The 186,707-nt window shown below is 69.1% G+C and carries 181 protein-coding genes, 4 tRNA genes and 1 pseudogene (1 of these 186 running past the window's edge); 139 read left to right on the forward strand and 47 right to left on the reverse strand.

Going from position 1 to position 186,707, the window contains the following annotated elements:
* The 9 genes from FSY98_RS11725 to FSY98_RS11765 form a co-directional block, all read left to right on the forward strand.
* Positions 1-14 carry the 3' portion of a cyclase family protein gene (locus FSY98_RS11725; protein ID WP_144876862.1) on the forward strand. The gene continues 913 nt to the left of window position 1, outside the view, so only the last 14 of its 927 coding nucleotides appear in the window; its start codon lies beyond the left edge, outside the window; the stop codon is at positions 12-14.
* Between the two features lie 75 nt (positions 15-89).
* On the forward strand, positions 90-281 hold the full coding sequence (locus FSY98_RS11730; protein ID WP_144876863.1) for a helix-turn-helix domain-containing protein: 192 nt from the start codon (positions 90-92) through the stop codon (positions 279-281).
* Between the two features lie 140 nt (positions 282-421).
* Positions 422-520, forward strand: coding sequence for a 30S ribosomal protein bS22 (locus FSY98_RS11735; protein WP_003792170.1), 99 nt, complete (start codon positions 422-424; stop codon positions 518-520).
* 82 nt (positions 521-602) lie between these two features.
* Complete coding sequence (locus FSY98_RS11740) at positions 603-905, forward strand: rhodanese-like domain-containing protein (protein ID WP_144876864.1); 303 nt, start codon at positions 603-605, stop codon at positions 903-905.
* On the forward strand, positions 902-1,198 hold the full coding sequence (locus tag FSY98_RS11745) for a glutaredoxin family protein (RefSeq protein ID WP_144876865.1): 297 nt from the start codon (positions 902-904) through the stop codon (positions 1,196-1,198). The genes FSY98_RS11740 and FSY98_RS11745 overlap by 4 nt, the downstream gene beginning before the upstream one ends.
* Complete coding sequence (locus FSY98_RS11750; protein ID WP_144876866.1) at positions 1,195-1,497, forward strand: Dabb family protein; 303 nt, start codon at positions 1,195-1,197, stop codon at positions 1,495-1,497. Before FSY98_RS11745 ends, FSY98_RS11750 begins: the two co-directional genes overlap by 4 nt.
* A gap of 137 nt (positions 1,498-1,634) precedes the next feature.
* The gene (locus FSY98_RS11755; RefSeq protein WP_144876867.1) at positions 1,635-2,450 is read left to right on the forward strand and encodes a basic amino acid ABC transporter substrate-binding protein; all 816 of its coding nucleotides are present in this window, start codon (positions 1,635-1,637) and stop codon (positions 2,448-2,450) included.
* 36 nt (positions 2,451-2,486) lie between these two features.
* Positions 2,487-3,284 carry an amino acid ABC transporter permease gene (locus FSY98_RS11760; protein ID WP_144876868.1) on the forward strand — a complete coding sequence of 266 codons (798 nt, stop codon included), beginning with the start codon at positions 2,487-2,489 and terminating at the stop codon, positions 3,282-3,284.
* Positions 3,281-4,036 carry an amino acid ABC transporter ATP-binding protein gene (locus tag FSY98_RS11765; protein ID WP_144876869.1) on the forward strand — a complete coding sequence of 252 codons (756 nt, stop codon included), beginning with the start codon at positions 3,281-3,283 and terminating at the stop codon, positions 4,034-4,036. Before FSY98_RS11760 ends, FSY98_RS11765 begins: the two co-directional genes overlap by 4 nt.
* 129 nt (positions 4,037-4,165) lie before the next feature.
* On the opposite strand, the gene FSY98_RS11770 is transcribed toward FSY98_RS11765, so the two are convergent.
* The 5 genes from FSY98_RS11770 to FSY98_RS11790 all read right to left on the reverse strand — a co-directional run bounded on the left by FSY98_RS11770 (position 4,166) and on the right by FSY98_RS11790 (position 8,390).
* On the reverse strand, positions 4,166-4,342 hold the full coding sequence (locus tag FSY98_RS11770; RefSeq protein ID WP_144876870.1) for a DUF1508 domain-containing protein: 177 nt from the start codon (positions 4,340-4,342) through the stop codon (positions 4,166-4,168).
* An 88-nt stretch (positions 4,343-4,430) separates the two neighbouring features.
* On the reverse strand, positions 4,431-5,510 hold the full coding sequence (locus FSY98_RS11775) for an ABC transporter ATP-binding protein (RefSeq protein WP_144876871.1): 1,080 nt from the start codon (positions 5,508-5,510) through the stop codon (positions 4,431-4,433).
* Positions 5,507-6,301: an ABC transporter permease gene (locus FSY98_RS11780; protein WP_144876872.1), complete on the reverse strand. Its 795-nt coding sequence runs from the start codon at positions 6,299-6,301 to the stop codon at positions 5,507-5,509. The genes FSY98_RS11775 and FSY98_RS11780 overlap by 4 nt, the downstream gene beginning before the upstream one ends.
* Positions 6,298-7,248, reverse strand: a complete 951-nt coding sequence (locus tag FSY98_RS11785; protein ID WP_260857387.1) for an ABC transporter permease subunit — start codon at positions 7,246-7,248, stop codon at positions 6,298-6,300. Before FSY98_RS11785 ends, FSY98_RS11780 begins: the two co-directional genes overlap by 4 nt.
* Positions 7,245-8,390: an ABC transporter substrate-binding protein gene (locus tag FSY98_RS11790; RefSeq protein ID WP_144876874.1), complete on the reverse strand. Its 1,146-nt coding sequence runs from the start codon at positions 8,388-8,390 to the stop codon at positions 7,245-7,247. Before FSY98_RS11790 ends, FSY98_RS11785 begins: the two co-directional genes overlap by 4 nt.
* Positions 8,391-8,631: 241 nt before the next feature.
* Here FSY98_RS11790 and FSY98_RS11795 point away from each other — a divergent pair, with 241 nt between their 5' ends.
* Entirely contained in the window at positions 8,632-9,459 is an 828-nt protein-coding gene (locus FSY98_RS11795; protein WP_144876875.1) for a TSUP family transporter, read from the forward strand.
* Between the two features lie 167 nt (positions 9,460-9,626).
* On the opposite strand, the gene aspS is transcribed toward FSY98_RS11795, so the two are convergent.
* Positions 9,627-11,408, reverse strand: coding sequence for an aspartate--tRNA ligase (aspS, locus tag FSY98_RS11800; protein WP_144876876.1), 1,782 nt, complete (start codon positions 11,406-11,408; stop codon positions 9,627-9,629).
* 116 nt (positions 11,409-11,524) lie between these two features.
* On the opposite strand from aspS, the gene FSY98_RS11805 reads away from it, so the two are divergent.
* Entirely contained in the window at positions 11,525-11,899 is a 375-nt protein-coding gene (locus tag FSY98_RS11805; protein ID WP_144876877.1) for a DUF5684 domain-containing protein, read from the forward strand.
* A gap of 1 nt (position 11,900) precedes the next feature.
* Positions 11,901-12,530, forward strand: coding sequence for a histidine phosphatase family protein (locus tag FSY98_RS11810; protein ID WP_144876878.1), 630 nt, complete (start codon positions 11,901-11,903; stop codon positions 12,528-12,530).
* A gap of 225 nt (positions 12,531-12,755) precedes the next feature.
* Here the strand turns inward: FSY98_RS11810 and FSY98_RS11815 are convergent, their stop codons facing one another.
* On the reverse strand, positions 12,756-13,661 hold the full coding sequence (locus tag FSY98_RS11815) for an NAD(P)/FAD-dependent oxidoreductase (RefSeq protein WP_144876879.1): 906 nt from the start codon (positions 13,659-13,661) through the stop codon (positions 12,756-12,758).
* Between the two features lie 54 nt (positions 13,662-13,715).
* Between FSY98_RS11815 and FSY98_RS11820 the strand changes: the two genes are divergently transcribed.
* The 7 genes from FSY98_RS11820 to ccsB all read left to right on the forward strand — a co-directional run bounded on the left by FSY98_RS11820 (position 13,716) and on the right by ccsB (position 20,022).
* On the forward strand, positions 13,716-14,120 hold the full coding sequence (locus FSY98_RS11820; RefSeq protein ID WP_144876880.1) for a MerR family transcriptional regulator: 405 nt from the start codon (positions 13,716-13,718) through the stop codon (positions 14,118-14,120).
* Positions 14,121-14,233: 113 nt separating this feature from the next.
* Entirely contained in the window at positions 14,234-14,860 is a 627-nt protein-coding gene (locus tag FSY98_RS11825; RefSeq protein WP_222119165.1) for an MSMEG_1061 family FMN-dependent PPOX-type flavoprotein, read from the forward strand.
* The gene (locus tag FSY98_RS11830) at positions 14,861-15,805 is read left to right on the forward strand and encodes a PDR/VanB family oxidoreductase (RefSeq protein WP_144876881.1); all 945 of its coding nucleotides are present in this window, start codon (positions 14,861-14,863) and stop codon (positions 15,803-15,805) included.
* A 71-nt stretch (positions 15,806-15,876) separates the two neighbouring features.
* Positions 15,877-16,527 (forward strand): TlpA disulfide reductase family protein, encoded by a 651-nt coding sequence (locus tag FSY98_RS11835; RefSeq protein ID WP_144876882.1) that lies wholly within the window; start codon positions 15,877-15,879, stop codon positions 16,525-16,527.
* A gap of 16 nt (positions 16,528-16,543) precedes the next feature.
* A complete protein-coding gene (locus FSY98_RS11840) occupies positions 16,544-17,305 on the forward strand; it encodes a cytochrome c biogenesis CcdA family protein (RefSeq protein WP_144876883.1) in 762 nt (253 codons plus the stop codon).
* Between the two features lie 28 nt (positions 17,306-17,333).
* On the forward strand, positions 17,334-19,028 hold the full coding sequence (locus FSY98_RS11845) for a cytochrome c biogenesis protein ResB (protein ID WP_144876884.1): 1,695 nt from the start codon (positions 17,334-17,336) through the stop codon (positions 19,026-19,028).
* Positions 19,029-19,032: 4 nt separating this feature from the next.
* On the forward strand, positions 19,033-20,022 hold the full coding sequence (ccsB, locus tag FSY98_RS11850; RefSeq protein ID WP_144876885.1) for a c-type cytochrome biogenesis protein CcsB: 990 nt from the start codon (positions 19,033-19,035) through the stop codon (positions 20,020-20,022).
* A 26-nt stretch (positions 20,023-20,048) separates the two neighbouring features.
* Here ccsB and FSY98_RS11855 read toward each other — a convergent pair whose 3' ends face one another.
* From FSY98_RS11855 to FSY98_RS11865, 3 genes are all read right to left on the reverse strand, one after another.
* Positions 20,049-20,633 carry a 2'-5' RNA ligase family protein gene (locus tag FSY98_RS11855; protein WP_260857388.1) on the reverse strand — a complete coding sequence of 195 codons (585 nt, stop codon included), beginning with the start codon at positions 20,631-20,633 and terminating at the stop codon, positions 20,049-20,051.
* 67 nt (positions 20,634-20,700) lie between these two features.
* Complete coding sequence (locus tag FSY98_RS11860; RefSeq protein ID WP_144876886.1) at positions 20,701-22,572, reverse strand: YhgE/Pip domain-containing protein; 1,872 nt, start codon at positions 22,570-22,572, stop codon at positions 20,701-20,703.
* The gene (locus FSY98_RS11865; protein ID WP_260857389.1) at positions 22,569-25,475 is read right to left on the reverse strand and encodes an efflux RND transporter permease subunit; all 2,907 of its coding nucleotides are present in this window, start codon (positions 25,473-25,475) and stop codon (positions 22,569-22,571) included. The genes FSY98_RS11860 and FSY98_RS11865 overlap by 4 nt, the downstream gene beginning before the upstream one ends.
* A 122-nt stretch (positions 25,476-25,597) precedes the next feature.
* On the opposite strand from FSY98_RS11865, the gene FSY98_RS11870 reads away from it, so the two are divergent.
* Positions 25,598-26,218, forward strand: a complete 621-nt coding sequence (locus FSY98_RS11870) for a TetR/AcrR family transcriptional regulator (RefSeq protein ID WP_144876887.1) — start codon at positions 25,598-25,600, stop codon at positions 26,216-26,218.
* A gap of 13 nt (positions 26,219-26,231) precedes the next feature.
* On the opposite strand, the gene FSY98_RS11875 is transcribed toward FSY98_RS11870, so the two are convergent.
* Positions 26,232-27,212: an o-succinylbenzoate synthase gene (locus FSY98_RS11875; protein WP_144876888.1), complete on the reverse strand. Its 981-nt coding sequence runs from the start codon at positions 27,210-27,212 to the stop codon at positions 26,232-26,234.
* Between the two features lie 182 nt (positions 27,213-27,394).
* Between FSY98_RS11875 and FSY98_RS11880 the strand changes: the two genes are divergently transcribed.
* The 11 genes from FSY98_RS11880 to FSY98_RS11930 all read left to right on the forward strand — a co-directional run bounded on the left by FSY98_RS11880 (position 27,395) and on the right by FSY98_RS11930 (position 37,339).
* Positions 27,395-27,727 carry a PadR family transcriptional regulator gene (locus tag FSY98_RS11880; RefSeq protein WP_144876889.1) on the forward strand — a complete coding sequence of 111 codons (333 nt, stop codon included), beginning with the start codon at positions 27,395-27,397 and terminating at the stop codon, positions 27,725-27,727.
* Position 27,728: 1 nt separating this feature from the next.
* Entirely contained in the window at positions 27,729-28,727 is a 999-nt protein-coding gene (locus FSY98_RS11885; RefSeq protein ID WP_144876890.1) for a permease prefix domain 1-containing protein, read from the forward strand.
* A 108-nt stretch (positions 28,728-28,835) separates the two neighbouring features.
* Complete coding sequence (locus tag FSY98_RS11890) at positions 28,836-29,747, forward strand: 1,4-dihydroxy-2-naphthoyl-CoA synthase (RefSeq protein ID WP_144876891.1); 912 nt, start codon at positions 28,836-28,838, stop codon at positions 29,745-29,747.
* A 15-nt stretch (positions 29,748-29,762) separates the two neighbouring features.
* Positions 29,763-30,917: an AMP-binding protein gene (locus tag FSY98_RS11895; RefSeq protein WP_144876892.1), complete on the forward strand. Its 1,155-nt coding sequence runs from the start codon at positions 29,763-29,765 to the stop codon at positions 30,915-30,917.
* A 106-nt stretch (positions 30,918-31,023) separates the two neighbouring features.
* On the forward strand, positions 31,024-31,815 hold the full coding sequence (locus FSY98_RS11900; protein WP_144876893.1) for a class I SAM-dependent methyltransferase: 792 nt from the start codon (positions 31,024-31,026) through the stop codon (positions 31,813-31,815).
* A gap of 66 nt (positions 31,816-31,881) precedes the next feature.
* A complete protein-coding gene (locus FSY98_RS11905; RefSeq protein ID WP_144876894.1) occupies positions 31,882-33,054 on the forward strand; it encodes a sensor histidine kinase in 1,173 nt (390 codons plus the stop codon).
* Complete coding sequence (locus FSY98_RS11910) at positions 33,051-33,686, forward strand: response regulator transcription factor (RefSeq protein WP_144876895.1); 636 nt, start codon at positions 33,051-33,053, stop codon at positions 33,684-33,686. The genes FSY98_RS11905 and FSY98_RS11910 overlap by 4 nt, the downstream gene beginning before the upstream one ends.
* A 140-nt stretch (positions 33,687-33,826) precedes the next feature.
* The gene (locus FSY98_RS11915; protein WP_144876896.1) at positions 33,827-34,588 is read left to right on the forward strand and encodes an ABC transporter ATP-binding protein; all 762 of its coding nucleotides are present in this window, start codon (positions 33,827-33,829) and stop codon (positions 34,586-34,588) included.
* The gene (locus tag FSY98_RS11920) at positions 34,585-36,057 is read left to right on the forward strand and encodes an ABC transporter permease (protein WP_144876897.1); all 1,473 of its coding nucleotides are present in this window, start codon (positions 34,585-34,587) and stop codon (positions 36,055-36,057) included. The genes FSY98_RS11915 and FSY98_RS11920 overlap by 4 nt, the downstream gene beginning before the upstream one ends.
* A 68-nt stretch (positions 36,058-36,125) precedes the next feature.
* The gene (locus tag FSY98_RS11925; RefSeq protein ID WP_144876898.1) at positions 36,126-36,782 is read left to right on the forward strand and encodes a 2-phosphosulfolactate phosphatase; all 657 of its coding nucleotides are present in this window, start codon (positions 36,126-36,128) and stop codon (positions 36,780-36,782) included.
* Between the two features lie 41 nt (positions 36,783-36,823).
* A complete protein-coding gene (locus FSY98_RS11930; protein ID WP_144876899.1) occupies positions 36,824-37,339 on the forward strand; it encodes a DUF3054 domain-containing protein in 516 nt (171 codons plus the stop codon).
* Positions 37,340-37,435: 96 nt separating this feature from the next.
* Here FSY98_RS11930 and FSY98_RS11935 read toward each other — a convergent pair whose 3' ends face one another.
* The 4 genes from FSY98_RS11935 to FSY98_RS11950 all read right to left on the reverse strand — a co-directional run bounded on the left by FSY98_RS11935 (position 37,436) and on the right by FSY98_RS11950 (position 40,694).
* Positions 37,436-37,924, reverse strand: coding sequence for a SprT-like domain-containing protein (locus FSY98_RS11935; RefSeq protein ID WP_144876900.1), 489 nt, complete (start codon positions 37,922-37,924; stop codon positions 37,436-37,438).
* A 91-nt stretch (positions 37,925-38,015) separates the two neighbouring features.
* The gene (locus FSY98_RS11940; RefSeq protein ID WP_144876901.1) at positions 38,016-38,543 is read right to left on the reverse strand and encodes a hypothetical protein; all 528 of its coding nucleotides are present in this window, start codon (positions 38,541-38,543) and stop codon (positions 38,016-38,018) included.
* Between the two features lie 101 nt (positions 38,544-38,644).
* Positions 38,645-39,505 (reverse strand): spermidine synthase, encoded by an 861-nt coding sequence (locus tag FSY98_RS11945; RefSeq protein ID WP_144876902.1) that lies wholly within the window; start codon positions 39,503-39,505, stop codon positions 38,645-38,647.
* 22 nt (positions 39,506-39,527) lie between these two features.
* Positions 39,528-40,694: an LCP family protein gene (locus tag FSY98_RS11950; RefSeq protein WP_260857390.1), complete on the reverse strand. Its 1,167-nt coding sequence runs from the start codon at positions 40,692-40,694 to the stop codon at positions 39,528-39,530.
* 255 nt (positions 40,695-40,949) lie between these two features.
* Here FSY98_RS11950 and FSY98_RS11955 point away from each other — a divergent pair, with 255 nt between their 5' ends.
* The 11 genes from FSY98_RS11955 (at position 40,950) to rpoC (ending at position 59,919) form a co-directional block, all read left to right on the forward strand.
* Positions 40,950-42,248, forward strand: coding sequence for a sugar ABC transporter substrate-binding protein (locus tag FSY98_RS11955; protein ID WP_144876904.1), 1,299 nt, complete (start codon positions 40,950-40,952; stop codon positions 42,246-42,248).
* Positions 42,249-42,270: 22 nt separating this feature from the next.
* Positions 42,271-43,248 (forward strand): carbohydrate ABC transporter permease, encoded by a 978-nt coding sequence (locus tag FSY98_RS11960; RefSeq protein WP_144876905.1) that lies wholly within the window; start codon positions 42,271-42,273, stop codon positions 43,246-43,248.
* The gene (locus FSY98_RS11965; RefSeq protein WP_144876906.1) at positions 43,245-44,078 is read left to right on the forward strand and encodes a carbohydrate ABC transporter permease; all 834 of its coding nucleotides are present in this window, start codon (positions 43,245-43,247) and stop codon (positions 44,076-44,078) included. Before FSY98_RS11960 ends, FSY98_RS11965 begins: the two co-directional genes overlap by 4 nt.
* Positions 44,075-45,571, forward strand: coding sequence for a glycoside hydrolase family 3 protein (locus FSY98_RS11970; protein ID WP_144876907.1), 1,497 nt, complete (start codon positions 44,075-44,077; stop codon positions 45,569-45,571). The genes FSY98_RS11965 and FSY98_RS11970 overlap by 4 nt, the downstream gene beginning before the upstream one ends.
* 26 nt (positions 45,572-45,597) lie before the next feature.
* Positions 45,598-46,473, forward strand: coding sequence for a MurR/RpiR family transcriptional regulator (locus FSY98_RS11975; protein WP_144876908.1), 876 nt, complete (start codon positions 45,598-45,600; stop codon positions 46,471-46,473).
* 153 nt (positions 46,474-46,626) lie between these two features.
* Complete coding sequence (locus tag FSY98_RS11980; protein ID WP_144876909.1) at positions 46,627-48,300, forward strand: ABC transporter substrate-binding protein; 1,674 nt, start codon at positions 46,627-46,629, stop codon at positions 48,298-48,300.
* 123 nt (positions 48,301-48,423) lie between these two features.
* Positions 48,424-49,428 carry an ABC transporter permease gene (locus FSY98_RS11985; protein WP_144876910.1) on the forward strand — a complete coding sequence of 335 codons (1,005 nt, stop codon included), beginning with the start codon at positions 48,424-48,426 and terminating at the stop codon, positions 49,426-49,428.
* 46 nt (positions 49,429-49,474) lie between these two features.
* Entirely contained in the window at positions 49,475-50,440 is a 966-nt protein-coding gene (locus FSY98_RS11990; RefSeq protein ID WP_144876911.1) for an ABC transporter permease, read from the forward strand.
* A 38-nt stretch (positions 50,441-50,478) separates the two neighbouring features.
* Positions 50,479-52,158 carry an ABC transporter ATP-binding protein gene (locus FSY98_RS11995; protein WP_144876912.1) on the forward strand — a complete coding sequence of 560 codons (1,680 nt, stop codon included), beginning with the start codon at positions 50,479-50,481 and terminating at the stop codon, positions 52,156-52,158.
* A gap of 316 nt (positions 52,159-52,474) precedes the next feature.
* A complete protein-coding gene (locus FSY98_RS12000; RefSeq protein WP_144876913.1) occupies positions 52,475-55,975 on the forward strand; it encodes a DNA-directed RNA polymerase subunit beta in 3,501 nt (1,166 codons plus the stop codon).
* Positions 55,976-56,043: 68 nt separating this feature from the next.
* Positions 56,044-59,919 (forward strand): DNA-directed RNA polymerase subunit beta', encoded by a 3,876-nt coding sequence (gene rpoC / locus FSY98_RS12005; protein ID WP_144876914.1) that lies wholly within the window; start codon positions 56,044-56,046, stop codon positions 59,917-59,919.
* A gap of 64 nt (positions 59,920-59,983) precedes the next feature.
* Here rpoC and FSY98_RS12010 read toward each other — a convergent pair whose 3' ends face one another.
* Positions 59,984-60,571, reverse strand: coding sequence for a hypothetical protein (locus tag FSY98_RS12010; RefSeq protein WP_144876915.1), 588 nt, complete (start codon positions 60,569-60,571; stop codon positions 59,984-59,986).
* 85 nt (positions 60,572-60,656) lie between these two features.
* Between FSY98_RS12010 and FSY98_RS12015 the strand changes: the two genes are divergently transcribed.
* Both FSY98_RS12015 and FSY98_RS12020 read left to right on the forward strand, forming a co-directional pair.
* The gene (locus tag FSY98_RS12015) at positions 60,657-61,583 is read left to right on the forward strand and encodes a PfkB family carbohydrate kinase (RefSeq protein ID WP_144876916.1); all 927 of its coding nucleotides are present in this window, start codon (positions 60,657-60,659) and stop codon (positions 61,581-61,583) included.
* Positions 61,584-61,669: 86 nt separating this feature from the next.
* Positions 61,670-61,754: transfer RNA gene (locus FSY98_RS12020), tRNA-Tyr, on the forward strand.
* A 28-nt stretch (positions 61,755-61,782) separates the two neighbouring features.
* On the opposite strand, the gene FSY98_RS17030 is transcribed toward FSY98_RS12020, so the two are convergent.
* Complete coding sequence (locus FSY98_RS17030; protein WP_396652353.1) at positions 61,783-62,142, reverse strand: DUF3263 domain-containing protein; 360 nt, start codon at positions 62,140-62,142, stop codon at positions 61,783-61,785.
* 60 nt (positions 62,143-62,202) lie between these two features.
* On the opposite strand from FSY98_RS17030, the gene FSY98_RS16740 reads away from it, so the two are divergent.
* The 6 genes from FSY98_RS16740 (at position 62,203) to FSY98_RS16745 (ending at position 65,172) form a co-directional block, all read left to right on the forward strand.
* On the forward strand, positions 62,203-62,535 hold the full coding sequence (locus tag FSY98_RS16740; RefSeq protein WP_186307664.1) for a hypothetical protein: 333 nt from the start codon (positions 62,203-62,205) through the stop codon (positions 62,533-62,535).
* Between the two features lie 94 nt (positions 62,536-62,629).
* Complete coding sequence (locus FSY98_RS12030; protein WP_144876918.1) at positions 62,630-63,019, forward strand: hypothetical protein; 390 nt, start codon at positions 62,630-62,632, stop codon at positions 63,017-63,019.
* Positions 63,020-63,046: 27 nt separating this feature from the next.
* Positions 63,047-63,679, forward strand: coding sequence for an RHS repeat-associated core domain-containing protein (locus FSY98_RS12035; protein ID WP_144876919.1), 633 nt, complete (start codon positions 63,047-63,049; stop codon positions 63,677-63,679).
* A gap of 242 nt (positions 63,680-63,921) precedes the next feature.
* Positions 63,922-64,227 (forward strand): hypothetical protein, encoded by a 306-nt coding sequence (locus FSY98_RS12040; RefSeq protein ID WP_144876920.1) that lies wholly within the window; start codon positions 63,922-63,924, stop codon positions 64,225-64,227.
* 25 nt (positions 64,228-64,252) lie between these two features.
* Positions 64,253-65,053: a site-specific integrase gene (locus tag FSY98_RS12045; RefSeq protein ID WP_186307666.1), complete on the forward strand. Its 801-nt coding sequence runs from the start codon at positions 64,253-64,255 to the stop codon at positions 65,051-65,053.
* Positions 65,054-65,100: 47 nt separating this feature from the next.
* Positions 65,101-65,172: transfer RNA gene (locus FSY98_RS16745), tRNA-Tyr, on the forward strand.
* Positions 65,173-65,303: 131 nt separating this feature from the next.
* Here the strand turns inward: FSY98_RS16745 and FSY98_RS12050 are convergent.
* Positions 65,304-65,525 (reverse strand): hypothetical protein, encoded by a 222-nt coding sequence (locus tag FSY98_RS12050; protein WP_144876922.1) that lies wholly within the window; start codon positions 65,523-65,525, stop codon positions 65,304-65,306.
* A 136-nt stretch (positions 65,526-65,661) separates the two neighbouring features.
* Between FSY98_RS12050 and FSY98_RS12055 the strand changes: the two genes are divergently transcribed.
* From FSY98_RS12055 to FSY98_RS12065, 3 genes are all read left to right on the forward strand, one after another.
* Positions 65,662-66,039, forward strand: coding sequence for a helix-turn-helix domain-containing protein (locus FSY98_RS12055; RefSeq protein WP_186307667.1), 378 nt, complete (start codon positions 65,662-65,664; stop codon positions 66,037-66,039).
* 92 nt (positions 66,040-66,131) lie between these two features.
* Positions 66,132-66,725, forward strand: coding sequence for an RNA polymerase sigma factor (locus FSY98_RS12060; protein ID WP_144876924.1), 594 nt, complete (start codon positions 66,132-66,134; stop codon positions 66,723-66,725).
* The gene (locus FSY98_RS12065; protein ID WP_144876925.1) at positions 66,722-67,216 is read left to right on the forward strand and encodes a hypothetical protein; all 495 of its coding nucleotides are present in this window, start codon (positions 66,722-66,724) and stop codon (positions 67,214-67,216) included. The genes FSY98_RS12060 and FSY98_RS12065 overlap by 4 nt, the downstream gene beginning before the upstream one ends.
* 2 nt (positions 67,217-67,218) lie before the next feature.
* On the opposite strand, the gene FSY98_RS12070 is transcribed toward FSY98_RS12065, so the two are convergent.
* Positions 67,219-67,806, reverse strand: a complete 588-nt coding sequence (locus FSY98_RS12070; protein WP_144876926.1) for a hypothetical protein — start codon at positions 67,804-67,806, stop codon at positions 67,219-67,221.
* A gap of 309 nt (positions 67,807-68,115) precedes the next feature.
* Here FSY98_RS12070 and FSY98_RS12075 point away from each other — a divergent pair, with 309 nt between their 5' ends.
* The 8 genes from FSY98_RS12075 to FSY98_RS12110 all read left to right on the forward strand — a co-directional run bounded on the left by FSY98_RS12075 (position 68,116) and on the right by FSY98_RS12110 (position 73,247).
* Entirely contained in the window at positions 68,116-70,254 is a 2,139-nt protein-coding gene (locus FSY98_RS12075) for a glycoside hydrolase family 10 protein (protein WP_144876927.1), read from the forward strand.
* A 182-nt stretch (positions 70,255-70,436) separates the two neighbouring features.
* Positions 70,437-70,955 carry an Asp23/Gls24 family envelope stress response protein gene (locus FSY98_RS12080; protein ID WP_186307668.1) on the forward strand — a complete coding sequence of 173 codons (519 nt, stop codon included), beginning with the start codon at positions 70,437-70,439 and terminating at the stop codon, positions 70,953-70,955.
* Positions 70,952-71,140: a DUF2273 domain-containing protein gene (locus tag FSY98_RS12085; protein ID WP_144876928.1), complete on the forward strand. Its 189-nt coding sequence runs from the start codon at positions 70,952-70,954 to the stop codon at positions 71,138-71,140. The genes FSY98_RS12080 and FSY98_RS12085 overlap by 4 nt, the downstream gene beginning before the upstream one ends.
* A complete protein-coding gene (locus tag FSY98_RS12090) occupies positions 71,140-71,535 on the forward strand; it encodes a hypothetical protein (protein ID WP_144876929.1) in 396 nt (131 codons plus the stop codon). Before FSY98_RS12085 ends, FSY98_RS12090 begins: the two co-directional genes overlap by 1 nt.
* Entirely contained in the window at positions 71,532-72,116 is a 585-nt protein-coding gene (locus tag FSY98_RS12095) for a DUF6286 domain-containing protein (protein WP_144876930.1), read from the forward strand. The genes FSY98_RS12090 and FSY98_RS12095 overlap by 4 nt, the downstream gene beginning before the upstream one ends.
* Entirely contained in the window at positions 72,113-72,727 is a 615-nt protein-coding gene (locus FSY98_RS12100) for a hypothetical protein (RefSeq protein WP_144876931.1), read from the forward strand. The genes FSY98_RS12095 and FSY98_RS12100 overlap by 4 nt, the downstream gene beginning before the upstream one ends.
* A 31-nt stretch (positions 72,728-72,758) precedes the next feature.
* Entirely contained in the window at positions 72,759-72,971 is a 213-nt protein-coding gene (locus tag FSY98_RS12105) for a hypothetical protein (protein ID WP_144876932.1), read from the forward strand.
* A 102-nt stretch (positions 72,972-73,073) separates the two neighbouring features.
* Positions 73,074-73,247, forward strand: coding sequence for a CsbD family protein (locus tag FSY98_RS12110; RefSeq protein ID WP_144876933.1), 174 nt, complete (start codon positions 73,074-73,076; stop codon positions 73,245-73,247).
* A 115-nt stretch (positions 73,248-73,362) separates the two neighbouring features.
* Here the strand turns inward: FSY98_RS12110 and FSY98_RS12115 are convergent, their stop codons facing one another.
* Both FSY98_RS12115 and FSY98_RS12120 read right to left on the reverse strand, forming a co-directional pair.
* Positions 73,363-73,878, reverse strand: coding sequence for a gluconokinase (locus FSY98_RS12115; RefSeq protein ID WP_144877711.1), 516 nt, complete (start codon positions 73,876-73,878; stop codon positions 73,363-73,365).
* A 5-nt stretch (positions 73,879-73,883) separates the two neighbouring features.
* Positions 73,884-75,287 (reverse strand): GntP family permease, encoded by a 1,404-nt coding sequence (locus FSY98_RS12120; RefSeq protein ID WP_144876934.1) that lies wholly within the window; start codon positions 75,285-75,287, stop codon positions 73,884-73,886.
* A gap of 132 nt (positions 75,288-75,419) precedes the next feature.
* On the opposite strand from FSY98_RS12120, the gene FSY98_RS12125 reads away from it, so the two are divergent.
* The 9 genes from FSY98_RS12125 (at position 75,420) to dinB (ending at position 82,407) form a co-directional block, all read left to right on the forward strand.
* Entirely contained in the window at positions 75,420-76,127 is a 708-nt protein-coding gene (locus FSY98_RS12125) for a FadR/GntR family transcriptional regulator (protein ID WP_144876935.1), read from the forward strand.
* Between the two features lie 83 nt (positions 76,128-76,210).
* Positions 76,211-76,711 (forward strand): FBP domain-containing protein, encoded by a 501-nt coding sequence (locus FSY98_RS12130; protein ID WP_144876936.1) that lies wholly within the window; start codon positions 76,211-76,213, stop codon positions 76,709-76,711.
* A 36-nt stretch (positions 76,712-76,747) separates the two neighbouring features.
* The gene (locus FSY98_RS12135; protein ID WP_144876937.1) at positions 76,748-77,545 is read left to right on the forward strand and encodes an enoyl-CoA hydratase/isomerase family protein; all 798 of its coding nucleotides are present in this window, start codon (positions 76,748-76,750) and stop codon (positions 77,543-77,545) included.
* A 116-nt stretch (positions 77,546-77,661) separates the two neighbouring features.
* A complete protein-coding gene (locus FSY98_RS12140; RefSeq protein WP_144876938.1) occupies positions 77,662-78,639 on the forward strand; it encodes a hypothetical protein in 978 nt (325 codons plus the stop codon).
* The gene (locus FSY98_RS12145; RefSeq protein ID WP_144876939.1) at positions 78,636-79,430 is read left to right on the forward strand and encodes an inositol monophosphatase family protein; all 795 of its coding nucleotides are present in this window, start codon (positions 78,636-78,638) and stop codon (positions 79,428-79,430) included. The genes FSY98_RS12140 and FSY98_RS12145 overlap by 4 nt, the downstream gene beginning before the upstream one ends.
* A 120-nt stretch (positions 79,431-79,550) precedes the next feature.
* Positions 79,551-80,849: a M23 family metallopeptidase gene (locus FSY98_RS12150; RefSeq protein WP_144876940.1), complete on the forward strand. Its 1,299-nt coding sequence runs from the start codon at positions 79,551-79,553 to the stop codon at positions 80,847-80,849.
* A 69-nt stretch (positions 80,850-80,918) separates the two neighbouring features.
* A tRNA-Thr gene (locus FSY98_RS12155) sits at positions 80,919-80,990 on the forward strand.
* A gap of 34 nt (positions 80,991-81,024) precedes the next feature.
* Positions 81,025-81,098, forward strand: a tRNA-Met gene (locus tag FSY98_RS12160).
* Positions 81,099-81,210: 112 nt separating this feature from the next.
* Positions 81,211-82,407: a DNA polymerase IV gene (gene dinB / locus FSY98_RS12165; protein WP_144877712.1), complete on the forward strand. Its 1,197-nt coding sequence runs from the start codon at positions 81,211-81,213 to the stop codon at positions 82,405-82,407.
* Positions 82,408-82,511: 104 nt separating this feature from the next.
* On the opposite strand, the gene FSY98_RS12170 is transcribed toward dinB, so the two are convergent.
* A complete protein-coding gene (locus FSY98_RS12170) occupies positions 82,512-83,003 on the reverse strand; it encodes a MarR family winged helix-turn-helix transcriptional regulator (protein ID WP_144876941.1) in 492 nt (163 codons plus the stop codon).
* A gap of 107 nt (positions 83,004-83,110) precedes the next feature.
* Between FSY98_RS12170 and FSY98_RS12175 the strand changes: the two genes are divergently transcribed.
* Both FSY98_RS12175 and FSY98_RS16750 read left to right on the forward strand, forming a co-directional pair.
* On the forward strand, positions 83,111-83,902 hold the full coding sequence (locus FSY98_RS12175) for an SDR family NAD(P)-dependent oxidoreductase (RefSeq protein WP_144876942.1): 792 nt from the start codon (positions 83,111-83,113) through the stop codon (positions 83,900-83,902).
* A 152-nt stretch (positions 83,903-84,054) separates the two neighbouring features.
* Complete coding sequence (locus FSY98_RS16750) at positions 84,055-84,222, forward strand: hypothetical protein (protein ID WP_186307669.1); 168 nt, start codon at positions 84,055-84,057, stop codon at positions 84,220-84,222.
* Between the two features lie 60 nt (positions 84,223-84,282).
* Here FSY98_RS16750 and FSY98_RS12180 read toward each other — a convergent pair whose 3' ends face one another.
* A complete protein-coding gene (locus tag FSY98_RS12180) occupies positions 84,283-85,992 on the reverse strand; it encodes an MDR family MFS transporter (protein WP_144876943.1) in 1,710 nt (569 codons plus the stop codon).
* On the reverse strand, positions 85,992-86,597 hold the full coding sequence (locus FSY98_RS12185) for a TetR/AcrR family transcriptional regulator (protein ID WP_144876944.1): 606 nt from the start codon (positions 86,595-86,597) through the stop codon (positions 85,992-85,994). Before FSY98_RS12185 ends, FSY98_RS12180 begins: the two co-directional genes overlap by 1 nt.
* A 295-nt stretch (positions 86,598-86,892) precedes the next feature.
* Here FSY98_RS12185 and FSY98_RS12190 point away from each other — a divergent pair, with 295 nt between their 5' ends.
* The 3 genes from FSY98_RS12190 to FSY98_RS12200 are packed head-to-tail and all read left to right on the forward strand — an operon-like array spanning position 86,893 to position 88,423.
* On the forward strand, positions 86,893-87,459 hold the full coding sequence (locus FSY98_RS12190) for an RNA polymerase sigma factor (protein WP_144876945.1): 567 nt from the start codon (positions 86,893-86,895) through the stop codon (positions 87,457-87,459).
* Positions 87,456-88,079 carry an Asp23/Gls24 family envelope stress response protein gene (locus FSY98_RS12195; RefSeq protein WP_144876946.1) on the forward strand — a complete coding sequence of 208 codons (624 nt, stop codon included), beginning with the start codon at positions 87,456-87,458 and terminating at the stop codon, positions 88,077-88,079. The genes FSY98_RS12190 and FSY98_RS12195 overlap by 4 nt, the downstream gene beginning before the upstream one ends.
* The gene (locus FSY98_RS12200) at positions 88,076-88,423 is read left to right on the forward strand and encodes a hypothetical protein (RefSeq protein ID WP_144876947.1); all 348 of its coding nucleotides are present in this window, start codon (positions 88,076-88,078) and stop codon (positions 88,421-88,423) included. The genes FSY98_RS12195 and FSY98_RS12200 overlap by 4 nt, the downstream gene beginning before the upstream one ends.
* A gap of 41 nt (positions 88,424-88,464) precedes the next feature.
* Here FSY98_RS12200 and FSY98_RS12205 read toward each other — a convergent pair whose 3' ends face one another.
* Positions 88,465-89,310 carry an SDR family oxidoreductase gene (locus tag FSY98_RS12205; protein ID WP_144876948.1) on the reverse strand — a complete coding sequence of 282 codons (846 nt, stop codon included), beginning with the start codon at positions 89,308-89,310 and terminating at the stop codon, positions 88,465-88,467.
* A 94-nt stretch (positions 89,311-89,404) separates the two neighbouring features.
* On the opposite strand from FSY98_RS12205, the gene FSY98_RS12210 reads away from it, so the two are divergent.
* The 10 genes from FSY98_RS12210 to glmM all read left to right on the forward strand — a co-directional run bounded on the left by FSY98_RS12210 (position 89,405) and on the right by glmM (position 98,570).
* A complete protein-coding gene (locus FSY98_RS12210; protein WP_144876949.1) occupies positions 89,405-89,770 on the forward strand; it encodes a helix-turn-helix domain-containing protein in 366 nt (121 codons plus the stop codon).
* Between the two features lie 99 nt (positions 89,771-89,869).
* Positions 89,870-91,411, forward strand: a complete 1,542-nt coding sequence (locus FSY98_RS12215; protein ID WP_144876950.1) for an APC family permease — start codon at positions 89,870-89,872, stop codon at positions 91,409-91,411.
* A 22-nt stretch (positions 91,412-91,433) separates the two neighbouring features.
* Positions 91,434-92,282, forward strand: coding sequence for a tRNA pseudouridine(38-40) synthase TruA (gene truA, locus FSY98_RS12220; RefSeq protein WP_144876951.1), 849 nt, complete (start codon positions 91,434-91,436; stop codon positions 92,280-92,282).
* Positions 92,282-93,580: a hypothetical protein gene (locus FSY98_RS12225; protein ID WP_144876952.1), complete on the forward strand. Its 1,299-nt coding sequence runs from the start codon at positions 92,282-92,284 to the stop codon at positions 93,578-93,580. Before truA ends, FSY98_RS12225 begins: the two co-directional genes overlap by 1 nt.
* A gap of 79 nt (positions 93,581-93,659) precedes the next feature.
* Complete coding sequence (locus FSY98_RS12230) at positions 93,660-94,547, forward strand: hypothetical protein (protein WP_144876953.1); 888 nt, start codon at positions 93,660-93,662, stop codon at positions 94,545-94,547.
* A 42-nt stretch (positions 94,548-94,589) separates the two neighbouring features.
* The gene (locus FSY98_RS12235; RefSeq protein ID WP_144876954.1) at positions 94,590-95,258 is read left to right on the forward strand and encodes an endonuclease/exonuclease/phosphatase family protein; all 669 of its coding nucleotides are present in this window, start codon (positions 94,590-94,592) and stop codon (positions 95,256-95,258) included.
* A gap of 49 nt (positions 95,259-95,307) precedes the next feature.
* Positions 95,308-96,057 (forward strand): MBL fold metallo-hydrolase, encoded by a 750-nt coding sequence (locus FSY98_RS12240; protein WP_144876955.1) that lies wholly within the window; start codon positions 95,308-95,310, stop codon positions 96,055-96,057.
* Between the two features lie 181 nt (positions 96,058-96,238).
* Positions 96,239-96,685: a 50S ribosomal protein L13 gene (gene rplM / locus FSY98_RS12245; protein ID WP_144876956.1), complete on the forward strand. Its 447-nt coding sequence runs from the start codon at positions 96,239-96,241 to the stop codon at positions 96,683-96,685.
* Positions 96,686-96,711: 26 nt separating this feature from the next.
* A complete protein-coding gene (gene rpsI / locus FSY98_RS12250; RefSeq protein WP_144876957.1) occupies positions 96,712-97,197 on the forward strand; it encodes a 30S ribosomal protein S9 in 486 nt (161 codons plus the stop codon).
* Between the two features lie 14 nt (positions 97,198-97,211).
* Positions 97,212-98,570: a phosphoglucosamine mutase gene (glmM, locus tag FSY98_RS12255; RefSeq protein WP_144876958.1), complete on the forward strand. Its 1,359-nt coding sequence runs from the start codon at positions 97,212-97,214 to the stop codon at positions 98,568-98,570.
* 24 nt (positions 98,571-98,594) lie between these two features.
* Here the strand turns inward: glmM and FSY98_RS12260 are convergent, their stop codons facing one another.
* Positions 98,595-99,533 (reverse strand): Ppx/GppA phosphatase family protein, encoded by a 939-nt coding sequence (locus FSY98_RS12260; RefSeq protein ID WP_144876959.1) that lies wholly within the window; start codon positions 99,531-99,533, stop codon positions 98,595-98,597.
* 36 nt (positions 99,534-99,569) lie between these two features.
* On the opposite strand from FSY98_RS12260, the gene coaA reads away from it, so the two are divergent.
* Positions 99,570-100,514, forward strand: coding sequence for a type I pantothenate kinase (gene coaA / locus FSY98_RS12265; protein ID WP_144876960.1), 945 nt, complete (start codon positions 99,570-99,572; stop codon positions 100,512-100,514).
* A 77-nt stretch (positions 100,515-100,591) separates the two neighbouring features.
* On the forward strand, positions 100,592-102,439 hold the full coding sequence (gene glmS, locus FSY98_RS12270) for a glutamine--fructose-6-phosphate transaminase (isomerizing) (RefSeq protein ID WP_144876961.1): 1,848 nt from the start codon (positions 100,592-100,594) through the stop codon (positions 102,437-102,439).
* Positions 102,440-102,529: 90 nt separating this feature from the next.
* Here glmS and FSY98_RS12275 read toward each other — a convergent pair whose 3' ends face one another.
* Complete coding sequence (locus tag FSY98_RS12275; RefSeq protein ID WP_144876962.1) at positions 102,530-103,360, reverse strand: DUF559 domain-containing protein; 831 nt, start codon at positions 103,358-103,360, stop codon at positions 102,530-102,532.
* A 242-nt stretch (positions 103,361-103,602) separates the two neighbouring features.
* Here FSY98_RS12275 and FSY98_RS12280 point away from each other — a divergent pair, with 242 nt between their 5' ends.
* From FSY98_RS12280 to FSY98_RS12320, 9 genes are read left to right on the forward strand one after another with little or no spacing between them, the layout of a single operon-like run.
* Entirely contained in the window at positions 103,603-103,962 is a 360-nt protein-coding gene (locus FSY98_RS12280) for a holo-ACP synthase (protein ID WP_096714309.1), read from the forward strand.
* Complete coding sequence (gene alr, locus FSY98_RS12285; protein WP_144876963.1) at positions 103,959-105,065, forward strand: alanine racemase; 1,107 nt, start codon at positions 103,959-103,961, stop codon at positions 105,063-105,065. The genes FSY98_RS12280 and alr overlap by 4 nt, the downstream gene beginning before the upstream one ends.
* The gene (gene tsaE / locus FSY98_RS12290) at positions 105,062-105,589 is read left to right on the forward strand and encodes a tRNA (adenosine(37)-N6)-threonylcarbamoyltransferase complex ATPase subunit type 1 TsaE (RefSeq protein WP_260857391.1); all 528 of its coding nucleotides are present in this window, start codon (positions 105,062-105,064) and stop codon (positions 105,587-105,589) included. Before alr ends, tsaE begins: the two co-directional genes overlap by 4 nt.
* Positions 105,586-106,206 (forward strand): tRNA (adenosine(37)-N6)-threonylcarbamoyltransferase complex dimerization subunit type 1 TsaB, encoded by a 621-nt coding sequence (gene tsaB, locus FSY98_RS12295; RefSeq protein WP_144876964.1) that lies wholly within the window; start codon positions 105,586-105,588, stop codon positions 106,204-106,206. The genes tsaE and tsaB overlap by 4 nt, the downstream gene beginning before the upstream one ends.
* Positions 106,203-106,694 carry a ribosomal protein S18-alanine N-acetyltransferase gene (gene rimI, locus FSY98_RS12300; protein ID WP_144876965.1) on the forward strand — a complete coding sequence of 164 codons (492 nt, stop codon included), beginning with the start codon at positions 106,203-106,205 and terminating at the stop codon, positions 106,692-106,694. The genes tsaB and rimI overlap by 4 nt, the downstream gene beginning before the upstream one ends.
* The gene (gene tsaD / locus FSY98_RS12305) at positions 106,691-107,764 is read left to right on the forward strand and encodes a tRNA (adenosine(37)-N6)-threonylcarbamoyltransferase complex transferase subunit TsaD (RefSeq protein ID WP_144876966.1); all 1,074 of its coding nucleotides are present in this window, start codon (positions 106,691-106,693) and stop codon (positions 107,762-107,764) included. The genes rimI and tsaD overlap by 4 nt, the downstream gene beginning before the upstream one ends.
* On the forward strand, positions 107,761-108,270 hold the full coding sequence (locus tag FSY98_RS12310) for a hypothetical protein (RefSeq protein ID WP_144876967.1): 510 nt from the start codon (positions 107,761-107,763) through the stop codon (positions 108,268-108,270). The genes tsaD and FSY98_RS12310 overlap by 4 nt, the downstream gene beginning before the upstream one ends.
* 3 nt (positions 108,271-108,273) lie before the next feature.
* Positions 108,274-109,386: a hypothetical protein gene (locus FSY98_RS12315; RefSeq protein ID WP_144876968.1), complete on the forward strand. Its 1,113-nt coding sequence runs from the start codon at positions 108,274-108,276 to the stop codon at positions 109,384-109,386.
* Positions 109,373-110,584, forward strand: coding sequence for a hypothetical protein (locus tag FSY98_RS12320; RefSeq protein ID WP_144876969.1), 1,212 nt, complete (start codon positions 109,373-109,375; stop codon positions 110,582-110,584). The genes FSY98_RS12315 and FSY98_RS12320 overlap by 14 nt, the downstream gene beginning before the upstream one ends.
* A gap of 1 nt (position 110,585) precedes the next feature.
* On the opposite strand, the gene FSY98_RS12325 is transcribed toward FSY98_RS12320, so the two are convergent.
* A complete protein-coding gene (locus FSY98_RS12325; RefSeq protein ID WP_144876970.1) occupies positions 110,586-111,791 on the reverse strand; it encodes a THUMP-like domain-containing protein in 1,206 nt (401 codons plus the stop codon).
* Positions 111,792-111,949: 158 nt separating this feature from the next.
* Here FSY98_RS12325 and groES point away from each other — a divergent pair, with 158 nt between their 5' ends.
* The 3 genes from groES (at position 111,950) to FSY98_RS12340 (ending at position 114,703) form a co-directional block, all read left to right on the forward strand.
* The gene (gene groES, locus FSY98_RS12330; RefSeq protein WP_017203655.1) at positions 111,950-112,246 is read left to right on the forward strand and encodes a co-chaperone GroES; all 297 of its coding nucleotides are present in this window, start codon (positions 111,950-111,952) and stop codon (positions 112,244-112,246) included.
* 142 nt (positions 112,247-112,388) lie between these two features.
* On the forward strand, positions 112,389-113,342 hold the full coding sequence (rarD, locus tag FSY98_RS12335; RefSeq protein WP_144876971.1) for an EamA family transporter RarD: 954 nt from the start codon (positions 112,389-112,391) through the stop codon (positions 113,340-113,342).
* 98 nt (positions 113,343-113,440) lie between these two features.
* Positions 113,441-114,703: an ABC transporter substrate-binding protein gene (locus FSY98_RS12340; RefSeq protein WP_144876972.1), complete on the forward strand. Its 1,263-nt coding sequence runs from the start codon at positions 113,441-113,443 to the stop codon at positions 114,701-114,703.
* A 103-nt stretch (positions 114,704-114,806) separates the two neighbouring features.
* Here FSY98_RS12340 and FSY98_RS12345 read toward each other — a convergent pair whose 3' ends face one another.
* Genes FSY98_RS12345 through FSY98_RS12360 form a run of 4 tightly spaced genes read right to left on the reverse strand, consistent with a single transcriptional unit; the run spans position 114,807 to position 118,889 of the window.
* Entirely contained in the window at positions 114,807-115,577 is a 771-nt protein-coding gene (locus FSY98_RS12345) for an ABC transporter ATP-binding protein (RefSeq protein ID WP_144876973.1), read from the reverse strand.
* Positions 115,574-116,521, reverse strand: a complete 948-nt coding sequence (locus FSY98_RS12350) for an ABC transporter ATP-binding protein (RefSeq protein ID WP_396652354.1) — start codon at positions 116,519-116,521, stop codon at positions 115,574-115,576. The genes FSY98_RS12345 and FSY98_RS12350 overlap by 4 nt, the downstream gene beginning before the upstream one ends.
* A gap of 28 nt (positions 116,522-116,549) precedes the next feature.
* Positions 116,550-117,527 carry a branched-chain amino acid ABC transporter permease gene (locus FSY98_RS12355; RefSeq protein WP_144876975.1) on the reverse strand — a complete coding sequence of 326 codons (978 nt, stop codon included), beginning with the start codon at positions 117,525-117,527 and terminating at the stop codon, positions 116,550-116,552.
* Positions 117,528-117,536: 9 nt separating this feature from the next.
* A complete protein-coding gene (locus tag FSY98_RS12360) occupies positions 117,537-118,889 on the reverse strand; it encodes a branched-chain amino acid ABC transporter permease (RefSeq protein ID WP_186307670.1) in 1,353 nt (450 codons plus the stop codon).
* 262 nt (positions 118,890-119,151) lie between these two features.
* Here FSY98_RS12360 and guaB point away from each other — a divergent pair, with 262 nt between their 5' ends.
* The 18 genes from guaB (at position 119,152) to FSY98_RS12445 (ending at position 141,499) form a co-directional block, all read left to right on the forward strand.
* Positions 119,152-120,654, forward strand: coding sequence for an IMP dehydrogenase (guaB, locus tag FSY98_RS12365; protein ID WP_144876976.1), 1,503 nt, complete (start codon positions 119,152-119,154; stop codon positions 120,652-120,654).
* Between the two features lie 98 nt (positions 120,655-120,752).
* Complete coding sequence (locus FSY98_RS12370) at positions 120,753-121,067, forward strand: DUF2277 domain-containing protein (RefSeq protein ID WP_144876977.1); 315 nt, start codon at positions 120,753-120,755, stop codon at positions 121,065-121,067.
* A gap of 172 nt (positions 121,068-121,239) precedes the next feature.
* On the forward strand, positions 121,240-122,283 hold the full coding sequence (locus FSY98_RS12375; RefSeq protein WP_144876978.1) for a response regulator: 1,044 nt from the start codon (positions 121,240-121,242) through the stop codon (positions 122,281-122,283).
* Complete coding sequence (locus FSY98_RS12380; RefSeq protein WP_144876979.1) at positions 122,283-123,272, forward strand: ATP-grasp domain-containing protein; 990 nt, start codon at positions 122,283-122,285, stop codon at positions 123,270-123,272. The genes FSY98_RS12375 and FSY98_RS12380 overlap by 1 nt, the downstream gene beginning before the upstream one ends.
* Positions 123,269-123,979 (forward strand): PHP domain-containing protein, encoded by a 711-nt coding sequence (locus FSY98_RS12385; protein WP_144876980.1) that lies wholly within the window; start codon positions 123,269-123,271, stop codon positions 123,977-123,979. The genes FSY98_RS12380 and FSY98_RS12385 overlap by 4 nt, the downstream gene beginning before the upstream one ends.
* Positions 123,979-125,466, forward strand: coding sequence for a glycosyltransferase (locus FSY98_RS12390; RefSeq protein ID WP_144876981.1), 1,488 nt, complete (start codon positions 123,979-123,981; stop codon positions 125,464-125,466). Before FSY98_RS12385 ends, FSY98_RS12390 begins: the two co-directional genes overlap by 1 nt.
* The gene (locus tag FSY98_RS16755; protein ID WP_186307671.1) at positions 125,463-125,603 is read left to right on the forward strand and encodes a hypothetical protein; all 141 of its coding nucleotides are present in this window, start codon (positions 125,463-125,465) and stop codon (positions 125,601-125,603) included. Before FSY98_RS12390 ends, FSY98_RS16755 begins: the two co-directional genes overlap by 4 nt.
* A complete protein-coding gene (locus FSY98_RS12395; protein ID WP_144876982.1) occupies positions 125,603-125,950 on the forward strand; it encodes a response regulator in 348 nt (115 codons plus the stop codon). Before FSY98_RS16755 ends, FSY98_RS12395 begins: the two co-directional genes overlap by 1 nt.
* Positions 125,947-127,728 carry a cell wall metabolism sensor histidine kinase WalK gene (locus FSY98_RS12400; protein ID WP_144876983.1) on the forward strand — a complete coding sequence of 594 codons (1,782 nt, stop codon included), beginning with the start codon at positions 125,947-125,949 and terminating at the stop codon, positions 127,726-127,728. The genes FSY98_RS12395 and FSY98_RS12400 overlap by 4 nt, the downstream gene beginning before the upstream one ends.
* A gap of 109 nt (positions 127,729-127,837) precedes the next feature.
* Positions 127,838-129,526, forward strand: coding sequence for an ABC-F family ATP-binding cassette domain-containing protein (locus FSY98_RS12405; protein ID WP_144876984.1), 1,689 nt, complete (start codon positions 127,838-127,840; stop codon positions 129,524-129,526).
* A gap of 76 nt (positions 129,527-129,602) precedes the next feature.
* Complete coding sequence (locus FSY98_RS12410) at positions 129,603-130,718, forward strand: GuaB3 family IMP dehydrogenase-related protein (protein WP_144877715.1); 1,116 nt, start codon at positions 129,603-129,605, stop codon at positions 130,716-130,718.
* A gap of 58 nt (positions 130,719-130,776) precedes the next feature.
* Complete coding sequence (locus tag FSY98_RS12415; RefSeq protein WP_144877716.1) at positions 130,777-131,532, forward strand: SURF1 family protein; 756 nt, start codon at positions 130,777-130,779, stop codon at positions 131,530-131,532.
* A 307-nt stretch (positions 131,533-131,839) separates the two neighbouring features.
* Positions 131,840-136,492 carry an ExeM/NucH family extracellular endonuclease gene (locus FSY98_RS12420; protein WP_144876985.1) on the forward strand — a complete coding sequence of 1,551 codons (4,653 nt, stop codon included), beginning with the start codon at positions 131,840-131,842 and terminating at the stop codon, positions 136,490-136,492.
* A gap of 188 nt (positions 136,493-136,680) precedes the next feature.
* Positions 136,681-137,343 (forward strand): peroxiredoxin-like family protein, encoded by a 663-nt coding sequence (locus FSY98_RS12425; RefSeq protein ID WP_144876986.1) that lies wholly within the window; start codon positions 136,681-136,683, stop codon positions 137,341-137,343.
* Positions 137,344-137,521: 178 nt separating this feature from the next.
* Positions 137,522-137,992, forward strand: a complete 471-nt coding sequence (locus FSY98_RS12430; protein WP_144876987.1) for a DUF3817 domain-containing protein — start codon at positions 137,522-137,524, stop codon at positions 137,990-137,992.
* A complete protein-coding gene (guaA, locus tag FSY98_RS12435; RefSeq protein ID WP_144876988.1) occupies positions 137,989-139,575 on the forward strand; it encodes a glutamine-hydrolyzing GMP synthase in 1,587 nt (528 codons plus the stop codon). Before FSY98_RS12430 ends, guaA begins: the two co-directional genes overlap by 4 nt.
* Before the next feature lie 204 nt (positions 139,576-139,779).
* A complete protein-coding gene (locus FSY98_RS12440) occupies positions 139,780-140,205 on the forward strand; it encodes a YciI family protein (protein WP_144876989.1) in 426 nt (141 codons plus the stop codon).
* Position 140,206: 1 nt separating this feature from the next.
* Positions 140,207-141,499, forward strand: coding sequence for an RNA polymerase sigma factor (locus FSY98_RS12445; protein WP_144876990.1), 1,293 nt, complete (start codon positions 140,207-140,209; stop codon positions 141,497-141,499).
* Positions 141,500-141,590: 91 nt separating this feature from the next.
* Here the strand turns inward: FSY98_RS12445 and FSY98_RS12450 are convergent, their stop codons facing one another.
* Positions 141,591-141,863, reverse strand: coding sequence for a GlsB/YeaQ/YmgE family stress response membrane protein (locus FSY98_RS12450; protein ID WP_144876991.1), 273 nt, complete (start codon positions 141,861-141,863; stop codon positions 141,591-141,593).
* A 158-nt stretch (positions 141,864-142,021) separates the two neighbouring features.
* Positions 142,022-142,942 carry a Bax inhibitor-1/YccA family protein gene (locus tag FSY98_RS12455; RefSeq protein WP_144876992.1) on the reverse strand — a complete coding sequence of 307 codons (921 nt, stop codon included), beginning with the start codon at positions 142,940-142,942 and terminating at the stop codon, positions 142,022-142,024.
* A gap of 86 nt (positions 142,943-143,028) precedes the next feature.
* Between FSY98_RS12455 and FSY98_RS12460 the strand changes: the two genes are divergently transcribed.
* The 4 genes from FSY98_RS12460 to ligD all read left to right on the forward strand — a co-directional run bounded on the left by FSY98_RS12460 (position 143,029) and on the right by ligD (position 149,102).
* The gene (locus FSY98_RS12460; protein ID WP_144876993.1) at positions 143,029-144,015 is read left to right on the forward strand and encodes a glycerophosphodiester phosphodiesterase family protein; all 987 of its coding nucleotides are present in this window, start codon (positions 143,029-143,031) and stop codon (positions 144,013-144,015) included.
* 138 nt (positions 144,016-144,153) lie between these two features.
* Positions 144,154-146,610: an ATP-dependent helicase gene (locus FSY98_RS12465; RefSeq protein ID WP_144876994.1), complete on the forward strand. Its 2,457-nt coding sequence runs from the start codon at positions 144,154-144,156 to the stop codon at positions 146,608-146,610.
* A gap of 26 nt (positions 146,611-146,636) precedes the next feature.
* Positions 146,637-147,986: an SseB family protein gene (locus FSY98_RS16760; protein ID WP_186307672.1), complete on the forward strand. Its 1,350-nt coding sequence runs from the start codon at positions 146,637-146,639 to the stop codon at positions 147,984-147,986.
* 63 nt (positions 147,987-148,049) lie between these two features.
* Entirely contained in the window at positions 148,050-149,102 is a 1,053-nt protein-coding gene (gene ligD, locus FSY98_RS12480; RefSeq protein WP_144876997.1) for a non-homologous end-joining DNA ligase, read from the forward strand.
* A gap of 116 nt (positions 149,103-149,218) precedes the next feature.
* Here ligD and FSY98_RS12485 read toward each other — a convergent pair whose 3' ends face one another.
* Together FSY98_RS12485 and FSY98_RS12490 are read right to left on the reverse strand one after the other, a co-directional pair.
* On the reverse strand, positions 149,219-150,262 hold the full coding sequence (locus FSY98_RS12485; protein WP_144876998.1) for an ATP-dependent DNA ligase: 1,044 nt from the start codon (positions 150,260-150,262) through the stop codon (positions 149,219-149,221).
* A gap of 76 nt (positions 150,263-150,338) precedes the next feature.
* Complete coding sequence (locus tag FSY98_RS12490; protein WP_144876999.1) at positions 150,339-151,787, reverse strand: NAD(P)/FAD-dependent oxidoreductase; 1,449 nt, start codon at positions 151,785-151,787, stop codon at positions 150,339-150,341.
* Positions 151,788-151,828: 41 nt separating this feature from the next.
* Here FSY98_RS12490 and FSY98_RS12495 point away from each other — a divergent pair, with 41 nt between their 5' ends.
* Positions 151,829-152,314 carry a hypothetical protein gene (locus FSY98_RS12495; protein ID WP_144877000.1) on the forward strand — a complete coding sequence of 162 codons (486 nt, stop codon included), beginning with the start codon at positions 151,829-151,831 and terminating at the stop codon, positions 152,312-152,314.
* A gap of 87 nt (positions 152,315-152,401) precedes the next feature.
* Here the strand turns inward: FSY98_RS12495 and FSY98_RS12500 are convergent, their stop codons facing one another.
* Both FSY98_RS12500 and FSY98_RS12505 read right to left on the reverse strand, forming a co-directional pair.
* On the reverse strand, positions 152,402-153,637 hold the full coding sequence (locus FSY98_RS12500) for an acyl-CoA dehydrogenase family protein (protein WP_144877001.1): 1,236 nt from the start codon (positions 153,635-153,637) through the stop codon (positions 152,402-152,404).
* Positions 153,638-153,790: 153 nt separating this feature from the next.
* The gene (locus FSY98_RS12505) at positions 153,791-154,453 is read right to left on the reverse strand and encodes a TetR/AcrR family transcriptional regulator (protein WP_144877002.1); all 663 of its coding nucleotides are present in this window, start codon (positions 154,451-154,453) and stop codon (positions 153,791-153,793) included.
* A gap of 143 nt (positions 154,454-154,596) precedes the next feature.
* Here FSY98_RS12505 and sucC point away from each other — a divergent pair, with 143 nt between their 5' ends.
* Together sucC and sucD are read left to right on the forward strand one after the other, a co-directional pair.
* Positions 154,597-155,763, forward strand: a complete 1,167-nt coding sequence (gene sucC / locus FSY98_RS12510; RefSeq protein ID WP_144877003.1) for an ADP-forming succinate--CoA ligase subunit beta — start codon at positions 154,597-154,599, stop codon at positions 155,761-155,763.
* Between the two features lie 18 nt (positions 155,764-155,781).
* Entirely contained in the window at positions 155,782-156,684 is a 903-nt protein-coding gene (sucD, locus tag FSY98_RS12515) for a succinate--CoA ligase subunit alpha (RefSeq protein ID WP_144877004.1), read from the forward strand.
* Between the two features lie 262 nt (positions 156,685-156,946).
* Here the strand turns inward: sucD and FSY98_RS12520 are convergent, their stop codons facing one another.
* Positions 156,947-158,404, reverse strand: coding sequence for an NCS2 family permease (locus FSY98_RS12520; protein ID WP_144877005.1), 1,458 nt, complete (start codon positions 158,402-158,404; stop codon positions 156,947-156,949).
* Between the two features lie 91 nt (positions 158,405-158,495).
* Between FSY98_RS12520 and FSY98_RS12525 the strand changes: the two genes are divergently transcribed.
* The 3 genes from FSY98_RS12525 to purH are packed head-to-tail and all read left to right on the forward strand — an operon-like array spanning position 158,496 to position 162,214.
* Positions 158,496-159,941, forward strand: coding sequence for a DUF6350 family protein (locus FSY98_RS12525; RefSeq protein WP_222119167.1), 1,446 nt, complete (start codon positions 158,496-158,498; stop codon positions 159,939-159,941).
* 43 nt (positions 159,942-159,984) lie between these two features.
* Entirely contained in the window at positions 159,985-160,566 is a 582-nt protein-coding gene (gene purN, locus FSY98_RS12530) for a phosphoribosylglycinamide formyltransferase (protein WP_144877006.1), read from the forward strand.
* Between the two features lie 40 nt (positions 160,567-160,606).
* Positions 160,607-162,214 carry a bifunctional phosphoribosylaminoimidazolecarboxamide formyltransferase/IMP cyclohydrolase gene (gene purH, locus FSY98_RS12535; RefSeq protein WP_144877007.1) on the forward strand — a complete coding sequence of 536 codons (1,608 nt, stop codon included), beginning with the start codon at positions 160,607-160,609 and terminating at the stop codon, positions 162,212-162,214.
* A gap of 139 nt (positions 162,215-162,353) precedes the next feature.
* Here the strand turns inward: purH and FSY98_RS12540 are convergent, their stop codons facing one another.
* Positions 162,354-163,271, reverse strand: a complete 918-nt coding sequence (locus tag FSY98_RS12540) for a CPBP family intramembrane glutamic endopeptidase (RefSeq protein WP_186307673.1) — start codon at positions 163,269-163,271, stop codon at positions 162,354-162,356.
* 194 nt (positions 163,272-163,465) lie between these two features.
* Here FSY98_RS12540 and FSY98_RS16765 point away from each other — a divergent pair, with 194 nt between their 5' ends.
* The 6 genes from FSY98_RS16765 (at position 163,466) to FSY98_RS12565 (ending at position 170,866) form a co-directional block, all read left to right on the forward strand.
* Positions 163,466-163,624 (forward strand): hypothetical protein, encoded by a 159-nt coding sequence (locus FSY98_RS16765; RefSeq protein WP_186307674.1) that lies wholly within the window; start codon positions 163,466-163,468, stop codon positions 163,622-163,624.
* Between the two features lie 195 nt (positions 163,625-163,819).
* Positions 163,820-165,376, forward strand: coding sequence for a DNA-3-methyladenine glycosylase 2 family protein (locus FSY98_RS12545; RefSeq protein ID WP_144877009.1), 1,557 nt, complete (start codon positions 163,820-163,822; stop codon positions 165,374-165,376).
* Positions 165,373-165,870 carry a methylated-DNA--[protein]-cysteine S-methyltransferase gene (locus FSY98_RS12550; protein WP_144877010.1) on the forward strand — a complete coding sequence of 166 codons (498 nt, stop codon included), beginning with the start codon at positions 165,373-165,375 and terminating at the stop codon, positions 165,868-165,870. The genes FSY98_RS12545 and FSY98_RS12550 overlap by 4 nt, the downstream gene beginning before the upstream one ends.
* A 369-nt stretch (positions 165,871-166,239) precedes the next feature.
* Entirely contained in the window at positions 166,240-168,174 is a 1,935-nt protein-coding gene (locus FSY98_RS12555; protein WP_144877011.1) for an ABC transporter ATP-binding protein, read from the forward strand.
* Positions 168,171-169,985 (forward strand): ABC transporter ATP-binding protein, encoded by a 1,815-nt coding sequence (locus FSY98_RS12560; RefSeq protein ID WP_144877012.1) that lies wholly within the window; start codon positions 168,171-168,173, stop codon positions 169,983-169,985. The genes FSY98_RS12555 and FSY98_RS12560 overlap by 4 nt, the downstream gene beginning before the upstream one ends.
* 77 nt (positions 169,986-170,062) lie before the next feature.
* Positions 170,063-170,866, forward strand: a complete 804-nt coding sequence (locus FSY98_RS12565; protein ID WP_144877013.1) for a hypothetical protein — start codon at positions 170,063-170,065, stop codon at positions 170,864-170,866.
* A gap of 204 nt (positions 170,867-171,070) precedes the next feature.
* On the opposite strand, the gene FSY98_RS12570 is transcribed toward FSY98_RS12565, so the two are convergent.
* Positions 171,071-171,529 (reverse strand): GNAT family N-acetyltransferase, encoded by a 459-nt coding sequence (locus FSY98_RS12570; RefSeq protein ID WP_144877014.1) that lies wholly within the window; start codon positions 171,527-171,529, stop codon positions 171,071-171,073.
* Positions 171,530-171,650: 121 nt separating this feature from the next.
* Here FSY98_RS12570 and FSY98_RS12575 point away from each other — a divergent pair, with 121 nt between their 5' ends.
* Positions 171,651-173,870, forward strand: coding sequence for an NADP-dependent isocitrate dehydrogenase (locus tag FSY98_RS12575; RefSeq protein WP_144877015.1), 2,220 nt, complete (start codon positions 171,651-171,653; stop codon positions 173,868-173,870).
* A gap of 82 nt (positions 173,871-173,952) precedes the next feature.
* Here FSY98_RS12575 and FSY98_RS12580 read toward each other — a convergent pair whose 3' ends face one another.
* Both FSY98_RS12580 and FSY98_RS12585 read right to left on the reverse strand, forming a co-directional pair.
* On the reverse strand, positions 173,953-175,470 hold the full coding sequence (locus tag FSY98_RS12580) for a L,D-transpeptidase family protein (RefSeq protein WP_260857393.1): 1,518 nt from the start codon (positions 175,468-175,470) through the stop codon (positions 173,953-173,955).
* A gap of 120 nt (positions 175,471-175,590) precedes the next feature.
* Entirely contained in the window at positions 175,591-175,995 is a 405-nt protein-coding gene (locus tag FSY98_RS12585; RefSeq protein WP_144877016.1) for a RidA family protein, read from the reverse strand.
* A 25-nt stretch (positions 175,996-176,020) separates the two neighbouring features.
* Here FSY98_RS12585 and FSY98_RS12590 point away from each other — a divergent pair, with 25 nt between their 5' ends.
* The 5 genes from FSY98_RS12590 (at position 176,021) to nagB (ending at position 183,538) form a co-directional block, all read left to right on the forward strand.
* Positions 176,021-177,238: an alanine racemase gene (locus FSY98_RS12590; RefSeq protein ID WP_260857395.1), complete on the forward strand. Its 1,218-nt coding sequence runs from the start codon at positions 176,021-176,023 to the stop codon at positions 177,236-177,238.
* Positions 177,229-180,474, forward strand: a complete 3,246-nt coding sequence (locus tag FSY98_RS12595) for a family 20 glycosylhydrolase (protein ID WP_260857396.1) — start codon at positions 177,229-177,231, stop codon at positions 180,472-180,474. Before FSY98_RS12590 ends, FSY98_RS12595 begins: the two co-directional genes overlap by 10 nt.
* A gap of 98 nt (positions 180,475-180,572) precedes the next feature.
* The gene (locus FSY98_RS12600) at positions 180,573-181,760 is read left to right on the forward strand and encodes an ROK family transcriptional regulator (protein ID WP_144877018.1); all 1,188 of its coding nucleotides are present in this window, start codon (positions 180,573-180,575) and stop codon (positions 181,758-181,760) included.
* A 40-nt stretch (positions 181,761-181,800) separates the two neighbouring features.
* On the forward strand, positions 181,801-182,766 hold the full coding sequence (locus tag FSY98_RS12605; protein ID WP_186307675.1) for an ROK family protein: 966 nt from the start codon (positions 181,801-181,803) through the stop codon (positions 182,764-182,766).
* Positions 182,759-183,538 (forward strand): glucosamine-6-phosphate deaminase, encoded by a 780-nt coding sequence (gene nagB, locus FSY98_RS12610; RefSeq protein WP_144877019.1) that lies wholly within the window; start codon positions 182,759-182,761, stop codon positions 183,536-183,538. The genes FSY98_RS12605 and nagB overlap by 8 nt, the downstream gene beginning before the upstream one ends.
* A 51-nt stretch (positions 183,539-183,589) precedes the next feature.
* On the opposite strand, the gene FSY98_RS12615 is transcribed toward nagB, so the two are convergent.
* The 4 genes and pseudogenes from FSY98_RS12615 to FSY98_RS12630 all read right to left on the reverse strand — a co-directional run.
* Entirely contained in the window at positions 183,590-184,009 is a 420-nt protein-coding gene (locus FSY98_RS12615) for an NUDIX domain-containing protein (RefSeq protein WP_144877020.1), read from the reverse strand.
* Positions 184,002-185,381, reverse strand: a complete 1,380-nt coding sequence (locus tag FSY98_RS12620) for an FAD-binding oxidoreductase (protein WP_144877021.1) — start codon at positions 185,379-185,381, stop codon at positions 184,002-184,004. The genes FSY98_RS12615 and FSY98_RS12620 overlap by 8 nt, the downstream gene beginning before the upstream one ends.
* Positions 185,382-185,442: 61 nt before the next feature.
* Positions 185,443-185,814: a YrdB family protein gene (locus FSY98_RS12625; protein ID WP_144877022.1), complete on the reverse strand. Its 372-nt coding sequence runs from the start codon at positions 185,812-185,814 to the stop codon at positions 185,443-185,445.
* 79 nt (positions 185,815-185,893) lie between these two features.
* Positions 185,894-186,707, reverse strand: a pseudogene (locus tag FSY98_RS12630) (hypothetical protein); the annotation flags it as partial.

Raw genomic sequence — 186,707 nt, forward strand, 5'->3', positions numbered from 1 at the left:
GTTCCGGTTCCTGATCACACGAGTCACACGGGTTTACACGCGTCCCACCAAGCCCATAGAGTGTGCACATCGAGAAAGGGGTACGTGGGATGCCCGAAGTGCCTGATGTCCGGTTCCTGACGGTGGCCGAGGTCGCCGAACTGATGCGAGTGTCGAAGATGACCGTGTATCGGATGGTGCACGCTGGGGAGCTGCCAGCCATCCGCTTCGGTCGCAGTTTCCGCGTTCCCGAGTCCGCCGTCGCCGACGCGCTCCAGCGCCCCGTCTCCGACGTAGGCTGAGCGTCCCGCTCCGTCCATGTCCGTCGGGTGACGGAGTGGGCCGTGGGATTTGCTAGACTGCTCCGAGGCATTTTTTTCCATGCCCGTACCCGGGTGTCCGTGACCGTGCGACACCCAGCCCCTGACGTAGTGAGGTTCCCGTGGGTTCTGTCATCAAGAAGCGCCGCAAGCGCATGGCGAAGAAGAAGCACCGCAAGCTGCTTCGCAAGACTCGCCACCAGCGCCGCAACAAGAAGTAAGCGGCCAGACACTGAGCGCCTGTCTTCGGACGGGCGCTTCGTGTCTCCGCCCCAGGTTTCGCCCCGACGTCGAGGAGTCCCCATGAAGTCGATCACCGTCACCGAGCTCTCCGAGCGGTCCGACACCCCGCTCATCGATGTGCGCGAGGCCCACGAGTTCGCCGCAGGGCATGTTCCCGGTGCCGTCAACATCCCGATGTCCGAGATCGGCAACCGCCTGGAGGAGCTCCCGGCCGAGTCGTTCGACGTCATCTGTCAGGCAGGCGGTCGCTCGGCCCGCGTCGTCGAGGCCCTCGAGGCCCGTGGATACGACGCGACCAACGTCGAGGGCGGGACCGGAGAGTGGATCGCGCAGGGCCGCGAGGTCGAGGTGCCGTCGGCGTGACCACGCTGACCCTGATCGGCAAGCCCGACTGTCATCTCTGCGACGTCGCATCCGAGATCATCGATGCCGTCGTCGCCGATCTGCCGGATGCCGCTGCCGAGAGCATCGAGATCGTCGAGGCCTCGATCAACGACGATCCCGCACTCTACGAACTGTGGTGGGAGAAGATCCCTGTCGTGCTCATCGACGGTGAACTGCACGCACACTGGCGCCTCTCGGCGGACCGGCTGCGCGAGGCGCTCGAGACGGCTGTCGTCCGCGACACCGAGAACCCTCTGAAGGAGACACGATGACCATCCGCCACGTCGTGAGCTGGAAGCTCGCCGCAGATGACGCCGAGGTCCGCGCAGAACATGCCGCCGAGGTCGCGCGCAGACTCCTCGCGCTCGACGGGGTCGTGACGCAGATCCTGTCGATCTCCGCCGGTGCGAACGTCGCCTACCCCGATGCGAACTGGGACGTGACCGTCGTCGCCGACTTCGCATCGATCGCCGCGCTCGAGGAGTACCAGGTTCACCCGGCCCATGAGCAGGTCGTCGCGTACGTCCGCTCCGTCGTGTCCGGACGCGTGGCCGTCGACTTCGAGATCTGACCCGGGGCCTTCGCGGCCTTTGCAACACAAACGTAATGCGCCGAGAGCCCCGCCGTTCTGTCGAGCCGCATCGCCCGTGTTTAGATGTTCTCCTACCCGTCCGTGGGCACTCGGCCCTCGTCCCATCAGGAGCTGACATGCAGCGTCGCCACATCATCGCCGGGATCGCTCTCGCGGCGACCGCCACCCTCGCCCTCGCGGGCTGCGCAGGCGGTGCCGGCGGATCGGGATCCGGCGACTCCGATGCCGACAACGAATACGGTCTCGTGGACGCGGGCACCCTGACGGTCTGCTCCGACATCCCCTACCCGCCGTTCGAGTTCGAGGGCGGCGACAACGGCACCGGGTACACCGGCTTCGACATCGACCTCCTCGACGCGATCGCCAAGAAGCTCGACCTCAAGCTGTCGGTGCAGGATGTCGGTTTCGACGCTCTGCAGTCCGGCACGACCCTCGCGGCGGGTACCTGCGACGTGGGCGCATCGGCGATGACCATCACCGACGAGCGCAAGGCGAACCTCGACTTCTCCGACCCCTACTACGACTCGCTCCAGTCGCTGCTCGTGCGCACCGACTCGGGCATCGAGTCGATCGAGGACCTCGACGGCAAGAACGTCGGCGTGCAGCAGGGCACCACGGGTGAGGCCTACGCCAACGAGAACGCCACCGGAGCGCAGATCGTGCAGTACCCCTCGGACGGCGAGCTGTGGCCGGCGATGCAGGCAGGGCAGATCGACGCGATCCTGCAGGACCAGCCGGTGAACCTCGAGCACGAGAAGGCCGACAGCGCCTATGAGATCGTCGAGGAGTACGACACCGAGGAGTCCTACGGCTTCGCCTTCGCCAAGGGCGAGAAGGACGCACTGGTCGACGCGGTCAACGGCGCCCTCGAGGAGCTTCGCGACAGCGGCGACTACCAGACGATCTACGACACCTACTTCACGGCGAACTGACCCGGCGGCAGGCAAGGGATCCGGAGGACCTTGACAATGGCGTTGAGGCGCACCACGAAGCAGAAGCTCTACCGGTACATCGTCTACGCGGTGCTGATCGCGATCGTCGTCTGGGCGGCCGTCTCCACCAACTGGGCGAAGATCGGTCCGCTCTTCTTCAACCCTGAGGTCGCGGCGAAGATGTTCCCCGGGATCATCACCACCGCACTCGTCAACACGATCTGGTTCACCATCGTCGCGTTCGCCGGCGGCCTGTTGCTGGGCATCTTCCTCGCGTTGCTGAAGCTGTCGAGCATCGGACCGTTCCGGTGGATCGCGACGGCCTGGATCGAGCTGTTCCGCGGCCTTCCCGCCATCCTGACGATCTTCGGCGTCGCATTCATCGTGCCGATCGCCACGGGTATTCGCGGGCAGGAGCTCGGTGGGCCCGTGGTGCTCGGTCTCATCGGATTGATCCTGGTCGCCTCTGCATACATGGCCGAGACGATCCGCGCCGGTCTGCAGGCCGTGCCGAAGGGTCAGACCGAGGCGGCCCGTTCGTTGGGAATGTCGCCCATGAAGACGACCTTCTGGATCGTCGTCCCCCAGGGCTTCCGCATCATCATCCCGCCGTTGACCAACGAGTTCGTGCTGCTGCTGAAGGACACCTCGCTGCTCTTCATCGCGGGTGCGTTCATCTGGTCGAAGGAGCTCACGACGTTCGCGCGGGACGCGACGACCCAGAACTCCAACGCGACGCCGCTGATCATGGCGGCGATCCTGTACCTGATCGTGACGATCCCGCTCACACGTTTCACCGCGTATCTCGAGCGGCGGATGGCGAGGCAGCGATGACCACCGACCTGATCGACGTCCACGCCCCGGCGATCGATGTGCAGGGGCTCGTGAAGACGTTCGGCGACAACGAGGTGCTCAAGGGCATCGACCTGACCGTCACCGGGGGTGAGGTGGTGTGCGTGATCGGCCCGTCGGGCTCCGGCAAGTCGACCCTGCTGCGCTCGGTGAATCTGCTCGAGGAGCCGACCGACGGCAAGATCTTCATCGAGGGGATCGACATCACGGACCCCGATGTCGACATCGATCGGGTGCGCACCCGCATCGGGATGGTGTTCCAGAGCTTCAACCTGTTCCCGCACCTGAGCGTGCTCGACAACCTGACGATCGCCCAGCGGCGGGTGAAGAAGCGCAACAAGGCCGAGGCCGAGAGGGTCGCGCACGAGATGCTCGGCCGCGTCGGGCTGGCCGAGAAGGCGAAGGCCTTCCCCGGTCATCTCTCTGGCGGGCAGCAGCAGCGCGTCGCGATCGCGCGGGCGCTGTGCATGAACCCCGACATGATGCTGTTCGACGAGCCCACCTCTGCCCTCGACCCCGAGCTGGTCGGCGAGGTGCTGCAGGTCATGCGCTCGCTCGCCGACGAGGGCATGACGATGCTCGTCGTGACGCACGAGATGGGCTTCGCCCGTGAGGTGGGCTCGCGCCTCATCTTCATGGACGGCGGTCACATCGTCGAGGAGGGCGACCCCCGCGAGGTGCTGGCGAACCCGCAGCATCCGCGCACGCAGGACTTCCTCTCGCGCGTGCTCTGACGTCGCACGTCAGCCCACCCCTCCCGAGACCCACCACGCACGCCGAAACCCACCAGCGCTGACGTCAGCACTGGTGGGTTTCGGCGTTCCGGGTGGGTCTCGATGTTCGTCGAGACCCGAGCCCACGGGTCAGTCGACCTCGACGACCTCGGCGTCGGCGTGGTGGCGCACCGAGTCGATGCCGTTCAGGGCTGCTGACTTCGAGGTGTAGCTCTCGCTCGTCGCGATGACCTCTCCGTTGCCCGCCTTGAGCCGGAATCGGTACCCGCCGGAGCGGTCTGCGTACAGCTCGAACTTGCCTGCCATGAGGTGTCCTCCCACTCGGTCAGAGGGAGCGGCGTGCCCCCTCGCGATCACGGTATCCCGGAGTATCGGCTCAGGGATAGAGCGAAGATCAGCCGCGCGCATGCACGGCCACGGGCTCAGGCGCCACCGCGATGCGCACGCGATCCCCGAAGGCGGGGTGGATGCCGGGGGCGTGCTGCAGCCGCACGAGTTCGCCCGACTCGGTGCGCACGAGGGTGCGGCGCATGCTGCCGAGGAACGTGCTCTCCTGCACGAGGGCGTCGGTCGCGGCATCCGCCTCTGAGGCGAAGTGCACGTTCTCGGGCCGCAGGTACACGTCGACGGGTCCGTCGGCGGGCGACTGCAGTGGCAGGCGCTGACCCCACACCACGACGTGATCGCCGCCGGCGACGCCGGAGACGACGCTCGACAGTCCCACGAACGCCGCCACCCCCGCTGTCGACGGCGTCGTGTACAACTCCTCGGGCGAGCCGATCTGCTCGATGGAGCCGGCGTTCATCACGGCGATCCGGTCGGACACCGCGAGGGCCTCCTCCTGGTCGTGCGTCACGAAGACTGTGGTGATGCCGAGGCGCAGCTGGATGCGGCGGATCTCGTCGCGCAGCTGCACCCGCACCTTGGCGTCGAGCGCCGAGAGCGGCTCGTCGAGCAGCAGTACCTTGGGTTCGGTCACGAGGGCGCGGGCGAGGGCCACGCGCTGCTGCTGACCGCCGGAGAGCTGGTGCGGGAACCGATCGGCGAGGTCTCCGAGTCCGACGAGGGCGAGCGCATCGAGGGCGCGCGTCGCGGCCTCCGCCTTTCCCACACCGCGTCGCCGCAGACCGAACGCCGTGTTGTCGGCCACCCTCAGGTGCGGGAACAGCGAGTACGACTGGAAGACCATTCCGATGTCGCGCTTGTTGGTCGGCACCCTCGACACATCGCCGCCGTCGAGCAGCACCGCGCCGCTGTCGAGTCCCTCCAGTCCGGCGAGTACCCGCAGCAGGGTCGTCTTGCCGCACCCCGACGGCCCGAGCAGCGAGACGAACTCTCCGGGGGCGATGTCGAGGTCGACGCCGTGCAGCACCGTGTTGCTTCCGTAGCTCTTGACGATCCTCTGCAGCTGCACGCGCGTGCCCTCTCCGGCTTCCGCGAGCAGTATGTTGTCGGCGGTCTGGGGGAGAGTCATGACAGGGCCTTTCGATTGCCGCGCGCGACGCGGCCGATGAGGAGGAGAAGCAGGAAGACGAGCAGCAGGGCCAGGAGGGTGAAGATCGCCGGGGCGTACGGGTCCTGCTTCTGCACGACCACCATGGCGGTCTGGAAGACCTGACGATTGAGCAGCGACGCGATCGTGAACTCGCCGAGCACGACGGCGATCGAGATCAGGGAGGCTGCGAGCAGCCCCTGGCGCAGGTTCGGCGCGAGCACCCTCAGGACGACGGTCGGCCAGCTCGCGCCCAGCGACCGCGCCGCCTCCGCGAGCGTGCGCAGGTCGGCGGCGTCGATCGAGGCCTGGATCGAGCGGTAGGCGAACGGGAGGACCGTGATCCCGTAGGCGAAGGCGAGTGTCCAGGTGCCGGTGCCGAGCGTGCGGCCGATCTGCAGGTAGATCGGCGCGAGACCCACGACGAGCACGATGGCGGGTATCGAGATCGGCAGCAGCACGGCGAACTCGAACGCGGGCCGGAGCCGCCCGAACCGCAGATTGACGAGGATCATCGTGGGCGCGAGCAACAGCAGCACGATCGCGACCGTCACGATGGCGAGCACGAGCGAGTTGCCCAGGCCCATCCAGATCGGACGGATCGCCGCGGACTCCGCCGGGTCGAACAGCGCGGCCCAGCGCTCGAACCCGAGCGAGCCGTCGGTCTGGCGCAGCGTGTACAGGAAGGTCGAGATGAGCGGGATCGCGAAGAACGCGCCGACCGCGATGCCGATGACCCAGCGCGTCACGGGGGAGGGGGCGAGACGGTTCACGACTGCCACCTCGCTGCCCGGCGCTGGATGAGCGAGTAGAGGGCCATGACGACTCCCACGATGACGATCATGCCGAGCGCGAGTGCGCCGGCGAGGTTCTCCCGACCGAGTACGGTCTCGCTGGTCAGCGAGGTGCGGATCTGCAGCGGCACGATCTGCGACCCCTGGCTGGCGAGGGCGGCCGCCGTGGCGTACGACGAGAACGCATTCGCGAAGAGCAGCAGCAGGCTGGCGAGGAACGATGGGGCCAGGACCGGGATGCCGATGCGCAGCCAGAAGCTCGATCGGGTGCCGCCCAGGGTGAGGTTCGCCTCGGACCACTGCGGCTTCAGCGCCGCGAGAGCCGGCATGAACGTGATCACCATGAGCGGGATCTGGAAGTAGATGTACGGCAGGATCAGTCCGGGCAGCTCGTAGAGCCAGGTGCCGTTCGCGTAGATGTCGATGCCGAACGCGTCCTGCAGGAAGAGCCTCAGCACGCCCTGGATGCCGATCGTCGCGATGAACGCGAAGGCGAGCATGACGCCGCCGAACTGCGCGAGCACACCGGCCGCGGCATCCACGGTCGAGCGCACCACGCCCTCCGGGTTCATGCCGAGCAGGGCGTAGCAGACGAGCGCCCCGACGACAGCGCCGACGACGGCGGTGAGGAGCGACAGCCCAGCCGAATTCGCGAAGGTCGTGAGGACGACGGGGTCTGCGAGCGCCGACACGTTGGTCCAGGTGAAATCGCCGTCCTTCGTGAAGAAGCCCGAGCCGATGGCGAGGACGGTCGGGACGGCGAGGAACAGCAGCACGTACGCGGCGAAGGGGACGAGTCCGAGCCAGGCCGCGGACGGCGCCGAGCGCGGGGCCCGCGACGCGGTCGCCGGCCCCGCGCCGTGCGGAGCGGAGGGGACGGGGGCGGATGCCGCAGCATCCGCCCCCGCTGCGATGGCAGTGGTCACTGGACCGCCGCTGCCCACTTCTCACCGAGCAGCGTGCCGGCGTTCGTCGACTGCTCCTCGGTCGGGACGACCGTCTCGGCCGGGACCTCGGGGAGGGCTGCTGCGAGGTCGGCGTCGATCGTGCCGGCCTCGGTCATGGCATCCATGCGCGCCGGACGTGCGCCGCCGGCGAGCCAGAGGTTCTGCACCTCGTCGCTGTAGAGGAACTCCTGCCACAGGCGCGCGGCGGCGGGGTGCGGAGCGTCGACGTTCACGGCCTGGTTGTAGTAGCCGGCGTAGCCGGTGCCGTCGAACACGACGACCTTCCAGTCCTCGTTGTCGGCGACGTGGGTCGCGTTCAGGTAGTCCCAGTCGAAGACGACGGGGGTCTCGCCGCTCGCGATCGTCGCAGTGGTCACGTCGACCTTGAGCATGTTGCCGGACTTCTGCAGCTCCGAGAAGAAGTCGATGCCCGGCTGGTAGTCGTCGAGCGAGCCGTCGGACTGCACGGTCGCGAGACCGACGGCGGCGAAAGCCGCACCGGCCTGCGTGGGGTCGCCGTTGATGGCCACGGCGCCCTTGTAGTCGGCGCCGAGCAGGTCGTCGAGCGAGTCGGGCGCGGGGAACTTCGACGAGTCGTATCCGATCGACATGTACCCGCCGTAGTCGCCGACGAAGAGGCCGGTCGGCTCCTTGAGCGCGTCGGGGATCTCGTCCCACGTCTGCACCTGGTACGGGGCGAAGCGATCAGTGTTCTGCAGCGCGACCGTGAGGCCCAGGTCGAAGACGTCGGGCGCGGTGTCGAGGCCCTCGTTGGTCTCGGCGGCCTGGATCTCTTCGGCGCTGGAGACGTCGGGCGACGCCTCGTTGATCGTGATCTCCGGGTACTTCTCGGCGAAGAGGTCGATGATCTCTCCGTAGTTCGCCCAATCGCGGGGGAGGGCGATGACGTTGAGCTGGCCCTCGGCCTTGGCGGCCTCCTCGAGATCGGCGAGCGTGCCGAAGTCCTCGACGGAGGTGGCGGTCGCGGCGTCGACGGATCCGTCGGCCGAGCCGGAACCGGCGGCGTCGGCCGCACCGGAGCAGGCGGTCAGAGCGAAAGCCGCCGTGGTGACCAGGGCGAGGCCGGCGCCGATGCGAGCGTGGCGGGTGATGCGAGACATGGGTGTCCTCTCGGTGGCCGGCGCTGTGTGCCGGTAATCGGGTTGCGAGAGGAACCTACGGCCCGGACGTTGCCGATCATGCGGGAGTGGGTGAACGAACGGTGTCCACTTCATTGCCGATCCGGTGCGGCGTATCGCGTCGTGACGACAGCAGTGCGCAGAAACGCAGGATGCCGGGCGCGACGCCACTCGGTGCGGGTGGCATCGCGGTCGCGACCGTACGGTCTGACATTCTGGAGGGATGGACATCGGCAGTGTGCTCGGGCTGGAGCAGCTCACCTGGGGCACGCTGATTCTCGTCGTCATCGCCGCGTTCGCCGCCGGGTGGATCGATGCCGTCGTCGGCGGCGGCGGGCTGCTGCAACTCCCCGCGATGCTGCTCATCCCTGGCATCTCGCCCCTCCAAGCCCTCGCCACCAACAAGCTCGCGTCCGTGTTCGGCACCGCGACGAGCAGCGTGACGTACTACCGGCGCGCGAAACCGGACATCCGCACCGCAGTGCCGATGGCGGCGATCGCGCTCGCCGGATCCTTCGGCGGGGCGGCCGTCGCCACGGTGCTTCCCGCGGCGGCGTTCAAGCCGATCATCGTCGTCGCCCTGCTCGTGGTCGCGCTGTTCACGGCGTTCCGCCCGCAGATGGGCGCTGCCACGAAGCTGCGGTTCTCCGGGCACAGGCACCACGTCATGGCGGGGGTGGCCGGACTCGTGATCGGCTTCTACGACGGGCTCATCGGCCCGGGAACGGGGACGTTCCTCGTCATCTCGCTCGTGGCGTTGCTCGGCTACGACTTCCTTCAGGCGAGCGCCAAGGCGAAGATCGTCAACCTGGCGACCAACATCGGCGCCCTGCTGCTCTTCATCCCGCACGGTGCCGTGCTGTGGCTGCTCGGCGGCATCCTCGCGGTCGCGAATGTCGCTGGCAGCTATCTCGGATCCCGGATGGCGATCTCGCGTGGCGCGACGTTCATCCGCGTCGTGTTCCTGCTCGTGGTCGTCGCGCTCATCGCGAAGCTCGGCGTCGACGTGTGGAACGAGAACATCGTCCCGGCGATGGCGTCGCTGCGCTGACGTCGCCCCCGTCGCCACCTGCGCCGCCGTCGCCACGTGCGCCGAGACCCCGGGTTAGTGCCGAGACCCCGGGGTGCGGAGGTTCGCAGCCCGGGGTCTCGACGCTGGCGCGGGGTCTCGGCGGTTAGGGGCGGGGCGGGGCGAGGTCAGGGGCGGGGGAGCCGAGGTCAGGCCTCGTCGTCCTCCGGCTCGAAGTCGACGCCGGCCTCGGCGCGCTGCTCGGGCGTGATGGGCGCCGGCGCCGCGGTCAGCGGGTCGAAGCCGTTGCCCGACTTCGGGAAGGCGATGACCTCGCGGATCGACTCCGTCTTCGACAGGTGCTGCAGCACGCGGTCCATGCCCAGCGCGATGCCGCCGTGCGGCGGGGCACCGAACTTGAACGCATCGAGCAGGAAGCCGAACTGCTCCTCGGCGAGCTCGTCGCTGAGGCCCATGACCTCGAAGACGCGCTTCTGGATGTCTTCGCGGTGGATGCGGATGGATCCGCCGCCGAGCTCCGAGCCGTTGCACACGATGTCGTACGCGTAGGCGAGGGCCGACCCGGGGTCGGTGTCGAAGGTGTCCTCGAACTCGGGCTTCGGACCCGTGAACGCGTGGTGCACGGCGGTCCACGCGCCGGCGCCGACTGCGACGTCGCCCGAGGCGACGGCATCCGCCGCCGGCTCGAACATCGGGGCGTCGACGACCCACGTGAATGCGAACTCGGAGGCGTCAAGGTAGCCGAGGCGGCGACCGATCTCGACGCGCGCGGCACCGAGCAGTGCCCGGCTCTCCTTCGTGGCGCCGGCCGCGAAGAACACGCAGTCCCCGGGCTCGGCGCCGACGAACTCCGCGAGACCGGCCTGCTCGGCCTCAGAGAGGTTCTTCGCGGCGGGGCCGCCGAGCGTCCCGTCCTCGTTGAAGAGCACATATGCGAGGCCTCGGGCGCCGCGCTGCTTGGCCCAGTCCTGCCAGGCGTCGAGCTGCTTGCGCGGCTGGCTCGCGCCTCCCGGCATCCGCACCGCACCGACGTACTCGGCCTGGAACACCCGGAAGGGGGTCTCGGCGAAGTACTCGGTGGCCTCGACGAGCTCAAGGCCGAAGCGCAGGTCGGGCTTGTCGGAGCCGTACTTGGCCATCGCCTCGGCGTAGGTCATGCGCGGCAGCGGGGTCTGCACCTCGACGCCGATCGTCTTCCACATCGCGACGACCAGGCGCTCCATGAGCGCAATGACGTCTTCCTGGTCGACGAAGCTCATCTCGATGTCGAGCTGGGTGAACTCCGGCTGGCGGTCGGCGCGGAAGTCCTCGTCGCGGTAGCAGCGTGCGATCTGGAAGTATTTCTCCACCCCGCCGACCATGAGCAGCTGCTTGAACAGCTGCGGCGACTGGGGCAGCGCGTACCAGCTGCCCGGGTGCAGACGCGCGGGCACGACGAAGTCGCGGGCGCCCTCGGGCGTTGAACGCGTGAGGGTCGGGGTCTCGACCTCGGTGAAGTCCTCGGTGTGCAGCACGTCACGGATCGCCTTGTAGACGTCGGAGCGCAGACGCAGAGCGGATGCCGCGGCGGGGCGACGCAGGTCGAGATAGCGGTACTTGAGGCGGGCCTCCTCACCGACGTTCTCGGTCTCGGCGAGAGCAGTGGAGACCTGGAACGGGAGAGGGGCGGATTCGTTGAGCACCACGACATCGGATGCGATGAGCTCGATCTCGCCGGTCGGCAGGTTGGGGTTCTCGTTGCCGTCGGGGCGACGGGACACCTCTCCGGTGACCTTCAGCACGAACTCGTTGCGCAGCGGGCGGGCCACCTCTTCGTCGCGGATGACGACCTGGGCGATGCCCGATGCATCCCGCAGATCGATGAACGCGACTCCTCCGTGATCACGACGGCGATCCACCCACCCCGTGAGGGTGACGGTCTGGCCGATGTGCTCGGCTCGCAGGGAGCCGGCGGAGTGAGTGCGAAGCACGGAGGATTCCTCCTGATCTGGGAAATGATGAACCCGCCCATTCTACGTGGGCGGGCATCGCCTCCCCTGTCCGCGGCATATCGGTCAGTAGGATCGCCACGACAGAAAGGCGCACCATGGACTCCAACGGCATCTCCGACCTGTACGCATCGATCTTCTCGGGTACCACGGGGCTCATCGCCCTCGTCTTCTACATCCTCGTCGTCGCCGGACTCTGGAACGTATTCACGAAGGCCGGCTACCCCGGCATCCTCGCGATCATTCCCTTCGTCAACGTCATCTTCCTCGTGAAGATCGCCGGGATGTCCGGTTGGTTCGCCCTGCTCTACCTCATCCCCATCGTCGGATTCATCTTCGGCATCATCGTCGCCGTCAAGATCGGCGAACGATTCGGCAAGGGTGCGCTGTTCTCGTTCTTCCTGCTCTTCGTCTTCCCGTACATCGGCTACCTGATCCTCGGCTTCGGCGGATCGCGGTACAGCAGGATCTGACGTGCCGGCTTCGCGACTGCATCTCGTCCGCCACGGTGAGGTGCACAACCCCGCCCGCGTTCTGTACGGGCGGCTGCCCGACTACCACCTGAGCCGGGCGGGCCGGAAGATGGCCGCCGCAGCCGCCGATCACGTCGCCGGCCTCGATCGTCCGGTCTCCGCCCTGTTCTCCTCTCCGCTCGAACGCACGCAGGAGTCGGCCGAGCCCTTCGCGCAGCGCTTCGACCTGGTTCCCGAGATCGACGTGCGACTGATCGAGCCGGCGAACGTGTTCGAAGGCACGCAGATGAAGCGCTCGCTGATGAACCCGCTGAACTGGTGGCATCTGAGGCAGCCGTCGCTGCCGAGCTGGGGCGAGCCGTACACCTCGATCGCCGAGCGGATGACGGGCCTCATGGCTGAGGCGTGGCATGCCTCAGCAGGGGGCGACCTGGTCATGGTGTCGCACCAGGCGCCGATCTGGATCACCCACCTGCGGGTCGCCGGTCTGCCGCTGCGGCACGACCCCCGCACCCGCCGTTGCGCGCTGTCGAGCGTGACGTCGTTCGAGCTGGTCGGCGACGTCTGGCGCGAGGTCGCGTACGCCGAACCGGCCGCCACGGGCGGTGCGGTCGACGTCGGCGCCGTCTGACGGCGCGCTCGCCGCGTGGGTGCGCGTGGGGCGTCCTCCCGCGGGTCGTTGAGCGAGGAGCGCAGCGACGAGACGAAACGGGGTGAGGTGTGCGGGGGTGGTCGCCGCGTTTCGTCTCGCTGCGCTCGCTCAACGACCCGGGTGGGGGACCGCTCGCCCAGTGACCCGGGTGGGCTTCCTCCCGCGGGTCGTTGAGCGAGGAGCGCAGCGACGAGACGAAACGGGTCAGCCTTCCGACGCCATCAGGTCCTGGATGACGCCGACCGCAGCCAGCTGCCCGGCGGTCGCGGCCATCATCACGGCTGCCATCGGCCCGGGCAGTGATGCGCGGTGCGCGAGGTCGCCCGCGGCGAAGATCCCGGGCACGGACGTCCGCCCGAAGTCGTCGATCCCGATCGCGCCGGACTCCAGCATGTCGAGTCCGAGCTGCGGGATGAACGACGCGCGCTGGCGCATCGCGCCTGAGGCGACGAAGATCCCGGCGACCTCGTGTGCGGCATCCGTGGTGTTCACGACGACTCCGTCGCCTGCTCGGCCCACGGAGTCGACGGGCGTGCGACTCACCCGCACCCCGCGCCCCTCGAGCGCCGCGACCTCCCCGTCCGTGTACGACTCGCCCACGGGCACGACGGTGATGTCGCCCACGAAGCGTCCGAGCATGGCGATGAGGTGCTCGGCTCTCGCGGCGGCCCCGAGCACGACGATCGGCTTGCCTGCGTGCTCGTGTCCGTCGCAGAAGGGGCACGCGTAGGCACCCTGCCCCCACAGCTCGGCGAGTCCGTCGACCGGGGGCAGATCGTCGGCGACGCCCGTCGCGAGGATCACAGCGCGGGCGGATGCCGAGGAGCCTCCGGGCAGCGACACGACGAAGTCGCCCGCGATTCCGGCGACGGCCTGCACGGCGATGTCGCGGATCTCGACGTCGGGGTACTCGGCGAGCTGCGCGCGGGCCGTGGCGCGGAACTCGGCGGGCGGGGTGCCGTCGTTCGCGATGACGTTGTGCATGTGCTGCACGGTGCCGTTGCGGTACTGGCCGGAGTCGAGCAGCAGGGTCGACCGGTGCATCCGGCCCAGCGTCAGGGCCGCCTGGAGTCCGGCGGGGCCGCCGCCGATCACGATCGCGTCGTACATGGGTGTCCTCTCGGGGGAGTTGCGTTCCCGACCAGTGTGTGACTTCATGTTGACATGAAGTCAAACGCCGAGCATCCGTGGTCCGTCGGCGACGTCGCCGAGCGTTTCGACCTGCCGACGAACGTGCTGCGGCACTGGGAGTCGGTCGGCCTCCTCGAGCCGGAGCGGGATGCCGCCGGTCGGCGCCGCTACGGCGAGGACGAGGTCGTGCGGATCGCCGTGATCCAGCGGAGCAAGGCGGCGGGGATGACGCTCGAACAGATCGCCGTGCTGCTCGACGACAGCGCACGAGGACGCCACGAGGTCTTGGAGCAGCATCTCGCCGACCTCGACCGGCGCATGGAGGAGATGCGGCGCTCGCGGGAGATGACGCAGCACGCCATGCGGTGTCGCGCCCATGACATCGCGACCTGCCCGCGGTTCCGCGCGGGTGTCGACGACGTCCTGGCCCGCCTGTGAGGAACGCGACGTCCGTAGGGTCGCCGTCGTCTGTGCTCGGGGCATAGTCGCCACCCCGATGCCTGTGTCGATGTGACGCAGACGTCGTCGGAATCCGCATCTAGCGTGGAGGGATGGACGTTCGAGAGTTCCGGCCCGTCGACCTCAGCGGCATGCGTGAAACCCTGGGGGACGTCGAACCGCCCACGGTGCAGAAGATCATCGACCACCTCGACGACAACTGCCTGGCGTTCCTCGCCCACTCGCCGTTCTGCTGTCTGTCGACGTCGGATGCCGCAGGCAACTGCGACTGCTCCCCGCGCGGTGACTATCCGGGCTTCGTGCGCGCGCTCGATCGGCAGACGCTCGTCATCCCGGATCGTCTCGGCAACAAGATCGCCGACTCGATGACGAACATCCTCGACAACGGACACGTCGGTCTGCTGTGCTTCGTCCCCGGCATGACCGAGACGCTGCGCGTCAACGGCACCGCGACGGTGACTGACGAGCCGGAGCTGCTCGCCATGCTGGAGCAGGACCACTCCGTCCCCGACCTCGCCATCGTAATCCGCACGGAGCAGGTGTACCTGCACTGCGGACGCGCCCTGCTGCGGGCGGGTCTCTGGGACCCTGAGACGCAGGACCTCGCCGAGGAGGTACCGACGTCCGGGCAGATCTGGGCGAGCACCTCCGGCTACGACCCCTCGGTCGGAGACGCGATCGACGGCGCGATGGCCGGTGCGTACAAGGTGCTGTACTGAATGCGCTCTCGCGAAGGGATGATGCCCCTCGTCGTCAGCGAGATCGTGCGGGAGACACCCTCGATCGTGAGCGTGCGCCTCGAAGCGCCGGACGGTTCGCCGCTGCCGCCGTGGGTGCCGGGGTCGCACGTGGACGTGCAGTTGATCACGCGGCACGAACGTCAGTACTCGCTGTGCGGGGACCCCGCCGATGTGACGGGCTACCGGATCGCCGTCCTGCGCGAGCCGTCGTCACGCGGCAGCTCGCATTACATCCATTCGTTTCTCCGCGTGGGGAGCCGGGTGTGGGTGCGACCGCCCCGCAACCTGTTCGCGCTCGCGGACGCATCGTCGTACCTGCTCGTCGCCGCGGGGATCGGGATCACGCCCATCCTCGCCATGGCGCGGCACCTCGCGGCCGAGGGTGCTGACTGGCGGATGGTGTACCTCGTGCGACGACCCGATGACGTCGCCTTCGCTGCGGATCTCGACGCGCTCGGCGACCGGATCATCACGCACGTCAGCGGTGCGGACGGCCGGCTCGACCTCGCCCGCCTCGTCACCGACACCGCGCCGGGCACGGCCATCTACGCATGCGGCCCGCAGGGGTTCATCGATGCGCTCAGCGCGCTCGACCATGAACTGCCCAGCGGCGGCAGTATTCATGTCGAGCGTTTCGAGCCCAAGCCGCGCGAGCACAGGCCGAACGAGGAGTTCACGGTCTTGTGCAGTCGATCGCGTATTACCGTGACCGTGCCGGCGCAGCGGTCCATGCTCGACGCCCTGAGAGACTCCGGGGTCGACGTGCGCGGTTCCTGCCTGCGCGGCATCTGCGGTTCGTGCGCGCTGAGCGTGCTCGACGGGATGCCTGAGCACCGCGATTCGCTCACCGTCGACGAGGATTCGTCGACGATCTATCCGTGCGTCTCGCGGTCGGTGAGCCCGCAGCTCACCGTCGACGCGTGAGTAGCCAGGCCGCTCACACACGGTGATCCTGTCCGGCCTACGCATAGGAACCCGCGCGTAAACTGGAAACCGTGCCTCTCGCCTCGACGGTCCGTCCGATCCGCAGCGGCCGCCCCTCCCGCATCCGGTCTTCTCGCCGTGCGGTCGGAGTCGCGCTCGCCGCGGTACTCGCCATCGGTCTGAGCGCCTGCGCTCCCGACGCGGTCAGCGATTCCTTCCTCAGTGGAGACAACACCGGCTATGTGGCCGCCGACGGCGCGATCGTCGAGATCCCCGTCGCCGAACGCGGCGAGCCGGTCTCGTTCGGAGGCGTCACCGAAGACGGCGAGGACTTCGACAGCGCCGACATCGCCGGCAAGGTGACGGTCGTGAACTTCTGGTACGCGGGGTGCGCCCCGTGCCGGGTGGAGGCGGGGGATCTCGAGACCGTCTGGCAGGAGCAGGGCGGAGACGGGGTCGCATTCGTCGGCATCAACACCCGCGACCAGGCCGATACGGCCAAGGCGTTCTCGTCGGAGTTCGGTGTGACCTACCCGAGCCTGATCGACGTCGACACCGCCGAAGCCAAGCTCGCCTTCGCCGAGGCGGTGCCGATCCAGGCCACCCCGACCACTCTCGTGCTCGACAAGGAGGGCCGGGTCGCCGCGAAGATCATCGGTCCCATCGACGGCACCTCCATCCTCTCGACGCTCGTCAAGGACGCGCTGGCGGAGGACTCGTGACCTCGGCGGGTGCGCCGTGAGCCCCGAAGTCATCATCAACTCGGGCGCACTCTGGCTGGCGGTACCCGTGGCGATGCTCGCGGGGCTCATCTCCTTCCTGTCGCCGTGCGTCCTCCCGCTCGTGCCCGGCTACCTCGGCTTCCTCGGCGGCGCCGTATCGCCGCGGCCCGCGAGCGGCGCGCCGCAGACCGCCGTTCCGGGACGCGGGCGCCTCGTGCTGGGCGTGCTGCTGTTCATCCTCGGCTTCAGCGTCGTCTTCGTCGCGCTCACCGCACTCGGCGGGGCGGCGAACGTCTTCCTGATCCGCTGGGGCGACCTCGTGACCCGGATCCTCGGTGGCGTCGTCATCCTCATGGGGCTCGTGTTCCTCGGTCTGTTCGGGTTCGCGCAGCGTGAGCTGCGCTTCCATGTCGACTCGAAGTACGGCGTGATCGGCGCCCCGCTGCTCGGCATCGCTCTGGGCATCGGCTGGGCTCCCTGCCTCGGCCCCACGCTGACGGCGATCTTCGCGCTGTCTTTCAACGCCGGCGATCCGGTGCGCGCCGGCTTCCTCGGCCTCGCGTACTCGCTGGGCCTCGGCATTCCGTTCCTGCTCGTCGCCCTCGGTTTCGGCTGGGCGACGAAGACCATCGGGTTCCTCCGCCGCCATATCCGCGTCGTCAACGTCATCGGCGGTGTGCTGCTGATCCTGCTCGGCGTGCTGATGGTGACGGGACTGTGGACCGACATCATGTCCCGACTCCAGGCGGTGATGAGCAGTGTCCTCCTCCCGCTCTGATCAGAAGACGCCGCGACCGAAGGATTCCGTGAAGACCACGACTCGCGACACGAGCAGCGATCCGCTCCGCCCGTCCGACCACATCGACGGCGAGGAGGCGATCACGCAACCGCGCCTCGGGTTCGTGGGCTGGCTGCGGTGGGGCTGGCGTCAGCTGACGTCGATGCGCACGGCGCTCATCCTGCTGCTCGTGCTGGCGATCGCCGCGATCCCCGGCTCGATCTTCCCGCAGCGCATGGCCGACCCGAACGGCGTCACGCAGTGGCAGCGCGACAATCCCGACCTTTTCCCCGTCCTCGACGGGCTGAAGATGTTCGACGTGTACCTGTCGCCGTGGTTCTCGGCGATCTACCTCCTGCTCTTCACGTCCCTGGTCGGCTGCGTGATCCCGCGCATCAGGCACCACGCCAAGGCGCTGCGTGCCCGGCCTCCCCGCACCCCGGCGCGACTGCAGCGGCTCGCCGACTTCCGCACGGTCGAGCGCACCTCGACGGATGCCGCGGCCGACGCATCCTCGTCCATCGACGTCGCGCAGAAGCAGCTCAAGGCCCTCGGATATCGCGTCGAGCGCTACGACGACAAGCGCTCGGCGTCGGTGTCGGCGGAGCGCGGGTACTGGCGCGAGACGGGCAACCTGCTGTTCCATCTGGCGCTGGTGGGGGTGCTCATCACGGTCGGTGTGGGTGGCGGCTTCGCCTACACCGGTCAGCGAGTGCTCGTCGAAGGGGAGACCTTCGCGAACACCCTGCTCGACTATGACTCGATGAACCGCGGACGCTTCGTCAGCGACGACGCCCTCGCGCCGTATTCGATGCGCCTCGACTCCTTCGACGTCTCCTACCAGCCGTTCGGCGAGGCAGGCTCCGGTCAGGCCGGCGACTTCTCGGCCAATGTGACCGTGCTGGAGAACGGCGATGAGCGTTCCGGAGCCGTGAAGGTGAACGAGCCGCTCGGCGTCGCCGACGACAACGTCTTCCTGCTGGGCAACGGGTACGCACCGACCATCACGGTGCGCGACCCCGACGGTGACGTGGTGTTCACGAACAGCACGCCGTTCCTGCCGCAGGACAACAACATGACCTCGCTCGGCGTGATCAAGATCCCCGACGGCCTCGCCGAGCAGATCGGCCTGGTCGGCTTCTTCTACCCGACCACGGCGGTGCTCGACACTGGCGCGTTCTTCTCGGCCTACCCCGACCTCACCAACCCGACGCTGACACTCGACGTCTACTCGGGCGATCTCGGCATCAACGACGGCGTGCCGCGGTCGGTGTACGTGCTCGACACCGAGGGCATGACCAAGGTCACCGGCCGCGGCACGGACATCGACTCGATCGAACTCGCGCCGGGAGACACTGCAGACCTGCCGAACGGCCTCGGCACGGTCACGTTCGACGACGAGTCTCCCGCCGGTGCGGCGGACGCCTCGCAGTCGGTCAAGCGCTTCGCGTCGCTGCAGATCCACCGTGACGCGTCGGGGCCGTGGGTGCTCGGCTTCGCGCTGCTCGCGCTCGGCGGCCTCATGCTCGCGCTCTTCGTGCCGCGTCGCCGCGTGTGGATCAAGGCGACGCCGGTCGACGGGGGAGTCTCGCTGGAGTACGCGGGCCTCGCGCGCGGTGAGGATCCGACGCTCGCGGCCGCGGTGGACGACCTCGTCGCCGGGCACGCACGCCTGCTCGGTCCCGACGACCGGCCCGTTTCCGACACCCCGAAAGTAGACTGACACCATGCTCGATCTCGAAGTGATCTCTCCCGTCCTCCTGTGGACGGCGATCGCGATCTACGCGGCGGCCTTCGTGGCCTACGCCTTCGACCTCGCGCGTCGCTCGCAGCTCTCTGCGGACGCGGCGAGCGTGCGCGAATTCGAGCTCGTCGGCGCCTCGGCCGGGTCGCGCGGCGGTGCAGTCGCGAAGGGCAGCGCCGCGGCATCCGACTCCGAGTCCGCCCCGAAGCGCTTCGTCATGGCGCGCATCGGCACGTCGCTGACCGTGCTCGCATTCGTCTTCCATCTCGCCGCCACGCTCACCCGCGGCTTCGCGGCCGGGCGCGTGCCGTGGGCGAACCTGTACGAGTTCGCGATGATGGGCACCCTGCTGATCGTCGCCGTCTTCCTCGTGGTGCTGACCCGCATCGATCTGCGCTTCCTCGGCACCTTCATGACCGGTCTGGTCGTGATCCTGCTGGGTCTCGCTGCGACGAACTTCTACGTCGAGGTCTCGCCCCTCATGGACCCGCTGAAGAGCGTGTGGCTCGTGATTCACGTCTTCGTGGCGTCGCTGGGCACCGCGTTCTTCGCGCTGTCGTTCTCGCTCTCGGTGATCCAGCTCATGCAGGCGCGTCGCGAGCGTCTGATCTCGGAGGGGGCGGAGAAGACCGGACCGGGCTTCCTGCGTACCTTCCCGGGCGCGGACCGCCTCGAGAGCATGGCGTACCGCTTCACGATCATCGGCTTCATCCTCTGGACCTTCACGCTCATCGCCGGCTCGATCTGGGCCTACTACGCGTGGAGCCGCTTCTGGGGCTTCGACGTCAAGGAGACCTGGACCTTCGTGATCTGGGTGCTCTACGCCGGCTACATCCACGCCAGGGCGACGCGCGGCTGGCGTGGCAACCCGTCGGCCTGGCTGTCGATCGTCGGCTTCTCGGCCGTGATCTTCAACTTCACGATCGTGAACGTCTTCTTCAAGGGCCTGCACGCCTACTCCGGCCTGAGCTGACGCGCCGCTTCCACACTCCGAGGCGGTCAGCCGCCGAGGCGGATGACCTCGGCGTGCTCCACCCCTCCGTCGTACGAGACGAGCTCGATCTCGTCGATGATCTCGGACGGGTGATCCGACAGCTCCCGGACGGATGCCGTCGCCAGCGCGTCCCATGCCTCGGGGGAGAGCGTCTTGCCGTAGAGGACCGACAGGTGGAAGGTCCAGTCCTCGAGGCTCAGTTCGCCGAGCCGGTAGAAGTCGGTCGCCTCCAGCGCGCCGGTGAGGCTCGCATAGGCCGAGACGAGTGACTCGCTGCGCACGAGTCGCAGGATCAGGATCTGCCAGGGCATCGGGAAGACGTCGACGGCCTCGACCGTGACCTCTATCGGAGACTGCACGGCCGCCCACTCCCGCACCAGGGCGGTCAGCTCGTCGCGCCGCTCCGGTTCGTAGAACCCGCGCAGCGTGACGTGACCGGTGTGCGGGTGACGGACGTCGGCGCGCTGCAGCGCGGCATCCTGCTCCCGCTCGTAAAGTGCGGCCACCGCCCCCGTCGGTCGCAGCACGAGGTACTGCTGGCCGTCGAGCGAGGCGAGCTGATCGGGGGTGTCCATGAATGGTCGGCGCATGTCCCGATCGTACGGAGACGCCCTGCTGTTCGTTGTCACACCGGGCCGGATGAGCGTCACACGACGATCAGGCGGTCGCCAGGGCCGCCTTCACCGAGGTCGTGCGGCGCAGCGTCACGGCCAACGTCGTCGCGACGAGGGCCAGAACACCCCACACCACCAGCGCGGACGCGGCGGCGCCGTTCGCCGAGATCAGACCGGAGAAAGCGGATGCCGTCGGCAGGGCGGCGCCGATCGCGGCCAGCCACTCGGGCACGGTCGAGACGATCCCGGTGGCGATGGCGAGCACGCCCACCAGAGCGGCGACCCACCTGCCCGCCCCGCCGAAGACGGCCACGAGCGCCTGGTTCACTGCAGCGAACGCCACCGCGGCGAGCACGGCCATGCCGGCGAACGCCCACCAGGTGGCGGCGTCGTAGCCGGCGACGATCTGCACGATGAGCGCCACGAGCACGCCCTGACCGGCGCCGATCGCCGCTGCGGGCGCGAAGGCACGCAACGCGAGACTCGCCGACGAGCGGCGCGAGGTCAGCGTGCCGGCGGTGTGCGGCCGCAGCACGAGGAACGAGGCCAGCGCCCCGAACCACAGCACGACGGCCGTCAGCAGCGGGATCGCCGTCGGCCCGAAGATGGTGTCACCGGCGCCGTCGGCGGCCACCGGATCGGCGATCACCGACGCGAGAGACGTCGACTCGGATTCGCTGAACGAGGGGAGGGAGTCGGCTGCCGTTCGCAAGCCCCCAGCCAGGTCGCCGGTGCCCGTGGCGAGGCTGTCGAGCCCCGTCGTGAGTTCGGCCGCGCCGGTGGCAAGGTCGTTCGCTCCGGTCGCCAGCTGGTTCGCACCAGTGCCGAGCGTCCGAGCGCCAGTGGCCGACGGTGCGAGGCCGTCGTCTGCGAGCTGCGTGAGGCCGCTCGCGAGCTGCGTGGCTCCGTCGCCCGCCTGGCTCATCTGCGGGGCGATGACGCCGGGGAGTGCGGCGAGCTGCTGCACGCCCTGGTCGGTCTGCGTCGCACCCGCCGCGGCTGCGGCCAACTGCTGGCAGAACTCCGGCGAGCCGCCCGAGACGGTGCATCCGCCCGCGAGCTGCTGCAGACCGGCTGCCAGCTGCGCCGACCCTTCGGCGACGAGAGCCGCGCCGCTCGCCTGCGCCTGCAGCTGCTGACCCCCTGCGGTCAGACCGTCTCCGATGGTCGCGGCACCAGCTGCTGCCTCCCGGGTCTTGCCGGTGAGGGTGTCCAGCCCTGAGGCGAGTGTCGAGGCTCCCGACCCCAGCTGCGTGGCACCCGAGGCGAGCTGCGTCGCACCGTCGGGGATCGCGGCGGCGCCGGTCGCGGCATCCCGTGCGCCCGTGGCGAGCTGGGCGGCGCCGTCGGCTGCTTCCCCGATCTGGTCGCCGATGGTGGTGAACCCGACGAGGATGTTGTCTGTCGTCGCCTCCGAGATCATGGAGCCCAGGCTGGACGCCGCGACGGTCGCGATCTGGCTGGTGATGAGGTCGTCGGCCACGAGGCCGTCGTCGGGGGTCGTGACGCGGATGGTGGCCTGCTCGGCGTCGCCGCCGCCGTCGGAGATCGCCTGTCCGGCCGAGGTCGCGGCGGCGGAGAAGTCCTCGGGGATCGTGATGACGGCCTGGTACGTGCCGTCCGCGAGGCCGTCTGCGGCATCCTCCTCGTTCGAGATCACCCAGGTGAGGTTCGAGTCGAGGTCGTCCGAGCCCTCTACGAGACCCGAGGCGAGCTGGCGGCCGAGCGGGGTGAGCTGCCCGTCGATCTCGACGGGGTCGTCGAGGTTCACGATCGCGGCGGTCATCGAGTCGAGGCGCTCGGTCGGGTTCTGCAGGGCGGCGACGAGGATGCCGCCGATGGCCGCCGGCAGCAGCAGGATGCCGAGGATCGTCAGCCACGTGAGCGGGCGGCGGGCGGAGAGCGGGCGGTTCATGCGTGCACCTCGGTCGTGGTGTCGGTGTCGGTGTCGGTGTCGCGGTCGCTGTCGCTGTCGCGGTCGCTTAGGCGGCGAGACCCCGACTTCGCGTCGAGACCCCCCGCTGTTGACGTCAAGAGGGCGGGGTCTCGACGCGAAGGCGGGGTGTCGACGGAGGGGGCCGGCGTGTGGGGCGCGGCGGTGTCGAGATCGGTCGGGGCGGGCGCTGTGCGTCCGGCCGCTTCGAGCACGGCGACCGCGGGGCCGGGGGAGCCGGCGGTGAGCACCACCGCGAGCGTCGGGTCCGCGTCGCGCAGGCGCGCGACGAGCTGGTCGTGCTGCGGTTGCGACAGCCGGTCGACACCGTCGATCACGAGGAGTGCCGGGTGCCCGCGCAGTGCCTCGGAGAGCTCGGATGCTGTGCGGTCGGCATCCGTGGAGATGACAGCGCCCACGTGAGCGCGCACCCAGGCCGCGCGGCCGGGCAGCAGATGGCCGGCGACCCGCAGGCGCCCGCCATCGGGGGTGATGCGCCCCGCGAGGGCGAGCGCGAGAACGCGCCGCGCGCCGGCCGACGCCCCCGTCACGACGGTCGAACCGCCGGGCGCCACCCGCAGGTGCAGCGCCCGGATCCCGGCATCCGTGATCGCGAGATCGTCGGCGGCCACCACCGAGTCGTCGCCGGGCCAGTCGGCCAGGTGACGCTCGCGCTCGACCGCCTCGCCCTCGATGTCGACGCTCGGCAGGATGCGCTCGAGCCACGCCGGGATCTGCCAGGCGCGTTCTCCGAGGATCGCCATGAGTGCGGGGATCAGCGTCATCCGCACGAGGAACGCGTCGATCGCGATGCCTGCCGCGAGGCCCAGCGCGATGGGTTTGAGCGAGGAGTCGCCCTCCGGCACGAATGCGACGAACACCGCGAACATGATGAGTCCGGCGGCGGTGACGACCTTGGCCGACCCGGTGAACCCGCTGCGCACCGCGCGGAGGGCCGCTGCGCGCCGGGTGAGACGATCCGGGCTCTTGGAATCGGGGTCGTGAACGTAGTCCTCGCGCATCCGCGAGACGAGGAACACCTGGTAGTCCATCGCGAGGCCGAAGAGCACGCCCATGAGGATGATCGGCATGAAGCTGATGATCGGTCCGACCTTCGCGACGTGCAGGGCGTCGGCGAACCAACCCCATTCGAACACCGCGCCGACGATGCCGAATCCGGCGACGATCGACAGCAGGTAGCCGGCGGCCGCGGTCACCGGCACCCACAGCGACCGGAAGACGATCGTGAGCAGGATCAGCGAGAGGCCGATCACGAAGATGCCGAACGGCAGCAGAGCGTGGCCGAGCTGATCGGAGATGTCGATGCCGACAGCCGTGAAGCCGGTGACCTTGAGGTCGACGCCGAACTCGTCGAGCCACTCATCGTGGTGTGCGCGGAGCTCCCGTACGAGGTCGGCGGTGGCCGGGTCGTCCGGTGCGGTCTCGGGGACGATCTGGACGATGCCGGTGTCGGCCGTCTCGTTCGGGGTGGCGAGGGCGACCTCCTTCACGCCGTCGATCTTCGCGACCTCGTCGCCGAGATCCTGCATGAGGGTGAGTGGATCGGTGCTCGTGACGATGGTGCCGGTGAGGATCAGCGGGCCGTTGAAGCCCGCGCCGAACTCGTCGGCGACGAGGTCGTAGCTCTGCCGCGCCTCGGAGTCCCTCGGCAGCACGCCCGCGTTGGGCAGGGCGAGGTTCAGGCTGAGCGCAGGCACGGCGACGATGCCCAGACCGATCACCACGGCGAGCGACACGAGGATCGGCCGCCTCGTGACACCGGCCACCCAGCGCTCGCTGAAACCCCGGCGGGGGGCGGGAGCCGCCTGGCCCTTCTTCGCCCTCGGTGCGCGGCGCGGTCGCCCGACGACACGACCCTTCATGAAGCCGAGCAGAGCGGGCGTGAGCGTCACGGCGATGGCCACGGCGATCGCGACGGCGACCGAGGCGGCGATGCCCATGGTGGTGAGGAACGGGATGCCGGCGAAGCCGAGCCCGATCAGCGCGATGAGCACCGTGACTCCCGCGAACACCACGGCCGAGCCGGCGGTGCCCACCGCGCGGGATGCGGACTCCTCGGGGTCGGTCCCCTCTCTCACCTGGTCCTGGTGCCTGGCCATGATGAACAGGGCGTAGTCGATGCCGACGGCGAGTCCGAGCATGAGTGCGAGCAGCGGGGTCGTCGACGAGACCGTGGCGAAGGCTGTGGCGGCGAAGATGCCTGCCATCGAGATGCCCACGCCGAGCACAGCGGTGAGGAGGGGGAGTCCGGCGACGACGAACGAGCGGAACGTGACGATCAGCACGAGCAGGGCGATGAGCAGGCCGACGGCCTCGGTCAGGGTGACTCCGGGGATCGACGTCGCGAACAGATCGCCGCCGAGGGCGGTCTGCGAGCCGGAGGGCAGCTCGTCGGAGAGATCGGCGACGACGGCGCGGAGGTCGTCCTTCGTCTGGTCGTCGATGTCGCTGGACTGCCCGTCGAACTGGAGTCGGATGATCCCGGCGGTCTCGTCGTCGTTGACCATGCCGCTGACGTTCTCATCGAACGGTGAGGTCGCCGAGAGGACGGAGTCGTCGAGATCGGCGAGCTTCTCGACCGTGTCCTCGATGTCGGCCCGGTATGGATCGTCGGCGATCGAGTCGCCGTCGGCGGTGACCACGATGATCTGCGCGCTCGTACCGCTGACCTGGGGGAACGAACGGTTCAGCTGCTCGAGGCCCGCCTGCGACTCGGTCCCAGGGATCGAGAAGGTGTTGTCGGTCCCCGCGCCGAGCACGAGTGCTCCGGCGCCGGCCAGACCCAGTGCGAGCAGCCACGACACGAGGACGCGCCAGGGGTGCCGGTACGACCAGCGACCGAGCGAGGACAGCAGTGTGGACACGAGGCTCCTCCGAGGATGCGGGTTGGATACACAAATGTATCCAATACATAGTTGTATCGTAAGGTGATCGGCACGCCGGAGTCTGTGGACAGGGTGTGAGAATGAGGGGTCAGGAGGATTCGATGACGACGACCGCCACTCGGAGCAGGGAGAACACCCGCGCCCGTCTGCTCGACGCCGCGGCGCAGGTCTTCGCCGAGGTCGGACTCGAGGGTGCATCGGTCGAGACGGTGTGCGAACGCGCCGGCTTCACCCGCGGCGCCTTCTACTCGAACTTCGAGTCGAAGGACGAGCTGTTCCTCATGCTCGCCGGCCGCGTCGCCGAACAGCGCGTGGATGCCGTACGCACCAGGGTCGAGGAGATCGCCGCCGACGGCGGACTCGTGGACGACTGCGACCCCGTCGACCTCGTGCAGCAGATCATGGACGCCGGCAGCGACGACCGCCTCAACGTCATGCTGATGAGCGAGATCCGCATCCGCGCCCTGCGCGACGCGCAGTTCGGCGCGGCCTACCTCGCCCAGGAGCGCGAGATGGTGTCGAGCATCGCGACGATCGTGTCGGACATCGTCGACGCGAGCTCGCTCGAACTGCGCATCCCCGCGGACGCCGCCGCTCGCATGCTCATGATCATCTGGGAGGGCATGACCGTGCGCGGAGCGATGGCCGGCCACGACGCCGAACAGCTGCGTCACTCCGGCAGCGAGGAGCTCGGCCGGCTCGTGCAGCTCCTGCTCGCCTGATCGCCGTCGGCGGCTAGCCGATCGCGGCGAGTGCCTCGTGGCAGCGGCGGAGGCGGTCGAGCCACCAGTCGCGGCGGTCATCGCCGGCCGCTAGGCGGGTGAGGGCGGCGGCATCGGGGATGACGCGCCCCGCCGGGATCGCGCCGTCGACCGGGCGGCGGTCGGCGACGTCGTCGACGAAGAGGGATGCCGTGCCGAGCCCGCAGTCGTAGTCCAGCGTCGGCAGCGCGGCGGCGAGGGCGGCTCCCTGCGAGAGGCCGATCGCGGTGTCGAGGGCGCTCGACACGACGACCGGAAGTCCGGCCGCGGTGACGATCTGCAGCGCGTGGGTGATGCCGCCGAGCGGCTGCGCCTTGATGACGAGCAGGTCGGCCGCCTTCGCCCTGGCCACGGCGAGCGGGTCCGACGACTTGCGCACGCTCTCGTCGGCGGCGAGCGGGATGCCCATGTACTTCACGCGCGTGCGGAGCTCGGTGAGCTCCGGCACCGTCGCGCACGGCTGCTCGATGTATTCGAGGTCGTACTCGGCCAGGGCGTGCGCGGCGTGCTCGGCTTCGTCGACGTTCCAGAGTCCGTTCGCGTCGACGCGGATGCGCCCCTCCGGTCCCATCGCCTCGCGCACGGCACGGACCCGCGCGACGTCGTCGGCGAGCGACTGGCCGGGGTCGGCGACCTTGATCTTGGCGGTGCGGCAGCCGGCGAAGCGGGCCAGCACCTCGGGCACGCGCTCCGGATCGACCGCGGGGATCGTCGCATTCACGCGGATGCGGTCGCGCACCGCCGTGGGCTGCGGGCGCCACGCGAAGTCGATCGCCGCGCTGAGCCACGTCGCTGCCTCGGCGTCGTCGTACTCGAGGAACGGCGAGAACTCAGCCCATCCTTCCGGACCTTCGAAGAGCAGCGCTTCGCGGGTGTCCACCCCGCGGAAGCGGGTGTGCATCGGGAGGGCGACGACCCGGGCGGAGTCGAGCAGGTCTGCGAGCGGCGGGATCATGTGCCCATTCTGCTCTGCCGTGATCCCCAGCGAGTCGAACTCGGCGCGAGCCACCGCATGCAAACAAATCTGGCTCGCACGCAGAGGGGTGGGTTGGCTCCGTGCCGCTGCCGGGTCGGGAGATGGCGCTTATGACGATGTGTCGTTGACTATAGTGTGTGACACACAGTAATGTGATGGACATGAACGAGACGCTCGACACCCACCTGCAGGAGCTGCGGCGCGGCACCGTGGTGCTCGCGTGTCTGCAGTTGCTGCGTGCCGCGGGGTACGGCTACGGCCTCCTCGAGCAGCTCGCCGCCCGAGGGTTCGCCACCGACGCGAACACGCTCTACCCGCTGCTGCGTCGTCTCGAGAAGCAGGGGTACCTGACCAGCGAGTGGAACACCGACGAGGCGCGACCCCGCAAGTTCTATCGCACCTCCGAGTCCGGCATCCGGCTCGCCGACACACTCACCGACGAATGGCGCGCACTCACCGCGGCCATCGCCTCTCTCACCGCAGAGGAGAACTGACATGCCCCGCACCAGCACCGCCACCCTCACCGAGCGCTACATCAGTGCGACCGTCCACAGCCTGCCACCCGAGACGCAAGACGACGTACGGGCCGAGCTCGAAGCATCCATCGCCGATGCCGTCGAAGCACGACGGGAGCAGGGCGAGGGCTCGCAGAGTGCTGAGCGCGCCGTCATCGTCGGGCTCGGGGACCCGGGCGTCCTCGCGGCCGGATACGCCGATCGGCCGCTGCAGCTCATCGGTCCGAAGTACTATCTCACCTGGTGGCGTCTGCTGAAGGTGCTGCTGTGGATCGTGCCGACCTTCGCCGGTGTCGGCGTCGCGATCGGGAAGGTCTTCGAGTTCGCGACCTTCGGCGAGACCGCGGGCGCGGTGGCGACCACAGTGGTGCTGTCGATCGTGCACGTGGGCTTCTGGACGACCCTCGTCTTCGCGATTCTGGAGCGCACCGCCACCGGCCTGCGCTCGACCTGGAATCCCGACCGGCTGCCCGATCCCACCGATCCCGGTCCCGGTCGCGCCGATCTGATCGCCACCGCCGTCTTCCTCGTCGCTGCGGCCGGTGCGATCCTGTGGGATGCCTTGCGCGGTTTCGTCCGAGATGACGGCGTGCCGGTGCCGATTCTCGACCCCGCTCTCTGGCCACTCGGCATGGCCGTGCTGTTCGCGCTGATGCTCGGCGAACTGGTACTGGCGATCGTCGTCTACCGCGCTCGGCGCTGGACGATCGGAGCCGCCGTGGTGAACACCCTGCTTGCGGTCGCTTTCGTGGCAGTCGCGCTGTACCTGCTCCTCTCCGATCAGCTCGTGAACCCCGGGTTCCTGGAATATCTGGCCACCGCGCACGCCGCCGAGCTGGCTGAGGTCGACGCGCGAGCCGCCGAGCAGGGCGGGATCATGAACGTCCTCTCCGTCATCCTCGGCGTGGTCATCGTCGGCGCAGGGCTGTGGGATGCGATCGACGGCTGGATCAAGGCGCTGCGCGCTCGCCGCTCGTGAGGCACGGGCACTCCGGTCGCACTTCGTGCCGTTCCCCGCGCACGGAAACGGCACGAACTGCGACCGGAACGCCTCGCCGACCGGACCTCCGGGAATAGGCTGGATGCCGTGACCAGCGCATTCGTCTCCGACCTGTTCGACCCCGACGAATGGGTGCTCGCGCCCGGCGCGGAGGACTACACCGACATCACCGCCCATGTCACGCACGACGGCGGCGTCGCCCGCATCGCCTTCAACCGCCCCGAGGTGCGCAACGCGTTCCGCCCGCACACGGTCGACGAGCTGTACCGCGCGCTGGACACCGCCCGACAGGATCCGCGGATCGGCGCCGTGCTGCTCACCGGAAACGGGCCGAGCCCGAAGGACGGCGGCTGGGCCTTCTGCTCGGGCGGCGATCAGCGCATCCGCGGACGGGACGGCTACAAGTACTCCGACGACGAGAAGGTCGTGCACGACCCCGCGCGCGCCGGGCGCCTGCACATCCTCGAGGTGCAGCGGCTGATCCGCTTCATGCCGAAGGTCGTCATCGCCGTCGTCCCCGGCTGGGCGGCCGGGGGAGGCCACTCCCTCCATGTCGTCTGCGACCTCACCATCGCCTCCGCCGAGCAGGCGCGCTTCAAGCAGACGGATGCCGACGTCGGCAGCTTCGACGCGGGATACGGATCCGCGTACATGGCACGGCAGACCGGTCAGAAGTTCGCGCGCGAGGTGTTCTTCCTTGCCGAGGAGTACTCGGCGCAGCGTGCGTACGAGGCCGGCGCCGTGAACCGTGTCGTGCCGCACGACGATCTCGAGCGCGAGGCGCTGGCGATGGCGCGCACCGTGCTGACGAAGTCCCCGACCGCGATCCGCATGCTGAAGTTCGCGTTCAACGCCGTCGACGACGGGCTCGTCGGGCAGCAGGTCTTCGCGGGTGAGGCCACGCGTCTCGCCTACGGCACCGACGAGGCGGTCGAAGGTCGTGACTCGTTCCTCGAGAAGCGCGACGCCGACTGGTCGTCGTTCCCCTGGCACTACTGAGATCCTGAGGCCCCCATGGTCGCGCTGATCCCGATGGATGCCGACGATCCGGCGCTCCTGCGCGATGCCCTCGCCCGGGCTCTCGACCACGGACCGGCTCTGGGTTTCGGAATGCTCGCGGACGCTCCGGACTGGGTGCCGCAGGGCACCGCCGTGGTCATCGCGACGTCGGGGTCGAGCGGGATCCCCAAGCGGGTCGCGCTCAGCGGCGAGGCCCTGCGGGCGAGCGCGGAGGCGACGGCCGCACGCCTCGGCTCCGGACGCTGGCTGCTGGCCCTGCCCGCCGGGTACGTCGCCGGACTGCAGGTGCTCGTGCGGTCGTATCTCGCCGGCACCGAGCCGGTGGCGCTGGCCGGCAGGTTCTCCCCGGAGTCCTTCGCGGAGGCGACCCTGTCGATGCTGCGCCCGTCGACCGGTGGGGCAGTGCCCGAGCTGTACACCTCGCTCGTCCCCGCCCAGCTGTCGACCCTGCTCGACGCGGCCGACGATGCTCCGGTACGTGCGGCACTGCGGGCGTACCGTGCCATCCTCGTCGGCGGTCAGGCGCTTCCCGAGCCGCTGCGCGACCGCGCGGACGACCTGGGGGTGCAGCTCGTGCGCACCTACGGGTCGACCGAGACGAGCGGCGGCTGCGTGTACGACGGCGTCCCGCTCGACGGCGCCCTCGTGCGGGCGGTCGGCGGCGAGCTCCGCATCGCCGGCCCCATGCTCGCTGATGGCTACATCGGCGATGGTGCCCTGACCGCCCACAACTTCGTCCGCGACGAGCACGGCATCCGCTGGTATCGCACCGGCGACCTGGGCCTCGTCGAAGACGGAGTGGTGCGGGTGCACGGCCGCGCCGACAACGTGATCGTGTCGGGCGGCATCAACGTCTCCCTCGATCGCGTCGAGCGGATCGTCCGTGCCGTGCCGGGGCTGAGCGGCGCAGTCGTGGTCGGCGTCGAGGACGAGCGCTGGGGAGAGGCGTCGGTCATCGTCGCGGCACGCGGCGCGGCCCTGCGCCGCAGTGAGGCCGAGCAGCTCGCTCACGCCAGGGACGCCGTCGCGGAGCAGCTCGGCAGGCATGCGCGTCCGGCGCGGCTCATCCTCGTCGATGAACTGCAGGTGCTCGCGTCGGGCAAGCCCGACCGTGAGGCGATCCGCCGAGCCGTCGCCGACCTGCGCTGACTGAGCGAGCGGCATCCGTCGACCCTGTGCGGAGCCGCCGAGACGCCCCGGGCGCAGGTGATGACATCTCGTCGGGCGGCGGACCGGCGTCCTGACACACTGGAGCATGGCCATCTACACGCACGGGCACCACGAGTCCGTCCTCCGCTCGCACAATGTCCGCGATATCGGGAACTCGGCGGCATACCTTCGGCCGCACCTGCACGACGGCGTCCGGTTGCTCGACGTCGGCGCGGGGCCCGGCAGCATCACGGTCGACTTCGCGTCCGTGGTCGCGCATGTGACCGCGACCGAGATCGACGAGGCCGCCCTGTCGCTCTCGCGCGAACTGGCGGCCGAACGCGGCCTGACGAACCTCGACTTCTCCGTCGAGGACGTGCATGAGCTGAGCTTCCCCGACGGCAGCTTCGATGTGGTGCACGCCCACCAGGTGCTGCAGCACGTGGCCGACCCAGTGCAGGCGCTGCGCGAGATGCGTCGCGTCGCGGTTCCCGGCGGCGTCGTCGCGGCGCGGGACGCCGACTACGCCGGGTTCCTGTCGTTCCCGGTGCTGCCCGAGCTCGACCGCTGGCTCGACCTGTACCGACGCGCCGCACGAGCAAACGGCGGGGAACCGGATGCCGGACGGCGGCTGCTCTCGTGGGCGCGCGCCGCGGGGTTCACGGACGTCGAGGCGACGGCATCCACGTGGTGCTACGCGACTCCGGAGCAGCGGGAGTGGTGGGGCGGGATGTGGGCGGACCGCATCCGCGAATCCGCCCTCGCGCGGCAGCTCCTCGACTCGAAGATGGCGACCGCGGGCGATCTCGACGAGATCAGTGCGGCGTGGAGGCGCTGGGCCGCCGACGGCGACGGGTGGTACCTCGTGCCGCACGGCGAGATCATCGCCCGCGCCTGATCGCGCCGGGAGCGCGTACATCTGCAGACGGATGCCGACGGCATCCTTGCCGCGTAGCGTGGAGGAGTGATCCGCTCGCTCTCGCGCACCGCGCTCACCCTCGACATCGTGGGGGCGGCGCTGCTGTTCATCGTGTGCACGCCGTTCTCGGTCATCTTCTATCACACGAGTCCGAACGAGCTCACCGTCCCGGCAGTGGTGGCGTCGATCGCCGCAGGTGCCCTGATGTTCGGCGGTGTCGCGATCGGTCGGCTCTCGCCCGCGCTCGCCCTGATGGCGGCCTGGGCCGGCGCCATCGTGCAGATGCTCGCCGGATTCGGACCGCTGCCCATCGACATCGCGATCCTCCTGGTGCTCTACGCCACGGCGGCCTGGGGGTCGCGGACCGTGCTCTGGTGGGGGTTCGCGTCGGTCATCGCCGGGAGCTTCACAGCGACGGTGTACATCGTCGTGGTCAACGGGCTCGTGGTCAACGCCGCCAGCGGGTGGAACGCCATCTCGACCAGCACCCTGCTGCTCGTGCTGTCGATCCTCGCGCTGGGTTTCGCGTGGGTCTGCGGGCTGCTGTGGCGAGTGGTGCTTCGCGCCCGCCGCACCCGAACCGCCCAGCTGCAGGCCGAATCGCTCGCCGCAGAGGAGCAGGAGCGTGTGCGCATCGCGCGCGACATGCACGACATCGTGGCGCACTCCCTCGCCGTGGTCATCGCGCAGGCGGACGGAGCGCGGTACGCCGCAGCCGTGAAGCCCGAGATGGCGACCGAGGCGCTCGGCACCATCGCGCAAACCGCGCGCGGCGCGCTCAGCGACGTGCGCCTGCTGCTGACCCAGTTGCGGCACCGGCAGGGCGACGGCCCGCAGCCGACGCTCGCCGACCTCGAGACGCTGTTCGCGCAGGTGCGGCAGGCGGGCATCGAGCCGCGGATCACGATCGATCCGACGCCGCCCGGCGAGCCGCCAGGGGCCATCCAGCTCGCCGTCTACCGCATCCTGCAGGAGGCGCTCACCAACAGCATCCGCCATGGAGACGGAGAGGTCGACGTGCATCTCGCGTGGTTGCCCGACCGGGTCGAGATCCACGTGCGCAACACCGTCGGATCGGGGCCGTCGCAGCCCAGCGGAGGGCACGGTCTCATCGGCATGCGCGAACGGGCGCAACTCGTGGGCGGTAGCCTTCAGGCGGAGCGAGAGGGCGCGCAGTTCGTCGTGCGCGCGGCGCTCCCGATCGGAGAGGCTGCATGATCAGGGTCGTACTCGTCGATGACCAGGCGCTGTTCCGCGCCGGCATCCGGATGCTCATCGCCTCGCAGCCCGACCTCGACGTCGTCGGAGAGGCGGGCAACGGGCAGGAGGCCATAGACCTCGTCCGGGCGCTGCATCCGGACGTCGTGCTGATGGACATCAGGATGCCGGTCATGGACGGCCTCACTGCGACGGCCGAGATCCTCACGCAGCCCGAGCCGCCGCGCATCGTGATGCTCACCACGTTCGATCTCGATGAGGCGGCGGCCCGTGCCATCCGGCAGGGAGCGAGCGGTTTCCTGCTCAAGGACGCCGACCCCGAGTTCCTGCTCGCCGCGATCCGCACCGTGCACTCAGGGTCCAGCGTGATCGCCGCGTCCGCCACCCGCGAGCTCTTCGCGCACTTCGCCGAGGCGCCCCAGCCCGTGCCGCCTCAGTTCGCCGCGCTGACGGATCGCGAACGGGAGATCTTCGCCCTCGCCGCACGCGGTCTGTCGAATTCCGAGATCGCCGCGCGCGAGTACCTCAGCGAGGCGACGGTCAAGACGCACATCAGCCGCATCCTCACCAAGCTCGCCCTGCGCGACCGCGTACAGCTCGTCGTGTTCGCCTTCGAGCACGGCCTGGCCTGACCCGCGCGCCGGGCGCCGCGCTCGCACCGCGCGCCGCGCAGGGAGGGGTGGATCGGGCGGATGCGGATCATCCTCCAGATGTACGAGGATGCGTCGCCAGGGCGACGCGCCGGGAACACCCCCGCGAATAGCGTCGAAGCATGGAGATCACGACCACCGACCTCGGGCTCGCAGCCCGCGTCCAGCACCTCACGAAGACGTACGGCTCGGGCGAGGGCACGGTCCACGCCCTCGACGACGTCAGCGTCGGAATCCGCCGCGGCCAGTTCACCGCGATCATGGGTCCGTCCGGATCCGGCAAGTCCACCCTCATGCACATCATGGCCGGGCTCGACGCGCCCTCCGACGGGCGGGCGTGGATCGGCGATACCGAGATCACGGGTCTCGGTGACCTCGACCTGACCGTCCTCCGCCGCCGCCGCGTCGGCTTCATCTTCCAGGCGTTCAACCTGGTGCCCACGCTCACGGCCCTCGGCAACATCCTGCTGCCGTTCGAGCTCGACGGGCGTCGACCGAGTGCCATCGAGCGGGCCCGTATCGACGGGCTCGTCGAGACGCTCGGCCTCGGGTCACGGCTCCAGCACCGTCCGCATCAGCTCTCGGGCGGACAGCAGCAGCGCGTGGCGATCGCCAGGGCCCTCGCGACCGCGCCCGACCTCGTGTTCGCGGACGAGCCGACGGGCAACCTCGACTCGCACACCGGCCGCGAGGTGCTGCAGCTGCTCGCTGCGGCGAGCCGGGAGCACGGCCAGTCCATCGCCATGGTGACGCACGACGCGATCGCCGCCAGCTACGCCGATCGGGTCCTGTTCCTCGGCGACGGCCGCATCGTCGCCGACCACCCCCGCCAGAGCGCCGAAGAGATCTCGGCCTACATGCTCGCCGCCGAGGTGACGGCATGACCGCCGTGGCCGAGCCGCTCACGAAGACCATCGTCCCCGAGACGGCGGCCACCGGTCCGCGTCTCGCGTGGCTCCGCGACCGCGGCATGGGTGCGAGCGTGCTCGTCGCCGCGCTGTCCGCGGGGTTCGGGGTCGTGCTCGTCGAGACGACGGCGTTCCTCGGGGCCGTGCTGCAGGCCGACCCGTTCATCGGCGACAGCGAGACGCTCGCCGTCGTCGTCGGCATCCTCTCCGTGCTCCTGGCCGGGGTCGCGATGTACGTCGCGGCCATCGTGACGGCGAACACCTTCTCGACGATCATCGCCGGACGCACGCGACAGATCGCCCTCATGCGCCTGATCGGCGCGACGGCTCAGTCGCAGCGCAGTGAGGTCGGCAGACAGGGGCTCGTCGTCGGAGTGATCGGCGCACTGCTGGGCTTCCTGGTCGGAGTCGGCATCGCTGCGGTGGGCGTGCTGGTCGGGTCTCAGCTCATCGCCACCGTGCCGGCGGACTTCACCCTCGCCCAGCCCTTCGTGGCGCTGCCGGTCGTCGGTGTGGCGCTCACGACGTGGGCCGCCGCCTGGGCCGGATCGCGTCGTGTGCTCACCGTCACGCCGCTGCAGGCGATCGGCGGATCCGTCGAGCGCACGCACGACGAGGTCTCCCGTCCCGGGCGCCACGTCGGCGCGTGGATCCTCCTCGTCGCGGGCGCTCTGCTGCTCGCGGGCGGGGTCGTTCTCGGGCTGCTGCATCCGCTCGGCGTGGTCGTCGCGTTCTTCGGGGGGCTGCTGTCGTTCACGGGTCTCGCCATGGGGTCCGTGCTGTTCATGCCGCCGGTGCTGCGACTCGTCGGCCGGATGTTCGGATCGAGCGCCACCGCGCGACTCGCCGCCGAGAACGCCCTCCGCTACCCCGAGCGATCATCCCGCATGGCGATCGGCGTGGTGATGGGCGTCACCCTGGTGACGATGTTCGCCGTCGCCCTGGAGTCGGTCAAGCAGATGCTGATCGGGCAGTCGGGCGGCGACGTGCCGCCGGAGTTCTTCACCCCGTTCGACGCGTTCGCCGGAGTCATGATGGTGCTCGTCGCCGTCTCGGCCGTGATCGCCGCGGTCGGACTGGTGAACCTGCTGACCATCGGCGTCGTGCAGCGGCGCCGCGAGCTGGGACTGCTGCGATCGATCGGGCTCTCGAACAGGCAGGTGCGCCGCATGGTGCTGCTGGAGGCGACGCACATCACGGTCGCGGCGACGCTCACCGGCCTCGTCCTCGGAGTCGTCTACGGGTGGATCGCCGCGCAGTCGCTGCTCGGCTCCACCCCGACGCTGCCCGACTTCGAACCGGCGGGGCTCGTCGCTCCGCACGTGCCGTGGCTGCCCGTCGTCATCATCGTCATCGCGACGGCTACGCTGACCCTCGTGGCCGCTGCCGCGCCCACGCGCCTCGCGACCAGGGTGGCTCCGGTCGAGGCGCTCGCCGCCGACTGAGCGTCATCTTGCGTCACCCTCGCCCTCGTTCAGAGGGCGGGGGTGTCGTCGCGCCATAGGCTGGACGGATGCCGACTCCCTTCGACCAGTCCACGTATCAGGTGCGCCTCGACTGGGGCGTCGAAGGCCTCGGGCGCCTGGCCGCAGCCGACGTCGTCGTGGTGGTCGACGTGCTGCGCTTCTCGTCGACGGTGGCGGATGCCGTCGCCGCCGGCGCCACCGTGTCTCTCGCCGACGCGGGGGAGTGGTCGCGCAACGGCGCTGCGGTGGCGGCCGCCGCGGAGGGGGCGACAGTCTTCCTCGGTAGCGTGCGCAACGCCGGTGCCGTCGCGCGGGCGATCGCCGTCGAGCAGGAGCGACGCCACGCCCGTACCTCCGTCGCCGTGATCGCCGCTGGCGAGCTCGACAGCACGGGCGGGCTCCGATTCGCCGTCGAGGATCAGCTCGGCGCGGGGGCGGTGATCGCCGCCCTCACCGATCTCGGCATCGACCACACCGCTCCGGATGCCGCGGTGGCCGCCGAGGGGTTCCGCGCTCTCCGCCGGGCGCTGCGTCACATGCTGAGCGCGAGCGGATCGGCGCGGGAGATCGCCGGCGGCGTGCCGGCGACGGACCGCATGGCTGCCGCGGGCCTCACCCCGACCACCGCCGCGGATGCCGCGGAGCTCGACGCGATCGACGCGGTCCCCGTGCTCCGAGACGGGGTGTTCGTCGCCTTCGCGTGAGTCTGGCGACGGATACGCCGACCTGGTCGTAGGGTCGGGGCATGAGGTTCGTCCCCGCCTTCATCCTCGACGCCCTGCTCGTGCTCGTCTTCGCCGTGATCGGTCGAGCCTCCCACCAGGAGGACGCAGCGGGCTTCCTCGTCACGGCCTGGCCGTTCCTCGTGGCTCTGTTGCTCGGACACCTCGTGGCGGCGCTGCTGCCAGGGCGTCCCCGGCGCCCCTGGTCACTGGCCTGGGGTGCCGTCGTCTGGGGCGTGACGGTGGTCGGGGGACTGCTGCTGCGCGTGGCCGCGGGGGACACGGCGCAGGTCGCCTTCATCATCGTCGCGACGCTGGTGCTCGGCGTGCTGATCGTGGGGTGGCGTGCGGTCGCGGCGGCGCTCCGCCGCCGGTCGAGCGCGCGGGCGTCCTCCGCCCACGACGGTGACGACGAGCCCCTCGACGGCGCGACCATCCACGATGGCTCCGAGGCGATCGACGAGCGTGTCGAGACGGCCGACCCGGCCCCGTCAGCGGGGGATGCCGGAGAGCCCGGCGACCGGCCCCATCGCGACTGACTCCGGACTCCGCGAGCGCTCAGACGGCAGCGCCGCCGCGCTGCCGCGCTGCCGCGCTGCCGCGCTGCCGCGCTGCCCCGCTCGACTGACCGCTGCTCAGCGCGACAACTGTGCGGCGAGCCGGGTGTCGGCCGTGATCTCACGCCTCGTCCACGAGAAGAGGTGCCGCGCGTCGAAGGTGCGGGAGCAGCGGGCGCACGAGGTCGCGCGTGACGGACGGCGGTGACGGTACGTCACATGCCCCGCGGGGCATTGCCCGACCCAGGGGGCCAGCTCGACGGCGGTCTCGCCGTGGTGCGTGGTGCCCCCGACGTAGCCGAGGTCGCGGGCCACTCGCTTCCAGACGGGGCCGTGTGCGGCCGCATGGCCTGCGAGCGCATGGGCGACCTCGTGCAGGAGCACCTGGTGGATCTCGTCGTCGTCGAACCGAGCGGCCAGATACCGCGACACTGTGATGCGCTTCTTCGAGTAGTCGCACTGGCCGGCACGGCGCTTCGCATTGTCGAATCCGAACGACCAGCTGTCGTCGAGATGCATCGAGATGAGAGCGTCGCCCCAGACGCGCACCCGGTCAAGTTCCGCCATGCGATCAGGTTAAGCCCTGCCGCCGACATCGCCGCGGCACCCCGCGCGACGGATGCCGCACGAGAGCCGCCGTGCGGCATCCGTCGGAGAGTCAGCCGGCGAGGAGTTCGGACGAGCGACGGCGCTCGGCAGCCTCGATCGCGAGCAGCACCGTCTCGAGTTCGCGGTCGTCGGCCCCGGCCTCCCGCCGCAGGAACAGCGACTGCTTGAAGCTCTCGCGCGCCGTGTCGTAATCGCCCGCCTCGTAGGCGTTGCGACCGTGGTGGTGGTACGCGAAGGCGGCGATCGACACCCACCGCTGCCCCTCGGCCTCGGTGGCGCACGTCGCCAGCTCCTGCTCGGCGGCGGCGTGAGCGCGGCGGTGCTGCAGCACGGTGGCGTGCAGCACACGGGCCCGGATCACGTCCTTGCGGGTGCCGGCCATGCGGGCCTGGCGCACGGCCTCGTCGGCGATCGAGAGCGCGTCGTCGAGGCGGTTCAGCACCTTCAGCAGCCACACCCGCTCGAGCAGAGCGGGAAGGCTGCGCTGGTGCGAGATCTCGTCCAGCCGTGCCGCGCATTCATCGAGATCGACCAGCTCGCGAAGACTCTCATGGTCGTATCCTCGGATGAAACTCATTGCTCTCCTCTCGCAGCATCCCCCGACCAGTGTGCCCTCCGCCGGCGCCCGAGCCGGGGCGGCACGCCCCGATTCGCCGCATCCGGTCCGGCTGTCGATGTTCAGCGCAGGAAGAGCGAGGCATCCGGCCGGGGCGAGGCCACGGCATCCGCGTCCGTCACGACGTGCGCGCCCTGGACGAACGACGAGATCTCGGCGCCCTGAGCGATCTTCGCGGGGTGCGGGCCCGCGGCGAGCATGCGAGGCAGCCACTCCGTGGGGAGCGGGGAGGCGGATGCCGCGATGACCAGGTTGCCGAACCGACGACCTTTGAGCACCTGGGTGTCGGCGAGGATGCCGATCTCGGGCAGCACCTCGGCGATCGTCGCGACCTGACGGCGGGCGAAGGCGAGGCCGGGTCCGTCCGCGACGTTCACGAGCAGCACCCCGCGGGGCGCCAGCAGCTCGCGCAGCTCGCGATAGAACTCGACGCTGGTCAGGTGCGCGGGGGTCTGGGCGCCGGAGTACACGTCGGAGACGACGAGGTCGCACGACCCGTGCAGCGCGGCCGGAAGGCGCGCCACTCCCTCCCGGGCGTCGCCGATGCGCACCCGGATCGCCGCGTCGCGCGCGAGCGGGAGATGCTCGCGCACGAGCGCGGCGAGCGGTGCCTCGAGTTCGATCACCTGCTGGCGCGAGCCCGGCCGCGTCGCAGCGACGTAGCGCGGGATGGTGAGCGCGCCGGCCCCGAGGTGCACGGCGGTGAGGGGGCCGTCGGGGAGCTGGTCGATGACCGCTCCCATCCGCACGATGTACTCGAAGTGCAGGTGCGTGGGGTCGTCGAGGTCGACGTGCGACTGCGGGGTGTCGTCGACGATGAGCTCGAAGCCGCTGGTGAAGTCGGAGGGGACGATGCGGGCGATGCCACCGTGGTCGAGACGCGCCTGCGGATGCTCGGTGTCGCGCGCTCTCGTCCTGCCCATCCTTCGAGACTACGCGGCCGACTCAGTTCAGGCGGCCGTTCGAGCACGTCTCCTGGTCGACGCTCTGACCCGAGATCTCGGGGGGCAGCGTGGCGCGGGGACCCTCGGTCGACTCCGGCGCCGCGGGCGTCTCCTCGACCGGAGTCTGCTCGGTCGGCGTCTGTTCGGCGAGCTCCACCCCGGAGTGCGTCGCCACGTCGCCTGAAAGCGAGATCGGTTCGCCGGCCGCGAGCGCCGCCCACAGAGGCTCGGCCGCCGTCTCGTTCGGCACCACCTTGATGCCCGGGTTGTCGGGGTCGTCGAGGTTCGGGTACTGCACGAACACGAAGTCCGTGAACCGCACGTCCTTCAGGGCGAGTGCGAGCTGGCTGAGGGTGAGCGGGTTCTTCAGCGTGTCGCTCGGGACGATGTTGTCGGCCACGGTGTTGGCCAGCCGCAGCACGGTCGCCGGATCGGTCAGCGTCTCCGCGCTGAGGATCTTCTTCGCCAGCCGCGACATGTACTGCTGCTGGTTCGAGATGCGGGCGAGGTCGCTCTCGTCGCCGACGCCGTGGCGCGTGCGGATGAAGGCGAGCGCATCGGCACCCGAGACCGTGTGCGTGCCGACCGGCAGCTCGATGCCCGCCTGGGGATCGCGGATGCCGTTCCCGGCGACGCAGACCTCGACGCCGCCGATCGCGTCGGTGATCTCGATGACTCCGTCGAAGCTGATCTTCGCCGCGAACTCGATCGGGATGTCGCTGAGGTCGGTGATGGTCTTCGCGATGCACGAGATGCCTGCGTGGTCGAAGAGCGAGTTCATGGGCGCCTTCGACATCGCCGACGCCGTCGATCCGTCCGCCCGGGTGCACTCGGGGACCTGCACCATCAGGTCGCGCGGGAACGACACGACGGTGACGTTGCGCGGCGCGGCCGAGACGTGCACCAGCAGGTTCACGTCGTTGCGGATGCCGCCGTCGGCTTCATCGCACCTCTTGCCGAGCAGCTCGGTCGTGATCTCGCCGCATTCGTCGGTGCCGATGACGAGGATGCTGAAGGCCTGATCGTCCGGGTAGGCGCCGAGCGCCGGGGGAGCGACCTCCCCGCCCTCCTCGAGGGCGACCGCGCCGTCGCCGGCCCGATCGAGAAGGTCGACGGCGATGAATCCGCCGACGACGATGGCCGATACCAGAAGCACGCTGAGGGACACGCCCAGGATCCTCAGGAAGGATGAGAGGGCTGAGGGTGTCGGCAGGGTCGCGTGTCGCGCGACGGTCGATCTGGTCGTGTCGTCGAGGGCGCCTGGCATGCGGCCGAGCCTACCCGTGGCCCCCTTCGAGCCCGATGTTACGGCTGCATGACGTTTCTGAGAGAAACTTGCAGGTAATTAGTTAGTCGTGAATACTTTTTCCTACGTGGTAGGCAGCACCCGATGCCGCCAGGACGTTCAAAGAGGAGATCCCTGATGCACAAGCGCATCCTTCCGGTCGTGGCGCTCGGCGCTGTGGCCACCCTGGGCCTGGCGGCCTGCGCCGGCGGAAGCACCGGCGGCGACAACGGCGGAGCGACCGACGGCGAAGGCCAGGAGCTCACCGTCTGGATCATGAAGGGCACCAACCCCGACTCCAGCGCCTTCTACGACGAGGTCTCGAAGGCCTTCGAGGACGAGACCGGTGCGACGGTCAAGATCGAGGAGATTCAGTGGGCGGACGCCCACGACCGGTTCGTCACCTCGATCGCCGGCGGCACCACCCCTGACATCGCCGAGACCGGCACCACCTGGACCGCCGAGTTCGCCGACGCCGGCGCGCTCGAGCCGCTCGACGAGTACGTCGACGCCGAGGACGGCCTGCGCGACGACCTCGTCGAGGGCCTCGCCGTCGCAGGCACCTACGACGACGAGCTGTACGGCATGCCCTGGTACGCCGGAGTGCGTTCGATCGTCTACCGCACCGACGTGTTCGAGGAGCTCGGCCTCGAGGCCCCGAAGACCTGGGACGACATCGTCGCCGCTGGTGACGCGATCAAGGCCGCCAAGCCCGACATGCTGCCCTTCCCCGTTCCCGGCGACGCCGAGTTCCAGGTTTACCCCTGGGTCTGGGGCGCCGGTGGCGAGGTCGCCACGCAGAGCGGCGGCGAGTGGACCAGCGAGCTCGACAGCACGGAGTCGCAGGCGGGCATCGAGTTCTACACGGGTCTCGCGACCGAGCACGGCTTCTCGTCGGCCGGCGCCACCACGTGGAAGGAGACCGACCTCCGTGACGCGTTCACGCAGGGCAACGTCGCCATGATGCTCTCGGGCTCGTGGACCCCCAAGGCTCTCATCGAGGCCAACCCCGACCTCGACGGAAAGATCGGCGCGGCCGTGATCCCCGGTGAGGACGGCGGCATCGCTCCGTCCGTGCTCGGTGGGTCGCACCTCTCGGTCTTCAACACGACGAAGAACGCCGACCTGGCCTGGGAGTTCGTCAAGCTCATGACCACGGGCGAGTTCGCCGAGAAGTGGGCGAACGAGACCGGCTACTTCCCCGGCGTGCAGTCGGCGATGGAAGAGGCGCTCGCCTCGACCGACCCGCTCGTCGCCCCGTTCGCAGAGCAGATGGTCGAGGGTGGCGCATCCGTGCCGGTCACCCCGAACTTCGGCGCCGTCCAGGCGAAGAAGACGACCAACGCGATGATCCAGGCCATCCTCAGCGGGCAGAAGGACGTCGCCACGGCGACGAAGGATGCCGCTGCTGAGATGACCGAGCTGCTCAACCAGTAAGACAGTTAGGCAATATCACCCCATGTCGATGGTGCACGCGCCACTGCCGGCCACGGAGGCGGAGCCCAGCTCCGCCCCCGTGGCCGGCGGCCGGCCGAAGAAGCGAGGCCTCTCGCTGATCACGGCCCGCCCCTGGCTCCTTCTCGCTCCCGGGCTGATCATCCTCGCGGTGCTCATGCTCTGGCCGCTCGTCCAGGTGGTCATCTACTCGCTGCAGGATTACGGCCTGCGCGAGATCAACACGGGGGAGAACAACTGGATCGGCCTCGAGAACTACGCCGAGGCGCTCACCAACCCGACCCTCTGGACGGTGGTGCTGCCCAACACCGTCGGCTTCGCCGCCGTCGCGGTGTTCGTCACCGTGGCCGTCGGCACGCTCGTGGCCCTGCTGCTCGCGCGGCTCGGCCCGGTGTGGCGCACCATCGTCTCCAGCTGCATCATGGTCGCGTGGGCGATGCCCGCCGTGACCGGGACGTACGTCTGGACCTTCATCTTCGATGCCGACCGCGGCATCTTCAACGCGGTCCTGAAGGACCTGGGGCTGATGGACGGCTCGGTCAACTGGTTCACGAACCAGTGGTCGTTCTACGCCATCGTCCTGCTCAACGTCGTGCACCACGGATTCCCGTTCGTCGCGATCACCGTGCTCGCCGGTCTGCTCGGCGTCTCGAAGGAGATGCTCGAGGCGGCGGCGCTCGACGGCGCAGGCGCCTGGACGCGGTTCTGGAAGATCATCTTCCCGACTCTCAAGCCCGTCTTCTCGGTCGTCATCATCCTGTCGACCATCTGGGACTTCAAGGTGTTCGCGCAGGTCTACCTGATGCCGGGCGGAGGGGGAGGCAACCGACAGGTCCTCAACCTCGGTGTCTGGTCGTACGTGGAGTCCTTCGGCCAGAACCGCTACGGCTTCGGTGCGGCGCTCGCCGTGCTGCTCACGCTCGTGCTGATCGGCATCACGATCGTCTACATCCGGTCGCTCATGAAGGAGGACGAGCTGTGAACCCGCGCCCCCGGCTCCGCTCGCGCATCGGTGTGGGGATCGGCGTCGCCGCCGTCCTGCTCTTCACGCTGTTCCCCGTCTACTGGATGGTCTCCAGCGCCTTCGACAAGAAGGCGTCGTCGGGTGGCCAGTCGCTCCTTCCCCAGGAGTTCACGCTCGACAACTTCGCGTTCGTGCTCACCGACGGCGGGTTCGGCACCTTCCTCCGCAACTCGGCGATCGTGGCCCTCGTGACGGTGCTCGTGAGCGCCCTCGTGTGCCTGCTCGCCGCCGTCGCCGTCGCGCGGTTCAAGTTCAAGTTCCGCACGACGATCCTCATGATGATCCTCGTGGTGCAGATGGTGCCGCTCGAGGCGCTCGTCATCCCGCTGTTCCTGCAGGTCAAGAGCCTGGGACTGCTCAACAGCATCCTGGGTCTCATGGTCGTCTACGTGGCGCTCTCGCTCGCCTTCGGCATCTGGATGCTGCGCGGATTCGTCGCGGCGGTGCCCGTGGAGCTCGAAGAGGCCGCCTACATCGACGGCGCGAGCTGGTGGCGCATGTTCCGGTCGATCCTGCTGCCGCTGGTGATGCCGGGTCTCGTCGCGACCAGCATCTTCAGCTTCATCACGGCGTGGAACGAGTTCATCTTCGCCATGACGATCCTCGGGGCTCAGACCGACCAGTACACGGTGTCGATCGGGCTCAAGTCGTTCTTCGGCCTGTACGCGAACGACTGGGGCAGCATCATGGCCGCGTCGACGATCATCACGCTCCCCGTCATGATCTTCTTCGTGATCGTGCAGCGCCGCCTCTCGGCCGGAATGGTCGCCGGAGCGGTGAAGGGATGACCGACGAGCTCGAACGCCTCGCCAACGGCGTGCTGTGGCCGGGGTTCTTCGGCACCGAGGCGCCGGAGTGGCTGCTCGCCGAGCTCCGGAACGGTCTGGCGGGGGTCGTGTACTTCGGCCAGAACGTCGGCGTCGACCTGCCTGGCCTGAGCGATGCGATCCTCGCGGCGAACCCCGCCGCGTTGATCGGCATCGACGAGGAGGGCGGAAGCGTCACCCGCCTCGAGTCCACGACGGGGTCGACGCTCCCCGGAGCCGCTCAGCTGGGCCGGGTCGACGACGTCGAGGCGTCGAGGGCGACCGGTGCGGAGCTCGCCCGCCGGGTCGCAGCGATCGGCGGCAACGTCGTGCTCGGGCCGGTGGCCGATGTGAACACCGATCCGCGGAACCCCGTCATCGGCGTGCGCTCCTTCGGCAGCGACGAGGAGCTCGTCTCACGGCACGTGCTGGCCGAGGTCGACGGCATCCAGACCGGCGGCGTCGCCGCCTGCGTCAAGCACTTCCCCGGTCACGGTGACACGCACCTCGACTCGCACCATGCGCTGCCCGAGATCGCGCTCGACGTCGACGAGTTCGAGCGCGTGCACCTCGCACCGTTCCGCGCTGCGGTCGAGGCCGGCGTCGACAGCATCATGACCGCGCACATCATCGTCCCGGCATGGGGCTCGGAACCCGCCACGCTCAACCCGCGAGTGCTCGGGATGCTGCGCGACTGGGGTTTCGACGGCGTCATCATCACCGACGCTCTCGACATGGCGGCCATCCGCGAGACCGTGGGGCTCGGCGGGGGAGCGGCGCGAGCCCTCGCGGCCGGCGCCGACCTGCTCTGCATAGGCAACCCCACCAACCCGGGCGAGGCCGCGGCATCCGACCAGGACGAGCGCGACTTCCACGCAGCCCGCGAGGGCATCGTCGCGGCTCTGCGCGACGGCTCGCTGTCGCGTGAGCGCGTCGAGGAGGCCGCTCGACGGGTCGCGCGTCTCGCGCACACGCTGCAGGCGAGGGATGCCGCGTCCCAGTCCACCCCCTTCGATGCCGTCGAGATCGTCACCCGAGCCGTGACGGGCGCTGTGGCGGAGGCGGAGGCTCTGGCCGTCGTCGACGCGCGGCGGCGCTCGACCCTCGCGGTCGACAGTGCCGCCGGCTACGTGGCCGCGGCGCTGGCCGAAGACGGCTACCGGGTGCGACTCGACGTCGCCCGGGAGTCGGTCGAGCAGCAGGATGCGGCGCTCGACGCGGCCGTGGCGGCCGAGGGGCTGACCGTAGTGCTGATCGACCGGCCCGACGCCGACCCCGCCCAGCGCGATCTCGTCGACAGGGCCGCGCAGCGCGACCCGCACGCGGTCGTCGTGAACGTCGGGCTCGCCCCCGAGACGCCGTTGCCGCTCCCCGTCGTCGAGGTCGGCGCTGCCAGCCGGGCCGGTGCCGAGGCCGCGCGGGCACGCCTACGCACGGCATCCGGTCCACGCGTTTCGTCACAGGGCGTGGCTTAACGCCGGGTCTGAGGCAAGATGTCACCGTGGACGCTGACGTTCTCGCGCTGGTGCGCCGATCCGTTCCCCGACTGAGTGCTGCCGAAGCGCGAGTCGCCGAGACGATACTCGGCGACCCCACGCTGGTCGTCGATCTCGCCATCAACGATTTGGCGCGACTGTGCAGCACGTCGCTGTCGACCGTGGCGCGCTTCGCGCAGTCGCTCGGCTTCAGCGGGTACCGGGAGCTCCGCGTCGCCGTCGCCCGGTCGATGACCCTCGCCCAGGCGCAGCAGGCGCGGTTCGGCCTCGACACCACAGCCATCGACCGCGACGACGACCCGACGGCGATCGCCGCGAAGCTCGCCGCGCAGGAGATCGACGCGATCGAGAAGACCGCTCGCGGCCTCGATGCCGCGGCGCTCGACCGCGCGGCGCGAGCGATCGTCGACGCCCGGCACATCCAGATCCTCGGACAGGCGTCGTCGTCTCTGACCGCGCAGGACCTGCAGCAGAAGCTCTCCCGGATCGGATGCTCGGCCGCACATTCGTCCGACCCCCATCTGTCTCTCACCGCCGCGTCGATCCGCACCTCGGCCGACGTCGTCGTCGCCGTGTCGCACGGTGGCGAGACCCAAGAGGTCGTGCGGGGCGTCGAGGTCGCCCGCGACGCGGGTGCGCTCACGGTCGCCATCACCAACGTGTCGGACTCATCGCTCGCCCTCGCCGCCGACGCCGTGCTCCTCACCCACGCGCAGGAATCGCCGTTCCGCATGGCGGCGATGTCGAGTCGGATCGCGCAGCTCGCCCTCGTCGACATCCTCTTCGTGCGGGTCGTGCAGCACCGCGGCGAGCCCGTCGTCATTCCGCTGCAGCTCACGCACGAGGCCGCTGCCCCTCGGCGCCGCGCCGCCGGGCACTGAGCAGCCTTCCGCTTCCAGCCGATACCCGATTGAGATGATCCGGTGATTGGCATCTGTGGATCCGCTGGGTAGCTTCGAAGGAATCACCGTGAGCCGGGGCGACAACTCCCCGATCGCGCAAAGCAGCGCCCCACAGGGAAGGTCATTCTTCACATGCACCACTCGATCACACGCCGGCGAGGTCTCATCGCCGTCTCCGGAGCGGCGCTCGCAGCGCTGGTCCTGTCAGGATGCGTCGCCAGTCAGCGCGGCGACAGCGACGGCGGCGCATCGGGCGACGTCGACGGCACGTTCGTCTTCGCGGCGTCTTCCGACCCGGCGAGCCTCGACCCCGCCTTCGCCCAGGACGGCGAGACCTTCCGCGTCTCCCGCCAGATCTTCGAGGGTCTCGTCGGCACCGAGCCGGGCACCGCAGACCCCGCGCCCCTCCTCGCCGAGAAGTGGGAGTCGTCGGACGACGGCATGACTCACACGTTCACCCTCAAGGAGGGCGTGACCTTCCACGACGGCACCCCGTTCAACGCCGAGGCCGTGTGCGCGAACTTCGACCGCTGGTACAACTGGACCGGCCTCGCCGCCTCCGAGGCCCTGGGTTACTACTACAACAAGCTCTTCAAGGGCTACGCGTCCGACCCGGCGAACGCCGTCTACAAGTCGTGCACGCCCGACGGAGACACCTCCGTCACCATCGAGCTCAACAAGCCCTTCGCCGGCTTCGTCGCCTCGCTCTCGCTGCCGGCGTTCGGCATGCAGAGCCCCTCGGCGATGGCGGAGTTCGGTGCAGACGACGTGAGCGGCACCGCCGAGGCGCCCGTGCTCTCGGAGTACGCCATGGGGCACCCGGTCGGCACCGGCCCGTACCAGTTCGAGGAGTGGGCTCCCGGCGAGCAGGTCTCGCTCAAGGCCTACGGCGACTACTGGGGCGAGGCGGGTCAGATCGACGAGATCATCTTCCGCACCATCGACGACCCGACGGCCCGCCGTCAGGCTCTCGAGTCCGGCTCGATCGACGGCTACGACCTCGTCGGCCCCGCCGACACGAAGGCTCTCGAGGACAAGGGCTTCACGATGGTCTCGCGCCCTCCGTTCACGATCCTCTACCTGGCGTTCAACCAGGCGATCCCCGAGCTGCAGGACCCGAAGGTCCGTGAGGCGCTCTCGTACGCCATCGACAAGGACGCCCTGATCAGCCAGGTCCTGCCCGAGGGCACCGAGAAGGCGATCGAGTTCGTGCCCGACACGGTCAACGGCTACAACCCCGACGTCACGACGTACGACTTCGACCCCGAGAAGGCCAAGTCGCTGCTCGCCGAGGCCGGCTACACCGAGGCGAACCCGCTGACCCTCGAGTTCGACTACCCGGTCAACGTCTCGCGTCCGTACATGCCGGACCCCGAGCAGATCTTCACGGTGCTCTCGTCGCAGCTCGCCGAGGTCGGCGTCCAGACCAACCCGGTGTCGCAGGAGTGGGGCGAGTACCTCGACCGCATCACCGGCACGTCGGACCACGGCATCCACCTGCTCGGCTGGACCGGCGACTACAACGACACCGACAACTTCGTCGGCGTGTTCTTCGGCCAACAGAGCGCGGAGTGGGGCTTCGACAACCCCGAGCTGTTCCAGAAGCTCGACGAGGCGCGCGGCGTCCCGAGCCTCGAGGATCAGACCGCCCTGTACGAGGACATCAACGAGATGGTGGCGCAGTTCATCCCCGGTGTGCCGCTCGCGCACCCGGCTCCGACGCTCGCGTTCGACGCCCGCGTGAAGAGCTACCCGGCCAGCCCGGTGAACGACGAGGTCTTCACGGACATCGTCCTCACCAAGTAACAGGCTGACGCCAACAGGCCGTCGAGCGAGGAGCGAAGCGACGAGACGAAACGCAGGGACCCTTGCGGAACCTGCGTTTCGTCTCGCTCCGCTCGCTCGACGACCACCGGTTAGGAGACCTCTTTGCTGCGCACCATCGGCAGGCGACTGCTGTTCCTCATCCCCACCCTGGTCGGCCTCAGCATCCTGCTGTTCGCCTGGGTCAGGGCCCTCCCCGGCGGTCCGGCCGTCGCGCTTCTCGGTGAGAAGGCGACCCCCGATGCCGTCGCCAGGATCAACGAGCTCTACGGGTTCGACCGACCCATCCTCGAGCAGTACTTCATCTGGGCGTCTCGCCTCGTGCAGGGTGACTTCGGCACGTCCATCCAGACGAACCGCCCCGTGATGGAGGAGTTCTTCCGCCGGTTCCCCGCGACGATCGAGCTGAGCGTCATGGCTCTCATCTTCGCGGTCGGCGTCGGCATCCCCCTCGGGTACTTGGCCGCCCGCCGTCACGGCAAGCTCACCGACCACGCGTCGGTGGTGCTCAGCCTGATCGGCATCACCATCCCGGTGTTCTTCCTCGCGTTCATCCTCAAATACGTGTTCGCGGTGCAGCTCGGCTGGCTGCCGTCGGACGGCCGACAGGATCCGCGCATCGACGCGACCCACGTCTCGGGGTTCTATGTGTGGGACGGCCTCATCACCGGCGAGTTCGACGCGTCGTGGGATGCCATCCTGCATCTGATCCTCCCGGCGCTGGCGCTCGGCACGATCCCGCTCGCGATCATCGTGCGCATCACGAGGGCCAGCGTCCTCGAGGTGCAGAACGCCGACTTCGTGCGCACCGGTCGTGCGAAGGGCGTCGGTTCGACGACCCTTCGCAACCGGTTCATCCTCCGCAACGCCATGCTGCCGGTCGTCACGACGATCGGCCTGCAGACCGGGCTCCTCATCTCGGGGGCCGTGCTCACCGAGACCGTGTTCGCCTTCCCCGGCATCGGCTCGTTCCTCGCGAGGGCGATCTTCACGCGGGACTTCCCCGTGCTGCAGGGTTTCATCATCTTCATCGCCATCGCGTACGCGCTGATCAACCTCGCGGTCGACGTGTCGTACAGCCTCATCGATCCGAGAGTGCGGGTGCAGTGATGACCGGCGTTATCCACTCGAAGTCCCCCGCAGAGGAGGCGGTGTCATGAGCATCTCGCTCCCACCCGCCCAGGGCCCGTCCGCCGCAGGCGGCGAGGTCGTCGACACGGTCGCGGTCGCCAGGGCCGGTCTGAAAGAAGGACCGGGCGGCTTCTGGCGCGATGTCTTCCGGCGTCTGCGTCGCAACCCGACGGCGTGGATCGGCGCGGCGATCGTGCTGGCCTTCGTGCTCGTCTCGATCCTGGCGCCGCTCCTGGCTCCCTACCCCGAGACCGCACTCCCCGGCGCCAGGAACATCACGCCGACGTACATCCCCGGCCCCGGCGAGCTGCCGGAGTTCCCGCTCGGTCTCGACCGGTTCGGCGGCGATGTCCTGTCGAAGCTCATCTGGGGCGCGCGGGCGTCGTTGCTCGTCGGCGTCATCTCGACCGCCCTGGGTCTGGTCGGCGGCATGCTGCTCGGACTCGTCGCCGGCACGTTCGGCGGCTGGGTCGACACGGTCATCATGCGCGTCGTTGACATCATCCTGTCGGTGCCGAACCTGCTGCTCGCGGTGTCGATCGCGGCCATCCTCGGGCAGACCCCGTTCGCGGTCATGATCGCGATCGGGGCCTCGCAGGTGCCGATCTTCGCCCGCCTGCTGCGCGCCTCGATGCTGCAGCAGCGGTCGAGCGACTACGTGCTGTCGGCGCAGACGCTGGGTCTCGGCCGAGGACGCATCACGATGTCGCATGTGCTGCCGAACGCCATCGGCCCGGTCATCGTGCAGGGAACCCTCACGCTCGCCACCGCCGTGATCGATGCGGCCGCGCTGTCGTTCCTCGGACTCGGCGGCGGGCGCCCGGAGACGGCCGAGTGGGGACGGATGCTGACGTACGCCCAGAACGAACTCGCCATCGCCCCGTGGCTGGCGTTCCTCCCCGGCATCTGCATCGCGGTCACCGCGCTCGGCTTCACCCTGTTCGGTGAAGCGCTGCGCGAGGCCATGGACCCGAGGACGAGGGCACGATGAACGACCACGGCGTCAGGGAAGAGAACAAGGAGAATCGGATGCCGAACGCTCCGCTGCTGTCGGTCGAGGGCCTCGCCGTCGACTTCGCCACCATGGACGGCGTGGTGCACGCCGTCGAGGGCGTCGACCTCGAGATCGCGCCGGGCGAGACCGTCGCGATCGTCGGCGAGTCCGGATCGGGCAAGTCGACGACGGCGATGGCCATCATCGGTCTGCTCGCGGGCGGCGGTCGTGTCGCTGCGGGCAGCATCCGCCTCGACGGACGCGACATCTCGCATGCCACCGAGAACGAGCTGCGCGCGATCCGAGGTCGCGACATCGGCATGGTCCCGCAGGACCCGATGTCGAATCTCAACCCGGTGGCGAAGATCGGCACGCAGGTCGCCGAGACGCTGCTCGCGCACGGCCTCGCCACCAGGCAGAACGTGCAGGAGAAGGTCGTCGAGGCCCTGAGCGCCGCCGGTCTGCCCGACCCCGAGCGTCGGGCGAAGCAGTACCCGCACGAGTTCTCGGGCGGCATGCGGCAGCGCGCGCTCATCGCGATCGGCCTGGCGTGCAAGCCGCGTCTACTCATCGCCGACGAGCCGACCAGCGCGCTCGACGTCACGGTGCAGCAGACGATCCTCGATCAGATCGGCGCGATGACGCGCGAGCTCGGCACCGCCGTGCTGCTCATCACGCACGACCTCGGCCTCGCGGCGGAGCGCGCGGAGCGCGTCGTCGTGATGCATCGCGGTCGTGTGGTCGAGCAGGGCCCGGCCAGGCAGATCCTCGAGGCCCCGCAGCATCCGTACACGCAGTCGCTCGTGAAGGCCGCGCCGTCCGTCGCGGCCGCGCGGCTGCGGCCGGAGGCCTTCCAGGTCGAGGAGCCGAGTGTCGACGTCTCGTCCCGCTCCTCTCGCTCGACGAGCGAGAGCACGCCGCGCCCTGCCGACAACATCGTCGAGATCGAGAACCTCACGAAGGTCTACCCGGTGCGGGGGCAGAAGGAGGACTTCGTCGCGGTGAACGACGTGTCGCTCGCGATCCCGCGCGGCGAGACGGTGGCGATCGTGGGGGAGTCGGGGTCGGGCAAGACCACCACAGCGCGGATGCTGTTGAAGATCATCGAACCGACGAGTGGCCTGATCCGCTTCGAGGGCAAGGACGTGTCGTCGCTCAGCAAGGCGGAGACGAAGGACTTCCGCCAGCGCGTGCAGCCGATCTTCCAGGACCCGTACTCGAGTCTGAACCCGATGTTCACGATCGAGCGCCTCATCTCCGAGCCGCTCGAGTTCTACCGGCGGGGGAGCGGAGCCGAGCGCCGTGCGCGCGTGCGGCAGCTGCTCGACGACGTGGCCCTGCCGCAGTCGATGCTTACCCGCTACCCGTCCGAGCTGTCCGGCGGGCAGCGGCAGCGCGTCGCGATCGCGAGGGCGCTCGCACTGTCGCCCGACCTGATCGTGTGCGACGAGCCGGTGTCGGCGCTCGACGTGCTCGTGCAGGATCAGATCCTCACGCTGCTCGGCGACCTGCAGCGCGAATACGGACTGAGCTACCTGTTCATCTCGCACGACCTCGCCGTGGTGCGCCTGATCAGCGACTACGTGTGCGTGATGAAGGACGGCGTGCTCGTGGAGGCGGCCTCCTCGGAGGAGATCTTCACGAACCCTCGGGACCCGTACACGCGGCGTCTGCTCGCCTCGATCCCGGGCAACGAGCTGAACATCGCGTCCTGACGACCTCGACCTCGCCCTTTACCTTCACCGAGACCCCGGGTTGCCGCCGAGACCCCGGGATGCGGACGTCCGCAGCCCGGGGTCTCGGGGCGAACCCGGGGTCTCGGCGGGAGAGGGCGGATGCTTTTACCGCAGCATCCGGAATTGGTCAAGGATTGAGCTTGCCATGTCGCACAATCGCGTCTATAGTTGGTAGTTGCGCTCGCTTCTCCGTGCCCTCATATGGTGGTCGGCATCCGTTGAGCTTCTGAGCGCGCAACTCCACCTGACGACAAAGGAATCGAGAAGCCCTGCGGGGCTCACGGAGGTTATTCCCTTGGCTGCTGCTCGCAACGCATCCACATCCACCACCACCAAGAACGGACGCGGAGCATCCCGCCTCTCGTTCGCCAAGATCTCCGACACGCTGACGGTCCCCGACCTTCTCGCCCTGCAGACCGAGTCCTTCGGTTGGCTCGTCGGCAACGACGCCTGGAAGGCTCGTGTCGAAGAGGCCAAGCAGGCCGGTCGCACCGACGTCAACGAGGTCTCCGGACTCGGCGAGATCTTCGAGGAGATCTCCCCGATCGAGGACCTCGGCGAGACGATGCAGCTCTCGTTCACGAACCCGTACCTCGAGCCCGAGAAGTACTCGATCGAGGAGTGCAAGGAGCGCGGCAAGACGTACGCCGCCCCGCTGTACGTCGAGGCCGAGTTCATGAACCACCTCACCGGTGAGATCAAGACCCAGACGGTCTTCATGGGCGACTTCCCGCTCCAGACCGACAAGGGCACGTTCATCATCAACGGCTCCGAGCGCGTCGTCGTGTCGCAGCTCGTCCGCTCCCCGGGTGTCTACTTCGACAAGACCCCCGACAAGACGTCCGACAAGGACATCGTGTCGGCCCGCGTGATCCCGAGCCGTGGTGCATGGCTCGAGTTCGAGATCGACAAGCGCGACCAGGTCGGCGTCCGCATTGACCGCAAGCGCAAGCAGTCGGTCACCGTCTTCCTCAAGGCGCTCGGCATGTCGAGCGAGGAGATCCTCGCCGAGTTCGCCGGCTTCCCCTCGATCGAGGAGACCCTGGCGAAGGACACCATCGTCACCAAGGAAGATGCGCTCCGCGACATCTACCGCAAGCTGCGTCCGGGCGAGCAGGTGGCCGCCGAGGCCGCTCGCGCGCTCCTCGACAACTTCTACTTCAACCCGAAGCGCTACGACCTGGCGAAGGTCGGCCGGTACAAGATCAACCACAAGCTGGGTCTCGACTCGCCCCTGTCCGACTCGGTGCTCACCGTGGCCGACATCGTCGCGACGATCAAGTACCTGGTCCGCATCCACGCCGGTGTCGAGTCGTTCGACGGCATCCGCTCGGGCAAGCAGTCCGAGATCCGCATCGCGACCGACGACATCGACAACTTCGGCAACCGTCGCATCCGCGCGGTCGGCGAGCTGATCCAGAACCAGGTCCGCACCGGTCTGTCGCGCATGGAGCGCGTCGTCCGCGAGCGCATGACCACGCAGGACATCGAGGCGATCACGCCGCAGACCCTGATCAACGTGCGCCCCGTCGTCGCCGCGATCAAGGAGTTCTTCGGAACGTCGCAGCTGTCGCAGTTCATGGACCAGAACAACCCGCTCGCCGGTCTGACGAACAAGCGTCGTCTCTCCGCGCTCGGCCCGGGTGGTCTCTCCCGTGACCGCGCCGGCGTCGAGGTCCGTGACGTGCACCCGTCGCACTACGGCCGCATGTGCCCGATCGAGACCCCTGAAGGCCCGAACATCGGTCTGATCGGTGCTCTCGCGACGTTCGCGCGCATCAACTCGTTCGGCTTCATCGAGACCCCGTACCGCAAGGTCGAGGGCGGCGTCGTCACCGAGCACATCGACTACCTCACGGCATCCGAGGAGGTCGACTTCAACATCGCGCAGGCCAACGCGCCGCTCGATGCGAAGGGTCGCTTCCGCGAGAGCCACGTGCTCGCACGCCCCAAGGGCGGCAGCGGTGAGGTCGACCTCTTCCTGCCGGAGGAGATCGGCTACATCGACGTCTCGCCGCGCCAGATGGTGTCGGTCGCGACCTCGCTCGTGCCGTTCCTCGAGCACGACGACGCGCAGCGCGCGCTCATGGGCGCCAACATGCAGCGTCAGGCAGTGCCGCTGCTGCGCAGCGACTCGCCGCTCGTCGGAACCGGTATGGAGGGCTACACCGCCATCGACGCGGGTGACGTGCTCACCGCCGAGAAGGCCGGTGTCGTCTCCGAGGTCTCCGCAGACCGCGTCGTCGTCATGCTCGACGAGGGCGGCACGCAGGAGTACCACCTGCGCAAGTTCGACCGCTCGAACCAGGGCACGTCGTACAACCAGAAGGTCGTCGTCAGCGCCGGTGAGCGCGTCGAGGTCGGAGAGGTCATCGCCGATGGCCCCGCCACCGAGAACGGCGAGCTGGCGCTCGGGAAGAACCTCCTCGTCGCGTTCATGACGTGGGAGGGCTACAACTTCGAGGACGCCATCATCCTCAGCCAGGACCTGGTGAAGGACGACACTCTCTCCTCGATCCACATCGAGGAGTACGAGGTCGACGCCCGCGACACGAAGCTCGGCAAGGAGGAGATCACCCGTGACCTCCCCAACGTCAGCCCTGAGCTCCTGAAGGACCTCGACGAGCGCGGCATCATCCGCATCGGCGCCGAGGTCCGCCCCGGCGACATCCTCGTCGGCAAGGTCACGCCGAAGGGTGAGACCGAGCTGTCGGCCGAGGAGCGCCTGCTCCGCGCGATCTTCAACGAGAAGAGCCGCGAGGTCCGTGACACCTCCCTGAAGGTGCCCCACGGCGAGCAGGGCACGATCATCGCCGTCAAGGAGTTCAACGCCGAGGACGGCGACGACGAGCTCGGCTCCGGCGTGAACCGCCGCGTCGTGGTCTACATCGCCCAGAAGCGCAAGATCACCGAGGGCGACAAGCTCGCCGGCCGTCACGGCAACAAGGGTGTCATCGCCAAGATCCTGCCGATCGAGGACATGCCGTTCCTCGCGGACGGAACCCCGGTCGACATCGTCCTCAACCCGCTCGGCATCCCCGGTCGAATGAACTTCGGCCAGGTCCTCGAGACCCACCTCGGGTGGATCGCGAAGCAGGGCTGGAAGGTCGAGGGCACCCCCGAGTGGGCCGTCAAGCTGCCCGAGCACGCGCTCGAGGCCGCTCCGGGCACGAAGGTCGCCACCCCGGTGTTCGACGGTGCGAGCGAGGAGGAGATCTCCGGTCTCCTGGACTCGACCACCCCGACGCGCGACGGTGTGCGCCTGATCGACTCCACCGGCAAGACGCAGCTGTTCGACGGCCGCTCCGGTGAGCCGTTCCCTGCGCCGATCTCGGTGGGCTACATGTACATCCTGAAGCTGCACCACCTGGTCGACGACAAGATCCACGCGCGTTCGACCGGTCCGTACTCGATGATCACCCAGCAGCCGCTCGGTGGTAAGGCGCAGTTCGGTGGTCAGCGCTTCGGTGAGATGGAGGTGTGGGCCCTCGAGGCCTACGGTGCCGCGTACGCGCTGCAGGAGCTCCTCACGATCAAGTCCGACGACATCCTCGGCCGCGTCAAGGTGTACGAGGCGATCGTCAAGGGCGAGAACATCCAGGAGCCCGGCATCCCCGAGTCCTTCAAGGTGCTCATGAAGGAGATGCAGTCGCTCTGCCTGAACGTCGAGGTCCTCTCGGCCGACGGCACGCTGGTCAACCTGCGTGACACCGACGACGAGGCCTTCCGCGCTGCGGAAGAGCTCGGAATCAACATCTCCAGCCGCTTCGAGGCCGCCTCGATCGACGAGATCTAAGGTGTGGGCCGCCGCACGGCGGCCCACCCTCCCCGATTTCTTCAAAGAATTCCGACACAGGAGAATCAGTGCTCGAGTCAAACACTTTCGACGAGCTTCGCATCGGCCTGGCCACTGCGGACCACATCCGCGCATGGTCGTACGGTGAGGTCAAGAAGCCCGAAACCATCAACTACCGCACGCTGAAGCCGGAGAAGGACGGTCTCTTCGGAGAGCAGATCTTCGGCCCGTCCCGCGACTGGGAGTGCGCCTGCGGCAAGTACAAGCGTGTCCGCTTCAAGGGCATCGTCTGCGAGCGCTGCGGCGTGGAGGTCACCAAGTCCTCCGTCCGTCGTGAGCGCATGGGTCACATCGAGCTCGCCGCTCCCGTCACCCACATCTGGTACTTCAAGGGCGTGCCCTCGCGCCTCGGCTACCTGCTCGACATGGCGCCGAAGGACCTCGAGAAGGTCATCTACTTCGCCGCCTACATGGTCATCTCGGTCGACGAGGATGCTCGTCACCGCGACCTGGGCACGCAGGAGAACAACATCCGTCTCGAGCTGAAGACGCTCGGCGACCGTCGCGACTCGAAGATCGCGGAGCGCCTGGCCAAGCTGGAGGAGGAGCTCGCCGCTCTCGAGGCGGAGGGTGCCAAGGCCGACCAGAAGAAGAAGGTCAAGGACGCCGCCGAGAAGGAGATGTCGCTAATCCGCAAGGGTGCCGACGAGGCGATCGCCAAGCTCGAGCGCGTGTGGGAGGACTTCCGCACGCTCGAGGTCGGCGCACTGCGTCCCGAGGACGACGTCTTCCACGAGCTGCAGGACCGCTTCGGTCAGTACTTCGAGGCCTACATGGGCGCCGAGTCGATCCAGCGTCGTCTGCAGTCGTTCGACCTGGCCGCCGAGGCGGAGAGCCTGCACCTGCAGATCTCCGAGGGCAAGGGTCAGCGCAAGATCCGTGCGATCAAGCGCCTCAAGGTCGTCAACTCGTTCCTGGAGACCGGCATGAGCCCGGCCGCCATGGTCCTCGACGTCGTGCCGGTGATCCCCCCGGAGCTGCGCCCGATGGTGCAGCTCGACGGTGGCCGGTTCGCGACCTCCGACCTCAACGACCTCTACCGTCGTGTGATCAACCGCAACAACCGTCTTCGTCGTCTGATCGACCTCGGTGCCCCCGAGATCATCGTCAACAACGAGAAGCGGATGCTGCAGGAGGCCGTCGACGCGCTGTTCGACAACGGCCGCCGCGGTCGCCCCGTCACCGGTACCGGCAACCGTGCCCTGAAGTCCCTCAGCGACATGCTGAAGGGTAAGCAGGGTCGCTTCCGTCAGAACCTGCTCGGCAAGCGCGTCGACTACTCCGGCCGTTCGGTCATCGTGGTCGGCCCGCAGCTGAAGCTGCACCAGTGCGGTCTGCCCAAGCAGATGGCGCTCGAGCTCTTCAAGCCGTTCGTCATCAAGCGTCTGATCGACCTCGGCCACTCGCAGAACATCAAGGCTGCGAAGCGCGCCGTCGAGCGCACCCGTCCCGAGGTCTGGGACGTGCTCGAGGAGATCATCCGCGAGCGCCCCGTGCTGCTGAACCGTGCGCCCACGCTGCACCGTCTCGGCATCCAGGCGTTCGAGCCGCAGCTCGTCGAGGGCAAGGCCATCCAGCTGCACCCGCTCGTCTGCGCGGCGTTCAACGCCGACTTCGACGGTGACCAGATGGCCGTGCACCTGCCGCTGTCGGTCGAGGCTCAGGCCGAGGCCCGCGTGCTGATGCTCGCGTCGAACAACATCCTGAAGCCGTCCGACGGCCGTCCGGTCACCCTGCCCTCGCAGGACATGATCATCGGTCTGCACCACCTGACCACGGTCAAGGAGGGTGCGTCCGGTGAGGGTCGTGCGTTCGGTTCCGTGGGCGAGGCGCAGCTGGCGTACGACGAGAAGACGCTCGACCTGCAGGCGAAGGTCCGCATCCGCATCCCGGGTCTGACCTTCCTCGAGGGAGAGGCTCCCGAGGGCTACGAGAAGCACGGCCTGGTCGACGCTTCGCTCGGACAGGCGATCTTCAACGACGCGCTGCCGAAGGGCTACCCCTTCGTGCGCGAGCAGGCCGACAAGGGCAAGCTGTCGCAGATCGTCAACAAGCTGGCCGAGGAGTACCCGAAGGTCGAGACGGCGGCGACGCTGGACCGCATCAAGGACGCCGGTTTCTACTGGGCCACGCGCTCGGGTGTGACCGTCGCGCTGAGCGACATCCTCACCCCGCCGAACAAGGCGGAGATCGTCGCGGGCTACGAGAAGCAGGCCGCGAAGGTCCAGTCGCAGTACGAGAAGGGCCTCACGACCGACGCCGAGCGTCGTCAGGAGCTCATCAAGATCTGGACCGAGGCGACCGACGAGGTCCAGGCCGCGATGAAGGCGCACTTCCCCGAGGACAACACCATCAACCGCATGGTGTCGTCGGGCGCTCGTGGTAACTGGCTGCAGATCCGGAACATCGCCGGTATGCGTGGTCTCGTGAACAACCCCAAGGGTGAGATCATCCCCCGTCCGATCATCTCCTCGTACCGCGAGGGTCTGTCGGTGGCGGAGTACTTCATCGCGACGCACGGTACCCGTAAGGGTCTCGCCGACACCGCTCTGCGTACCGCCGACTCGGGTTACCTGACCCGTCGTCTGGTGGACGTCTCGCAGGACGTCATCATCCGCGAAGAGGACTGCGGCACGTCGAAGGGCCTCGAGCTCCCGATCGCCGCGCCGAACGCGGCCGGCGAGCTGGTGCGCGACGCGAACGTCGAGAACTCGGTGTTCGCTCGTACCCTGGCGTCCGACGTGGTCGACAGCAAGGGCGAGGTCGTCGCCGCTGCCGGTGACGACGTGGGCGACGTGCTCATCGACAAGCTGGTCGAGGCGGGTGTCGAGACCATCAAGGTGCGCTCGGTCCTGACCTGCGACTCCGCCGTCGGTGTCTGCGCGCAGTGCTACGGCCGTTCGCTCGCGACGGGTAAGACCGTCGACATCGGCGAGGCCGTCGGCATCATCGCCGCCCAGTCGATCGGTGAGCCCGGTACCCAGCTGACGATGCGTACGTTCCACACCGGTGGTTCGGCCTCGGCGGATGACATCACCCAGGGTCTGCCCCGTGTCCAGGAGCTCTTCGAGGCTCGTACCCCCAAGGGTGCGTCGCCGATCGCAGAGGCCGACGGCCGCATCACGATCGACGAGACCGACAAGGCCAAGAAGGTCATCCTGACGCCCGACAACGGCGACGAGCCCGTCGTCTACCCGGTGCTGAAGCGTGCGACCCTCCTCGTCGAGGACGGACAGCACGTCACGGTCGGTCAGCCCCTGCAGGTCGGCACGCTCGACCCCAAGGAGGTCATGCGCGTCATGGGTGCCCGCGAGGTGCAGCGTTACCTCGTCGGCGGCGTCCAGGGCGTCTACCGCTCGCAGGGTGTGCCGATCCACGACAAGCACATCGAGGTCATCGTCCGTCAGATGCTCCGCAAGGTCACCGTCGTCGATCACGCCGACACGACCCTGCTCCCGGGTGAGATGGTCGACCTCAAGCGCTACCAGTCGATCAACCGTGAGGCCGTGGCAGAGGGCAAGCGCCCCGCGTCGGGCCGCCCGGAGCTGATGGGTATCACCAAGGCGTCGCTCGCGACCGAGTCGTGGCTGTCGGCCGCGTCCTTCCAGGAGACGACCCGCGTGCTCACGCAGGCCGCCATGGAGGGCAAGCGCGACCCGCTGGTCGGGCTCAAGGAGAACGTCATCATCGGTAAGCTCATCCCCGCCGGAACCGGTCTCTCGAAGTACCGCGACGTCACGGTCGAGGCCACAGAGGAAGCCAAGAGCGAGCGCTACCCGAACCGGATCTTCGCATCCGACGGGGCGTACGCCGACGGCGACTTCGGCTACGTCGACTTCGACGCGTTCTCGACGGACGACATCACGCCGGGTACGTATAACTGAGGTACTGAGTGACTGAGAAGGCCCCGGGCGATCCGCCCGGGGCCTTCTTCGTACGCGCGGCAGGTCAGTCGAACAGGCGCGCGATGATGCTCGACGTGTACCCGGTCGGGGCGAGGTTCGAGTAGATGGTGTCGATCAGGATGTCGTCGCGCCAGAACAGCGTGCGGCCGTCGGTCACCGGGTACTGCGGGTCCTGCCAGGTCTTCTCGCACCGCGTGCCGCCGTCCGGCGTGAAGCACGAGAAGCCCTCGTTCGCGACGAGGGCGTTGAGCATGTCGAGGGCCGGTCCTCGGTTCATGCGGGAGACGGTGGTGACGAGTCCGGTGGTGTCGGCGCGCGGGTCGCGCCAGATGCAGGTCAGGGTGCCGTCGTCTCCGACGCCGGACGGGCCGAACGCGGCATCGTTCAACGGCGTCTCGCCGAGCTGCGACAACACGTCCTCGGAGAGGATGGCGCGGCAGTCGGTCGGCAGCGCGACGGCCGTGGTGGTGGGCGTCGGCGATGGGGTGGGGGAGGCGGTGTCGTCGGGCGATGCGTTCGTCGCCGAGGGCGAGGGGGCGACGTCGGATCCGTCGGGAGCGCCGGCCCCGCAGCCGGTGAGCGCGACGAGGAGCACCAGGGTGGCCGCGCCGGCGGCGAGTCGTGCGTTCATGCGCTCACCGTACCCCGCAGGGTCCGACACGGGCCACACTGACATGCCGCACGCCGAGTGGGGCGCGACCGGTAATCTCGGCTGAATGAGCACTCATTCCTCCGCGCCGACCGCCGTCGTCATCGGTGACGCCCTCATCGACGAGATCCGCGATGCCGATGGCATCCGTGAACTGGTCGGCGGTGCCGCGCTCAACGTCGCGGTGGGGCTGCGGCGACTTGGGGTGCCGACCACGCTCATCGCGATGGTGGGCGACGACGAGGCCGGCGCGCACATCCGTGAATACCTCGGCGATCACGACGTGCGTCTGATCGAGAGCGAGGCGCCGCTCGGCTCGTCGCGCGCGATCGTGCAGCGTGCAGCGAACGGTGAGCCCGTCTATCTCTTCAACGAGGCGGCGCAGCGGCGCAGCATCCGCTACTCCGACGATGCGCGCAGCGCGATCGCGGAGGCCGCGCTCGTCGCCGTGAGCTGCTTCCCCTTCGACGTGCCGGCCGAGGTCGATGCCTTGGCGGATGCCGTCGCCGGAGCGCGTCTCGCGATCGACCCGAACCCGCGCTCGGGCATGCTCAGCGACCGCGACGAGTTCGTGCGCGGGTTCGAGCGGCTGGCGCGCGACGCCGAGATCGTCAAGGTCGGAGCCGACGACGCCGCCCTGCTCTACGACGGCGATCTCGACGCACTCCGCGGGCGGCTGCGGGGGTTCGGTGTCAGCGCCGTGCTCGCCACAGCGGGCGCCGACGGCGCGACGCTGGAATCGGATGCCGGGGCCGTCGATGCACCGATCTCGACGTTCCCTGGACGGGTAGTCGACACCGTCGGCGCGGGCGATGCGACGCTCGCGGCCGTGTCGGCGGGGCTCGTCGGCGGGACTCCGACCGACCGTGCGGGCTGGCTCGCGCTGCTCGGACGGGCCATGGACGTTGCTGCCGCGACCGTGCGCGCCGAGGGCGGTCTGCTGCGCACTCCCGAGTCGCTTCGCGAAGGGGATAAGGGCGTGCACGGCAGCTGACGCCCCGATTTCTCCGGCTCGCCGCATCCGGGTATGATTATGACTCGTGCCCCCGGTTGGCTGTCGAAGTCGGACGGGTGCGCAACGGCGAGTTACCCAAGCGGCCAAAGGGATCTGACTGTAAATCAGACTGCTCAGCATTCGGGGGTTCGAATCCCTCACTCGCCACCATCGCGAAATCACGCGGTCTCTGAGGGGCTCACGCGGAAAGTCGCGTGGGCCCCTCAGGCGTCTGCACCGTATCTTGCACCCTATGATCGGCGGCGGCGCCGGCTCGCGCCGCCGCCGCAGAGACGCGCGCCAAGCGCGCGCGGGCACGCCGGTCTGCTCTCTCGCGTACCCGCCGCGCGGTGAGTGGATGAGCCGCGATCCCATCCCCGGAGTTCGCCGCACGTCTGAGGAGGACGGCGTAGCGCACGGGGGAGATGCCGAGATCTCGCCGGATCCGCTCGTCTCGATGCGGACTCGGCGACGGGTGAGCTGCTTCGAAGGCGAGGATCTCGGCGTGGGTCACGGTTCCCACCCTCTCGCGGACCACCGAAACCCGTGCTGTGTTCATCGGTGTCGGGCCGGCGACGTAGCCTCGTGTCCTCTCGGCCGGAGGAAGGACGTCCGTCCATTGGCTCGACTCTCGCCCGAGACCCTCCTCGGCATCCACCTCGATGCGATCTGCTCGCGGAACCGCTACACCACCGACCCCGACGTGGTCATAGCTGAGCTGCGAGAAACGGCGGGCGCGCGTCTCGACATCCTGACCGAGTCGGTCGGGACGTGGGTGGGGTACTCCGAAGACGACTACACGCGCGTCCTGTGCACCGCCCTCCGCAAGCTTCCTGGCCTCGAGCCGTGGCTCGCGCTCGGGCAGCACCGCCGCGGCATGCGGCCACACTCCACACCCGGCGCGACAAGCTCGTCTCCGACAGCTTGGCCTCGCGTCCATGGGTTGATCTAATTCACCGGGACTACAGGATGTGAGACATGGGCAGTAGCTATTCGTTGCGGAACCAGAACCGGTTGAGCTAGGTTTCGATCAGCTTCCCGCCGCTCTGGTCGGAACGGGTCAGGTCACCGCCTACGGATACGACACCGCGGGCCGGTTGCTCACGGCAACTCAGACCGGTGGCACCAACCCTTCGACCTACACCTACACCTACGACGCGCGCGGCAACCGACTTACCGCCACCGTCACCGGCGCAGGCGCTTCCAACCAGTCGCTGACCTGCAACGCCGGAAACCAGGTGACCACGGCGGGGTACACCTACGACGGCACCGGCAACCTCACTAAGGACTCCGCCGGAACGTACACGTACAACGGTGCGCAGCAGATGACGAAGGTCGCGAACAGCAAGGGCACCTTCGACTACAAATATGCCGGCACCAACCAGGCAGAGGTGCTCCAGCAGGAGAGCAACGAGCGCAACTACAAGCTCGTCTAGGGACGCACCAACCAGGTCGGGCTCCCCGTGATCGAGCAGGTACAGGCGGGAAACAACCTCGCCTACATCGAGAACGACCCCGTCACCGGTGAGCCCCTCATGCTCCGCAGCTCCTCGGGCATCCAGACCCTGTACGTCTATGACGGACTGGGCAGCCCGGTAGCCATGCTCACCGACTTCGCCGCGGAGGCGTACGCCTACAACTTCGACCCGTACGGGACCGCTGTCCTCGCGGACGGCGGCACCGGAGGCAACGGCGTCAAGGAGAACCCGTTCCTGTTCAAGGGCGGCATCCAAGACCGAGCCACCGGATGGGTCCACTACGGCAACCGCTGGTACAACACCACCCTCGGACGCTGGACCCAACAGGACACCCTCGACGCACCGCTGGATCCCACTAACGCCAACCGCTACGCCTACGCGGGAGCCGACCCCATCAACAATGTCGATCCATCAGGTTCAGTGACGGATGCCTGTGCCGCAGGTCTCATCGACACTGCTTTGGGGATCGGGAGCATCATCGGCGGCTCAACGACGCTCGCCGCTGCACTACCGACTGGCGGGCTCTCGCTAGGGGCAGGGGCCTGGGCGGCGGTGACTATGATTAGCGGAGCCTACGATACCGTGAGCGGCATCGGAGCGGCTGTGAACAACTGTTAGATGCAGCCCGCCCACGTACGGAGATGCGCTGGCACAGCGCGGGATTGGACCGACGATATGAGCCCTAAGAAAGATGTCGCAGCTTTGATCTTTGCGCTCGCCCTCGCTGTCGGTGGGGTCGCGGTGATGTTGCTCTCGTGGAACTCCGGGGAAACGCCAGTACTCGGAATCGGCGTCCTGGTTGCTGGAGTGTTCGGTGTGGTGTACTTCTCCACTCGAATCGCGAGGAGACGACGGAGCAGATGAAGCAGAACGGCGAGAATGACGAGGAGCTCACCGAAGCGGCGCGTCGTGACCGTCTCCGCGCTATCGAGGCGGAGCACAAGGGTCTCCTAGAAGGCACCTTGGGCAGGGCGACAGTCTTCAATGCGGAGCTTATCGGCCGACAGCGGGATTTAGAGGAGGAAGCCGACGAGATCAGAGCGCAGCTAGGAGAGCCTCCTCAGGGTTCGGGACGGTCCGGTGGTGGGACGCTGTTCGGTTGGGTTGCTCTCGTCGGAGCAGTAGTCGCGATCCTTGCGGGCTCGCTCTTGCTGACGCCTCGTTGACGGTATCCATACAGGCTGGAGGGTCGTGACCGGGGGCGCCGCGTTCCGGCGCCTCATCGATGAGTTCCACGTCCACAGCGACGACGTCGATATTCTCAGGACGATCCAGCCGAGCATCAGCGGCTTTCTGATCCAGGACTCGCGTTCGAAGGCCCGCTTCATCTACGCGCTCGAACTCGGACCGCGGCCGGGGGAGGCGCTCGCCCTGGAGTGGCCGCACATCGACTTCGCCGAGGGGTCCATTCTCATCTGTCCGCAGGTGCAGACGGTCGACAAGAAGCTGCGGCTCGTGAAGTACACGAAGACCGACTCAAAGGCCGATCCGGAGCACCGCAAGATTCCGTTGCCGGGTCACCTCGCCGACATCTTCCGAGAGCACCGCGACCTGCAGCTGCACGAGATGAGCAGAGCCTCGCGCTGGGAGGAATGGCGCGACGAGGAAGAAGCCGACGACGTCGTACACGCGTTCGTCTTCAACTCCGCGAGACGACCCGGGCGTCCAATCACTCCCGCCGGCGACGCGCAGCAATGGACGAGGCTGCTGGAGGTGGCCGGGCTGCCCCACGCAAAGCCGTACACGGCACGGCACACGGCGGCGTCGCGAATGATCGCGGCGGGAATCGACCTCACGGTGGTCGCGGAGATCCTTGGCCACGCCGACATCAAGACGCTCATCAAGGTGTGCGCGCACGCGCTTGAGGAGCGGAAGCGGGCGGCGGCGGGGCTGCTGGAGAGCGCCTGGGCGAGCCGTGCGAGTGCACCTAATTCTGCACCCTATGAAGCCGAGTCGAGCCGATTCCAGCCGAGTCGGAACGGACAGGGATAGGTGCTCGTCGCCCGGAAACACGGCCGATTACGAGTCGTGCCGAGTCTGGCAGAGTACTTACTTCACTGACTGTAAATCAGACTGCGCAGCATTCGGGGGTTCGAATCCCTCACTCGCCACATCGCGAAGAGCCGCCGAGAGATCTCGGCGGCTCTTCCCGTTTCGCTGCGGGGTGAGCGCGCCGCCTCTCAGCGCGGACGCCTCGGACAGCGCGCCGCCTCTGTACGCGGCCCTGGATCGCGTGTCGCGGCTAGACGGCGAGAAGCGGGTAGGGGAGTCCGCGAGAAACCGCATCGGCGTAGTCCTGCAACTCCTGACAAGACAGATCGACGAGCGGACCCTCGATCAAGAAGTCGCCGACGACGACCTCCACGGGTGCTCCGAGTCGTGATGCCCGGAACGATCGATCAGCGGCGGCGACGTTCGCGGCCGCGGTTTCCCGAATGCGCTGCCACTCCTCCTCATCGAACATTGAACGAGTGTACGAGGGGCCGATCGCCCGCATCCGGCCGCGTCGGGACTCTGTCCATATTCCTGCAGTGCCCGTGGCGCGTCCCGACAGGGCTCGGCTGAGGGAACCGTTCGCCCGCATCCGGACATCACATCATGTGAAGACCATCGACCTTCGCGAGCGTTGCCTCGATCTCATCGACAAGCACTACTGGAACCGTCACGTCGGTCCCGCGTGGCTGGCGCGCGAACTGTTCGTCTCCCGCCGCCAGCTCGACCGTGCCTTCTCCGGACACCCGAGCGTCGCTGAAGTCCTCGCGCGCCGGCGACTGCTTCTCGCGGTGACCATCGCGGCTCACGAACCCGACACCCCGATGGTGGAGATCGCACGGCGCTGCGGCTACGGGACATACGAGACGTTCCGCGCGCACTGTCACAGATATCTCCGGCGCAGCCCGCGCGAGGCCAGAGATGATCGCATCCGTGCCCTGGGTCTAGGCGCCGCCCGAGCAGCCTCACTCCGCCGAGCGGCCTGACCCCGCTCGGCGGCGGGCACGCGTCTCGGCCTTCTCGCACCCGTTTAGACTCGAATGGACGGTCGACCCGGACCGTATCGCGAGGTGACCCTGTGCCTGACATCCGAGAGAGAACGCCTGACGACGGCGAACTCCTCTTCCGTCTGTCGCGTGGTGACGAACCGGCCTATCGGATGCTGCACGAGCGCCACCAGGCGCCGGTCTTCCGGATGTCGCTCGTGTTGATGCGCACCACCTGGGATGCCGAAGAGGTGGCGGCGACGGCGTTCTTCGAGCTCTGGCGGAAGCGGGATAAAGTCCGGGTGGTCGAGGGGTCTGTTCTTCCGTGGCTGCTCGCGACGACCTCGTACGCGGCCAAGAACAGCCTGCGGTCGCGGCGGCGGTATCAACGGCTGCTCAGCCGGATCCCGCGTGACGGCGACGTGCCCGATCATGCCGACGAGGTCGCGCGCGCCATGGACTTCCTGAAGATCTCGCGCGGCGTCCGGGACGCTCTGCTCGCGCTGAACACCAGGGACGCGAGCGTCCTGGTCCTGTGCGTGGTGCACGAACTCCCCGCGTCGGAAGCGGCCATCGTGCTCGGCATCCCGGAGGGGACGGTGAAGTCGCGCCTGTCCCGCGTGAAGGCGCGCTTGCGCGGGACGCTCCAGGAGTACTCTTCGACAGCAGAGGAGGCCACCGCATGACGGACCAGTCCGGAGGGATGCCGCACCGGCGCGAGGTGCAGGACCTCCTCGTCGAGCAGATGCGTCGCGACCTCTCGCGTCCGTCCTGGTGGCAGAGCATCTGGGGCCGCCTCGCGATCGCGGGCAGTGTCCTCGTCGTCGCCGGGGCGGGCGTCGCTGGCGTCGTGCTGCTCGAGCAGCAGCCGGTCAGCGATACGAGCATCGTCTACTGCCTCGAGGGGCCGTACCGGAATCCGGACGGATCGCTGTCCGGCGCGGCGGCGAGTATCGCCACGCCGGACGGCGTCGTCTCCATCGATGATGCCGAGGCGATGTGCGTGCGGATGTGGGAGTCCGGCGCGTTCGCGGAGGACGACCCGCTGTCGGTGTCCAGCCCGCCGGGAACCGCCCCGGCGGAGTTCACGACGTGCGTCACCGACGAGGGAGAGGCGGCGGTCGTGCCCGGACGGATCGAGTGCTCGACCCTCCGCCTGCACCCGTTCGAGAGCTGACCTCACCCGAAGGTGCCCACCGGGCGGTAGACGATCGACGAGGTCTTCGCCGCGAGGGCACCGAGCGAGTTGCAGTAGGGCGTGCACGTCACGACCGTTCCCGTGTAGCTCGCTCCGTCGTACTGCGACGACCAGCAGTTGTTGAAGCCCTCTGCGGAGCGGACGTTGTTGTTCCATCCCGACGCCAGGCTCGGGAATCCGTAGCTGGTTCCGTAGCATCCGCCGCCGGATCCCCAGTGGATCAGAACGGAGCCCGTGCGTGACGTCCCCGTCCAGATCTTGCCGACCATGACCGTCGCGGCGGCGGCGACGTTCGCCCGTGCAGACGTGCTGCTCGGGTAGAGCTGTTCGTAGTCGCCCGGCGCGCCGGCCTCGATGAACTGCTCGGCCTCTGCGACCGTGTCGAAGCACGAGACGATGGCGGGGATGTCGGTGGGGACGGACTCGCCCTCGGCGACGGGCACTCCGCCGACCGTGCACACGGCGGAGTCGGATGCCGCGACTGCGGGGCTCGGTATGGCGATGGCGAGCGCGGCGATGGCGAGTGCGGTGAGCAGGGCCGCTGGTGCGGCACGGAGTGGTCGTGACATGGAAGCTCCTCCAGGTAGGGGTGGATTTCGCTTCGGTATGTCCACGCGCGAGCCCGGGGTTCCGGCCTCGCCGCCGCAGATCGGCGGAATCCCGCGGATCTCGGGGGCAAGGTCGGCTCAAACTCTGTAGACGCGTCGCCGGGACTACAGGAGTCGAGACAGGAATGGCACTGCACGTCTCGCAGGTTTTCCCTCGGGCCTCGACGAGGGCGACCCTGGTGCTCTCCGAGGGCATGTGTCAGAGTGATAGAAACTTTCAGGACGTCGCCTGGTCCTGAAAACAACTTTCAGACTTATCAGGAGCACTCGATGAAGAGAAGACCCATCGCGATCGCTGCAGCGGCGCTGCTCGCGCTGACCGCGCCCGCCGCCGTCGCGGCGGCAGCCGAGGACGAAGAGCCTCTGACCACCTACGTCGCGAACGCCGACGGCACATACGGGTACAGCACGACGCCCGTGGAGACCTACCCCGGCTCGGGCGAGCAGGTCACGATCCCGACGGGTCTCGAGCCCGAGAACAGGCGCTTCTCGAGCGCGTGGGTCGGCACGATCGGCAACCTCAACTTCGGGAAGCCGACCGATGCCGCGGACTTCGATGCGAAGTACGCGACGGTGCTCGACGACTTCGCCGCGTGGAACATGAACGCCGTGATCTTCCAGGTCAGGCCGCTGCTCGACGCCTATTATCCGTCGACGCTCAACCCCTGGTCCGAATTCCTCACCGGCACCCAGGGTGCCGATCCCGGCTACGACCCGCTGCAGCGAATGGTCGACGCGACCCACGCGCGCGGCATGGAGTTCCACGCCTGGCTGAATCCGTACCGGGTGACGAACACGAAGATGACCGCGCCGGCCACTCTCACGGCGCTCGGCCTCACGGCTGACGAGGTCACCGCACTGAGCATTCCCGAGTACATCGCCGCCCTCAACGAGGCGGGCATCCTCGCCGACGACAACTTCGCCGTGCAGCATCCGGACTGGGTGCTGTCGTTCGAGGAGAAGCTCTTCCTCGACCCCGGTCAGCCCGAGGTGCCGGCGTTCGTCGCGGACTCCGTCGCCGAGATCGTCGAGAACTACGACATCGACGCGATCCATTTCGACGACTACTTCTACCCGTACCGCATCACGGTCGACGGCGTGAACGTCTTCTTCGGCTCGGCCGGCGAAGACCGTGCGACGTTCGAGGAATTCGGCCTGACCGCGGGGTACGCGGACAGCTCCGAAGGCATCGAGGAGTGGCGACGCGACAATATCACCGGTCTCGTGACCCGGGTCGGCGACGTCATCGACGCGCACAATGCGGATGCCGGCACAGCGGTGCAGCTCGGGATCAGCCCGTTCGGCATCTGGGAGCACGAAGCGCTGAACCCAGCCGGCTCGCACACACCGATCGCATCGTCGCAGACCTATAGCAATGCCGTCTTCGCCGACACCCGCGCCTGGGTGCAGGACGAGCTGATCGACTACGTCACGCCCCAGATCTACTGGAGCTTCGACCAGGCCGCAGCTCCGTACGGCGAGCTCGCCCGGTGGTGGAGCGATGTGGCGGCCGGCAGCCGCACGCAGGTCTACGTCGGTCACGCTCTCTACAAGCACGTGAACAACGGCGGGTGGGAGGCCGCCTGGATGAACCCCGAGGAGGTGCCGAACCAGATCCGCTTCGATCAGAAGCTCGAGGGGATCGACGGCAGCGTGCTCTTCAGCTACAACGACATGCAGCCGAGCGACATCGCAGCGCTGCCGACCGACCAGCAACCGAGGCACCAGGCGAAGAACACCGCGATCGACCTGCTCCGCGGCGAGGCGTTCGGGCACCCGACCCTGGTTCCCGCCAAGCCGTGGCTGTCGGAGGGGACGGTCGCCACACCGACCGATCTCCGGCTCGACGGCGATCGGTTGACGTGGCGCGCGGGCGATGCCGAAGCAACGCGGCAGTACGCGATCTACCGCGGTAGCGGCACGCCGGAGCAGGTCGTCGCGGCGAGCGGCACTCTCGTCGGCACCGTCTGGGCAGGGGAAGCGGCAGACCCGGGCTTCACGATTCCCGAGGCCGAGTCGTCCGCGACCCGTGCGGGCGAGGAGACGTGGGTCGTCACGGCGCTCGACGCCGCCGCCGTGGAGAGCGCACCCGTCGCGCTGGCGATCGACCCCGTCGACCCTGTCGATCCTGTCGATCCTGTCGATCCTGTCGATCCTGTCGATCCTGTCGACCCCGTCGACCCCGTCGACCCTGTCGATCCGTCCGAACCCGGGGCGCCGTCGGGCGGCACCGGCGGCGGTGTCGCCGCACCGGGAGCGGACGGATCGACGCCGACAGACCCTCTCGCAGCCACGGGTGCAGAGTTCCCCACCGCGACGGTTCTCGTCGCGCTGGCCCTGCTCGTGACCGGCGGCGCTGCCCTCGTGAGCAGGTCGCGCCGCCGCAGCCGGGCCGCGGCACAGGACTGATGCGACGGCGGAGTGCGGGGAGCGATCCCCGCACTCCGAACGGTCGCCTCAGCATCCCGAAAATACTTCGAACTTCTTTGTGACGATTCGCGCACCTCGCGCGTCCTATCTATGAGCGACACACACGCTCCCGGCGACACCCCTCAGGGATCGGCCGGTCGTCGATACAGATAGGACTCGTCATGGCAACGCAGGACCAGAAGAACACCTCCACCAGCCCCGCCGAGAAGGAGCTGGCTGACACCACCGCCGCGGTCACCCCCGCGCCGCGCGTCGACCGCTCGTCGTCGTTCTCGACGTCGCGAGTCCCGGCCGATGTGGATGCCGCAGGCACCACGACGATCGCCGACGGCGTCGTCGCGAAGGTCGCCGGTATCGCGGCCCGTGAGATCCCCGGTGTGTTCGCGCTCGGTGGCGGCGGAGCCCGTGCTTTCGGCGCGATCCGCGACGTCATCAACGCCACCGACCTCGCGCAGGGTGTGAAGGTCGAGGTCGGCGAGACCCAGGCCGCCGCCGACATCACCATCGTGGTCGAGTACCCGGCCCCCATCCAGGAAGTCGCCAACAACGTCCGTGCCGCCGTCGCGGGTGCGATCACGCGTCTCGTCGGCCTCGAGGTCGTCGAGGTCAACGTCGAGGTCAACGACGTGCACGTCCCCGGCGACGACTCCGCTGAGACCGAGGAGTCGCGCGTCTCATGAGCCCCACCACCACCGGCGCCCTGATCGGTGCTCTCCTGGCGCTCGCCGCGCTGGCGTTCGGATTCTGGGGATTCCTCCTCGTGGCCGTGCTGGCAGGCATCGGAGCTGTCGTGGGGCGCATCGCATCCGGCAAGCTCGACGTCCGCAGCCTCGCCGACGTCTTCACCGGGCGGCGTACCTCCTGATGACCGTCGACCAGAACGTCATCGCCGGTGGCGGCCCTTCGGGGCCCGCCACCGGCGGGGAGGCCATTCCCGGCCGCGTCAACGTGCGGGAACGCGTCTATCGCACCGTCGTGGAGCAGGCCTCCGCGTCGCTGATCGGCGTCTCCCGCAGTGACGTGAAGGCCGATGTCATCGAGCGCGGCAAGGGGATCGCACTTCGCATCTCCAGCCCGCTGCCCGTCCCGGATCTCGACGACACCGTCGCGATCTCCCAGACCACACCCGTCCTCGAACGCGCCCGAGAGCTGCAGGAACAACTGCAGCACCGCCTCACCGGCATCCTCGGTCGCGAGGTCAGCCGCATCGCGTTGACCATCACCGGAGCGACCATCCCCGAAAGGAAGCGAGTACGATGACCAGCCCGGCACTGCGTCGCGTCGTGCGACGCGAGACCCACTCACCGCGCACCGTCGCGATGTTCGTCGCGGTCATCCTCCTCATCCTCGCCCTGGCGTACATCGGTCTCGAGATCGTGCTGAGCCTCCTGGCACAGCCCGCGCTCCTGCTCGGTCCGGCCGCGGCGGCCGGGTGGCTCGTCGGACTGCCGACCGCCCAGCCTGCAGGGCTCGTCATCGCCGGCAGCGTCGTGCTGGCCGTCATCGGTCTCGTCTTCATCTGGCTGGCCGTGACGCCGGGCAGGCTCTCCCGACACACCATCGACGCGGGCGACCGTGCCGTGGTCGTCGACAACGGCGTGATCGCGAGCGCCCTCGCTCAGCATCTCGCCGAAGAGACGGGACTCGCCCGCGACGACGTGACCGTCGGCGTCGGACACCGCAGCGTCGACGTGACCGTGCGCCCCGGCGTCGGCATCCCGGTCGACAAGGCGGCCGTGCAGTCGGCCGCCGAGGCCGAGATCGAGACCTACCGCCTCACCCGCAGCGTCCGCACCCGCGTGCGCATCGAACGCCCGACCCAAGAGGATGACGAGCTGTGAACAACACGAATCGTGCGCTGAACCGCATTCTGCTGCTCATCATCGGACTCCTGTTCCTGGCCCTCGGTGTCGTCGGCATCGCCATCATGAGCTGGCCGACCGCAGACGAGATCTGGAAAGAGGCCGGCAAGAACTCCGAGTCGTGGCTCGACCAGGCGTTCGCCGCGACGTCCGTCGCCGGTGGCAAGGCCTCCTGGGTCGCCATCGGGGCCGTGGTCGCCATCCTGATCGTGATCGTGCTGCTCATCCTCGCCCTCACCAGCGTGGCCGGCCGCCGGTCGAAGACGGCCCTGCGCTCCAGCGGATCGCAGAACCCGCTCGGTCGCGTCACCGTCACGGAGTCCTTCGTCTCGGATGCCGTCAAGAACTCGCTCGCCAACCGCGACGAGATCCTGTCGACCAGCGTCACGGCCAACGACATCAACCGCGAGCCCGTGCTGCACGTGGCGGTCACTCCGCGGCAGAACACGGATCCGCGTGATCTGATCGATCACCTCGACCGGCTGCTCACCAACCTCGCCACCCTCACCGGACGCGAGACGGCCACGTACGTGTCGATCCATACCGGTCTCCGCGCTCGGCTCGCCCACGATCAGCGCCGACTATCCTGATCCGACCACCCCACGAGCAGAGGAGCACATCATGCGCAACCGCATCATCGTCATCGGTATCATCGCCTTCCTCGCCTTCGCGATCGGGTCCCGGGTCTCACGGCCCGAGATCAAGAACCGCGAGAGCGTCAGGCACCAGCTCGTGCGGATCTGGAACGACCCGAAGGAGCGCAAGCGCCGCCGAAAGGCCGCGGAGAAGGCATCCAAGAAGGTGCGCAAGGCCATCGACAAGGCTCGCGGCTGACACCTCACAGACTTATCGTCGGCGCCTCACAGGCCGGCGATAGGACGACGAGAGACCATCTCGCCGTCAGCATTCACCATCACCATCACGAAGGGAAGCATCATGGGACTCGACGACAAGATCAAGAACGCCGCTCAGGACATCGCCGGCAAGGCGAAGGAGACCGTCGGCAAGCTGACCGACAACGACAAGCTCGAAGCCGAGGGCAAGGCCGACCAGGTCAAGGCCGATGCCAAGAAGGCCGGCGAGAACGTCAAGGACGCCTTCAAGAACTGATCGCTCCGCGAACGGAGAAGGGCGGGGACCGACAGGTCCCCGCCCTTCTCCGTGCGTCATGAGCTCGCGCGCCTTCGCTGGTTCGGTGATGCGAAGGGTAGGGCCCACTCGCCGGTCAGTAGTCGGCGAGCAGACGCAGGCGAGTGGCGATCTCGGCGGTCTGCTGCTGCGGCGTCTCGTCGATCCGCACCTCGATGGCCTTCTCGTCCGCGTCCAGCGGCTCCAGCGTGGCGAACTGCGAGTCGAGCAGCGTCGTCGGCATGAAGTGGCCCTGGCGGCGCAGCATCCGCTCCAGGATCAGCTCGCGGTCGCCAGCGAAGTGCACGAACGTCACGGCCTCGCGACGCAGCACGTCGCGATAGCTGCGCTTCAGCGCCGAGCACGTGATGATGCCCGGCTCACCTGCGGCGATGCGCTCGTCGATCCACTCGGCGATGCGGTCGAGCCACGGCCAGCGATCGTCGTCGGTGAGCGGGTGGCCGGAGGCCATCTTCTGCACGTTCGCCTCGGGGTGCAGGTCGTCGCCTTCTTCGAACGTCCAGCCGAGCCGGCCCGAGAGCATCGCGGCGACGGTGGACTTGCCGGTGCCGGCGACGCCCATGAAGACGAGCACGGGGGCCTGCGAGGTCATCACGGTCACACCACCAGGCTCAGCAGGAGGGTGCCGGCGAGGCCGGTCACCGAGATGAGGCACTCGAGCACGGTCCACGATTTCAGGGTCTGCGGGATGCTGAGGCCGAAGTACTCCTTGATGAGCCAGAACCCGGCATCGTTGACGTGCGAGAGGAACACGGAGCCCGAGCCGATGGCCAGCACCAGCAGGGCGACCATGGGGGAGTCCAGCGTCTCGGTGAGCGGCTGCAGGATGCCGGCGGCGGTGATCGTCGCGACCGTCGCCGAACCCGTCGCGATGCGGATCACGACCGCCACGAGCCACGCCAGGATCAGCACCGACACCGAGGATCCCGAGACGAACTGCGCGATGACCTCGCCGATGCCGGTGTCGACGAGCACCTGCTTGAAACCGCCGCCGGCGCCCACGATGAGCAGGATGCCGGCGATCGGTCCGAGCGACGAGCCGACGATGCCGTTGACCTTCTCGCGGGTGAACCCGGCTCCGCGGCCGAGGATGAAGAAGCCGGCGATGACGGCGATCAGCAGGGCGATGACGGGGGTGCCGAGGAAGTCGAGGGCGACCTTCCAGGGTGCGTCGGACCTGGCGGCCACGATGTCGGCGATCGCCTTGGCGAGCATGAGGAACACGGGAAGCAGGATGCTGATGAGAGTGGCGCCGAACGACGGCCGACGAGTCGGCTCATCGCCCGAGTCCTCGGCGGAGACGAACAGCTCGGGCACAGGGACGTCGACCCAGCGGGCGGCGAACCGCGCGAACAGCGGGCCGGAGATGATCACGGCGGGGATGGCGACGATGACGCCGAACGCGAGGGTCAGGCCGAGGTTCGCGCCGAGGGCGTCGATGGCGGCGAGGGGGCCGGGGTGCGGCGGTACGAGGCCGTGCATCGCGGAGAGTCCGGCGAGGGTCGGGATCGCGATGCGCATGAGCGACTGGCCCGATCGCCGGGCGACGAGGATGATCACCGGGACGAGCAGCACGAGGCCGACCTCGAAGAACATCGGCAGGCCGATGACGGCACCGATGAGGCCCATGACCCAGGGGAGCGAGCGAGCGCTCGCCCGGGAGACGAGGGTGTCGACGATCCGGTCGGCACCACCGGAGTCGGCCAGCAGCTTGCCGTAGATCGCGCCGAGGGCGATGAGGATGCCGACTCCGCCCATGGTCGAGCCGAAGCCGGTCGAGAAGCTCGTCACCGATGCGCCGATGTCCATACCAGCGATCGCGCCGGTGGCGAGGGCGCCGATGGTGAGCGAGAGGAACGGGTGCAGCTTCATCCAGGTGATGAGGATCACGATCACCGCGATCCCGAGGACGGCGGCGACGATGAGCTGACCGGCTGGGCGGTCGGGGGCGGCGTCGGAGACGGCGGCCGCGAGCGTGCGTGTGAACGGTGTGAGTGCCATGAGCTTCCTTGATCCGGGCGAACGGCTTTACGTCGTACATAATAAGCATGCTCGAGGCTCATGTTGGGCATGATTTGCCTTCAGAGGCGGTGATGTGCTGTCTCACGGTAGGTCGGCGGGCATACTCGACATATGACTGCTCCGCGTCACGGCAGCCCGCTGCATGACTCCCTCGTCGATGAGCTCGGTCGAGCCATCGTCGACGGTCTGTACGCGCCCGGCTCGCGCATGCTCACGATCGAGATCGCCGAGCAGCGGGGGGTGTCGCGATCCGCCGCTCGAGAGGCAGTGCGCGTGCTCGAATCGCTCGGTCTGGTCTGGGTTCGTCGGAAGTCCGGCGTCGAGGTGCGCCCTCGCACCGACTGGAACGTCTACTCACCGGAGGTCATCGCCTGGCGACTCGACGGACCCGGCCGCGACGAGCAGCTGCGCGAGCTGAGCCAGCTCCGCTCGGCGATCGAACCGCTGGCCGCCCGGCTCGCCGCCGGTGGCGCGACCTCAGCACAGAAGGTCGAGCTCGTCTCCTTGGTCGTGGAGATGGCACAGGAGGACCACGAGGCCGACCGCGAGCGCTATCTCGCGGCGGATGTGCGCTTTCACCGCCTGCTGCTCGATGCGTCGGGCAACGCGATGCTCGCGGCCCTCGGCGACACGGTCGAGGCGGTGCTGCGTGGGCGCACCGAGCATGACCTCATGCCTCACATCGCCGATCAGAACGCCGTGAAGTGGCATCGCGACGTCGCCTTCGCCGTCGCGAGCGGTGATGCCGACGCGGCGGCCGCCGCCATGCTCGACATCGTGTCCGAGGCCGATCAGGCGATGCAACGCGCAGCCCGGTGAACGCCGACGAGCCGCCCCGGTGCCCGGCTCCCGGCTCGGTCCGCAGCGGAGCCGCCTCCCGGCTGTCTGCCTAGACTGGGCGGATGCGAGCGCTCACCGAGGCAGACGTCCGTGCGTCCTTCGTCAACGCCGACCCGGACGAACTGCGCGTGATGGAGATGCCGCACGACTTCCTGCTTATCGACTGGGACTACCTCGACTTCTTCGCCTGGCGCGACCCCGGTGCCGGGCGCCGCGGATACCTCCTCGTGCAGCACGAGGGAGCCGTCGCCGGTGTGGTGCTGCGGGTCTCGGAGCCGGGGCGCACCCGCTCGGGGATGTGCAACATCTGCCACACGATGCAGCCGGGCAACCAGGTCGCCCTGTTCGCCGCTCGCCGAACCGGCGACGAGGGCGCGCGCGGTGACTCCGTCGGCACGTACATCTGCGCCGACCTCTCCTGCCATGACAACGTGCGGCTCGCGCATCCGCTCGCTCCCAACGAGGTCCGGGCGGTGGGGCAGGTCGACTTCCGGCTCGACGGCACGCGGCGTCGGATGGAGGCGTTCGCGGCGCGCGTGTGGGGGCCGCCTGATCGCGGTTAGCCTGGGGGCATACGTCCTGTGCTCGAAGGAGAAGCCATGAGCGATGTCATCCTGTCCGTCGTCGATGGAGGGCTGGCGCGGCTCACCCTCAACCGCCCGGAGCGGCTGAACGCCTTCAACGCGGAGCTCGCGCACGCGTGGCGCGACTCCACCGCCGAGGCCGTCGATCGCGACGATGTGAAGGCGATCCTCATCGACGCGGCGGGCCCGTCGTTCTGCGCCGGCGGCGACGTCATCGAGATGGCCACGACCGCCGGGGCCGGCGCCGACATCTCAGCGCTCGCCGAGGTCATCAACAGCGGCATCCGCTCACTCACCGAATCCTCCGTGCCCGTGGTGGTCGCCGCGCACGGCACGACGGCCGGTGGCGGACTCGGCATTCTGCTGAGCGGTGACTACGCGGTGGTGGGCTCTCGTTCGCGCATCGGCAGCCTGTACGCGAACATCGGTCTCACCCCCGACCTGTCCGTGTCGGCCCAGCTCGCCCGCGCGGTCGGCCAGCGCCGGGCACTGCAGCTGGTGCTCCAGGATCGACTGCTCACCGCGGAGGAGGCCGTCGACTGGGGGCTCGTCGCGGAGGCGGTGCCTGGCGAGGATGCCGCGGGGGAGGCCGCGCTCGTCCGAGCGCGCGCCGAGGAGATCGCGCGGTTCTGGCTCGCCGGAGCCGCAGAGGCGTACGGGCAGGCCAAGCGTCTGGTGCGCTCGCAGCCGGAGCGCTCCTTCGCCGAGCAGCTCAGCGAAGAGGCGCGCTCCATCGGCGCGGCGATGGAGACCCCCGATGCACGGGCCCGCATCGCCGCATTCGCCGCCGCGTCGTCGCGCCCCGCGCGCTGACCCCTTCTCCACAGAACGACGATCAGGGGGATTCCTCGCTCATCGTGTCCGGCCACCGCGCGTCGGACGAGCCTCGTGCAAGGATGAACGCAACGCCGCACAACGAGAGGAATGCGATGTCCCAGCCGGAGATCGCCCAGCCGCCGCAGGCGCTGGCCGAGAAGAAGAATCTGTCCCTCCTCATCCGAGGGGCGATCTGGATCGCGATCGGTGCGCTGATCGCCGCAGCGCTCGTCTGCGTCATCTGGGTGCTGATCGGAGACCAGGACGGTCTGATCGGGCGGGCGTTCCTCACGATCCTGCTGCTCGCTGGCTTCGCGGGCATCGCGATCCTCGAGGCGAGTCTCGCGCCGAACCGACCGGATTGGCTGGCGCTCGCCAGCATGGTGACCTGGATCGTCGCGCTGCTCGTCGGAGCGGTAAAGATCTGGCTCCCTGAAGACGACGTGTACTTCACGGGCGCCGAGCGCTTCTTCCAGCTGATTCTCGTGGTCGGCATCCTGCAGCTGGCGCTGCTGCACGTCCGCCTGTTCACGCCGGCCGCTCAGCGTCACCGCACCACGTTCACCCGCATCATCTACATCGCGACCCTGGTGTTCCTCGGTGGACTCGTCGGGATGCTGGTGTTCTTCCTCACCTTCCCGCACACGTTCGAGTACGGCGAGCTCTATTGGCGCATCGTCGTGGCGCTGACGATCCTCGCGGCGGTCGGAACCACGCTCATCCCGCTCCTCAACGCGCTGTTCGCTCCGAAGAAGACGCGCGCGCCGCAGATCGCCTCTGCGGCCCCGGCGTGGCCCACCTACGCCGACGGCGTGACACCGCTCCCCGTGCTGCCCGACGGATCGCCCGATTGGAACGCGTACTACACGGGTCGCCCGTCGGTGATGCCGCCGCCGCAGCAGCAGCTCCCGGTCGCCGCGCCGCAGGCCTTCCCTGTCGCGAGCTACCCGCAGGCGCCCGAGGCGGGCTCGCCCACGCCGCCGCCCGCGCCTCCGGCGCCTGCCGTTCAGACACCGGGCGTACCGCCGGTTCCCCCTGCACCGTCAGCTCCGGGCACGTACCCGCCGGCTCCGCCCGCGCCTCCGCAGTGAGCGTCGAGACCGAGTTGCGCGACCTCGCGTCTGAGATCGCGAGGGAAGCGGGCGAACTCGCACGCCGACGTCGAGCCGAGGGCGTGCACCTGGCGGCCACCAAGTCGTCGATCGCCGACATCGTGACGGAGGCGGATCGAGAGGTCGAGGAGCTGATCCAGGATCGTCTGCGGGCGGCGCGCCCCGGAGACGGATTCTTCGGCGAGGAGTCCGAGCCCACCGCGGGGGAGACAGGCGTCACCTGGGTGGTCGATCCCATCGACGGCACCGTCAACTACGCCTACGGCACCCCGATGTACGCGGTGAGCATCGCGGCAGTGCGAGGCGGCGCCGATCCCGACCGCTGGCAGGCACTCGCGGGTGCGGTGTACGCCCCGGCCGCCGACGAGCTTTTCACGGCGGCTCGCGAGCACGGCGCGTGGCTCGGCGACCAGCGGCTCGCGGTCAACGGCTCGACTCCGGCGGGAGCGCTCCTGGGCACCGGCTTCGGTTACGACCCCGCCACCCACGACGGCGACCTCGCCACGGTGCGTCGAGTGATGCCGATGGCCCGCGACCTGCGCCGCTCGGGTTCTGCGGCGCTCGATCTGTCCTATGTGGCGGCCGGGAGGCTCGACGGCTACTTCGAGCGAGGACTCAAGCCCTGGGACCATGCTGCGGGTGCTCTGCTCGTCTCCGAAGCCGGCGGCCGTGTCTCCCGGCTCGGCACCGCTGCGCCGAGACCCATGCTCGTCGCCGGAGGCACCGAGGTGCACGACCGCATCTGTGAGATCATCGGAGACGAAACGTGAGCGATTCATGGCATTCCCAGCCTCTTCGGGCTAGGGTTTATCCGATCGTTACTTTCATCGCCCGAAACGATGAGAGCCCGAACGCCCCCCAGCGTGACGTCTGACCCGAGAGAATTCGCTTTGCCCTTCGAGAACCCCCAGGCTGCCTCTGCGCCCACGCGCCGGTCCAGCCGACTCCGCACCGAGCCCATCGTGGCCACCGCGGCAGAGGCACAGGCAGCCGACTCCGAAGACACATCCTCCGTCTCCGCCGCCCCCCTGTCTCGCCGCGCCGCCCGTGAACGCCTGAGCACCGCAGAGGTGTTCGTCGCCGCGACCGCCGTCGCTGCCGCGACCGCCGCGTCCGAATCCAGCGATCTGGTCGTCATCGATCCTGAGGCCCACGCCCCGGTCGAGAGCGGCGACGAGCCGTCCGCCGTCGAGCCGGTCGCCGTCGAGCCGGTCGTGGCTGCGGTCACCGCTGAGCCCATCGCCGATGCGCAGATCGCCCCCGAGGTGATGGAGGCGCTGATCCCCGACTCCGCCGATTTCGACGCGGACCCGTTCACCACGGCATCCCGTGTCTTCCGCGCGGTCGCGACCGGCCCCACCCCGACCGCCACGGCGGACGAGCCCGTCGCGCAGCCCGCACCGGCTGCAGATGGCGAGCTGCCCGCGGTTCATGTCGCGCGCCGCCGCCCGCCCGTTCGCAAGTTCCTCGCCGTCGGTGCGACCGTCGGCGTCATGAGCCTCGCCGGTCTTCTCGCCGTCGGAATGACCCTGCCGGCCGAGGCCGTCGCAGCGGTTCAGGGTGGCACGCCGTTGTCCGCCACCTCGCTCGTCGCCGCATCCGGTGCCGGTGCGGCGGGCGGCAAGAGCGACGAGATCCAGGCGTTCGTCACGTCGTCCGACGTGCAGAACGAATCGCTCGCCCGCTCCGACAGCTTCTCCACGATGTCGCTCGTCGAGGTCGCGTCCGAAGAGGGCATCAACTACTCCAGCGAGGTCTTCACGAACGACCCCGAGGCCGCGATCCAGTGGCCGTTCAAGGTCGGCGTCGGCATGAGCTCCGGTTACGGCATGCGCTGGGGTCGCCTGCACGAGGGCATCGACTTCGTGCCCGGCGAGGGCGCGCCGATCCAGGCAATCGCCGACGGTGTCGTGCGCATCGCCACCGAACAGGGCGCCGCGTACGGAGTGACCGTCTACATCGACCACGTCATCGACGGTCAGGTCGTGACGAGCCACTACTCGCACATGCAGTACGGCTCGCTGCAGGTGAAGCCCGGCCAGAGCGTGAAGGTCGGCGACGTCGTCGGCCACACCGGCAACACCGGACGCTCCTACGGCGCCCACCTGCACTTCGAGATCATCATCAACGGCTCCACGATCGATCCGCTTCCGTGGCTCCGCGAGAACGCGGGTCGGTACTCGTACTGACCCGCCTCGATTTCATGAGGACGCCACTGTGATGGTATTCTCGTGTGGTTGCCCCGCGAGGGGCAGCACGCCCCGATAGCTCAGTGGCAGAGCACTTCCATGGTAAGGAAGGGGTCGTCAGTTCAATCCTGACTCGGGGCTCGCAGTATTCGCATCTGCAGTGCGGATGCCGTGCGGCAGGGTAGCTCAGTTGGTGAGAGCGCACGACTCATAATCGTGAGGTCGCGGGTTCAAGCCCCGCTCCTGCTACAGAAAGAAAGCCCCGGATGATCCGGGGCTTTTCTGCATCCCGCTCTCGCGCGTCCCACGATGTCGGTGGTCGGTGCGACGATTCTCCCGATGGATGCCGGAGGGAGGCATGATGCGCGACGAGGCGACCGTGCTGCACGCCGACCTCGACGCGTTCTACGCGTCGGTCGAGCAGCGTGATTCGCCGGGTCTCCGTGGGCGACCGGTGATCGTCGGCGGAGGGGTGGTGCTCGCCGCCAGCTACGAGGCCAAGGCCCGCGGGGTCCGGACGGCGATGGGAGGGCGTCAGGCGCGCGAGCTGTGCCCGGATGCCGTCGTCGTGCCGCCTCGGATGGATGTGTACTCGCAGGCGAGTCGCGACGTGTTCGCGATCTTCCGCGACACCACTCCGCTGGTCGAGGGCGTCTCGATCGACGAGGCGTTTCTCGAGGTCGGCGGGCTCCGTCGCCTCGCCGGCAGTCCGGAACAGGTTGCGGTGCGCCTGCGCGAACGCGTCCGCGACGAGGTGGGGCTCGCAATCTCCGTCGGGGTCGCCCGCACGAAGTTCCTCGCTAAGGTCGCAAGCGCCGTGAGCAAGCCCGACGGACTGCTCGTCGTGGAGCCGGAGCGGGAGCACTCGTTCCTCCTGCCGCTGCCGGTCGAACGACTCTGGGGCGTGGGCGCGGCGACGGCGCAGAAGCTTCACGGCCTCGGCATCCACACGGTCGGGGAGCTCGCCGAGCTCGAGGAGGCGGCGGCCGAGCGACTGCTCGGAAAGGCGAGCGGCGCGCACCTGCATGCCCTGGCACGACTGCGCGACCCGCGACCGGTCGATACTGCGCGCCGGCGCGGATCGATCGGCTCGCAGCGAGCCCTCGGCACCCGACCCCGTTCGCCGGAAGAGCTCGACATCATCATGACCCAGATCGTCGACGGTCTTGCACGACGGCTGCGGGAGCGCGATCGCGTCTGCCGTACCGTGGTGCTGCGTCTGCGGTTCGGCGACTTCGCCAAGGCGACGCGGTCGCGGTCGCTGCGCACGTCGACAGGTCGCACCTCGGTGCTGCTCGCGCTCGCCCGGGCGCTCCTCGACGCGGCGCAGCCGGAGATCGCGGAGCGGGGTATCACTCTGATCGGCATCTCGCTCTCACAGCTCGGCTCCGCCGATCGGGCACCCGCCGAGCTGCCGTTCGACGACGAGGGCGGCGAACGGCTCGATTCGGTGCTCGACGCGGTGCGCGAGCGCTTCGGCTCGACGTCGCTCTCGCGCGCGACCCAGGTCGGCCGCGATGCCGGATGGTCGACGCCGGTGCTGCCCGAGCATGAGTGATCCCGTGCGGTCAATTCGGAGCGGGTGGGGTGCACGGTTCGCCGGGGCCGACAGCGGTCGCGATGCGGCGACCTACCTGCCCGAGCACGAGTAATCCCGTGCGGTCACTCAGGAGCGGGTGGGCTCCACGGTTCGCCGGGGCCGACGGCGGTCGCGATGCGGCGACTGATCTCGCCGAGCTGACGCGCCTGTGCGGCGGTGAGTGCGTCGAACACGAGTTGGCGCACGAGGGCCTGATGGCCGGGGGTGGATGCCGATACGAGGCGGTGGCCGGCATCTGTGAGCACTCCGAGCGTGAAGCGGCCGTCACTCGGATCGACGTGGCGCTCCACCCACCCCTTCTTCTCCAGGCGTGAGACGGCGCGGGACAGTCTCGACAGGGTACAGCTCGCGTAGGCGGCGATCGTGCTCAGGCGGAGCGTGCGGTCGGGTGCCAGGTCGAGAGCCTGCAGGATGCCCTGCTCGAAGTGCGTGAGTCCGCTGTCGCGCAGCAGCTGCGCATCGAGAGCGGCCGGCAGTCGTTCCAACAGTGATGCGAGCGACGCCCAGATCACCAGCTGATCGTGAGTCAGGGGAAGATCGTCGCGCTCGTCCATGGGGAGAGCCTATGCGGTTATGAGTTGCTCGGGCAAGTGACATCCGCGTAGTATCACTTGCTCAAGCAAGTAACCCGGCGCCGATGGCGCCGACGGAGGAGGCATCGATGGATCTGCGGTTGCAGGGCGAGAGGGCGTTCGTCAGCGGATCGAGTCAGGGGATCGGCTACGCGGTCGCTGCGGCTCTCGCCGCGGAAGGCGCGGAGGTGGTGCTCAACGGTCGCAATGCGGAGCGACTCGACGCGGCGGTGCAGCGGCTCCGGGCCGAGCATCCCGCCGCGGCGGTCTCGGGGATCGTGGCGGACTTCGCCGATCGGCGCGCGGTCGAGCATCTGCTCGACGAGCTCGGCGACGTCGACATCCTCGTGAACAACGTCGGACTGTTCGGGCTCGCGGAATTCGCGAGCATCGATGACGACGAATGGTCCAGGTACCTCGAGGTGAACCTGATGAGCGGCGTCCGCTTGTCGCGCGCCCTCCTCGGCGGGATGCTGTCGCGCGGTCGCGGACGCATCGTGTTCATCAGCAGCGAGTCGGGTGTTAACGTCCCCGGCGACATGGTGCATTACGGCGTGACGAAGGCGGCGATGATCGCGCTCGCCAACGGCCTCGCCAAGCTCACGCGCGGCACCGCCGTCACCGTCAACACGGTGCTCGGCGGTCCGACGTACTCCGACGGGGTCGCCGCGACGGTCGAGGCGCTCGCCCGCGTACAGAAGACGTCCGCGAGCGAGATGCGTGAGGCGATCATCGGCCGGAACCGCACCACTCTTCTCGAGCGCTTCATCGATCCCGTCGAAGTAGCGAACCTGGTGACGTATCTCGCGAGCCCCGTCGCCTCGGCGACGAACGGCGCGGCGCTGCGAGCGGACGGCGGTGTGCTCACCGGCATCCTCTGACCGCCTGCCACCCGGCATCGCCTGGCTCCCTGCCGCCGGCATCGCCTGGCTGTCCGGCACCGGCATCGCCGGGTCGCCTGTCAAGGGGATCGCCTGGTTCCCCGGTCTCGGCGACACTGGAGATCCTGTCCGCAGCAGAGATCGGAGTGATCATGTCAGACCCGCAGATGCCCCCTGGCGACGAGGCGGCGATCGACGCGACCGGCGTGGACGCCGATTTCGTGACGAACGACCGTGATCCGGAACCCGACGAGGCGACGCCCGGGGAGGGGCAGACCTCCGGCGACGACGACGACGTCGACGTGGCCGACCTGCCCTGACAGGCGACCGGATGCCGGAAGGGCCCGGAACTCCGCGGAGTTCCGGGCCCTTCTGCGTGCTCAGCGGTGGTGGGGGCCCTCATCTCCGCTGAGGGCCTGGGCGGAGGAGAGCCCGCGCTGCGCGGCCTCGAGACGCTCGGCCTCGCCGCCGCTGGTGGCCTGGGCGGGGGAGAGCCCGCGCTGCTCGGCCTCGAGACGCTCGGCCTCGTCGCCGCTGATGGCTTCGCCGCGGGCGACGAGCCCGGCTTGGTCGGAGAGCGGGATCTGCTTGAGGAAGAGCGAGAGCACGAGCGCGGCGACGATGAAGGGCACGAGGTACCAGAACACCGGCGCGAGTGCGTCCGCGTAGGCCGTCACGATGCCGTCGCGCACCTCGTCGGGGAGGGTGCCGAGGGTGGCGGGGTCGATGGTGGACGCGGCCTGGGACGCCTCCTCGGGCGAGGCTCCTGCGCCGCCGAAGACACCGCGCAGGTTCTCGGTGAGCCGGGTGGTGAAGAGAGTGCCGAAGACGGCGGTGCCGAGCGATGCACCCACCTCGCGGAAGTAGTTGTTCGTGCTCGTCGCGGTGCCGATCTCGCTGGCGGGCACGGCGTTCTGCACGACGAGCACCACGACCTGCATGATGAGCCCGAGGCCGGCGCCGAAGAAGAACAGGAACACGCAGATCAGCCAGATGGGGGTCGACGCCGAGAGCGTCGTGAAGGCCACCATCGCCAGGCCCGTGATGATCGTGCCCACGATCGGGTAGACCTTGTACTTCCCGGTCTTCGAGATGGCGATGCCGGAGAAGATCGACGTACCCATGAGTCCGACCATCATCGGGATCATCAGCAGTCCGGATGCCGCGGCCGACGTCCCGGACGACATCTGCAGGAAGGTCGGCACGAAGCCGATCGCCGCGAACATGCCGATGCCCAGGACGAGCCCGATCGCGGTCGCGTTCACGAAGATGGGGTTGCGGAAGAGGCTCAGCGGGATGATCGGGTCCTGCACCCGCGACTCGGTGATGAGGAAGGCCGCAGCGGCGACGACGAGTCCCGCGCCCCAGGCCCAGGTGGCGAGCGAGTCCCACCCGAACTCGGCGTCTCCACCGAAATCGGTGAAGAAGATCAAGCAGGCCGTGGCGATCGACAGGAAGATGACGCCGAAGACGTCGATCGGCTTCTCCGCCTTCTTGCTCGGGAGCTGCAGGGCGACGACGGCGATGATGAACGCGGCGATCCCGATCGGGATGTTGATGTAGAACGCCCACTGCCAGGTCAGATGATCGACGAAGAACCCGCCGAGCAGCGGGCCGGCGACTGCCGACAGCCCGAACACGGCGCCGAGGGGCCCCATGTACTTGCCGCGCTCGTTCGCGGGCACGATGTCGGCGATGATCGCCTGCGAGAGGATCATGAGTCCGCCGCCGCCGAGTCCCTGGAGAGCGCGGAACACCACGAACATCCAGAAGTCCGAGGCGAAGGCGCAGCCGACAGACGCGAGAGTGAACAGCGCGATAGCGACGAGGAAGAGGTTGCGTCGTCCGAGCACATCGCCGAACTTGCCGTAGATCGGCATGACGATCGTCGTGGCGAGCAGGTAGGCGGTGGTTATCCAGACCTGGTGGTCGACGCCGCCGAGCTGCCCGACGATCGTCGGCATCGCCGTTGAGACGATCGTCTGGTCGAGGCTGGCGAGCAGCATCCCTGCGATGAGGGCGCTGAAGATGACCCAGATGCGACGCTTGGTGAGCAGGAACGGCGCGTCCTTGGTGGCGGTGACGGACATCAGTCGGCTTTCTGTGCGAAGACGGTACGGGCGGCGTCGAGGCGGCGGGCGACGAGGTCGCCGAATGCCTCCCCGGAGTGATGGTGGAGCAGCTGATCCATGCTCAGGCGCACCAGCGCGCCGACCGTGTGGACCATGACCTCGGCCTGCAGGGCGACATCCGGCGCGTCGCCGGAGCGTTCGACGATCAGGTCGACATCGCGCCGTTCGTTCGCTGCGAGCTGGTCGAAGGCCGCTCTGATCAAGCGAGGTTCCTGCTCGATCACGGCGAAGAGAGCGGGCGCGTCCTCGAGGGGGTTCAGCAGGGCGAAGCGGTCGATCGTCAGGCGGATGAAGTCGTCGAGGAGCTCGCCGTCGGCGCCGACGAACTCTCGCTCCAGTGCCTCCTGGCGCGGGTCCACAGCGGTGACGCCGAACACCGCGTTCTCCTTGCTCTCGAAGTAGTTGAAGAAGGTCCGGCGGGAGACCCCCGCGTCGGCGCAGAGCTGCTCGATGGTGAAGCCCGCGAATCCGTGCTCTGCGGTCAGGCGTCGTGCGGCCTCCGTCAGCGCGCGGGCTGTCTTGCGCTTGCGCTGCTCGCGAGTCGAATCTGCATTTCTATCCATAGAGTGCAATTATGCACGATCAGTTTGAGAGTGCAAGTTTTCGCAGATTCCGAGGAATTCTGTGACATCTTCGTGGCGAGATCCGTCTTAGAGGAGTCGTGGCACCACGACCCCGTGCTGAGGGTCACCGTGGGGACGGCGACCCTCAGCACGTGCACACGTGCGGGGACAGAGGCTCCGCACCGGCTGCGGAGGAAGGGATCACGATGAGCGGTGCAGAAGACCGGGTGGGGGCCGATCCGCTGCGCATTCCGCTCCGAATCTCTGATGGGGGAACGAACGAGGGGATGGACACATGGCCGCGAGCCCATTTCGCGGAGCTCTCGAACTCGCCGACGACCAGATCGTCGCCGGGCGAGCGATCGACGGAGACGTCGCCGCCTTCGCGGTACTCGTGCGTCGGTACACGCCGATGATGCGCGCGTACACGCAGCGGATGCTGAACGCGTCGGCCGACGTCGACGACATCGTTCAGGAGACGTTTGTGACCGCCTGGCAGCGGTTCTCGGAGCTCGAGGATCCGAGCAAGGTCAAGAGCTGGCTGATGCGCATCGTCAGCCGCAAGGCCGTCGATCGCATCCGTGCGCTGCGGCCGACGGTCGACGTCGACGAGATCGAGCAGCCGGCTCCTGTCCACGTCGGGCCCGATCGCATCGTCGAGTCCCGAGCGGGCATCGCTGCTCTGGGGGTGGCACTGCAGGAGTTGCCCGCGGCGCAGCGCGAGTGCTGGGTGCTCCGCGAGATGGGCGGGTACTCGTACGACGAGATCGCGGAAGAACTCGACATTCCCGTGTCGACGGCGCGGGGGCTTCTCTCCCGCGCGAGGAAGTACATGATCGTGCGAATGGAGGAATGGCGATGAGCGACGATCAGGGAGCGCCGGAGGTGCGCCGACTCGGACTCGAGCCGGACGACCTCGACGGACACACGCTCGACGAGCTCTCCGACTATCTCGAAACGGGCAGGAAGCCGCGCGATCCCTCGATCGAGGGATCGCCGGGTTGCCAGCTCGCGCTCGATGCGCTCGAGCGACTGCGCGGTATGGGCGGGCAGCTGATCGAATCGGATGCCGCAGCGATGCCACCGGTGGAGGACAGCTGGGTCGACCGCATCCTCAGCGGCATCGCACTGGACGCGCGAGCAGGGCGACGCATCCCCCTCGAGGCGACGGCGTCGGGCGCCGACTTCGGAATCACCGAGGGCGCGGTGCGCGGTCTGATCCGCTCGGCGGAGAACGCGATTCCGGGAGTTCTCGTCGGCCGCACGGTGATCGAGGGCGACACGCTCTCTATCGGGGCGCCCGTCGCGATCGGCATCGAGGTCAGCATGCTGTACGGAGAGCCCATTCCCGAGGCGGTGGCGCACCTGCGCACCGAGGTCGCCGATCGGGTGCGCCGACATACCGATCTGCACGTCGTGTCGATCGACGTCACGGTGCGTGACATCCAGCGGGTCGAGAACTGGACGGAGGACCGGTCATGAGCGACGCCACGCCGCTGCTGGTGGAGCGCATCGATGCGGCTGTCCGGTCGACGCCCGGGGTCCGAGACCTCTACCGTTCCGGGTCGTTGATCACGAACGTGGTGGGCGCCGGCGCCGTCGCGCTGGGGCTGCGGAGAGACGACGACCCCGTCGTCGTCGTCGCCTCGGATGACGTGGGAGTTCGCGTCGAAGCCACCCTGGGAATCGACTTCGCACCTGACGTGCGCGAGACGCTAGACGCCGTGCGATCCGCCGTGGCCGAGGCGCTGCGCGCCGAGGGTCTGGTGCTGTCGGGCCTCGCTCTCACCGTCGCCTACGTGCACCCGCGCGAGAGCGTCGCCTGAGCCGGTCAGGGCGCCGGATCACCCCGGCGCCCTGACTCGTGTCACGCCGTGGCGCGCAGCCCATCGACCAGAGGGGTCGTCGGGCGACCGATCAGCCTCGCGAGCGTGCCGTCGGTGTCGGCGAGCGCACCGGCCGCGATGCCGGCGTCGAGGGCGACGACGAAGCCGACGGTTCCTTCATCCAGCCCCGCAGCACGCAGCGTCTCGCCCTGCTCCTCAAGTGTGAGCGGCCGGTACTCGACATCCCGGCCGGTGATCTCGGCGATCGCGGCGGCGAGGTCGTCGTAGTTCCAGGCGACGTCACCGCCGAGCTCGTAGATCTGGCCGATGTGACCGTCTTCGAGGAGCACGGCTGCCGCGGCATCCGCGAAGTCCTTGCGGCTCGCCGACGCCACACGTCCGTCTGCTACGCCGGCGGCGACGACGCCCGTCTCGGCGGCGCGTGCGAGGTCGGCCGCGTAGTTCTCGGTGTACCAGTTGTTGCGGAGGATCACCGCGGGGAGCCCTGCTGCGGCGATCGCCTCTTCCGTCGCCTTGTGCTCGGGGGCGAGCACGAGGTCGCTGGTCGTAGCCTTCGGAGCGCTCGTGTAGACGAACTTCGCGACTCCGGCCGCCTTCGCCGCGTCGATCACGGCCTGGTGCTGGGGTGCGCGCTGACCGACCTCCGACCCTGAGATGAGGAGCACGGTGTCGACGCCGTCGAGGGCGGCGGCGATCGAGGCGGGCTCCGTGTAGTCGAGGTGCGCGACTCGGACGCCCAGGTCGGCGGCTTTCGCGGTGTCGCGCGCTCCCGCGACGATCGACTCCGGGTCGGCGCCGCGCTCGCGGAGGCTCTGGATGACGAGGCGGCCGAGCTGGCCGGTGGCGCCGGTGACGAGGATGGTCATGGGGTGTCCTTTCGTTGCTGACATCCCGCTCAACCCGAGGTGAGCGGCAGAACATTCCTGGACAGGGGTACCCACTTTTGAGTAAGGTACCTACATGACGGTGAGTTATGCGCAGATCCGGGATTCGATTCCCCAGGTCTTCGAACCCGGATGCAGCACCCGCGTCGTGCTCGACCACATCATGAGCAAGTGGGGCGTACTCGTCCTCTCCAGCCTCTCCGACGGGACGCGCCGCTGGGGCGAGCTGCGCCGAGAGGTCGGCGGCATCAGCGAGAAGATGCTCGCGTCGACCCTCCGCACCCTGGCCGACGACGGTCTCGTGCACCGGGAGTCGTTCCCCACCGTGCCTCCGCACGTCGAATACAGCTTGACCCCGCTCGGGCGCGATCTCATGCAGCGGATGCTTCCGCTCGTAGCCTGGGTCGCCGACCATGCGGACGGGATGGTCGATCGTCGGTGAAGCGACGGATTCCGTCGTGTTGATCCACCGCTCGCCGCGAAATCCCTCGGTCGAAGAAAACGATTGACGCGATATGCGTCGAAGTCGTATCTTCTGATCATGCCAGCAACGACGCCCATCCACCTCGAGAGACCAGACGGCAAGGGGCTCGCGAGCGGCTCATTGGGACTCTGGGGATCGACCGTCATCGGTCTGGCCTCCACGGCTCCGGTGTACTCGCTCGTCGCGACCCTCGGATTCGTGGTGCTCGCCGTCGGAGCGCAGGCCCCCATCGCGTTCATCATCGCGTTCATCCCGATGCTGCTGATCGCATTCGCCTACCGCGAGCTCAACAACGCGGTGCCCGACTGCGGCACCACGTTCACGTGGGGGACGAAGGCCTTCGGCCCCTGGGTCGGCTGGATGGGCGGGTGGGGCGTGGCGGTGGCCGGCATGGTCGTGCTCGCCAACCTCGCACAGATCGCCTCGGTCTACTTCTGGTCGCTGATCGGCTTCGACCTCGAGAACAACGACTGGCGCATCATCGTCGTCGCCGTGGTCTTCATCGCGGCGATGACGTGGGTGAGCTGGCGCGGAGTCGAGATCGGCGAGCGCATCCAGAACATCCTCCTCGGCATCCAGTACCTCGCGCTCGTGATCTTCGTCGTGGCGGCGCTGTGGCAGTTCTTCGGCGGCACCGCCCCGAACCCGACACCCTTCGACATGGAGTGGCTCAACCCGTTCGCCTTCACCGACTACTCCGGCTTCATCGAGGCGATCCTGCTGGCGCTCTTCATCTACTGGGGATGGGACACCTGCCTCGCCCTGAACGAGGAGACGAAGGACCCCAAGCGCATTCCCGGTCGGGCCGCCCTGCTCACCACGGTGATCCTGCTCTTCACGTACGTGTCGGTCACGATCGCGGCGATGATGTACGCCGGTCTGGGAGAAGACGGCACCGGGCTCGGCAATGAGGCGAACGCCGACGACTTCTTCCTCGCCATCAAGGACGGCCTGCTCGGACCCTTCGGGTGGGTGCTCGTCGTCTCGGTCGTCATCTCCGCGGTGTCGTCGACCCAGACGACCATCCTGCCGACCGCACGCGGCACGCTCGCGATGGGGGTCTACCGAGCCCTGCCCGCGCGGTTCAAGGACGTGCACCCGACCTACAAGACGCCGTCGTTCTCGACCATCGTGATGGGCGTCGTCGCGTCGGTCTACTACGTCGGGATGACACTCATCAGCGACAACATCCTGCAGGACTCGATCCTCTCCCTCGGGCTCGCGATCGCGTTCTACTACGCGATCACCGGATTCGCGTGCGTCTGGTTCTTCCGCCGCGACATCTTCCGCTCGGCGAGGGACTTCTTCTTCAAGGGCCTCTTCCCGCTCCTCGGCGGACTCATGCTCGCGTACGCGTTCGTGCAGTCGGCGATCGACATGTACGACGTGGATTACGGCTACACCGTGCTGTTCGGCATCGGCGGCACGTTCGTCATCGGGGTCGGCTCGCTCGCCTTCGGTCTCGTGCTGATGTTCGTCTGGTACGCGTTCCCCCGCAGCAAGCGGTTCTTCCGCGGCGAGAGCCTCAACCGCGACACCGAGGTGATGGTCCCCGACGAGCCCAACGTGACGATCCGGTCGATCGACGGGGGCATCTGAGCGACGCCCGTAGGCTGGACCGGTGCGCATCCGGCTCGACATCGCCTACGACGGCACCCACTTCCGAGGGTGGGCGAAACAGCCCGCCCTGCGCACCGTGCAGGGCACGCTCGAAGACGCGCTCGCGCGGATCGTCGGCTCCGACGTGCAGTTCGTCGTCGCCGGACGGACGGATGCCGGAGTGCACGCCGAAGGGCAGGTGGCCCATGTCGACCTCGATGACGAGCAGTGGGCCCGCATCGAATCACGGCACGGACGCGCCGCGCGCGACCCGGCGGGGTCGATCGCGGGGCGCATGCGCGGGGTGCTCGGCGCCTACCCGGACGTGACGGTCACGCGGTCCGCGATCGCTCCGACGGGTTTCGATGCGCGTTTCTCGGCAGTCTGGCGACGGTACCGCTACCGACTCGCCGACGAGGCGTCGGGATACGACCCGCTGCGCCGGCTCGACACGACCACGCATCGCGGCACTCTCGACGATCGATCGATGGATGCCGCAGCGCGAACCCTCATCGGCCTCCACGACTTCGCGGCGTACTGCAAGCCTCGCGAGGAGGCGACGACCATCCGCACGCTGCTCGACTACCGCTGGACACGCGACGACGAGGGAGTTCTGGTCGCCGAGGTCAAGGCCGACGCCTTCTGCCACAGCATGGTGCGCGCCCTGGTCGGCGCCTGCGCGGCGGTGGGCGAAGGCCGGCTCGGAGTCGACGACCTCGTCGTTCTGCGCGATGCCCTCACCCGCGCGAGCGAGTTCAAAGTGCTCGCCGCGCGCGGCCTCACACTCACCGAGGTGGGATACCCCAGCGACGAGCTGCTGTCGACGCGCGCCGCGCAGACCAGGGCGCGACGCCGGGTCGAGGAGGACTGATGCGCGAATCGGATCCGGCCTTCGTGGAGGTCTCCTCTCCGGGCTGGGCCTTCTGGCGGTCGCTCCTCGACACCTGCGTGGGGCTGATCGTCGGGGCGCTCTATTCGTTCCTCGCCATCGTGGTGGCGGGCATCGTCGGCGAGGAGGCGCTGTCGACCCTGTACTGGCAGATCGATCTCGATCCCCTGTTCCGCGCGAGCATGGGCGTGTTCCTGCTCGTCGGCGCGGTGCTCGCGGTCGTCACTCCGTTCGTGCTCGTCGTCGAGCGCGCCGCCGCGCTGCGGGCGGTCGAAGCTCTCGCCGCTGACGATGCGTCCGCTGTCCCGCCTCAGCGCATCCGTGCCGAACTCATGACGTCGCCGGGGGTGTACCTGCGCCGCACGGGACTCGCGGTGCTCTGGTCCGTCGTCGGCATCGGCGCTCTGTTCGCGCTGATGGTGTTCTTCACGGACGACCTCCGAGAGGACCCGGTCATGTGGGCGGTCCTCGGAGCGTTCGCGGTGCTCGCCATCGCCGCCTCCCTCGTCCACGGCGCGGGCCGACGTCGCGCAGCCCGGGACGCCCCGCGCCTCGCGTCCCTCCACCAGCGATGGAAGTCTCAGGTGCCGCAGGCCGAGGAGGCCGATCGGCGCCGACGCGAGGCGTCGCCGAAGGCGGTCCCGCCGCGGTGGCTCGTCGTCCCGTCCGCGCGGGTGGTCGCCCGGATCGCCGCCGTCCTCACCGCCGCCACCCTCGTGTCGCTCGGTGCCTTCATGCTCTCCGTCTACATGCGACAGCAGTGTCGCACCTGCGACCCGGTGTACTGGGACGAGCCGATCGAGAACGGCATCGATGTGCTCAGTCTCGGCAGCGGCGCGGCGATCGCGCTGTGCGCCGCGCTCGGCATCGTGGCCTGGACCGCTGGGGTGGTGCTGCAGGCGTCGCGCGAGGTCGCGGTGACGCGGTGGATCTCCACCGGCGTCGCCCGCGCAGTCGACCCCGAGATCGTGGCGCCACTGCTGTCGGGCAACCGTGCGTTGGTGCGGCTGCAGCTGGGACTCAGCACGCTGGGCGCCGGCGGGGTGATCGTCGCGATCGGCGCCGTGTGGGGCCAGTGGTCGCCGCTCGACGTCGATGCGGTGCTGCGCACGGCGCTGGCGCTCATTGTGGTGGGCGTCGTCCTGGGGATCGTCGACGCCCCGCGTGCGCGGCGGGAGCGTCAGGCGCTCCGGGATGCCCTGCACCCCGGGGAGGCGCCCCTTCGGCCCACGGCGCTGAAGACGGCGCGCGCCGCTGCGACGAGCGCCTCAGACGGATGACGCCGCGGGCGAGGGGCGGACGCCGCGGAGTCGTACACTGAGGCTACGAGACGCTTCTTCACTTGACGGCGAGGGGACTGTGACGGGTCACAGCGATGACCAGGGCGGCGGCGCTTTCGCCGCGGCTCTCCGCGCGGCGATCTCCGAGCGGGGGATCACGCTCGCGCGGCTGCGGCGCAAGCTCGTCGACGACGGCAACCCGGTCTCGATGGCGACGCTGAGCTACTGGCGCTCCGGCGCCCGTCAGCCGGAGGGTGCGCAGTCGCTGAGCGTCGTGGAAGGACTCGAAGACCACCTCGGGATGAACCGGGGGCACCTCACGAGTCTGCTGGGGCCGTCCGCGCGGCTGGGTCCGCTGGCGCCGCCCCGTCTGCCGTTCGACGAGGTGCGCGAGCTGCCCGAGACCCTCGCCGCTCTGCGTTCGGTCGAGCAGGATGCGCTGCGCGACCTCTCCACGCAGGTGACGGCCTTCGTCGGTCGCGACGGCGCGGTGGAGCGGATCACGATGCGTTCACTCGTGCAGGCGACCAAGGGCGTGATCACCGAGATCCCCTCGATCGACGTGGCGCCCGTCGAGACCGACGTCATGTCGGCGATCTCCGACGTCGTCGGCGGACGCGTCGACCGGGAGTACCTGCACCCCGGCGGCCTGCTCTCGGGCGTCGTCATCGCGCTCGACGAGCCGATCACCACCGGGGCGACCACGCTGTTCGAGTTCACGGAGACGTTCCCCGCCGGGTATCCGCCTCGTCAGTCGGTCTGGCACGCCACGTCGCGGCCGGCGCGCGAGACCCTGATCTGGGTGCATTTCCACCCGGATGCTCCGCCCACCTGGTGCGAGGAGTACTGCGAGACCCCGGACGACTACGCGACCTCGATGCGCTCGGTCGCCCACGGCGCGGTGCACGTCGCGAAGCACGGGTTCGGACCGGGCGTCCTGGGCATCCGCTGGGGATATGACGAGTGAACGGAGCCCGCGCACGGGCTCGGGGGGTAGCGTGGCGGGGTCATGAAGGTCATCTCGTACAACCTGCAGAAGCACCGCGCCGCCGGCGAGCTGGCGACGATCGCGGCCGCCCACGATCCCGACATCCTCTGCCTCCAGGAGTGCGATGTCGCAGACCTGCCCGAGCGGATCGGCGACCTCGCGCTCGCCGACGCCACCCAGGGCAACCGGCTGGGTCTCGCGATGTTCTACCGCGAGAGCGCCTTCCGGCTGCAGGGAATCCGCACGATCGAGTTGAAGAAGTCGCTGCACGACCGCATCGCGAAGCCCGCTCACGAGCGGGTGCTGGGAGCGCGGCTGCGCGACATCGACGAAGGACGCGAGTTCATCGCCGCCTCGTTCCACGCGGCGCCTCTGACGGCGCTCAACTCCTTGCGGCGGCATCAGATCCGCGCGGCGCTCACGGAGCTCGCGACGCTCGGCGAAGGGCTTCCGCAACTCATGGTGGGGGATTACAACTACCCGGTGTTCAAGGAGAACCTCGGCCACGCGGTGCGCGAGCACGGCTATGCGCTGACGCTCAGCGACGATCACACCTACACGAGATACCGGGTGTTCCGCGGGCACTACGACTTCGCGACGTCGGCCGGCTTCGAGATCCAACGCGTCACGACGCTTCCTCAGGGGTCGAGCGACCACCGGCCGATCCTCGTCACGGCACGGCTGGATTGACGGACGCTCGCGCCTGGACCATGACGAGCGGATGCCGGAGACTGGTCGGATGACCATCTCCGCGCTGCTCGTCGGCGGTCCGACCCTGCATCTCTCGTACGCCGGACTGTCGATCCTCACCGACCCGACGTTCGACCCCCCGGGGGAGTATCCGGGAGGGGCGACGCTGTACAAGCTGACCGGCCCGGCCGTCGCCGCGTCTGCGCTCGGCCGGCTCGACCTGATCCTGCTCTCGCACGACCAGCACCCCGACAACCTCGACCGCGCCGGTCGTGAGCTGCTGCCGAGCGCGGACCTCGTGCTCGGCACGCCGGAGTCCGCGCAGCGCATCCCGCACGTCACCGGTCTCGCACCGTGGGAACGCCACGACGTGGCATCCGTCACCGTGACGGCCGTGCCCGCAGTGCACGGCCCCGAGGGCGCCGAGGCGCAGTCGGGCACCGTGACGGGGTTCGTGCTCGAGGCCGAGGGGTGGCCGACGGTGTACGTGTCCGGCGACAACGCCTCGGTGGACGTCGTCCGCGAGATCGCATCCCGCTTCCCGCGCATCGACGTGGCCGTGCTCTTCGCCGGGGCCGCCAACGTGGGCCGCTTCGGCGACGCCGACCTCACCCTGAACGCGCGGACCGCGCTCGAGGCGTCGGAGGTGCTGACCGATGCGCTCGTCGTCCCCGTGCACGCGGAGGGGTGGTTCCACTTCTCCGAGACGCTCGAACGGCTCATCGGAATGTTCGATCATGCGGGCCGCGGTGATCGACTCCGCGTGCTGGTGCCGGGGGAGCGCGCGGTCGTCGCCTGACGTCGGTTTGGGAGAACGCCGCGGATGACGTAAGCTGTCTCTTTGGTACTCGACTGCCGGGTACCGCGAACGTGAGCCCTCCACTGGCGTGTTCCCCCTCCTGCGCATCGCGCGACAGGTCGGAACCACCCCGGAGTGGGATTCACGAACCTCTCCGTTCGAACAAGAAAGCAGCACTATCGTGACGCGCACTTTCACTCCCAAGGCTGGCGAAGTCCAGCGCGACTGGGTCGTCATCGACGCCACCGACGTCGTTCTCGGCCGCCTTGCCTCGCACGCCGCAGCGCTCCTGCGCGGCAAGCACAAGCCGACCTTCGCCAACCACATCGACTCGGGTGACTTCGTCATCATCGTGAACGCCGAGAAGGTCGCGCTCACCGGTCAGAAGCTCCAGAAGAAGATCGCCTACCGTCACTCGGGCTACCCGGGTGGCCTCAAGGCCGTCAACTACGCCGAGCTGCTCGAGAAGAACCCGGTCCGCGCTGTGGAGAAGGCCATCCGTGGCATGCTCCCCAAGAACAGCCTCGGCCGTCAGCAGCTGTCGAAGCTCAAGGTGTACACGGGTGGCGAGCACCCGCACGCCGCGCAGCAGCCCCAGCCGTACACCCTCGACCAGGTCGCCCAGTAAGCGCCGTACAGACTAAGGACATACTCGTGGCTGACATCCAGGACTCCACCGAAAACCTCCAGAACTTCTCGACCTCGACCCCCGAGAACGACGCTGTCGAGGCGGCTCCCCGCCCCGTGCTCAGCGTTCCGGGCGCCGCTGTGGGTCGTCGCAAGCAGGCCATCGCCCGCGTGCGCCTCGTCCCCGGCTCGGGAACGATCACGGTCAACGGCCGTACCCTCGAGGACTACTTCCCGAACAAGCTGCACCAGCAGCTGATCAACGACCCGTTCACGGTCCTCAACCTCGCCGGCGGCTACGACGTCATCGCGCGCATCTCCGGTGGTGGCCCCTCGGGTCAGGCCGGCGCGCTGCGTCTCGGCATCGCTCGTGCCCTCAACGGCATCGACGAGGAGAACAACCGCCCGACCCTGAAGAAGGCCGGCTTCCTGTCGCGCGACGCTCGCGTCAAGGAGCGCAAGAAGGCCGGACTCAAGAAGGCCCGTAAGGCGCCTCAGTACTCCAAGCGTTAAGGTCCACTGGTCCGATGCCGATCTTTGGCACGGACGGCGTGCGAGGGCTTGCCAACGGCATCCTCACCGCCGATCTGGCGCTCACCCTGGCCCAGGCGACTGCTGTCGTCCTGGGCCAGGGCCGTACTGCGGAGGCTCGCAAAGCCGAAGGCAAGCGACTCACCGCAGTTGTCGCCCGCGACCCCCGGGTCTCGGGTCACTTCCTCGAGGCCGCGGTGTCGGCGGGTCTCGCCTCCTCCGGTGTCGACGTGCTCGAAGCCGGCGTCATTCCCACGCCTGCTCTCGCGTTCCTCGTCGCCGATCGTGACGCCGACTTCGGCGTGATGATCTCGGCGTCGCACAACGCCGCGCCCGACAACGGGATCAAGATCTTCGCCCGCGGCGGACGAAAGCTCCCGGACGAGGTCGAGCAGCGCATCGAAGCGGCGATGTCCGGCGAGATGCTACGCCCGACCGGCGCGGGGGTCGGCCGGATCATCCGGTTCTCGGATGCAGAGGACCGCTATGTCGTGCACCTGCTCGGCTCGCTGCCGAACCGTCTGAACGGCATCAAGGTCGTCCTCGACTGCGCGCACGGAGCTGCCTCCGGTGTCTCACCGGAGACCTTCCGCGACGCGGGTGCCGAGGTCACCGTGATCGGTGCCGAGCCCGACGGCTGGAACATCAACGACGGCGTCGGATCGACGCACCTCGACAATCTCGCCGAGGCGGTCGTCCGCCTCGGCGCCGACATCGGCATCGCCCACGACGGCGACGCCGATCGCTGCCTCGCGGTCGACGCGCAGGGCAACGTCATCGACGGCGACCAGATCATGGCCATCCTCGCCGTGTCGATGAAAGAGCGCGGTCACCTCACCGACGACACGCTCGTCGCGACAGTCATGAGCAACCTGGGTCTGCACCTCGCGATGCGCGAGCAGGGCATCACCGTGCGGCAGACGGCTGTGGGGGACCGCTACGTCCTCGAAGACATGAACGCCGGAGGCTACGCCCTCGGCGGCGAGCAGTCGGGGCACGTCATCATGAGCGAGTTCGCGACCACCGGCGACGGCCTGCTCACCGGCCTGCACCTGGTGGCCGAGATGGCTCGCCGGAACACGTCCATCGCCGAGCTGGCAGCCGTCATGACCGTGTACCCGCAGGTGCTCGTCAACGTGCGCGACGTCGATAAGGACGCCGTCGGCACCGACGAGGTCGTGCAGTCGGCCGTCCGCGAGGTCGAGGCGGAGTTGGGCGACACCGGGCGCGTGCTGCTGCGCAAGTCGGGCACCGAGCCCCTCGTGCGTGTGATGGTCGAGGCGGCCGACGCCGAGTCGGCGCAGGCCTACGCCGACCGTCTTGTCGACGTCGTGCGCGAGCGCCTCGCGCTCTGACACCCGCGATACGCGAGCGCTGGGTCAGGGACGCGCCTGGCCCAGCTGCTCGATGTACCGCAGCAGCACGCCCTCGCGGAGCGCCCACGGCGACACCTCGAGCTCGTCGACCTGCAGTGCCGACATCGCCGTGTGCAGCGACACCGCTGCGGCCACGATCTGGAAGGTGCGGTCGGCGGTGATTCCCGGCAGCTCCTGACGGGCTGACGCAGGAAGGCGGGAGAGTCGTGGGATCCACGCCCCCAGGGCCGCGCGCGGAAGCAGCATCCGCTCCGACCCGGACCATCCGGGTGCCGGGTAGCCGACGAGCTTCGCCAGCGAGCGGATGGCCTTCGACGACCCCACCACATGGTCCGGTCGGGGGAGTGCCGCGAAGCGGGGGAGCACGGCTTCCAGCGTCTCCGCTGCGTGCGCGCGCAGACGTTCGACGTCGTCCTCTCCGGGGGGATCGTTCGGCAGGAACTGCACCGTCATGCGTCCTGCGCCGAGAGGGACGGATGCCGCGGCATCCGGGAGCTCCTCGCCGCCTGCGGCGATCTCGAGCGAGCCGCCGCCGATGTCGAGCAGCAGGATCTGCCCCGCCGACCAGCCGAACCAGCGCCGCACGGCGAGGAAGGTGAGCTCGGCCTCGGTTTCGCCGTCGAGGACTTGGAGGGGTTGCCCCAGTGCATCTTCGACGCGGGCGATGACCTCAGCGCCGTTCGTCGCGTCGCGGACGGCGCTCGTCGCGGTCGCGAGCAGCTCGTCGACGCGCTCCTCCTCGGCCACCCGGCGGGCGCGGCGCACCGCGTCCTCGAGCGCGCGGACGCCTTCTTCCGAGATCGACCCGTCGTCGCCGAGATACCTCATGAGGCGGAGCACCGTGCGATCGCTGGATGCGGCGAGCGGCCGTCCGCCCGCACGCACGTCAGCCGCCAGCATATGGACGGTGTTGGATCCGATGTCGAGGACTCCGAGGCGCACGGCAAGAGACTACCGGTGCCCCGATACGATGGTGCGGTGACCACCGTCGACCCCGCGCTCCCGCTGTCTCCGTACCGCGAGATCGGGCGCCAGGAGTGGGCCAGACTCGCCGCGGGCATCGACCAGCCGCTCACCGAGACCGAGGTCGTGGAGCTCCGCGGCATCGGTGACCGGCTCGATCTCACCGAGGTCAGCGAGGTCTATCTGCCGTTGAGCCGACTGCTCAGTCTGTATGCGACGGCCACGAAGCGACTGGGTGCCGCGACAAGCGACTTCCTGCAGGAGGACGATTCGACCACACCCTTCGTGGTGGGGGTCGCCGGTTCGGTCGCGGTGGGCAAGTCGACGATCGCGCGGCTTCTCCGCGAGCTGATGAGCCGGTGGCCCGGTACGCCGCGGGTCGAGCTCGTGACGACGGATGGGTTCCTCTACCCCAACGCCGAACTCGAACGGCGGGGTCTCATGGAGCGCAAGGGCTTCCCCGAGTCGTACGACCGCCGTTCGCTCATCGAGTTCCTCACCGCGGTGAAGAGCGGGGTGGCCGAGGTGCGGGCGCCGTTCTACTCGCACATGCGCTACGACATCGTGCCGGACGCGCACGTGGTGGTGCGGCGTCCCGATGTCGTCATCGTCGAGGGACTGAACGTGCTGCAGCCGCCGCCGGCGCCGAACGACGTGGCGGTCAGCGACCTCTTCGATTTCTCGATCTTCGTCGACGCCGACACGTCGCACATCGAGAAATGGTACGTCGACCGTTTCCTCGCCCTCAGGCAGGGCGCCTTCGCCAACCCTTCGTCGTACTTCAACGTCTTCGCGCACCTCACCGACGAGGAGGCGATCACCACGGCACTCGGATACTGGAACGAGATCAACATGCCCAACCTCGTCGAGAACGTCATGCCCACCCGTCACCGGGCGAGGCTCGTGCTGAACAAGGGCGCCGATCACAGCGTGGAGAGCGTGCTGCTGCGCAAGCTCTGAGCCGGCGCGGGCTCTCGGCTCGATCGAGCCGATTTCGTTCGGAACCTTCGCAAAATGCGGAGCCTACTCTGTATCTCATGTGTGGAATCGTCGGATACGTGGGCCCGCGGCCCAGCCAGGGCATCCTTCTCGCAGGCCTCGCTCGCCTGGAATACCGCGGTTACGACTCTGCCGGCGTCGCCGTGATCGATGAGACCGGTTCGCTGGGCATGCGCAAGAAGGCGGGAAAGCTCTCCGCGCTGCGCGATTCGCTCGCCGACGCGGCTCTGCCCGATGGCAACACCGGCATCGGGCACACCCGCTGGGCGACGCACGGCGGCCCCACGGACGGCAATGCACACCCGCACCTGGCGGACGACGACCGTCTCGCCCTGATCCACAACGGCATCATCGAGAACTTCGCACCGCTTCGCGACGAACTCGCGGCGGCCGGCGTCGCCTTCCGCAGCGAGACCGACACCGAGGTCGCCGCAGCGCTGCTCGAGCGCGAGTACCGCAGCAACGGCGGCGATCTGCAGCTGGCGTTCCGCAGCGTCGTGAACCGCCTCGAGGGCGCGTTCACGCTGCTCGCGATGCACGAGGACCACCCGGGGCTGGTCGTCGGAGCCCGCCGCAACTCGCCCCTCGTCATCGGTCTCGGCGAGGGGGAGAACTTCCTCGGCTCCGACGTCGCCGCGTTCGTCGAGCACACGCGCAAGGCGCTCGCGATCGGCCAGGACCAGATCGTCTCCATCACTCCGGATGCCGTGACCGTCACCGACTTCTTCGGGACGCCGGTCCAGGCCGAGCCCTTCGACGTCTCGTGGGACGCCGCTGCCGCCGAGAAGGGCGGATGGTCGAGCTTCATGGCGAAGGAGGTTGCCGAGCAGCCCGAGGCCGTCGCGAACACGATCCGCGGACGCATCCAGGGCGACCAGGTGGTCATCCCCGAGCTCGACGGCCTCGACGACCTGTTCACCGGCATCAACCGCGTCATCATCACCGCATGCGGCACTGCCTCGTACGCCGCCCTCGTGGGGAAGTACGCGATCGAACAGTGGGCGCGGGTGCCCGTCGACGTCGAACTCGCGCACGAATTCCGCTACCGCGACCCGGTGATCGGCGCCGACACGCTGGTCGTGTCGATCAGCCAGTCCGGCGAGACCATGGACACGCTCATGGCAGTGAAGTACGCGCGAGAGCGCGGCGCACGCACGCTCTCCGTCTGCAACACGCAGGGCGCCACGATCCCGCGCGAGTCCGACGCCGTGGTCTACACCCACGCCGGACCCGAGGTGGCCGTCGCCTCGACCAAGGCCTTCTCGGCTCAGATCACCGCGCTGCTGCTGCTCGGTCTGCACATGGGGCGTGTTCGCGGCTCGGTCGCCGATGCCTCGGTGGACGTCGCCGAGCTCGCGGCCCTGCCCGAGAAGATCGCCAAGGTGCTGGAGACCGAGAACGACCACGTGTCGCAGCTCGCAGGCTGGATGGCCGATACCCGCTCGGTGCTGTTCCTCGGTCGTCACGTGGGCTACCCGATCGCGCTCGAGGGTGCGCTGAAGCTCAAGGAGATCTCGTACATCCACGCCGAGGGCTTCGCCGCCGGTGAGCTGAAGCACGGCCCGATCGCGCTGATCGAGCCAGGACAGCCGGTGTTCGTCCTCGTCCCGTCGCCGCGGCACTCCGCCCTCGTGCACTCGAAGGTCGTGTCGAACATCCAGGAGATCCGCGCCCGCGGTGCCCGGGTGATCGTCGTGGCCGAAGAGGGCGACGCAGCCGTGCTGCCCTTCGCAGACGAGGTCATCCACATCCCGTTGGCCGGCCCGATGTTCGAGCCGCTCCTCGCCGTGGTGCCGCTGCAGATCTTCGCGATGGCGCTCGCGACCGCCAAGGGCCTCGACGTCGACCAGCCCCGCAACCTCGCGAAGTCGGTCACGGTCGAGTAGGCGGTTCGTGCGCCTGGCTGGCGATCGCCCGTCTGGCTGGCCGAAGCCGAGTGTTCGGCCAGCCGGGCGGGCAAACTCCAGCCATCCGTGTCACGCTCGCGCGCGTCCGATTGCCGTCAGCACGGCAGCCGCCACGGTGTCCCACTGGTGGATGATCAGGGCGTAGTCGAACCGAAGGGTTTCGAACCCGAGGCGGGATGCGGCTGCGTCCCTCGCGAGGTCATGATGACGCCGCTCAGCCCCTGCATGATTCGCTCGGCCATCGATCTCCAGGATGAGCCGCTTCTCGACGACGAAGTCGACCCGCCCCACCCCGGCGATCGTCACCTGGGTCTCCACCGAGATGCCCAGGATGTGCAGGCGGAGCCGGACGATCGACTCGAGGCCGCTGTCGGCGTCGCTGCGGGCGAAGTCGACGAGCCAGCGCGCACCGGCGGGCAGGAATCCCCTGATCCGTTGCCGAGCGGCGCTTCCGATCAACCGCTTCGACCACGCGGATTCGAAAGCGGCGAAGAAGAACTCGTCGCCATGGCAGGCGTAGGCGTGCACCAGGGCATGCTCGAGCGGCGCTGATCCCAGCTTCATCGTGCCGGCTCGGTAGTGCTCGGTGCACCGGCATCCGTGGTGCGCGTGCGTGCGACTCGCCTCCCCGAGCCAGACGTGCGGTACCTCATCGTCGTGCAGCACCCACACTCCGTGCAGCCGCAGTGCCCCCGCGCACGTGAGCGCGCCTCCGTGCAGAGCGGCGGCCTGCACGGCATCCGGGCACCGGGGTGCGGCGAAGACGCCGGGTCGGAGCCTGATGAGCTCACCCCGTCGCACCGCGACGGAGAGATCCTTTCGCGTGCAGCCGAACGGGGCCAACTGCGATCCGCGGACGACGCCGCCGTGGTGCTGAACGAGTGCGAGAGGTGCGGCCATCCGCCGATGATCGTCCTCGGGGCCGCGCCGCGGAGGTCCATCAACAGGCTCCGTCCGGCATCCGCTCCGTTTTCCGTTCGTGCAGAAGAGGACGTCTGGCTGGAGATGCCCCGGTTGGCTGACGCTCCGGGCGGCGAGAGGCAGCCGGGCGGGGGATCTCCAGCCGTGCGGGACCTCCACCCCCGCGCGGGACCGCGCAGCCTAGCCCGGGAGGGCCCGCCAGCCCCGACTAGGCTGATGTGGTGATCATCGGGACCGGCATCGACCTCGTCGACATCCCGCGGTTCGAGCGGACTCTCGAGCGCACGCCGCGGTTGCGCGAGCGTCTGTTCGCGCCGGCCGAGCGGCCCCTGCGCCTGCCCTCGCTCGCGGCCAGGTACGCCGCGAAAGAGGCGCTGATCAAGACGCTCGGCGGGTCCGACGGCGTGCACTGGACCGAGATCGAGATCGCGTCGGAGGAATCAGGTCGCCCGCACTTCGTGCTCTCGGGCACCACGGCCGAGGTCGTCGCCGAGCGCGGCATCAGCCGCCTGCACCTCACTCTCACGCACGACGCGGGTCTCGCCGCCGCGTTCGTCGTCGCGGAAGGAGACCCGCTGTGAGCGCACCATTCCGTGAGGCCAGGATCGAGCTGGATGCCATCAGCGACAACGTCCGTCATTTCCGACGCCTCACGGGTGCGCAGGTCATCGCCGTCGTCAAGGCGAACGCCTACGGGCACGGCGCGGCCGCGGCGGCTGTGGCCGCCCTCGCCGGAGGGGCGACGCGTCTCGGGGTGGCGGAGATCCCGGAGGCGCTCGAGCTGCGGCGCCAGGGCATCACCGCGCCGATCATGGCGTGGCTGCACGCGCCGGGGGAACGGTTCGAGCAGGCGGCGGCCCTCGACATCGAGCTCGGCATCTCATCGTTCGACCAGCTCGAGGCGGCGGCATCGGCGGCGAGCGTCGATCGTCCGGTCGGCGTGCACCTGAAGTTCGAGACGGGGCTGTCGCGCAACGGCATCGCTCCGGCCGACTGGCGCCGTGTGCTGGCCGAGGCGGCGCGGCTCGAGCGCATCGGTCGGCTGCGCATCATCGGACTCTTCAGCCATCTCTCCAACACCTCTCCGCAGGATGACCGCGAGGCGCTGGCTCGCTTCGAGGAGGGCGTCGCGCTCGCCGCGTCGTTCGGCATCGAGCCCGAGATCCGTCACATCGCCGCGACCGCCGCCGCCGTCGACCTCCCCGAGGCGCGGCTCGACGCCGTACGCATCGGCGTCGGCATCTACGGACTGTCTCCCTTCGAAGACCGGTCGTCGGCGGAGCTCGGACTCCGTCCGGCGATGACCCTGCGCGGTGCGATCGCCGCGGTCCGCCGCGTGCCGGCAGGGGCGGGGGTCTCGTACGGCTACGACCACCGGGTCCCGCATGACACCACGCTGGTGCTCGTGCCGTTCGGATACGCCGACGGGGTGCCTCGTCACGCATCTGGCCGTCTGCCGGTATCGATCGGCGGACGCCGCTTCCTGAACGTCGGGCGCATCGCGATGGATCAGTTCGTCGTCGATGTGGGCGATGCGTCCGTGTCGATCGGCGATGAGGTCGTGCTGTTCGGAGATCCGACGCTCGGCATCCCGTCGGCGGCGGAGTGGGCGAACGCGGCCTCGACGATCAACTACGAGATCGTCACCCGCATCGGCGCACGAGTCCCCCGGCGGTCGGCGTGAGCGTCGATCCGCAGCTCCTCGGGCGCCGGGAGATCGAGACGTCCGACGCGATGGAGCAGCTCGGCTTCCGCATCGGCGGAGAGCTCGAGGCGGGCGATCTGCTGATCCTGACCGGCCCGCTGGGGGCGGGGAAGACGACCTTCACCCGCGGACTCGCCGAGGGCCTGGGAGTGCGCGGCCCTGTGCAGAGCCCGACGTTCGTCATCGCCCGCACGCATCCGTCCCTCGTCGGCCGAGCACCGCTCGTGCACGTCGACGCGTACCGCCTCGGTTCGGGCGCGGAGCTGGACGACCTCGACCTGGATCTGGCCCGCTCCGTCGTCGTCATCGAGTGGGGTCGCGGTATGGCCGAGGAGTTGGCCGACACCTGGTGGGACATCGAGCTGGAACGGCCGCTCGGCGCGGACGGCGAGGAGGACCTCGACCCCTCCGAGCTCGATGCGGACGCGCCACGACACGTCACGATCACCCGCGGGTTCCGCTCAGGCGCGGTGGGCGAAGGGGCGACTAACCTGGAGAGGTGATCCTCGCCGTCGACACCTCTCTCGGTACTGCCGTCGCGACCGTCGGCGACGACGGCGTGCGCGCCGAGGCGTCGACGGCGGACCCGCTCGGCCACGCTGAGGTCATCGGCGATCTGCTGCAGCGTGTGATCGACGGGACTGACGACGCGCCCGTGACGCAGGTCGTGGCGGGCATGGGGCCGGGCCCCTTCACCGGCCTGCGCATCGGGATCGCGGCCGCTCGTGCGTTCGCGCTCGGCCGCGGCATCCCGGTGCTTCCCGTGCCGAGTCATTTCGCCCCTGCTCTCCGCGCGATCGAGGCGGATGCCGTGACCGGCCGCTTCGCGATCGTGACCGACGCCCGTCGCCGCGAGGTCGCCGTCACCGTCTTCGACGGGACGGATGCCGACGGCATCCCGCACGTGGCAGCCGATACCGTGCTGGTGCCGCGGGCCGATCTCGGCTCAGCGCTCGAGGGTCTTCGCGCGATCGAGGTCTCGACCCTGTCGGCTGCCGACCTGGCGACGGTCGCCGCGCGCGCCCTGCGTGCCGGCCGTCAACTCGCAGACGACGAGCCGCTCTACATGCGCCACCCGGACGTGACGGTGCCCGGGGCGCCGAAGAAGGTCGGACTGTGACCCTGCGCACGGCGACGTCGGACGACCTGGACTCCATCATGGCGATCGAGCACCGCTCGTTCCCCACGGATGCGTGGAGCGCCGACGCGATGGCGCTCGAGCTCTCGAGTCCGCACGGACGCTATCTCGTGGACGAGCAGGAAGGCACGGTCATCGGCTACGGCGGCGTGCGGGCGCTGCGGGGCTCCGCGGATGCCGACATCCAGACCATCGCGTTCGACGCCGAGCACCGGGGTGCAGGGCGCGGCCGCGCCCTGCTGCGCGCGCTTCTCGACACCGCCGCCGACCGCGGAGCCCGCGAGGTGTTCCTCGAGGTCCGCGCCGACAACCCCGGCGCCGAGGGGCTCTATCGGTCGGAGGGGTTCGAGGAGATCGGCAGACGACCCCGCTACTACCAACCCGACGACGTGGACGCGATCGTGATGCGCCTGGTGCTGCCGCGCGCGCGAGCCGCCGTGACGGATGCTGCAGAGGAGGCCACCGCATGACCGAGCCCCTGGTGCTGGGCATCGAGACCAGCTGCGACGAGACCGGGATCGGTATCGTGCGCGGGCGGACCCTGCTCTCGAACACGATCGCGTCGAGCATGGACGAGCACTCGCGGTATGGCGGCGTGGTGCCCGAGGTCGCGGCTCGGGCGCACCTGGAAGCGCTGCAGCCGTCGATCGACGCGGCGCTCGACGAGGCGGGCGTCTCGCTGCGAGACCTCGACGCCGTCGCGGTGACGAGCGGTCCCGGCCTCGCCGGCGCCCTCATGGTGGGGGTCGGTGCGGCGAAGGGACTGGCCGTCTCGCTCGACAAGCCCCTCTACGCGGTGAACCACCTTGTCGGGCATATCGCCGCCGACATCCTCACCCCGGAGTCCGAGCCGTTGGAGTACCCGACGGTGGCGTTGCTCGTCTCCGGCGGTCACACGTCGCTGCTGCATGTGCGCGACCTCACCACCGACGTCGAGATGCTGGGCGAGACCATGGACGACGCCGCGGGCGAGGCGTTCGACAAGGTCGCGCGGCTGCTGTCGCTGCCGTATCCGGGCGGCCCGGAGATCGACCGCGCGGCGGTCGACGGAGACCCCGATGCGATCCGCTTCCCGCGCGGGCTCTCGCGAGCCTCCGACATGGCGAAGCACCGGTACGACTTCTCGTTCTCCGGTCTGAAGACCGCCGTGGCCCGGTGGGTCGAGCGGTGCGAGGCCGACGGCGTGCCCGTCCCCGTCGCCGATGTGGCGGCGAGCTTCCGTGAAGCGGTGGTCGACGTGCTCGTCACCAAGGCGCTGGCGGCGTGCGCCGACCTGGGGGTTCCCCGGCTGCTGCTCGGCGGCGGGGTCATCGCCAACCGTCGGCTGCGCGAGGTCGCGCTGTCGCGAGCGGAGGCCGCGGGTGTGACCGTCCGTATCCCGCCGCTGTCGCTGTGCACCGACAACGGCGCCATGATCGCCGCGCTCGCCGCGGAGCTGATCTCGTCGGGACGCCATCCGTCGACACTCGCCTTCGGCGCGGATTCGACGCTGCCCGTCACCGAGATCCAGGTGGCGGAGCGTCTGACGGTGCCGTCATGACCGATGCGTCGCACCCCGCACAGGACGGACCACCGGGGCCGGCATCCGTCGCCGGCCCACTGGCCCGGCGGGCGAGCGTCGAGGGACCGAGCGGCGAGGTCGAGCGACCGGCGGGGTCGGCACGGCTGCCGGGCGCCCGCCGTGATGGGTACGCGAGACTCCCCACGGGTCCGGTGACCGTAGAGCCGGTGGTCGCGACGGGCCCGATCGCCGACGACACCCGACACGATGACTGGCAGCCGTCGGCCGGCACCGCACCCGCCGACGACACCCGGCTCGCTCCCTGGGCGCTCATGGCGGCGATCGTCGCGCTCGGGGCCTCGTTCTTCGTCGGATGGGGCATCCCGATCGCGATCGTCGCGGTGGTCGCCGCGATCATGTCCTTGCGTCGACCCGTCGAGAACCGAGCGATCGCGCGCTGGGCCCTCGTGCTGGGGCTCGCGGCGACGGTCTACAGCCTCGGCTGGCTGGTCTGGGCCGGCATGCAGTTCGAGAGGCTCGGGTAGCGGATGCTGCACGCCGACGAGATCGAGGAGCTGCGCGCCCTGCAAGCGCGCGCGTACGGTCGCGGCGGTGGTCTCTCCGCGTCGGAGGCGCGACGGCTGGGGGAGCTCGAAGGAGGGCGCGGGGCGGCGGGCGCCGGAGCCGAATCGCGACGGGATGGCTTCTCGGGCGACGCGTCGGACCGGGCTGAGCTCGGAGAATCCGACGGGGCGGGAACGCCGCGGTCCGTGACGCCTGCGGATGGCCGCGCCGTGCGGGGGGAGGGATCCGACTCTCCGTCGCCCGTCGCCGCCGCGATGACCGTCGGGGCGGCATCCGCTGAACCCCTGCTCGCCGTGCGAAGCCGACGCCTGCTCGCCGCGCTGGTCTGCGCGCTCGTGCTGATGGGGCTGGGGGTGCTCATCGGGTGGATCGCGTCTGCCGATCGCGGCCCCGACGCGCTCGATCTGACCGCCGAGCAGCAGCAGTGGCAGAGCGAACTGCTGGCCACCGGTGACTACGATCCCGGGTCGCTGCGCGCGCTCCGCGAGGAGGAGGGGGTGGTGATCTGGTTCGCGACGCGGGAGGACGGCGACGACGTCTGCCTCGTCCTCGCCGACGGTGAGCGATCCATTCCGTCGTGCACGACCGCCGAACTGGTGCGTGCTCAGGGCCTGTACGGCTCGCTCGCGACCGGGGAGGAAGGCGACCTGCGGAATATGGTCGACGCGCAGATGTACCTCGACGACGAGGGCGACCCGGCCATCATCACCTACAGCTACGTCACCTCATCCTCCTCGGCGGGTATGAGATTCGCCTCCGAGGCGGAGGCGGAGGCCGCGAAGAAGCTCGGTGAGGCCGAGTGGGACGAGCGGACAATCGTCGTGGCCGGCTACGACGGAGACACCCCCCTGTGGTTCGCCACGGAGAAGAGCACGCAGCGCGTCTGTCTCATCTACGACGGATCGCAGCCGGATCCGCTCAGCGTGTGCGAGGACAGACCGGGGGCCTCGCCCGAGGTGCTGCGACTCGCTCTCACCCGTGCGGAGGACGGCACGACGACGACGTACGACTACGCGGTCAGCTTCACGCAGCAGTACCTCACGATCACGCGGAATGCTGGCGATGCTGACGGATGACGAGTCGGAACGACGAGACCTGCAGGCGAAGGCGTACGGGCGCGCTGGCGGGCTGACGGATGCCGAGGCGGGGCGACTCCGCGAGCTGGAGTCGTCGCTGAGCGCGAACCGCAGCGACCTCGCTGCCGCCGAGGCGGAGCCCGCGATCGAACCGCCGGGGCGGGAAAGCGTGACTCTCTCGAGCGAGAGGCGCTCCGCCGAACCGGACGCGCGTCCTCGAGCGGGTGATGCGTCGTCACCAGCGCGCGATGTGCAGCAGCGGTCGGCGCTCACGGGCGGGACGGCGCCGTCCGCCGACAGCTCGCTCGCTGCCGCCGTGCGCTCCCACATGCGGGCCGTCGTGGCGGCATCCGCTGCCCTCCTCCTCGTCGGGGTCGCGGCGGGGTGGGCGCTCTTCGGCGCGATCGACGCTGAGCCGGCGCTGACGGCGATGCAGCAGGAGCGGCGTCTCGCGTTGCAGGCCGAGGGGGAGTACGACGACGACTCCGTGCTCCTCGTCGCTGAAGACGACGACGCGACCGTCTGGTACGCGACACGTGACTCCGACAGCCTGGCCTGCGTGATCCTCGACGTCGGTGACGCGTCGCAGTCGGAGTGCCGTTCTCCGGACAGCTTTGCGGACATGACGCTGTCGGTGTCGATCTGGGGGCCAGGCGATGGCTCCGACGACCCTGAAGGGTCCTACGGCCGGTCGATCTCCGCCGTGCTGTCGTACGCGACGAGCGGCGAGCCGATGGCGTGGATCCAGCGGTGGGTCCCCAGCGACTCGATGCTCGCTCAGTTCGAGGGTGCGGAGCGTGACCGCGCGAAGGAACTGCTGGAAAGCGGGTACCTCCCCAACGCCCTTGCGGTCGTCGGCTACTTCGACGGTGAACCGGTATGGCTCGCGCAGCGTGCGGCCGACGGAACGCAGGCCAGCGGGATGCTGCGCTGCATGATCGTCGATGCCGCGGCCGGGGCCGCGGTCTGCCAGGCGGGCGACACTCAGGCGGGCGAGATCCGCGCCGTCAGCCTGCAGCCCAGGGGGTACGGCACGCCCGGGGCGTGGACTCTCCATCTGCGATTCACGGCCTGGATGAACCCGTACCTCACGATCGAACAGGGCCTGCCCGACGACGTCGACGCGGTGTCGATAGAGCGCGAAGCCGGATCCGACGGCCCGGTGCTCCTCGAGATCCCCGCTGCCGACAACCGATGACCTAGTCCGCAGCGGGCACGCGGTCTGCGAGGATCGCCCGGCGCTGGTCGCCGATTCGCGTCAGGATGAGCGTCGCCGAGGCGTCTCCGCGCAGACTGAGCTTCTTGCGGAAGGCGGCCGGGTCCACGTCCATCCCGCGCTTCTTGATCTCGACGGTGCCGATGTCGTTCGCCCGGAGGACGGCGCTGATCGCCTTGAGGTTCGCCGGCATGGTCTCGCGCACCCGGAACGACTGCACGAACGGACTCGTGAGCGCGGCATCGGAGGTCAGGTAGGCGATGCGCCGATCGAGCATTCCGGCTTCGAGGCTCCTGGCCACATCGCCGATCAGCCGCGAGCGGATCACGGCGCCGTCTGGTTCGTGAAGGAACGCCCCCAGGGTGCGCTCCGGCGCGTCGTCGGCATCCGCGCCAGCCGTCAGTTCATGGGAGCGTTCGCCTCGGATGACCAGGGCAGCTCTCCTCACGCCCTCGCGAGCGAGCTCACCGGTCCAGAGCACGAGCTCGACGACGCTGCCGTCGGCGCTCACCCACTGGGCCTCGGCGTCGGCGGGCAGTGCGTCGCGGTCGTGTCCGGGTCCGAGTTTGATTCCGGTCGGGCGCTCGGCCGCGACGGCGAACGCCCAGTCGAGCGAGGGGGAGTAGTCGTCGGCGGTCACCCGCCGGGTCTCGCTGTGACCCGAGGTGCGCCGTGCCGGGTCCATCCAGACTGCTCGTCCGTCGCCGGCGATCGGCAGATTCTCCTCGGCGGTACCGTGCCGCACGTGTGCGGAGTCGCCGAACGGTGCGAGGTTGTACGCCGCGATCGCCGCAGTGACCTCGTCGGCGTCGACGGCGCGCACGTCGAGGCCGGCGCCGGCCAAGGCGAGCGCGTCGCCGCCGATCCCGCAGCCGAGGTCTGCCACGGCGGTCACCCCCGCGCGGCGGAAGCGCTGGGCGTGACGTGCGGCGACCCCCAGGCGGGTCGCCTGTTCCAGGCCGGCGCGGGTGAACAGCATCCGTTCGGCGAACTCGCCGAACTTCGCCCGCCCCTTCGCGCGCAGTCTGGCTTGGCCGACCACCGCTGAGACGAGGTCGGGGGAGTGCCCGGCCGCGCGCAGCCGAGAGACGATCCGCGTGACGTCAGCGACCTCGGTCACGGGGCCGAGGTCGTCGAGGAGAGCGAGCCCCTCCGGGGTGAGCAGTGCGCGCAGCTCCGACATCTCCACGCACCCAGCTTAGGTGCCCGCACCACGCCCGATGGGTCGGCGGGTTGGCACTCGCATTGCATGAGTGCCAGCCGACCGCCTACACTTGCAGTTAGCACTCTCGGGTTGAGAGTGCGAACAAGTCTTTCGTGTCAGCGTCAAGAAAGAAGAGGTAGACCGTGTCGGTTTCCATCAAGCCGCTCGAGGACCGCATCGTCATCAAGCAGGTCGAGGCCGAGCAGACCACCGCGAGTGGTCTGGTCATCCCCGACACCGCCAAGGAGAAGCCCCAGGAGGGCGAGGTCGTGGCGGTCGGCCCCGGTCGTATCGACGACAACGGCAACCGTGTTCCGCTCGACGTCGCCGTCGGCGACCGCGTGCTCTACAGCAAGTACGGCGGCACCGAGGTGAAGTTCGGCGCAGACGAGTTCCTCGTCCTGTCGGCTCGCGACGTCCTCGCGGTCGTCGTCCGCTGAGACAGCGTTCTCACGAAGGGCCCGGATGCATCACGCATCCGGGCCCTTCCTCGTCCAGCCACATCTCGCGCTGTTCCTGCCATTCTCAGCGGGGTTCCCGCCGCGCGCCGTCCGTCCGGTCGAGCGGCAATAGGGTTGTGCGGTGACCTCGACGACCCACGGCCCGCGTTCCGCCCAGACCGCGGGAGTCGCGTACGCGGGTGGTGCCTACCTGTTGTGGGGGGTGCTGCCGCTCTACTTCCTGCTGCTCGCGCCCACCGGCCCGTGGGAGGTCGTCGCCTGGCGCGTGCTGCTGTCGCTCGCGTTCTGTCTGATCCTGCTGACGGTGACACGGGGCTGGCAGGCGTTCGGAGTGATCCTCCGCCAACCGCGTCTGCTCGGCTGGACGGCGCTCGCGGGGCTGCTGATCTACGTCAACTGGCAGGTGTTCCTCATAGGCACGCTGTCGGACAACGTGATCGAGACGAGCCTCGGCTACTTCATCAACCCGATCACGACGGTGCTGCTGGGCGTCTTCGTCCTCAAAGAGCGGATCCGCCGCCTGCAGTGGACGGCGATCGGCATCGCCGCGGTCGCGGTCGCGGTGATCATCGTGCTCTACGGGCACTTCCCCTGGATCGCCCTCTCGCTCACCGCCTCGTTCGGGTTGTACGGCCTCATCAAGAAGAAGATCGGGCCGGCGGTGGATGCCGTCAGCGGCCTCACACTCGAATCGTTCTGGCTCATTCCGATCGCCGTCGTGCAGCTCGTGCTCGTGGCCACCACCCCCGAGGGGCTCACGCTCGGCCAGAACGGCGTGTGGCACGCCCTGCTGCTCGCCTTCGCCGGAGTCGCGACCGCGGTTCCGCTGCTGCTGTTCGCGGCCGGGGCGCGCCGCATCGACCTCGCGGTGATCGGCATGATCCAGTTCGTCACCCCCGTCATGCAATTCGTGATCGGGGCTGCCGTGCTGGGCGAGCCGATGCCCCTCGAGCGCTGGGTGGGTTTCGTGCTCGTCTGGGTCGCGATCACCGTCTTCGTGGTCGATCTGGTGCTCTCCGCTCGACGCTCGCGCACAGCGTTATCGACCCGAGATCGGACTGTTTCACACCGTTAACACATCGCAACACTTGCGTACCTTTGTCGCGGCTACCTTGGTGAGAACCGGTATGGCGGTGGTGCCGTGCCGGACCGACAGAAACAGCAAGGAGCAGAATGAGCGTCTTCTCTAGCTCGCGTGCGCGGAAGGTCTGCGGCACGATCGCCGCAGTCGGCGCCAGCGCACTCATCCTGGCCGGATGCTCGGGGGGCACCACCCCCAGCGAGTCGTCCGCGCCGCCCGCCGACCGCGAGGATCTCACACTGAGCATCGGGACGGTCCTCCCGCAGACAGGAGCGCTCAGCTACCTCGGCCCGCCCGAGGAGGCCGGTGTCGGCCTCGCGACCGCCGAGATCAACGACGCTGCCAAGGGCATCACCGTCGAGGTCGAGTACGGCGACTCGGGAGACCCCGACAACAAGGCCTACGAGACGACGGTCCCCCGTCTTCTCGGCAGCGACGTCCAGGCCCTCATCGGCGCGGCGTCGTCGGGTGTGACGAAGCTGTTCCTCGACCAGGCCGTCAGCGCCGGGGTCATCACGTTCTCCCCGGCGAACACCTCGCCGGACTTCACGACCTGGGACGACGACAACCTCTACTGGCGCACCGCTCCCAGCGACCTGCTGCAGGGCGAGGTGCTCGGCAACCTCATCGCTGAGGACGGCAACGCCACGCTCGGCATCATCTACCTCAACGACGCCTACGGCACCGGTCTCGAGGGTGTCGTCAACGAGACGTTCACCGGCTCCGGCGGCGAGGTCGTGGCCAGCGAGCCGTACAACGCGGGTGACACGAACTTCAGCGCGCAGGTCTCGTCGATCCTCGCGCAGAACCCCGACGCGATCGCGGTGATCGGCTTCGAGGAGACCTCGACCATCGTCCCGTCGTTCGTGAACAGCGGCTTCGACGGATCGAAGTTCTACTTCGTCGACGGCAACACCTCGCAGTGGGGCACCGACATGCCGGTGTCGATCGAAGGATCGAAGGGCACCCAGCCCGGACCGGTGCTCGCCGACGACTTCCAGGACCGTCTCAAGGAGCAGTGGGTGAGCCAGGGCGACGGCAGCGAGCTCGTCGACTTCAACTACGCGGCGGAGTCCTACGACGCCACCGTGCTGCTCGCTCTCGCGTCTCTCGCGGCCAACTCCAGCGACCCGGCCGACATCGCCGCCAAGCTGCAGGAGGTCTCCGGAGGCACGGGCGACGGTGAGAAGTGCGACTCGTTCGCCGACTGCGCCGACCTGATCCTCGACGGCAAGACGGTCGACTACGACGGTTACTCCGGCGGCATCGCGTTCGACGACGCCGGTGACCCGACCGAGGCCACCATCGGTGTCTTCCAGTACGGCGCCGACAACACCCACACGCGTCTCGACTGACCGTAGCGACAGAAAAGGATCCCGGCTCCGAGTTCTCGGAGCCGGGATCCTTTTTCGTGTCCGCCGGCCGAACCGCGACTGATGCGCGGGGGAGCGGCGTGCCTCAGGCGTCCTGCCCGAGCGTGCCGAGGTAGAGACCGATCACCTTCGGGTCGGCGAGCAGCTCCCGCCCGGTCCCCGTGTGCGCATCGTGGCCCTGGTCGAGCACGTAGCCGCGGTCGCAGATCTGCAGGCAGCGGCGCGCGTTCTGCTCCACCATGATCGTCGTGACGCCCGCTTTGTTGATGTCGGAGACGCGGATGAAGGCATCGTCCTGGCGGACGGGGCTCAGGCCGGCCGAGGGCTCGTCGAGCAGCAGCACGGCAGGGTCCATCATGAGTGCACGGCCCATCGCCACCATCTGCCGCTCGCCGCCTGACAGCGAGCCCGCGCGCTGCTTGAGCCGTTTGCCGAGCTCGGCGAAGATGCTCGTCACGAAATCGAGACGCTCCGAGAAGGCCTTGGGGTTCTGGTACAGCCCCATCTGCAAGTTCTCCTCGATGGTGAGAGACGGGAAGACGTTGTTCGTCTGCGGCACGAACCCCACGCCCCGGGCGACGAGCTTGTCGGACTTCAGCCCGACGATGCTCTCCCCGTTCACGGTGATGTCGCCGTCTCGAACGTTCACCATGCCGAAGATCGCTTTCAGCAACGTCGACTTCCCCGCTCCGTTCGGCCCGATGATGCCGATCAGCTCGCCCTTCCGGGCCACGAGGTTGGCGCTGTTGATGATGTTGATGCCCGGAAGGTAACCGGCGGTGAGGTTCGAGACCTCGACGACGACCCGGTCGGTCTTCGCCGCCTCGTCCGTGGGGATGCTGGCAGTCGTGCTCACGGCTTCTCCTCCTCGGCATCCGCGAGGGACACCGCCTCCTCCTGCTCGATCTCGGCGAGCAGGGTCTCGCCCTCTGCGCCGAGCTCTCCGCTGACGCGGCCTGTCACGACGCCGAGGTCGACGTCCTGGTGCGCACCGAGGTAGGCGTCGATGACGGCCTGATCCTGCATGACCTGATCGGGCGGTCCCTCTGCCACGACGCGTCCCTCGGCCATCACGACGACCCAGTCGGCGATGTGCCGCACCATGTGCATGTCGTGCTCGACGAACAGGACGGTCATGCCGAGGTCCTTGAGGTCGAGGATGTGATCGAGGAGCGACTGGGTGAGGGCCGGGTTGACGCCGGCCATCGGCTCGTCGAGCATGACGAGCGTCGGGTCGTTCATCAGGGCGCGTGCCATCTCGAGCAGCTTGCGCTGTCCGCCCGAGAGCGAGGCCGCGTAGTCCTCCTGCTTCGCGTCGAGCTTGAATCGGGCGAGCAGGCCCTTGGCCTTCTCCTCGATCTCGCTCTCCTGGCGGCGCCACAGCGCCGGGATGAGGCTGGTCCAGAAGCGCTCGCCGCGCTGCCGCGGTGCACCCAGCTTCATGTTCTCGAGAACAGTGAGCAGCGACAGGGATTTGGTCAGCTGGAACGTGCGCACCTGCCCCATACGGGCGACCTTGAACGACGGCACGCCGCTCAGATCGCGGCCGTCGAACGCCCAGGTGCCGTCGTTGGGCTTGTCGAATCCGCAGAGAAGATTGAACAGCGTGGTCTTACCCGCACCGTTCGGCCCGATGAGCGCGGTGATCGCTCCTCGGGGGATCTCCAGGTGCTCGACGTCGACCGCCGTGAGACCGCCGAAGCGTCGTGTCACGCGATCGGCGACGAGGATCGGGTCGACCTTGGGCACGCCGGGGGCGGCAGGGCCCTTGGCGAGTCCGGTGGTCTTGGCGCGGGGGATGCCGCCCGTGGGGGCATCGCCGGAGACGTTACTTGACAAAGGTCAGCTCCCTCTTGTTGCCGAGGATGCCCTGAGGACGGAAGATCACCAGGAGCATGAGTGCGAGCCCGACGAGCACGAACCGCAGCGTGCCCGCCTGGATCGACGAGATCGGCAGCACGCCCTGCGCAGCGAGCGCCGGCAGCACGCCGTCGAGGAACGCCATGATGACCCAGAAGATGATCGCTCCGAGCACCGGACCGAACACGGTCGCGGCACCGCCGAGCAGGAGGATCGTCCAGATGAAGAACGTGAGGCTCGTCGTATAGGTCGCCGGGACGACGGCGCTCGGCAGAGCGAAGACGAGTCCGCCGAGCGAGCCGAAGATGCCGCCGATGATGAGCGCCTGCATCTTGTAGCTGAAGACGTTCTTGCCGAGCGAGCGCACGGCGTCCTCGTCCTCCCGGATGCCCTTGAGCACGCGGCCCCACGGACTGCGCATGAGCGCCCACACCATGAAGATCGCGATCGCGAGCAGGATGACGCCGAACACGCGCACCCAGAGGTCGTCGGCCGAGTAGGTCCACGGGCCGAATCCGTACGTCCCCTGCGGGAAGGGGTTCGCCGCGCGGAAGCCCGCGTGATAGCCCCCGAGCCCGTCGGCGGAGTTGGTGTACTCGTCGAACACGGTCGTGGTGAACAGCAGTCGGACGATCTCGGCCGCGGCGATGGTGACGATCGCGAGGTAGTCGGCGCGCAACCGCAGCGTCGGGATGCCGAGGATGACGGCGAAGACCGCCGCGCCGATCATGCCGACGACGATGCCGAGCCACCAGGGGAGCCCGAACGAGAGGATCGAGATGGCGTAGCTGTACGCCCCGATCGCCATGAAGCCCGCCATGCCGAAGTTCAGCAGACCCGCGTACCCGAAGTGCACGGCCAGTCCGGTCGCCGCCAGCGCGTAGGCGATCGTGGTGGGGCTGAAGAACCAGCCCGCGGTGTTGTTGAGGATTCCGCCCCAGTCCATATGCGGCTCCTAACCGATTCTCTCTCGTCGGCCCAGGATGCCCTGGGGCCGGACGAGCAGGATGAGGATGAGTACGACGAGTGCCCCGACGTACTTGAGGTCGGACGGCAGCCACAGCGTCGAGACCTCGACGAGGATGCCGACGATGAGGGCGCCGATGAGGGCGCCGAAGGCGGTGCCGAGCCCACCGAGCGTCACGGCGGCGAACATGAGCAGCAGGATGTGCACGCCCATGTCCCACTTCACACCGGGGCGGAAGTAGCCCCACAGCACACCGGCCAGACCCGCGAGCGACGCCGAGAGCACCCAGACGGTGCGGATGACGCGGTCGACGTTGATGCCGGATGCCGCGGCGAGACCGGGGTTGTCGGAGATCGCACGCGTCGCCTTGCCCACGCGTGTGCGCAGCAGCCAGAAGGCCACGGCGACGATCACCACGATGCTGATGCCCATCGACATCATGTCGACGACGGACAGCTTGATGGGGCCCCAGATCTGGATGTTGGGGGAGTCCGCGCCGGGCAGCTGGAAGGTGGAGCCGCCGAGGAAGAACTGGAAGAGGTACCGGATCAGGAGCGAGAGCCCGATGCTGACGATCATCAGCGGGACCATGCCGAGGCCCTTGCGGCGCAGCGGCCGCCAGAGTCCGGCGTCGAGACCCCATCCGAAGGCTGCGCCGAGGAGGAGCACGATCGGGATCGTCAGCCACATCGGCACCTGCAGGAAGGATCCGAAGATCACGGCGACGACCGCTCCGAAGGTCACCATCTCGGCGTGCGCGAAGTTCGTCAGCCCGGTGGTCCCGAAGATCAGGGAGACGCCGATGGCGGCCAGGGCGAGCAGCAGACCGAAGTTCAATCCGTTGATGAGTCGCTCGACCAGCTGATCGATGAACGACGTGGTGACCCGTTCGCCCTCACCGAGGAAGAGGTTGGTGATCTTGGTGCCCGTCAACCCGAACTCGACCTCGAACGACGCCGTGGTGCCGGCGATGGGCTGCGTGCCCTCGGGCAGCTGGGCCGCGTCGACGATCACGCCGTCGGGGAGCGTGTCCTCGTCGACCGTGAGCGTGTACGTGTCCTTCTCGGGGACGTAGAGGCGCCATTTGCCCTCGGCGTCCGTCTCGGTCTCGGCGTCGAATCCGTTGCCCTCGATCGTCATGAGCACGTCTCCGACGGGCTGTCCGTCGAAGGTGATCACGCCGGCGAAGTAGAAATCGGTGATCTCCTGGCCGTCGTCGGTCTCCTCTGCGGACGCGGAGGAGGGTGGCTGCAACCACAGGAATGCTAGGGCGAGGAGCGTCGCGAGAAGGGTGATGACCCATCGCGTTCCGCTGCGCTTCGCCGAGATCGTCGGACTCACAGAACCTCCCAGTCCAGTACACAGACCAAGACAGGGTGTTCATCGGCCTTGATGTACGACGGTATGAGCGTAATGTGTCGGCTTTGTTTCAACCAAGGCACGATCTGCTCACGGTGGGCACGATCTCATCACGAAGTCGTGGATGAGCACCATCGGCCTCCGGCCGGTTCGGCCGCAGCGCTCCGGCGCCGGGAATTTCTTCGCCGATCCGACGCTTAGAATTGGTACCACTCTCGCCAGTCAGCGCCCAGGAGGAGCATCCATGGATCAGCACGACCCCTTCGGATTCGTCGGACTCACATACGACGATGTGCTGCTCCTCCCGGGGCACACCGACGTCATCCCCAGCGAGGCGGACACCTCGTCGCGGATCACGCGCCGGATCTCGGTCGCCACCCCGCTGCTCTCCAGCGCCATGGACACCGTCACCGAGTCGCGCATGGCCATCGCCATGGCACGTGAGGGCGGCATCGGCATTCTGCACCGCAACCTCTCGATCGCCGATCAGGCAGCGCACGTCGACCGCGTGAAGCGCAGCGAGTCGGGCATGATCACCGACCCGATCACGACCACGGCCGAGGCCACCGTCGAAGAGGTCGACGAGATGTGCGCGAAGTACCGCATCTCCGGCCTCCCGGTCGTCGATGAAGACGGGCGTCTCGTCGGCATCGTCACGAACCGCGACATGCGCTTCGTGTCGGGCTTCGAGAGGCAGACGACCTTCGTGAAGGACGTCATGACCTCCGAGGGCCTCGTCACCGCCCCCGTCGGCGTCGCGGCGGGCGAGGTCATCGCCCTGTTCGCGAAGCACCGCGTCGAGAAACTGCCGCTCATCGACGACGACGGCAAGCTCGCAGGGCTCATCACCATCAAGGACTTCGACAAGAGCGAGAAGTACCCGCTCGCCACCAAGGACGACCAGGGTCGTCTGCGCGTCGGCGCGGCGATCGGCTTCTTCGGTGACGCGTGGGAGCGTGCAGAGGCGCTGCGCGACGCCGGCGTCGACGTGCTCGTCGTCGACACCGCGAACGGCCAATCGCAGGGCGTGATCGACCTCGTGAGGCGCCTGAAGGCCGACGAGAGCTTCGCCCATATCGACGTCATCGGCGGCAACGTCGCGACCCGCGAGGGTGCGCAGGCGCTCGTCGACGCCGGTGTGGATGCCGTCAAGGTCGGCGTCGGCCCCGGTTCCATCTGCACCACGCGTGTCGTCGCGGGCGTCGGCGTTCCGCAGGTGACCGCCGTCTACGAGGCATCGCTCGCCGCCGCCCCCGCCGGCATCCCCGTCATCGCCGACGGCGGGCTGCAGTACTCGGGCGACATCGCGAAGGCGCTCGTCGCCGGGGCGGACGCCGTCATGCTGGGGTCGCTGCTCGCGGGCACCGACGAGTCGCCGGGCGAGATCGTCTTCCAGTCGGGCAAGCAGTTCAAGCAGTACCGCGGCATGGGCTCGCTCGGCGCGATGCAGACTCGTGGCAAGCAGACGTCGTACTCGAAGGACCGCTACTTCCAGGCCGACGTGCCGAGCGACGACAAGCTGATCCCCGAGGGCATCGAGGGCCAGGTGCCCTACCGCGGCCCCGTCTCCGCCGTCGCGTACCAGCTGGTCGGCGGGCTGCGTCAGTCCATGTTCTACGTCGGCGCCCGGACGATCGAGGAGCTCAAGCAGCGTGGGCGCTTCGTGCGCATCACGGCGGCCGGACTCAAGGAGTCGCACCCGCACGACGTGCAGATCGTCGTCGAGGCGCCGAACTACAAGCGCTGAGCGCATCGACCGGCCGTGTGGTCGGACGGAACGGAAGGGGCGGATGCTGCGGCATCCGCCCCTTTCGTCTTTCGTGGACGCGGCGTAGCGTGCCCGGTATGTGCCGCAACATCGTGCCCCTGAACAACCTCGAACCGGCTGCCACCGACGACGAGTGCCACGACGCCGCGCTGCAGTTCGTCCGGAAGATCTCGGGCTCGACTGCGCCGTCCCGTGCGAACCAGGAGGTGTTCGATCGCGCCGTCGCGGAGATCGCCCTGGTCACGAGAGAGCTCATCGACGGCCTCGTGACCCCGGCTCCGCCGAAGAACCGCGAGCAGGAGGCCGACAAGCGCCGCGCCCGGTCGGCGGATCGCTATGAGGCGATCCGGGTGTTCCAGGAGCAGAAGCGGGCGGCGCGCGCGGCGTCGTGACCGCGGGTTCCGCAACCCGCCTGCGGCGATGCGGTAGCGCTCCCATCCCTCCTATATGCCAATATTTAGGAATACCCGCTCGACTTTCCCTACGGGCTCCCGGTGGAGAAGGCCTCCGGTGGCACAGCACCGGTCCCCACCGGTGGAGGGACTTCCCCATGGAGAGCCGCATATGTCTGACGATGCACCCCGCGTCCTCGTCGTCGACGACGACCCCGACGTCGCTCTGCTGGTCAAGACGGTGCTCCAGCGACGAGCAGGCTGCATCGTCATGACCGCCGGCGACGGGCTGACCGCCGTCGAGCGCATCGCCGAATTCGAGCCAGACGTGGTCGTCACCGACATCGAGATGCCCGGCCTCGACGGACTCGAGCTCGTCGCCGAGCTGCGCCGCCGCGACCCCGTCGTCCCCGTGGTCGTGATGACCGCGCACGTCTCCGTCGAATACGCCGTCTCGGCCCTCCGGGCCCAGGCGGACGAGTTCCTGACCAAGCCCCTCGACAACGTGCGGCTCGTCGACGCCGTCGTCCGGCTCGCCGCCGAGGGCCGCGCACGCCGCACCGCCAGCCGCGCCACGCAGACCGTGCTCGCCATCGGCGCGCATCCTGACGACGTCGAGATCGGCGTCGGCGGTCTCCTCGCCGCGCATGCGCGCGCCGGCGACTCCCTCACCATCCTCACCCTCTCGCGAGGATCGCGCGGGGGCGACGCCGAGAGCCGGCAGCATGAGTCGCTCGCGTCGGCCGATCGGCTCGGTGCAAGGCTGTTCCTCAAAGACCTCGTCGACACCGAGATCTCTGGCGGGGGAGCCACGGTCCGCCTGATCGAAGAGGTCGTCAACGAGATCCAGCCGACCATCGTGTACACGCATTCCGAGCACGACCGCCACCAGGATCACCGCGCAGTGAGTGCGGCCACGCTCGTCGCTACCCGGCGAGTGGGCACCGTCGCTTGCTATCAGAGCCCTTCCGCCACCATAGACTTCCGCCCCACGCGGTTCGTGCGCATCGACGAGTACCTGGGCGAGAAGCTCAGGTTGCTGGAGTGCTTCGCCTCGCAGACGGCGACCCGTGACTACCTCGATCCCGGCTTCGTCACCGCGACGGCCCGGTACTGGTCGCGGTTCGGCGGCGGGGCAGCCGTCGAACCGCTCGAAGTCGTGCGAGAGACCGCGGAATTCATCGGCGCCCACGAGCTCACCCGACAGGAGGGCTGATGTCCGCCCGTATTCTCGTCACCGGCGCCGGCGGACCCGCCGGCGTCGCCGTGATCCGCTCACTGCTTCGTCGTGACGACCTCACGGTCTTCGCGGCCGACATGGATGGGTGGGCGAGCGGCATCTACCTCGTGCCGCCGTCACAGCGTCGACTGGTGCCGCCGGGGCGCGCCGACGACTTCGTCTCCGCGATCGCGCAGATGGTTCGCGACGACCGGCTCGACCTCGTCATCTCCACGGTCGACGTCGAGCTCACGGCGCTCGCCGGACGCCGTGACGAGTTGGCTCCGGCCGTGCTGGCCGCACCCTCCGAGGACACACTGCACGCAGCCCTCGACAAGTACGTGCTCGCGGAACGCTGCGCGGCGACCGGCCGCAGCCCGCGCACCCTGCTCGCGGGCCCGGAGGCGCTCGCAGCCGAGTGGGAGTTCCCCGTCTTCGCGAAGCCCCGGCAGGGGGCGGGCAGCCGCGGCATCCGCCTCGTGCCCGACCGTGCGGCGCTCGAAGTCCTCCCTGCCGACGAAGGCCTGATCGTGCAGGAGTTCCTGCCTGGCGAGGAGTACTCGGTCGACGTCATCGCCGATGCCGCCGGTCGGGTGGTCGCTGCCGTGCCTCGTACGCGGGCTCGCGTGGACTCCGGCGTCGCCATCGCCGGACGCACGGTGCACGACGAGGAGCTCGAACAGACCGCCGCCGCCGTCGCCTCGGCGATCGGTCTCGTCGGGGTCGCGAACGTGCAGCTTCGCCGCGACCGCGCCGGTCGCGCGATGCTGCTCGAGGTCAATCCGCGCTTCCCCGGAGCGCTGCCGCTCACGATCGCGGCGGGTGTCGACATCCCGTCCCTCGTCGCGGACCTGTTCCTCGGTGCCGACATCCCTGAATCCGTGCCGTTCCGGGAACTCGCCTCGGTGCGCTTCCTCGAAGACGTCATCGTCGAGGTCGACGACGTGCTCGTATCGGCGCACGCAGGCCACCAGGACGAGCTGTGACCGACGGCATCCTGCGCGGTGACCATCACGTGCATTCGACCTTCTCGGACGACGCCGTGTCGACCCTCGACGAGAACGTCACCGCTGCGGCGAGCCGCGGACTGACGACCCTCCGCCTCGTCGACCATGTGCGCAGGGACACCGCATGGGTTCCCGAGTACCTGGCAGCGGTCCGGGCCCTCCGGGTGCCGGACGGGCTCACGGTGGTGACCGGCGTCGAGGCGAAGATCCTCGACGTGTCCGGCGAACTCGACATCCCTGATCTCCCGGCGGGGATCGATCGCATCCTCATCGCCGACCACCAGTTCCCCGGTGTCGACGGCCCGCTGGGACCGACCGCGGTGCGCGAGCGCATCGCAGCCGGGTGGGCGCCCGACGACGTGCTCGATCAGTTCGTGACGGCGCTGAACGCGTCCATGACGCGCTACCCGGGCAACCAGCTCGCGCACTGCTTCTCGCTGCTGCCGAAGATCGGCCTGTCGGAGGACGACCTCGGAGTCGAGCGCATCGCGAGCTGGGCGCACACGGCCGCGGCGACCGACACCCTCGTCGAAGTCAACGAGAAGTGGGGATGCCCCGGAGTCGTGCTGCTCGACGCGCTGCACGAGGCGGGAGCGGTGGTGGTCGCCTCGACCGACAGCCACGAGGCGTCGGACGTCGGACGCTACGACCGGGTCGCCGCTCTGCTCGACGGGCGGAGCCTCTGATGCCCGCCCTCACCGGGCTGGAGACCGCGCTGGTCGTCGTGCTCATCCTGTGCGTGCTGGTGGGGACGCTGCCCGTGATCAACACAGGGCTCCAGTTCCTTCTGCTGCCCGTCCATGCCTTCCGCAACCACTACGGCAAGGCGGCGCCGTACCATCCGCGCATCGCGGTGCTCATCCCGGCCTGGAACGAGGCGCTCGTGCTCGGACCCGCCATCGAGAGGCTGCTGCAGCTCGAGTACCCGGCCGACCGGCTCAGGGTGTTCGTGATCGACGATGCGTCGACGGACGACACCCCCGCTGTCGTCGGGACGAAGATCGACGCCCACCCCGGACGCGTGGTGCACCTGCGACGCGAGCAGGGCGGGCAGGGCAAGGCCCACACCCTCAACCACGGCCTCGACATCGTGCTCGAGGACGAGTGGACCGAAGCCGTGCTGATCATGGACGCCGACGTGATCTTCGCGCGGGACTCGCTGCGCAAGCTCAGCCGACACCTGGCCGACGAGAAGGTCGGAGCCGTCACCGCGTACATCGCCGAGGGCAGCCGCGACCGCAACTACCTCACCCGCTTCATCGCGATCGAGTACGTCATCGGACAGCTCTCGGCACGGCGGACGCAGAACGTCGGAGGGGCCATCGCGTGCCTCGCCGGCGGGGCGCAGCTGCACTCGCGCGCGAACCTCGAGGCCATCGGCGGACGCATCCCCACCGGGACCCTCGCCGAAGACACCATGACGACGTTCGAGGGGCAGCTCAAGGGGCGCCGGATGGTGTTCGAGCCGCACGCAGTCGTGCTCGCCGAAGAGCCACGGACGATCGACTCGCTCTGGAAGCAGCGCCTGCGTTGGGCGCGCGGCAACGTGCAGCTCACCTCGATCTACAAGCGCCTGTGGTTCCGCCCGAGCGACCAGCACAACCTCGGCAGCTTCGCATTCGGCCTCGCCTGGTTCACCATCCTGCTGCTCCCGGCCTTCATGGTGCTCGCGGCCGCCGGCATGCTCGCGCTGTTGCTCCTGCACAGCGACATCGCCGAGTTCGTGTTCCGCTTCATGTGGATCTCCGCGGCGTGCATCTATCTGTTCTCGATGCTGTTCGCGGTGCAACTCGATCCGAGGATCGGCCGCCAGTCGTGGCGCGAGGCGCTGATGTTCCCTGGTCTCGGAGCGCTCGTCCTCATGGCGATCGCGCTGTTCCCGCATCTCTTCGAAGACGGCCTGGCCGCCCTCGGACTCCCGCTGAACGACGACACGCGCATCCTCTGGGCGATCGGCTTCTACCTCTGGGGACCGATCTCGATGCTGGGCATCTGGCTCGCCCGCACGGTCGAGAAGCTCCCCGGCGGGCGCTTCTTCGCCGGCCTGCTGCTCTACGTCTGCGGATACGGCTCGCTGCTGTGCGCCATCACCGTGGACTCCTACGTCAAGGAGTGGCGTCGAGCGGACGCCGCCTGGATCAAGACCGAGAAGATCGGACGGGTCGAGTCATGAGCGATGCACCCTCGCGCAGCGCGGAAGAGGAGGAGATCGCCGCCGACGGCCGCCGGGAGCACCTCCTCGTCTGGCAGGCTCTGCTGTCACTGGCCGTCGTCGTGGTCGTCGTGATCGTGCGGGAGCTGCTCCTGTGATGACCACGCGGCCGCTCGCGCTCGTGGTCGAGGACAGCGCCGACCAGACGGCACTGCTGCGCCGACACCTCGATCGAGAGGGGTTCGAGGTCTTCGCCGCCGCGAACGCCGAGAGCGCCATCGCCGCGTTCGACCGCATCGCCCCCTCCGTGGCCGTCATCGATCTGCTGCTGCCCGGCATCTCCGGTGCCGAGTGCGCCGCGATGGTGCGTGCTCGGTTTCCCGACTGCTTCGTCATCGTGAGTTCGGTGCTCGACGCGACCGACTACCCCGAAGCGGATGCCGCGCTGCCCAAGCCGATCGTCGGAGCCGACCTGCGCGGCATCCTGCGGGGGATCGGCCGATGAACGCGACCCCTCTCCGTCGGGCCGAGAACAGCTGGTACGGCGTCTTCGACAATCCGAGCGCGATCATCAAGCAGGCGCCGACCGCGCTCGCCACCCTCCTCGCGGCGGGGTTCAGCTGGCTGTACCCCGAGCTGCCCTTCACCGATTTCCACGCCGCCCTGGCCGGCATGCTGCTCGTGCTGTTCGCGACGGTGCTCGCCGGCATCCTCAGCGTCCTGCGCGTCTACGACGGCTGGATCGTACTCGCCATCCCGATGATCGACATCATCGGTCTCGGACTCTTCCGCGCCGGCACCGGCGCAGCGTCCTCGGTGTTCACGTCGCTCGTGCTGCTGCCGGTGGTGTGGATCGCCGCCGCCCCCGGCATCCGTTACGTCTTCGCCGTGGGCGGGCTGACGTCTTTCGCCCTGCTCATGCCGTACATCACCGAGCCTCCGAGCAGCTCGGTCGAATGGCTGCGGGGCGTCGTCGGACCGCTCGTCTTCTCGGCGCTCGCCGCCGTGGTCAACGAGCTCTCCCGTCAGCAGCGTCTTCGCGTGCGTCAGGCGGAGCAGCTCGCAGCCGAGCGCTCGTCGGCGCTGCGCGAGAACGTCGTCGTGCTCGAACGGCTGCAGGAGAAGGAGCGCGAGTACCGACTGCTGCTCGACTCCTTCCAGAGCCTGTGGTCGTCGATCACCGTCCAGGCCGTGGTCGCGGTCGACCTCGCGGGGCGGGTCACCGAGTGGAATCCCGGTGCCGTGCGCCTGCTCGGGATGTCGGTGCAGGAGGCGCAGAACGATGTGCGGATCGACCGCTTCTTCACGGTCTCCGCCCTGTCGCAGCTCGTGGGCGATGCGCCGTGCGCGGCGGCGCAGTCCGACCTCCCATCCGGGATCAAGGCGCTGTTCGCTCGTGCCGAGGCCGAGCGCTCCGTCGAGGGCGACGTCGAGGTCACGACGGCGGGAGGAACGGTCGTGCCGGCGAGGGTGACGGTGAGTCCGCGCACCGACGCGATGGGCGAGACCCAGGGGTACCTTCTCGTGCTGACCGACGAGACGAGGGCGGTCGAGGTGGCCCGGATGAAGGACGAGTTCGTCGGGATGATCTCGCACGAGCTGCGGACGCCGTTGAGCGCGATCATCGGCTTCCTCGATCTGCTCCGCAACGATCCTGGTCAGCCGCTGTCCGAGGAGCAGGAGGAGTTCGTCGGCATCATCGAGCGCAATGCCCAGCGACTTCTGACCCTCGTCGGGGATCTGCTGTTCACCGCGCAGGTCGAGTCGGGGCGTTTTCCGCTCAACAGGGCCGATGTCGACCTCGCCGAGATCGTGCGGAGTGCGGTGACCTCGTCGGGGCCGCACGCGCAGCAGGAGGGCGTCGAACTCGAAGCCGAGGTCCCCTCGACGCCCGTGCGCGTCGTCGCCGATCCCGATCGCATCGGGCAGGCGCTCGACAATCTCCTCTCCAACGCCATCAAGTTCACGCCGTCCGGCGGCCTGGTCACCGCAGCGGTCCGTCACCGGGACGGAGGCATCGAGCTCTCCGTGCGCGACACCGGCCTCGGCATCCCCGAGAACGAGCAGGGCATGCTCTTCACCCGCTTCTTCCGCGCATCCACGGCGACGAGGAACGCCGTGCCCGGCGTGGGACTCGGTCTCACGATCACCCGCGCCATCGTTCTCGCGCACGGCGGGTCGATGGACGTCACGAGCAAGGAGGGCGTCGGCACCGAGTTCCGCATGTTCCTCCCGACGGCGCCGCGCACCGAAGCGGTGCCGGTGATCGCGAGCACGGTCTGATCGCCGCACGGTCCGGCGCCTGACGTCCGGCGCCTGATGACCGGCGCCGGGTAACCGGCGCCTGATAGTCTGGTCGGCTCGCCAGTCGGGCGGAAGGACGGCCCGGACCGTGGGATACATCGATGTCGCAGGAGTCTCTCTGACCCTGCCCGACGGCAGGCCGCTGCTCGACGAGGTCGCCTTCCGCGTCGGATCCGGGTCGACGAGCGCGCTGATCGGACCCAACGGCGCCGGCAAGACGACGTTGCTGCGCATCATCCGAGGCGACCAGGCGGCGGATGCCGGAGTCGTGACCATCGACGGTGGCCTCGGCGTCATGGATCAGTTCGTCGGGCACGGGGGGCCCGGCGAGACGGTGCACGATCTGCTCGTGCGCGTCGCCCCCTCGCGCATCCGTGCCGCCGCTCAGGGGTTGGACGATGCCGAGAACGCGCTGATCGACCGCGATGAGCACGACACCCAGATGGCCTACGCTGCGGCGATCGCCGAATACGCGGACGCCGGAGGGTACGAGCACGAGACCGTCTGGGATCGGTGCACGGTGGCCGCGCTCGGAGTGCCGTTCGACCGGGCGAGGTACCGGGAGCTCACGACCCTGTCGGGTGGCGAGCAGAAGCGGCTGGCTCTCGAGGCCCTGCTGCGCGGACCCGACCAGGTGCTGCTGCTCGACGAACCGGACAACTACCTCGATGTGCCGACCAAGCGCTGGCTCGAGGAGCAGCTGCGCCAGACGCCCAAGACCGTGCTGCTCGTGTCGCACGACCGGGAGCTGCTGGCGCGCGCCGTCGACCGCCTGATCACCCTCGAGCCGGGCGGGGCCGGCGCGACGGCCTGGGTGCACGGTGGCGGCTTCGCGACGTATCACCAGGCGCGCACCGACCGGATGGAACGTCTTGACGAGCTGCGCAGGCGTTGGGACGAGCAGCACGAGAAGCTGCTCGTGCTCGTCGCGACCCTCAAGGTCAAGGCGTCTGCGAACGACGGCTTCGCGTCGAGGTATCAGGCGGCGCAGACGCGGCTGCGACGGTTCGAGGACGCCGGTCCGCCCGAGGAGCGACCGCCGACGCAGGACTTCGACATGCGGTTGCGCGGCTCGCGCACGGGGAAGCGCGCGGTCGTCGCCGAGCGACTGGAGCTGACAGGACTCATGCGGCCCTTCGACCTCGAGGTCTGGTACGGCGACAGGGTGGCCGTCCTGGGTTCGAACGGGTCGGGGAAGTCGCACTTCCTGCGGCTGCTCGCGCGGGGCGGCAGTGATCCGGATCCGAGCCTCGGCCACGTGACTCCGACGGGGGAGCAGCTCTCCGCCGTCGTGCACACCGGGGCCGCGGTGCTGGGTGCGCGGGTGGCGCCGGGGCTGTTCGCGCAGACGCACGCGCACCCTGAGTTCGTGGGGCGCACCCTGCTGGAGATCCTGCACCGAGGGGACGAACGGCGTGCGGGGATGCCGCGGGATGCCGCGAGCTCGGCGCTCGACCGGTACGGCCTCGTGCGTCAGGCGCAGCAGACGTTCGAGTCGCTCTCCGGTGGGCAGCAGGCGCGGTTCCAGGTGCTGCTGCTCGAGCTCTCGGGCGCGACGCTGCTGCTGCTCGACGAGCCGACCGACAACCTCGACCTCGAGTCGGCCGAGGCCCTGGAGGACGCGCTGACGCGATTCGAGGGCACCGTGCTGGCGGTGACCCACGACCGGTGGTTCGCGCGGTCGTTCGACCGCTTCCTCGTCTTCGGATCGGACGGCCGTGTGTACGAGGCCGACGAGCCGGTCTGGGACGAGCGGCGTGTGGTCCGCTCGCGCTGAGGCGGAACGCAGAGACCGCCCCGGCATCCCGCCGCCGTCGGCCGTCGTGCGCGCCCGGTAGTCTGGAGGGGTGACCATGGAGATCGAGCTCGGCCGAGGCAAGCGCGCGCGCCGCGCATACACGTTCGACGACATCGCGGTGGTGCCGTCGCGGCGCACACGCAACCCGGAGGACGTGTCGACCGCATGGACGATCGATGCGTTCGGCTTCGACATCCCTGTGCTCGGTGCGCCGATGGACTCGGTCGTGAGCCCGCGTACCGCCATCATGCTCGGTCAGCTCGGCGGCCTGGGGGTCCTCGACCTCGAGGGCCTGTGGACACGCTACGAAGACCCCGAGCCGCTGCTCGCCGAGATCGCCGCGCTTTCCGGCGACTCCGCCACCGTGCGCATGCAGCAGCTCTACGCCGAGCCCATCAAGCCTGAACTCATCACCCGCCGTCTGGCCGAGATCCGCGAGGCCGGCGTCACGGTCGCCGGTTCGCTGACACCGCAGCGCACCCAGCAGTTCTACGACACGGTCGCCGCAGCCGGGGTCGACCTGTTCGTGATCCGCGGCACCACGGTCTCGGCCGAGCACGTGTCGAGCGTCGACGAGCCGCTCAACCTGAAGAAGTTCATCTACGACCTCGACGTGCCAGTGATCGTCGGCGGGGCCGCGACGTACACTGCCGCGCTGCACCTCATGCGCACGGGCGCCGCCGGTGTGCTCGTCGGCTTCGGCGGGGGAGCGGCGTCGACGACGCGCGCGACCCTCGGCATCCACGCCCCGATGGCGACGGCCGTCTCCGACGTCGCCGCCGCTCGGCGCGACTACCTCGACGAGTCGGGCGGCCGCTACGTGCATGTGATCGCCGACGGCGGCGTCGGCACGTCGGGCGACATCGTCAAGGCACTGGCCATGGGCGCGGATGCCGTCATGCTCGGCGTCGCGCTCGCGCGAGCCACTGACGCGCCCGGCCACGGTTTCCACTGGGGTCCCGAGGCGCACCACCCGCAGCTCCCGCGGGGTCGCCGCGTCGAGGTCGGCGGCATCGGCACGCTCGAGGAGATCCTGTACGGGCCCGCCCCGGTCGCCGACGGCACCGCGAACCTCATCGGTGCGCTGCGCAAGTCGATGGCGACCACCGGATACTCCGACCTCAAGGAGTTCCAGCGCGTCGAGGTCGTGCTCGCTCCGTACGAGGCCTGAGGCCCCGCGCATCACCGTGACATCGCCCGCTCTGTTCCCGCCCACCCTCCGCGAGGTCATGCTGCGCGGACGCTGGATCGGGATGCTTCTGCTGTGCCTGGTGGTCGCCGGTGTGTTCGCCTGGCTCGGCCAATGGCAGCTGGAGCGGGCGATCGAGACCGATCCGGCTCCCGCCGGTGCCACGGAGAACGTGCGTCCGCTCACCGACGTGGTCGAGCCGGGGGAGTACCTCGCCGAGCCCCTCGTGGGGCAGCGCGTCGAGACGTCGGGCAGCTGGGTGGCCGACGACTTCGTCATCGTCTCGAGCAGGTTCAACGACGACGTCTCGGGCTTCTGGGTGACGGGCCAGCTGCGCGTCGCCGAGAAGACCTCGATCGCCGTGGCGATCGGCTGGACCGCCGATCGCGATGCCGCGGAGGACGCCGTCGACGCCCTGAACCGCGACGCCGACGGCTCGGTCGTCGAGGTGACCGGTCGGATCATCTCGGACGAGGGGCCGGCGGTGCCGCCCGAGGACGACCCGCATCGCATCGACCGCATGTCGCCGGCCGCGCTGCTGAGTACGTGGCACAACGTCGACGGACTCGACATGTATCGGCCATACCTCGCGTCGACGACCGCGTCGGCGGGGCTCTCCGACATCGCGTCGCCGGCACCCGCCGAGCAGTCGCCCGTGAACTGGTTGAACGTGTTCTACGCCGCCGAGTGGGCGATCTTCGCCGGCTTCGCCTTCTACCTCTGGTACCGCCTGGCGAAGGACGCCTGGGAGCGCGAGGTCGAGGAGTTCGAGGACTCGACGGCGGAGAGCGCCTGACGGCCTCCCGGCCCGACGTTCGACGTCGTGCAGCGCGGCGGAGCGTCGGCCGACGGGAGTGTTCGCGGGGCTGATCCTGCGCATCCGCGCAGCCGCCCCCGCACATTCGAGCGTCCGCTGTACCGGTATTCCACCTTCGTCGGGGGTCGGTTCCAGCCATTCGGTTAGCGCTCGGTGACCAATGGGAAAACTCCGTTGATGATGTCGGAGGGCCTTCATAAGCTCGCATCATGTGCGCCGGCTGTGAGGGTGCGCAGCCCTGGTTCCACGAGAGCCGTCACCCGACGAAACCGAGGAGACAACACCGATGATGCTCGCTTCCGACGCCGCGAACCGCGAGGTTCCCGGGTCAGATCGCAGAGGCCGGGGGCGTCTCGGCGCCCTCGCCGCCACCTGCGTCGCAGCCCTGGGCGCCAGCGCCCTGATCGCGGCGCCCGCGTCCGCCGACGTGTCGGGGACGGGGGTCGTCATCAACGAGGCGTACCTGTCCGGAGGCAGCGCCGGTGCCGCGTACACGAACAAGTTCGTCGAGCTGTACAACCCGACGGATGCACCGGTGGTCCTCGACGGCCTCTCGCTGCAGTACCGATCGGCCGGCGGCACGGGCAACGCCAACGGCGTCGCGCCGCTGAGCGGCAGCATCCCGGCCCGCGGGTACTACCTCGTGCAGGGCGGCAGCAACGGCGCGAACGGCGCCGCGCTACCGACCCCCGATGCGACCGGCAACCTCAACCCCGGCGGGAGCGCCGGCACCCTCGCGCTCGTGGAGGGCACCGCGGCGGTCACCCTGACCCCAGGCTCGGTGACCGGCGTCGACGGCGTGGTCGACGTGCTCGGCTACGGCTCGTCCAACACGTTCGAGACGAAGGCGGCTCCTGCCCCCGCAGGCAACACCGACGTGAAGTCGCTGAACCGCACCGGCGGCAAGGACACCGACGACAACAGCGTGGACTTCACCCTGTCGGCCTCGATCACGCCGCAGAACTCGGGCGGCACCGACCCCGGCACCGATCCTGAGGACCCGGGTACGGATCCGGGCACCGAACCCGCGAAGGTGTCGATCGCCGAGGTCCAGGGCACGACTGACATCTCGCCCCTGAACGGTCAGACCGTGACGGTCGAAGGCGTCGTGACGGCCGACTACCGCACGGGCGGCTACAAGGGCATCGTCATCCAGACTCAGGGATCGGGCGGTGAGGCCGACGCGACCCCCGGGGCATCCGACGGCGTCTTCGTGTTCCTCGACGCGCTCGCCCCGACGCTCGCGATCGGCGACCTCGTGTCGGTGACCGGCTCGGTGAGCGAGTACTTCGGTCAGACGCAGATCAACCCCGCATCCCTCGCCGGAGTGTCGGTGATGCAGGCGGGCGTCGGCGTGCCTGCGGCCACCCCGCTGCCCGACACGGTGGTCGGCGCCGATCGCGAGCAGTACGAGAGCATGCTCGTCGCGCCGGCCGGCACCTACCGCGTCGCGTCGAGCCACCAGCTCTACAACTTCGGCGCACTCTGGCTGAACGCCGGCGACGAGTTGAATGTGAAGAGCACCGAGCTCGCGCGTCCAGGCGACGAGGCCGCGGCCATCGCGGCGGCCAACCGCGCGAACCGCCTGCTGCTCGACGACGGCTGGTCCATCCAGGTCTCGAACAACGGCCACCCGAACGACCAGCCGTACTTCACGAAGGACCTCGTGGTCCGCAACGGCGACACGGTGGACTTCCGCGACAACTCCTACGTGCTGTCGTACGGGTTCGACGACTGGCGTTTGCAGCCCGTGGTGCCGATCGACAGTGCGTCGCCCGCGGCGGTCAAGGTCGGCTTCGAGGCGACCAACCCGCGCGTCGAGACCGCGCCGACGGTCGGCGGTGACGTGCAGGTCGCGTCGTTCAACGTCTTCAACTACTTCACGACGTTGAAGAGCCAGAACTCCAACGCGCGCGGTGCGGCGAACGCCGCGCAGTTCGCGATCCAGAAGTCGAAGATCGTCGCGGCGATCAACGGCCTCGACGCGGAGATCGTCTCGCTCATGGAGATCGAGAACTCGATCAAGCTGGGCGGGTCGCTCGACTCGGCGCTCGCCGACCTCGTCGACGGCCTCAACGACGCCGCGGGCGGAGACGTGTGGGATTACGTGCGCACCCCGGCGGCCCTGAACAACGCTGCCACGACCGACTTCATCACGAGCGCCATCATCTACAAGAAGGATGACGTGTCCACCGTCGGCGACAGCCTCACCGTCACCGACGAGAGCGTGTGGGGCAACGCGCGCGAGCCGATCGCCCAGGCGTTCGACATCGACGGCCGCACGGTCACCGTCGTCGCCAACCACTTCAAGTCGAAGTCGGCCCCCGACGGCGGCGGGGCGGAACCGGCCGACGGCCAGGGCTTCTTCAACGCCGATCGTGTCGCCCAGGCGAAGTCGCTCGAGGGCTTCACCGCGACGATCGAAGACAAGACGGGCAGCAGCGACATCCTGCTGATCGGCGATTTCAACGCCTACGCGAAGGAAGACCCGATCGACGTCTTCACGAGCGCGGGATGGAGCGACGTCGCCCCTGAGAAGGCACCGGGCCAGCACACGTACTCGTTCGACGGCGAGCTCGGCTCGCTCGACCACGTGCTCGCCTCGCCGTCGCTGGCCGCCTCGATCACGGGTGCGGGTGTCTGGAGCATCAACTCGCCCGAGTGGAGCGACCGCGGCTACGCCTTCGGCGCCACCGAGGCCGGCACGCCGTTCCGGTCGAGCGACCACGACCCGATCATCGTCGGCGTCTCCTCGGAGATCCCGCCCGTGAGCATCGACGTCGTCACCATGAACGACTTCCACGGTCGCATCGAGGCCGACGGCGCCGCCGCCGGTGCCGCGGTGGTCGCGGGTGCCGTGCAGCAGTTCCGCTCGGAGAACCCGAACACGATCTTCGCCGGTGTCGGCGATCTGATCGGCGCATCGACGTTCACCTCGTTCATCAACGACGACAACCCCACGATCGATGCGCTCAACGCCGCCGGTCTCGACGTGAGCGCAGCGGGCAACCACGAGTTCGATCAGGGGTGGGAGGACCTGCGCGACCGTGTGCAGGACCGCGCTGACTGGGAGTACATCTCGTCGAACGTGTTCCTCACCGAGACGGGTGAGCCGGCGCTCGCCCCGGCCTGGGTGAAGGAGCTCGACGGCGTCAAGGTCGGTTTCATCGGCGCCGTCACGGAGGACCTCGATTCCCTGGTCTCCCCGGAGGGCATCGCCGACCTCGAGGTGCGGAGCATCGCGGATTCCGTCAACTCCGTGGCAGCCGACCTCAAGGACGGCGACCCGTCGAACGGCGAGGCCGACGTCATCGTCCTCCTCGTGCACGAGGGTGCGGCGAGCGTCGAGCTGTCGAGCATCACGCCGGACTCGCCCCTCGGCGAGGTCGTCTACGGCGTCGACGACGACGTGAACGCGATCGTCTCGGCCCACACCCACCTCGCCTACAACCACGTGATCGACGGCCGCCCCGTGATCTCGGCCGGCCAGTACGGCGAGAACCTCGGGCTGATGAACATCCAGGTCGACCCGAAGACGAAGGAGCTGCTCTCGATCACCAACGAGATCAAGCCCCTCACCGCGAACGGCCAGCCGCTGTACCCGGCCGTTCCCGCGGTCGCCGACATCGTCGCGAAGGCGAAAGCCGACGCCGACGTGCTCGGCGCCGTCAAGGTGGGCGACATCACCGCCGACTTCAACCGGGCGCGTCAGGCGAACGGCTCGGAGAACCGCGGTGGTGAGTCGACGATCGGGAACTTCGTGGCTGACGTGCAGAAGTGGTCCACGGGCGCGGATATCGCCCTCATGAACCCGGGTGGCATCCGTGCCAACCTCACGTACGCGTCGTCGAACGCGAGCGATCCGGCGGGCAACGTCACCTACCGCGAGGCGGCGACGGTGCAGCCGTTCGCCAACACGCTGGTGACGCTCACTCTCACCGGTTCGCAGCTGAAGGGCGTTCTCGAGGAGCAGTGGCAGCCATCGGGGGCGGCGCGGCCGTTCCTCAAGCTCGGCGTCTCGGAAGGGCTCGTCTACACGTACGACCCGACCGCGGCACAGGGCGCACGTGTCACCTCGATCACGCTCAACGGCACGCCCATCGACCCGTCGGCGAGCTATACGGTTGCCGCGAACTCGTTCCTGGCGGCCGGTGGGGACAACTTCTTCACCTTCCGCGAGGGCACGGGCAAGCGCGACACCGGCAAGATCGACCTGCAGTCGATGGTCGACTGGTTCGACGCGAACAAGACCGCGACCCCCGACCTCGCCCAGCGCGCGGTGGGTGTGACGGTGAGCGCTCCAGATGCCGACGGCTACACGGCGGGCGACCAGGTCACGGTCGCTCTCTCGTCGCTGGCGTTCAGCGGCGGCGAGGGGGCACCCGGTGAGGTGACCCTGTCGCTCGGTGGCACGCAGGTGGCGGCCGGCGCGGTCGATCCCACGATCGTCGACACGACCGACGAGGCAGGACGCGCGTCGCTCACGTTCACCGTGCCGACGGGGGTGTTCGGCGAGCAGCCGCTCACCGCCACGGTCGCCTCCACCGGCACCACGGTGCAGATCCCGTTCACCATCTCGGGCGAGGAGCCCGAGGAGTTCGCGGGCACGATCACTGCCGATTCGAAGGTCGCCGCAGGCAAGAAGCTCCGCGTCACCGGTGCGGACTTCGAGCCGGGGGAGACCCTGACCATCGTGCTCGAGCCGAAGAAGGGCGCGCCGATCCAGGTCGGCACCGTGCAGGCCAAGGCCGACGGAACCTTCTCGACGAGCGTGACGGTGCCGAAGAGCACGCAGCCGGGCAAGTACACGGTCGTCGTGTCGCAGGCCGACGGCGATGCGGCGACGGCCACCGTCACCGTGAACCGCGCGGGCGGGATCGGCGGCATCATCGGCGGCATCATCGACTGGATCTGGGACCTCATCACCGGATGGTTCTGATCGCAGCACGCGTATGACGCACACGGAGGCCGTCGGGAGCGATCCCGGTGGCCTTCGTGCTTCCCGCATCCGCGCTGCGACCGGTTCATTTCGCCGTGTGACAGCAGCGAGCTTCCGCCCGGAAGCGTTGATTACGCTCGGCACACCCGCACCATTCCGCTCTTGCGCACACCCGAAAGGCTCAACCGATGGCCACGCAGACGATCGCGACCCAGGTCGACGAATTCAACGCCGGTTTCACCGCTCAGATCGGCCCCGAGCTCTCCGCCGTCTTCGACCACGAGCAGCAGGCCCTCAACGCCGCAGGCGTGCCTGACGGTGTGGTCGCGGTCGGGGACCGCCTTCCTGCTGCGGACCTGACCACGACGGCCGGTGACAGCGTGCCATTGCGCGACGTGCTGGACGGGTCGGCGGCGGTGCTTGTCTTCTACCGCGGGGCGTGGTGCCCCTACTGCAACATCACGCTGAAGAGCTACCAGCGCGACCTCCTCCCCGCCCTGACGAGCCGGGGTGTCAAGCTCGTCGCGGTCAGCCCGCAGACCCCCACCGGGTCGGAGCAGGCCATCACGAACGGTGACCTCGAGTTCCCCGTGCTGTCCGACCCGGGCAACGTCCTCAGTCGTGCGCTGGGCATCGTCACCGAGCCCTCCGCCGATGCGCGGGCCGCGCACACCCGGCTCGGCTTCGATGTGGCCGACAGCAACGCCGATGCCACGGGCGACATCCCGTTCCCCACGGTCCTCGTCGTCGATGACGCCGGCACCGTCGTCTTCGCCGACATCCATGTGGACTACACGACCCGCACCGAGATCGCCGACATCCTCGACGCCGTCGGCCGTCTCGAGCCCTGAGCCAGGCAGACGGGCCGCTCGCGGAGCGGCCCGTCGGAGCCCGTCCCGGCGTTCTGCGCAGCCTCGCGCACGCGGCCAGGGTGGTCACCGAGACCGGTGCGGGCGACCTGCTCGACGCCCGTCGAAGCGAGCCTCGACGCCGGATCGTGGGCGCGGTCGTGCCGACTAGACTGGGTCCATGCCCGAACCGAAAGTCGCCAGCTTTCCGGCGATCCGTGGTGCGCTGAAGTTCTACCAGATCGCGTCGATCATCACCGGAGTCATGCTGCTCCTGCTGGTCGCCGAGATGGTGCTCAAGTACACGCCGATCCACCTCGAGCTCTTCGCGGGCGGCTCGGGCGGTCCGCTGTGGTTCGCGCAGGTCGTCGAAGGTCCTGAGGGCCTCGAATCGACCGGCGACGGATTCAACCTCTCGCTCGGCATCCTCGTCGCGCACGGCTGGTTCTACGTCGTCTACCTCTTCGCATGCTTCCGCATGTGGAGCCTGATGCGGTGGCCGTTCCTGCGGTTCATCCTCCTCGCCCTCGGCGGCGTCATCCCGCTGCTCTCGTTCTTCATGGAGGCCATCGTCGCCCGCGACGTCAAGGCCTACCTCGCTACTCGGGAGGCCGCCGATGCCTCCGCCCCTGCCACGGAAGGTGCCCGGTGACCGAACAGACCGAGACCCAGCAGCGCCCTGCGCTCGTCGTCGACTTCGGCGCGCAGTACGCGCAGCTGATCGCCCGCCGCGTCCGTGAGGCCGGCGTCTACAGCGAGATCGTGCCGCATACGGCGACCGCCGCCGAGATCGCCGAGAAGAACCCCGTGGCGATCATCCTGTCCGGTGGTCCCTCGTCCGTGTACGAGGAGGGCGCTCCGCGCCTCGACCCCGCCGTGTTCGACCTCGGCGTCCCCACCCTGGGCATCTGCTACGGCTTCCAGTACATGGCGCAGACCCTCGGCGGCGAGGTCGCGAACACGGGCCTGCGCGAGTACGGCGCGACCGACGCGGTCGTCTCCGGCGACGGCGGAACGCTCCTCGGCGGACAGCCCAGCGAGCAGAACGTGTGGATGAGCCACGGCGACCAGGTCGCGACGGCCCCCGAGGGCTTCGAGGTCCTCGCGACCACGAGCGCCACCAAGGTCGCCGCGTTCGCCGACGAGCAGCGCCGGTTCTACGGTGTGCAGTGGCACCCAGAGGTCAAGCACTCCGACCACGGCCAGCGCGTGCTCGAGAACTTCCTGCACAAGGGTGCGGGTCTCGCGTCCGACTGGAATCCCGACAACGTCATCGCCGAGCAGGTCGAGCGCATCCGCGAGCAGGTCGGCGATGCCCGGGTCATCTCCGCGCTGTCCGGCGGCGTCGACTCCGCGGTCTCCACGGCTCTCGTCCACAAGGCCATCGGCGACCAGCTGACCGCCGTCTTCGTCGACCACGGGCTCCTTCGCAAGGGCGAGCGCGAGCAGGTCGAGAAGGACTACGTCGAGTCCACCGGCGTGCGTCTCATCACGGTCGACGCGGCCGACACGTTCCTCGGCCACCTCGAAGGCGTGACCGACCCCGAAGAGAAGCGCAAGATCATCGGGCGCGAGTTCATCCGTGCGTTCGAGAAGGTGCAGCTCGACCTCGTCGCCGAGGCGAAGGCCTCAGGCGGGGCCCCGGTGAAGTTCCTCGTGCAGGGCACGCTCTACCCCGACGTCGTCGAGTCGGGCGGCGGCGCCGGTACCGCGAACATCAAGTCGCACCACAACGTCGGCGGTCTGCCCGATGACCTCGACTTCGAGCTCATCGAGCCGCTGCGCGCCCTCTTCAAGGACGAGGTGCGTGCGATCGGCCGCGAGCTCGGCATCCCCGAGGCGATCGTGGGCCGTCAGCCGTTCCCCGGGCCCGGTCTCGGCATCCGCATCATCGGCGAGGTCACGAAGGACCGCCTGGAGATCCTGCGCGAGGCCGACGCCATCGCCCGCGAGGAGCTCACGAAGGCTGGACTCGACCAGGACATCTGGCAGTGCCCGGTCGTGCTGCTCGCCGATGTCCGCTCGGTGGGCGTGCAGGGCGACGGCCGCACCTACGGGCACCCGATCGTGCTGCGTCCTGTCTCCAGCGAAGACGCCATGACCGCCGACTGGACGCGTCTTCCCTACGACGTGCTGTCGAAGATCTCCAACCGCATCACGAACAGCGTCCGCGACGTCAACCGCGTCGTCCTCGACGTGACGTCGAAGCCGCCGGGGACCATCGAGTGGGAGTGACGCGCGTCCGCCGAGACCCCGCGTAAGCGCCGAGACCCCGCCCTGCTGATCGCAGCAGGGCGGGGTCTCGTCGCTATCCCGGGGTCTCGACGATGTGAGGAATCTTTTCGAGAATTGTCCGATCGGATGTCGATTCCGGTCGTTCCCGTTCGACGTCTTCAATGAGAGGGTCGAATCCCGGCCCCACCGAACAGGAGAACAACCATGAAGTACATGCTGATCATGCGCGCGACCGACGAGGCCGTCGAGGCGTACAAGGAGATGCCGTTCGAGCAGGTCATCGCCGCCATGGGCGCCTACAACGAGTCGATGATCAAGGCCGGAGTGCTCGCTGCCGGTGAGGGCCTCACGGACGCGGCCGAGGGGTTCGTCGTCGATTTCTCCACGGAGACCCCGCTCATCACGGACGGCCCCTACGGTGAGACGAAGGAACTGTTCAACGGCTTCTGGATCCTCGAGGTGTCGAGCCGCGAAGAGGCGGCGGAGTGGGCGCGACGGGCTCCGCTCGGCAAGGGCTCGTTCCTCGAGGTGCGCCGCGTGACCGATGTCTCCGACTTCCCGGCCGACAACGAGTGGATCGAGAAGGAAGAGGGCTGGCGGCAGGAGCAGGCGCAGCGCGCCCAGCAGTGACATGACCGATGCGGATGCCGGCGAGAGGGCGCGCCCCGACCCCGACGGGGGAGCAGCGGAGCGTGCCGTCGCCGCCGTGTGGCGGATCGAGTCGGCGAAGATCGTCGCCACCCTCACGCGCCTCGTCGGTGACTTCGCACTCGCGGAGGACCTCGCACAGGAGGCCGTCGTCGATGCTCTTCGGCAATGGCCGGTCGACGGCGTGCCGCGGAACGGCGCGGCCTGGCTCACGGCGGTCGCCAAGCGCAAGGCCGTCGACGGATGGCGGCGTCGCGAACGGCTCGACGACAGGATCGCGGTGATCGCCCAAGACCTGGAGCGGGAGCAGGCGGAGGCGGCGGACGCGCCGCCGTGGGATCCGGATGCCGTCGACGACGACGTCCTGCGTCTGATCTTCATCTCCTGTCACCCCGTGCTGTCGCGCGAGGCGCAGGTGGCGCTCACGCTTCGCGTCATCGGAGGTCTGTCCGCGGAGGAGATCGCCCGAGCGTTCCTGGTGCCGACGGCAACGGTGCAGCAGCGGATCGTGCGGGCGAAGAAGACCCTGGCGGCGGCGAACGTGCCCTTCGAGGTTCCTCCCCGAGAGGAGCACGCCGCACGCCTCGTCGCCATCCTCGGCGTGCTCTACCTGATCTTCAACGAGGGCCACACGGCATCGCATGGCGCCGACTGGATGCGACCGGAGCTCAGCGTCGAGGCCATCCGGCTCACGCGAGTGCTCGTGTCCCTCATGCCGCGCGAGCGCGATGCGCACAGCCTGCTCGCGCTCATGGAGCTCACGGCGGCGCGCTTCCCGGCCCGCCTCGACAGCCACGGTGACCCGGTCCTGCTCGCCGACCAGGACCGCAGTCGCTGGGATCGAGGCCGCATCGCGCGGGGGAGGGCGGCGCTCGCGGCGGCGGACGCCGTCGGCACCGGGCGCGGTGCCTACGGGTTGCAGGCAGCGATCGCCGAATGCCATGCGACGGCGGCGTCGGTGGAGGAGACGGATTGGGAGCGCATCGTGCTGTTGTACGAGGCGCTCGGGCGCATCGCACCGTCGCCGGTGGTCGAGCTCAACCGGGCGGCCGCCGTCGCGATGGCCACGGGTCCGGCGTCCGCTCTGCGCATCCTCGACGCGCTCGCGGAATCGGGTGCTCTGCGCGGGTATCACCTGCTGTCAGCGACCCGCGCCGAGCTGCTGCTGCGACTCGGTCGTGTCGAGGAGGCCCGCAGCGAGTTCGCGACGGCGGCGGCGCTCGCCGGCAACGATCGCGAGCGCGCGATGCTCGAGGCGAAGGCGGCAGGCGGGTGACGCCGGCGGCCCGTATCGCCATAGCAACAGAAGAACCCCCTCGGAGGATCCGAGGGGGTTCTTGGCTGTGTCACCGCAGATGCGGTACGTGTCAGCTGCGCGCCTTGCTTCCGCGACCGACGATCAGGCCGTAGATCAGCAGCACGATGATCGAACCGCCGATGGCGAGGAGCCAGGAGCGGAGGTCGAAGAACCCGCCCATGTCGACGTTGAAGAGGGCGGAACCGATCCAGCCGCCGAGCAGGGCGCCCACGACGCCGAGCAGAAGGGTCACGAACCAGCCGCCGCCCTGCTTACCGGGAAGGATCAGCTTGGCGATGGCTCCGGCGATGAGGCCGAGAAGAAGAAAGCCGAGAAAACTCATGGTCAGCTCCTATAAATCAGGAGCCCCGGGGTGCCGGGGCTTTGCGTTAACCAGCGTGCCTTTGCTGAGAGATCCCTGCAACCCCTTGCGCTTTTCGGCCTCGGTATGGCAAAAGGCCCGCTTCCCTCGGGAAGCGGGCCTTTCGGATGCTGATCGGGTCAGTTGTTGCCGCGAGCGATCGCGATGATGCGCAGGATCTCGACGTACAGCCAGACGACGGTGACCATGATGCCGAAGGCGCCGAGCCAGCCGTACTTGCGGGGAGCGCCGTTGCGGACGCCCTGCTGGATCTGGTCGAAGTCGAGCACCAGCGAGTACGCCGCCATGATCACGACGAGGACGCCGATGATGAGGCCGAGCGGGATGCCGAAGACCGGCTGGCTGAACAGGCCGAACATGTTCTGGTTGACGCCGGTCCACATGAGGACGAGGTTCAGCAGCGAGAACACGCCGTAGCCGATCAGCGCGATCATGAAGACCTTGGTCGCCTTCTTCGATGCGCGGATCTTGCCGCTCGCGAAGAGTGCGAGGGTCACGCCGACGACCGCGACGGTCGCGAGCGTCGCCTGCGTGACGATGCCGGGCCAGCGGACCTCGAAGAACGCGGAGATGCCGCCGATGAAGAGACCCTCGAAGGCCGCATAGGCGAAGATCAGCGCGGGGCGCACCTTCTTACGGGAGGTGAAGGTGATGACCATGGCGAGCACGAAGCCGCCGAGCGCGCCGACGATCCACGGAAGCATGTTGACGGCGGCGCCGCCGTACGGGTCGTAGCGCGGAGCGCTCAGCCCGCCCAGGGTCCACACCCAGCCGACGGCCGCCGTGACGAGGAGGATCGCGAAGAGGCCGGCCGTCTTCCAGACCGTGTCCTCGACCGACATGCGGTCGGTCTCGATCGAACCGGCCGGGGGAGCGGCGTACATCCCCTCCAGCTGGGCGTTCGCGGCGGCATCCATCGTCCCGTGCTGGAACGAGGCGGCCTGCGCACCCTGAGCGCCCTGCGGCGCACCGGGGTAGGTCGCGACGTTCCGCGGATCCTGCTGCTGGAACGCCGGGTTGTTGAAAGCGAAATTGCTCATGGTGGGCCTCACTCCAAAGGGGTTTCAGGTCGCTTCCCTCCACGATACCCGCCTGGCGTGTCGCGCGGGTGTTCTACGCTGTGAGCGTGCCCAGGAACTCCCCCCTCGTCATCGGGCACCGCGGTGCCCCCGGCTACCGGCCGGAGCACACGCGGTCATCGTACGAGCTCGCGCTCGAATGGGGAGTGGATGCCGTCGAACCCGACGTCGTCGCCACGAAGGATCGCGTGCTCGTCGTCCGCCACGAGAACGAGATCTCCGGCACGACCGACGTCGCCCTGCGTCCCGAGTTCAGCGATCGCCGGACGACCAAGCGCGTCGACGGCGAGGCGCTGACCGGCTGGTTCACCGAGGACTTCACGTGGGAGGAGCTGTCGACGCTGCGCTGTCGCGAACGCCTGGCGGGCGTGCGCCCGTCGAGCGCGAGCTTCGACGGGGCCGAGCCGATCCTGCGACTGGTCGACGTGCTGGACATCGTGCGGGAGGCCTCGGTCGCGCACGGTCGAGAGATCGGGGTCGTGCTCGAGGTGAAGCACGCGACGTACTTCGCGAGCATCGGGATGCCGTTGGCGCCGCTGATCGCCGCGGAGCTGCGGCTCGCCGGCTGGGGCGACGGCGAGCTGCCGCTGATCGTCGAGTCGTTCGAGTCGACGGTGCTCGTCGAGCTGCGCGATCTCGGCATCCCGGCGTCGTACGTGTATCTGATCGAGGCGGCGGGGCGTCCGTACGACCTCGCGGCCGTGCAGGGCACGCACGCGCCGACCTACAGGGCGACCGTCGCCCCTCGGGGCCTCGATGAACTGGTCGGCACCGTCGACGGCATCAGCGTCGACAAGAAGATGCTGCTGGCGAAGGGCGACACGATCGTCGCCGACGCGCACGCGAGAGGGCTGACGGTGTTCACGTGGACGTGCCGCCCGGAGAACCGGTTCCTGGCCGCAGAGTTTCGGGGGCGGGGCGGCAAGGACGTGTTCGGTGACTACGAGGGGGAGTGGGCTGCGATCGCCCGCACCGGTGTCGACGGGGTCTTCGTCGACCATCCGGATCTCGGGATCGCGGTCTTCCGCGGCTGAGCGATCGCGGACGATCCGGCGTCGTCCGAGCGCCTCGCCGGTGCGGCGAGCGCCACAGGCGAGGCTGCCTCGTCCGGGCGGTCGAGCACGGTGCACCGGGGTCGCAGTGTCGGTGCCGACGCTTAGACTCAGAAGGCCATGACCGAAGCCCCCCTCATCGTCCCCGGATCCGTCGGCCCGCGCTCCACAGGAGAGCAGGGCCAGGACGACCTCCTCGCCGGCCTGAACCCCCAGCAGCTCGAGGCCGTCACCTACCGCGGCCCCGCGCTGCTCATCGTCGCGGGTGCCGGCTCGGGCAAGACCAGCGTGCTGACCCGTCGCATCGCGTCGCTGCTGCGGTCGCGTGAGGCGTGGCCGAGCCAGATCCTCGCCATCACCTTCACGAACAAGGCGGCGGGAGAGATGCGCGAGCGCGTCGAGGGCATCGTCGGCGACGCCGCTCGCGGCATGTGGATCTCGACCTTCCACTCCGCGTGCGTGCGCATCCTGCGGCGAGAGGCTCAGCAGTTCGGCTTCACGAAGTCCTTCACGATCTACGATTCCGGCGACTCGCGCGCCCTCATCAAGCGCCTCGTCAAGGAGCACGAGGCCGATGCGTATGGACTGACTCCTGCGTCGGTGCAGGGGCGTATCTCGAAGCTCAAGAACGAGCTGTCCGATGCCGAGGCCTACGCGCGGCAGGCGAACATGAGCGATCCGGCGGAGCGCATCTTCGTCGAGCTCTTCACTGATTACCAGCGCCAGCTGCAGAAGGCCAACGCCTTCGACTTCGACGACCTGATCGGTCAGACGGTGTACCTCTTCCGGGCGTTCCCGCAGGTGGCCGATACCTATCGTCGTCGGTTCCGCCATGTGCTGGTCGACGAATACCAGGACACGAACCACGCGCAGTACGCGCTGATCCACGAGCTCACCCGCCCCGTGTCCGGCGACGCTCCCGATCCGTATGCCTCGAACGGCATGATGATCTTCGAGCCAGAGACCACACCGGAGCTCGAGGGAGCGTCCTTGACCGTGGTCGGCGACTCCGACCAGTCGATCTACGCCTTCCGCGGCGCCGACATCCGCAACATCAGCGAGTTCGAACGCGACTTCCCCGGTGCCAGGGTGGTGCTGCTCGAGCAGAACTACCGGTCGACGCAGAACATCCTGTCGGCGGCGAACTCGGTGATCGGCAACAACTTCGACCGCAAAGACAAGAAGCTCTGGAGCGACAAGGGCGACGGCGACAGGATCATCGGCTTCACGGGCTACTCGCAGCACGATGAGGCCCAGTTCGTCGCCGACGAGGTCGAGGCGCTGCGACGCTCTGGCATGCCGTACTCCGAGATGGCCGTGTTCTATCGGACCAACTCCCAGTCGCGAGCGCTGGAGGAGATCTTCATCCGCTCGGCCGTGCCGTACAAGATCATGGGCGGCACGAAGTTCTACGAGCGGGCCGAGATCAAAGACGCCCTCGCCTATCTCGTCGCGGTGGCGAACCCCGCCGACGAGATGGCGGTGCGCCGCATTCTGAACAAGCCGCGGCGGGGCATCGGCGATGTGACCGAGACCGCGATCGCGAGGTTCGCCGAGGAGCACGACATCACGTTCCGGCAGGCGCTGTCCGTTCCCGGACAGCTCGGAGTCGGTCCGAAGATCCAGGCCGGCATCGCTCAGCTCGACGCGACTCTCGCCGAGGCGACCGAGATCATGCTTCCGGCTTCGGGTGAGGTGCCGCCGCCGACGTCGGTGGCCGACGGCCTCAGCGTGCTGCTGTCGAAGAGCGGATATCTCGACGCACTGCGCGCGAGCCGCGACCCGCAGGACGAAGCGCGGGTCGAGAACCTCGACGAGTTCGTGGCCGTCGCGAGAGACTTCGCGCGCAACAACCCCGAGGGGACGATCGTCGACTTCCTCACCGAGGTGGCGCTCGTGTCGGATGCCGATGACCTCGACGACGAGTCGGGCACGGTGTCGCTGATGACGATGCACACCGCGAAGGGGCTCGAGTACGACGCGGTCTTCGTCACCGGCGTCGAAGAAGACCTCATCCCGCACCGCATCTCGGCGGGCGAGCCCGGTGGCCCCCAGGAGGAACGTCGGCTCTTCTACGTCGGCATCACGAGAGCCCGCAAACGTCTGCACCTCTCACTCGCCATGACCCGGGCCCAGTTCGGCGAGGTGACGGTGGCGATGCCCAGCCGGTTCCTGCAGGAGATCCCCGCGGGCCTCATCGACTGGCGGCAGTCGCCCGGCGACGTCAACTCCCGGGGAGGAACGCAGTCCCGCGCGCTGAACGCCCGGCGGGGCGGGGGCGGGGGCGGATTCGGCGGTCCCGGCGACCGTTTCGGCGTGAAGCCGCTGCCGGGCAAGGACTCCTTGAAGCCGCTCTCGACGGCGATGGACAAGTTCCCGAACCGCGTGACCGCCAAGATGCGTGACAACGGCGACCTCGAGCTGTCGGCCGGCGATCGCATCCGCCATTCCGACTTCGGGGAGGGTCGCGTCGATGCGGTCACGGGCGAGGGGGCGAAGCGCATCGCACACGTGCGCTTCGATTCCGCCGGGCAGAAGAAGCTGCTGATCAAGGTCGCGCCCATCGAGAAGCTCTAGCGCGATCGCGGGTTAGGCTGGCTGATATGGCCCTGTTCTCCCGCCGCAAGAAGTCCGCTGACGACGTCGTCGCCGACCAGACCGAGCCCGACACGACGGCGTCAGGCGTCGAAGAGACCGCCGGCACCGCCCCGCGGTCGGACGCGGAGCGCAGCGATTCTCCGACCGTGAACGCGGACGAGAACGGCACGGTCGCCGAGCCTGTCACGGACGGTGAGTCGAGCATCGCCACGGCAACCGGCTCGGCCTCAGCGACCGGCTCGGCCTCAGCCACCGCCTCGGACCCCGCAACCGGCTCAGACGCTGCAACCGGCTCAGCCCCCGCGGAGGCAGACGCCTCCACCGAGTCGGGCTCTGCGCCCGCTGTCGGCATCTCGGTCCAGGCGTTCCGTGGCGTCGGCGCCCAGGCGGGGCCCGAGGTCTCGCTCCCCGACCCGAACGCCGCATCCCCGACATCGCCCCCGACGTCGTCGGCTCCGGTCGCGCCGACCTTTGGCGGAGTCGCGGCTCCGCGCCCGGTCGAGCAGCAGGCCGAACGTCGCCTTCCTCTCGCGCCGGCCCAGCCGCCCGAGCAGACCGAGACGGTCGCAGGCATGAAGGACAACGTCCTGCTCCGCGAGGCGCTGGCCCAGGTCGAGCAGGGCGCCACGAACGAGCAGCTCCTCGGAGTCCTGCGTCAGTCGCTGCAGGCGCACCTGTACATCCGCGTGAACGGCGACGCGCGTGCGCAGATCAGTGAAGGCAAGCCGCTGTCTGTCGCGGTCGTCCGCGACGGTGATCGGCAGTTCATGCTCGCCTTCAGCTCGGCCGGGGCCGTGCGCGATTCCGTGCAGCTCGAGAAGGACCCCACGGCGACCTCTGCGGTCGCCCAGCCGACCACCTCAGTGCTGCAGCAGGTCGTCGCTGGTGACTTCGCCGGCCTCATCGTCGACAACGCATCCGCGCCGCACCGCGTCGTGTTCCCGACGGAGCTGCTCGAGAAAGCACTCGAGCAGGCCGATGTCGAGATGACGATCAAAACGCTCATCGCGCAGCCGCGGGAGCAGGACACGGCGGTCAAGGTCGGTCAGGCGCTCGCCACCAAGCGGATGTGGGTCGCCGTCAACGACGGCGGCGGCACAGGTCAGCCGGGCATCGCGGAGGCGCAGACACCGGACGGCCAGCGGTTCCTGCAGCTGTTCTCGCACCCGCTGGAGGTGCTCGCGCTCGGGCGCGGCGACCGACCGCTGCCGTTCGATCCGCAGCAGCTCGCCGCGCTGTTCGCCAGGCACCCGGAGATGGCCGGCGTGGTCCTCGATCCCGCCGGGCCGACGCTGGCGGTGGACCGCGAGGCTCTGGCCCCCGTTCTCGTGCTGACGGTCGATCTGGGCGACTGACCTCGCGCGACGCCCCCGCGCCCGGGGCTTCCGCGTGTCACAGCCGCGCCCTAGGGTCGGATCATGGCCTCCGAACGTGTGACCCTGACCGTCGTCGATCCGGACGGAGAGCGCGAGGTCGCGCTGTCGAGCCCTAACAGGGTGGTGTGGCCCGAGGTCGGCATCACCAAGGCGGAGCTGGCGGAGTACTTCCAGCTCGCGAGCGGGCCGTTCCTCGCGGCCAACGGCAACCGTCCCGTCTCGCTGGAGCGCTTCCGCGATGGCGTCGGCAGCGAGGGGTTCTTCTCGAAGAATCCTCCGAAGGGCACGCCGGAGTTCGTCGACGCGGTCACGTTGACGTACAACAGCGGGCGCCGGCATCCGCAACTGGTGCTGAATCGCCCGAGCGCGATCGTCTGGGCAGCGCAGATGAACACGATCGTGTTCCACCCGTGGGCGTCGCTCGCCACCGATCCCGACAACCCGGTCGAGTTGCGCATCGATCTCGACCCGCAGCCGGGGACGGACTTCACGGATGCCGTGACCGCCGCGCACGAGCTGAGGACCGTGCTGCGCGAGGCGGGTCTCGAGGCGTTCGCCAAGACGAGCGGCAACCGCGGACTCCACGTGTTCGCGCCCATCGAGGCGAGGCACGAGTTCTTGGACGTGCGGCACGCGGTGATCGCGGCCGGACGGGAGCTGGAGCGCCGGATGCCGGAGCAGGTGACGACGAACTGGTGGAAGGAGGAGCGCGGCGAGCGGATCTTCGTCGACTTCAACCAGGCGAATCGCGACCGCACCATGGCGGGTGCCTACAGCCCGCGCGCCCTGCCGAAGGCGACGGTGTCGACGCCCGTGCACTGGGACGAGCTCGACGGCCTGGACCCGTCGATCTTCACGGTCCGCAGCATTCCCAAGCGGCTCGACGAGATCGGCGACCCGTGGGCGGAGAAGCAGGCGTCGCCGGGGCGGATCGACACGCTGCTCGAGTGGTGGGAGCGCGACAAGGCGAACGGGCTCGGCGAGATGCCGTTTCCGCCGGAGTTCCCGAAGATGCCGGGGGAGCCGCCGCGCGTCCAGCCCAGCAAGAAGGTCGCCGCGAACTGGGACGAGAACGGCGATCCGACGAGCGACTGACCTTGCGGTCGCGGTGGTCTGCGCCTCGCGGTCGCGCTGGCCTCCGCCGAGCAGTCCCGCTGGTCTCCGCCCCGCAGTCCGCCTGGACTCCATCCCGCAGTCCCGCGGGTTCCGGTTCAGCCGATCACATCGGCCAGGTCGTATCCGGCGACGGTGTCGAGCTGGTCGTACGTGCACGAGCGAGCATCGCGGTCGGGCCGCCACCGATCGAACTGCACGGTGTGCCGGAACCGATCGCCTTCGAGCTGGTCGTAGCGCACTTCGAGCGCGCGCTCCGGACGCAGGCGCACGAACGACACGTCCTTCGATCCGCTGAACCGTGAGCGCTCGCTCTCTCCGGTGACCGCGGCGCCGTCGTCGTCGCGCACCACGAGGGGAGCCAGCTCCTCCACGAGCTCCTGTCTGCGCTTGTCGCTCCATGCCGCGACGCCGCCGACCTGATGCAGCATCCCGTCGGCGTCGTACAGTCCTACGAGCAGCGACCCCACGCCGCTCCCCGACTTGTGGATGCGATAGCCGACCGCCACGACGTCGGCCGTGCGTGCGTGCTTGATCTTGGTCAGCGTGCGCTTTCCCGGTGCGTAGGGCTGGTCGAGGGGCTTGGCGACGACGCCGTCGAGCCCTGCACCCTCGAACTCCGCGAGCCAGCGCACGGCGGCGTCGCGGTCGCGGGTGGCGCGGGTGATGTGCAGCGGATGCGCGACACCGGCCATCAACGCCTCGAGCCGCTCGCGGCGCTCCCGGAAGGGCGTCTGCAGCAGATCGTCGTCTCCCTCGGCGAGCAGGTCGAAGGCCACGAACATCGCGGGGGTCTCGGCGGCGAGCTTCGCGACGCGCGACGCGGCGGGATGGATGCGCTGACTCAGTGCCTCCCAGTCCAGCCGCTGCGCTCCGTCGCGGCCGGTGGCGACCACGATCTCTCCGTCGAGCAGGCAGGGTCCGGGCAGGAGCTCGGGGATCGCCTCGACGAGCTCGGGGAAGTACCGGGTGAGCGGCTTCGCGCCCCGGGAGCCGATCTCCACGGTGTCGCCGTCCCAGGCGATCAGGCCGCGGAAGCCGTCCCACTTCGGTTCGAACAGCAGGCCGCCGGTCGTCTTCGAGGGATCGGGGACGGATGCCGCCGCCTTGGCGAGCATCGGGGCGGGGATGTCGTAGCGCATCACCCCATCCTGGCGGTGGACTAGCCGGCGCAGAAGGGGGTGGACCGCACCGACGACCTCGTGTTCGACGAGTGCGTCAGAACAGGTCGCCGAGGGTGGCGCGCTCTCCGGCATCCGCCAGCGCTGTGCGCGCCGCGTGCCAGCCGGCCATGCCGTTGACGCCGGGGCCGGGCGGCGTCGAGGACGAGGCGAGGTACACGCCCCGCATCGGGGTACGCCACGGTGCGGTGCTCAGTACCGGTCGACGGATGGCCTGCGGGAGCGTGAAGGCGCCACCGAGGATGTCGCCGCCGATCTCAGCGGGATTCACCGCTTCGCGCGCCGAGGCCGGAACCGAATGGTGGGCGAGGATGCGGTCTCGGAATCCGGGCGCGAACCGCTCGACCTGTCGGGTGATGAGCTCGGTCGCGTCGAGGTCGGAATTCGCCGGCACGTGGATGTACGCCCACAGCACCGCCTTGCCCTCGGGAGCGCGGGTCGGGTCGAACACCGAGGGCTGCGCGGTCAGCACGTACGGACGCTCGCTGACCCGGCCGCGGGCGACGGCGTTCTCGCTCGCGGCGACCTCGGCCCTGGTGCCGCCGAGATGCACGGTGGGCGCCTGAGCCACGTCGGGGTTGGTCCAGGGGATGGGTCCGTCGAGGGCGAAGTCGACTTTCGCCGCGGCGGCGCCGTAGCGGTAGCCCTGTATCGTGCGGGCGTACCGATCGGGGATGTCGGGGTGGGTCAGCAGCAGGCGAGGCGACGTGTTGAGCAGCAGCAGGTCGCCGGCGTCCGGGTCACCCCAGTCGAGGTCGCCGAGGTCTGTGACGTGTACACCGGACTCGACCGTGCCGCCGTGCGCCTCGATGTCGGCGACCATGGCGTCGGCGATGCGCTGCGCGCCGCCGCGTGGATACATCCAACCCCCGGCGTGCCCTGCTGCCGCGAGGAGCAGCCCCGCGGCGGAGGCGGCGAGCGACGGCATCCGCGCCGGGGCGTGGGCGAGCACGCCGGAGATGAGCCCCGCGGCCTCATCCGTGCGGAAGGAGAGGCGCGCGAACGGAGTGCCCTGATCGATCATCCGCAGGCCGAAGCGCAGCGCGGTGAGCGGTTCCCGGGGGATCCGCAGCATCTGGTTGCCGGTGAAGTCGACGACGCCCTCGATGTGGCTGCTGAGCGGTCGCAGCAGCGCGAGCCAGGCCTTGCCGTCGACGCCGAGTCCGGCGGCGGTCTTCTCGATGTCGCGCCACGCGATGCCCGCGCGACCGTCGTCGAGAGGGTGCGCGTACGAGATCTCGGGCACGATCCAGTCGATGCGGTCGGCGAGCCCGAACGCCTGGAAGAACGGCGACGTCAGCGCCGCGGGATGCACGGCCGAGCAGATGTCGTGGACGAACCCGGGCAGCGTCGTCTCGGCGCTTCGGACGCCGCCGCCGATCGTGTCGGCGGCCTCCAGCACCCGCACCTCGTAGCCGGCGCGGGCGAGGGCGACCCCCGCCGCGAGGCCGTTCGGACCGGATCCGATGATCGTCGCGCGAACCATGCGGCCAGTCTTCCACGTCTGGACGTGAGATCCTTGGAGAGATGAATGAAGTCCAGGGTCCCACCCCCACCGGAACCTCCCGTCCGTACCGCTCGCTGCGCGAGGCGCTGCGGGCGCACCGCATCCCCGAAGAGAACCACGAGTTCATCACGGCGATCACGGATGCCGTCGGCATCTCCTCCTATATCGACCGTGGCCGGTACATCGAGGCCATTCGCCGCGGCGCAGGCGCCAGCTTGCACATCGGGAGGACGTACACGAACGGTTTCGACGAGGACGAGCTCGTCGTCGTCGGCTCGACCCCGCTGCGCCTCCGGGCGAGCGAGGGCCGCGCCCCCTATTTCTACGTCACGCATCCGAGCGAGTTCCGCCCGATCGCGCCCGTGAAGGCGAAGCGCTCGTCGACTCCGCGGGCGACTGCCGCGCCGCGCGTCGCGGCGGCGCCGAAGCCCGTCGAGCGCGACTACGGCGTCTGCGATGTGTGCTTCATGGTGAAGACCCCGGCCGGGGGCTGCGGCTGCGACTGACCTCGCCCCGTGCGGTCGCCGGTTCGTGGTGAAGACCCCCGTCGGGGGCTGCGGCTGCGACTGACCTCGCCCCGCGCGGTCGCCGGGTCAGACGAAGGCGCTCTTCCCGGTGATGTCGCGGCCGAGCAGCAGGGCCTGCACGCTCTCGGTGCCCTCGTAGGTGTGGATCGCCTCGATGTCGGCCATGTGCTGCATGACGCCGTACTCGAGCAGGATGCCGTTGCCGCCGAGCAGGTCGCGTGCCGTGGCCGCGACCCGTCGCGCCGCGCGCGTGTTGTGGAACTTCGCGAGCGACGCCTGGGTGGGTCGCAGCTCGCCCGCGGTCTCGAGGTCGGCGAGGCGCCGGCAGTACAGCTGCATCGCCGTGACGTCTTCGAGCATGTGGGTCAGTCGCTCCTGCACCATCTGGAATCCGGCGAGCGGCTTGCCGAACTGCACCCGCTCCTTCGCGTAGGCGAGTGCTGCCTCGTAGCAGGCGGTCGCATGCCCGAGCGCCGACCAGGCGACGCCCGAGCGGGTGGCGTACAGGACGACGGAGGCGTCCTTGAAGCTCTTCGTGCCGGGCAGTGCGGCGTCGAGCGGGACACGCACGTCGTCGAGACGGATGTGCGCCTGGTGGATCGCCCTCAGTGACGCCTTGCCGCGGATCGCGGTCCCCGTGTAGCCCGGTGTCTCCTGCTCGACGAGGAAGCAGCGCACGGCCCCGTGCTCGGCGGCTGTCTCGTCGTCGACCCGCGCCCATACGAAGGTGATGCCGCCGGAGGCGCCGTTGCCGATCCATTTCTTGGCGCCGCGGATGACCCACTCCTCGCCGTCGCGGCGGGCGACCGTCTCGAGCGAGACCGAGTCGGAGCCGTGGTCGGGCTCGGTGAGGGCGAACGAGCCGAGGACGGAGCCGTCGGCGAGCGCGGTGAGCCAGCGGTCCTGCTGCGCGGGCGAGCCGAAGAGGGCGAGGGTCCGCAGCGCGAGGCCTCCCTGAACGGCGAGCACGGTGCCGAGGGATCCGTCGCCCCGAGAGATCTCCATGTTCACCAGGCCGGCGGCGAGGGGGGAGAGGCGTGTGAGCGACGGGTGGTCGATCCCGTCGACGACGAGGTCCATCTCGCCCATGCGGCGGGCTGCGTCCAGCGGATACTCGGCCCGGTCCCACGCATCGGCCATCTGCGGTCCGACCTCGTCGATGTACGACTTCGCCCGATCCCATGCGACCCGGTCGGCATCGGGGATGTCGGCGAAGACGGCGTAGTAGTCGCTGTCCTGCCTGGCGGTGATGTCGTACGAGGCGACGCGTTCGCCGGGAACGGGGGAGGCTGCGGTGCTCATGGGGACTCCTTTGTGGACCTCAGTATCGTACTCCTCGGTACTCGGTTTCACGAAGGCGGGCATGACGATGCCGGCTTCCGCGGCGCAGCGCCATCGCGCCGGCGCAGCGCCATCGCGCCGGCGCAGCGCCATCGCGCCGCCGTGGCGCCGTGGTCAGTCCAGCTGCGACCGCAGGCGACGGGTGATCTCGGCCACCGGCATCGACCGGGGGAACACGGCCACCACGACGTCGTCCGGCGCGCCCGTCTCGGCCTCCGCCGGCACACCGTAGCGACGCCGCACGTCGGCGAGCGCGGTCTGCAGCGTTGACAGGGGAACCTTCTTCTTGCCGCGCAGCAGCTGACGCAGCACGTGGTTGTGCACCGCGGTGACCAAAGCGGCGAAGCCGACGGCATCCAGCGGGTCCACTCCGGGCAGCGCGCTGCGCAGATAGTCGTCGAAGAGGCGCTCGTAGCGGAACACGGTGATGATCTCGCGCTCGCGCAGCACCGGCACCTGGCGCACCACCTGATAGCGGCGGCGGGCCAGCTCGGGGTCGCGGGCGAAGTGGGCGAACACCGACTCGGATGCCGCGCACACCGCGCCCCACGGGTCGTCATGCCCCTCGGCGAGGTACTCGCGGAGCTGCCCGAGCATCACCTCGTGGTCGGCGAACACGACGTCCTCCTTGCCGCCGAACTGGCGGAAGAACGTCGAGCGCGAGACGCCGGCCGCCTTCGCGATCTGCTCCACGGAGGTCTGATCGAAGCCCTGCGTCTGGAAGAGCTCGAGTGCGGCGGCGACGACGGTGTCGCGCGAATCGGAGAAGTCTCGCATAGCGAAAGCCTAGAACCTCCGCGGCCCGGCGCCAGTGGTTCGCGTCGCTCCGGGGCGGTCGGGCCGAGGTAGTAGGCTGGGGGACTGGTCGATGTCTCGACATCGAGAGAATTACCAGACAGCAGCCCAGTGAAGGAACCACAGTGGATCTGTACGAGTACCAGGCACGAGACGTTTTCGAGAAGTACGGAGTGCCGGTCCTCGCCGGCATCGTCGCGGACACCCCTGAGGAGGTGAGGGCGGCAGCCGAGAAGATCGGCGGAGTGGTCGTCGTCAAGGCTCAGGTGAAGACCGGCGGCCGTGGCAAGGCGGGCGGCGTCAAGGTCGCCAAGACCCCCGACGAGGCATACGAGGCCGCGAAGGCCATCCTCGGCCTCGACATCAAGGGCCACATCGTCAAGCGCGTCATGGTCGCGCAGGGTGCGCGCATCGCCGAGGAGTTCTACTTCTCCGTGCTGCTCGACCGCGCCAACCGCTCGTACCTGAGCCTCTGCTCGGTCGAGGGCGGCATGGAGATCGAGGAGCTCGCGGTCGAGCGCCCCGAAGCCCTCGCCCGCGTCGAGGTCAACCCGCTCACGGGCATCGACAAGGAGAAGGCGGTCGAGATCGCCCGCGCGGCGAAGTTCCCGGAGGACCTCGTCGAGAAGGTCGCCGACGTCTTCGTGAAGCTGTTCGACGTCTACAAGGGTGAAGACGCGACCCTCGTCGAGGTCAACCCGCTGGTCCGCACCGAAGAGGGCGACATCATCGCGCTCGACGGCAAGGTCACGCTCGACGACAACGCCTCCGAGATCCGTCACCCGGAGCACGAGGAGCTCGAAGACAAGGACGCCGCCGACCCGCTCGAGGCCAAGGCCAAGAAGTCGGGCCTCAACTACGTGAAGCTCGACGGCGAGGTCGGCATCATCGGCAACGGCGCCGGTCTCGTCATGTCGACGCTCGACGTCGTCGCCTACGCCGGTGAGAACCACAACGGCGTCAAGCCCGCGAACTTCCTGGACATCGGCGGCGGCGCCTCGGCGGAGGTCATGGCCAACGGCCTCGACGTCATCCTGGGCGACCCGCAGGTCAAGAGCGTGTTCGTGAACGTCTTCGGCGGCATCACCGCCTGCGACGCCGTCGCCAACGGCATCAAGGGCGCTCTCGAGACCCTCGGCTCCGCGGCCTCCAAGCCGCTCGTCGTTCGTCTCGACGGCAACCGCGTCGAGGAGGGGCGCGCGATCCTCGCGGAGTACGCGCACCCGCTCGTCACCCTGGCCGCCACGATGGACGAGGGCGCCGACAAGGCCGCCGAGCTCGCCAACGCCTGAGACTGAAGGACTAGAAGAATGTCGATCTACCTCAACAAGGACTCCAAGGTCATCGTCCAGGGCATCACCGGCGGCGAGGGCACGAAGCACACCGCCCTCATGCTGAAGGCGGGCACCCAGGTCGTCGGCGGCGTCAACGCGCGCAAGGCCGGCACCACCGTCTCGCACACCGACAAGAACGGCGCCGACATCGAGCTGCCCGTCTTCGGCTCGGTCGCCGAGGCCATGAAGGAGACCGGCGCCGACGTGTCGATCGCCTTCGTCCCCGGCGCGTTCACGAAGGACGCGATGATCGAGGCCATCGACGCCGAGATCCCGCTGCTCGTCGTCATCACCGAGGGCGTCCCGGTGGGCGACTCGGCCGAGGCGTGGGCCTACGCCCAGAGCAAGGGCGACAAGACCCGCATCATCGGTCCGAACTGCCCCGGCATCATCACCCCCGGTGAGGCGCTCGTCGGCATCACGCCGGCGAACATCACCGGCAAGGGTCCGATCGGCCTCGTGTCGAAGTCGGGCACCCTGACGTACCAGATGATGTTCGAGCTGCGCGACCTCGGCTTCTCGACCGCCATCGGCATCGGCGGCGACCCGGTCATCGGCACCACGCACATCGACGCGCTCGCCGCCTTCGAGGCCGACCCCGAGACCAAGGCGATCGTCATGATCGGCGAGATCGGCGGCGACGCCGAGGAGCGCGCGGCCGACTACATCAAGGCGCACGTCACGAAGCCGGTCGTCGGCTACGTCGCGGGCTTCACGGCTCCCGAGGGCAAGACCATGGGCCACGCCGGCGCCATCGTGTCGGGCTCCGCCGGCACCGCGCAGGCGAAGAAGGAGGCCCTCGAGGCCGCCGGCGTCAAGGTCGGCAAGACGCCGTCCGAGACCGCCGCCCTGATGCGCGCTGTCATCGAATCCCTCTAGCCGACCGGTCGCTGAGCGAGAAGCGCAGCGACGAGTCGAAGAGCGTCGAGTCGCTCTGACGCGCTAGGCTGTACGAGAAGGCCCCGGGCTCCACCCCGGGGCCTTTCTCATGCCCGGCGCCCGGCCTTCGGCATCCGCCCCGGCATCCCCTCGTCCGCGGCATCCCCCCGCCGCCCCGGCCACGACCGTGTGAGGGAGAGCCCGCCCGCGATACACAAGAGGGGCGGATGCCGCAGCATCCGCCCCTCTTGTGTATCGGCGTTCAGACGACGCCGAACACGGCCTCGATCGGGCCACGGGCGAAGAACAGGACGAAGCCGACGGCGACGATCCAGAGCAGCGGACTGATGCGCCTGGCCTTGCCGGACAGGGCCTGCACGAGCACCCAGCTCACGAAGCCGGCTCCGATGCCGTTGGCGATCGAGTAGGTCAGCGGCATCACGGTCACTGTGAGGAAGACCGGCAGCAGGACGCTGAAGTCCGTCAGGTCGATGTACTTGATCTGAGCCATCATCATCGCGCCCACGATCACGAGCGCTGCGGCCGCGATCTCGGTCGGCACGATCGACGTGAGCGGGGTGAGGAACATCGCCAGAAGGAACATGGCGCCGGTGATGACGTTCGCGAAGCCGGTGCGTGCCCCCTCTCCGATTCCCGCGCCCGACTCGATGAACACGGTGCTCGACGACGAAGAGGTTCCGCCGCCGATGATCGCGCCGACGCCCTCGACCACGAGCGCCGACTTGATGCGGGGGAAGTCGCCCTTCTCGTCGGCGAGGTTCGCCTCCTTGGCGAGACCCGTCATGGTGCCCATCGCGTCGAAGAAGTTCGAGAAGACGAGGGTGAAGACGATCATCACGATGGCGACGAGGCTGACCTTGCTGAGGTCGAAGCCGAAGTCGACGGCGCCGACGAGGCTCAGGTCAGGCAGGCTGAACGGCACACCGGAGAGCGCGGGGACCGTGAGGCCCCAGCCGCCGGCGTTCCCATCGGCCGCTGCGCCCAGGTGCCAGATCGCCTCGACGATCACGGCGAGCACGGTGCCGGAGACGAGACCGATGAGCAGGCCGCCCTTCACCTTGCGGGCGACGAGGATGCCGGTGATGATCAGCGTCACGATGAACAGCACGGTCGGGACGGTGGCGACGGATCCGCCGACGCCGAGGCCGACGGGCGGGGATGCCGAGCCGGTCGCGGTGACGAAGCCGGAGTTCACGAAGCCGATGAAGGCGATGAACAGGCCGATGCCGACGGTGATGGCGATCTTCAGCTGGAACGGCACGGCGTCGAAGATCATCTTGCGCAGGCCGGTGACGGCGAGCAGCACGATCACGACACCGTTGATCATCACGAGCGCCATCGCCTCGGGCCACGTGACCTGGCCGACGACCGAGAACGCGACGAACGCATTGATGCCGAGACCGGCGGCGAAGCCGAACGGCAGGCGCGTGATCACTCCGAAGAGGATCGTCATGATGCCGGCGGTGAGGGCCGTGGCGGCGCCGACGGCGCTGAAGTCGAGGGTGTTGCCGTCGACGTCGGCGGAGCCGGACAGGATGATCGGGTTCAGGATCACGATGTAGGCCATCGTGACGAACGTGACGAGACCACCTCGGATCTCGGTGCCGAGGGTGGAACCGCGCTTGCTGATCTCGAAGAATCGATCGAGCGCGTTCGCCGGCTCGGGCTTCGCGGCGGTGGGGGACGGGGCAGTTGACATCGGGAAACCTCCGGGGGAGACGATATCGCGTCCGCCGCCCCGCGCGCGCCCGCAGGCGTCCGCGGCGTTCTCGTCGTAGTCTCGAACGGTCATGCAACGCCTCCTCGTCGCGCTCCTCGCCGCTTTCGACGCCGCCATCGCGGCCGCCGTCGGGCTGGCAGCACTGCTGGCGCCGCTCACCCTCCTGTGGACTCTCGCGTTCGGCGCGAACGCCGACTGGGGAGCCCTGTGGCCCCTCGCGGGCACGCTGTGGCAGTTCGGGCACGGCGCACCTCTCGATATCGAGATCGCCGCCGAGGTGCTCAGGGCGACGGGCGTCGCTCCGGATGCCGCGGCGTTCACCCTGTCGGTCACGCCGCTCGCCTTCCTGCTCTTCACGGTGCTGTTCGCCGCGCGCTCCGGTGCCCGCGCCGCGCGCGCCGGCGCCTGGGTGCTCGGCGTCGCCTCGGGAACGGCGGCGACGGCTGTGATCGCGGCGGGCGTCGCCGTCACCGCACGTCTCGCCGCTGCGCAGACACCCTTGCTCCTCGCGATCGCCCTCCCTCCGGTGGCCTATCTCGTCGGAGCGCTGGTCGGGGCGGTGCGTGTCGCGTGGGAGGACGGCGACGGAGGCATCGTCGACCGCGTGCACGACGTCGTGGACTCCTGGGGCGAGTGGGGGCCGGTGCCGGCATCCGTCGCCCGCGGTGCCGCACTCGCGATCACCGCCATCGTCGCCGTCGCGGGACTGTCGCTCGCGATCCTCACATTCGTCAGAGGCGGCGAGGTCGTCGCCCTCTTCCAGGCGACGCGGGTCGACGGGCTCGGCGCGACGGTCATCACCCTCGGCCAGCTCGCGTACCTGCCCACCATGCTCGTCTGGGCGGCGTCGTGGCTCGCCGGCCCCGGGTTCGCGGTGGGCGTCGGCACGGCCGTCTCTCCCGCCGGCACGCAGCTCGGAGTGGTGCCGGGAATCCCCGTGCTCGGCCTGCTGCCGGAGCACACCACGATCTGGATGCTGATCGTCGTGCTGCTGCCGATCGGCGCCGGCGCCTTCGCAGGATGGGCGGTGCGATCACGCCTCGTGTGGGAGGGTACGCCGCTGCCCACCGCACCGCGCGCCGTCATCGCGGGCGGCATGGGTATCGTCACCGGACTCGTCGCGGCGCTCGCGGCCGTCCTCGCCTCCGGCTCGATCGGCCCCGGGAGGCTTGCGGAGGCCGGGCCGGCGCCGCTGCCGTTCGCCCTCGCGCTCGGCGGCGAGGTCGTGCTGGGTGCAGCGATCCTGCTGCTCTCTCCCCGACACCGCGACGAGGTCGCGGAGGAGCGCACCGATCGGTGGATGGCCGCGATGACGGCATCCGATTCGGCATCGGACTCGGCGTCCGACTCGGCATCTGGCTCGGCGTCCGAAGAAGGCGTCGCGACCGCGTGGGGGGAGCGGGACCGTCGGTCGTGGGACGATCCGAACCGCGCGTCGTGGGGAGCTCCTGATCGCTCCGTCGACGTCGACGGCGACCGCGAGCCCCGGCGGTATCCGGGCGATCCGCTCGACTGACACGCGGTCGGGGGCGGCGCATGAGCGCCGGTAGACTGGGCGCGTGCTCACGGTCGCCGTTCTCATCTCGGGCACGGGCTCGAATCTTCGTGCCCTTCTCGAGGCCGCTCGCGACCCCGAATTCCCGGCGCGGGTCGTGGTCGTCGGTGCCGACCGTCAGGCCGACGGACTCGCGCACGCCGAGGAGTTCGGCATCCCCAGCTTCACGGTGCCGTGGCACGAGCACGAGAGCCGTGAGGAATGGGGGGCGGAGCTCGGCACGCAGCTCGCCGTCTGGAACCCCGACCTCGTGGTGCTGAGCGGTCTCATGCGCCTGCTGCCGCACGACCTGGTCGCCGCGTACTCGCCGCGCCTCATCAACACGCACCCCGCATACCTGCCCGAGTTCCCCGGAGCGCACGGCGTCCGCGATGCGCTGACCGCCGGCGTCGCCGAGACGGGCGCGAGCGTCATCGTCGTCGACGACGGGGTCGATACCGGCCCCATCCTCGCGCAGGAGCGCGTGCCCGTGCTCGACGGCGACACCGAGCACACCCTCCACGAGCGCATCAAGCCCGTCGAGCGGCGTCTCCTCATCGACGTGGTGCGCCGCATCGCGACCGGCGACCTCTCGCTCACCTCCTGAATCCACACCCCGCACGACCTCTCGCACGAAGGAGCACTTCATGGCCGGCCCCCGCCACGACCACTCGCTGTACCGCGACCGCGACACCGTCCGGATCCGCCGTGCGCTCGTCTCGGTGAGCGACAAGACCGACCTGCTCGTCCTCGCGAAGGCCCTCGCCGACGCCGAGGTAGAGATCGTCTCGACCGGCTCGACCGCCGCCGCCATCCGCGAGGCCGGCTACGACGTGACCGATGTCGCGACCGTGACGGGCGTGGCGGAGATGCTCGACGGCCGGGTGAAGACCCTGCACCCGAAGGTGCACGGCGCCGTGCTCGCCGACCTCCGCCTCGAGGACCACGAGCGCCAGCTCGCCGAACTCGGCATCGAGCCGTTCGAGCTCGTGGTCGTGAACCTGTATCCGTTCGTCGAGACGGTGGCCTCGGGTGCCGAGGGCGACGACGTCGTGGAGCAGATCGACATCGGCGGTCCGGCGATGGTCCGCGCAGCGGCGAAGAACCACGCCAACGTGGCGATCGTGGTCTCGCCCCAGTCGTACCCCGGGATCATCGGCGCCATCGAGGGCGGCGGCACCGGTCTCACGCAGCGCCGTGAGCTCGCGGCCCGCGCATTCGCACACACGGCGGCGTACGACACCGCCGTCGCCTCGTGGTTCGCGGAGGGCACGCTGAACGACGGCGACGACCTGCCTGCGCACCTCACGATCGAGGCGGAGCGCCTCGCGACGCTCCGCTACGGAGAGAACTCGCACCAGCGTGGCGCGATCTACTCCCGCGCCGGGGGCCACGGCATCGCGCAGGCCACGCAGCTGCAGGGCAAGGAGATGTCGTACAACAACTACGTCGATGCGGATGCCGCGCTGCGCGCCGCCTACGACATGGTCAAGCCGGCCGTGGCGATCATCAAGCACGCCAACCCGTGCGGCATCGCCACCACCGCCCCGAACGCCCTCGATCCGATCGCCAGCGCCCACCTGCGCGCTCACGAGTGCGACCCCGTCTCGGCGTACGGCGGCGTGATCGCCGCGAACGGCACGGTGACGCTCAAGATGGCCGAGAACCTCAAGGACATCTTCACCGAGGTCATCGTGGCTCCCGCCTTCGAGCCCGCCGCGCTCGAGGTCTTCAAGGCCAAGAAGAATCTGCGTCTGCTGCAGCTGCCGGAGGACTGGCAGCAGGAGCGTATGGACGTGCGCCTCGTCTCGGGCGGACTGCTGCTGCAGGATGCCGATCGCTTCCCGGACGACATCGTCTCGGTCGCCAAGAACTGGGAGCTCGTATCGGGTGAGCGCCCGAGCGAGCGCGAGATGGAGAACCTCATCTTCGCGTGGAAGGCCTGCCGCGCCGTGAAGTCGAACGCCATCGTGCTCGCGAAGGACACTGCGACGGTCGGCGTCGGCATGGGCCAGGTCAACCGTGTGGACTCGTGCCGCCTCGCCGTCGAGCGGGCGGGCGACCGTGCGGCCGGTTCGGTCGCGGCTTCCGACGCCTTCTTCCCGTTCGCCGACGGCCCTCAGGTGCTGATCGACGCCGGAATCACGGCGATCGTGCAGCCTGGCGGATCGGTCCGTGACAAAGAGGTCGTCGATGCCGCGCGGAAGGCCGGCGTGACGATGTTCTTCACCGGGGAGCGCCACTTCTTCCACTGAGCCCCGCGGCTCGCACTGAGCTCGCGGCTCACACCGAGACCCCCTCCTGCTGATACCAGCAGAAGGGGGTTTCGGCGTTCGCCGGGACTGGCACAGCGAGGTGCCGACCGAGACGCTCGTCGCGGGTCGGCGGACGGCCTCAGGGCCGGACGGCACCGCGGGCGCGGCGTGCGGGCGAGCGGCGGTAGGCGAAGAAAGCGATGAGCGTCAGCGTTGCCAGGACGATCACCGCGGGCAGGCTGGCTTCGGTGCCGAAGTCGCCGCCGGTGAGCCAGTCGGGGGCTTCCTCGGCGGGCTGCAGATACATGGCCGAGGTCGAAAGCGGCGGAAGGCCGGAGACGGGGATGCCGTAGATGTTGCCCATCGTGAAGTTCCAACCAGCGTGGAATCCGATGACCAGCCAGAGCGAGCCGAGTCTCAGAACGAGGAAGCTCGCGAAGAGGGCGTAGAGGAAGATCGTCGCGAACGGCAGCGGGTCGCCGATCACCCCGTGGATGAGCGTGAAGAGCAGCGCCGGAAGGAGCACTGCGAGCCAGGCGGGGAGCGCGGCCCCGCCGGTCTGCAGGAGATATCCCCGCGTCAGCAGCTCTTCAGTGCCGCCCTGGATGAAGAACGTGAGTGCGAGAAGCACGAGCAGGACCCCGGCGGACGGGCCGGTCACGGCGTCCTCCGGCGGGGTGACGCGCTCGTAAGCGCCGATCCCCCAGAGGAACAGGGCCGGAATGGAGATCGCGATGCCGCCCGCGAGCAGTCCTCCGAGCATCACCAGCACTCCGGTGCGCGGACGTCTGAAGCCCAGGGTCCAGATGCGACGACGCTCGAACAGCGTGACCCAGAGGATGAGCACGACTGCAGCCACGGCGAACGTGATCGTCTCCTTGAGCTGTGACGCGGGCGAGCCGGCCGGCGGATTCCAGAAGGCGCCGAGCGCGGCGTTGGCCGCGGTCTGGACACCGAGGATCAGAACGAGGAACACGAGGGGAAGTGCGATCCACCACGGCGTGAGGCGCCGGCCCCCGAGGGCGTCTTCGACGAAGGGGTTCGAGCGAAGGGACATTGTTGCCTCCATTTTCTCCGCCGGTCCCGGACGGATGTGGAACACGGTAGGGCTCGACGTGCGCGCTGCGCGGGGCAGCGACGAGAGCATGACGGGATATCGGAATGATCTGAGAAGCGCGATTCTGGAGTACCGGAATACTCGCGTGAGTTCCGCTTGAGGGCCTCCTCGCGCGGGCTTATCGTGGCGGCTGAATGCCTCGTTCGAGGCCCGACACCGACACCGCCGCCGTCGACTGCGACCGCGGTCCACGAGAAAGAGTGCTCATGTTCGAGTTCCCCCCATTCGACGATCCCTGGTGGCAGACAGCCGACGCCCACCTCCTCTGGGACCTCTACGGCCCCGGCGCCTGAGTCGACGGCCATATCTCGGAAGGGCCCCGCAGCGACGAGCTGCGGGGCCCTTTCCTGTCGCGTACGCAGTTCTCCTGTCGTGCACTCTCTTCTCACGCCGTGCGGTTCCTCTCCGTCTGATGCATCGACCGCCGCTCGCACGGCCGTGTCCGATTCCCGCCAGTCGATGTCGGACGTGCGTGACAGAGTGGAGCCATGAGCTTCCCGATCACCGATTTCGACGAGCGATACCGCGCGATCGCTGCGCGGGATACGCGCTTCGACGGGCAGTTCGTCACGGCGGTGCGATCGACAGGCATCTACTGCCGCCCGAGCTGCCCCGCGCGCACGCCCAAACCCGAGAACGTCACCTTCTACGCCACCAGTGCCGCCGCGCACGAAGCGGGGTATCGCGCGTGCAAGCGGTGTCTCCCCGAGGCAGCGCCGGGATCGCCGGCGTGGGACATCCGCAGCGACGTCGCGGCCCGTGCCATGCGGCTGATCGGATCCGGCGTGGTCGAACGCGAGGGCGTCTCCGGTCTGGCGGCGCGCCTCGGCTATTCGACCAGGCATCTCACCCGGCTGCTGTCGGCCGAGCTCGGCGCAGGCCCCCTCGCTCTGGCCAGGGCGCATCGCGCCCACACGGCGCGCATGCTGCTGGTCGGTACGGACCTGCCCGTCTCCGACGTCGCCTTCTCTGCGGGCTTCTCGAGCATCCGCCAGTGCAACGACACCATTCGCGAGGTCTTCGGACTGCCGCCGGGCGAGCTCCGGGCCAGACGACGCACCACGATCACTGCGACGCCCGGGGCGATCGACCTCTTGCTGCCGTATCGCGGCCCGCTCGATGCATCGGGGATCTTCGACTGGATGGCGGCGCGCGCCGTCACGGGTGTGGAAGAAGCCGGACCTTCGTCGTTCTCACGACATCTGCGGATGGGCGGCGGGCCCGCGTGGTTCGAGGTGACGCAGGACGCGAACGATCGGCTCCACCTGAAGGCCCGCGTCTCGCAGCTCGGCGACCTGGCACCGCTCGTCTCGACCGTGCGGCGCATCTTCGACCTCGATGCCGATCCGCTCGCGATCGATCACGCGCTGAGCGCGCACGCGGAGCTCGCGCCGTACGTGGCACGCACACCGGGAATCCGCGTGCCCGGATCCGCCGATCCCCACGAGATGCTGATCCGGGCCATGATCGGGCAGCAGATCACCGTCACCGCGGCGCGGACAGCCCTCACGGCGCTCGCCGAGGCCCTCGGGGAGCGCATCGATGGCGGGCTGCTGTTCCCCCGCATGTCCGACATCGCCGCGCACGCCGCCGGTGTGTTGCGCGGACCGGCGGCTCGGATCAGGGCGATAGTCGGCGCCGCCTCGGCCCTCGCCGACGGGTCGTTGCAGCTCTCGGTCGGCGACGATCCGATCGCGCAACGATCCGCCCTCATGGCGATGCCAGGGATAGGCCCGTGGACGGCCGACTACGTGCGCATGCGAGTCCTCGGCGATCCGGACGTGCTCCTCTCAGGAGACGTCGCCCTGCGAGCCGGCGCCGCAGAAGCAGGAGTGCCCGCCGAGCCCCGGGCTCTCACCGCCTGGGCACAGCGTGCTGCGCCGTGGCGGAGCTATCTCAGCGCCCACCTCTGGCGCGCGGCGCCGGTGCGTCCGGCGCGCCGCGCCCGCGCGATGCCTCCCGCTGCCGACGTCGGCCGGGAGGTCTCGTCCTCGAACGACGCCGCGTCCGCCACTCTCGCCCCGCTCTCGAAGGAGCCGTCATGACCACCATCATCCAGACCGTCGATACCCCTGACGGCCCTTTCACGATCCTCGCCGACGAGCGGCAGCGTGTGCTCGCCTCCGGGTGGACGGCGGATCAGGAGTCCATCCTGGGGCGTCTCTCGGCCGCGCATCGGCCGGAGGAAGCGCGCGAGGCGGACACGACGGCCGCTGACGCCGTGCACGCCTACTATGCGGGAGACCTCGCGGCGATCGACGCGGTGCAGGTGTCGCAGCACGGGACGCCGCTGCAGCAGCTCGGGTGGAGAGCGCTGCGCGAGATCGCGCCGGGAGAACCGCTGACCTACACCTCCTTCGCCACGCGTCTCGGCAATCCGAACGCGGTGCGCGCGGCGGCCTCGATCTGCGCCCGCAACGCGCCGGCGCTGTTCGTGCCGTGCCACCGCGTGCTGCGGTCGGACGGCACGCTGGGCGGATTCGCATGGGGTCTGCCGGTGAAGGAGAGTCTGCTCGCTCGGGAGTCGGCGGCGATCTGACGGCGACGACTTCGAGGCCGACGCGGCCGAGGTGGAGGGATCCCGTCGTCGGCCGCAGATCTCGGGATTTCCGCCGGATCGGGAATCACTCTTGCATCCAGCTGGTTCTCAGGAATAGGCTGGTGGGCTGTCGCGCCGACCGGACGACACCGCCGAGCCCCTGAGGAGGACATCATGACATCGATCGTCACTGCACCGATCGCCGCTCACGGCTCGACCCCGGCGCGCCCGCTCCGCTAGAGGCCGCCCGGGCCTACATTCCGGCTTCTCAGTGCCCGTGCCCGAGCCCCGGCACCGGCCGCCGAGAGGCGCTTCTGCGCTCCTCTCCGATTCAGCAACCGCATTCCATACGAAACTCGTCTGAGAGACATGTCTTCCTCGCCTTCATCGTCGAACAGCTCCCCGTCTTCCTCGCTTTCCACGCCCGCCGCCCTGTGGCGCCTCAAGCCGTTCGTGAAGCCCGTCATCTGGCGGCTCGCGGGCGGTGCGCTCAGCGCGCTCGCGGCGGCCGTCATGGCGCTGATGATCCCGATCGTGCTCGAGCAGATCATCCGCGGCCCGGTGCAGACCGGGGCCATCGACGCGATCGTCTGGGGTGCGCTCGCCGTCTTCGGACTCGCTCTGGGCGAGGCGCTCATGGTCTGGCTGCGCCGCCAATTCGTGCTCAATCCTGCGACTCAGGTCGAGTACAAGATGCGCACCGAGCTGTATTCGCGGCTGCAGACGCTGCCCGTCGCCTTCCACGACCGGTGGCAGTCCGGGCAGCTCCTGAGCCGCATGATGCAGGACATCGGCCTCATCCGCCGCTGGCTCGCGTTCGGTCTCGTGCTGCTCGTCGTCAACGTCCTGACGATCATCATCGGCGCCGTGCTGCTGTTCCGCTGGCACTGGCTGCTCGGAACGATCTTCATCGTCACGGCGATTCCGCTGTGGATCCAGGGCTACCTGTTCGAGAAACGGTACGGAGCCCTCACCCGGCGCAGCCAGGACCAGGCCGGCGACCTCGCCACCAGCGTCGAGGAGAGCGTGCACGGCATCCGGGTGCTCAAGGCGTTCGGCCGAGGCAAGCATGCCCTCCGTCGATTCAGCAGGCAGGCCGAGACGCTGCGCGAGACCGAGATGAGCAAAGCGGGAGCGATCTCGTCGATCTGGTTCTGGCTCGACCTCATGCCCCAGATCGCTTTCGGCCTGAGTCTCATGTCGGGCATCTGGCTGATCTCGCAGGGTGCGATCGAGCTGCCAGAGCTGTTCGCGTTCTTCGCGATGGCGACCGTGCTGCGGTGGCCCATCGAGTCGATCGGGTTCCTCTTCTCGTTCATGCTCGACGCCCGCACGGCGACGGACCGCGTCTTCGACATCTACGCCGAGACGAACACGATCACCGACCCCGAGCATCCCACGCACATCGAGAGCCCCCGCGGTGAGCTCGCCTTCGACGGCGCGCACTTCCGTTACCAGGACGCAGGAGCGCACGAGCGCGATCTGCTCGACGGCATCGATCTCGTGCTGCGTCCCGGTGAGACCATGGCGCTCGTCGGCCTGACCGGCAGCGGCAAGACCACGCTCACGACCCTGCCGACGCGTCTCTACGACGTGACCGGGGGCCGCGTGACCCTCGACGGCGTCGATGTGCGCGACCTGCCCCTCGCCGAGCTGCGGCAGCACATCGCGATGGCATTCGAGGACGCCACCCTGTTCTCGGCATCCGTGCGGGAGAACGTGCTGCTCGGCCGCGCCGACCTCGACGTGCACAGCGAAGAGGCCGAGCGCGTTCTCCGCGAAGCGCTCGACGTCGCGCAGGCGTCTTTCGTCGACTCGCTTCCCGAGGGCGTCGAGACCATCATCGGCGAGGAGGGCCTGAGCCTCTCGGGCGGCCAGCGCCAGCGTCTCGCGCTCGCGCGATCCGTCGCCGCGAACCCGAAGGTGCTCGTGCTCGACGACCCGCTGTCGGCACTCGACGTCGACACCGAGGCGCTCGTCGAAGAGGCGCTGCGTCACGTCCTCTCCGACACGACCGCCCTGATCGTCGCGCACCGCCCGTCGACCGTGGCTCTGGCTGACCGCGTCGCCCTGCTCGAAGCGGGTCGGGTCACGGCGGTCGGCACGCACTCCGAGCTGTTGAAGTCCAGCAGCCACTACCGGCACGTCATCTCGAGTCTCGAGGCCGAGGAGGCGGCGCGTACCGGTGCGATCCCCGTCATCCGCGACGAGCAGGACGAGATCGAGGATGCCGTGCGCAAGGGCATCCGCAAGGAGACATCCGACGACGAAGATCTGTTCATCGAGAAGGAGGTGCAGCGATGAGCTCCGCGATCACCGGAACCCAGGACGAGGACCGCTCCCGCTACACGCGCGAGGAGAGCCGGGCCATCCGACGCAGGTCGCTGCATCTGCTCGGCTCGCTGGTGCGCCCGCTCAAGCCGCAGATCGTGCTCGCCGCGGTCGTGCTCGTGATCTCGACCGCCCTCCAGGTGTCGGGTCCCATCCTGATCAGCATCGGGCTCGACCGTGCGCTGCCCGCCGTGCTCGAACGCGCCGACTGGATGCCGACGTTCATGATCGGCGGGATCTACCTGCTCGCAGGGGCCGTCGCCGCAGCCATGATCGCCTGGTACGTCATCATCGCCGCGAAGCTCACGCAGGCGGTGCTGCTCGACCTCCGCAAGCGCATCTTCCTGCACACCCAGCGACTGAGCCTCGAGTTCCACGAGTCGTACACGTCCGGTCGCATCATCTCGCGCCAGACGAGCGACCTCGACTCGATCAAGGAGCTGCTCGACGGCGGTCTCAACGAGCTCGTCTCCGGCGTGCTCTTCGGACTCTTCACCTTCATCGCCCTGTGCGTCTGGGACTGGCAGTCCGGCCTGATCCTCGCGATCGGCGGTATCCCGCTGTTCTTCCTGATGCGGTGGTTCTACTCGCGCTCGCAGCTCGTCTACCGCGAGTCGCGCGTCATCAGCGCGAAGGTCATCGTGCAGTTCGTCGAGACCATGACGGGCATCCGCGCGGTCAAGGCGTTCCGCAAGGAGCCGCGCAACGACGAGTCGTTCCAGGGGATCGCCGGCGAGTACCGCGACGTAAACCGGCGCTCGATGCTGCTTTTCGGCACGTTCGAGCCGGGACTCATGGGAGTCGCCGCGCTCGTGCTCGGGATCGTCGTGCTGTGGGGCGGCATCCGGGTGTCGACCGACGCGCTCACCGTCGGTGTGCTGCTGTCGGCGGTGCTGTACGTGCGCAACTTCTTCGCGCCCATGCAGGAGATCGCGATGTTCCTCAACTCGTACCAGTCGGCGACGGCAGCGCTCGAGAAGGTGTCCGGCGTCCTCGAGGAGGTGCCGACGGTGCCCGACCCCGAGAAGCCCGTCGACCTGTGGGAATCGCGTGGGCACGTGCGGTTCGACGAGGTCACGTTCGGCTATAACGGCGAGAAGACGATCCTCCCGAACTTCACCCTCGACATCCCCGCAGGGCAGACCATCGCCCTCGTGGGGACGACCGGTGCGGGCAAGTCGACGCTGGCGAAGCTGATCTCGCGGTTCTACGACCCTTCGCGCGGCACCGTCACGCTCGACGACGTCGATCTGCGCGACCTGCATCCGAAGGATCTGCGCCGCGCGATCGTCATGGTGACGCAGGAGGCGTACCTGTTCAGCGGTACCGTGGCCGACAACATCGCCCTGGGAAAGCCCGACGCGTCGCTCGACGAGATCCGCGCAGCGGCGAGAGCGGTCGGCGCCGACGAGTTTATCTCGTCGCTGCCCGACGGCTACGACACCGATGTGAACAAGCGCGGTGGCCGTGTCTCGGCGGGGCAGCGGCAGCTGATCTCGTTCGCACGGGCGTTCTTGGCCGACCCGTCCGTGCTCATCCTCGATGAGGCGACCGCGTCGCTCGACATCCCGTCGGAGCGGCTGATCCAGGATGCTCTGCAGACCCTGCTCAAGGACCGCACGGCGATCATCATCGCCCACCGTCTGTCGACCGTCGCGATCGCCGATCGTGTGCTGGTCATGGAGCACGGCCGGATCATCGAGGACGACAGCCCCGACGCGCTCATCAGCGGCACGGGCAAGTTCGCGCAGCTGCACGCGGCGTGGCAGGAGACCCTCGTGTAGCTCCCGATCAGCCGCCCGGGTGAGGCATCCGGACGGCTGATCGGGACATACACCCGAGCACTGGGTAGCATCGAGGGATGGATCCGCTGCTGCTCATCGAGTGGTGGTGGATCGCGCCCGTCGCCGCGGGAGGCGTCGCGGCCGGGGGCATCGGGATGCGGAGGCGCAGCATGAAGAGCGGACGCCGGCTCGCGGTCGACGCCGCGCGGCACGACCTCAGACAGGCTCAGCAGCTCGCGACGGAGCGGCGCATGGCGGCGCGCATCGCACGGGCGGAGGTCACGCGGATCTCCGCCGAGCGCAGTGCGCGGCGGGCGACGCCGGAGCAGGTCGCCGGTGCCAAGCGGATGCTGCGCGAGAAGGAGAGCGACGCGAAAGCGGCAGCGGCGGACGTCCGCGCCAAGCAGGTGCGCCTCAGCGCGGCCCGTGCGGCGCTGCCGGCCGCATCGGCTCCACGCCCGCTCGAACGTCTGCGAGCCGAGCATGACGCGATCACCGTGCGCTGGATGCGATACGAGACGGACACGTCGCTGCAGATCGCCTATCCGGCGATGACCGACGTCAGGCAACCGGCGACGGCCGCGTATCTGCGGGCGGCAGGGGTGGCGGTCGACGCGCGGCGCGCAGCGGAGGGCAAGGTGACGACGCCCGCCGAGTTCGGCGCGTACCGCGATGCGGTCGCCGACCTCGAGCGCGCATTCGAGGCGGCCGAGCATGCGGCGCGGCTCGAGGTGGGCGAGGTCCCGCCCGCTCCGACCTGGCAGGACGCAGCCCAGGACGTCATCTCGCGGTCGGCGGAGGCGTTCGACAAGGCGGCGGGGGCGGCAGCATCCGTGTTCGCCGCGTGGAACGAGCGCAAGCAGCGGCCGGACAAGCGCTGACCCGCGTGGCCCGCGTCTCCTCAATGGTCGGACGTGGTGGTCGTCGGAGTAGCCGATCCCGACGCCGGACAAGCGCTGACCCGCGTGGCCCGCGCAGCTCGAGTCCTCGGACCCCGCGGGCGTCGGAGGAGTCCATCCCGGCGCCCGGGCGAGCAGGGCGACGGGGCCTCGATGGGGGAGGGGATTCGAGACCCCGCCGCCGGCTTACGAGGAGACGCGGATCTCCGCGATGACCTCGGAGTACTCGGTCTCGCCGACCGGCGTGAATCCGACGCGGAGGAAGAAGGCCTCCGGCCCGTCCTCGCCCGCCTCGTAGATGACGTTGACGTGGTCGACGCCGCGGGAGCGCGCCTCTTCGACCAGCTGCTCGACGACGAAGCGCCCCACGCCCTTGCCCTGATCGTCGGCGTCGACGTTGATGCGCCACAGCACGGAGCGGAAGTGCTCCTCCGGCGCCTCGGAGTCGAAGTTCGCGCTGACGAATCCGACGACCTGATCGCCGTCGAGCACGACGCGCTGCCAGGAGGTCTGCGGGTTGATGACGGTCGCCGCGATGCCGTAGGACACCGGAGCGAGGAACTGCTCCTGTCCGGGCTTGAGCGACAGGTTGTTCACGGCGACGATCGTCGCAGCGGAGAGTTCGACCATGCGCAGTTCGGACATAGTGACAGGCTAACCCCTCCGGTGCGTTCCGACCCAGAGACGAGCAGATTCTCGGGCGCGACAGACGCTCAGGTATCTTGGTATCGAGACAATTCTGCCCTCGTGAACGGAGAACCTCCCGGTGACCGACGACGCCATCATCTACACCTACACGGACGAGGCGCCAGCGCTCGCCACCGCATCCTTCCTCCCGATCGTCCAGGCCTTCACCGGTCAGGCGGGGATCGACGTCGAGACGCGGGACATCTCCCTGGCCGGCCGCATCCTCGCCGCCTTCCCGCAGAAGCTCGCCCCCGAGCAGCAGGTCGGCGACGCGCTGGCCGAGCTCGGTGGACTCGCCACGCTGCCCGAGGCCAACATCATCAAGCTGCCGAACATCTCGGCATCCATCCCGCAGCTGAAGGGTGCGATCGCCGAGCTGCAGGCTCAGGGCTACGACGTCCCCGACTTCCCGGACGACCCCTCCTCGCTCGACGAGAAGGACGTCCGCGCGCGGTACGACCGCATCAAGGGCTCCGCCGTGAACCCGGTGCTGCGCGAGGGCAACAGCGATCGCCGTGCTCCGCTGGCAGTGAAGAACTACGCGAAGAAGCACCCGCACCGCAACAAGCCGTTCGCCGAGGGGTCGAAGACCCGCGTCGCGACTCTCGGGCACGACGACTTCAAGCACAACGAGCGCTCCTGGGTCGCTGCCCACGACGACGTCCTGAGCTTCCGTCACATCTCGGCCGACGGCACGGTCACGGTGTTGAAGGAAGGCCTCAAGGTCCTGCCGCGCGAGATCGTCGACGCGACCTTCCTGTCGGCGACGCACCTCGACGCCTTCCTCGCCGAGACGCTCGAGACGGCCAAGGCCGACGACGTGCTCTACTCGGTGCACCTGAAGGCCACGATGATGAAGGTCAGCGACCCGATCATCTTCGGTCACGTCGTCAAGGCGTTCTTCGCTGACGTGTTCGCTCAGTACGGCGAGCAGCTCGCCGCCGCCGGCCTCAACCCGAACGACGGTCTCGGCTCGATCCTCGCGGGGCTCGAAGGGATCGCCGGTGGAGACGAGATCGCCGCCGCCTTCGCGAAGGCGGTCGCCGAGGGGCCGCGCCTCTCATACGTGAACTCCGACAAGGGCATCACGAACCTGCACGTCCCGAGCGACGTGATCGTCGACGCCTCGATGCCGGCGCTCGTGCGCAACGGAGGCAAGCTGTGGGGCAAGGACGGCGGCGAGGACGACACGCTCGCGGTCATCCCCGACTCCTCGTACGCGAGCGTCTATCAGGCCGTGATCGACGACGTGATCGCGAACGGCCCGCTCGACCCCGCCACCATCGGCACCGTCCCGAACGTCGGGCTCATGGCGCAGGCCGCCGAGGAGTACGGCAGCCACGACAAGACCTTCGAGATCGCCGCCGCCGGCACCGTGCAGGTGCTCGACGGCGAAGGCACCGTGCTGATCGAGCACGAGGTGGGTGAGGGCGACATCTGGCGCGCCACGCAGACCAAGCACATCCCCGTCATGGACTGGGTCAAGCTGGCGGTGACGCGCGCCCGCGCGACCGGCGTGCCCGCGGTGTTCTGGCTCGACGCGAACCGCTCGCACGACGCCCAGATCATCGCCAAGGTGCACCAGGGTCTCGCGACGCTCGACACCAAGGGCCTCACGATCACGATCCTCGCTCCGGAGGAGGCCACGCGCTACACGCTCGCGCGCATGCGTCACGGCCTCGACACCATCTCGGTCACCGGCAACGTGCTGCGCGACTACCTCACCGATCTGTTCCCGATCCTCGAGGTCGGCACGAGCGCCAAGATGCTCTCGATCGTCCCGCTGCTCGCCGGCGGCGGCCTGTTCGAGACCGGCGCGGGAGGCTCCGCACCGAAGCACGTGCAGCAGCTGGTCGAGCAGAACTATCTGCGCTGGGACTCGCTCGGCGAGTTCTTCGCGCTGGCCGCCTCGCTCGAGCACTTCGCCGATCGCACCGGCAACGAGAAGGCCCGCGTGCTGGCGGAGACGCTGGATGCCGCAACCGGCACGTTCCTCGAAGAGGACCGCTCGCCGGGTCGCGCCCTGGGCACGATCGACAACCGCGGCAGCCACTTCTACCTCGGCCTGTACTGGGCGCAGGAGCTGGCGAAGCAGTCGAAGGATGCTGAGCTCGCCGCGGCTTTCGCGCCGATCGCGGAGAAGCTGGCGGAGAACGAGGAGAAGATCGTCTCCGAGCTCAACGCGGTTCAGGGCTCGGCAGTCGAGATCGGCGGGTACTACCGCCCCGACGATGCCCTCGTCGCCGCGATCATGCGCCCGTCGACGACGCTGAACGAGATCGTCGACGCGCTGAACTGACACGGCGGGCCGCCATCGGCGGGCCGACCGTGCACGAAGGGCCGGATGCTCAGCATCCGGCCCTTCGTCGTATCCACTCGCCTCAGTTGTGAACCGAGACCTCCATGCCCACGGGGGACCACTCGTACACGAACTTGGCGACATCGATCGGCATGTTCACGCATCCGTGGCTCATGCGGTTGCCGAAGTTGCTGTGCCAATAGGTGCCGTGGAAGCCCTCGTCGCCATTGAAATACGTGACCCACGGGACGTTGGGCGTCTCGGTGATCGAGCCGTCCGGCTCGCGGCTCTTCATCGTCTGCGAGCGCACGTGCGCGTAGACCTTGAAGTTGCCGACGTCGGTCGGCGTCGCAGCTTTGCCGGAAGAGATCTTCCACGACCGCACCACGCCGCCGTTCTCGTACAGTGTCGCGGTCTGCGAGCTGAGGTTCACGTCGATCTTGCGGAGCAGCGTGACGGCGGTGAACGGGGTCTCGGTGACCGAGATCGGGAACACACCCTCGCCGGCCTCGAGCTTGTCGGCGACGTCGGAGGCGAGGTTCGAGGTGTCGCTCAGCGCCCGTCCGTTGACCCCTTCGGCCTCGGTTCGGAGCACCGTGCCTGCCGAGTCGACGATCTGCGTGGCGTTGACCGGTGCGCGGTCGACGGCCGCGGGCAGGGCATCGACGGTCGCCTGGATCGCCGCCTGATCGGTCTCGATGCGAAGGGTGCCCTCGTCGTCGACCACGGTGAACCAGGTCGACGCGGTTGCGGCGTCGATGGGCACGGTGCGCTCTTCGCCGAGGTAGAAGCCGATCGTGCCGAGCATCGTGTTGAGCGAGGTCGCGAAGGTCGTCGCGTCCTCGTCCGTGATCGCCGGCGTCGCCTCGGCGGGTCCGCCGGGGAACTCCAGGCTCTTGTCGCCGGCGGCGATGGCGTCGGCGAACGCCTCGCCCAGCGCGGAGACGTCGACACCTGTTCCCGTGGTGGACGGGGTGATGACATAACCGCCCGTCGCGGCGTCGAAGACCACGCCCGCATCGACCGGGTCGTCGAAGCTGGTCGGCACCGCGTCGCGCAGTGCGGCGTCGGCCGTCGTGGGATCGAGGGCGATCTCGCCGGCGACAGGCTCGCCCATCCATGAACCGAGGTTCCACATCGGATGCTCGGCGAAGGCCTTGTCGGCCAGGGTGCCCGCGTCGACGGAGGCGCCCAGATCAGAGCCGGAGAGCACGACATCGTCGCCCGCGCCGGTGAGCGTGACCTCGGTCTCGGCGACATGGGCGCTGATGACGTCGGCCGCGGCGCCGGGCGTGAGCCAGCCGACGGGGATGCCTGCGACAGTGGTGCCGGGAGCGATGAGGATCATCGAGGCAGCGCCCGCGCCGATCACGACGGCGCCGACCCCGAGGCCGATCCACAATCCGAGGCGCTTCTTCTTGGGAGCTGGTTCGACGGGGGCCCAGGCGAGGGGCTGGTCTCCGCCCTCGGGCGGCATGGAGTCGGACGGCGCGTCGACACCCGACGGAGTGAACGCCACCGTCTCTGTGGAGGACTCTGCGTCTCCCAGCTTCTGCGTCTTCGCATCCTGCGCTGAGTACAGATCGGTCACGAATCTCACCCCCCGGTTCTCGTGTGCCCTATATCACGCTCAATGGTACGGGATCGAAGATAACGAGGGGGCAACGGTCGTGCGGGGCCGATCGGGCCCCGCACGTCGCGACGACGAGTCGGGAGCCGCTCAGTCGACGACGGCGATGCCGTCGATCTCGACGAGCATCTCCTCGCGGGGAAGGCCCGTGAAGACGGTGGTGCGCGACGGCAGCACGCCGCTCGGGGTGTGCGCCTCGACGAACGCGCCGTACGCCTCGTTCATGATGGGGAAGTCCTCGCGCTTCGTGAGGTAGACGCGGAGCATCACGACATCGTCGAAGGTCGCGCCGGAGGCCTCGACGATGGCCTTGACGTTCTCGAGCGTGCGAGTGGTCTGCGCGGCGACATCGCCCGGGTAGAGGTATTCGTTCGTGGCAGCGTCGACCGGCCCCTGGCCCGAGACCTGCACGAACGGGCCCTTGCGCACGCCCTGCGAGAAGGTGTGTGCGGGGGCGGGGGCGGCGTCGGTCGTGATGCGGGTCTTCGAAGTCATGCTGCAAGCCTAGTAGCCTTGTTAGATGCCTCTACAAATTCCGGATCCCGTACTCGGCGCGTGGGCGAAGGGCTTCCCGGCCCGGGCAGGGGGGATGCGCCTCTCCGAGGTCGCCGACGCGGGCCTTCGTCTGTCGGATCTGGTCACGCCCGTGCTCACGGTGCACGACGCGGCACTGACCCATAACGAGACGACGGTGTTCTCCTGGGCGGCCGATCAGGGCGTACGGCTCGCGCCGCATGGCAAGACCACCATGGCGCCCGCGCTGTGGCAGCGCCTGCTCGACGCCGGCGCCTGGGGCATCTCGGTCGCGACGCCGTGGCAGGCCGAGGTGGCCGTGCAGGCCGATGTGGCGACCGTGCTCATCGCGAACGCCGTCACGGACGCAGCGGCCGCGCGCCGGCTCGGTGACCTCCTCGCCGAGAACGCCGACCTCCGGATCCTGTGCTGGGCGGACTCCGAGCGCACGGTCGAGATCCTCGCCGGTGCCCTCGACGGGGCTGAGCGCCCGCTCGACGTCCTCGTCGAGCTCGGGGGAGCAGGCGGCCGCACGGGTGCCCGCACGATCGAGGAGGGCGAGCGGATCGCGCATGCGATCGACACGGCATCCGGTCTCCGCCTCGCCGGTGTCACCGGCTACGAGGGGCCCTTCGGTCCTGATCGCAGCGACGCCTCGGTCGCCGCCGTCGACGCCTACCTCGGCACTCTCGTCGAGCTGCACTCGCGGCTGACCTACCCGCGGGGGCTGCGTCCCGTGCTGAGCGCCGGCGGCAGCTCGTTCCCCGATCGCGCAGCGGCCGTGCTCTCACCCCACGCCGACGGAGCCGACGTCGTGCTGCGCTCGGGCGCGTTCCAGATCCACGACGACGGGTTCTACTCGCGCATGTCGCCGTTCGGTGCGCTGACGGGCACCGCGTCCCTGCGGTCGGCCATGCACGCCTGGTCCCGGGTCGTGTCCCAGCCGGAGCCCGGCCTCGCGCTGCTCGACGCCGGCCGTCGCGACGTGCCGTTCGACATCGATCTGCCCGTCCCGCAGTCGGTCGCCGGCTCGATCACGGCATTGAACGATCAGCACGCCTTCCTGAGCCTCGACGCCGACGCGACGGTCGCGCAGGGCGACGTGGTGCGGCTGGGACTCTCGCACCCATGCACCGCGTTCGACAAGTGGAAGGTCGTCGCCGTGATCGACGACCCCGACGCCGACGACCCCCGCGTGATCGGAGCGGTGGCGACGTGCTTCTGAGCAGTGAGAAGCCGGTGCGGGTCTACCGAGGCGCCACGGTCGTCGACGGAACGGGTGCCGCGCGATACGTCGCGGACGTGCACGTCGAAGGCGCCAGAGTCGTCGCGGTCGTGCGCGACGGCGGCCAGGCGCCCGACCTTCCCGACACCGCCGTCGAGGTCGACGCCGCCGGGCTCGTGCTCGCACCGGGGTTCATCGACATGCACGCGCACAGCGAGCTCGCCGTGCTCGAGGGCGCCGCGCACGCCGCCAAGGTCAGCCAGGGCGTGACCACCGAGGTCGTCGGGCAGGACGGCCTCGGATACGCTCCGCTCGACGATGCGACGGCCGCCGTCATCCCTGCGCAGATCGCCGGCTGGAACGGCGCGCCGGCGTCGGTGCCATGGCGGACCATGGGCGACCTGCTCGCGGCGTTCGACGACGCCGCCGTCGCGAACGTGGCCGTGCTCGTTCCGCAGGGGAACCTGCGCATGATGGTCGTCGGCCATGAGAACCGCCGTGCCACCGATACCGAGATCGCGGCGATGGGCGAGCTGCTGGGCGCCGCGATGGACGCAGGGGCCTTCGGCATGTCGAGCGGTCTCACCTACACGCCGGGCATGTATGCCGACACGGCCGAGCTGAAGGCGCTCTGCCGAGTGGTCGCCGAGCGAGGCGGCTACTGGTCGCCGCACACGCGCAGCTACGGCGGCGCGGCGCTGGACGCGTACCGCGAAGCCCTCGACATCGGGCGCCGGACGGGATGCCCCATCCACCTGACGCACGCCACCATGAACTTCCTCCCGAACCGCGGGCGGGCTGCCGAACTGCTGGCTCTCGTCGACGAGGCTCTCGCCGACGGCGTCGACGTCACGCTCGACACGTACCCGTACCTTCCCGGCGCGACGACGCTGGCGGCGCTGCTCCCGAGCAGGCTCTCGGAGAGCGGAGACCTGCTCGGAACGATCGCGGCGCTGGACGCCGCAGGCCGGGAGACGGTGCGGGTCGAGCTCGAGGAGATCGGCTGCGACGGCTTCCACGGAGAGCGCGCCGATTGGGACGCCATCCAGATCGCCGGCACGGGCCGGGCCGCGCTCGCCGAGCTGGTCGGCCGCACGATCACCGAGATCGCTGCGCTCGATGGGCGGCGCGCTGTCGACGTGGTGCTCGACACGATCATCGAGGATGCCGGTGCCACGAGCATCCTCATGCACATCGGCGACGAGGGCAACGTCCGCGAGATCATGCGGCACCCTCGCCATACGGGTGGCAGCGACGGCATCCTGATCGGGGCACGTCCGCATCCGCGCGGTCGCGGCACTTTCCCGCGCTACCTCGGGCACTACGTGCGCGAGCTCGGCGTCCTCTCGCTCGAGGAAGCCGTCAGGCACCTCTCCGGCACACCGGCCGCGCGGCTCGGTCTGGACCGGGGCGATGCCCCTCGCGGGGTGGTCCGCGAGGGGTCCACCGCCGATCTCGTGCTCTTCGACCCGGAGACGATCGCCGCCGGCGCGACCTTCGACGACCCGCACGCGGCACCCGTCGGCGTCGTGGAGGTGCTGGTCGCGGGAGACCCCGTCGTGCAGCACGGTCGGGTCACCGGCAGCACCCCCGGCCGCGCGCTGCGGATGCCCCCGCCGGCCCACCGCGCCAGCGTCCCGCACGCGCAGTCGCGGATCGATCCGTCGGCCGCCCCTTTCGTGTGGACGGCGGAGACCCGGATCGTCGCAGCGGAAGAGCTCGCCGCGAGCGCGCGGCGTCTCGGAGGCGAGCGCGTCGCCGAGGACTCCGGCGCGGCCATCACCCTGCGCATCGACGCCGCGCTGGCAGACGCCCCGTTCGCACACGGCCGCGTCGGCGCCGAGGCGTTCCGGATCGTGGTCGCCGCGGACGGCGTCACCGTGACCGGCGCATCGGCTGTCGGCGTCTTCCGCGGCACGACTGCTCTGGGGCAGCTGCGTGAACCGGGCGCCGAGCGGTCGCGCATCCCCGCGGGGGAGTGGACCGGCGCCCCGGCGTACGCCTGGCGCGGGGCGATGCTCGACGTGGCGCGGCACTTCCGGCCCGTCGACGACGTCCGTCGACTCGTCGACCTGCTGGCGGACCACCACCTGAACATCCTGCATCTGCATCTCACCGACGACCAGGGCTGGCGGTTCGAGGTGCCCGGCTATCCGCGGCTCACCGCGGTCGGAGCCAGGCGCGAGGCGACGCAGCAAGGGCACGGTCCGCTCGCGACCGTCGAGCCCGGCGTGCACGAGGGGCACTACACGGATGCCGAGCTGCGCGACCTCGTCGCCTACGCCGCCGCCCGGTACGTCACGCTCGTGCCCGAGGTGGAACTGCCCGGGCACATCCAGGCAGGACTCGCGGCGTACCCCGAGCTCGGCAACGTCGACGTCGGCGACCCGATCACGGCGCCATGGGAGCGGTTCGGAGTGAATCCTCGCACCCTCGCGCCGACGGAGGAGTCGCTCGCCTTCGGGCGGGCCGCCATCGACGCACTGTGCGACCTCTTCGACTCGCCGTGGATCGGGATAGGCGGGGACGAGGTGCCGGTGACGGAATGGGAGCGGAGCCCTGCGGCGCAGGAGCGGATGCGGCAGCTCGGCCTCGCATCGGCCCATGACGTGCAGCCGTGGTTCACGGCGCACTTCGTCGCCCACGTCCGTGCACGGGGGCGGATGGCCCTCGCGTGGGACGAGGTGCTCGAGGGCGACGTCCCGGAGGGGGTGGCGATCCTCGCCTGGCGGGGGCCGGTCGCGATGCGGGAGGCGCTGCGCCGCGGCATCCCGGTGCTCGCCTGCCCGGACCTGAGCGTGTACCTTGATTATCCGCAATCCGACTCGGCGGAGGAGCCTATCCGCGTCGGGCCGCCGCTGCCTGTCGAGCGCGTGTACGGGCTGCGCGTGGAGGAGGGGGCCTCCGGCGGTCAGGCGAATGTCTGGACAGAGCATCTTCCGACGCGCGACCGCGTGGACTTCGCGATGTTCCCGCGGCTGTCGGCGGTCGCGGAGCGGCTGTGGGACGGAGGAGAGCCTGCACCGTACGCGGACTTCGCGACGCGGCTTCCGGTGCACCTGCGCCGCCTGGCCGAGAAGGGCGTGCGGTATCGTCCTCTCGACGGCCCGACGCCTGCCCAGCGCCGCCCCGGGATCGCCGGGAAGCCGCTCACCCGGGAGGCGCGGGAGGGCATCGTGCAGGGCCTCGTCGCCCGGCTCGTCGAGCGGGCGGGGGAGGCGGACTCGGACGGCTGACTCGCGACCGTCATCGTAATGTAACTTTTCGGTAACCCTCGCAGACGCGATGCGCGGCGGGGTTGCACAATTTTTGTTCGTAAGGTCTACTAACAAACATGTCCGTATCGGATGAAACGCGCCCGTCGACGACGTCGGACTACGTCGGCACGAGCGCTCACGCCTTCGGCCCTGCGCGGCATCTGCGCTCGCGCGCCAAGGTGCTGCCCGAGCACGCCCGCGGCCACAACCGCGCGCTCGTGCTGCAGACGCTCTACCACTCCGGCGCCATGAGTCGCGCCGACCTGTCACGGGAGACCGGCCTCACCCGCGTCACCATCTCAGACCTCGTCGCGGAGTTCATCGCCGACGGCATCGTGATCGAGATGGGCGTCCGTGAGACCGTGGGCCCCGGCAAGCCGCCGATCCTCATCGACATCGATCGGATGGGGCATCAGATCATCGGCATCGATCTCTCAGCGCCGAGCGCCTTCACCGGTGCGCTGCTGAGCCTCGACGGAGACGTGATCGGACGTCGGGAGGTTCCGCGGCCCGAGACCCCCGACGGCGACGCCGCCTACAGCGCACTGCTCGAACTCGCCCGTGAGCTGGTCGCGGACGCGACCCAGCCGATTCTCGGGGTGGGCATCGGCACGCCCGGAGTGGTCCGCCCGGACGGGATGGTGCTCAGCTCGCCCAACCTCGGCTGGTCCGACCTCCCTCTCGAGGCGAAGCTGGGAGTCGACCTCGACCTGCCCGTGCTCGTGCGGAACGACGCGAACGCCGCCGTGCTCGCGGAGTACACCTTCGGTGAGGCCGAGGCCGACTTCATGCTCATCAAGATCGGCCGCGGCGTCGGCGCCGGAGTGATCACCGGAAGTCAGCCGCTGCTCGGCAGCAGGTTCGCGGCAGGCGAGATCGGGCACGTCGTCGTCGGCACCGACGGCGGTCCGCGCTGTGCATGCGGCAAGGACGGCTGCCTCGAAGCGTGGCTCAGCGAGAGCCGGCTCCGCGCAGCCATCGATGCGGCGCCGGAGTCCCGCGACGACATCCTCCGCGACGCGGGAACCCGCATGGCCATCGCCATCGCTCCCATCGTGGCCGCCCTCGATCTCTCCGAGGTCGTGCTGTCGGGGCAGGGCGACCTGCTCGACGGCGTCCTGGTCGACGCGGCGATGAAGACGCTGCACGCTCGCACGCTCGAGGGAGTGTTCGAGGACGTGGTGATCCGCCGCACGATGCAGTCAGACATCGTGCTGCGCGGGGCAGCCGTCATGGTGCTCTCCGGTCAGCTGGGCGTCTCGTGAGCGGCGCCCTCGACTCGGCTCAGAGCAGGAGCATCATCCGATGACGGATGCCATCGTCGTCGACCTCACCGGTCGACGCATCCGCGTGGGCCTGGACGTCGGCGGGACGAAGATCGATGCGGTCGCCGTGGCGCCCTCGGGCGAGATCCTCGCACGGCATCGTCGTCAGACGGGCTGGGGAGACGACGCTGTCGTCGACAGCGTCTCGTCGGCGGTGATCGACCTCTCGGCTGAGGCCGGTCTCAGCCTCGGCGACATCGACTCGGTCGGAATCGGCATCCCCGGACTGGTGGACGCCGTCTCCGGGCGCGTGCTGCACGCGGTGAACCTCGGCGTCGAGTCGCTCGACCTCGCCGACCGCGTCGCGGTCCGGCTCGGGGCGACCGTGCGGGTCGAGAACGATGTGAAGGCGGCGGCCCTCGGCGCGGCGTCGCTGCGCGCCATCGACGGATCGATGGCGTACCTGAACCTCGGCACCGGTGTGGCCGCCGGCATCGTCGTCGACGGCGCCATCTGGCGCGGCGCCCGCGGCACCGCGGGAGAGGTGGGCCACCTCTCGGTCGACCCGTCCGGCCGGCTGTGCGGCTGCGGGCAGCGCGGCTGCATCGAGACGTTCTGCGGCGGCGGAGCCCTGGCGAAGGCGTGGGGGCGACCCGGGACGCACCCCGTGCGCGACATCCTCGACGCGGCCGACGACGGCGACGCCCTCGCCGTCGCGCTGCGCGCCGACCTCTTCCACGGCGCAGCCGCCGCCGTGCGCGCCCTCGTGCTCTCGGCCGATGTGGAGCGCGTCATCATCGGCGGTGGCCTCACGGCTCTCGGCGCCCGTCTGGACGCCGGGGTGCGAGACGCGCTGCGCACCGGCGCAGAGGCGTCCGCCTTCATGCGTTCACTGCACCTCGACGAGCGGATCGAACTGCTGCCGCTGGGCTCACCAGCCGCGGCGGTCGGAGCCGCACTCGTCGGAGCCACCACACCCCTCAAGGAGATCGTCACCCATGGCTGAAGTCGTCATCGTCGAGAACGCCGCCGCTGCAGGCGCCCTGGTGGCTGCCGAGATCGTCGAGCTCATCGACGCGCGTCCGGATGCCGTGCTCGGCCTCGCCACGGGCTCGACGCCGCTTCCCGTCTACCAGGCGCTGCGCTCGCAACTCGTCGGTCGTGACGTGTCGAAGGTCCGCGGATTCGCGCTCGACGAGTACGTCGGTCTCGACCCCGCGCACCCCGAGAGCTACCGATCGGTCATCACCAGGGAGGTCGTCGAGCCGCTCGGACTCGACCCGCAGCGCATCCACGTCCCGAACGGCGCCCAGGCGACGATCCAGCATGCGGGCGACGACTACGAGGCGGCGATCGATGCCGCAGGCGGCGTGGACCTGCAGATCCTCGGCATCGGCACCGACGGACACATCGGCTTCAACGAGCCAGGGTCGTCGTTCGCCTCGCGCACCAGGGTGAAGACCCTCACCGCGCAGACCCGAGAGGACAACGCGCGCTTCTTCGACTCGATCGACGACGTGCCGATGCACTGCATCACGCAGGGCCTCGGCACCATTCTGCGGGCGCGTCACCTCGTGCTGCTCGCGTTCGGCGAGGGCAAGGCGCAGGCCGTGGCGGATGCCGTCGAGGGGCCGCTGTCGGCCATCCTGCCCGGCTCGGCGATCCAGCTGCACCCGCACGCCACCGTGGTGGTCGACGAGGCCGCAGCATCACGCCTCAAGCTCGCGGACTACTACCGCTACACCTTCGCCAACAAGCCGGCCTGGCAGGGCATCTGACGTACGGAACCGACGTGACCCGCCGCACGGGCCACCCGGGGGTGCGGCGGGCTACCCGGCGGTGTGGCGGGCCGCGGCATCCCACGCCAGCGGCAGGAGGTGCTCGACGCTGAGCGGCGCGAGCGGCAGCGTCTCCGCATCCTCCTGAGTGATCCAGCGCAGTTCGGCGAGTTCGGCCTGCACCCGCACGTCGGCCTCGGCGATGTCGACGGCGAAAGCGTCGGCGACGACCCGATGACCCGGCTCGTTGGCCGCAGCCGACACGAAGCGGCCCAGTGGCTCGAGGTCGGCGTCGTCGAGGTGCAGGCCGAGCTCTTCGTGCAGTTCGCGGATGAGTGTCTGCGCCGCGGTCTCACCGGCTTCCGGCTTCCCACCCGGCTGCATGAACCGGGTCGTGCCGTGCTTGCGCACGACGAGCACACGACCGGCGGGGTCGACGATCACAGCGGCGCTGACGTGGATGTCAGGCATCGCGGGAGAACACCTTGCCCGGGTTGAGGATGCCCAGGGGATCGAACACGCGCGCGATCTGACGTTGCAGTTGCCACTGGTCGTCGCCGAGTTCGTCGGCCAGCCAGCGGCTCTTCAGCGTGCCGATGCCGTGCTCTCCTGTCAACGTGCCCCCGAGGGAGATCGCGGCGCGGAACAGCTCGTCGGCCGCCGCCCAGATGTGCGCGGGCGTCTCCGTTCCCTCGAAGATGAAGTTCGGGTGCAGGTTGCCGTCGCCCGCGTGCGCGACCGTGGGAATCGTGATGTCGTAGGACCGTTCGATACGGGCGATCTCGTCGAACATCGCGGGCATGGCGCTGCGCGGCACCGAGACGTCTTCGATGAGGGTCGTGCCGAGCGAGGCCATCGCGGCGTGCATGGAGCGGCGGATCCGCAGCAGCCGCTCGCCCTCGTCGCGGTCGGAGGACACCTGCGCGATGCCGTCGTTCGCCGCGACGATCTCGGCGATGACGGCGGCTTCGGCGGCCGCGGCGGGCCCGTCGGTTTGAATGGTCAGCTGGGCGCTGCCCGCGGCAGGGGAGGGCAGGTCGAGCAGCGCCGCCACCGCGGCGAGGCTCGCGGCATCCATGAGTTCCATGATCGCGGGCTGCACGCCGGATGCCGTCACAGCCGCGGAGGCCGCTGCGGCGCGGCGCACGTCGGGGAAGACCGCCGCGATGGTGCACGTCTCGCCGGCGACGAGTCGGCGCAGCTTCAGGGTCGCGCCGACCACCACGCCGAGCGTGCCCTCCGAGCCGATCACGAGGGAGGTCAGGTCGAGACCCGTCACGCCCTTCACGCTCCGGTGTCCGAGGTGCAGCAGACGCCCGTCGGCGAGTACGAGGTCGACGCCGAGAACCGCATCCCGCACCACGCCGTACTTCGCGCACAGCAGCCCGCCCGCCCCGGTGGCGATGTTCCCGCCCACGGTCGAGATCGCGCGGCTGGCCGGGTCCGGCGCCCACCAGAGGCCGTGCTCGGCGAGCGCATCGTTGAGATCAGCGTTGAGGATGCCGGGTTCGACGACCGCGAGCAGATCGTCGACCCTCACCTCGCGGATCGCGGTCATGCGACGGGTGGACAGGACGATCTCGCCGTCGCCCGCGTTCGCCGCGCCGGCGAGTCCGGTGCCCGCGCCGCGGACGACGACCGGTGTGCGCGTCTCGGTGGCGACGCGCATGACGGTCTGCACATGCTCGACGGTCTCGGCGTGCACCACCGCGAGCGGACGGCCAGGTGCGGCGTGCCCCGAGCTGTCGGCGCGAGCGCGTTCCAGTGACGCCGCGTCGGTGTCGACGAGTCCTCCGAGTGCCTCGACGAGACGATCGAGCGCAGCGGGAGCGGGCGTCGTCATCGTCCCAAGCTCTTCATGGCCGGGCGGCGCAGGAGGGCACGCTCGACGTGGTCGTGCGATGTCATGCGATCCGCTGTCGGCCGCTGACGACCCCGGCCCCGACGGCGACGACGGCGAAGGCGAGACCGATCACGGGCTGATCCATCAGCCACCATGCGATGGTGACGCCGACGTAGATGAGGAGCTCGACCGCGGCTCGCAGGAACGGATGAAGACGGAGCACAGGCCGCGGGGAGAGGAAGAGCGCCCAGACCAGGATGACGACGACCGGCGCTCCGATGCCGAGCACGATGTTCCACGGCAGCGGCCAGGTCGCGAAGCCCCACAGCGCGAGCGTGGCGACGGAGATCACCAGGACGATCGATCGGATGACGTCGAGTGCGGTGATGGTGGGGCGGTTCACGCCGGGTACGGCGGAGGAATCCTCGGGCATGCGACCAGTCTAATTCGCCGCGATCCGGCGGGTCGGCCCAGTCGGCGGCCTCGGAGCGGGGAGTGGAGGGCCGGTCCGCTCAGGGGACGAGGGCGGCGTCGGCCGGTACCGACTCGTCGACGAGGAGCTGCTCGACCGGCTGATCGGCCTCTGCGGGCGCTGAGGGCTGGTCCGCCGGGGCGGGCTCGCTGTCTGCGGGCTGCTCGGCGGGGCCGGGCTCGCTGTCGGGGGCCTGCTCGCTGTCTGCGGGCTGCTCGGCGGGCGCTGCGGGCTCGGACGTCGCGGGCTGCCCGGCGGGGCCGGGCTCGCTGTCGGGCGCCTGCTCGCTGTCTGCCGGCTGATCGACGGGCGTCGACGGCTCGGACGTCGCGGGCTGCTCGCCGTCGACAGGTGCTTTCGCACCGATGTCGCCGGGCGCCTCCCCTTCGGCCGGTACCTCTTCGGTGGGTACCTCTTCGGCTGGTACTCCGCAGGCGGGTGCGAATGCGACGGTGTCCAGAGTCACGCCGAGACCCGCGAGGGTCGTGGTGGTCGGCAGCACGGGGCCGTCCAGCGTGACGTAGTGGACCTGGACGGTGGTTCCCATCAGGATCTGGACCAGGCTCGGTCGCAGACTGATCGTGCCCGTTCCTGCGGCACTGAGCGACGTGCCGTCGGCACCGCCGGTGCGTCCGCCGAGCAGGGCTTCCACGTCGGTTCCGCCAGTGCCGAGCACGCCGACCGTCACGCGCGTGACGAGGTCGTCGTCGAGGCAGATCGTGGCGGCGCCGAACGCCAACGGAGTCGTGGGCGTGCCGGGCTGTTCGGTGCCGGGTTCGTCGGTGTCGGGCTGTTCGGTGCCGGGCTGTTCGGTGCCGGGTTCGTCGGTGCCGGGCTGTTCGGTGCCGGGCTCG

The organism is Microbacterium sp. 1.5R, assembly GCF_007667425.1.
Taxonomy (GTDB): Bacteria; Actinomycetota; Actinomycetes; order Actinomycetales; family Microbacteriaceae; genus Microbacterium.

Bases quoted from the DNA above. Each gene is read 5' to 3' on its own strand.
- FSY98_RS11730 (WP_144876863.1), top strand. From the start codon at position 90: ATGCCCGAAGTGCCTGATGTCCGGTTCCTGACGGTGGCCGAGGTCGCC.
- FSY98_RS11740 (WP_144876864.1), top strand. From the start codon at position 603: ATGAAGTCGATCACCGTCACCGAGCTCTCCGAGCGGTCCGACACCCCG.
- FSY98_RS11750 (WP_144876866.1), top strand. From the start codon at position 1,195: ATGACCATCCGCCACGTCGTGAGCTGGAAGCTCGCCGCAGATGACGCC.
- FSY98_RS11755 (WP_144876867.1), top strand. From the start codon at position 1,635: ATGCAGCGTCGCCACATCATCGCCGGGATCGCTCTCGCGGCGACCGCC.
- FSY98_RS11760 (WP_144876868.1), top strand. From the start codon at position 2,487: ATGGCGTTGAGGCGCACCACGAAGCAGAAGCTCTACCGGTACATCGTC.
- FSY98_RS11765 (WP_144876869.1), top strand. From the start codon at position 3,281: ATGACCACCGACCTGATCGACGTCCACGCCCCGGCGATCGATGTGCAG.
- FSY98_RS11770 (WP_144876870.1), bottom strand. From the start codon at position 4,342: ATGGCAGGCAAGTTCGAGCTGTACGCAGACCGCTCCGGCGGGTACCGA.
- FSY98_RS11775 (WP_144876871.1), bottom strand. From the start codon at position 5,510: ATGACTCTCCCCCAGACCGCCGACAACATACTGCTCGCGGAAGCCGGA.
- FSY98_RS11790 (WP_144876874.1), bottom strand. From the start codon at position 8,390: ATGTCTCGCATCACCCGCCACGCTCGCATCGGCGCCGGCCTCGCCCTG.
- FSY98_RS11795 (WP_144876875.1), top strand. From the start codon at position 8,632: ATGGACATCGGCAGTGTGCTCGGGCTGGAGCAGCTCACCTGGGGCACG.
- FSY98_RS11805 (WP_144876877.1), top strand. From the start codon at position 11,525: ATGGACTCCAACGGCATCTCCGACCTGTACGCATCGATCTTCTCGGGT.
- FSY98_RS11815 (WP_144876879.1), bottom strand. From the start codon at position 13,661: ATGTACGACGCGATCGTGATCGGCGGCGGCCCCGCCGGACTCCAGGCG.
- FSY98_RS11820 (WP_144876880.1), top strand. From the start codon at position 13,716: ATGAAGTCAAACGCCGAGCATCCGTGGTCCGTCGGCGACGTCGCCGAG.
- FSY98_RS11825 (WP_222119165.1), top strand. From the start codon at position 14,234: ATGGACGTTCGAGAGTTCCGGCCCGTCGACCTCAGCGGCATGCGTGAA.
- FSY98_RS11830 (WP_144876881.1), top strand. From the start codon at position 14,861: ATGCGCTCTCGCGAAGGGATGATGCCCCTCGTCGTCAGCGAGATCGTG.
- ccsB (WP_144876885.1), top strand. From the start codon at position 19,033: ATGCTCGATCTCGAAGTGATCTCTCCCGTCCTCCTGTGGACGGCGATC.
- FSY98_RS11855 (WP_260857388.1), bottom strand. From the start codon at position 20,633: ATGCGCCGACCATTCATGGACACCCCCGATCAGCTCGCCTCGCTCGAC.
- FSY98_RS11860 (WP_144876886.1), bottom strand. From the start codon at position 22,572: ATGAACCGCCCGCTCTCCGCCCGCCGCCCGCTCACGTGGCTGACGATC.
- FSY98_RS11870 (WP_144876887.1), top strand. From the start codon at position 25,598: ATGACGACGACCGCCACTCGGAGCAGGGAGAACACCCGCGCCCGTCTG.
- FSY98_RS11875 (WP_144876888.1), bottom strand. From the start codon at position 27,212: ATGATCCCGCCGCTCGCAGACCTGCTCGACTCCGCCCGGGTCGTCGCC.
- FSY98_RS11880 (WP_144876889.1), top strand. From the start codon at position 27,395: ATGAACGAGACGCTCGACACCCACCTGCAGGAGCTGCGGCGCGGCACC.
- FSY98_RS11885 (WP_144876890.1), top strand. From the start codon at position 27,729: ATGCCCCGCACCAGCACCGCCACCCTCACCGAGCGCTACATCAGTGCG.
- FSY98_RS11895 (WP_144876892.1), top strand. From the start codon at position 29,763: ATGGTCGCGCTGATCCCGATGGATGCCGACGATCCGGCGCTCCTGCGC.
- FSY98_RS11900 (WP_144876893.1), top strand. From the start codon at position 31,024: ATGGCCATCTACACGCACGGGCACCACGAGTCCGTCCTCCGCTCGCAC.
- FSY98_RS11910 (WP_144876895.1), top strand. From the start codon at position 33,051: ATGATCAGGGTCGTACTCGTCGATGACCAGGCGCTGTTCCGCGCCGGC.
- FSY98_RS11915 (WP_144876896.1), top strand. From the start codon at position 33,827: ATGGAGATCACGACCACCGACCTCGGGCTCGCAGCCCGCGTCCAGCAC.
- FSY98_RS11920 (WP_144876897.1), top strand. From the start codon at position 34,585: ATGACCGCCGTGGCCGAGCCGCTCACGAAGACCATCGTCCCCGAGACG.
- FSY98_RS11925 (WP_144876898.1), top strand. From the start codon at position 36,126: ATGCCGACTCCCTTCGACCAGTCCACGTATCAGGTGCGCCTCGACTGG.
- FSY98_RS11930 (WP_144876899.1), top strand. From the start codon at position 36,824: ATGAGGTTCGTCCCCGCCTTCATCCTCGACGCCCTGCTCGTGCTCGTC.
- FSY98_RS11935 (WP_144876900.1), bottom strand. From the start codon at position 37,924: ATGGCGGAACTTGACCGGGTGCGCGTCTGGGGCGACGCTCTCATCTCG.
- FSY98_RS11940 (WP_144876901.1), bottom strand. From the start codon at position 38,543: ATGAGTTTCATCCGAGGATACGACCATGAGAGTCTTCGCGAGCTGGTC.
- FSY98_RS11945 (WP_144876902.1), bottom strand. From the start codon at position 39,505: ATGGGCAGGACGAGAGCGCGCGACACCGAGCATCCGCAGGCGCGTCTC.
- FSY98_RS11955 (WP_144876904.1), top strand. From the start codon at position 40,950: ATGCACAAGCGCATCCTTCCGGTCGTGGCGCTCGGCGCTGTGGCCACC.
- FSY98_RS11960 (WP_144876905.1), top strand. From the start codon at position 42,271: ATGTCGATGGTGCACGCGCCACTGCCGGCCACGGAGGCGGAGCCCAGC.
- FSY98_RS11970 (WP_144876907.1), top strand. From the start codon at position 44,075: ATGACCGACGAGCTCGAACGCCTCGCCAACGGCGTGCTGTGGCCGGGG.
- FSY98_RS11980 (WP_144876909.1), top strand. From the start codon at position 46,627: ATGCACCACTCGATCACACGCCGGCGAGGTCTCATCGCCGTCTCCGGA.
- FSY98_RS11990 (WP_144876911.1), top strand. From the start codon at position 49,475: ATGAGCATCTCGCTCCCACCCGCCCAGGGCCCGTCCGCCGCAGGCGGC.
- FSY98_RS11995 (WP_144876912.1), top strand. From the start codon at position 50,479: ATGCCGAACGCTCCGCTGCTGTCGGTCGAGGGCCTCGCCGTCGACTTC.
- FSY98_RS12010 (WP_144876915.1), bottom strand. From the start codon at position 60,571: ATGAACGCACGACTCGCCGCCGGCGCGGCCACCCTGGTGCTCCTCGTC.
- FSY98_RS12015 (WP_144876916.1), top strand. From the start codon at position 60,657: ATGAGCACTCATTCCTCCGCGCCGACCGCCGTCGTCATCGGTGACGCC.
- FSY98_RS17030 (WP_396652353.1), bottom strand. From the start codon at position 62,142: ATGAACACAGCACGGGTTTCGGTGGTCCGCGAGAGGGTGGGAACCGTG.
- FSY98_RS12040 (WP_144876920.1), top strand. From the start codon at position 63,922: ATGAAGCAGAACGGCGAGAATGACGAGGAGCTCACCGAAGCGGCGCGT.
- FSY98_RS12050 (WP_144876922.1), bottom strand. From the start codon at position 65,525: ATGTTCGATGAGGAGGAGTGGCAGCGCATTCGGGAAACCGCGGCCGCG.
- FSY98_RS12065 (WP_144876925.1), top strand. From the start codon at position 66,722: ATGACGGACCAGTCCGGAGGGATGCCGCACCGGCGCGAGGTGCAGGAC.
- FSY98_RS12070 (WP_144876926.1), bottom strand. From the start codon at position 67,806: ATGTCACGACCACTCCGTGCCGCACCAGCGGCCCTGCTCACCGCACTC.
- FSY98_RS12075 (WP_144876927.1), top strand. From the start codon at position 68,116: ATGAAGAGAAGACCCATCGCGATCGCTGCAGCGGCGCTGCTCGCGCTG.
- FSY98_RS12080 (WP_186307668.1), top strand. From the start codon at position 70,437: ATGGCAACGCAGGACCAGAAGAACACCTCCACCAGCCCCGCCGAGAAG.
- FSY98_RS12085 (WP_144876928.1), top strand. From the start codon at position 70,952: ATGAGCCCCACCACCACCGGCGCCCTGATCGGTGCTCTCCTGGCGCTC.
- FSY98_RS12090 (WP_144876929.1), top strand. From the start codon at position 71,140: ATGACCGTCGACCAGAACGTCATCGCCGGTGGCGGCCCTTCGGGGCCC.
- FSY98_RS12095 (WP_144876930.1), top strand. From the start codon at position 71,532: ATGACCAGCCCGGCACTGCGTCGCGTCGTGCGACGCGAGACCCACTCA.
- FSY98_RS12105 (WP_144876932.1), top strand. From the start codon at position 72,759: ATGCGCAACCGCATCATCGTCATCGGTATCATCGCCTTCCTCGCCTTC.
- FSY98_RS12110 (WP_144876933.1), top strand. From the start codon at position 73,074: ATGGGACTCGACGACAAGATCAAGAACGCCGCTCAGGACATCGCCGGC.
- FSY98_RS12115 (WP_144877711.1), bottom strand. From the start codon at position 73,878: ATGACCTCGCAGGCCCCCGTGCTCGTCTTCATGGGCGTCGCCGGCACC.
- FSY98_RS12120 (WP_144876934.1), bottom strand. From the start codon at position 75,287: ATGGCACTCACACCGTTCACACGCACGCTCGCGGCCGCCGTCTCCGAC.
- FSY98_RS12125 (WP_144876935.1), top strand. From the start codon at position 75,420: ATGACTGCTCCGCGTCACGGCAGCCCGCTGCATGACTCCCTCGTCGAT.
- FSY98_RS12130 (WP_144876936.1), top strand. From the start codon at position 76,211: ATGCGAGCGCTCACCGAGGCAGACGTCCGTGCGTCCTTCGTCAACGCC.
- FSY98_RS12135 (WP_144876937.1), top strand. From the start codon at position 76,748: ATGAGCGATGTCATCCTGTCCGTCGTCGATGGAGGGCTGGCGCGGCTC.
- FSY98_RS12140 (WP_144876938.1), top strand. From the start codon at position 77,662: ATGTCCCAGCCGGAGATCGCCCAGCCGCCGCAGGCGCTGGCCGAGAAG.
- dinB (WP_144877712.1), top strand. From the start codon at position 81,211: ATGCGCGACGAGGCGACCGTGCTGCACGCCGACCTCGACGCGTTCTAC.
- FSY98_RS12170 (WP_144876941.1), bottom strand. From the start codon at position 83,003: ATGGACGAGCGCGACGATCTTCCCCTGACTCACGATCAGCTGGTGATC.
- FSY98_RS12175 (WP_144876942.1), top strand. From the start codon at position 83,111: ATGGATCTGCGGTTGCAGGGCGAGAGGGCGTTCGTCAGCGGATCGAGT.
- FSY98_RS16750 (WP_186307669.1), top strand. From the start codon at position 84,055: ATGTCAGACCCGCAGATGCCCCCTGGCGACGAGGCGGCGATCGACGCG.
- FSY98_RS12180 (WP_144876943.1), bottom strand. From the start codon at position 85,992: ATGTCCGTCACCGCCACCAAGGACGCGCCGTTCCTGCTCACCAAGCGT.
- FSY98_RS12185 (WP_144876944.1), bottom strand. From the start codon at position 86,597: ATGGATAGAAATGCAGATTCGACTCGCGAGCAGCGCAAGCGCAAGACA.
- FSY98_RS12190 (WP_144876945.1), top strand. From the start codon at position 86,893: ATGGCCGCGAGCCCATTTCGCGGAGCTCTCGAACTCGCCGACGACCAG.
- FSY98_RS12195 (WP_144876946.1), top strand. From the start codon at position 87,456: ATGAGCGACGATCAGGGAGCGCCGGAGGTGCGCCGACTCGGACTCGAG.
- FSY98_RS12200 (WP_144876947.1), top strand. From the start codon at position 88,076: ATGAGCGACGCCACGCCGCTGCTGGTGGAGCGCATCGATGCGGCTGTC.
- FSY98_RS12205 (WP_144876948.1), bottom strand. From the start codon at position 89,310: ATGACCATCCTCGTCACCGGCGCCACCGGCCAGCTCGGCCGCCTCGTC.
- FSY98_RS12210 (WP_144876949.1), top strand. From the start codon at position 89,405: ATGACGGTGAGTTATGCGCAGATCCGGGATTCGATTCCCCAGGTCTTC.
- FSY98_RS12215 (WP_144876950.1), top strand. From the start codon at position 89,870: ATGCCAGCAACGACGCCCATCCACCTCGAGAGACCAGACGGCAAGGGG.
- FSY98_RS12225 (WP_144876952.1), top strand. From the start codon at position 92,282: ATGCGCGAATCGGATCCGGCCTTCGTGGAGGTCTCCTCTCCGGGCTGG.
- FSY98_RS12235 (WP_144876954.1), top strand. From the start codon at position 94,590: ATGAAGGTCATCTCGTACAACCTGCAGAAGCACCGCGCCGCCGGCGAG.
- FSY98_RS12240 (WP_144876955.1), top strand. From the start codon at position 95,308: ATGACCATCTCCGCGCTGCTCGTCGGCGGTCCGACCCTGCATCTCTCG.
- glmM (WP_144876958.1), top strand. From the start codon at position 97,212: ATGCCGATCTTTGGCACGGACGGCGTGCGAGGGCTTGCCAACGGCATC.
- glmS (WP_144876961.1), top strand. From the start codon at position 100,592: ATGTGTGGAATCGTCGGATACGTGGGCCCGCGGCCCAGCCAGGGCATC.
- FSY98_RS12275 (WP_144876962.1), bottom strand. From the start codon at position 103,360: ATGGCCGCACCTCTCGCACTCGTTCAGCACCACGGCGGCGTCGTCCGC.
- tsaD (WP_144876966.1), top strand. From the start codon at position 106,691: ATGACCGAGCCCCTGGTGCTGGGCATCGAGACCAGCTGCGACGAGACC.
- FSY98_RS12310 (WP_144876967.1), top strand. From the start codon at position 107,761: ATGACCGATGCGTCGCACCCCGCACAGGACGGACCACCGGGGCCGGCA.
- FSY98_RS12315 (WP_144876968.1), top strand. From the start codon at position 108,274: ATGCTGCACGCCGACGAGATCGAGGAGCTGCGCGCCCTGCAAGCGCGC.
- FSY98_RS12320 (WP_144876969.1), top strand. From the start codon at position 109,373: ATGCTGACGGATGACGAGTCGGAACGACGAGACCTGCAGGCGAAGGCG.
- FSY98_RS12340 (WP_144876972.1), top strand. From the start codon at position 113,441: ATGAGCGTCTTCTCTAGCTCGCGTGCGCGGAAGGTCTGCGGCACGATC.
- FSY98_RS12355 (WP_144876975.1), bottom strand. From the start codon at position 117,527: ATGGACTGGGGCGGAATCCTCAACAACACCGCGGGCTGGTTCTTCAGC.
- guaB (WP_144876976.1), top strand. From the start codon at position 119,152: ATGGATCAGCACGACCCCTTCGGATTCGTCGGACTCACATACGACGAT.
- FSY98_RS12370 (WP_144876977.1), top strand. From the start codon at position 120,753: ATGTGCCGCAACATCGTGCCCCTGAACAACCTCGAACCGGCTGCCACC.
- FSY98_RS12375 (WP_144876978.1), top strand. From the start codon at position 121,240: ATGTCTGACGATGCACCCCGCGTCCTCGTCGTCGACGACGACCCCGAC.
- FSY98_RS12380 (WP_144876979.1), top strand. From the start codon at position 122,283: ATGTCCGCCCGTATTCTCGTCACCGGCGCCGGCGGACCCGCCGGCGTC.
- FSY98_RS12390 (WP_144876981.1), top strand. From the start codon at position 123,979: ATGCCCGCCCTCACCGGGCTGGAGACCGCGCTGGTCGTCGTGCTCATC.
- FSY98_RS16755 (WP_186307671.1), top strand. From the start codon at position 125,463: ATGAGCGATGCACCCTCGCGCAGCGCGGAAGAGGAGGAGATCGCCGCC.
- FSY98_RS12395 (WP_144876982.1), top strand. From the start codon at position 125,603: ATGACCACGCGGCCGCTCGCGCTCGTGGTCGAGGACAGCGCCGACCAG.
- FSY98_RS12400 (WP_144876983.1), top strand. From the start codon at position 125,947: ATGAACGCGACCCCTCTCCGTCGGGCCGAGAACAGCTGGTACGGCGTC.
- FSY98_RS12410 (WP_144877715.1), top strand. From the start codon at position 129,603: ATGGAGATCGAGCTCGGCCGAGGCAAGCGCGCGCGCCGCGCATACACG.
- FSY98_RS12415 (WP_144877716.1), top strand. From the start codon at position 130,777: ATGCTGCGCGGACGCTGGATCGGGATGCTTCTGCTGTGCCTGGTGGTC.
- FSY98_RS12420 (WP_144876985.1), top strand. From the start codon at position 131,840: ATGATGCTCGCTTCCGACGCCGCGAACCGCGAGGTTCCCGGGTCAGAT.
- FSY98_RS12425 (WP_144876986.1), top strand. From the start codon at position 136,681: ATGGCCACGCAGACGATCGCGACCCAGGTCGACGAATTCAACGCCGGT.
- FSY98_RS12430 (WP_144876987.1), top strand. From the start codon at position 137,522: ATGCCCGAACCGAAAGTCGCCAGCTTTCCGGCGATCCGTGGTGCGCTG.
- FSY98_RS12440 (WP_144876989.1), top strand. From the start codon at position 139,780: ATGAAGTACATGCTGATCATGCGCGCGACCGACGAGGCCGTCGAGGCG.
- FSY98_RS12445 (WP_144876990.1), top strand. From the start codon at position 140,207: ATGACCGATGCGGATGCCGGCGAGAGGGCGCGCCCCGACCCCGACGGG.
- FSY98_RS12450 (WP_144876991.1), bottom strand. From the start codon at position 141,863: ATGAGTTTTCTCGGCTTTCTTCTTCTCGGCCTCATCGCCGGAGCCATC.
- FSY98_RS12455 (WP_144876992.1), bottom strand. From the start codon at position 142,942: ATGAGCAATTTCGCTTTCAACAACCCGGCGTTCCAGCAGCAGGATCCG.
- FSY98_RS12465 (WP_144876994.1), top strand. From the start codon at position 144,154: ATGACCGAAGCCCCCCTCATCGTCCCCGGATCCGTCGGCCCGCGCTCC.
- FSY98_RS16760 (WP_186307672.1), top strand. From the start codon at position 146,637: ATGGCCCTGTTCTCCCGCCGCAAGAAGTCCGCTGACGACGTCGTCGCC.
- ligD (WP_144876997.1), top strand. From the start codon at position 148,050: ATGGCCTCCGAACGTGTGACCCTGACCGTCGTCGATCCGGACGGAGAG.
- FSY98_RS12485 (WP_144876998.1), bottom strand. From the start codon at position 150,262: ATGCGCTACGACATCCCCGCCCCGATGCTCGCCAAGGCGGCGGCATCC.
- FSY98_RS12490 (WP_144876999.1), bottom strand. From the start codon at position 151,787: ATGGTTCGCGCGACGATCATCGGATCCGGTCCGAACGGCCTCGCGGCG.
- FSY98_RS12495 (WP_144877000.1), top strand. From the start codon at position 151,829: ATGAATGAAGTCCAGGGTCCCACCCCCACCGGAACCTCCCGTCCGTAC.
- FSY98_RS12500 (WP_144877001.1), bottom strand. From the start codon at position 153,637: ATGAGCACCGCAGCCTCCCCCGTTCCCGGCGAACGCGTCGCCTCGTAC.
- FSY98_RS12505 (WP_144877002.1), bottom strand. From the start codon at position 154,453: ATGCGAGACTTCTCCGATTCGCGCGACACCGTCGTCGCCGCCGCACTC.
- sucD (WP_144877004.1), top strand. From the start codon at position 155,782: ATGTCGATCTACCTCAACAAGGACTCCAAGGTCATCGTCCAGGGCATC.
- FSY98_RS12520 (WP_144877005.1), bottom strand. From the start codon at position 158,404: ATGTCAACTGCCCCGTCCCCCACCGCCGCGAAGCCCGAGCCGGCGAAC.
- FSY98_RS12525 (WP_222119167.1), top strand. From the start codon at position 158,496: ATGCAACGCCTCCTCGTCGCGCTCCTCGCCGCTTTCGACGCCGCCATC.
- purH (WP_144877007.1), top strand. From the start codon at position 160,607: ATGGCCGGCCCCCGCCACGACCACTCGCTGTACCGCGACCGCGACACC.
- FSY98_RS12540 (WP_186307673.1), bottom strand. From the start codon at position 163,271: ATGTCCCTTCGCTCGAACCCCTTCGTCGAAGACGCCCTCGGGGGCCGG.
- FSY98_RS16765 (WP_186307674.1), top strand. From the start codon at position 163,466: ATGCCTCGTTCGAGGCCCGACACCGACACCGCCGCCGTCGACTGCGAC.
- FSY98_RS12545 (WP_144877009.1), top strand. From the start codon at position 163,820: ATGAGCTTCCCGATCACCGATTTCGACGAGCGATACCGCGCGATCGCT.
- FSY98_RS12550 (WP_144877010.1), top strand. From the start codon at position 165,373: ATGACCACCATCATCCAGACCGTCGATACCCCTGACGGCCCTTTCACG.
- FSY98_RS12555 (WP_144877011.1), top strand. From the start codon at position 166,240: ATGTCTTCCTCGCCTTCATCGTCGAACAGCTCCCCGTCTTCCTCGCTT.
- FSY98_RS12560 (WP_144877012.1), top strand. From the start codon at position 168,171: ATGAGCTCCGCGATCACCGGAACCCAGGACGAGGACCGCTCCCGCTAC.
- FSY98_RS12565 (WP_144877013.1), top strand. From the start codon at position 170,063: ATGGATCCGCTGCTGCTCATCGAGTGGTGGTGGATCGCGCCCGTCGCC.
- FSY98_RS12570 (WP_144877014.1), bottom strand. From the start codon at position 171,529: ATGTCCGAACTGCGCATGGTCGAACTCTCCGCTGCGACGATCGTCGCC.
- FSY98_RS12585 (WP_144877016.1), bottom strand. From the start codon at position 175,995: ATGACTTCGAAGACCCGCATCACGACCGACGCCGCCCCCGCCCCCGCA.
- FSY98_RS12590 (WP_260857395.1), top strand. From the start codon at position 176,021: ATGCCTCTACAAATTCCGGATCCCGTACTCGGCGCGTGGGCGAAGGGC.
- FSY98_RS12600 (WP_144877018.1), top strand. From the start codon at position 180,573: ATGTCCGTATCGGATGAAACGCGCCCGTCGACGACGTCGGACTACGTC.
- FSY98_RS12605 (WP_186307675.1), top strand. From the start codon at position 181,801: ATGACGGATGCCATCGTCGTCGACCTCACCGGTCGACGCATCCGCGTG.
- nagB (WP_144877019.1), top strand. From the start codon at position 182,759: ATGGCTGAAGTCGTCATCGTCGAGAACGCCGCCGCTGCAGGCGCCCTG.
- FSY98_RS12615 (WP_144877020.1), bottom strand. From the start codon at position 184,009: ATGCCTGACATCCACGTCAGCGCCGCTGTGATCGTCGACCCCGCCGGT.
- FSY98_RS12620 (WP_144877021.1), bottom strand. From the start codon at position 185,381: ATGACGACGCCCGCTCCCGCTGCGCTCGATCGTCTCGTCGAGGCACTC.
- FSY98_RS12625 (WP_144877022.1), bottom strand. From the start codon at position 185,814: ATGCCCGAGGATTCCTCCGCCGTACCCGGCGTGAACCGCCCCACCATC.